At 32.8% G+C, this 230,686-nt stretch carries 202 protein-coding genes, 4 tRNA genes and 2 riboswitches (2 of these 208 running past the window's edge); of the genes, 84 read left to right on the top strand and 122 right to left on the bottom strand.

Annotation, left to right across the window (positions count from 1 at the left end; all coding sequences use genetic code 11):
- From ACN5J3_RS03680 to ACN5J3_RS03650, 7 genes are all read right to left on the bottom strand, one after another.
- Positions 1-373, bottom strand: the 5' portion of a protein-coding gene (locus ACN5J3_RS03680) for a hypothetical protein (protein WP_417291248.1). 209 nt of this gene lie to the left of the window's left edge; 373 of the gene's 582 nt are visible here — the first part of the coding sequence; the start codon lies at positions 371-373; its stop codon lies off the left edge, out of view.
- A gap of 45 nt (positions 374-418) precedes the next feature.
- On the bottom strand, positions 419-1,102 hold the full coding sequence (locus ACN5J3_RS03675; RefSeq protein ID WP_418510810.1) for a hypothetical protein: 684 nt from the start codon (positions 1,100-1,102) through the stop codon (positions 419-421).
- Positions 1,103-1,110: 8 nt separating this feature from the next.
- On the bottom strand, positions 1,111-2,430 hold the full coding sequence (locus ACN5J3_RS03670) for a tyrosine-type recombinase/integrase (protein ID WP_418510809.1): 1,320 nt from the start codon (positions 2,428-2,430) through the stop codon (positions 1,111-1,113).
- 264 nt (positions 2,431-2,694) lie between these two features.
- Positions 2,695-3,267 carry a hypothetical protein gene (locus tag ACN5J3_RS03665; protein ID WP_418510808.1) on the bottom strand — a complete coding sequence of 191 codons (573 nt, stop codon included), beginning with the start codon at positions 3,265-3,267 and terminating at the stop codon, positions 2,695-2,697.
- 18 nt (positions 3,268-3,285) lie between these two features.
- The gene (locus ACN5J3_RS03660) at positions 3,286-4,317 is read right to left on the bottom strand and encodes a WG repeat-containing protein (RefSeq protein ID WP_418510807.1); all 1,032 of its coding nucleotides are present in this window, start codon (positions 4,315-4,317) and stop codon (positions 3,286-3,288) included.
- Positions 4,295-4,558 carry a hypothetical protein gene (locus tag ACN5J3_RS03655; RefSeq protein ID WP_418510806.1) on the bottom strand — a complete coding sequence of 88 codons (264 nt, stop codon included), beginning with the start codon at positions 4,556-4,558 and terminating at the stop codon, positions 4,295-4,297. The genes ACN5J3_RS03660 and ACN5J3_RS03655 overlap by 23 nt, the downstream gene beginning before the upstream one ends.
- A 162-nt stretch (positions 4,559-4,720) precedes the next feature.
- On the bottom strand, positions 4,721-5,158 hold the full coding sequence (locus ACN5J3_RS03650) for a hypothetical protein (RefSeq protein WP_418510805.1): 438 nt from the start codon (positions 5,156-5,158) through the stop codon (positions 4,721-4,723).
- 251 nt (positions 5,159-5,409) lie between these two features.
- Between ACN5J3_RS03650 and ACN5J3_RS03645 the strand changes: the two genes are divergently transcribed.
- The 3 genes from ACN5J3_RS03645 to ACN5J3_RS03635 all read left to right on the top strand — a co-directional run bounded on the left by ACN5J3_RS03645 (position 5,410) and on the right by ACN5J3_RS03635 (position 9,182).
- Positions 5,410-6,162: a hypothetical protein gene (locus ACN5J3_RS03645; protein ID WP_418510804.1), complete on the top strand. Its 753-nt coding sequence runs from the start codon at positions 5,410-5,412 to the stop codon at positions 6,160-6,162.
- 4 nt (positions 6,163-6,166) lie between these two features.
- Positions 6,167-7,147, top strand: a complete 981-nt coding sequence (locus ACN5J3_RS03640; RefSeq protein ID WP_418510803.1) for a hypothetical protein — start codon at positions 6,167-6,169, stop codon at positions 7,145-7,147.
- A 463-nt stretch (positions 7,148-7,610) separates the two neighbouring features.
- A complete protein-coding gene (locus ACN5J3_RS03635) occupies positions 7,611-9,182 on the top strand; it encodes a Fic family protein (RefSeq protein ID WP_418510802.1) in 1,572 nt (523 codons plus the stop codon).
- A gap of 43 nt (positions 9,183-9,225) precedes the next feature.
- Here the strand turns inward: ACN5J3_RS03635 and ACN5J3_RS03630 are convergent, their stop codons facing one another.
- Complete coding sequence (locus ACN5J3_RS03630) at positions 9,226-10,620, bottom strand: RtcB family protein (protein ID WP_418510801.1); 1,395 nt, start codon at positions 10,618-10,620, stop codon at positions 9,226-9,228.
- A 170-nt stretch (positions 10,621-10,790) separates the two neighbouring features.
- On the opposite strand from ACN5J3_RS03630, the gene ACN5J3_RS03625 reads away from it, so the two are divergent.
- Entirely contained in the window at positions 10,791-11,807 is a 1,017-nt protein-coding gene (locus ACN5J3_RS03625; RefSeq protein WP_344728305.1) for a WYL domain-containing protein, read from the top strand.
- Between the two features lie 4 nt (positions 11,808-11,811).
- Here ACN5J3_RS03625 and ACN5J3_RS03620 read toward each other — a convergent pair whose 3' ends face one another.
- Entirely contained in the window at positions 11,812-13,881 is a 2,070-nt protein-coding gene (locus ACN5J3_RS03620; RefSeq protein WP_418510800.1) for a hypothetical protein, read from the bottom strand.
- A 100-nt stretch (positions 13,882-13,981) separates the two neighbouring features.
- Here ACN5J3_RS03620 and ACN5J3_RS03615 point away from each other — a divergent pair, with 100 nt between their 5' ends.
- Together ACN5J3_RS03615 and ACN5J3_RS03610 are read left to right on the top strand one after the other, a co-directional pair.
- The gene (locus tag ACN5J3_RS03615; RefSeq protein ID WP_418510799.1) at positions 13,982-14,926 is read left to right on the top strand and encodes a helix-turn-helix transcriptional regulator; all 945 of its coding nucleotides are present in this window, start codon (positions 13,982-13,984) and stop codon (positions 14,924-14,926) included.
- Complete coding sequence (locus ACN5J3_RS03610; RefSeq protein ID WP_418510798.1) at positions 14,923-15,408, top strand: YqiA/YcfP family alpha/beta fold hydrolase; 486 nt, start codon at positions 14,923-14,925, stop codon at positions 15,406-15,408. The genes ACN5J3_RS03615 and ACN5J3_RS03610 overlap by 4 nt, the downstream gene beginning before the upstream one ends.
- Before the next feature lie 81 nt (positions 15,409-15,489).
- On the opposite strand, the gene ACN5J3_RS03605 is transcribed toward ACN5J3_RS03610, so the two are convergent.
- The 8 genes from ACN5J3_RS03605 to ACN5J3_RS03570 all read right to left on the bottom strand — a co-directional run bounded on the left by ACN5J3_RS03605 (position 15,490) and on the right by ACN5J3_RS03570 (position 31,257).
- The gene (locus ACN5J3_RS03605; protein ID WP_418510797.1) at positions 15,490-16,836 is read right to left on the bottom strand and encodes a hypothetical protein; all 1,347 of its coding nucleotides are present in this window, start codon (positions 16,834-16,836) and stop codon (positions 15,490-15,492) included.
- Positions 16,836-20,186 carry an AAA domain-containing protein gene (locus ACN5J3_RS03600; protein ID WP_418510796.1) on the bottom strand — a complete coding sequence of 1,117 codons (3,351 nt, stop codon included), beginning with the start codon at positions 20,184-20,186 and terminating at the stop codon, positions 16,836-16,838. The genes ACN5J3_RS03605 and ACN5J3_RS03600 overlap by 1 nt, the downstream gene beginning before the upstream one ends.
- 107 nt (positions 20,187-20,293) lie before the next feature.
- Positions 20,294-23,503, bottom strand: coding sequence for a type I restriction endonuclease subunit R (locus ACN5J3_RS03595; protein ID WP_418510795.1), 3,210 nt, complete (start codon positions 23,501-23,503; stop codon positions 20,294-20,296).
- An 8-nt stretch (positions 23,504-23,511) separates the two neighbouring features.
- On the bottom strand, positions 23,512-24,762 hold the full coding sequence (locus tag ACN5J3_RS03590) for an McrC family protein (RefSeq protein WP_418510794.1): 1,251 nt from the start codon (positions 24,760-24,762) through the stop codon (positions 23,512-23,514).
- Positions 24,755-26,701 (bottom strand): McrB family protein, encoded by a 1,947-nt coding sequence (locus ACN5J3_RS03585; RefSeq protein ID WP_418510793.1) that lies wholly within the window; start codon positions 26,699-26,701, stop codon positions 24,755-24,757. The genes ACN5J3_RS03590 and ACN5J3_RS03585 overlap by 8 nt, the downstream gene beginning before the upstream one ends.
- Before the next feature lie 120 nt (positions 26,702-26,821).
- Positions 26,822-28,717: a restriction endonuclease subunit S gene (locus tag ACN5J3_RS03580; RefSeq protein WP_418510792.1), complete on the bottom strand. Its 1,896-nt coding sequence runs from the start codon at positions 28,715-28,717 to the stop codon at positions 26,822-26,824.
- Complete coding sequence (locus tag ACN5J3_RS03575) at positions 28,714-30,306, bottom strand: N-6 DNA methylase (RefSeq protein ID WP_418510791.1); 1,593 nt, start codon at positions 30,304-30,306, stop codon at positions 28,714-28,716. The genes ACN5J3_RS03580 and ACN5J3_RS03575 overlap by 4 nt, the downstream gene beginning before the upstream one ends.
- 66 nt (positions 30,307-30,372) lie before the next feature.
- Positions 30,373-31,257 carry a hypothetical protein gene (locus ACN5J3_RS03570; protein WP_418510790.1) on the bottom strand — a complete coding sequence of 295 codons (885 nt, stop codon included), beginning with the start codon at positions 31,255-31,257 and terminating at the stop codon, positions 30,373-30,375.
- Positions 31,258-31,478: 221 nt separating this feature from the next.
- Between ACN5J3_RS03570 and ACN5J3_RS03565 the strand changes: the two genes are divergently transcribed.
- Positions 31,479-32,066: a hypothetical protein gene (locus ACN5J3_RS03565; RefSeq protein WP_418510789.1), complete on the top strand. Its 588-nt coding sequence runs from the start codon at positions 31,479-31,481 to the stop codon at positions 32,064-32,066.
- A gap of 47 nt (positions 32,067-32,113) precedes the next feature.
- Here the strand turns inward: ACN5J3_RS03565 and ACN5J3_RS03560 are convergent, their stop codons facing one another.
- The 6 genes from ACN5J3_RS03560 to ACN5J3_RS03535 all read right to left on the bottom strand — a co-directional run bounded on the left by ACN5J3_RS03560 (position 32,114) and on the right by ACN5J3_RS03535 (position 37,773).
- Positions 32,114-32,572 (bottom strand): hypothetical protein, encoded by a 459-nt coding sequence (locus ACN5J3_RS03560; RefSeq protein ID WP_418510788.1) that lies wholly within the window; start codon positions 32,570-32,572, stop codon positions 32,114-32,116.
- Positions 32,573-32,614: 42 nt separating this feature from the next.
- On the bottom strand, positions 32,615-33,292 hold the full coding sequence (locus tag ACN5J3_RS03555; RefSeq protein ID WP_418510787.1) for a hypothetical protein: 678 nt from the start codon (positions 33,290-33,292) through the stop codon (positions 32,615-32,617).
- Between the two features lie 2 nt (positions 33,293-33,294).
- Positions 33,295-34,644 carry a tyrosine-type recombinase/integrase gene (locus ACN5J3_RS03550; protein ID WP_418510786.1) on the bottom strand — a complete coding sequence of 450 codons (1,350 nt, stop codon included), beginning with the start codon at positions 34,642-34,644 and terminating at the stop codon, positions 33,295-33,297.
- Between the two features lie 53 nt (positions 34,645-34,697).
- Positions 34,698-34,770, bottom strand: a tRNA-Met gene (locus ACN5J3_RS03545).
- Positions 34,771-34,944: 174 nt separating this feature from the next.
- Positions 34,945-35,769 (bottom strand): Two component regulator three Y domain protein, encoded by an 825-nt coding sequence (locus ACN5J3_RS03540; protein WP_418510785.1) that lies wholly within the window; start codon positions 35,767-35,769, stop codon positions 34,945-34,947.
- A gap of 96 nt (positions 35,770-35,865) precedes the next feature.
- Positions 35,866-37,773, bottom strand: a complete 1,908-nt coding sequence (locus tag ACN5J3_RS03535; protein ID WP_417291252.1) for an ABC-F family ATP-binding cassette domain-containing protein — start codon at positions 37,771-37,773, stop codon at positions 35,866-35,868.
- Positions 37,774-37,857: 84 nt separating this feature from the next.
- On the opposite strand from ACN5J3_RS03535, the gene ACN5J3_RS03530 reads away from it, so the two are divergent.
- Positions 37,858-38,238, top strand: a complete 381-nt coding sequence (locus ACN5J3_RS03530) for a DUF983 domain-containing protein (RefSeq protein ID WP_417291253.1) — start codon at positions 37,858-37,860, stop codon at positions 38,236-38,238.
- Here ACN5J3_RS03530 and ACN5J3_RS03525 read toward each other — a convergent pair.
- From ACN5J3_RS03525 to ACN5J3_RS03490, 8 genes are all read right to left on the bottom strand, one after another.
- Positions 38,231-39,274, bottom strand: a complete 1,044-nt coding sequence (locus ACN5J3_RS03525) for an NAD(P)/FAD-dependent oxidoreductase (protein WP_418510784.1) — start codon at positions 39,272-39,274, stop codon at positions 38,231-38,233. The genes ACN5J3_RS03530 and ACN5J3_RS03525 overlap by 8 nt on opposite strands.
- Before the next feature lie 80 nt (positions 39,275-39,354).
- Positions 39,355-40,254: a gliding motility protein GldN gene (gene gldN / locus ACN5J3_RS03520; protein ID WP_418509221.1), complete on the bottom strand. Its 900-nt coding sequence runs from the start codon at positions 40,252-40,254 to the stop codon at positions 39,355-39,357.
- A 48-nt stretch (positions 40,255-40,302) separates the two neighbouring features.
- Positions 40,303-41,853: a gliding motility protein GldM gene (gene gldM, locus ACN5J3_RS03515; RefSeq protein ID WP_344728231.1), complete on the bottom strand. Its 1,551-nt coding sequence runs from the start codon at positions 41,851-41,853 to the stop codon at positions 40,303-40,305.
- A gap of 50 nt (positions 41,854-41,903) precedes the next feature.
- A complete protein-coding gene (gene gldL, locus ACN5J3_RS03510) occupies positions 41,904-42,557 on the bottom strand; it encodes a gliding motility protein GldL (protein WP_344728229.1) in 654 nt (217 codons plus the stop codon).
- Between the two features lie 78 nt (positions 42,558-42,635).
- Positions 42,636-44,009, bottom strand: coding sequence for a gliding motility lipoprotein GldK (gldK, locus tag ACN5J3_RS03505; protein WP_417291257.1), 1,374 nt, complete (start codon positions 44,007-44,009; stop codon positions 42,636-42,638).
- Positions 44,010-44,167: 158 nt separating this feature from the next.
- Positions 44,168-45,334 carry a formimidoylglutamase gene (locus ACN5J3_RS03500; RefSeq protein ID WP_418510783.1) on the bottom strand — a complete coding sequence of 389 codons (1,167 nt, stop codon included), beginning with the start codon at positions 45,332-45,334 and terminating at the stop codon, positions 44,168-44,170.
- A gap of 3 nt (positions 45,335-45,337) precedes the next feature.
- Positions 45,338-47,827: a type I DNA topoisomerase gene (gene topA, locus ACN5J3_RS03495; RefSeq protein WP_418510782.1), complete on the bottom strand. Its 2,490-nt coding sequence runs from the start codon at positions 47,825-47,827 to the stop codon at positions 45,338-45,340.
- Between the two features lie 165 nt (positions 47,828-47,992).
- Positions 47,993-48,760, bottom strand: coding sequence for a hypothetical protein (locus ACN5J3_RS03490; protein WP_418510781.1), 768 nt, complete (start codon positions 48,758-48,760; stop codon positions 47,993-47,995).
- Between the two features lie 147 nt (positions 48,761-48,907).
- Between ACN5J3_RS03490 and miaB the strand changes: the two genes are divergently transcribed.
- The 9 genes from miaB to dnaG all read left to right on the top strand — a co-directional run bounded on the left by miaB (position 48,908) and on the right by dnaG (position 60,319).
- Positions 48,908-50,356 carry a tRNA (N6-isopentenyl adenosine(37)-C2)-methylthiotransferase MiaB gene (miaB, locus tag ACN5J3_RS03485; protein ID WP_417291261.1) on the top strand — a complete coding sequence of 483 codons (1,449 nt, stop codon included), beginning with the start codon at positions 48,908-48,910 and terminating at the stop codon, positions 50,354-50,356.
- An 8-nt stretch (positions 50,357-50,364) separates the two neighbouring features.
- Positions 50,365-51,624: a sigma-54 dependent transcriptional regulator gene (locus ACN5J3_RS03480; RefSeq protein WP_344728217.1), complete on the top strand. Its 1,260-nt coding sequence runs from the start codon at positions 50,365-50,367 to the stop codon at positions 51,622-51,624.
- Between the two features lie 7 nt (positions 51,625-51,631).
- Positions 51,632-52,138, top strand: coding sequence for an LptE family protein (locus ACN5J3_RS03475; RefSeq protein WP_418510780.1), 507 nt, complete (start codon positions 51,632-51,634; stop codon positions 52,136-52,138).
- Between the two features lie 4 nt (positions 52,139-52,142).
- A complete protein-coding gene (locus tag ACN5J3_RS03470) occupies positions 52,143-53,066 on the top strand; it encodes a hypothetical protein (RefSeq protein ID WP_418509216.1) in 924 nt (307 codons plus the stop codon).
- Positions 53,066-53,425: a preprotein translocase subunit SecG gene (gene secG / locus ACN5J3_RS03465; RefSeq protein WP_418509215.1), complete on the top strand. Its 360-nt coding sequence runs from the start codon at positions 53,066-53,068 to the stop codon at positions 53,423-53,425. Before ACN5J3_RS03470 ends, secG begins: the two co-directional genes overlap by 1 nt.
- 150 nt (positions 53,426-53,575) lie before the next feature.
- Positions 53,576-53,851, top strand: a complete 276-nt coding sequence (gene groES / locus ACN5J3_RS03460) for a co-chaperone GroES (RefSeq protein ID WP_417291265.1) — start codon at positions 53,576-53,578, stop codon at positions 53,849-53,851.
- Positions 53,852-53,909: 58 nt separating this feature from the next.
- Complete coding sequence (gene groL, locus ACN5J3_RS03455) at positions 53,910-55,541, top strand: chaperonin GroEL (RefSeq protein WP_418510779.1); 1,632 nt, start codon at positions 53,910-53,912, stop codon at positions 55,539-55,541.
- A 398-nt stretch (positions 55,542-55,939) separates the two neighbouring features.
- Positions 55,940-58,297 (top strand): hypothetical protein, encoded by a 2,358-nt coding sequence (locus ACN5J3_RS03450; protein ID WP_418510778.1) that lies wholly within the window; start codon positions 55,940-55,942, stop codon positions 58,295-58,297.
- Between the two features lie 63 nt (positions 58,298-58,360).
- On the top strand, positions 58,361-60,319 hold the full coding sequence (dnaG, locus tag ACN5J3_RS03445; RefSeq protein WP_418510777.1) for a DNA primase: 1,959 nt from the start codon (positions 58,361-58,363) through the stop codon (positions 60,317-60,319).
- On the opposite strand, the gene ACN5J3_RS03440 is transcribed toward dnaG, so the two are convergent.
- On the bottom strand, positions 60,314-60,940 hold the full coding sequence (locus ACN5J3_RS03440; protein WP_417291268.1) for a response regulator: 627 nt from the start codon (positions 60,938-60,940) through the stop codon (positions 60,314-60,316). The two genes, dnaG and ACN5J3_RS03440, sit on opposite strands and share 6 nt — an antisense overlap.
- A 98-nt stretch (positions 60,941-61,038) precedes the next feature.
- Positions 61,039-61,827 carry an NAD(+) synthase gene (gene nadE, locus ACN5J3_RS03435; RefSeq protein WP_418510776.1) on the bottom strand — a complete coding sequence of 263 codons (789 nt, stop codon included), beginning with the start codon at positions 61,825-61,827 and terminating at the stop codon, positions 61,039-61,041.
- 93 nt (positions 61,828-61,920) lie between these two features.
- Here nadE and gldB point away from each other — a divergent pair, with 93 nt between their 5' ends.
- The gene (gldB, locus tag ACN5J3_RS03430; protein WP_418510775.1) at positions 61,921-62,886 is read left to right on the top strand and encodes a gliding motility lipoprotein GldB; all 966 of its coding nucleotides are present in this window, start codon (positions 61,921-61,923) and stop codon (positions 62,884-62,886) included.
- Positions 62,887-62,891: 5 nt separating this feature from the next.
- The gene (gldC, locus tag ACN5J3_RS03425; RefSeq protein ID WP_417291271.1) at positions 62,892-63,227 is read left to right on the top strand and encodes a gliding motility protein GldC; all 336 of its coding nucleotides are present in this window, start codon (positions 62,892-62,894) and stop codon (positions 63,225-63,227) included.
- A gap of 57 nt (positions 63,228-63,284) precedes the next feature.
- Here the strand turns inward: gldC and aqpZ are convergent, their stop codons facing one another.
- The 8 genes from aqpZ to ACN5J3_RS03385 form a co-directional block, all read right to left on the bottom strand.
- Positions 63,285-63,974 (bottom strand): aquaporin Z, encoded by a 690-nt coding sequence (gene aqpZ, locus ACN5J3_RS03420; protein ID WP_418510774.1) that lies wholly within the window; start codon positions 63,972-63,974, stop codon positions 63,285-63,287.
- A 92-nt stretch (positions 63,975-64,066) separates the two neighbouring features.
- Positions 64,067-65,341, bottom strand: coding sequence for a rod shape-determining protein RodA (gene rodA / locus ACN5J3_RS03415; protein WP_418510773.1), 1,275 nt, complete (start codon positions 65,339-65,341; stop codon positions 64,067-64,069).
- The gene (gene mrdA / locus ACN5J3_RS03410) at positions 65,341-67,269 is read right to left on the bottom strand and encodes a penicillin-binding protein 2 (protein WP_418510772.1); all 1,929 of its coding nucleotides are present in this window, start codon (positions 67,267-67,269) and stop codon (positions 65,341-65,343) included. The genes rodA and mrdA overlap by 1 nt, the downstream gene beginning before the upstream one ends.
- On the bottom strand, positions 67,270-67,773 hold the full coding sequence (locus ACN5J3_RS03405; protein ID WP_418510771.1) for a rod shape-determining protein MreD: 504 nt from the start codon (positions 67,771-67,773) through the stop codon (positions 67,270-67,272). It lies immediately after the preceding gene.
- The gene (gene mreC, locus ACN5J3_RS03400; protein WP_344728185.1) at positions 67,766-68,587 is read right to left on the bottom strand and encodes a rod shape-determining protein MreC; all 822 of its coding nucleotides are present in this window, start codon (positions 68,585-68,587) and stop codon (positions 67,766-67,768) included. Before mreC ends, ACN5J3_RS03405 begins: the two co-directional genes overlap by 8 nt.
- 9 nt (positions 68,588-68,596) lie before the next feature.
- The gene (locus ACN5J3_RS03395) at positions 68,597-69,625 is read right to left on the bottom strand and encodes a rod shape-determining protein (protein ID WP_344728183.1); all 1,029 of its coding nucleotides are present in this window, start codon (positions 69,623-69,625) and stop codon (positions 68,597-68,599) included.
- A 139-nt stretch (positions 69,626-69,764) separates the two neighbouring features.
- Entirely contained in the window at positions 69,765-71,297 is a 1,533-nt protein-coding gene (purH, locus tag ACN5J3_RS03390; RefSeq protein WP_417291277.1) for a bifunctional phosphoribosylaminoimidazolecarboxamide formyltransferase/IMP cyclohydrolase, read from the bottom strand.
- 180 nt (positions 71,298-71,477) lie between these two features.
- On the bottom strand, positions 71,478-71,933 hold the full coding sequence (locus ACN5J3_RS03385; protein WP_418510770.1) for a GAF domain-containing protein: 456 nt from the start codon (positions 71,931-71,933) through the stop codon (positions 71,478-71,480).
- 94 nt (positions 71,934-72,027) lie between these two features.
- On the opposite strand from ACN5J3_RS03385, the gene xrtF reads away from it, so the two are divergent.
- The 4 genes from xrtF (at position 72,028) to ACN5J3_RS03365 (ending at position 76,006) form a co-directional block, all read left to right on the top strand.
- Positions 72,028-72,582, top strand: a complete 555-nt coding sequence (gene xrtF, locus ACN5J3_RS03380) for an exosortase family protein XrtF (RefSeq protein WP_418509202.1) — start codon at positions 72,028-72,030, stop codon at positions 72,580-72,582.
- Positions 72,575-73,003, top strand: a complete 429-nt coding sequence (locus ACN5J3_RS03375) for an exosortase F system-associated membrane protein (protein ID WP_418510826.1) — start codon at positions 72,575-72,577, stop codon at positions 73,001-73,003. The genes xrtF and ACN5J3_RS03375 overlap by 8 nt, the downstream gene beginning before the upstream one ends.
- A gap of 155 nt (positions 73,004-73,158) precedes the next feature.
- Positions 73,159-74,160 carry a DUF748 domain-containing protein gene (locus ACN5J3_RS03370; protein ID WP_418510769.1) on the top strand — a complete coding sequence of 334 codons (1,002 nt, stop codon included), beginning with the start codon at positions 73,159-73,161 and terminating at the stop codon, positions 74,158-74,160.
- Between the two features lie 31 nt (positions 74,161-74,191).
- Positions 74,192-76,006 carry a Xaa-Pro dipeptidyl-peptidase gene (locus tag ACN5J3_RS03365; RefSeq protein ID WP_418510768.1) on the top strand — a complete coding sequence of 605 codons (1,815 nt, stop codon included), beginning with the start codon at positions 74,192-74,194 and terminating at the stop codon, positions 76,004-76,006.
- A 76-nt stretch (positions 76,007-76,082) separates the two neighbouring features.
- On the opposite strand, the gene ACN5J3_RS03360 is transcribed toward ACN5J3_RS03365, so the two are convergent.
- The 18 genes from ACN5J3_RS03360 to ACN5J3_RS03275 form a co-directional block, all read right to left on the bottom strand.
- Positions 76,083-77,162, bottom strand: a complete 1,080-nt coding sequence (locus ACN5J3_RS03360) for a coiled-coil domain-containing protein (protein ID WP_418510767.1) — start codon at positions 77,160-77,162, stop codon at positions 76,083-76,085.
- A 29-nt stretch (positions 77,163-77,191) separates the two neighbouring features.
- Entirely contained in the window at positions 77,192-77,992 is an 801-nt protein-coding gene (locus ACN5J3_RS03355) for a hypothetical protein (RefSeq protein ID WP_418510766.1), read from the bottom strand.
- The gene (locus tag ACN5J3_RS03350) at positions 77,979-78,554 is read right to left on the bottom strand and encodes an RNA polymerase sigma factor (protein WP_418509197.1); all 576 of its coding nucleotides are present in this window, start codon (positions 78,552-78,554) and stop codon (positions 77,979-77,981) included. Before ACN5J3_RS03350 ends, ACN5J3_RS03355 begins: the two co-directional genes overlap by 14 nt.
- 118 nt (positions 78,555-78,672) lie before the next feature.
- Entirely contained in the window at positions 78,673-79,650 is a 978-nt protein-coding gene (locus ACN5J3_RS03345) for a polyprenyl synthetase family protein (RefSeq protein ID WP_418510765.1), read from the bottom strand.
- A 184-nt stretch (positions 79,651-79,834) separates the two neighbouring features.
- The gene (locus ACN5J3_RS03340; protein WP_418510764.1) at positions 79,835-80,188 is read right to left on the bottom strand and encodes a heavy-metal-associated domain-containing protein; all 354 of its coding nucleotides are present in this window, start codon (positions 80,186-80,188) and stop codon (positions 79,835-79,837) included.
- A gap of 21 nt (positions 80,189-80,209) precedes the next feature.
- Positions 80,210-82,450: a TonB-dependent receptor gene (locus ACN5J3_RS03335; protein WP_418510763.1), complete on the bottom strand. Its 2,241-nt coding sequence runs from the start codon at positions 82,448-82,450 to the stop codon at positions 80,210-80,212.
- On the bottom strand, positions 82,450-83,178 hold the full coding sequence (locus tag ACN5J3_RS03330) for a heavy-metal-associated domain-containing protein (protein ID WP_418510762.1): 729 nt from the start codon (positions 83,176-83,178) through the stop codon (positions 82,450-82,452). The genes ACN5J3_RS03335 and ACN5J3_RS03330 overlap by 1 nt, the downstream gene beginning before the upstream one ends.
- 79 nt (positions 83,179-83,257) lie before the next feature.
- Positions 83,258-83,677, bottom strand: coding sequence for an HYC_CC_PP family protein (locus ACN5J3_RS03325; protein ID WP_418510825.1), 420 nt, complete (start codon positions 83,675-83,677; stop codon positions 83,258-83,260).
- A 70-nt stretch (positions 83,678-83,747) separates the two neighbouring features.
- Complete coding sequence (gene rlmN, locus ACN5J3_RS03320) at positions 83,748-84,788, bottom strand: 23S rRNA (adenine(2503)-C(2))-methyltransferase RlmN (RefSeq protein ID WP_418510761.1); 1,041 nt, start codon at positions 84,786-84,788, stop codon at positions 83,748-83,750.
- Between the two features lie 88 nt (positions 84,789-84,876).
- Positions 84,877-85,926: a tRNA preQ1(34) S-adenosylmethionine ribosyltransferase-isomerase QueA gene (gene queA, locus ACN5J3_RS03315; RefSeq protein WP_417291290.1), complete on the bottom strand. Its 1,050-nt coding sequence runs from the start codon at positions 85,924-85,926 to the stop codon at positions 84,877-84,879.
- 98 nt (positions 85,927-86,024) lie between these two features.
- Positions 86,025-87,251, bottom strand: coding sequence for a 3-phosphoshikimate 1-carboxyvinyltransferase (locus ACN5J3_RS03310; RefSeq protein WP_418510760.1), 1,227 nt, complete (start codon positions 87,249-87,251; stop codon positions 86,025-86,027).
- Between the two features lie 4 nt (positions 87,252-87,255).
- A complete protein-coding gene (locus tag ACN5J3_RS03305) occupies positions 87,256-87,582 on the bottom strand; it encodes a nucleotide pyrophosphohydrolase (RefSeq protein WP_417291292.1) in 327 nt (108 codons plus the stop codon).
- 89 nt (positions 87,583-87,671) lie between these two features.
- Positions 87,672-88,124 (bottom strand): D-aminoacyl-tRNA deacylase, encoded by a 453-nt coding sequence (gene dtd / locus ACN5J3_RS03300; protein WP_418509193.1) that lies wholly within the window; start codon positions 88,122-88,124, stop codon positions 87,672-87,674.
- Between the two features lie 3 nt (positions 88,125-88,127).
- On the bottom strand, positions 88,128-89,078 hold the full coding sequence (gene rsgA / locus ACN5J3_RS03295; RefSeq protein WP_417291294.1) for a ribosome small subunit-dependent GTPase A: 951 nt from the start codon (positions 89,076-89,078) through the stop codon (positions 88,128-88,130).
- A gap of 74 nt (positions 89,079-89,152) precedes the next feature.
- On the bottom strand, positions 89,153-90,235 hold the full coding sequence (locus tag ACN5J3_RS03290; RefSeq protein WP_418510759.1) for a chorismate mutase: 1,083 nt from the start codon (positions 90,233-90,235) through the stop codon (positions 89,153-89,155).
- A 77-nt stretch (positions 90,236-90,312) separates the two neighbouring features.
- Positions 90,313-91,164: a prephenate dehydrogenase gene (locus tag ACN5J3_RS03285; protein ID WP_418510758.1), complete on the bottom strand. Its 852-nt coding sequence runs from the start codon at positions 91,162-91,164 to the stop codon at positions 90,313-90,315.
- A 4-nt stretch (positions 91,165-91,168) separates the two neighbouring features.
- A complete protein-coding gene (locus ACN5J3_RS03280) occupies positions 91,169-92,314 on the bottom strand; it encodes a pyridoxal phosphate-dependent aminotransferase (RefSeq protein WP_418510757.1) in 1,146 nt (381 codons plus the stop codon).
- A complete protein-coding gene (locus tag ACN5J3_RS03275) occupies positions 92,311-93,138 on the bottom strand; it encodes a prephenate dehydratase (RefSeq protein ID WP_418510756.1) in 828 nt (275 codons plus the stop codon). The genes ACN5J3_RS03280 and ACN5J3_RS03275 overlap by 4 nt, the downstream gene beginning before the upstream one ends.
- A gap of 348 nt (positions 93,139-93,486) precedes the next feature.
- Here ACN5J3_RS03275 and gldA point away from each other — a divergent pair, with 348 nt between their 5' ends.
- Positions 93,487-94,380: a gliding motility-associated ABC transporter ATP-binding subunit GldA gene (gene gldA / locus ACN5J3_RS03270; protein WP_417291299.1), complete on the top strand. Its 894-nt coding sequence runs from the start codon at positions 93,487-93,489 to the stop codon at positions 94,378-94,380.
- A 6-nt stretch (positions 94,381-94,386) separates the two neighbouring features.
- On the opposite strand, the gene ACN5J3_RS03265 is transcribed toward gldA, so the two are convergent.
- The 16 genes from ACN5J3_RS03265 to ACN5J3_RS03190 form a co-directional block, all read right to left on the bottom strand.
- Positions 94,387-95,133 (bottom strand): head GIN domain-containing protein, encoded by a 747-nt coding sequence (locus ACN5J3_RS03265; protein ID WP_418510755.1) that lies wholly within the window; start codon positions 95,131-95,133, stop codon positions 94,387-94,389.
- A gap of 1 nt (position 95,134) precedes the next feature.
- Positions 95,135-96,229: an acyloxyacyl hydrolase gene (locus ACN5J3_RS03260; protein ID WP_418510754.1), complete on the bottom strand. Its 1,095-nt coding sequence runs from the start codon at positions 96,227-96,229 to the stop codon at positions 95,135-95,137.
- A gap of 33 nt (positions 96,230-96,262) precedes the next feature.
- The gene (metF, locus tag ACN5J3_RS03255) at positions 96,263-97,216 is read right to left on the bottom strand and encodes a methylenetetrahydrofolate reductase [NAD(P)H] (protein ID WP_418510753.1); all 954 of its coding nucleotides are present in this window, start codon (positions 97,214-97,216) and stop codon (positions 96,263-96,265) included.
- A gap of 54 nt (positions 97,217-97,270) precedes the next feature.
- On the bottom strand, positions 97,271-99,964 hold the full coding sequence (metH, locus tag ACN5J3_RS03250; protein ID WP_418510752.1) for a methionine synthase: 2,694 nt from the start codon (positions 99,962-99,964) through the stop codon (positions 97,271-97,273).
- 9 nt (positions 99,965-99,973) lie between these two features.
- Complete coding sequence (locus ACN5J3_RS03245; protein WP_418510751.1) at positions 99,974-100,984, bottom strand: homocysteine S-methyltransferase family protein; 1,011 nt, start codon at positions 100,982-100,984, stop codon at positions 99,974-99,976.
- A 48-nt stretch (positions 100,985-101,032) separates the two neighbouring features.
- A riboswitch (SAM riboswitch) is annotated at positions 101,033-101,150 on the bottom strand.
- Between the two features lie 59 nt (positions 101,151-101,209).
- Positions 101,210-102,100 (bottom strand): cysteine synthase CysM, encoded by an 891-nt coding sequence (gene cysM / locus ACN5J3_RS03240; RefSeq protein WP_418510750.1) that lies wholly within the window; start codon positions 102,098-102,100, stop codon positions 101,210-101,212.
- Complete coding sequence (epsC, locus tag ACN5J3_RS03235) at positions 102,097-102,828, bottom strand: serine O-acetyltransferase EpsC (protein ID WP_134200892.1); 732 nt, start codon at positions 102,826-102,828, stop codon at positions 102,097-102,099. The genes cysM and epsC overlap by 4 nt, the downstream gene beginning before the upstream one ends.
- A gap of 134 nt (positions 102,829-102,962) precedes the next feature.
- Entirely contained in the window at positions 102,963-104,012 is a 1,050-nt protein-coding gene (locus tag ACN5J3_RS03230) for an NAD(P)/FAD-dependent oxidoreductase (protein WP_418509183.1), read from the bottom strand.
- Positions 104,013-104,014: 2 nt separating this feature from the next.
- Positions 104,015-104,602 carry a precorrin-2 dehydrogenase/sirohydrochlorin ferrochelatase family protein gene (locus ACN5J3_RS03225; protein WP_418510749.1) on the bottom strand — a complete coding sequence of 196 codons (588 nt, stop codon included), beginning with the start codon at positions 104,600-104,602 and terminating at the stop codon, positions 104,015-104,017.
- A 2-nt stretch (positions 104,603-104,604) separates the two neighbouring features.
- Positions 104,605-105,375, bottom strand: coding sequence for a uroporphyrinogen-III C-methyltransferase (gene cobA, locus ACN5J3_RS03220; RefSeq protein WP_418510824.1), 771 nt, complete (start codon positions 105,373-105,375; stop codon positions 104,605-104,607).
- A 2-nt stretch (positions 105,376-105,377) separates the two neighbouring features.
- Entirely contained in the window at positions 105,378-107,468 is a 2,091-nt protein-coding gene (locus ACN5J3_RS03215; RefSeq protein ID WP_418510748.1) for a HEPN domain-containing protein, read from the bottom strand.
- A 15-nt stretch (positions 107,469-107,483) separates the two neighbouring features.
- Positions 107,484-108,110, bottom strand: coding sequence for a phosphoadenosine phosphosulfate reductase family protein (locus tag ACN5J3_RS03210; protein ID WP_418510747.1), 627 nt, complete (start codon positions 108,108-108,110; stop codon positions 107,484-107,486).
- Between the two features lie 144 nt (positions 108,111-108,254).
- Positions 108,255-108,662: an RrF2 family transcriptional regulator gene (locus tag ACN5J3_RS03205; protein ID WP_418510746.1), complete on the bottom strand. Its 408-nt coding sequence runs from the start codon at positions 108,660-108,662 to the stop codon at positions 108,255-108,257.
- A 27-nt stretch (positions 108,663-108,689) separates the two neighbouring features.
- The gene (locus ACN5J3_RS03200; protein ID WP_418510745.1) at positions 108,690-109,859 is read right to left on the bottom strand and encodes a trans-sulfuration enzyme family protein; all 1,170 of its coding nucleotides are present in this window, start codon (positions 109,857-109,859) and stop codon (positions 108,690-108,692) included.
- Positions 109,860-109,878: 19 nt separating this feature from the next.
- Positions 109,879-113,274, bottom strand: a complete 3,396-nt coding sequence (gene thrA, locus ACN5J3_RS03195) for a bifunctional aspartate kinase/homoserine dehydrogenase I (protein ID WP_418510744.1) — start codon at positions 113,272-113,274, stop codon at positions 109,879-109,881.
- Between the two features lie 111 nt (positions 113,275-113,385).
- Positions 113,386-113,537, bottom strand: a riboswitch (SAM riboswitch).
- A 99-nt stretch (positions 113,538-113,636) separates the two neighbouring features.
- Positions 113,637-115,181, bottom strand: coding sequence for a hypothetical protein (locus ACN5J3_RS03190; protein ID WP_418510743.1), 1,545 nt, complete (start codon positions 115,179-115,181; stop codon positions 113,637-113,639).
- A 145-nt stretch (positions 115,182-115,326) separates the two neighbouring features.
- Between ACN5J3_RS03190 and ACN5J3_RS03185 the strand changes: the two genes are divergently transcribed.
- From ACN5J3_RS03185 to leuB, 4 genes are all read left to right on the top strand, one after another.
- Positions 115,327-116,502, top strand: coding sequence for a 2-isopropylmalate synthase (locus ACN5J3_RS03185; RefSeq protein WP_418510742.1), 1,176 nt, complete (start codon positions 115,327-115,329; stop codon positions 116,500-116,502).
- Positions 116,503-116,536: 34 nt separating this feature from the next.
- Positions 116,537-117,937, top strand: a complete 1,401-nt coding sequence (gene leuC, locus ACN5J3_RS03180) for a 3-isopropylmalate dehydratase large subunit (RefSeq protein WP_418510741.1) — start codon at positions 116,537-116,539, stop codon at positions 117,935-117,937.
- A gap of 2 nt (positions 117,938-117,939) precedes the next feature.
- A complete protein-coding gene (gene leuD / locus ACN5J3_RS03175) occupies positions 117,940-118,524 on the top strand; it encodes a 3-isopropylmalate dehydratase small subunit (protein WP_418510740.1) in 585 nt (194 codons plus the stop codon).
- 147 nt (positions 118,525-118,671) lie between these two features.
- Positions 118,672-119,790 carry a 3-isopropylmalate dehydrogenase gene (gene leuB / locus ACN5J3_RS03170; protein WP_418510739.1) on the top strand — a complete coding sequence of 373 codons (1,119 nt, stop codon included), beginning with the start codon at positions 118,672-118,674 and terminating at the stop codon, positions 119,788-119,790.
- A 56-nt stretch (positions 119,791-119,846) separates the two neighbouring features.
- Here the strand turns inward: leuB and argH are convergent, their stop codons facing one another.
- From argH to gltB, 16 genes are all read right to left on the bottom strand, one after another.
- Entirely contained in the window at positions 119,847-121,121 is a 1,275-nt protein-coding gene (gene argH / locus ACN5J3_RS03165) for an argininosuccinate lyase (protein WP_417198126.1), read from the bottom strand.
- Positions 121,122-121,214: 93 nt separating this feature from the next.
- Positions 121,215-122,279 carry a M20 family metallo-hydrolase gene (locus tag ACN5J3_RS03160; RefSeq protein WP_417198125.1) on the bottom strand — a complete coding sequence of 355 codons (1,065 nt, stop codon included), beginning with the start codon at positions 122,277-122,279 and terminating at the stop codon, positions 121,215-121,217.
- On the bottom strand, positions 122,276-123,052 hold the full coding sequence (gene argB, locus ACN5J3_RS03155; RefSeq protein ID WP_417198124.1) for an acetylglutamate kinase: 777 nt from the start codon (positions 123,050-123,052) through the stop codon (positions 122,276-122,278). The genes ACN5J3_RS03160 and argB overlap by 4 nt, the downstream gene beginning before the upstream one ends.
- Before the next feature lie 139 nt (positions 123,053-123,191).
- Positions 123,192-124,130, bottom strand: coding sequence for an acetylornithine carbamoyltransferase (locus tag ACN5J3_RS03150; protein ID WP_417198123.1), 939 nt, complete (start codon positions 124,128-124,130; stop codon positions 123,192-123,194).
- Positions 124,127-125,257 (bottom strand): aspartate aminotransferase family protein, encoded by a 1,131-nt coding sequence (locus ACN5J3_RS03145; RefSeq protein ID WP_417198122.1) that lies wholly within the window; start codon positions 125,255-125,257, stop codon positions 124,127-124,129. The genes ACN5J3_RS03150 and ACN5J3_RS03145 overlap by 4 nt, the downstream gene beginning before the upstream one ends.
- Positions 125,254-126,054 carry a pyrroline-5-carboxylate reductase gene (gene proC, locus ACN5J3_RS03140; RefSeq protein ID WP_417198121.1) on the bottom strand — a complete coding sequence of 267 codons (801 nt, stop codon included), beginning with the start codon at positions 126,052-126,054 and terminating at the stop codon, positions 125,254-125,256. The genes ACN5J3_RS03145 and proC overlap by 4 nt, the downstream gene beginning before the upstream one ends.
- A gap of 54 nt (positions 126,055-126,108) precedes the next feature.
- A complete protein-coding gene (gene argC / locus ACN5J3_RS03135) occupies positions 126,109-127,083 on the bottom strand; it encodes an N-acetyl-gamma-glutamyl-phosphate reductase (RefSeq protein WP_418510738.1) in 975 nt (324 codons plus the stop codon).
- Positions 127,080-128,267, bottom strand: a complete 1,188-nt coding sequence (locus ACN5J3_RS03130) for an argininosuccinate synthase (protein ID WP_418510737.1) — start codon at positions 128,265-128,267, stop codon at positions 127,080-127,082. Before ACN5J3_RS03130 ends, argC begins: the two co-directional genes overlap by 4 nt.
- Positions 128,260-128,883 (bottom strand): GNAT family N-acetyltransferase, encoded by a 624-nt coding sequence (locus tag ACN5J3_RS03125; RefSeq protein WP_418510736.1) that lies wholly within the window; start codon positions 128,881-128,883, stop codon positions 128,260-128,262. The genes ACN5J3_RS03130 and ACN5J3_RS03125 overlap by 8 nt, the downstream gene beginning before the upstream one ends.
- A gap of 462 nt (positions 128,884-129,345) precedes the next feature.
- Positions 129,346-130,611 carry a threonine ammonia-lyase IlvA gene (ilvA, locus tag ACN5J3_RS03120; RefSeq protein WP_418510735.1) on the bottom strand — a complete coding sequence of 422 codons (1,266 nt, stop codon included), beginning with the start codon at positions 130,609-130,611 and terminating at the stop codon, positions 129,346-129,348.
- A gap of 8 nt (positions 130,612-130,619) precedes the next feature.
- Entirely contained in the window at positions 130,620-132,122 is a 1,503-nt protein-coding gene (ilvC, locus tag ACN5J3_RS03115) for a ketol-acid reductoisomerase (RefSeq protein WP_418510734.1), read from the bottom strand.
- Between the two features lie 12 nt (positions 132,123-132,134).
- The gene (gene ilvN / locus ACN5J3_RS03110; RefSeq protein WP_418510733.1) at positions 132,135-132,665 is read right to left on the bottom strand and encodes an acetolactate synthase small subunit; all 531 of its coding nucleotides are present in this window, start codon (positions 132,663-132,665) and stop codon (positions 132,135-132,137) included.
- 2 nt (positions 132,666-132,667) lie between these two features.
- A complete protein-coding gene (gene ilvB / locus ACN5J3_RS03105) occupies positions 132,668-134,404 on the bottom strand; it encodes a biosynthetic-type acetolactate synthase large subunit (RefSeq protein WP_418510732.1) in 1,737 nt (578 codons plus the stop codon).
- A gap of 11 nt (positions 134,405-134,415) precedes the next feature.
- The gene (ilvD, locus tag ACN5J3_RS03100) at positions 134,416-136,101 is read right to left on the bottom strand and encodes a dihydroxy-acid dehydratase (protein WP_418510731.1); all 1,686 of its coding nucleotides are present in this window, start codon (positions 136,099-136,101) and stop codon (positions 134,416-134,418) included.
- 351 nt (positions 136,102-136,452) lie between these two features.
- Positions 136,453-137,919, bottom strand: coding sequence for a glutamate synthase subunit beta (locus ACN5J3_RS03095; protein ID WP_418510730.1), 1,467 nt, complete (start codon positions 137,917-137,919; stop codon positions 136,453-136,455).
- 3 nt (positions 137,920-137,922) lie between these two features.
- Positions 137,923-142,419 (bottom strand): glutamate synthase large subunit, encoded by a 4,497-nt coding sequence (gltB, locus tag ACN5J3_RS03090; protein ID WP_418510729.1) that lies wholly within the window; start codon positions 142,417-142,419, stop codon positions 137,923-137,925.
- 420 nt (positions 142,420-142,839) lie between these two features.
- On the opposite strand from gltB, the gene ACN5J3_RS03085 reads away from it, so the two are divergent.
- From ACN5J3_RS03085 to metK, 3 genes are all read left to right on the top strand, one after another.
- Positions 142,840-143,178 carry a P-II family nitrogen regulator gene (locus ACN5J3_RS03085; protein WP_417291327.1) on the top strand — a complete coding sequence of 113 codons (339 nt, stop codon included), beginning with the start codon at positions 142,840-142,842 and terminating at the stop codon, positions 143,176-143,178.
- Between the two features lie 23 nt (positions 143,179-143,201).
- Positions 143,202-144,440, top strand: a complete 1,239-nt coding sequence (locus ACN5J3_RS03080; protein ID WP_418510728.1) for an ammonium transporter — start codon at positions 143,202-143,204, stop codon at positions 144,438-144,440.
- Positions 144,441-144,674: 234 nt separating this feature from the next.
- Positions 144,675-145,928 carry a methionine adenosyltransferase gene (metK, locus tag ACN5J3_RS03075; RefSeq protein ID WP_418510727.1) on the top strand — a complete coding sequence of 418 codons (1,254 nt, stop codon included), beginning with the start codon at positions 144,675-144,677 and terminating at the stop codon, positions 145,926-145,928.
- Positions 145,929-145,975: 47 nt separating this feature from the next.
- On the opposite strand, the gene ACN5J3_RS03070 is transcribed toward metK, so the two are convergent.
- The 4 genes from ACN5J3_RS03070 to ACN5J3_RS03055 all read right to left on the bottom strand — a co-directional run bounded on the left by ACN5J3_RS03070 (position 145,976) and on the right by ACN5J3_RS03055 (position 150,750).
- Positions 145,976-146,057 (bottom strand) — tRNA-Tyr (locus ACN5J3_RS03070).
- Between the two features lie 119 nt (positions 146,058-146,176).
- Positions 146,177-148,897: a carboxypeptidase-like regulatory domain-containing protein gene (locus ACN5J3_RS03065; protein ID WP_418510726.1), complete on the bottom strand. Its 2,721-nt coding sequence runs from the start codon at positions 148,895-148,897 to the stop codon at positions 146,177-146,179.
- A 44-nt stretch (positions 148,898-148,941) separates the two neighbouring features.
- Positions 148,942-149,799 (bottom strand): GLPGLI family protein, encoded by an 858-nt coding sequence (locus tag ACN5J3_RS03060; RefSeq protein WP_418510725.1) that lies wholly within the window; start codon positions 149,797-149,799, stop codon positions 148,942-148,944.
- A 105-nt stretch (positions 149,800-149,904) separates the two neighbouring features.
- Complete coding sequence (locus ACN5J3_RS03055) at positions 149,905-150,750, bottom strand: GLPGLI family protein (protein WP_418510724.1); 846 nt, start codon at positions 150,748-150,750, stop codon at positions 149,905-149,907.
- A gap of 121 nt (positions 150,751-150,871) precedes the next feature.
- Between ACN5J3_RS03055 and ACN5J3_RS03050 the strand changes: the two genes are divergently transcribed.
- Genes ACN5J3_RS03050 through ACN5J3_RS03035 form a run of 4 tightly spaced genes read left to right on the top strand, consistent with a single transcriptional unit; the run spans position 150,872 to position 154,448 of the window.
- Complete coding sequence (locus tag ACN5J3_RS03050) at positions 150,872-152,344, top strand: sensor histidine kinase (protein WP_418510723.1); 1,473 nt, start codon at positions 150,872-150,874, stop codon at positions 152,342-152,344.
- Positions 152,337-153,017 carry a response regulator transcription factor gene (locus tag ACN5J3_RS03045; RefSeq protein ID WP_418510722.1) on the top strand — a complete coding sequence of 227 codons (681 nt, stop codon included), beginning with the start codon at positions 152,337-152,339 and terminating at the stop codon, positions 153,015-153,017. The genes ACN5J3_RS03050 and ACN5J3_RS03045 overlap by 8 nt, the downstream gene beginning before the upstream one ends.
- Positions 153,018-153,047: 30 nt before the next feature.
- The gene (locus ACN5J3_RS03040) at positions 153,048-153,830 is read left to right on the top strand and encodes a hypothetical protein (RefSeq protein ID WP_418510721.1); all 783 of its coding nucleotides are present in this window, start codon (positions 153,048-153,050) and stop codon (positions 153,828-153,830) included.
- A 3-nt stretch (positions 153,831-153,833) separates the two neighbouring features.
- Entirely contained in the window at positions 153,834-154,448 is a 615-nt protein-coding gene (locus tag ACN5J3_RS03035) for a deoxynucleoside kinase (protein ID WP_344728066.1), read from the top strand.
- A 68-nt stretch (positions 154,449-154,516) separates the two neighbouring features.
- Here the strand turns inward: ACN5J3_RS03035 and ACN5J3_RS03030 are convergent, their stop codons facing one another.
- The 4 genes from ACN5J3_RS03030 to ACN5J3_RS03015 form a co-directional block, all read right to left on the bottom strand.
- Positions 154,517-156,931 (bottom strand): sodium-translocating pyrophosphatase, encoded by a 2,415-nt coding sequence (locus tag ACN5J3_RS03030; RefSeq protein WP_418510720.1) that lies wholly within the window; start codon positions 156,929-156,931, stop codon positions 154,517-154,519.
- Positions 156,932-157,047: 116 nt separating this feature from the next.
- Positions 157,048-157,575: an inorganic diphosphatase gene (locus ACN5J3_RS03025; protein ID WP_344728061.1), complete on the bottom strand. Its 528-nt coding sequence runs from the start codon at positions 157,573-157,575 to the stop codon at positions 157,048-157,050.
- 151 nt (positions 157,576-157,726) lie between these two features.
- A complete protein-coding gene (locus ACN5J3_RS03020; protein WP_417291337.1) occupies positions 157,727-160,228 on the bottom strand; it encodes a DUF5686 family protein in 2,502 nt (833 codons plus the stop codon).
- Positions 160,229-160,295: 67 nt separating this feature from the next.
- Positions 160,296-161,273, bottom strand: a complete 978-nt coding sequence (locus ACN5J3_RS03015) for a pyruvate dehydrogenase complex E1 component subunit beta (RefSeq protein WP_417291338.1) — start codon at positions 161,271-161,273, stop codon at positions 160,296-160,298.
- 301 nt (positions 161,274-161,574) lie between these two features.
- Here ACN5J3_RS03015 and ACN5J3_RS03010 point away from each other — a divergent pair, with 301 nt between their 5' ends.
- The 12 genes from ACN5J3_RS03010 (at position 161,575) to lspA (ending at position 173,080) form a co-directional block, all read left to right on the top strand.
- Complete coding sequence (locus ACN5J3_RS03010) at positions 161,575-162,321, top strand: electron transfer flavoprotein subunit beta/FixA family protein (RefSeq protein ID WP_417291339.1); 747 nt, start codon at positions 161,575-161,577, stop codon at positions 162,319-162,321.
- A 21-nt stretch (positions 162,322-162,342) separates the two neighbouring features.
- Positions 162,343-163,302 (top strand): electron transfer flavoprotein subunit alpha/FixB family protein, encoded by a 960-nt coding sequence (locus tag ACN5J3_RS03005; protein WP_344728050.1) that lies wholly within the window; start codon positions 162,343-162,345, stop codon positions 163,300-163,302.
- Positions 163,303-163,418: 116 nt separating this feature from the next.
- Positions 163,419-164,033, top strand: coding sequence for a bifunctional nuclease family protein (locus tag ACN5J3_RS03000; RefSeq protein WP_344728045.1), 615 nt, complete (start codon positions 163,419-163,421; stop codon positions 164,031-164,033).
- Positions 164,034-164,050: 17 nt separating this feature from the next.
- Complete coding sequence (locus ACN5J3_RS02995; RefSeq protein ID WP_418510719.1) at positions 164,051-165,763, top strand: NupC/NupG family nucleoside CNT transporter; 1,713 nt, start codon at positions 164,051-164,053, stop codon at positions 165,761-165,763.
- Between the two features lie 91 nt (positions 165,764-165,854).
- Entirely contained in the window at positions 165,855-166,679 is an 825-nt protein-coding gene (locus tag ACN5J3_RS02990; protein WP_418510718.1) for a thymidylate synthase, read from the top strand.
- A gap of 28 nt (positions 166,680-166,707) precedes the next feature.
- A complete protein-coding gene (locus ACN5J3_RS02985) occupies positions 166,708-167,532 on the top strand; it encodes a hypothetical protein (protein WP_417291343.1) in 825 nt (274 codons plus the stop codon).
- 42 nt (positions 167,533-167,574) lie between these two features.
- A complete protein-coding gene (locus ACN5J3_RS02980) occupies positions 167,575-168,498 on the top strand; it encodes a dihydrofolate reductase (protein ID WP_418510717.1) in 924 nt (307 codons plus the stop codon).
- On the top strand, positions 168,485-169,396 hold the full coding sequence (locus ACN5J3_RS02975) for an alpha/beta fold hydrolase (RefSeq protein WP_418510716.1): 912 nt from the start codon (positions 168,485-168,487) through the stop codon (positions 169,394-169,396). The genes ACN5J3_RS02980 and ACN5J3_RS02975 overlap by 14 nt, the downstream gene beginning before the upstream one ends.
- A gap of 94 nt (positions 169,397-169,490) precedes the next feature.
- A complete protein-coding gene (locus ACN5J3_RS02970; RefSeq protein ID WP_418510715.1) occupies positions 169,491-171,047 on the top strand; it encodes an NAD(P)/FAD-dependent oxidoreductase in 1,557 nt (518 codons plus the stop codon).
- 11 nt (positions 171,048-171,058) lie between these two features.
- Complete coding sequence (locus ACN5J3_RS02965; RefSeq protein WP_417291346.1) at positions 171,059-171,619, top strand: sugar O-acetyltransferase; 561 nt, start codon at positions 171,059-171,061, stop codon at positions 171,617-171,619.
- Positions 171,620-171,669: 50 nt separating this feature from the next.
- Positions 171,670-172,551, top strand: a complete 882-nt coding sequence (fabD, locus tag ACN5J3_RS02960) for an ACP S-malonyltransferase (RefSeq protein WP_418510714.1) — start codon at positions 171,670-171,672, stop codon at positions 172,549-172,551.
- A gap of 43 nt (positions 172,552-172,594) precedes the next feature.
- Positions 172,595-173,080, top strand: coding sequence for a signal peptidase II (gene lspA / locus ACN5J3_RS02955; RefSeq protein ID WP_417291348.1), 486 nt, complete (start codon positions 172,595-172,597; stop codon positions 173,078-173,080).
- Between the two features lie 43 nt (positions 173,081-173,123).
- Here lspA and ACN5J3_RS02950 read toward each other — a convergent pair whose 3' ends face one another.
- The 3 genes from ACN5J3_RS02950 to ACN5J3_RS02940 form a co-directional block, all read right to left on the bottom strand.
- Positions 173,124-173,315: a hypothetical protein gene (locus ACN5J3_RS02950; protein WP_417291349.1), complete on the bottom strand. Its 192-nt coding sequence runs from the start codon at positions 173,313-173,315 to the stop codon at positions 173,124-173,126.
- Positions 173,316-173,511: 196 nt separating this feature from the next.
- Complete coding sequence (gene galE, locus ACN5J3_RS02945; protein WP_417291350.1) at positions 173,512-174,531, bottom strand: UDP-glucose 4-epimerase GalE; 1,020 nt, start codon at positions 174,529-174,531, stop codon at positions 173,512-173,514.
- A complete protein-coding gene (locus ACN5J3_RS02940; RefSeq protein ID WP_418510713.1) occupies positions 174,524-175,657 on the bottom strand; it encodes a DegT/DnrJ/EryC1/StrS family aminotransferase in 1,134 nt (377 codons plus the stop codon). The genes galE and ACN5J3_RS02940 overlap by 8 nt, the downstream gene beginning before the upstream one ends.
- An 82-nt stretch (positions 175,658-175,739) precedes the next feature.
- On the opposite strand from ACN5J3_RS02940, the gene ACN5J3_RS02935 reads away from it, so the two are divergent.
- The 3 genes from ACN5J3_RS02935 (at position 175,740) to ACN5J3_RS02925 (ending at position 179,189) form a co-directional block, all read left to right on the top strand.
- Positions 175,740-176,975 (top strand): 3-deoxy-D-manno-octulosonic acid transferase, encoded by a 1,236-nt coding sequence (locus ACN5J3_RS02935; protein ID WP_418510712.1) that lies wholly within the window; start codon positions 175,740-175,742, stop codon positions 176,973-176,975.
- A gap of 122 nt (positions 176,976-177,097) precedes the next feature.
- The gene (locus ACN5J3_RS02930; protein WP_417291353.1) at positions 177,098-177,472 is read left to right on the top strand and encodes a hypothetical protein; all 375 of its coding nucleotides are present in this window, start codon (positions 177,098-177,100) and stop codon (positions 177,470-177,472) included.
- A gap of 127 nt (positions 177,473-177,599) precedes the next feature.
- The gene (locus ACN5J3_RS02925; protein WP_417291354.1) at positions 177,600-179,189 is read left to right on the top strand and encodes a solute:sodium symporter family transporter; all 1,590 of its coding nucleotides are present in this window, start codon (positions 177,600-177,602) and stop codon (positions 179,187-179,189) included.
- Between the two features lie 57 nt (positions 179,190-179,246).
- On the opposite strand, the gene ACN5J3_RS02920 is transcribed toward ACN5J3_RS02925, so the two are convergent.
- From ACN5J3_RS02920 to mutS, 3 genes are all read right to left on the bottom strand, one after another.
- A tRNA-Leu gene (locus tag ACN5J3_RS02920) sits at positions 179,247-179,331 on the bottom strand.
- 32 nt (positions 179,332-179,363) lie between these two features.
- Positions 179,364-179,435, bottom strand: a tRNA-Gly gene (locus tag ACN5J3_RS02915).
- A 98-nt stretch (positions 179,436-179,533) separates the two neighbouring features.
- Entirely contained in the window at positions 179,534-182,149 is a 2,616-nt protein-coding gene (mutS, locus tag ACN5J3_RS02910; protein WP_418510711.1) for a DNA mismatch repair protein MutS, read from the bottom strand.
- A 122-nt stretch (positions 182,150-182,271) separates the two neighbouring features.
- On the opposite strand from mutS, the gene ACN5J3_RS02905 reads away from it, so the two are divergent.
- The 6 genes from ACN5J3_RS02905 (at position 182,272) to arsB (ending at position 186,095) form a co-directional block, all read left to right on the top strand.
- The gene (locus ACN5J3_RS02905) at positions 182,272-182,802 is read left to right on the top strand and encodes an RNA methyltransferase (RefSeq protein ID WP_418510710.1); all 531 of its coding nucleotides are present in this window, start codon (positions 182,272-182,274) and stop codon (positions 182,800-182,802) included.
- Between the two features lie 41 nt (positions 182,803-182,843).
- Positions 182,844-183,458 (top strand): class I SAM-dependent methyltransferase, encoded by a 615-nt coding sequence (locus ACN5J3_RS02900; protein ID WP_418510709.1) that lies wholly within the window; start codon positions 182,844-182,846, stop codon positions 183,456-183,458.
- Between the two features lie 73 nt (positions 183,459-183,531).
- Positions 183,532-183,861, top strand: coding sequence for an ArsR/SmtB family transcription factor (locus ACN5J3_RS02895; RefSeq protein ID WP_418510708.1), 330 nt, complete (start codon positions 183,532-183,534; stop codon positions 183,859-183,861).
- Positions 183,862-183,921: 60 nt separating this feature from the next.
- Positions 183,922-184,392, top strand: a complete 471-nt coding sequence (locus ACN5J3_RS02890; RefSeq protein WP_418510707.1) for a DUF6428 family protein — start codon at positions 183,922-183,924, stop codon at positions 184,390-184,392.
- A 12-nt stretch (positions 184,393-184,404) separates the two neighbouring features.
- Positions 184,405-185,037 (top strand): low molecular weight phosphatase family protein, encoded by a 633-nt coding sequence (locus ACN5J3_RS02885; RefSeq protein WP_418510706.1) that lies wholly within the window; start codon positions 184,405-184,407, stop codon positions 185,035-185,037.
- Between the two features lie 2 nt (positions 185,038-185,039).
- Positions 185,040-186,095 (top strand): ACR3 family arsenite efflux transporter, encoded by a 1,056-nt coding sequence (gene arsB, locus ACN5J3_RS02880; protein ID WP_418510705.1) that lies wholly within the window; start codon positions 185,040-185,042, stop codon positions 186,093-186,095.
- Positions 186,096-186,139: 44 nt separating this feature from the next.
- On the opposite strand, the gene ACN5J3_RS02875 is transcribed toward arsB, so the two are convergent.
- Positions 186,140-186,496, bottom strand: a complete 357-nt coding sequence (locus ACN5J3_RS02875) for a DUF983 domain-containing protein (RefSeq protein ID WP_418510704.1) — start codon at positions 186,494-186,496, stop codon at positions 186,140-186,142.
- 92 nt (positions 186,497-186,588) lie between these two features.
- Between ACN5J3_RS02875 and ACN5J3_RS02870 the strand changes: the two genes are divergently transcribed.
- A complete protein-coding gene (locus ACN5J3_RS02870; protein ID WP_418510703.1) occupies positions 186,589-187,464 on the top strand; it encodes a helix-turn-helix domain-containing protein in 876 nt (291 codons plus the stop codon).
- A gap of 26 nt (positions 187,465-187,490) precedes the next feature.
- On the opposite strand, the gene ACN5J3_RS02865 is transcribed toward ACN5J3_RS02870, so the two are convergent.
- Complete coding sequence (locus tag ACN5J3_RS02865) at positions 187,491-187,979, bottom strand: GyrI-like domain-containing protein (protein WP_418510702.1); 489 nt, start codon at positions 187,977-187,979, stop codon at positions 187,491-187,493.
- Positions 187,969-189,102 (bottom strand): 2-amino-4-hydroxy-6-hydroxymethyldihydropteridine diphosphokinase, encoded by a 1,134-nt coding sequence (gene folK / locus ACN5J3_RS02860; protein WP_418510701.1) that lies wholly within the window; start codon positions 189,100-189,102, stop codon positions 187,969-187,971. Before folK ends, ACN5J3_RS02865 begins: the two co-directional genes overlap by 11 nt.
- 71 nt (positions 189,103-189,173) lie before the next feature.
- Between folK and ACN5J3_RS02855 the strand changes: the two genes are divergently transcribed.
- The 9 genes from ACN5J3_RS02855 to ACN5J3_RS02815 all read left to right on the top strand — a co-directional run bounded on the left by ACN5J3_RS02855 (position 189,174) and on the right by ACN5J3_RS02815 (position 199,096).
- Positions 189,174-189,878, top strand: coding sequence for a queuosine precursor transporter (locus ACN5J3_RS02855; RefSeq protein WP_418510700.1), 705 nt, complete (start codon positions 189,174-189,176; stop codon positions 189,876-189,878).
- Between the two features lie 84 nt (positions 189,879-189,962).
- Entirely contained in the window at positions 189,963-192,614 is a 2,652-nt protein-coding gene (locus tag ACN5J3_RS02850) for an AsmA-like C-terminal region-containing protein (protein WP_418510699.1), read from the top strand.
- A 173-nt stretch (positions 192,615-192,787) separates the two neighbouring features.
- Positions 192,788-193,651, top strand: a complete 864-nt coding sequence (locus ACN5J3_RS02845) for an RNA polymerase sigma factor RpoD/SigA (RefSeq protein WP_344727963.1) — start codon at positions 192,788-192,790, stop codon at positions 193,649-193,651.
- A gap of 33 nt (positions 193,652-193,684) precedes the next feature.
- Positions 193,685-193,879: a 30S ribosomal protein S21 gene (rpsU, locus tag ACN5J3_RS02840; protein WP_418509124.1), complete on the top strand. Its 195-nt coding sequence runs from the start codon at positions 193,685-193,687 to the stop codon at positions 193,877-193,879.
- A gap of 3 nt (positions 193,880-193,882) precedes the next feature.
- On the top strand, positions 193,883-194,326 hold the full coding sequence (locus tag ACN5J3_RS02835) for a GNAT family N-acetyltransferase (protein ID WP_418509123.1): 444 nt from the start codon (positions 193,883-193,885) through the stop codon (positions 194,324-194,326).
- Positions 194,327-194,331: 5 nt separating this feature from the next.
- Entirely contained in the window at positions 194,332-195,735 is a 1,404-nt protein-coding gene (locus ACN5J3_RS02830; protein WP_418510698.1) for a sodium:solute symporter family protein, read from the top strand.
- Between the two features lie 10 nt (positions 195,736-195,745).
- Positions 195,746-196,879, top strand: a complete 1,134-nt coding sequence (locus tag ACN5J3_RS02825; protein ID WP_418510697.1) for an amidohydrolase — start codon at positions 195,746-195,748, stop codon at positions 196,877-196,879.
- On the top strand, positions 196,872-198,017 hold the full coding sequence (gene alr / locus ACN5J3_RS02820) for an alanine racemase (protein ID WP_418510696.1): 1,146 nt from the start codon (positions 196,872-196,874) through the stop codon (positions 198,015-198,017). The genes ACN5J3_RS02825 and alr overlap by 8 nt, the downstream gene beginning before the upstream one ends.
- Before the next feature lie 5 nt (positions 198,018-198,022).
- Positions 198,023-199,096, top strand: a complete 1,074-nt coding sequence (locus tag ACN5J3_RS02815; protein ID WP_418509118.1) for an alanine racemase — start codon at positions 198,023-198,025, stop codon at positions 199,094-199,096.
- On the opposite strand, the gene ACN5J3_RS02810 is transcribed toward ACN5J3_RS02815, so the two are convergent.
- Positions 199,093-199,887 (bottom strand): DUF2797 domain-containing protein, encoded by a 795-nt coding sequence (locus ACN5J3_RS02810; protein WP_418510695.1) that lies wholly within the window; start codon positions 199,885-199,887, stop codon positions 199,093-199,095. The two genes, ACN5J3_RS02815 and ACN5J3_RS02810, sit on opposite strands and share 4 nt — an antisense overlap.
- Before the next feature lie 41 nt (positions 199,888-199,928).
- On the opposite strand from ACN5J3_RS02810, the gene ACN5J3_RS02805 reads away from it, so the two are divergent.
- Positions 199,929-201,443, top strand: coding sequence for a GH3 auxin-responsive promoter family protein (locus tag ACN5J3_RS02805; RefSeq protein ID WP_418510694.1), 1,515 nt, complete (start codon positions 199,929-199,931; stop codon positions 201,441-201,443).
- 212 nt (positions 201,444-201,655) lie between these two features.
- Here the strand turns inward: ACN5J3_RS02805 and ACN5J3_RS02800 are convergent, their stop codons facing one another.
- On the bottom strand, positions 201,656-202,531 hold the full coding sequence (locus ACN5J3_RS02800; RefSeq protein WP_418510693.1) for a MerR family transcriptional regulator: 876 nt from the start codon (positions 202,529-202,531) through the stop codon (positions 201,656-201,658).
- A gap of 150 nt (positions 202,532-202,681) precedes the next feature.
- Here ACN5J3_RS02800 and ACN5J3_RS02795 point away from each other — a divergent pair, with 150 nt between their 5' ends.
- From ACN5J3_RS02795 to ACN5J3_RS02775, 5 genes are all read left to right on the top strand, one after another.
- Complete coding sequence (locus tag ACN5J3_RS02795; RefSeq protein WP_418510692.1) at positions 202,682-204,106, top strand: fasciclin domain-containing protein; 1,425 nt, start codon at positions 202,682-202,684, stop codon at positions 204,104-204,106.
- Positions 204,107-204,206: 100 nt separating this feature from the next.
- Positions 204,207-205,676 (top strand): phytoene desaturase family protein, encoded by a 1,470-nt coding sequence (locus tag ACN5J3_RS02790; protein WP_418510691.1) that lies wholly within the window; start codon positions 204,207-204,209, stop codon positions 205,674-205,676.
- A complete protein-coding gene (locus ACN5J3_RS02785; RefSeq protein ID WP_344727924.1) occupies positions 205,673-206,509 on the top strand; it encodes a phytoene/squalene synthase family protein in 837 nt (278 codons plus the stop codon). The genes ACN5J3_RS02790 and ACN5J3_RS02785 overlap by 4 nt, the downstream gene beginning before the upstream one ends.
- 18 nt (positions 206,510-206,527) lie before the next feature.
- Complete coding sequence (locus ACN5J3_RS02780; RefSeq protein WP_344727921.1) at positions 206,528-206,980, top strand: carotene hydroxylase; 453 nt, start codon at positions 206,528-206,530, stop codon at positions 206,978-206,980.
- Between the two features lie 3 nt (positions 206,981-206,983).
- Positions 206,984-207,670 carry a lycopene cyclase domain-containing protein gene (locus ACN5J3_RS02775; protein WP_418510690.1) on the top strand — a complete coding sequence of 229 codons (687 nt, stop codon included), beginning with the start codon at positions 206,984-206,986 and terminating at the stop codon, positions 207,668-207,670.
- A 45-nt stretch (positions 207,671-207,715) separates the two neighbouring features.
- Here the strand turns inward: ACN5J3_RS02775 and clpX are convergent, their stop codons facing one another.
- From clpX to ACN5J3_RS02745, 6 genes are all read right to left on the bottom strand, one after another.
- Positions 207,716-208,948, bottom strand: a complete 1,233-nt coding sequence (gene clpX / locus ACN5J3_RS02770; protein WP_418510689.1) for an ATP-dependent Clp protease ATP-binding subunit ClpX — start codon at positions 208,946-208,948, stop codon at positions 207,716-207,718.
- Between the two features lie 28 nt (positions 208,949-208,976).
- A complete protein-coding gene (gene clpP / locus ACN5J3_RS02765; protein ID WP_344727912.1) occupies positions 208,977-209,651 on the bottom strand; it encodes an ATP-dependent Clp endopeptidase proteolytic subunit ClpP in 675 nt (224 codons plus the stop codon).
- 95 nt (positions 209,652-209,746) lie between these two features.
- Positions 209,747-211,075 (bottom strand): trigger factor, encoded by a 1,329-nt coding sequence (gene tig / locus ACN5J3_RS02760; protein ID WP_418510688.1) that lies wholly within the window; start codon positions 211,073-211,075, stop codon positions 209,747-209,749.
- Between the two features lie 115 nt (positions 211,076-211,190).
- Complete coding sequence (locus ACN5J3_RS02755; protein WP_418509108.1) at positions 211,191-211,538, bottom strand: phage holin family protein; 348 nt, start codon at positions 211,536-211,538, stop codon at positions 211,191-211,193.
- Positions 211,539-211,581: 43 nt separating this feature from the next.
- A complete protein-coding gene (locus ACN5J3_RS02750) occupies positions 211,582-212,352 on the bottom strand; it encodes an alpha/beta fold hydrolase (RefSeq protein ID WP_418510687.1) in 771 nt (256 codons plus the stop codon).
- Positions 212,353-212,356: 4 nt separating this feature from the next.
- A complete protein-coding gene (locus tag ACN5J3_RS02745) occupies positions 212,357-213,070 on the bottom strand; it encodes a pyridoxine 5'-phosphate synthase (RefSeq protein WP_418510686.1) in 714 nt (237 codons plus the stop codon).
- Positions 213,071-213,161: 91 nt separating this feature from the next.
- Between ACN5J3_RS02745 and ACN5J3_RS02740 the strand changes: the two genes are divergently transcribed.
- From ACN5J3_RS02740 to murI, 8 genes are all read left to right on the top strand, one after another.
- Complete coding sequence (locus tag ACN5J3_RS02740) at positions 213,162-213,821, top strand: acetoin utilization protein acuB (protein WP_418510685.1); 660 nt, start codon at positions 213,162-213,164, stop codon at positions 213,819-213,821.
- A 4-nt stretch (positions 213,822-213,825) separates the two neighbouring features.
- Positions 213,826-214,710 carry an NAD kinase gene (locus tag ACN5J3_RS02735; RefSeq protein WP_418510684.1) on the top strand — a complete coding sequence of 295 codons (885 nt, stop codon included), beginning with the start codon at positions 213,826-213,828 and terminating at the stop codon, positions 214,708-214,710.
- 99 nt (positions 214,711-214,809) lie between these two features.
- The gene (locus ACN5J3_RS02730) at positions 214,810-215,499 is read left to right on the top strand and encodes a DUF6089 family protein (protein ID WP_418510683.1); all 690 of its coding nucleotides are present in this window, start codon (positions 214,810-214,812) and stop codon (positions 215,497-215,499) included.
- A gap of 58 nt (positions 215,500-215,557) precedes the next feature.
- Positions 215,558-216,241: an isoprenyl transferase gene (locus tag ACN5J3_RS02725; protein WP_418509252.1), complete on the top strand. Its 684-nt coding sequence runs from the start codon at positions 215,558-215,560 to the stop codon at positions 216,239-216,241.
- On the top strand, positions 216,174-218,849 hold the full coding sequence (locus ACN5J3_RS02720; protein WP_418510682.1) for a BamA/OMP85 family outer membrane protein: 2,676 nt from the start codon (positions 216,174-216,176) through the stop codon (positions 218,847-218,849). The genes ACN5J3_RS02725 and ACN5J3_RS02720 overlap by 68 nt, the downstream gene beginning before the upstream one ends.
- Before the next feature lie 173 nt (positions 218,850-219,022).
- Positions 219,023-220,024 (top strand): OmpH family outer membrane protein, encoded by a 1,002-nt coding sequence (locus ACN5J3_RS02715; RefSeq protein ID WP_418510681.1) that lies wholly within the window; start codon positions 219,023-219,025, stop codon positions 220,022-220,024.
- Between the two features lie 44 nt (positions 220,025-220,068).
- A complete protein-coding gene (locus tag ACN5J3_RS02710) occupies positions 220,069-220,578 on the top strand; it encodes an OmpH family outer membrane protein (RefSeq protein WP_344727879.1) in 510 nt (169 codons plus the stop codon).
- A gap of 64 nt (positions 220,579-220,642) precedes the next feature.
- Positions 220,643-221,422 (top strand): glutamate racemase, encoded by a 780-nt coding sequence (murI, locus tag ACN5J3_RS02705; RefSeq protein ID WP_418509098.1) that lies wholly within the window; start codon positions 220,643-220,645, stop codon positions 221,420-221,422.
- Between the two features lie 4 nt (positions 221,423-221,426).
- Here the strand turns inward: murI and ACN5J3_RS02700 are convergent, their stop codons facing one another.
- The 4 genes from ACN5J3_RS02700 to ACN5J3_RS02685 form a co-directional block, all read right to left on the bottom strand.
- Positions 221,427-221,939 carry a gamma carbonic anhydrase family protein gene (locus ACN5J3_RS02700; protein WP_344727875.1) on the bottom strand — a complete coding sequence of 171 codons (513 nt, stop codon included), beginning with the start codon at positions 221,937-221,939 and terminating at the stop codon, positions 221,427-221,429.
- A 12-nt stretch (positions 221,940-221,951) separates the two neighbouring features.
- Positions 221,952-222,686 (bottom strand): LytR/AlgR family response regulator transcription factor, encoded by a 735-nt coding sequence (locus ACN5J3_RS02695; RefSeq protein ID WP_418510680.1) that lies wholly within the window; start codon positions 222,684-222,686, stop codon positions 221,952-221,954.
- 14 nt (positions 222,687-222,700) lie between these two features.
- Positions 222,701-224,860 carry a histidine kinase gene (locus ACN5J3_RS02690; RefSeq protein ID WP_418510679.1) on the bottom strand — a complete coding sequence of 720 codons (2,160 nt, stop codon included), beginning with the start codon at positions 224,858-224,860 and terminating at the stop codon, positions 222,701-222,703.
- 225 nt (positions 224,861-225,085) lie between these two features.
- Complete coding sequence (locus tag ACN5J3_RS02685) at positions 225,086-226,087, bottom strand: type IX secretion system membrane protein PorP/SprF (protein ID WP_418510678.1); 1,002 nt, start codon at positions 226,085-226,087, stop codon at positions 225,086-225,088.
- A 248-nt stretch (positions 226,088-226,335) separates the two neighbouring features.
- Here ACN5J3_RS02685 and ACN5J3_RS02680 point away from each other — a divergent pair, with 248 nt between their 5' ends.
- From ACN5J3_RS02680 to ACN5J3_RS02665, 4 genes are all read left to right on the top strand, one after another.
- Positions 226,336-227,238 carry a NifU family protein gene (locus ACN5J3_RS02680; protein ID WP_418510677.1) on the top strand — a complete coding sequence of 301 codons (903 nt, stop codon included), beginning with the start codon at positions 226,336-226,338 and terminating at the stop codon, positions 227,236-227,238.
- Between the two features lie 72 nt (positions 227,239-227,310).
- Positions 227,311-227,511 (top strand): dodecin family protein, encoded by a 201-nt coding sequence (locus ACN5J3_RS02675; RefSeq protein WP_344727865.1) that lies wholly within the window; start codon positions 227,311-227,313, stop codon positions 227,509-227,511.
- Positions 227,512-227,558: 47 nt separating this feature from the next.
- Positions 227,559-227,915: a DUF1304 domain-containing protein gene (locus ACN5J3_RS02670; RefSeq protein ID WP_418509092.1), complete on the top strand. Its 357-nt coding sequence runs from the start codon at positions 227,559-227,561 to the stop codon at positions 227,913-227,915.
- 102 nt (positions 227,916-228,017) lie between these two features.
- Complete coding sequence (locus ACN5J3_RS02665; protein WP_418509091.1) at positions 228,018-228,830, top strand: mechanosensitive ion channel family protein; 813 nt, start codon at positions 228,018-228,020, stop codon at positions 228,828-228,830.
- Positions 228,831-228,835: 5 nt separating this feature from the next.
- On the opposite strand, the gene tsaB is transcribed toward ACN5J3_RS02665, so the two are convergent.
- Positions 228,836-229,510 (bottom strand): tRNA (adenosine(37)-N6)-threonylcarbamoyltransferase complex dimerization subunit type 1 TsaB, encoded by a 675-nt coding sequence (tsaB, locus tag ACN5J3_RS02660; protein WP_418510676.1) that lies wholly within the window; start codon positions 229,508-229,510, stop codon positions 228,836-228,838.
- A 2-nt stretch (positions 229,511-229,512) separates the two neighbouring features.
- Positions 229,513-230,686: the 3' portion of a TolC family protein gene (locus ACN5J3_RS02655; RefSeq protein WP_418510675.1), read on the bottom strand. 167 nt of this gene lie beyond the right edge of the window; the window shows 1,174 of its 1,341 coding nt (coding positions 168-1,341); the start codon falls outside the window, past its right edge; the stop codon is at positions 229,513-229,515.

Here is a 230,686-nt window from a genome sequence, read left to right as displayed (position 1 = left end):
AGATATCATTCAGAACCTTATCAAACTCATCTGTTATATTTTGTGGCACATTACCATCTAGTTTCTTTAAAGTCCTAATATATCTATTTAACTCTTGATCTGTTAGCTCTTGCTTTTGGTTTTCTCTCTTTCTATAAATCCAAACCATAAGCTGAAGAAAATCCTTTGAATAAATAACTGATTCTACACTATCCTTTACCTGTTCTTTGTAACAGTAATCACCAGTATAGATACTTTCTAACAAGTTTCTTAAGTAAGCAGAACAGGTCTGATTCTTCTCATTAGCTTTATGCTCTATTTTACTCTTCAATTCCTCGGGTAATCTAAAATTTATCGAAGGGTCACTATTCTTAATAGGTTTTTTCTTTGACATAATGATTTACTTTTTATGGTAATCTTGAACTTAATGTTTTCAACACTATGAATTTACTTTGAAAACTGTTTTGAGTAAAAACTTCTCTGCTTCCTCATCTGTTACAAGTATCTTTTTTTCTGTTTTTTTAGGTTTTGGTTTTGTATTTATACTATGCTTTGTTTCTACTGCATTGGAAATCTTAATCAGGTTATTAACTGCTTTAAGGTCTTCTTTCTTGATATTCTCTCCTAGTGGATTGCTTGTTTGGGGACTTTTCTTTTTGAAATTTTCTTGTAAATAGTCCCAATGCTCCTGGATAGCTTCCATCTGCTTCTCAAATGAAAATAAGGTCTCTTCTCGAATGTCCTTGATATCTGCTCTAATATTATCATGCATCCATTTGGAAATCCTGACATAAAAGACGAGACTCTTTAGATAGTCATCCAATAAAAAACGAAAAGAATAAGCGTTTAGTTTTTCCTTTAAATCAAATAAATCATAGGTGTTTTTACTCAACACCAATCCTTTTGGAAAAATATAAAAGTTGGAGGGATTGTCACCTAGAGCTTGATTGCTTCCATCCTCTTTGATAAGCACTACTGTATCAAACACGTCATCAAACTTTTCATCATCCCAATTCCCTTTAGGGTCTAGTTCTGTGTAAAGCCTTCTGGGGATATAGAAAATGAAAGGTTTATAAAGCCTTTCAATAAATTTCTGATGTTGGTTCTTAAGTGACTCTTCCATGTTTACCTTTAAGATTTTATCAACTCAGAATAATCTTCAGGAAGTTCAGCGTCAATCTCTCTCAAATATTTCTCAAGAGCTTTCATAGATGAATGACCCGTTATTTGCATTAACTGACTTTTGGCTTCAAACGGTGTTGATGTTTTTCTAATTTGTCTATATAATTTCGTAATGAAAGTATGTCTAAAACTATAGAGTCCGTATTCTGGTCCTAGACCAAATTTGTCCTTGACTTTTGTTTTGAACCGTTTTGTAAAATAATCCCGCTTGTTGCTTAATTCTGTGTCCCATTCTCCTCCTAGACCTTCAGGGGTGAATAGATATAGATTCTTGTCCATTTTTGATATATCAAAAAGTTCTTCTAGCATAAGATCCGGTATAATCTTCGTCTTTTGAGGACTGTTTTTAGCTTTAAAGCTAACTTTTTTATTCTTTATATCAAGATCACCTACTTTCAACCTACAAACCTCTATAGGTCTTAAAAAATTATAAGATATAAACTTGATAAAAAGCAGGAGATCCTTATCATGTTTTTCTAAATGCTCAAATATTTTTTCTTGCTCTTCTTTTGAGTAAGACTTATTTCGCTTGGGTATTGATTTGAGAACAGGGATTTTCTTTATGTAGTTGCCATCAATAATGTCATCATCTTCTAATGCTTGAAACAAACTACTCAAATCTGCTCGGTAATTATTACGATTTCTTGGACTAGTTCTCTCCAATATCTCATTTAAAAAATCCATAACAACTCTCTTATCAATATCGGCTATGGTATTTTTTTCGGGATGATTGTCATTTATCCAATCGGTAAATGTTTTAATTCGATTTTTAAAGCTCTTTTTGGTCGTATCGCTCAAAAGTTTATCCTTTAGCTTTAATCCTCTTAAAAACGCCTCGTTGATAGATATCGAAGGTTTAACAGCATCTGTTGACTCTTTAGTTTTTTCAATACTATCAAACGAAATGGATTCCGCTACTTTATCATCAGATTTTTTTTGATTTCGTTTTTCGATAAGTTTAGAATTATCCTCAAACGGATTAAAACCTCCCTGTAATAATTGCTTTAACTTGTTTCTATAAACTGTTAAAACTGCCAAACGGTCTTCTTTAGAATCATAATTATTTGCAGTCCCATAAATATTCTTCATCCTTTGAAGTTTTCCTGTTTGAGGATTTCGGAATGAAAAATAAACATACCAGCGCCTGCTTAAATTGCCATTGGCATTGTAGATTTTAGGGGAGGAAAAATTTTTCTTTTTCAGCAAAGTGTGTTCTAAATCGTGTTCAATTCCGTGTTCATCGGCAAGATAATCATTTAATATAAACATAAAAAAAATGGTTTTGCGTAAACAAAACCATTGATTTAAAACCGATTATCGATAGTAGCGGGAACTGGACTCGAACCAGTGACCTTCGGGTTATGAGTTTGAGATTTGAATTTTTAAATTATTAAAAATCAAATACTTATAAAATTTAATTTTCAAAACCGTATGCACTTTCGTATGCAAAATCATATGCAGTTTGGAGCTGCAATTAAACAATAAAATTGAGACCTCAATATAGTATTAATTTTTAATTAAAAAACTGTAGAGTCAATCTTTGCAATCGGTTAAATATTTTGCTTTATATGAATCAAAATATCGAGTAACCTCATCACTAGTTTCATGCTGTTTATAGGTATCTTCAGCTACATACCTTAAATAAAACTCAAATTTTCTTAGGGCTGGTCTACAAATATATTGATCAGCCTCAAAACGTATACCTACAAGAAACGTTCCCATTTCATCATAAAAAACCAACATAATATCATTTTCTCCCAACCCAAATTTTTCTTGCAACTTGAAATTATCTTCCATATTTAGTGAGTTATAGGTTTCATCACCTATTTCCAAAGTTTCACCTTTACTTAACATATCATATTTTACAGCATAATAATTTTTATTTACATAGTTAACAACCCATTCGTTCGTAAGTTCTCCAAATATTGGAGACCTATTAAGGCCACCTATAAGAGGCGAAGGCAAAACCACAACCATTAATTTTTTTGTATTATTTCCACTGTACAGGGAATTAAAAGCATCACCAAAAGAAACCCAGCTAATTTTTTGTGACCAGCATTGAAATGCAACCACAAAAAACAAACATAAAAAGACTATTTTTTTCATATTATTATTAATTTTTAATTACTCTCTATAAACAGGCTCATCAGTCCGCTTACCCTCTTTATCAATCCAATACCATTCGTTGCCATCAAATACCTTTGAAACTCCTAAATCAAATGAGTTGGCTTCTTTATAGATAAAGTCAATGATTTGCTTACCTGTGTTATCAATAAAACCATACCTCCTACCTTGGTTAGGAAAATCTTTACCTACAACTGCCATCCCTTCATTAAAGCGCTTCACTTCATCAAAATCAAAACCTGTTATTAGCTCTCCTTTTAAGTTGATAAAACCATGCTTAGTTTCCCTACATGTATAATGCTTTGCGTACAATGTATCTGTACATTTAGTAACATGTGCAAAACCTTGACTAAAGCGGTCTGCCCCAAAGTATTTAGGCTCAATGACCCATTTGCCATCAAAATTAATATAACCCCATTTATCAGGGCTTTGCAGTTCATCTTTATGGGCATTATCATCGTGGGTGGAAACCGGAATGGTTTCAAATTCTTCATTTTCCCACTTAAACTCCAAAAACTCAAAGTCGGTTTGTAGCTTTCCTGTTTTGGTGTTCAATAAGGCATAACAACAACTTTTTAGGGTATATTCATCATTGCGTTGAGGAAAGGCAGTTACAGCTTTATCATTAGTCCACACCCAAACCATATAAGGACGGTATTCCATTTGATAAAAGCCTTCATAAGCATCATTTGCATAGACATATTGATTGTACAATATTTCATTAAGATAAAAAGACGTGTCAATTACCCTGTTCAGGTTTTTGTCTACTAGGTAATAATCGTAAAGTTTTATAACCTCGCAATCCTCACAAGACTGGTTCTCTTTATAAGTTCCAGGAACATAAAACCAATAGCCAGAATTTACACTGCCATGAACCGCTTTTATATGGTTTCGCACCAGCTCTTTTTCTTCTTTTGTTGACTTTGGGGTTTCTTGTGCATACCCTGTAACAACTATAAGAAAGGACAGGAAACCAAAAAGAATTTGATGTTCAGCATAGCTTTTAAACTTATTTTTTTTCAATATATTCACAATTGTAATCAAAAGTAGAGTCTTCTATAATGGTATTGTTTGAATCTCTTTTATAACTTGTAATTTGGTTCTCTCTCTCTTTAATTGCTGCTGCTTCATCAAATAAACACCAAGCCAACCTATTGTACTTTTCCCAATTGGTAGTACCAGCCTCTTCCAAATGTTCACCAAGTAATTTTTCAACTCCCTTGATTAGGGTATGTCTTCCATTTTTCATATCAGAACATCGAATATGCTGCACGTCGGTGAAAATTATTTTATTTCCATCATCCGAGTACAATGTAGAGGTTGTAAAGAAATAATAGGTCTCATCTTTTTGTGAGTAGACACTATTCGTAAAAACTAGTAAAAAGGTAAAAATAAAAAGGGTTTTAAATGCTTTCATAATATTTAGTTATAATGGTTACAATTTTTTAAATGCTCTGCCTTTAAGAACAATATTGTCAAGTACATTTACTTTATCAATACTATTGATAATAAAATCGGTTTCTTGTGACTTTACAAACAACTTACCTAACAAAGGTCTGCCTAAATAACCCTTTACAATTTCTGAAAAAGCAGCTTCTTTTGCAAACAAGTCTTCCAAAGAACAGTAACCTGATTCTGAAAAATCTGAAGTATCATTCATGGCTTCATCATCTGCTTTTATCTCATCTCGTATTTGGTTGTAGTCTATTTCAATGAGGGTTAAGAACTGGTCTTTAGATAATTCTAAAGTATAGCCTACAACTTCCATGTTTTCCAAAAACCGACCAAAATTAAGTCCATCGTTATAACCAACTTTATCTACGTCAATGCTCAAATTGTTTATTTCTACTTCCATAGCACTACTTAACTTCAACTAAAAATAAACAATAATTTTAAATCGTAATATACTCAAAATGAGTATTGTTAATCAAAATAATGTTAATTATTTTAACATTTATATTAAATTAGAGTGCTATTAATCAATAATCGATTTATAAAATGAAAAAGACAATACTTACATCTCTTCTCTTATTTATAGTGTTCCAACAATCTTTTTCGCAGGAAGACAATGACTATTGGATTCAACCTAAAGGTATTGATTGTAAAATCCATTTCTATCAAAAAATGAAAGATGTAACTGCCGTTTGGAAAAGTGAAGAAAAACCTAAATGTATAAATGGAACATTGAATGGTTATGGCAGAATAAGGTTGTATAAGCAATATCAATTTGGTGAAATCTTCAATTTTATAGGCGCCTTCAAAAACGGAAAATTAACCGGACAAGCAAGATTGAATAAAAGAGATGGCAGTTATATTGTATGTCTATTTATAGATGGGATCATGTATGGTAAAGGAGAAATGTATTTGCCAAAAAAGGGATTTACTTATTATGGACATCTAATCAATGGTATTTTACACGGGGAAGGTGCAAAAGTTACCACTAAAGGAAATTTATTTGAAGTAGGATTTTATGTAAACGGCTCTTTGTACACGGGAAAAAAAATTGATGCTGATGGATTTATTACTTATTACGATAAAGGTAAAATATCTTCAGGCGCTCCCAAAATAAGAGTTTACCCAAAAGAAACAGTATTAAACAAACAAGTTACCGAATATTACGACAAAGATGGGAATCTAACCACTAAAGAAAATGCATACAAGTACAAGATCATTACTTATGAAAGCCAATATAAACCCAAAGGGATAATAAAAAGATTTTATATGGATGACCGTCCTATTAATTCATATTATGCGCTCTACCACGACCCTCACGATTTAAAAAAGAATTTTAAAGAAGGTACTTATATTAATTATGATGAAAATGGAAAAGTACAAGACAAAGTAGAATTCAAAGACAATCAATTAATTAAAGAATAATATCATGCGCTCTATTAAAAACTTGTTTTTTGCCTTAGCAATAATTTTATCTACACCCAGTTTATCCCAAAATGTTGTTTTGTCTGAAGTAAATTTTGATCTGGGTACTAATCTAGCCTACTTTTTAAAATCAAACCTAGAGGCTGAAGAATATTCAAAAGCTCTTGAATTTGGACCTCAATATGGCTTTGAAACCAGTCATTTGAAAGCTTATGCTTTTCAAAAGCAAATTAATGAACATATAAAACTATCGTGTTATGCCTACTTTTATAACGATAATGTTGTTGGTATGTTTTTATTCTTTTCAACCCCAAGAACAACAGAACTAAATTATAATGAAAAATCGGCCTTATTCCGTCCATATCATTTTTCTATTGAAAAGTTAGGAAAATATGAGATTGGTCTTAGACACGAAGGTCATGATAGCGCTCCTTGGATTTTTAAAAAAAATCAAAGAACAATTTATTATTCCAAAAATTGGCCTTTTGATCTATCCATCATCATATTAGACAATGATAATCAAGAAATGTTGACCTCAGAAAAACATTTTGGTTTATCTCCTTTAGATTTAAAATTGGATACTTCATTTGGCGAATATGTATTCGATTTTGGTTTAACCAAAAAAGAAGCTAATACAATCAAAAATGTACAAAAGCATAGTATGCAATTCGAAAACTATCGTGGAATAGGAACTTTTACAAGAATAGTAAAAGACACAATTAATGTCTCAACTGAATTTAAAAATGATCGACTAAATAAAGTAAGTATTGAATATCAAAATTCTGAGAAAGAATCTTTTAATGATCTGCTGAATTTTGTTAGGCTAGCAATGGGTCCATTTACTGATACTCGAAATTTAATGGACAATAAGGAGGGTGTTATAACGGTATCCTTTTGGCATGAAAATGAAGATTGTGAGGTTAAGTTAGTATGGAATAAGAACAAACAGACAAGTACGGTAACATACAACTCTAAACAATTGTAAAACTAAATACACTAAATACGATTAAAACTTTATTAACTCTTGCCCTAATAGATAGTTACAACTTATTCATTTAGCCAAAGCCTTTATGGTTATTTAAAAGGCGGTTTAAACATTGGTGGCGATTATTCCTGTTATGATAAGCGGTGAACTTTCTTATCAATGGTGTGTTGCAAAATCATATGCAGTTTGGAGCTGCAATTAAACAATAAAATTGAGACCTCAATATAGTATTAATTTTTAATTAAAAATGATTTTCAAAATTTGATTTTTCACAAGCATATAAAAAGATTCTTATACGGATTTATCTGCTGAAAAAAGATACTAATAACAGTTATTAAAAAAGCTTGTTTTCAAATACCCAGTCTTTAATTGCGCCCATTTTTTTAACAAAGACATATTTAGCGCTTATTTTCTTTAAATAGCGCTTATTTTTTTATTATATTGCACCTATAATTTATAAATTATGCAAAAAAGCGCTCATTTTTATTTTTCAGCACCTGTTTTTCATGGAAAACAAACACCAGAAGAAGGTATAATAGTAGGGTATGCAGCAATAATCCATAAGTTAAAACTGCAAATGCCTATGGTTACACCAATAGCATTAATTTGTGATCAAAATAAGAAGTATCAAAATAATGAATGGATAGTCTTACCTTCTAGTTATATACCAGAAGACAATACTAATCTAAATGAAATAGAAGCAATATATAAACACTTAGTTTTTGCTCTTAAGTATGAAGGAATAAACCTATTATTTTTCAGCTTCCTAATAGAACATTACTCAGAAGAGGATTTAACATCTTTAGTAAGTATAGAACCTACAGGACAATACAGTAGAAGAATTTGGTTTATTATAGAGTGGTTAAGAAAAAAAGAACTAAAAGGCATGGAGCCTCTTAATAAAAAAAGCTACGTAGCTGTAGTTGATGAGCGTCACCAATATGCAATAGAAGGCATAAAATCTCGTAGACAATTAGTAATAAATAACCTACCTGGCACCCCAGACTTTTGCCCATTAATTAAAAAAACTCAAAAATTAGAAGAATATATAAAAAGTAATCTATCTAACGAAAATAAAAAATACCTTACTGGTATAAGAAAAGAAATCATCCAAAGAGCTTCTTCTTTTTTATTATTAAAAGATTCTAAAGCCTCTTTTTCAATTGAAGGTGAGAGCCCAAAAAGCAAACGAGCATTTAGATGGGGACAAGCCATAGGACAAGCTGGAGTTAATAACTTAAATGAAAAAGAGTTAATGAGACTACAACAAGTTGTTATTGAAAACTCTCGTTTTATAGAAATGGGCTTTAGAAAAAAAGGTGGTTTTGTTGGCGAACATGATCGTATAACAGGTGAGCCTATTCCAGATCATATATCTGCTAAATGGCAAGATTTACCTAATTTAATGAATGGTCTTATTACAACGAACAAGTTGTTAGGAAAAAGTAATATTGATCCTGTCATTGCTGCTACAATAATTGCTTTTGGATTTATTTTTATCCACCCTTTTGAAGATGGAAACGGAAGAATCCATAGATACCTTATTCATCATGTTTTAGCAAAAAAGAAGTTCTCCGAACAAGGCATAGTATTTCCTATTTCTGCTTCAATATTAAACCATATTGATAGTTACAGGCAAATACTTGAAAGTTATTCACATAAGTTACTTGATTTTATAGAATGGGAAGAAACAAATGACCACAATATAAGTGTTCTAAACGATACAATAAATTACTACAGGTATTATGACTTAACTTTACAAGTTGAGTTTTTATATGATTGTGTATTTGATACAATAAAACATATAATTCCTGATGAGTTTTTATATTTAACACAATATGATTTGTTTAAAAAAAATCTTGACGAAGCATATGAGATGCCTGATAAACTTGTAGCCTTGTTAATCAATTTTTTAGGTCAGAATAACGGCTCACTATCCAAAAGAGCTAGGCAAAAAGAATTTTCTTTACTGACAGAAAATGAAATTGAATCAATAGAAAAACTATACAAGGAAATATTTATTGATCATAATTAAACAACTCATTTTGCAGTCTTTTCAACCACAAAATGAGTTTCTGTTATTTATTCCTTCTTCTTCTTTTTTTTCTCCATGGTGCATTCACTTGCCAATCTCCTGCCATAATACATCCGTAAGGCAGAATCTCATCAATAATTTCACCTAATCCAAATTGTTCTATTTGAGAACGAACAGATTCTGCTGACTTATAAGCACTAGGTAACTCGGAAATATCAATTTCATTTGAAAAGAAACGAATATCTAAACCTTCTGTTTCTTGCTTAAAAATAATATCATCAGCTATATGCTCATTATTTCGCTTATGTTGTGACCTACTCATGTTACGACCAGCACCGTGTGGCGCAAAACCTAAATTAGTTTTTGTTGTTTCGCCTTCTACAATCAAAATAGGTTCTGCCATATTTAAAGGGATAATTCTTGGCCCTGTAATATCAGGCATATATTTAGGATCAAGTGGCGTAGCTCCTTTTGCATGGTAAAAAATATCTCCATCTTTAAAAACAAAATTATGCTCATTCCAAAATCTGTTTATGATTTTTTCACCCACTAAATCCGATGTAGCCTTATGAATTATCTCATGATTCAGTTTTGTCCACTCTCTAATAAGCTGCAAAGCTTCCCAGTATTGTTTACCTTCTTCAGAATCAAAAGGAATCCAAGCATTTTGAGATAACGTATCAGGTGACAAATAATTCTTAAACTTGTTTGCTATGGTCATTCCTTTTTTATAAAGTAAAGCGCCTGGACCACGAGAACCATGATGTGTTACCATAACTGTGTGTCCTGTATTTTTTGATTTACCTACGTATAAAAAATGATTTCCATCGCCTTGAGTTCCTAAGTGTTCTTGAGCCATAGACATGCTCTTTTGATATCCTAAATATGGATTGTTTTCAAAAGCAGTTTTTAAGCTTTCAGGCATCTTAAACTGTTCTCCTCTTGCCCTACCACCTGGACCAAAATGCGTACTTGCATGAGCTGCGTCTAATATTGCCTTTGGTGAAACATTTCCAAAATCAGACAACATCACAGAGCAACAAATATCAGCACTATGCATTCCTGGATGAATTGCATTTTTAGTTGCAACTACACCTCCAACAGGAATTGTACCTAAAGGTCCAGCAGGACATGCATCAGGCATTATTGCTCCATCAACAACAGTTGGTGTTCTCATTACTGCATTCATCGTGGCAACAACTTTTTCTACATTATCTTCTTCTAATATATGTTCTGCCTCAATATTTTTTGCAAACTTTTTAGGAACATCAAATAATGCTATTGGGTCTGGCAATTTAAATTGTTCTAAATAATTATGTAGAGCTTCTCCTTGTAGGCAATTGTCATTAATGTGCTCTAAAGCTTCTTTATACCAAGCGCCTGGAGGGAATCCTAAAGCTCTTATATCTTTTCCTGTAATTTTTGTTTCTTCATTCATAATTTAATGTTTTATTTAAGCTCCGTAATGTCCAAAACTGCATTACGGAGCACTACTTAAAAAGGCAATTCCACAACCTTTATTTAATTACAGTACAAACATCACATCAAACTACGCAATCTTTTTGCGTAGTTTAAAATTAATAGTATTTTTATTGAAAATCGCTTATTATGGCTACCACTAAAAATGCCCTTATTAGATACAAAACCATTGACAAGTGCCTACAAAATCACTTTAAAAAGTGGACTTTAGATGACTTAATAGCAGCCTGCTCAAATGCGCTTTATGATTTTGAGGGCAGAAATATTAATGTGAGTAAGCGCACAATACAATTAGACATTCAGCTTATGAGAAGTGATAAGTTAGGTTATAACGCTCCTATTGAAGTATATGACAAAAAGTATTACCGATATGCTGAATCTGACTACAGTATAAAAAATACACCAATCACTAATGCTGATATGCAAGTACTTTCTGAAACCATAGAAATGCTTAAGCAGTTTCAAGATTTTTCACTGTTTAGTGAATTAAGCGGATTATTTAATAAGCTAGAAGACCAAATACACACTCAAAAAAATAATAAACCAGCAATCATTCATTTAGATAAAAATGACAACCTAAAAGGCTTAAAATTTCTTGACGAACTTTACCAAGCGATTTTAAAGGAAGTTGTTTTAATCATTACATATAAATCATTTAAAGCTAGACACCCTAACATTATTGTTTTTCACCCTTACCTTTTGAAGGAGTATAATAATCGTTGGTTTGTTATTGGCAAGCCTCATGCTGAAGACAAATTGCTTACTCTGGCTTTAGACAGAATATTAGCATTAGATTACAATTTTAAACTCAACTATCAACCAAAGTTTTTAGACGCAAATTCTTATTACAAAAACACCATTGGTGTAACTGTAATGCCTGAAACACACCTAAAAACTGTGGTTTTCAAAATAGATTCAAAAAATGCTCCTTATGTCATAACCAAGCCTTTTCATAGTTCTCAAAAGTTAGTTGAGAAAAGCAAAAAAGGAAGCGTGATATTTTCTATTGATGTACACATCAATTATGAATTAGAGCGTTTAATTCTTGGATTTGGAGAAAGCATTGAGGTTTTAGAACCTAATAGTTTGCGCAATCGTATTAAACAAAAACTTAATAAAGCTGCTAAACAATATGCTACGAGATAAGCCTCTATCTCTTTTTATTTAGCGTTATTGTTTCAAATTGGTTTTTAGATATTTCATTTAATTTATTGTTTGCTTTATCTTTTAAAACCTTACGGTAATACAAATGATCTGCTTGTTCTATAAATTTCACATCAGTTACTTTATACGCTGTAATAAACTGTTCTAAATCTGTTTTGTTTATAGAGGTATTATCACTTAAGTAATCTGAAAGTTTTAATAAAAGCTTCATTTCTGTTTGTAGGGTTTCTTTTGCTAGCTTCAAACCATTTGTTACCATTTGTTTTATTTCTAATTCTATTTCAGACACATCATGACACAAAAAATTATCTGATGCATCTGTTGAATACCCTAGAACATTGTTTCCCATCCCGTTAAACTTAAACATTTTACTCACAAAGTTTGTTGCTTGCTTAATATCTGAAGAAGCTCCAGCTGTAATGTAATCTTTACCAAAAACAAGCTCTTCAGCAGCAATACCACCTAAAAAGACAGCTACCCGTTTCTCTATTTCATGTTTTGCAATATACTTCCATGGCCATTTAGCATAAACAAAGCCTAAACTATCAGGATCGGATGTCACAGAACGAATGTTTTCTGGAACTACTTTTAGTAAAATTGCAGATAGTGTAGCATGCCCACTTTCATGGACGGCTGTTATAGCCTGAATATCATCAGTTTTTGGTTTACGCATTGTTTCAAGAGGTGTCTCTACTTTTATCTTTTTAAAATGTACTTCATTCTCATTCATATCATAAAAGACTTCTAAATATCCTTTGCTATATGATAACCTCACTGTATCTACATGAATATTTTTAAGAATGATTTCTGAAATGAGTTTTGGTAGATTGGATTGCAACATATAGTTCACAGTGGTTTTTACTGGTCTAGCTCCTTGTGTTGGAAACACACCTTCCTTGTAAATTACATGTAATAGTGATTCAGCGAAATCTAACTTTAAACCAAAGCTCTTTAGAACTTTACTAGAAATGTCTTTCAACTCTTTAGTAATAATTGCATAATAAGCTTTTGAGCTTAACGACGGATAAATAATATGGTTATTACCTAACCTAGCGATTTGTTCAAGTCGGAATCTATTTGCTAAAGCACTTTTTATTTTTGGCAATGTAATTTTTAAAGTGCTCTCATAAAACACATCTGCATGAATATCTGCATTTAAATTTCCGCTTATATCATAAGCCTCATCTAGATTTCCAACAACAAAAATTAATGCTTTAGTAAATATTTTAATGTCTGGTTTTTGGGCAATTCTAATGATACGATCTAAAAAAGCAATAGATTCTTCTCCGTTTAAGGTTAACAGATAGTCGCTCAAATCATTTTGAAGTGTAAACCCCAATTGATTCCCTCCATAATCAATAATATTACTATAATATTCAGGTTTTATAAACTTTCTAGAACGTTTATCAATCTTTTTTAATTCATCATTATCATCATCTGACCAAAATTCGGCTCTTTCCATTTCCAAATGATATAACTTAAAGTTTTTAGTCACGATTCCATTTTCAACTCGCACACCTACTTGAAGTAATTTTTTCAATAATTTTACATGGTCTCTAAAGTCAAGAAGACCACGTTTCCATTGATAATATTCAATTTTACCAGAATCTATTAAATCCCAAACCTTACGGTTTACGTCAGCATTGACCTCTTCTCTCATAGGTCCTTTTAGCGTTCGTGTATGCTGAAACTCATCTAAAACAATAACAACAGGTTTATCTTCATTTTTCTCACATAAATCATCCAACCCATTATTAAAAGCTCTATTACTTTTATCTCCTAAATCAAACCTAAAAAGCAAGTCACTATAATCTATTAGTTCTGCCATACGCTGAATTAACGATGTTTTCCCTACTCCAGTTAACCCCCAAAGATTTACAATCAAAGGGCGTTCTTGGTAATCATTTAGTATATACCAAGAACGTGTATTATCTATAAGCTGATCAATGGCTTTATCAATACCAAAAAACTCTTGTTTTAACTGTGTTCTAACTTTTTCCAATTGACTCTGTTTGTTTACAAACTCTTCTCGTAGCATGTTTAATTTTTCGCTCATATTTTGATTTGTTTTAAAATGATACCCAAAAGAACAATCTATGTTCGTCAAAACATGTCGTACTATTTTTTTTATACTATATTTAGTAAATCGTCATCAATTGACAAACACACTAAATATATTTGCTACTATGTCCAAATATCATATTTCAAGACGACTACAGTTTATTATTCAATTTATCTACGATGAAACTTATGCTTCTAAAGAGCGTATTTTAGAGTTTTTAAACGATAAAGATTTTAACATATCTTCACGTACATTAGAACGTGATTTCGAAAAAATAAAATCCGATTTTGGCATTGAACTTACTTATAACAAACAACACAACGGCTATTATGTTGATAAAGAAAAAAGTGTAAAAGTTGCATCGTTCTTTAAGTTTTTAGAGTTAGTATCATTGGCTGATGTATTTGCTGATGGTTTAAAAAACAACACCAGTACTTTAGATTATGTGCAATTTGACGACTCATCAAACTTAAAAGGACTAAATAACCTTGAGACAATATTAATGGCCATTAAACAAGAACGTGATTTAGAGTTTACACATCATAATTTTTACTTTAAAACCTACAAAGAGAAAATTATCACTCCAATTATCGTTAAAGAATACATAAACCGATGGTTTGTTATTGGAGTTCCTAAAGGTGAACATGAGATTAGAACCTTTGGCATAGAACGCATTTCCAATATAAGGCTTGGAAAATTATCTACCAAAGAACGTGCTCCATATCTAGAACAAACCAAACGTTTTAAAAATATCATTGGATTACGATATACTGACGATAAACCCGAACACATTGTACTGAAAGTTTCAGATTTACATTTAAAATATTTAGAAAGTTTACCATTACACCATTCCCAAAAATCAAAACCTCATTCAGATCATGGCTTTGCTATTGTTACTTATGACTTAATTCCAAACTATGAGTTTATAATTGAAATATTAAAAATGAGTATAGAAACTGAAGTATTAGAGCCACAATGGTTTAGAGAACGCATCAAAAAAGAAGTTGAACAGATTTATAAAAAGTATACAAACAAATGAATATCTTATACCTACACGGATTAAATGGTAATTTAAAACCAAAAAAACGCAACATACTTGAAGCTTACGGAACTGTTATTGCGCCTTCTATTGATTATCAGAATAACTCTAATGCTATTTCATGGCTTTACGACTCATATACGGACAAAAGTATTGATGTTGTTATAGGTAGCAGCATGGGCGGATTTGCTGGGTTTCACTTAAGTAAGTTATTTCAAGTACCTGCATTGTTGTTTAATCCAGCTTTAGCTAAAAGAAGTGTACCTCAACATATCATTGAAACTCCTCAAAACAACAATACTAGTATTGAAATTGTATTAGGAGCGAAAGACACTGTTATCAACCCCAAAGACACACTCAATTACATTGGTGAGCATCTTAATGCAGGACAGCCTATTGCTATTAAAATCCATCCATATTTAGAACATAGGATTCCTGTTGCTGTTTTTGAGGAGGCTGTTTTAAAATTTTTAAAAAAATAAAAGGGTATAAAAAGCTTGTAATTACACCCTTTAGATAAATAAATAGATTTTAATATTTATATTAATCTCTTCTAAATGTTATCATTTCAAGTTAAGGTTAATTTCATATTCTTCTAGGGTATTTTTCCATTTCGTTTCCACATTTTGAGGAATTAATGTACTTTCTTCGTTTGCTATTTTTTGGCCTTGTTCTTTATTAAAGGATAAAAAATTAAAACTTCCGTTTATATAGTAATCGTTGTCCTTAATTATTAGTTTTTTGTGAGTTCCTGTCATTTTAGAATTACCTATTTTATCAAAATGAGTAGGCAAATGTATTAAATGAAAGTTTTCATACAGACTAGTCAATCGCTCCATTTCCTTTTCAGCTTTTCTATGATGTTCATCTTTTTCTTCAATGCTGTATAGTACAATCACATTCACATTCCGTTTCAATGCTTGTTCAAAAGCTTCAATATATTTCAAAGTTGCACGCTTTATCCAAGGGCTTTCTATCAGTATTTTAGATTTAACTGTTTTTAATGCTTCAGCAAATTTTTCTTGCGTTTCCCAAACCGATAATGTTTGAACTTCTGTGTCCTTTTTCTCTGTAAAGCCTGAATGAAAACTTTCTAAATTTTCTTCTGGAATTTTTGAAAAACTAGTTCTTTCAGAATCCGATAATAGATTGATTAACTCCTGGTGTCTATTTTTTAAAATTCCAGTTACTCTTTTTTGTTTAGAAATATCTTTATCTATATTTCTGATTTCCATATATGGCTCTAACTCATTTTCTCTCTCCTTTATTGGAATATACTCAATAAAATAGTACATACAGAATTCTTTATTTTCACTATCAAACTTAATATTTAACTTGTCATAATCTACTAAATACGCCTTCCCTTCATTCTTCTTTTTATAAATATCAGAAAGCTGTACACTCCTATCTTTTAATAATTCTGGATTTCTATTAGAATACGTTATTTCAGATGGTAGTTTTTTAACGTCCTGTTTTATTTGATGTGTCTTGAAATCTTTATTTAGAGCTTCATTTGATATTCCATCAATTAAAAATTCGAACTCTTCCTCTTCTAGAATTTTTAAAATACTATTATCCCTTACAAATTCTTCTCCTTGTTCGGTTACTGACCAAACGCCCGAAGCAAAATTCACAAAACCTCTTTCACGTAGAAAGTATAATTCTCTTAATATAAAGTCCTCTTTATTAAGTCCTAAAAACTTAATTATTTGTTCTTCTTTGTTGTAACCTGCTTTTATTGTTTTTAAAAAAACTGAATACACTTGCTGTATTGACTTTTCAGGCGATTTATTTACGGTTGCGTTTATACGAACTCGTCTGTAAGGATAAGCAAATGGTATAATTTCGTTTATTCTATAATCGATTGGACATTGATTATCCAGCTTTTTATGTATTTCTTGTATGTCCATTAAAATATTTGTTCAACTTTTTTAACAATCCATTCTTTCTTCAATTCACTTAAATATTTTTGTAATGCTGGTTTTTGATTTTTATCCTCCAAATTTTTTGGTGGTTTAGCACTTAATATACTGTCTAAATTACCGACAATAATTAATAGTCTTTTTTGCCTTGATAAAGCAACATTTATACGATTTGCATTAGATAAAAATCCTAATGTTTGTTGCTGACTTCTTACTAAATCAAAAATGATAATATCTTTTTCTAAACCTTGAAATTTATCTACGACATCTATAACTACATTGTTAGATTTTACATTTTTAAGCTTTCGATAATTAACTTTACGATTAAGAACTTTTGATATTTCTCTTTTCTGTGCTGAATATCCTGAAAGAATACCAATTGTGTAATTCTTAACTTTATTAAATTTATCTAAACCATTTAGAAGTTCTGGAATTAATTCAGCGCTTAATTTATTTCTTGACGAACCATTTCCATCAACTTCACTTTTATATGAATTACCAATATTAAGAAAGACAATTGAACTATCAATTTTTAAATCAAGATTATGTTCTTTGTCTGGGTTTCTTTTGACTGGTTTTATTGGTTCATCTCCTTCTACTTCGTAAAAACATTTTGAAGTAAGTAAAACTTGATCTTTAGAACTCCTTCTAGATTCCTCTAACTGACTTTTAAAATCGTCATCAATAATTTCTATAATATTTTCAAATAAACTCGGCCTATTGAAATAATCATCCCACTCTAAGTCTTCTGATTCTTTCTTATGTTCATTTCTTAACCATTTTTCAACTTCTCGATTTGCAGTTAGCATTGGTCGTAATTGTCTATGGTCGCCAACTAAAACTAGTTTATCAGCCATAACAATTGGTATTAAAGCTTCTGCTGTGGTTGCTTTTCCACTTTCGTCCATTATGACGTAGTCAAACTCAAAATTATATTTTTGATATTTTTTTGATGCAATATGATTGGTAGTTGCTCCAATTACTCTAATGCTATCTATTAATTTTTGATTGAGATTGCTATTCTCATCTAACGAACTAATTGTTGTTAACCAATCTTTAAATATTCGTTGTTTTAAAAAATATTCTTCAAAATTTACTTTTACATAACTATTGATTGCAGTTATAAACTCTGTTTCAGAAGTTAAAGATTTTTCTAAACCTTTAAACATATTGAAACGTTCTAGCATTTTTTCTATTTGTTGCTTTTTTACTTTCCATAGTTTATTGGAAGAAAGGATTTCAAAAATTGGTAATAGAATAATATTCTCTTTTTCTAGTGCCTTTTTAAATTGTTCTTTATATGGTTTCCAATTAGCTTTAGTTTTTTTTCTTACTTCTTCTTTCCAACCCTCAATTTTTCTGTCTAAAGTATGTTTTTGTAAACTTTTAATTGGTTTTCTGACACCACTTAATCGGACAATTGGAACTTTTTTTTCTAACAGGTTTTCTAACACATTATCAACTGCATCATTTGTTTGAGAAGTGATTAAAATTTTAGCATCAGGATTGTTATTTAAAATTTGAAAAACAATTTCTGTGATTACAGTTGTTTTCCCTGTACCTGGTGGCCCTTGAATAACTGTTAAAGGTTCTCTATGTATTGCGTTTAGTATTGCTGTTTGTTGATTAGCACTATATTCAAACTCTTTCCCATATTGATCTGTTTGATACACTTTCTCTAATCCATATTTATCTATAGGTTTTTTTGGAATATCTAGAGGATTAAAAATATAATGTATTAAATCTCTATTTTGAACTTCATCATATTCTACTTTTCTGATAGCATCTTTTTGCCTTCTTTTCTCAACCTCTTGTTTACTTGTATCTTCAAATATGTATCCATTTTTCGGTATTTTATTAAAATTTAAACCTTCACAATCTCTAAACCTTAAAACTCGTGATCCCTTATTGAAATTATAAGCAACTCCAGAAAACAATAATGGCTCTTTCATCTTTTTTTCGTCCGCAGTATCACTTATAATAAATTGAATAGGATCTTTATTTTCTTTATCTAAATTCTCTGCCTTTTTAATGTGAGAGTAGATTAAACTATTTTTACTGTATTTTTCATTGTCTTGAATTTTAAATGAAATTTCATGGTTTCCTTTTTTTTCAAAACTCACAAACCTAAGTCTCAATGAGTTTTTTTTAATTACATCCAATTCTTTATCAACTAAGTCTTTAAAGAATTTCAGTTCTTTAGTAATCTCTCTTTTTCCTTTTCTGTAATCTCTTTCGTGTTGCTTTTCTTTTTGTATTTTCTTGAAAAATGGTGTTAAATTAAAATGTTTACCATAACTATATTGCGAAGTGTAAACTATTGGTAAACCCAACATTGTTCCGTTTTTTAAAACTCTATTATATTTATTTTCATCTCCTGACTTATCCGTATAGTTTCTAATTAGCAATTTGTTTTCAGAAATCAACCATAGGCAGTGGATATTATAGTTATAAGTTATTATGTCAATTAATATATTTCCTCCTGGTTTTGGACTAACATCAAACTTTGGTGTAAAATCAATTGTTTCATCAATATATTTGCTGTTAAGTTCTTCAATTAATTCTGAATTAAATTCACCATCAATTAAAACTGTATTCACATTATCAAACGATATTTCGTTTACTATTTTAGATAATTGTTCTAAAAAAGCAGTGTAGTTTAATCTATTAGATGGTAATTGTTCACAACTTTTATCTATTAGTTTTTTTATTTCTTCAAATTCATTAATTTCATTCTTTTCAAAATACCATTCAATAACTTTACCTATAGAATAGATATCAGATTGATAAGAGAATCCCTTTGGGATATTTCTATCCCATTTTTCAGGTGGTGCAAATGCTTTTGCGAAAATCTCTAATTCTTGTGATTGGCTTAATGTTGCGGAAATATCTGAAACTCCAAAATCAATTAAGTAGAAATCAAAGTTTTCATCTACAAGTATATTTGCAGGTGTTATATCTCCGTGAGTAAGTTTATGTTTTTGTTGCAATTGCTGTAAGCAATTTGTAATTTGTTCAATTCCTTTTAAAAAATGCGTTGGTTTAATTTCAGAAACACTTTCTTCTAAAGAAGTTGCGGTTTTGTTTTCGAATATGATGCAATAGGCACTTTGATTTTCATCCCAATCATATTCAAAAATTCTTGGCAAAGAATTGTGAACTGCTTTTTTTAAGTGTCTTAATTTGTTATAAAGAATTTTACTCGGTTGCGAGTTTTGCTCAATTCCTTTTATCCATTTGGCAAAATAAATTTCTCCACTTTCATCTGTTACTTTTGCGGTTGATGAATAACCTCTGTTTTGGATTTCTCCGTATTGTTGATATTTGTTTAAAATCATTTAATTAAATTATATCCTAGATTTTTATAAATGTATAAATGAGGTGGTAAAACTAAACTTTGATTTTAGATGAACTAAAAAAGATTATTTAAACCAAATAACATTTATTAACTGACATTGGAATAAACACTATTTCCACTTCCATAATAGTTAGTAAAGATATGCTGGTAAACATTAGCTGTTTTTAATCCTACTTCTTCATCAGAATATTGTTCTTGTGGCAAGTATAATAAGTTATCATAAATTAAGCTCTTTACTTGTGCTTTAATTTGACGACTCTCTCTCCAATTATCTATTTTAAGTTTTTCAGACTTTAATGTTTCTAATGTTTTGGCTGCCACTTTTTTTACGTCTTTAATTTCTTTACTTGATAATTCTTTACCCTCTTTTAGCAGATCAAAAATGGCTAAGGTTTCTTGATCTTTTAAATTTTCACGAACTACTCGTTGTTCTTCAAAAGAAAGATCTTTTATAAAATCACTTAAGTTCTCAAACGTCTTCATGGTATCTTCAAGACTTTTTCCTTTGTTATATTCTTCTATGATTTTTTTATATCTATCGTAAAATTCTATCCGTAACGGATTTTCTTTCATCATTTGTTCTAAACGTTGCTCAATCGCATCCTGTAAATTAAACACTAAAGTGTTCTTTCGTTGTGTTTTAGCAAAAGCTGCTCTTAATTTATCAAAATCTAAAGATGCTAAATCAACATACACTTCTTCTTCATCTTCTTTAATTAGATTATCTTGAATAGTTACACTTTCGCTCACAATCGCTTGAAGATCCATTATGATTTGCGTTACATCTGCTCCTTTTACATTTTGATTGAGAGCTGTATAAATGGCTTCGATTGCATTAAAATCTTTAACATGCTTCTTTAATTTATCCGAAGGAAATAGTGCTTTGTATTTTCTAAATACATTACGCGCCATGGTTTCAAACGTAGTTCTTGTTGTTTCGTTAAGACATACCGCATCTGTAGCTTGTTTTATTTTAGCAATTTTAGACATTGGTTTGGCATCCTTTAACTCTTGTATAGAAAAATTAAGCTCTTTCAAGTATGCTTTTACGTCTTTAATGGCTTGTTTTAATTCGACCTCAATAGCTTCTAATGGTTCTATTGGTTTTCCTGGCTTATTTGTATTACCTGATCCTTTACTACCTTCTCCATAAATAGAATAGGCTTTTTCTAATTGTTTATACACATTACCATAATCTACAATTAACCCATTTTCTTTCTCGTCATCATACACACGATTTGCTCTTGCTATAGTTTGCATTAATGTGTGGCCTTTAATAGGTTTATCTAGATATACAGTAGACACACATGGCGCATCAAAACCTGTAATCCACATGGCACAGACTATTGCTAAACGAAACGGATTATCTTCATCTTTAAACTCTTTTTCAAGATTACGCTCAACCATTTTTTTTCGGTGTATTTCAATATCTAAATTCATTTTCTTGAACTTATCCACTTCATTTTGCTCACCACTGACCACAACGCAAACTTCGGTTTCTTGGACTTTGTTATACTTTCGTTTTAACTCCTGCTCTTCCTGCTGGTCGGTTGCGTTATCTATACGCTCTTGTAGTTCTTTAAGGTATTCTGGCCAATATTGCTGTACCAAGTCGTACATTTTTACCGCAGTAGGTTTATCTAAAGCCACATACATGGCTTTACCTTGATAACCGCGTTCGTTAAAGTGCCAAACCAAATCCTTTGCAATAGCTTCTAATCTTGGTTGAGACGTTAATATTGGATAATCTCTACTAAACAGATATTCTAGTTTCTTTTTTTGATCGTCATCTAAATCTTCATTTTCAAACACCTCAGCCATACGTTCATCCAATTCTGGATTAGTAATATCTAGTTTTTCACCTCTATTCAGGTATCGCAAAGGAAGTGTTGCTTCATCCTCTATAGCACGTTTAAAATCATAAATAGACACATATTCACCAAAAATGTTTTTGGTTAGCTCTTCTTCCTCTTTTATAATTGGTGTACCTGTAAACCCTAAATAGGATGCATTTGGCAACCCATGAAAACGCATATTTCTGGCATAAGTACCAGACTGTGTACGATGGGCTTCGTCACTAATGACGATAATATTTTTACGCTCTGTAATAAGTGGGTATTCGCTTTCTACTTTTGGGTCTATCGAAAATTTATGAATCAACGTAAATACATAACGATGATTTTCGGCTAACAACTCTCGCAAATGCTCACGACCTGTCATGCCTTTTTTCTTTCCTGCTATTATATTTTTGTCGTTAACAACACCAACGCCAGAAAATGTATCGTACAACTGGTTTTCTAACTCGGTTCTATCAACCGCAATTAAAAAGGTATAAGAACCACCGAGTTTACGGTGAATTTTTTCGCATAAAAACACCATAGAATAGGATTTACCAGACCCTTGTGTGTGCCAAAATACACCAAGCTTTCCTTCTAAATCATCTATATTATCTACGTTTTGTATAACTTTATTTACACCTATATATTGGTGGTTTTTAGCCATTAATTTAATAACATCTCCTTGCGAATCGTCAAACAAGAGAAAATTTTCAAAAATGTCCATCAAACGATGTTTGGCACACGTACCACGTAACATGGTATCTAAACTTACTTCGCCTTCTTCTTCCTCTTCTATACGTTTCCACTCTAAAAAGAATTTATACGGACTTGTTATCGTACCTACTTTGGCATCGGTACCGTTACTTAAAATCACAAATCCATTGTTATGAAACACATGTGGTATTGTATCTTTATAATCTTTTAAATTATCATTATAAGCATGACGTAAATCTTGGTGATGTGCCTTTAGCTCAAAAAACACTAAAGGAACACCATTTACAAAACCTACTACATCTGGTCTTCGCAAATACAGCTCGCCTAATATCTCAAACTGTCTAACCGCTAAAAAGTGATTGTTTTCGTAATTTTTAAAGTCAAATACTTTTAGCTTAGTTTTAACCAATTCGCCTTTTGTATTGGTATAACTTACTGGTACACCATTTTTAAGATAGTCGGTTTTTTCTTTGTTGATTCTACCTAAAGTTTGATCTGCTACGTTTTGAGTAATTAACTCAATTGCCTGCTCATAAGCTACATCTGGATGATTAGAATTGAGTTTTTGTAATGCTTGTAATAGGTAGCGTTTTAAAACCACCTCAGTTTTATCTTCTCTACCTAACAAACCTTCTGTACCGAAAGATTCTTTTTTCCAAGCAGTCACCACAGTCCACCCTAATTCTTCTAACACATCTTGTGTAGCTTGCTCTATTAAACCGTCTTCTGAATATTCGTAGCTCATGGTTCTTATTAATTAAGCCAATTATAAAATTGCTCACTTATGTTTTGTTGCCATTTACTTATATTACTTTCTACTTCAATAGTAATGACACTACACTCTTTTTCTAATGGATTACTAGAAACTGGATCTAAAAACAACCCATTCCGTTTTTCGTTTTTAATACCAGGATATACCAAAGCTACTTTTTTAGCTTTATAATATTCATGGTAAACATACATCTGCCTTAAATCATCAGGTGATGGGTTATATCCATTCAAATTTTTCCATTTAGTATCTAAAATAATACTTTCTCCTTCATTTTCTATCCAAATATCAGGTTTCATACTAGAACGATTTCCTTTTTCAGGCTTCCAAAAGTATTTAGAAGTTTGTGCAGTAATTTGAGACTTGTTTTTTTTATGTTTTCTTAAACTTTTAAATATAAATTTCTCCCAAAGTAGATTCATATCGAACATTAATGCTAATACATTATTTCTACCTTTACTTATATCTGGATGATACTGTAAAAGCAATAATTTAGCGATTTCTATTCCTTTTTTATAATGTTCTGTTTTCCTGTTAAAGTATAAATTATTAAAAGTTGATTCCGTTACTTTTATATCAGGCATTTCTGGAAAATTCAAAAATAAAGAACCTATTCTGCCATATAATGATGCATTAGTATTTATTTGCTTTATTAGCTGAAGTGTTTTGTATAGAATAAAATGCAACTTGTGATTTACATCATAAGTGGTATGGCGCACATAAAACCTTTCTTGGTGAGTAATGTTATGTTGAATGTGCTTGTTAAACTGTAAACTACCTTTTAAGGCAGATACATTTCCCTCTTTTTTTCTGTATTTTTTGACTAAGCCAGAATGTAATAAGTATTCAACTTCTTTAATAAATAGTTCAAAATATAAATCGAGTATTGTATTAGGTTTTATTTTTAAATGACTTGAACTTGTCGATTTAATATCAAAACCACCGACTGATCGCATCATACCAATTAAAATATCACGCCATTTCTTTTCTTCTAATTTAAAATTTGAATTTTTATCTGCTTTGGGCAAGACTTCAATAAGCGTTTTACCTACTTGAATTACACCAACATGTTCATTAAACTGTACGCCATTATAGATTAATTTAAAAAAAGGAACCCCTGAACCATAATATTGCTGTAACGCTTTAAATTGGTCTTCAGAAATTCGTTTTTCGCCTATATCAAAACGAAGAATTTCATGTTCAAAAACAACGATATGTTTATTTGCTTTATGCAATAGAATCCTTCATTAAAAGCTGAATGGCTTTATCAAAAGACATATCAACATTGTTAATTTTATAATTGTGATTACTATTTCTATAATCTATAATTTCATAAATATCTCTTTCCTCAAAATCACCTCTACTTTCATGGTCAAAATCTGCAAAAGCATCAGCGATTTTATCCCAATCCTTTTTGTTAACGAATCCTTTCCCGAGTACTAAACCTATTTTTCCAAAATCTCCAAAAAAATATTCTTGTAATAATGGAATGATATTTTTATAAAATGTTTTTATTATTTTCTGTTCCTTATCTTTTTCTTCTTCAATAATAAAAAATGAATGTCCAATAGCATGATCTTTATCAAGCAGCTTTTCTATACGACTATTTATAGTCTTTAAAATTTGGGAAGTCTTATAATTAAACGCAGAATAATCGAGTTCTTTTAAAGAATAGTCTGGTGGTATTTCTTCAAACGTAAAACGTCTTCTTAAAGCTGTATCTAGAGCTTCTACACTTCTATCTGCTGTATTCATAGTTCCAATAATGTAAAGATTTGGCGGTACACCAAACGACTCCTTACTATATGGCAGTATGACCTCAATAGATTCGTCGTTACCTAGTCGTTTGTCTTCTTCAATTAACGTTATTAACTCTCCAAAAATTTCAGACACATTCCCACGGTTAATTTCATCTATAATTAACACATATTTTTTTTCTTCTTTATCTTCCTTTACTGTGGGCTTATAAGACTTTAACTTATCCAAAATGCCTGGATAATAAATACCTATACCAGAAGTTCTAACTTTTCTCCTTCCATAAAAATAATCTCTTAAAGTAGCAATACTCAACGTATGATCTATACTTCCACTTGCCTTTTTAAATTGTATTGAAGATTTAGTAAAACCAATAATAGTATAATCTTTACCTTTAGTTTTCATTGGGAATTTCATAGCCTGATTTTCTTCCCAATCGTCTTTTAAATTATTAAAGGCATCTTCAAACGACAATTCATCTTGACTATCTGAATTAGCACCTAACCAATTTTCTTTGGCTATGGTACACATGTTTTTAAATATTCCTGGAAGCGTATCATAGATTACTTTTTTCTTTGAAGTTACTACTGGTTTTATACCTTCTATAAAATCTTCATAAGTCATGCTTTGATGAAACGTGACAAAAGCTATTTGTCCAGATGGATTTTCCCAATCGTTAATTAATAGGTCATCAAACCTATCAGTTAGATTGGATCGTGTTTCTTTTTTTAACTCTTCCTCAATTACATCTTCAATAATAGAAAGTGCTTTGTTTATCGTGTGATACGTTTTCCCTGTTCCTGGAGGTCCAAAAAGTATTTGATTTAACGGACTATTGTTATACATTACAAAAGGTTTTGATTCATTAGGATTTTTTTCAGAAATTAAAATGTCTTTTTTAACATTTTTTTTCTCCTCCTTAATCTTGTTTTTAACTTTTTCACGTATTGGCCCCCAATTTAAAATAGCTGTTGTTAATCCTTGCCAATTAGGGCTTAAACTATCTATTTCAAAAATTAAATTACTAGTATAGCTAAACTCATTAAAAGTAGATTCAACAACATCTTTCTTTACTCTACCTAAACCAGCTGTCAAATTATAAGATTCTAAAAGTTGACCTTTATTATTAGTATTTTTATAAACACTAATATTAGTTAAATTCATATTATATAACTGACCTGGTATTTGATAACTTTCAAGAACAATGAAACTTTTAGAGCTGGGCAAACTTCTTAAAATAAACTCCTTTTTGTCATTTAAGCTTTTAAACCTAAAACCTTTTTGTCCCTCCCAAGATCCACCTGGTGTTCCAAAAGCATCATTTGTTTCTCCTAGATAATCCCAGTCTTCAATATTTGTATTTGCTTTTAGACTTTTTAGAAAATCTAATAGTCCCTTGGCTAATTCTCTTTGATCCATACCCTATTCTTTACTATATATTTGGTTATTTTCCGCCACTTTACCCAACTCCTTCAAAATATTTTGGATAGCTTACTCTATTAAACCATCTTCCAAATAATCGTGGCTCTTGACCTATTTTTATTTTAACTCCTTAATTAAATCAATCATTAGTTCTGTTTCTCTTGGCTTGAATTTTTCTGCTTTAGTTTTATAACCCTCTTCTTGCATTTTCCAGTTTTCCATTTTATGCCAAATGGCATCAAAATTATTTGTTTCTAAGACATTCATACATTCTAAAACCGTATTAAGCAACTCTATACGATCCATACCTTTATCAATCAATGATTTTTGATAAATAGACAGCATATTTTTAACCTGTGATACAAAATCTCTAGCATAATCATCTTCATTCATCCAGTTTGTTACCTCCTTAATAAATTTATAATTAAAGTTAATCACACTTCTTTCATCATCAATATTATCAAATTGTATATACTTTTGGTTGCCTATGGTTTTTTCAAGAACTGGACAATACATTCCCCAATGATTTTCTTGAAACTCCAAATCTTTAAAAACAGGTAATGCTTCCAAAAACTTTATATTACTAAACATTTTATGGATGTATTTTTTTCCATAATTCCTGTTCAATATTTGTCTTGTGAGCAAAACAACTACTGCTATTTCATAATCATAGTTTAAGGTTTTGAACAAACTGTCAATTTCAACTTTGTCTTTTTCATAAACTGACCTAGCTTCCGCCACCTTACCCAACTGCTCTACCACTTCATAATTAGTACTACCAACCTCCAAACTCTCCACATTTATCATCCCACTCATTAAGCGTGGTAACAAGATATCTCGCGCTTCTTTTAAGTGTTGGTTTTGATTTTTAAGTTTTTCAATAAAATTAAATAGAGGAATAGCATATAAGTTAAATTTTTCAATAATAACTTTATTTGGTTTGTTTAGTTTTAAGGATTTAAATGTCCCCTTATTAAAACCGTCTTGTGCTGTTCTTTGGGTTTTATTAAGCAAGTTTGATTGAAAAAAATCAGATTTCAAATACCATCGTAAAAATTCTCTATGGGATTTTTTATAAGGCACAACCTTAACCAAAGCAACATTATAAACTCCTTCAATACCATAACAAATTCTCCCTACAGAAGCACCATATCTAGCTATCATAATATCTTCCTTTGAACATCTACGTAGTTTAGAATTATTTCTAACATAAGCTATGTGGGAATCTGTGTAATAATCACGAATTTGAACCATTCTAACATAACCATCTTTTTGAACATCTAACCAACTGCTTTTTGGTGGTTGTGTTCCTCCTTGAATATCAAATAAATCAGAAGCCTTCACCTTTTCCCAACCCTCAGGCAATCCAGTGTCTTCATCAAACTTTGTGGTTTCATGACCAGGAAATTTAAAGCGTACAAACCACTCTTCATAGGTGAGTTGTGCTTGTTCTTCTAATAGTTTAATGCGCTTTAGGTTGTTTTCTATTAAATCATCATAGGCGGATAAAATGGATGCTATTTTGCGTTGGGTTTTTAGTGGTGGTAGGTTGATTTTGGTATTTTCCAAGACACTTTTTGTTAACGCATTTCTTGTAGCGCCTGCACCAGAAGCAAAAGCTAACAAGGTCGCTTGCATTCGCGGTGAGATTAATGAATACATCAAATATCTCGGGTTTAACTTTTCTTTTCTTGGTCTAATTATTGAAACATGTTGATTTACTCTTCCAGGTATAAATTCTCGTGGTGGTATACAACATCTAGCGACAGAATCACCAGTAATATTCAATAATACATCATCCTCAACAACTTCAACATTTTTCATTTTAGAAGCAATTGTATCATTTATATAGGCTAATCCACTTGTTGAAAATTCTCCATTATAAATATTTTGACTTCTGAAAATAGGTATTCCTTTCTCTACGTATACACTTGAACCTCCTCTTGGTGTAACTCCACTACCTATTTTTGAAGTAACTTCAATTAATCTTACTTCACTCCATCCTTCCCTCATAGCTTGACACTTTGTATTTGTTGCATTAGGGTATTGGCTTCGGTGTTTAGTTTTGCTAGTTCGGTATGTATGTCGCGCATTCTGCCTTTATAGTCAAAATCCATATCAATATCAATCTTTACTCCTACGTAGCGTCCTGGTGTAAGGCTGTAGTCTTGCTCTTTAATCTCGTCTAATGTGGCTATTTTGCATAGGCCTTCTACGTCTTGGTATTTGCCTTTTGGGAAGTGTTCTGCTAACCAAGCGTTCTCGACTGCGCTCGAACTGACAGCTTCAAGATTATTGGTTCTAAAAGCGTTCATAATAGCGGTTAAACCCTCTAGTTGGTCGTCACTAAAATCGTTAATTGTTGTGCTTACTTTTCTAAAGGTGTTGCGGGCATCTATCATAAGCACCTTGTCTTTGTTTTCAGCTTTCTTTCCTTTATTAAAAAACCAGACGTGACATGGTAAGCTACGCGTGTAAAAAAAGTTGTTGCTTATGGCTACAATACATTCTACATCGCCTGTTTCAATTAACTGTTGGCGTATGCGTTTCTCGGCATTACCAGCATCGGTCGCACTACTTGCCATTACAAAACCTGCTCTACCAGTTTCGTTTAAATAACTATGGAAATATTGCATCCATAAATAATTACCATTGCTAATGGTGCCTTTTCCTGTTAGTGGTGGCCCAAAAGGTAAACGCTCGTCATCTGCTAGAAATTTATTCTTCGCATCAATTTTATCGACATTAAATGGTGGATTTGCCATGACGAAATCGCATTTTCCTGTTAGGTTATGCGGATTGCTATAAAAGCTATTGCTTTCTATAATCTTGCCTTCTATACCGTGAATGGCGAGGTTCATTTTTGCTAAACGTGTGTTGTTACTTTTTAGCTCTGTACCATACACAGTAATGGCTTCGTTAACGCTTTTGTTGTTGTGGTCTTTTATAAAATGTGCGGTTTGCACAAACATACCACCAGAACCACAAGCAGGATCGTGTACAATACCGTGATTAGGTTGTATAAAGTTGACAATAAGGTTTACCAACGATGGTGGTGTAAAAAATTCGCCACCTTCTTGCGCACCTGCACCTTGCATAGAGAATTTCATTAAGAAAAACTCGTAAATACGACCAAACACATCGCCTTTAGCATTTTTTACGGCGTCTTTATTAAACACACGTACTAAATCGCGCAGTAGTTTGTCATCAAACTCTTGGTAGCTTTTTGGCAAAATACCTTCTAGATCTGGGTATTCAGCTTCAATAAGTTTCATAGCATTATTAATGGCTTGTGCTATATCTTCGCTTTCTGGTAAGTAGGCTAAATAATCGTATTTGGCTTTTTCTGGCAACATAATAGCACCAGCTGCTGTGTAATCTTCTTTATTGGCTTCTCGTTTTTCTCCTGTACGCGGATTTATGGGAAGGTTGTTTTGCACTTCAATTTTGGCATCTTCATAACGGTTTTGTGCAAAACGCAGTAGTACTAGACCTAATAATGGGTCTTTATATTCGGCAGCGGTCAATTTAGAATTGGCTCTTAAGTCGTCTGCTGCATCCCAAAGTTCGGTTTCTAGTTGTTTTATGTTTTGTTGGGTCATTATATATTTTCAGTCTTAATACTTTATTTCAAAAGCATCTAAAATAAGGTTATTTATAATTTTAGGCTAATAACATTCACATTTATAATCAAAAATATATTTGTGGAAACGTTTCCCGTAAGAATTAGGATCTCCATAACCTCCATTTTTAAAATTAGACCAATTTGTTGAAGGAACCCCGCAAAATATATAAGTATTGGTTTGGTAGCTATATTCGCTTTTTTTAATTTTTGCTACCACATAAATGTCATAATCATAGGTGTAAGCTGTCACTTCATAAAGCCAGCTAGAATCTAATGTGTAACTAGAAAGCTTACTTTTACGGTATCCATTGTCTTGGATATAACTTAATAAATCTTCGCAAGACGTTGTTTGCGATGTACCACTATATGAATTACTTGTAGGTACTCCACAACTACGTATATACTTCAAAGTATTATTTAATTCATCAACAGCATACCCCATATTATTTAATGCCTGATTAATATAATTATTAGCTTCGTTAAGATAATCACTTAAATAGTCGGCATCGGATGTATAACTCGCACTAGACAAACTACTTTCTGCATTAGATAGATTTCTTTTTGCATCGTAAAAATAATCTTCAGCGTCTTCAGCTGCATTTTTAGCATCATAACAATTAAGATACCCTGCTTCAGTTTCTGCATCATCAGCTTCATCTTCAGCATAACCTAAATAACGTTTAGCGGAAGAAACTTCACTTTCTGCGTAATTAGCATATGATTGAACACCTGAAATAGATTCAGCATTAAAGGCATCAGAGATATATGACCTTGCATTCTTTAATTTATTAAAAGCATCTTGATAGTTCTCATAAGATTCTTCAATTGCTTCTGTTACATCAGAGACTTGAGAATACATACCTGAAAAAGAGATTAATAGACATAATACCAAAATTACTTTTGGATATTCTCGCATTACAATTTTCATTTCTAGATATAAAACAAAAGATTAATAAAAAAATAAAGCTAAATTTTATATTAGCCAATTAATGCTATTGGTACTTTTAAGGGAGAAGCATAAATATAGAATATATTTAGAAAATCTCTATATAGTATGCTTAAAAAATTATTTAATAGTTTTACGCCATATCATCTTTAAAAGATATATACTTGTTAAGTATACCTTTAAACAAACAAAAACTTAAAAACATGAAAGCCTATTTTTTTATTACAGTATTAAGTTTAGCATTATCATTTTCAGCAAATGCTCAAACAGAAAAATCTAATGAGCAAGAAAACATAGGCAACTTCTCATACTACGAACCTATATTTGTTCATAAAAGCCCTAATAAACCAAACAAACTATATGAGCGATTTGAAGAAATTTCTGTGATTGCTATAGATTCAGTGATAAATAGAAAAAAACCGCAGTATAACGTAAAAGAAAAATACAAAGCTAATCTAACAGCTACTGATAAAAACGAATTAGTTACGTTATTCAAATCTAAAAACAAGAACTACACAGACACTGATTTACCACATAGTTTAAAGGAAATTAGCACAACTACAGGTAACCGTTACGGAATGTTTTTTTTAGTTGAAACTAGAAGTAGCACTTCTCCTGAAACAACGCCTATTAGTAAAGTACAACTTGAAACTATAATTTTTGATTTTAAACAAAATGCGATTGTGTTTTATAAAAAATCTAAAAACTTATCTCCTAAAGGTAATGGCGGCTATGCACATACTTTAATTAAAAATTTAAATTATATAAATAGAGCTATTAGAAAACTTTAGAATGAATGCTTAACAAATGTTTTCTAAAATAAAAGCGAGTACCTTTTTTATTTAGTCCACCTGTAAACCACCTCTTTTCTTTCTATATCATAAAAAGGTTTTTGTCCCATATTATTTGGAGCCATATTTTTGATTTCGTGAAAACGGCCGTTTATTTCAGAAACTAGCTTTTTAATATCTCCTTTGGTCAAGGGTTTATTTTCATTTTTTGTAAGTAGAGATTTTAGACCATCGGCTGCTAATGTTCCTAAAGCTGCATTTCCTACACCTTGAAAACTCATTTGTTCTACTTTACTTTTTGTGTTCTCTAATGAGTTTTTATTTTTATTATTTTGAAGAAAGTTTTTTGGTAATGCAGGAGTTGGTTTGACTACAACATCAGCTTCCTTTCTTTCTCTATATGCTTTTGAACGGCAACTATTGCAACAAAACTTTTGCACACGACGTCTTGAAGGTAAAAATTCTTCATAACAATAATCACAGGTGTAATATTTTGAATCTTTCATTATGCGTAAATTAAACGTTCTATTTACGTTAAATTATAATTTTTAATCAATATTAACTTTAAAAACAGTTTTTAATAGAAAACTTTCAGCATTTGTTCTCGTATCGTTTTTAAGTTTTTCTAATTGATTTTTCTTTTCAAGTTTTTTATCAGGTTTTCTACTTTCTACTTCTTGTGTATCTAAATTTACTGCAAGCGGTTTTATCTTTTTTAAAACAGTCTGTGTTGTTTGTTTATTAAAATTGTAAACTCTTGGAGGTATTTTAAATTTAGCTTCGAATATTTCTTTGTGTTGTATATAAAAATTATGTTGCAATGTAAAGGCTGTTTTTTGATCATCTGTTAAATCTGCTATATCCTTTTCAATTTCATTACAGAACAACTCACTCATGTAAAGTAGAGATAAAACAAGCTCGTTATATTTTTCTATCACATATTCAAAACCTCCTTTACTACTTTGCTCCTTAAACTCAAATAGCAGAAATATATTCTCTTCTAAATAAGATTTTTTTGGTAATACAAACTGCCCAAAAGACTCTGTGTAATTTCTTATCAGTTTTCCATTTTTATCAAATAAAAAAATGGTATTAATATCTTTAAGTACTGATTCGGTTTTTGTAATCTTTAATAAATCAAAAACCGATTCTGGTAAATAAAACACACTAGCCTTTATTAAATTGGCAAAAGTTAATTTGGATACTTCTTTTAAACTATCTGTCATTCCTATTTAATAAATTTTGAATAGTCTTCTGGTAACTCGGCATCAATGTCTCTTAAATATTGTTCTAAAGCTGTCATAGAAGAGTGTCCTGTAATTTGCATAAGCTTACTCTTTGCTGCATGCGGCGATGAGTCTTCAACCAAAGCTCGATACAATTTAGTTATAAAAGTATGCCTAAAACTATACATACCATAATCAACACCTAATCCAAATTTATCTTTAACAACTTTTTTAAAGCGACTAGAAAAATAATTTCTTTTGTAATCTGCTGTGCCTTCCCAAGCTCCGCCAATACCTTTGTAGGTAAAAAGGAAATCATCATGTTTAAACTTTGATAAATCAGGTAACTCTTTCCATAACACTTCTGGAATAATCTTCGTTTTTAAAGGACTGTTTTTTGCTTTAAAACTTAAAGTGCGATTTTCTGTATTAATATCTCCTACTTTAAGTCTACAAACTTCTATAGGCCTTAAGAAATTAAAAGACACAAACTGAATAAAGAGTAATAAAGTAGGATCCTCTTTCTCTAGATAATCGAAAATTTCTTTTTGCTGTACTTTTGTATAAGTCTTATTCCTTGTCGTTGTCGTTTTATGATTTTTAATTTTCTTTACAAAATTTTCTGCTACAAGTTCGTGGTCTTCTAAAGTAGAAAAGAAGCTACTTAAACTTGCTCTATAATTGTTTCTGTTTCTAGCAGAAGTTTTTGTCATAATTTGAAGCAAAAACTCGGACACTATAGATTTATCAACGTCTTTTATGTATTTAATTTGTTTCTTGTTCTCTTGAAGCCATTTTTTGAAAATTCTAATATGGCTACTGTAAGAGCGTAAGCTACTTGCTTGAAGTGTTTTTTCCTTAAGCACCATATCAAAATCAAAAGCCTCTTTTAATGTTGCTCCTAATTCTTTCTTGGTTGACTTTCTAGGTTTTCTCTTAACAGTTACAGCAACCTCTTTCTCAAGCTTAACTTTTTGTGTTTTTTGAGTTTCAACTATAGCTTCTTCCTTCTCTAGAATTTCCTGTTGCTTCTGATATACACTATCATTGTTTTTATACGGACTGTAACCTTGGCGTAATAATTTATTTAAGGTTTGTCTTAAAATCGTTAAAACGGCCAATCGCTCTTCCTTGGTTTTATATTTATTGGCTTCACCATAAATTGGTGTTTGACGCTTTAGTTTTCCCGTATCAGGATTTCGGTAAGAAAAATACACATACCAACGTTTCGATAAGTCGTTATTTGCAGTGTAGATTTTGGGTGTAGAATATTCTTTTTTCAATGACAAATCGTATGCACTTTCGTATGCACTTTTGTATTCTTTTTCAATTAGGAGGTTAAAATTAAGCATAAAAAAACGGTTTGGCAACACCAAACCGTTATTATACGTGACTTTGTCATTAGTAGCGGGAACTGGACTCGAACCAGTGACCTTCGGGTTATGAGCCCGACGAGCTACCTACTGCTCTATCCCGCGATATTGGACTGCAAATATACAACGGTTTTTAAGATTACCAAGCATAAAATGAAAAAAAATTATCATTCTGCTGTTATACTCCTTATTCACAACCTTTTTAAAGTAAATATAGAGCATAAAAAAAGATGTGCTATAACACATCTTTTTTATTTATTTTATAAAATATACTACTTACTAATCATCATCAAAGTCTGTTGCAACACCTTCTTCTATTGGTAATCCCATAATTGTTGGCTGATTACTTTTATCAGTTACCGTAACATACTCTGTATCTAAATTATTGTCGCTAACCATTATGACATTCAAACTTTCTAAATCTGTAATTTGATATGGTAAACTTCCTATTAAATTGTTGCTTGATAAAACCAACTCTTCAAGGTTTTTCAACGCTGATATTTCAACAGGTATGTACCCTTCTAGTTTATTATCTATTAAACTTAATTTTTCTAAATTCTTTAAATTCTCAATGCTTGCTGGTATTTCTCCTGTTAAAAAATTACTTCCTAACAATAATTCTTTAAGGTTTTCTAAATGTGTAATTGAAGTTGGTATCTCTCCAGTAAAACTGTTACTGAATAATTTTAGAATGGTTAGGTTTGTTAGGTTTCCTATATCTTGTGGAAGCTCACCTTCTAACCTATTCATATACAGCTCTAAAACTGATAAATTATTAAGATTTGTAATACTCTGTGGTAATGTTCCTGTAAGTTTATTAAATCCAAGACGTATTTCTTTGATATGGGTTAAATCTCCTATCTCTTGAGGTAAGTTACCTTGTAGGTTATTGAATTCTAAATCAAGACTTACAACCTTGTTATTCTTTAACGTAACGCCATACCAAGAATCAATAGGCTTATCTAAATCCCAAGTATTTGTCCAATTTTCACCTTGCGTCGCGTTGTATAAAGCCAATAAAGCTTCTTTCTCACTTTGAGAAACGTTTGCAAAGGTTATTGTTGTTATAAAAAAGCATAACACAATGGTTTTTAAAGCTTTCATATCGTTCTGATTTGGAATAATTTACAACAATATTAAAACCTTAATAGATAAAAAACAAATTTATTCGATGAAATACACTTCAGGCTTTCTTTTTCTTTAAGAGAAAGCTTCAATTTTTTCATGAACCGTTTCCCATTCTGTCATTAAATTCTCTAAACGATCTTTTTTTGATTGATAGTTATCAAAAAAGTTGGGCTTGGCAGCTAACTCATCATAATTTGCTGCTAATTCAGCATCAATGGTTTTTATTTCCTTCTCTAACTGACTTATTTTTGCTTCTACATTACTTAACTTGTTTTGTAATGATTTTAGCTTTTTTTGATCGTCATATGATTGCTTTTTACTTTCTTTTGGCGTTTCTTTTACAACATTGCGTTTTTCTACTTCGCGCAGATTTTCAACGTTTCTTTGCTGGAGGTAAAAGTCTATATTCCCTAAATATTCTTTTATTTTATGGTCTTTAAACTCATATACTGTATCTGTAAGATCCTGAAGAAAATCACGGTCGTGAGATACAAGAATTAATGTTCCTTCAAACTTTTTAAGTGCATCCTTTAGTACGTTTTTAGATTTTATATCTAAATGGTTTGTGGGTTCATCCATAACCAAAACGTTAAAAGGTTGTAACATTAGCTTTGCTAAAGCCAATCGGTTTCGTTCTCCTCCTGATAAAACTCTCACGTATTTATCTACTTCATCTCCTCTAAATAAGAAAGCCCCTAAAATATCGCGAACTTTACTACGGTTAGTTTCATTGGCTGCATCTATCATTGTATCTAATACGGTTTTGTTTCCGTCTAAATACTCGGCTTGGTTTTGAGCAAAATATCCTATCTGTACATTATGTCCTAGATTTAGTTCGCCTTGATGCTTTATTTCTCCTACTATAATTTTAGCTAATGTAGATTTCCCTTGCCCATTTTGTCCAACAAAAGCGGTTTTTGTATCGCGTGCTATTGTTAAATCTATATGCTGTAATACATTGATATCATCATAACTTTTAGATATATCTAATGCTTCAACAACAACTTTTCCTGGTGTTATAGAAACAGGAAAATTAAGCGTCATAACGCTGTTATCATCTTCATCAACTTCAATACGCTCTATACGGTCTAACTTTTTTATTAAGGATTGCGCCATTGAGGCTTTTGAAGCTTTTGCCCTAAACTTTTCAATAAGTTTTTCGGTTTGCTCTATCTGTTTTTGTTGATTTTTTTGTGTAGCTAATTGTTGTTCTTTTATTTCTTTACGTAGTACTAAAAACTTTGAATAAGGCTTATTATAATCATAAATACGACCTAATGATATTTCTATGGTACGGTTTGTAACGTTGTCAAGAAACATTTTATCATGTGATACTATTACCACAGCTCCGTTGTAATTTTTTAAAAAGCCCTCTAACCAAATGATAGATTCAATATCTAAATGGTTTGTAGGCTCATCAAGTAACAGTACGTCATTATTTTGTAATAGTAGTTTAGCTAATTCTATACGCATTCTCCAACCACCAGAAAATGTATCTGTAAGCTTTTCAAAATCGCTACGTTTAAAACCTAATCCTTGTAATATTTTTTCAGTTTCTCCTTGATAATTGTAACCGCCTAAAATTTCATATTGGTGTTGTACATCGCTTAAGTCTATCATTAACTGATTATAACCTTCACTTTCATAATCGGTACGTTCAACCAGTTGCTGGTTGATATGCTCCATTTGAGCTTCTAATGCCTTTATTTCTTCAAATGCTTCATAGGATTCCTCTAAAACGGTTTTGCCAAATTCAAAATCGATATCCTGTTTTAAAAAACCAATGCTCAAATTCTTATCCGCTGCTATTTGTCCTGAATCAGGTTGCATTTCTTTTGAAAGAATTTTAAGCATTGTAGACTTTCCCGCACCATTTTTCCCTATAAGTCCCACACGATCGCCAGGACTTAATTTGAAGGTAATGTCTTCAAAAAGATATTCTCCTTGAAAAGAAATAGAAAGATTATGAATGTTTAGCATTATGTTACTTTTGTTACAGTAGTTGTTTTTATAAAGTTGTATTTTTGTATATAAATACAAGTCGCAAAAGTAATTGTTTTAATCATGATAAAAAAAGGAACTAAACTTTATAGCATTTTTACAGGTGCATGTCCTAAATGCCACCAAGAATCTATGTATGAGCACAAAAACCCATATGTATTATCTGAAGTTTTAAAGATTCACGAATCTTGCTCTCACTGTCATACCAAATACAGAATAGAACCATCTTTCTTTTATGGTTCTATGTATGTAAGTTATGCTGTTGGTATCGCCTTTGCGGTTGCTGCTTTTGTAATAAGCTATTTGTTTTTAGGAACAAGTTTGGTTACTTCCTTTATTGCTATAATAATAACACTCGTTGTTTTTGGCCCTATTATAATGCGATTGTCAAGAAACATTTGGATAAATATGTTTCTTCATTATGATAAGTCTTTGGTTAAATAAAGAATCTATCAATTGAAATTTCGGCATCTAATGCTTGATTATTTTCTATAAAATTGAATAGTTTTTCTGAAATGTAGGGAGCAATCATTACACCACGAGTTCCTAAACCATTACATACATAAATGTTTTTATGTTTAGGATGTCTTCCTACTAATGGGCGTCTGTCTTTTACTGTTGGGCGTATTCCAGCTACTTGATTAACAACTTCAAAATCACAAGTTATCAAAGTTTTTAATTTTAAAACCAATTCTTGTTTTGCATCTTCTGTAGTAAGGTTGGTTTTATCTTCCCAATTATAAGTAGCACCAACGGTGTACAAATCGTCACTTTCAGGTATAACAAATACTGATGATTTTAAAGCAACATCACAAGCCAGTTTTGGTGCTTTTATAGTAATTACTTCTCCTTTGGTACCATTTAAAGGTAAATCATTAAAAAAAGGATTTTGTTTTAGCCCAAAGCCTTCACAAAAAACAATATGCTTTGCAGAAATAGTGTCATAAGTTGCTAACTTTTCTTGAATATGTAATTTGTCATACTGAAATGGCTTCTCAATAAGCTGATTATTCTGCTTCAAATATGCTCTATAAGATGCAATTAATACATTGGTATCAATGCGACCAGATGAAAGTACTTGACCAAACCCAAAAGGCGCATTTATATTTGCATTATGATTTGAGACTATTTTGGGTGACAAAAATGGTTCTAATTTAGGTTTATCTGAAGCTTCAAACCACATATTTTGTTCCTCAATAGATGCAAATTTTCTATATATAGGAAATGAATAATTGATAGTGACATTTAGTTTATCTTCTATTCTTTTATAAAAAGGCAAGGCTAGATTTAGTTGTTCTTGCGCTTTCCAGACTTCGGAAAACCGTTTTAAAATTACTGGGTTATACATACCAGCAGCCACAAGAGAAGATTGTTGCGACTGATTATCAAATACTACAAACTGTTTATTTGCAGCTTTTAATTGCTCACAAAATGCGATACCTGATAAACCACAACCTACAACTATATAATCTAAATTCATAGCCACAAAAATAATCAAGTTGTAACAAAAAACGCTCACTAAATAGTGAGCGTTTTTTTATTATTTATAGTATGTGGTTCTTAATAAGACCACATATCTAATTCAAAGTTTCTAATCTTTTCTTTGATTCTATTAGATTCTAATAATTGCATTAATGCATTTTCAGATACATATTCAGTCACTTTACGGTCTCCGTATACGTTTTCTTCTTTATAGATATATCCATTAAAACGACCTGCATTTAAGATATGATCAAACGAGTAAGGCACTGCGCTATTTTCATTATTAAACGCTTTAGCTTCATGTAATACCTCTCTTGCATCTGGGTAGAATATCCAGAATAAAGGAATTGGTTCTTTGTTAGCTTCGTCATCAGAGTCTAAAAAGTTTACATCTGGTGCAGCAGGAGCTAAACCAATAATTCTAAACTTTAACTCACCTTGACGTTTGTCAAAATACCAATACTTTTTGATTAAATAAGCACTAATATGGTATGATGTAATGTCAGTAGGAATAATATATTCTGGGTCAATATAACCATCAGCATTATATTGCTCATAACCTACATCAAGTGTATCAACTTTATGCATAGCAGACTGTAAATCTTTCATAGTACGCTTTGCAGTAAAGTAAGAATCATCATAAATGTTTTCTATGTCTCCTTTTTTGATACTTTTCCAAAGAACATCAAATAAAGATCTTCTATCAGAACCAATATTGTTAGTATCTATAGGATAGTATAACGGAAAATTAACACGCTCATCTAAAACAACTTTTTCCCAAGTCATTTTTCCAAACATGATATCTCTATCATCTACATACCCATATTCTAACGGTTTATCATTGTCAACTGCTTTTTGAGCTTCTGTTCTAACACCTATCTCTTCTGGAGATTTAGCGCTTAAAAGATTTGCTTGTGCAAATGAAGATGTTGCAAAAGATATGCTTAAAACGGTTAATAAAAAACTTTTAAAATTCATCTGTTTCATTTTTATTAATTAGGGCTTAATACTTTATTAAAACCTCTATTAGTTTGTAATTTCAACAATTACTGCAGAAACTCCTTTTAACTTGTATGAAGAATTTCCTCTAATCTGTGCTTTAATATCAAATATTGCTACTTGATCTCCTCTTCTAGCTTTACGTAAAGCGTTTTTAGCTTGAGAGTTTAATTTAGTTCCATTTACAGTTACTGTTGGTTGACCAGGAACTTTAAATTTAAACTGTGTTACTTGGATAGGTAATTCAAAATCAAAATCTTCTAATAAAGCACCTACAGTAGCAATCTCAACACTGTTACGTGGTAATTTTACAATACCAGATTGACGGCTTATTGTACCTGTTGGTTTTGGAATATCTTTAATTCTGAATGTTGCTCTATCACTAACTTTAGTACCATCTGGTAATGTTCCTGAAACGTTAATTACAACTTCTCTACCAGTACCTGGCTTCATGATGTATTTTCCTGTTCCTGAACCTTTACTTAAACCAGGAGCACTTGCAGATACATTGTTATCTGAAACTCCAGCAAATGATATAGTCATTGGGTTAGATACACCACGGTAAACTACATTCATTTTGTCAGCTGAAATTGTTGCTGAATTTGGTTTTGGTACAACAGCGTAAGTACTTTTTACTGGAATAGAAATGATAGAATCTCCTTCTTTAAATTGGAATTCTCCTTCAATTTCTCTTTCTCCTACAGCACCTGCTGGGAAATCTAATAATGTTTGACCAGCTTGCATAGACTCTGCAGATAGTTCTTGACCATTAATGATTACTTTGTCAGCTTTTAATGTTTTATCGTTTTTACCTAAAATAATACGACCTGTAAAGTTTTCTCCTGAAAAGAAAGCTGTTTTGTCTGGTACAACAATAGCATCAAAGTTAGTTAAAGAAGCTTCTACTTTAAGCTTTCCTGCTAACATAGAAGATAAAACTTCAGACTCTGTAGTTTTAACATCAGCTTGTAATTGTGTCATTTTAGTTAATGACGCTACAAGTGGGAAACCTTTGTAGTGGTAATCTAACCAATCTACAGTGATACCATCTCTGTTTGTTACAGGATCTGTATTAAATTTCTTCTTAACATCATCAGCCATAGAAGCTAAATCAGGGTTAGAAGCTAAAATTGCAGATACACCATCTCTAAACTTTGCTATTTGTGCTAAAAATTCTTCACCAGCTGGCTCTAATTTATCACCTTTAAAAAAGTTATTATCTAGGTAATCTCCTTTGTCCATGATCTCATAATCTTGAGGATCATCAACAGTAGATGTCATTTTTCCTTTTAAATCTTCTAGGTAACTATTAAATTCAGTTGCTAATGCATCAATTTGATCAGCTTGTGCCTTTAGTGGTTGGTACTTTGCTGGTTGCTCTGAAACTTTTTCAGCTAAACCTTGCATGAAATCAGAGTTTCTTTGCGTTGCAGCTTCGTTAGATTCAGTCAGTTTTTCGTTCATTAGTCCGAATGCTGAAAGTACCTCTTTTGACATATTTAATGCTAACATCGCAATGAATATTAAATACATCAAGTTAATCATTTTCTGCCTTGCAGATAATTTTCCTCCTGCCATTTCTAATTAGTTTTGTTTTTAATTAATAATAATTGATATACTAAACTTAATTAGTTTTTGTTCATAGCAGATAACATACCACCGTAAACACCATTTAATGATGAAAGGTTAGATGCTAAAGATTGCATTTGCTCTTTTAATTTAGCTGCGTTTTCTACAGACTCTTCGTTGATTGCTGCTTGACGATTAACGCTTTCTAATTGTACTTTGTATAGGCTGTTTAAAGATTCCATTTGTGCTGCTGCTAATGAAAGCTCTTCACCATATTTTTTAGTTGCTGCAATTGAATCAACAGTTGGCGCAATTCCTTTAGCTGCTCCTTCAAAGTTTTTGATACTGTTTCCTAAAGAGCTCATTAATTCACCATCAATTTTAGCTTCTTTTAATAAGTTATCAAGTTTTTTAGATAATAATCCTTCAGCATCTTTTGGCTCTTCAGCTTTTTTCTTTTTAGTTTTTGCTTCTCCACCAGCTAATTCAGGGTATACTAATGACCAATCTAATTCGTTATCTACTGGTTCAAAAGCAGATATTGCGAAAATGAAAGCTTCTGTTACTAATCCGATAGTTAACATTACGTTTCCTGTTAATGGTCCAATTTCAAAGTGTGTTATCTTAAATAATGCTCCAATAATTACAATTGATGCTCCTAGGCCGTAAGCCATTGCCATAAATTTCTTGAATGCATAAGATTGTGCTGCCATAATTTCTGTTTTTTTTAAGTTTTAATACTTAGGTAGTTAATTAATAATTTAGTTATTTAGTTTTTGTTTGTTTGATGATTAGTTTCTTGCGTTTAGGGTTACATCAGTTCCCATATAATCTTGAACAGTTCTGAATCCGATATAGCTTCTTGCTGAATCTGCGTATTCGTAATCTCTAGAACTCACTTGTAAATAGTATGCTACATCTTTCCATGATCCACCTCTAACAACTTTACGTTGGTTATTAACATCATTTACACTTGGGTTTATTGTTGAAACAAACTCGTATGATGATGGATCGTAAGAAGCGCTTACCCATTCAGAAACATTACCTGCCATATTGTATAGGTTAAAGTCATTAGGTTCGTAAGATTTTGCTTCTACTGTATATAATGCTTGATCTGCTGCATAATCTCCACGTAATGGTTTGAAGTTTGCCATAAAACAACCTCTGTCATTTTTTGTATAGTAACCACCCCAAGGATATGTTGCTGCTTGTAGTCCGCCTCTTGCTGCATATTCCCATTCTGCTTCAGAAGGTAAACGGTATTTATTTACAAAGTGCTTTCCTTTTTCTTTTCTATATGCATTATGGTATAAAGTTCTCCACTCGCAAAATGCTTTTGCCTGTTTCCAAGAAACACCTACTACAGGATAATCTCCATAAGCTGCATGCCAGAAATAATCGTTATGCATTGGTTCATTATAAGAATATGCAAAATCACGAATCCAAGCTGTTGTATCTGGATATATTGCTACGTCTTCTTGAATAACAAACTCTGAACGCTTCTTTCCTTTATTTGAAGCTTTTGCTGCTTTTTCTATATCCATGTGTGTGTAATGGAACACGAATTTAGAAACATCCCAAGTTCTTTGTCCATTATATGATTCTTCCATAGGTAAGTACATTGTATCCATAACCTCTGCGTAGTACTCATCTGGGTAATCATCAGTATCTATAATTAAATCGATATCGTTATTTAATTTTCTTCCTTCATATCCTGTAGGACCTAAACCGCTATAGTTATCATACATATATTTTTCATAAACAGTCATATTAGCTGTATCTGCATCTTTAAATGCAAACTCACCAATACCACCATTTCCTGGAGTTTCTCCTATTTCATCAGCAAGGATAGCTAGTCTTGTTCTTATTGTAGAGTCTCTTACCCATTCTACAAATTGACCATACTCGCTGTTTGTAATTTCAGTAGCATCCATATAGAAAGATCTAACGGTAACTGTTTTAGAAGGTGCATCATGAATTCCTGCTAGGTCATCATCTGCCTTACCCATAATAAATGCTCCACCTGGTACTAATTCCATACCATAGGGTTTTTCTGGGTGCCATTTTTTTCCTTTAACTCCTACTAACTGACCTCTATCGCCAGATCCACAACTTGTTAGTATAGCTAATACTGCGGTTAATAATACAAACTTTTTCATATCCATAGAAAACTCGAGGTTAATATTTATATACTTAAAAATTTAAGAGCGTAAACATATTTATATATTTTTTAATAAGCAACTTTTTTATCAAAAAAAAATACGTTTCATCGTAAAAATTATGCATTTCATCGATGAAAGACGTTAAAATTATGAATTATTCATTATAAACAATTCTTCTGAAACGCTTTATACCAACGCTCTGGCACTATATTGTTGCATGCATCTAAATAATCTTGATGTGTGCAAGGTAATAACGTATGTCTTTTTAATTTATTATTTACTTCTTCTAAAAAAGGAATTTCAATCCACCAGCGCTGTGTTTTCTTGCTCTTATAAAAAATCAACTCTTGGTGGTCAGCTAAGGTAATAAATTTCTGATAATTATTATCATTTAAAAAATCATCATCTTTTACCCTAAAACTCACTCCCTCAACAAAATACCAAATCATCTGAGCAATCAACATTGACGTAACTTCGTTATTTTCAGATGGTTTAAATTCATAAACACCAAATAAACTAACTTTATTACTTATTCCTGCATATCTTGAAATTGCACAAATCTCTTTTCCATCAAAACCATTTGGCGAAGCACTAGTATGACTACTCAATTCTGATGCTTTTACCGATCCTATATCTACTGTTACAATATTTGCATCTCTCATAACAGGCTCTGCTATAGTAATATCGTTTGATACTTGCCCTAATCTATAAGATTCGAAATACAACTTATCCATGAGATCTATCTCTTCTTGGGCATTAAAGTAGGTTTGATAGCCTAACGTTGCATAGTTGAATAAATTGTAAGGTTGATCTAAAATAATCTTACCAACAAAACTATCATTTTTAATAGGTTTTGCTGAATCTCCTAAATCAAATTTAGAGTCTACATTTACAATATTTACCATTGGCGCAATTGTATCATAAGCTCTATAACAAGCATATGTTAGGTCTTGACTTCCTCCTAATATAATTGGTATAATGTTTTTTTGAACTAGAATGGTAATAGTCGTCTTGAGAGCAAAGTAGGTATCCTCTACCGTTTCTCCTTTGTTTATATCTCCCAAATCTACAATGGAAGGCGACCAATTACCAGGAAACAATGAATAAAATGATTTTCTGATATCATCTAGATAAATATCTTCACCTATATAGTTAATGTCGTTTCTATTTTCTAGAACACCAACTATTGCAATTTTTACATTATCTAAATCAGGAAGACCTTGTTGCTTGGAATGAACCTTTATTTTTTTTCCCAGTGCTTGCTGCGATAATAACTCATTATGAGCTAATACCGTATCAGAAACAGGAGAGAGAAAGTTAAAGTTCATAAATTATTTCTTTTTTGAAGCTGCTTTTTTCTTGGTTGTTTTTTTCTTTGGTGCATTTTTCTCAATGATAGCTTTAGCTTCTTCTAAAGTCATATCTGACACATCAACTGTTTTTGGAAGCTCAACTTTTGTTTTTCCTTTTATTACATTGTGTCTTCCCCAACGAGCTTTTTCTACACGAATACCTTCATCTTCCCAAGAATGAATCAGCTTATCCTTTTCTTTTTGTATTTTTTCTTCTATCAATGTCACTATATCATCTTCTGACAAGTTATCCCAGTCATACTTTTTATTGACATTAATAAACATGTTATTCCATTTTATGTATGGTCCAAAACGACCTTTACCTTTTTGCACTGGCAAATCTTGGTAATGATAAATTGGCGCATCTGCTTTTTGTTTTTCTTTTATTAAAACAATAGCATCATCTAACTCAACACTTAATGGATCTGTTCCTTTAGGAAGTGAAACATATGCTTTACCAAACTTAACATAAGGTCCGAAACGCCCATTATTAACTTGTACTTCTTCACCTTCATAAATACCTAAATCTTTTGGAAGCTGAAATAAATCCATAGCTTCTTCATATGTAATGGTATTTAATTGCTGATCTGGTGCTAAACTTGCAAATTGTGGCTTTTCTTCGTCATCAACTGTTCCTATTTGCACCATTGGTCCAAACTTCCCTAAACGCACACTTACTTGCTTACCTGTTGCTGGATCTGTTCCTAAAACACGTTCTCCAGATTCTCTATCGGCATTTTCTTGTACATCTTCTACAACCGGATGAAAATCCTTGTAAAAGTCTTTCATCATTTTAGACCAATCTACCTTACCTTCTGCAATGTCATCAAAATCCTCTTCTACTTTTGCAGTAAAATTATAATCTAAAATTTGTTCGAAATGATTTACTAAAAAATCAGTTACAATCATTCCTATATCTGTAGGTACTAACTTTCCTTTATCTGAACCTACTTTTTCAGTAAGCTGCTTGTCTTTGATAGCGCCTTCTTGCAACGTTAATTGTGAATAGTTCCTTTCCTGTCCTTCAACTGAACCTTTTTCTACATAATTTCTATTTTGAATCGTAGAGATTGTTGGCGCATATGTAGACGGACGTCCTATTCCTAGTTCTTCTAATTTCTTTACTAAAGACGCTTCTGTAAATCTTGCAGGAGGTCTTGTATAGCGTTCGGTTGCTGTTATGTAGCTATTAAGAAGTGTTTCGTTTACCTTCATTGCAGGCAGCATACCATCTTGCTCAGTATCTTCATCATCTGTGCCTTCAAGATACACTTTTAAGAACCCTTCAAACGTAATAACTTCTCCGTTTGCAGTAAACGTTTCATTATGCGTTGACGCACTAATTTTCACATTGGTACGCTCTAATTGAGCTTCACTCATCTGCGAAGCAATTGCACGTTTCCATATAAGTTCATACAATCTAGCTTGATCTCTATCAGCATTTACTGCGTGAGCAGAAAAATCTGTAGGTCTAATAGCCTCATGCGCTTCTTGCGCTCCTTTGGCTTTACCTTTATAGTTTCTAGGTTTACTGTAATCAGCACCGTAAGCATTTTTAATTTCGGCTTCGGCTCCTTTTCTTGCCTCATCAGATAAGTTCACACTATCTGTTCTCATATAAGTAATTAAACCTGCTTCGTACAAACGCTGTGCATTTGTCATGGTTCTACTTACTGAAAAACCTAATTTTCTTGCTGCTTCTTGTTGTAATGTAGAGGTTGTAAATGGAGCTGCTGGTGATTTTTTTGCTGGCTTTTTTTGTAAATCAGCAACTTTAAAATCAGCAGACACATTATCTTCTAAAAACTTGTAAGCTTCCTCTTTAGTAGAAAAGTTTTTTGGAAGTTTTGCTTTAAATGTTTGTCCGTCTTCATTAGAAAATTCAGCATCTATTCTGTAAGATGCTTCAGGTGTAAATTCTTGAATTTCGCGTTCTCTTTCAACAATTAATCTAACAGAAACCGATTGTACACGTCCTGCTGATAATCCTCCTTTCACCTTTCTCCATAATACAGGAGATAATTCATAACCTACAATTCTATCTAAAATTCGGCGTGCTTGTTGAGCATCAACCAAGTCATAATCTATCCCTCTAGGATTTTCTATAGCTTTTTGAATAGCTGCTTTTGTTATTTCATGAAATACGATTCGTTTGGTTTTTGCTTTATCTAATTTTAAAGATTCTGCTAAATGCCAAGCGATAGCTTCTCCTTCACGGTCTTCATCACTTGCTAGCCAAACTATTTCAGCTTTTGCTGCTAATTCTTTTAGTTTTTTAACAACAGCTTTTTTATCTTTTGATACTTCGTATTTAGGTTTAAAATCTCCATCAACATCAACTCCCAACTCTTTTGATGGCAAGTCCGCAATATGTCCAAAACTAGACTCTACCTTAAAGTCTTTTCCAAGGAATTTCTCTATGGTTTTGGCCTTTGCAGGTGACTCAACAATTACTAAATTCTTTGCCATTTTTGATTTTTTAAGGGTACAAATGTAGTTGAAAAAAAAGAATTCTTCCTAATTTTTAATTTTTTGGGAGCTTCTTTAAGGATTTTTCAACGTAAAACAACCCATTTTCACAAAACAAATAAAGCCCCTAAAAACGGGACTTTATCACTAATATTTACTTTAAATTTATGCTTCAATATTATTTACTGTTTCTACACCAAACCCAACTACCTTTTTGTAAATAAGATAAATTGGATGATACATAAACGCAGATAAAAACAAAGAACCTAACCCGCAAGTAACAATGGTTAATATTAAAAGTACAATATAACTTACCACAAGCAACCCAAATGTAATTAGCCACTTTTTATTGCCTAACATAAAACTAAGTTTCACTATATCTCCAACACTTAAATCAGGATTGAAAGCAAATATCACCATAAAAAACGACAAAGGAACCATAGCGTATATAAGCGGTAAATAACATAAAATTGCTGCCACTATTGAAATACCCATAGTAACTAGCATAATCACAATAAGTTTACCTATATAGTTTCCTTTAAAAAAGTAAAACAAATCACCTACTTTCACTTCTTCATTGTAATCTAATTTCTTAATCACCTTATACAATCCAGCATTTAATGCTAGGGACAAAACAGCAATAATTAATATACCTACAAAAAAGCCTATCATATATAAAACAGACATTCCAGCAAAAAAGGCATCCATAGAGTCCGGATCAAACGTCTCTCCGTTTTCAACACTCGCCATTGCTGCTACAAACATTGGCATATACATGATAATAATGAAAGGACTTGTTATTATCATAACAAAAATTTGTAGCAAAAAGCCATATAACCAGCTTTTCTTAAACAACTGAATAGACTCATTAAAAATATCGCCAAAGTCTAAACTTGGAGCATTATTAATTTTTGATTGAATTTCTGAAAACATACATATTTTAGTTTTGGTTGGATTTCGTAAAAATAGAAGATATTATTTTAAAACTCAAAAACAATATCAACTGTCACTTTGTCATTAAACACAAATAAATTGTATCTTTGCACACTTATTGACAACTAACTGTTTTCAGTACATTTTATGGAAAAGATTATTGACGAAAATAAACAAGGTGAAAACCTAATCATTGAAGGAAAAGAAGGTAACAAAAGAAAACTTTTTATAGAAAGTTATGGATGTTCTATGAATTTTAGTGACAGCGAAATTGTTGCTTCAATCCTTGCGAATGAAGGTTTTAATACAACGCAAAACCTAGAAGATGCCGATTTAGTTCTGGTTAACACCTGCTCTATTCGCGATAAAGCCGAACAAACGGTGCGTAAACGTCTTGAAAAATATAATGCCGTAAAACGTTCTCACAACCCAAAAATGAAAGTTGGTGTTTTAGGTTGTATGGCCGAACGTTTAAAAAGCAAATTTCTTGAAGAAGAAAAAATTGTAGACTTGGTTGTTGGACCAGATGCCTACAAAGATTTACCAAACCTTTTAGCTGAAGTTGAAGAAGGTAGAGATGCTATAAATGTTATCCTATCTAAAGAAGAAACTTATGGTGATATTTCTCCGGTAAGATTAAATACCAATGGTGTTACTGCATTTGTATCTATTACGCGTGGCTGCGATAACATGTGTACGTTTTGTGTAGTTCCATTTACAAGAGGAAGAGAGCGAAGTCGTGACCCACAAAGTATTCTTGAGGAAGTAAACGACCTATGGAACCGTGGTTTTAAAGAAATCACTCTACTTGGTCAAAATGTAGATAGTTATTTATGGTATGGCGGCGGATTGAAAAAAGATTTCAATAAAGCTAGTGATATTCAAAAAGCAACTGCCGTTAATTTTGCTCAATTACTAGAGCTATGTGCCAAAGCACAACCTAAAATGCGTATTCGTTTTTCAACATCAAATCCGCAAGATCTTACGCTTGATGTTATTGAAACTATGGCTACTTATCATAACATTTGTAATCACATTCATTTACCGGTACAAAGCGGTAGCAATCGTATTCTAAAAGAAATGAATCGTTTACATACTCGCGAAGAGTATTTTGAATTAATAGATAACATACGTCGTATTATTCCAGATTGTGCTATAAGTCAAGATTTAATTGCAGGTTTCCCAACTGAAACTGAAGAAGATCACCAAGATACTTTAAGCTTAATGAGCTATGTAAAGTATCATTTTGGTTACATGTTTACGTACTCTGAACGTCCTGGAACTATGGCTGGTCGTAATATGGAAGATGATGTTCCTGAGCCTGTAAAAAAACGTCGTCTTGCTGAAATTGTTGCCCTACAACAAAAACACAGTAAAACAAGAACGCAAGAGTTTTTAAATAAAACCGTAGAAGTACTTATTGAAAAGTCTTCAAAAAAATCAGATCAACAATGGTCTGGAAGAAATCAGCAAAACAGCGTAGTTGTTTTTCCTAAAGAACACTACAAAGTAGGCGATTTAGTTAATGTAAAAGTTACAGACTGTACAAGTGCAACGCTTATTGGTGAAGCCATAGGATATTCTGACAATAATTAAATTAATTTATGGAATCCATTCAAGCTATAAAACAACGTTTTGAAATTATTGGTAATGATGCCAAACTTAACCGTGCTTTAGAAAAAGCCATTCAAGTTGCTCCAACAGATATTTCTGTTTTAGTTACTGGGGAAAGCGGTGTTGGTAAAGAAAGCATTCCTAAAATCATACATTCGTTATCACACAGAAAGCATGGAAAATATATTGCTGTAAACTGTGGTGCAATTCCAGAAGGCACTATAGACAGTGAACTATTTGGCCATGAAAAAGGCGCTTTTACAGGTGCTACACAAACGCGTTCTGGCTATTTTGAAGTAGCCGATGGCGGCACCATTTTTTTAGATGAAGTTGGTGAATTACCGTTAACAACGCAAGTACGTTTATTACGTGTATTAGAAAATGGCGAATTCATAAAGGTTGGAAGTAGTAAAGTACAAAAAACCAATGTACGTATTGTAGCAGCTACAAACGTAAACATGTTTGAAGCGATTAAAAAAGAAAAATTTCGTGAAGATTTATATTACAGATTAAGCACGGTAGAAATAAACATTCCACCATTACGAGATAGAAAAGAAGACATTCACTTATTATTTAGAAAATTCTCAAGTGACTTTGCTTTAAAATATAAGATGCCAACCATCAAACTAGCTGATGATGCCGTTAATCTTTTATTAAAATATCGCTGGAATGGTAATATTCGTCAACTACGAAACGTTGCAGAGCAAATATCTGTATTAGAACAAAACAGAACTATTACTCTGGAAACATTACGTCAATATTTACCAGACACAGGAAACAATTTACCTGCCATTGTAAACAATACAAAATCTGATAGCGATTTTAGTAGTGAACGTGAAATTTTATATAAGGTCTTATTCGACATGAAAAGCGACTTAAACGACCTTAAAAAACTCACCATGGAGTTAATGAAAAACGGCAACGTTTCTGAAGTTACAAAAGACAATGAAAGCTTAATTCAAAAAATATACGGCAACGACGATGAAGAAGATGCTACTATTGAAGACTTAGAAGTACTTTCAATTCCTGAAAAAACATCAAATGATGAGCTTCCTATTGAAAACATGCAAGATAAATATCATTTTGCTGAAGAAATTGAAGAAGAAGAAACACTATCTTTACAAGACAAAGAATTAGAACTAATAAAAAAATCACTAGAACGTCATCAAGGAAAGCGAAAACTAGCCGCACAAGAATTAGGAATTAGCGAAAGAACCCTATACAGAAAAATAAAGCAATACGATTTATAATCACACTATGAAACTATTAAAATACACCCTATCAATTATTGTATTAACCACAGTAGTATCGTGTGGCTTTTATTCTTTTACAGGAGCTTCTATTTCTCCAGACACAAAAACTTTTCAAGTCAATTATTTTCAAAATAATGCCATTTTAGTTGAACCAGGATTAGACAGAGATTTTACTAATGCCTTAACAGATTTATTACTAAATCAAACCAATCTTGATTTAGTAAAATCTAACGGTGATATCATTTATGAAGGTGAAATTGTTGAATATAGAATATCTCCTACTACAGCAACTGCAAATAATACAGCTGCACAAAACAGACTGACCGTAAGCATTAATGTCAGGTTCTATAACACTAAAAATGACGAAGACAACTTTGAGCAAAAGTTTTCTCATTTTTTTGATTATGATGGCAACCAGCAATTATTAGGAACTCAAAGAGATGCTGCTTACGCTGAAATATTTGAGCGCATTACGCAAGATATTTTTAACGCCTCATTAGCTAAATGGTAAACATATGAATAAAGACGTTTTTACGCATATTTTACAAAATCCTGGAGACATCAATAGTCAACAAACTAATGACTTAAAAGATATCATTGATACATTTCCTTATTTTCAATCTGCCAGAGCTATTTTTTTAAAAGGGCTAAAAAACAACCAAAGCTTTAAGTACAACCAAGCGTTAAAAACAACAGCTGCTTACACCACAGATAGAAGCATTTTGTTTGATTTCATTACATCTGATGCTTTTTTACAAAACGAAATATCACAATATATAAAACAACACTCTGAACACGTTAAAGATATAACCGTTGATATTGAAGACTTATCTGTAAACAAAAGTGTTACAATTGATGACACATTAAAAAAACAAATAAAAGACACCACAGGAGTTTTAGATCCTGAACTGTTTCAACCAAAAATCAAACAATCTGATATTGCAGACAGCAATACTGAAACTGAAAGCAATACCACTCAAACTGAAAACCCTGAAACAGTTTTAAATTTAGGCGCTCCACTACAATTTAGTAATAGTGAAACACACTCTTTTAATGAGTGGTTAAAATTAACTCGCTTTACACCTATTGACAGAGATAGTAGTCAAAAAGACACAAGCTCACATGATGTTTCAAAAAACAATTCTCAAGACGAACGAAAGAAAAAGTTTGATCTTATTGAAAAATTTATCTCCAAAAACCCAAAGCTTGTTCCAGAGAAAAGTTCTGGTAAAAACACCAATTTAGCTGAAGAACAAATGATTCAACCAGAATCATTAATGACCGAAACGTTAGCTAGAATTTACCTAGAACAAAAAAATTATAAAAAAGCAATTCAATCTTACAACATTTTAAGTTTGAAATATCCAGAAAAAAGTGGTTTCTTTGCAGACCAAATTAAAGCAATAAAACAATTGCAAGAACAAAATAACAAAAAGTAATGAGTACGTTTACAATATTTTTAGCGCTAATTATAGTCGTAGCATTTTTATTAGTTGTAGTTATAATGGTACAAAATCCAAAAGGTGGCGGATTATCATCATCATTTGGCGGTGGCGGCACACAACAATTAGGTGGTGTTAAAAAAACAACAGACTTTTTAGACAAAAGTACTTGGACGCTAGCTACAATTATGTTAGCCCTAATTTTACTTTCAAATGTTGCTATAAACAGAGGTCCTGGAAACTCAGAGTCTAAAGTATTAGATTCAGATGTTACTACACAACAACCTGTTACTCCAGCTCCGGCTGCAACAACAAATGATAACACAACAGAAACTACTACAGATTCTGTTCAATAATTTCATTTTTACAAAAACATTATAAGGCCAACATATTGTTGGCCTTTTTTGTACCCAAAAACTAACAAATGAAAATTTGTCAGTTGGTATGTATTGGCACATTTTTAGCATAAAAGCAAACATAATTATTAAACTAAAAACATTAAAAATATGGCATTAAACATTAAACCTTTAGCAGATAGAGTTCTTATAGAACCTATTGAAGCTGAAACTAAAACAGCTTCTGGTATTATTATTCCTGACAACGCCAAAGAAAAACCTCAACAAGGTAATGTTGTGGCTGTTGGTAAAGGCACTAAAGACGAGCCAATGACTGTAAAAGTTGGTGATAAAGTACTTTACGGAAAATACTCTGGGACAGAGCTAAAACTTGAAGGCAAAGATTACTTAATCATGCGTGAGAGTGATATTTTAGCAATCGTTTAATTCATTTATTAATCCATTAGGATTAAAACAATTCAACTAAAAAAATAAAAAAACAATTATGGCAAAAGATATAAAATTTGACATTGAAGCTCGCGATGGTTTAAAACGCGGTGTAGATGCATTAGCAAATGCAGTAAAAGTAACATTAGGCCCAAAAGGACGTAACGTTATAATTAGTAGAAGCTTTGGAGCTCCACAAGTTACAAAAGATGGTGTTTCTGTAGCAAAAGAAGTAGAACTAGAAGATGCTCTTGAAAACATGGGAGCGCAAATGGTAAAAGAAGTTGCTTCAAGAACCAATGATTTAGCTGGAGACGGAACTACAACCGCTACAGTATTAGCACAAGCAATTGTAAAAGAAGGTTTAAAAAACGTTGCTGCTGGTGCAAACCCAATGGATTTAAAACGTGGTATTGACAAAGCCGTTGAAGCTATTACCGCAGAACTAGAAAAACAATCAAAACAAGTAGGAAACTCTTCTGAAAAAATTCAACAAGTAGCATCTATCTCTGCTAATAACGATGATACTATTGGAGAATTAATTGCTAAAGCTTTTGAAAAAGTTGGCAAAGAAGGTGTAATCACTGTAGAAGAAGCAAAAGGAACAGATACATATGTTGATGTTGTAGAAGGTATGCAATTTGACAGAGGTTACCTATCTCCTTACTTTGTTACTGATTCTGATAAAATGATTGCTGATTTAGAAAATCCTTACATTTTATTGTTTGACAAAAAGATTTCTAACTTACAAGAAATTCTTCCTATACTAGAACCTGTAGCACAATCTGGTCGTCCACTATTAATAATTGCTGAAGATGTTGAAGGGCAAGCTTTAGCAACACTTGTAGTAAACAAATTACGTGGTGGATTAAAAATTGCAGCAGTAAAAGCTCCTGGATTTGGAGACAGACGTAAAGCAATGCTAGAAGATATCGCTATCCTAACTGGTGGAGTTGTTATCTCTGAAGAACGTGGATTTTCATTAGAAAATGCCGATTTAAGCATGTTAGGAACAGCAGAAACTGTAACTATAGACAAAGACAACACAACTATTGTAAACGGTGCAGGAAAAGCCGCTGATATAAAAGCAAGAGTTGGACAAATAAAGTCGCAAATTGAAACAACAACTAGCGATTATGACAAAGAAAAACTTCAAGAACGTTTAGCTAAACTTGCTGGTGGAGTTGCTGTACTTTATGTAGGTGCTGCTAGTGAAGTAGAAATGAAAGAGAAAAAAGATCGTGTAGACGATGCGCTTCATGCAACTAGAGCTGCTGTAGAAGAAGGTATTGTTGCCGGTGGTGGAGTTGCTTTAGTTCGTGCTAAAAAAGTATTAGAGAAAATTACTACTGACAACCTTGACGAAACAACTGGTGTACAAATAGTAAATAAAGCTATTGAAGCTCCTATCAGAACCATTGTTGAAAATGCTGGTGGAGAAGGTTCAGTTGTAATCAACAAAGTATTAGAAGGTAAAAAAGACTTTGGTTATGATGCAAAAAGTGAGCAGTATGTAGACATGCTTAAAGTAGGTATTATTGACCCTAAAAAAGTAACACGTATCGCTTTAGAAAACGCGGCTTCTGTTGCTGGAATGATTTTAACTACAGAATGTGCTTTAATAGACATTAAAGAAGATGCTCCTGCTATGCCTCCAATGGGAGGTGGTGGAATGCCAGGCATGATGTAATTGAATAACATACAATTACCTAAAAAAACAAAAAACGCTTCAATACATTTGAAGCGTTTTTTTATAGTAAAATATAAAGCCACCTGAAAAAGGTGGCTAGTTTTTTGATTTTTCTTGATTTTAGGTTTATTCGTAATAAACCAATACACAAACTACTTCTTTTTAGCAGGAGCTTGTGGAGCCTTTTTTACCGCTTGTTTTGGTAAAGCTGACTTGCTCTTTGACTTTATTTGTCCCATAATGCTATATGTTTTTAAGACTATAATAAAGATAATACACACTCATATATACTGATACTTTTATTGGCTAAAATTTAACTAAAATTTTCAATCATTTATTTCCTCTTAAAACCTAAAACACTATATTTAAACCAATTAAAATAAATATACAAACACATAATGATTAAAACCTTATTTGCCCAACTCTCCCTTATATTATTTACAACAATTAGTTTTAGTCAAAATTTACAATCAGATTACACAGAAAGTCATTATTTAGAATATTTCAGCCTAGAACCTGAAACTATTCATACGCAGTTAAACAAATCAAAATACCTGAACTCTGAAGAGCTTTGGTTTAAAAGTTACATATACAATACAAAAACACAAAAACCCTATCTAACTACTACAAACGTATATGCATCAATATATAATGCTGATGGTGTTTTAATTGAAAAAAAAATATACTATACAGAGCACGGTATGACACATGGTAATTTTTCTTTCAAAAAAAATTATTTACCCGGTATTTACTTCTTAAAAGTCACTACAAATTGGATGAGAAATTTTAATGAACCACATTATAGTTTAATTCAGTTTGAGATTATTGATAGTCAACCAAAAACCACCAATAGCAGTAATCACACATCTGAAATAAAGCACGATTTTCAAATACTTCCCGAAGGCGGTCATCTAGTTGCTGGGAATTCTAACTCTATAGGCTTTAAAATCACTGATCAAAATGAAGACCCGCTAGTAATTATTTCTGGAGATGTTTTAGACAGTAAAAACAATGTTGTAACCACAATAAAAAGTAACGCATTTGGCATTGGGAAATTTGATCTAAACATAAAACCTGATGAATCTTACAAAATAAAAGCAACACTAAAAGACAGCACCATTATTGAAAAAAGTATCCCTAAAGCCAACACAACTGGCATAACTATAAGCACAAATAATTTAAATAACGAAACACTTTTTATCACATTAAACACAAACAAAAACACGCTTCCTAATCTTATAAACTCACCTTACTATCTCCTTATACACAGAGATGGCTTTATGAAACGAATAGACGTATCTTTTAGTCAAAATAAATACAGCTATACAATCGCCGTACCTAAAAAAAATCTGTATTCAGGAATAAATATCATTACACTTTTTAATGAGAAAAATCAACCTGTACTAGAAAGATTACTATTCAAAAAAACAAAAAAATTAATTTCTGACATATCAATAGCTGGTACTCATACAGGCGTAGATTCAACAATAGTAACACTTAAGTCTAATAAAAAAAGTGGCTATCAAAAAGGTATTAGTATCTCGGTATTACCTACATCTACAAAAGCTTATAATGAAAACCATACAATAGCTGCTTCATTTTATTTAAAACCATATATAAAAGGCACTATACATAAACCTAATTATTATTTTTCAAGTGATGACCGCAGAACCAATTATGATTTAGATTTGCTATTACTAACTCAAGGTTGGAGTAGTTACGATTGGAAAAACATTTTTTTCAATCCTCAAATTGCTAAACATAATTTTGAAGCCGGCTTTCAAATACGTGGAGAGATTAACGCTAAAAATAAAGAAAACATTAAAGAGGTCGTTTTATTTTCTGCTAATAACAAGTTAATGCTAACCTCCAAATTAAAAAATGGTCAATTTAATTTTGACCACCTTTTTTTAATGGATAGCTCAATAGTTTCAATAAGCGCTAATACAAATAGAGGAAAACAGATCTCACCTGGCGTTTACTATAACACCTATCCCACTTATATTATAGACTCTATAAACACAAAAAAGCTAATCAATAAAAATATAATATCTAGAGACTTAAATAGTTTTAATTTTATTCATGGAGATTTCAACCTTCTAGATACAGTAAGCATTTCTAATAATTACACCGAAAAAAAAGAACGCTATATGGTGAATGGTGGTGTAAATAATAGAGGTATAAATCTAGAATCTGGATACTCTTTTACAACAAGGGTTCTTGATGTAATTAGAAATAATGGTTTTGATGTTATTGAATCTGGTGCTAGTGTAAAAATATTATCACGTCGTGCATCAAACCTATCAGGGAGATTAAGCCCTAATGTATATGTTGATGGTATAATTATTTCAGACTTTTTAGAAACTATTCAATACCTTACTGTTTCTGAAATAGACGAGCTTTATATTGCCAGAACTGGATTTGGTATGGATGGAGCTGGTGGCTCCATTAATATTTTCACAAAAAACAGTATCGGTCTAAAAAACAATCGCAAGAGTGATTTTAAAAACAGTAAGATTAAAATAGGTTTTTCAATGCCAAAAAAATATTATTCGCCTTTTTACAACAAAGCTCAAGAGGAAACATTTTCAAAAATTGGTGTTTTACACTGGCTTCCCAACTTAAAACCTAATAAAAGAGAGGAATTCGTTTTTAAGATACCCAATTACTATTATGAAAGTATTAACCTATACATTGAGGGCATGAATGAAGACGGAAGTCTAATATCTACAGTAAAAACTTTTCAGTTAAATTAATAATCACATGTTTTATATAACGTGATATTATAGTATTTTTACACTCCTTAAATAATTCCAGATTTGATATCAAAATCCACCATAGATCAAGTTTTTGAAACCTCTCGTGTAGAAGAGGTTATTGGTGATTTTGTTCAGCTTAAAAAATCAGGAAGTAATTTTAAAGGTTTAAGTCCGTTTAGTGATGAACGCACACCTAGCTTTATGGTTTCTCCAGTAAAACAAATCTGGAAAGACTTTAGTACAGGAAAAGGCGGTAATGCAGTTGCTTTTTTAATGGAACATGAGCATTTTACCTATCCAGAAGCCATAAAATACCTTGCTAAAAAGTACAACATTGAGATTGAAGAAACGCAACAAACCAATGAACAAAAAGAGCAAGCAAATACTAGAGAAAGTTTATATTTAGTTAGTGAATACGCTAGTAAATATTTTCAAAATATACTACATAAAACAGATCAAGGTAAAGCTATAGGTTTAAGCTATTTTAAAGAACGTGGTTTTACTGAAGAAACTATAAAAAAGTTTGATTTAGGATATTCGTTAGATGAATGGCAAGCCTTTACAGACGATGCCATAAAAAAAGGATATCAATTAGAATTTTTAGAAGGAACAGGCTTAACAATTGTAAAAGACAACAAACAGTTTGACCGTTTTAAAGGCCGAGTTATGTTTCCTATTCAGAGTATGAGTGGTCGTGTTTTAGGCTTTGGCGGTCGTATTCTTACAAACGATAAAAAAGCTGCTAAATACTTAAACTCACCTGAAAGCGATATTTATCATAAAAGTAAAGTTCTTTACGGTATTTATCATGCAAAACAAAGCATTGCTAAAGAAGACAATTGCTTCCTTGTTGAAGGTTATACTGATGTTATTCAGTTTCACCAAAGAGGTATCAAAAACGTTGTTTCGTCATCAGGAACCGCATTAACACCAGAACAAATCAGGCTTATAAACCGCTTAACAAAAAACATCACGGTTTTATTTGATGGTGATGCTGCTGGAATGCGTGCTTCATTACGCGGTATTGATTTGGTTTTAGAGCAAGGTATGAACGTAAAAGTTTGCTCATTTCCTGATGGAGAAGATCCTGACAGTTTTGCGAAACAAAACACACTAGAGGAGCTCACTGATTATCTTGAAGAAAACTCAAAAGATTTTATTCAGTTTAAAGCTTCATTACTTGTTGCTGATGCAAAAAACGATCCTATAAAAAAGGCAGACACCATTAGAGATATTATGAATAGTATCTCAAAAATTCCAGATCGTATAAAACAAGAAGTGTATATTCAAGAATGTTCTAAAATCATGGACATTAGTGAATCTGTTTTGTTTACCACATTAGCCCAAATGGGCAAAAAAGAAGCTCAAGAAGCTAGTAAGAAACAAAAACAAGAGCAAAAGGCCTTTGATGTTATTAAACACGAACAACCTAAAAAAAGGGTTGATGTTCAGTATGAATTAGAGCGAAAAATTATTCAAATTTTATTGCTTTACGGAAATAAAACCGAAGATTTTGAAGATTCAATTCTTAAAGAAAATGAAAAACACGAGCTTGTTTTAGAACCTGTAAAACATACTGCAAAAGTTTTTGAAAAAGTATATTTAGATTTACAAGAAGATGAAATGGAGTTTTCAAATGAAGTTTTCAAAACACTGTATTATACCATCATGGAAACCTTTCATCAAAACCCTGATTATGCGGTAGAAAATTTTGTAAATACTGTAGATCCTGTTATTGCCAATGAAATAACTACTATTTTAATGGAAGATGAGCGTTATGCCCTTTCAGATTGGGAACGAAAAAACATTTATCCTAAAGAAAAATCTACGACTGTTTCACAATTAGTAAGTGAAACCATTTTGAGTCTTCGTTGTTTTTTAATAGAACAAAAAGTTACCGAATTTAAACAAGAAACTTTAGCCAATAAAAACGAGATTAATAGAAGTATTTTAGAAGAAGTAAAAGATTACTCAAGCTTAAAAATGCTTTTATCCAGAAAGCTTAATCGTGTGCTATAGTTCTAGCAGCTTTGCCCTACTTATTAAATCAACAATATTAGTCACGTTAAGTTTTTTCATTAAACGAGCTTTGTAAGTGCTAACTGTTTTTTCATTAATATCTAGCTCTTCTGCAATTTCTTTATTCTTTTTCCCTGAAGATAATAGCTTTAACACCTCAATCTCTCTTGTAGATAGCTTTTTGAAATGAGTTCCTGTTCTAGTAACTCGTCTACCTAAAGCCATTTGTTGTGCCATCTCATTACTTAAATAAACACCACCATCATAAACTTTCATGATGGCTTCTTTAATCGTAAAAATATCTGATGTTTTAGTTAAATAACCGGATGCTCCAGCTTTTAAGGTATTTAAAGCATAGATTTTTTCTGGTTGAGAGCTAAACATTATAACCTTTACACTTGGGTAATCTCGCTTAAGGCGTCTTAATGCGGTAATACCGTTAAGTTTAGGTAAATCTATCTCACAGATAATAATATCTACAGAATTACTTTTTAAAAAATCAAAAATGGCTTCACCGTTACTAACGCCTCCAACAACTTGGATTTGTGGTGAAGTTACAAAAAGGAGATCTAGCCCTTTTCTAATAATTGGATGATTGTCAACGACCAACAGTTTAATCATTTTTTTATGGTTTTTATGTTAAGACTGTTGAGGCAAATAGCGTCTATTAAATTGTACACTTAAGTAAATATAATAAATTCTCTTGAGATATAAGTAACTTATTTTAAATTAGTTGGAACCTCACAAATCGGTATTGGTATCATTTTATGCTTATTAGCATTATTAAAACGCTTATAAATTGTGAAGACTTCTTTTTCTCTACCAGTGAAGTCATTTGCAGTTTTTCCTTCGTCATCCATTTTCATGGCCCATTCTAGTTCTGGATAGCTTGCCCCTATTTGGTCTTCATCACTTCGCGCATCACCAAATAACCCATCACTTGGTGCCGCTTTCATAATAGACTCTGGTACTTGCACAAATTCACCTATATGGTAAACTTCAGATTTTAATAAATCTGCAATCGGACTTAAATCAACTCCTCCGTCTCCATACTTGGTGTAAAAACCAACACCAAAATCTTCTACCTTGTTTCCTGTTCCTGCTACCAAAAGTTTTTGTAAACCTGCATAATAATAAAGCGTTGTCATACGCAAACGCGCTCTTGTATTTGCTAAAGCCATATCTACAATCGCTTGTTCTCCATCTAGATTTACTTCTGTTTTAAATTCTTCAAAAACAGGTGTTAAATCAGCTCGTGTATCACGCACATTATTAAAACGCTTTTTTAATTGCAAAATATGCTCTTGCGCACGACTTACATGACTTTCTGCTTGATGTATAGGCATTTCAATACATAAAACATCCATTCCGGTCATAGCACACAATGTAGATGTAACCGCAGAATCTATTCCGCCAGAAATACCTACAACAAATCCATTCACTTTAGCGTTAGTAGCATAGCTTTTTAACCAATCTACAATATGGTTTACAATCTTTTCTGTTTGCATTTTATGAAATATTTAAGACAAAGAATCTTACCTTTGCCAAACAAAAATAACGTAAAGCCATTAGTAATAAAAATTAACATCCTTTAAGTTTCTATGAAACATCAAATTTTTATTTTATTCTCTTTTTTAAGTATTGTTTCTTGTAAAAAAGAAAGTCAACTTGAAAAAGAAATCGCTCAAATTGACATTGACTTTACTGTTGAAAGATTTGATAAAGCTTTTGGAAGTGCCACTGTAAGCGATCTTCCTAAACTTAAAAGCGCATTTCCCTTTATGTTTTCTGAAAAATATTCAGACAGTTATTGGGCTGAAAAAATACAAGACACGCTCCAACAACAACTACACAAAGAAAGTGCTCGCGTATTTGATAATTTTTCATATGAAAAAGAGGAAATAAAGAATCTATTTAAACATTTACGCTATTATTATCCTGAATTTCAAACACCTCGTGTTATAACAACAACCTCAAATGTAGACTACAGAAACAAGGTTATTGTTACTGATACTATTGTTTTAATATCAATTGACACTTATTTAGGAAGTGATCATGAGTTTTATCAAGGTATACAAAAATACTTGAGAAAGAATTTTAACAAAAGTCAAATTACAGTTGATCTAGCAAAGGCTTATGCTGAAAAATATACATATCAACAAGAAAGAAAAACGCTTTTAGATGAAATGATTTATCATGGAAAGCTATTATACTTTAAAGATGTTATGTTACCTAATACTACTGATGCTGAAAAAATAGGATACACCAATGAAGAGTTACGTTGGGCGTTTGAAAACGAAGACTATATTTGGCGCTACTTTATAGAACATGAACTATTATACAGCACCAACTCTAAATTACCTAATAGATTTATAAACCCTGCTCCTTTTTCTAAATTTTATTTGGAGCAAATAGACAGCGAATCTCCTGGGAAAATAGGACAGTATATAGGTTGGCAAATAGTTAAAGCCTATGTAGACAATAACAATATTTCTTTAAAAGACCTTTTAAGTAAGGATGCTAAAGACATTCTTAACAATGCAAATTTTAAACCACACAAGCAATAATAATTATGGCAAATAAAACCTCAACTATAGAACTAAAAGTAAAACTAGACGATAATAAAGTTCCTGAAAAACTTTTTTGGACAGCTGAAGATGGCGGCATTAGCAATGAAGAAGCTAAAGCTATGCTTCTTTCTGTTTGGGATAGTAAAACTCAAGAAACACTTAGAATTGATTTATGGACAAAAGATATGCCTGTAGACGAAATGAAAGTGTTTTTTCACCAAACCTTGGTTGCTATGAGTAATACCTTTCACAGAGCAACACAGGATGAAAAAATGACAGCAACTATGAAAGATTTCTGTGATTATTTTGCTGAAAAACTAGAACTTAAAAAACAGTAATTAGAATAAAAAAAGCACATATTAATATGTGCTTTTTTTATTCAATCATTAATCTTTTTAGACTTTATCTTGTAAGATAAATCTATACATAAATCCTGCTAAAATTGCACCTGCAATAGGTGCTAACCAAAACAACCATAACTGCTCAATAGCCCAACCTCCAACAAACAATGCCTGACTTGTACTTCGTGCTGGGTTTACAGAAGTATTTGTAATGGGTATACTTATTAAATGAATTAGCGTTAATGCAAGCCCTATAGATAAACCTGCGAAGTCTTTAGAAGCATTTTTGTGTGTTGCACCTAGAATAACAATTAAAAACATAAAAGTCATAACAAACTCGCAAACTAAAGCCGATGTCATATCATAACCAAAAGGGGAATGTTCACCATACCCATTTGCTGCAAAACCGTTAGATAAAGAAAAACCACTAATGCCGCTTGCTATAATATAAATAACACAAGCTCCTAAAATAGCTCCGATAATTTGCGATATAATATACCCTGGTAATTCGCTTATATCAAAACGGCCACCAATACATAATCCTACAGAAACCGCAGAATTAAAATGACCTTCAGAAATATGCCCCAGTGCATAAATACCTGTTAAAACCGTTAATCCAAAAGCAAGTGCTACACCCAAGAAACCAATTCCTAAATCTGGAACACCTGCAGCTAAAACAGCGCTACCACAACCACCTAAAACTAACCAGAAGGTTCCTATACATTCTGCCAATAATTTTTTCACTCCTACAATCAATTAGTTAGTAATATCTATAAGACACTACTTACTAAAGAAAGTCACATAATTTTTTGGGAAAACAAGTGAAGAGAAACCTATTACCACTCGTTGATTCTATTTGAATCTAATTTGATAAAAATGAATAACAAAATTGTAAATCCCCATAATCCAGATCCGCCATAACTAAAAAAGGGCAATGGGATTCCTATGGTAGGAATAAGTCCCATAACCATTCCTATGTTAATCATAAAATGAAAAAACAATATTGTCGCTACACTGTAACCATAAACCCGGCTAAACTGCGATTTTTGAAGCTCGGAAAGATGTAATATTCTTAATAATAAAAAAACAAATACGATAACAACCATAGCGCTTCCTAAAAAGCCCCATTCTTCACCAACAGTACTAAAAATATAATCTGTATGTTGTTCAGGAACAAACTTACCTGTAGTTCTTGTTCCTTCTAAAAAACCTTTACCTGTAACACCTCCAGAACTAATTGCTTTTTCAGATTCATATAAGTTATACAAGATATCACGCCTCATTTTTTCAATTTTTTGTGGATCTTTTTCTAACCTTAACCAAAGACTAATTCTATCTTGTTGATGTGGCTGCAATATATTTTGATAAAAAAACTTAACACCAATAGCTATACCTACACTTACTAAAACAAAGAATATAGGCTGAATGAAAGCAGGCTTCTTTTTTCTTAAGAAATGATGTGCAAAAATAACCACCAAAGCTCCTATTGAAGTTATAGTTGCCCCAAACTTTAAAGCCAATACTGATATAGCAGCAAGAAGCACAAAAATCATAAGATAAAGTTTAGGTAAACCTTCTCTATATAAAACAAAGAAAAACGAACCGTAAACAATAGTACTTCCCGCATCATTCTGAAACAAAATTAATATAGCAGGAATAGCTATTATTACGCAAAGTCTAACTTGATCTTTGAGTGTTTTCATATCGGTGTGTAAATCACTAATATATTTTGCTACGGCTAGTGCTGTGGCTGTTTTTGCAAATTCACTAGGTTGTAAGGTCATTCCTCCTATGGCATACCAAGATGTGGCTCCGTTAACGTTTTTACCAAAAATGAATAATCCCACAAGGGACAGCATAGATATCAAATAAATAACACTAGAAAAACGTTCATAAAATTTGGCTTCTATAGATAGTATTAAAATAATAAGAACAACCGTAAGCATTATAAAAATAAGCTGTTTACCATAAGGTTGTGAAAAATCTAAATAATCTATCGTTTCTCCTGTATGTGAAGCAGATAAAATATTTAACCAACCAAACCCTACTAGTAATAAGAATAAGATAATAGTAATCCAATCAAACTTAAAGTATCTATCTGTTTGCCTCATTAATTAAGAAGTTTTTGTTGATTGTTTTCTATAGAAAATTCAGGCATTGGCACAACTTCTTCTCTTCTATCGTTTATAGTAAAAGGAGCTCCAGAATAAGGTTTTTGGTACTCAAACTCAAGACTGCGTGTTAGCACCCAATTTTCTAAATCTTTTCTTGTTGTATGTCCTTTGATATATTTTTCTATCATTAAACTTGCTATTCTTCCAGCATATATAGACCCATAATGCCCGTTTTCAACAAAAACAGCTATGGCTATTTTAGGATCATCCTTTGGAGCAAAAGCAACAAACAGCGAATGATCTGTTAATTGTGTTCTTACACTATCAATCATTGTGAAGTTTTCTGCTGTTCCTGTTTTACCACAAATTTCAATACCAGGAATTTGAATAAAATTAGCCGTTCCTCCTGGTTTGTAAACATCATAAAGACCTTCTATTACAGGGTCAAAATATTTTTTATCTATAGTTGTATGATGAATTTTTGTAAACTGTTTATCTATTGGCTCTTCCCCTATTGATTTTATAATGTGTGGTGTATAATAATAACCTCTATTGGCAATAGCAGCTGTCATATTAGCTAAATGAATAGGTGTTACTAATATTTCGCCTTGCCCTATAGAGTTAGAGATAACTGTGGTCGCACCCCAATTAAAATCAGGATACCATTTATCATAATACGAACCGTTAGGAATATTCCCTTTTTGACCGATAGGCAAATCTGTTCCTAAATATTGACCTAACCCAAAACTTTTAATATGATCACTCCATTTATCCATTGATTTACTAGCATCAGGATACAAATCTATTGTTCTTCTAAAAGCTGTAGCAAAGTAAGAGTTACATGATTTAGCAATTCCTTTTCTTAAATCTCTAACGCCACCACCACAATGGCATCCCATTTTTCCTCGTCTTCCATAGTGATAAACACCTGTACAAGTAACCGATGTTTCTGGACTAATCGCTTTTTCTTGAAGCGCCGCTAACGCCACCAAAGCTTTAAATGGTGATCCTGGTTCATGAACACGTAAAAGACTTTTATCTATGAGAGGTAAATGAATGCTATCTCTGTAAAGCTTTGTGTAGTTTTTTGAGCGTTTTCTTCCCACCAATAGATTAGGATTATACGATGGAGCTGATATTAATGAAAGGATTTCTCCTGTTTTAGGTTCTATAGCTACAATACCTCCCTTTTTATTGCGCATCAATAACTCACCATATTCTTGCAACTGTGTGTCAATAGTTATTTTTATGTCTTTTCCTTGTTGCGGAATGGTGTCATATTTTCCTTCTTTATAAGGACCTATATCTCGATTAAAACGGTCTTTTTGGATAAACTTTATACCTTTTACACCTCGCAATGCTTCCTCGTAAGAAAGTTCTACACCTTGTTTCCCAATCAAATCTCCCATTCTATAATATGGGTTTTCTTTAATTTGTCCTTGATTAACTTCTGCAATGAATCCTAAAACATTAGCTCCGACTGATGTTTGATAATCTCTTAATGAACGTTTTTGAATATAAAATCCTTCATACTTATGCATTTTTTCTTGTAAAACCGCATAATCTTCCTTTGACAAATGCGATACAAAAACATAAGGAAGTCGTGGAGAGTAACGGTAAGCACGCTCATAAGTTTTTAGGAATTGAGCCTTGTCTATCTTTAATAAAGAACAAAACTCTAACGTATCTAAAGCCTTTACTTCTCTTGGAATAATCATAACATCATATGATGGTTGATTAGACACTAAAAGCTTTCCATTTCTATCATAAACATAACCTCTTTTAGGATAGTCAAATACCTTTCTGATAGCGTTATCTTCAAATAAATTATGGGCTTCAGAGTTATAAACTTGAAGATAAAAAAGTCTTGCCAAGAAGGTTAAACCTACTGCTAGTATTGAAAAAAAAAGTAAAAATTGTCTCATTTAATGTCTTCTACTAAAAATGATATTTGTGATAATACATAATAGTATAGTGAATATACTTGATAATAACGTTTTTTTAAGTATTAAAATTATTTCTAAAACGTTAAAAACTTCAAGTGAAAACAAGATAAAATGATGAACGATTGTAAGTATTGTTATATATGTAAACATACTACCAAACTCAACATTTCCAAAACGCATAGTTTGGTGTTCATATACCGAGCCAAATGAAAATTTTAGCACTACAGGTCTTATAAAAGCAATAGTAACTGCTGCAGCTGCATGTACACCTCCAGAATCTGAAAACATATCAATAGTAATCCCTAATAAGAAGCTCAACAACAAAAACGCCACTCTATTGTTGGCTGTAGGATATAGTATAATAAACAATATGTAGAGATATGGGTTTATGTGTCCCAAAAAATTAATATGATTTAGCACCAATACTTGTAGAAGTATTAACACTGAAAAACGCACTATATGACCTACAATATTATTACTCATTTGTAGCGTTTAAAAGGCTATTTATTTCAGAAGCATCCTTATTTTCTATGACATAGACATGTTCTATATTTGTCATATCATTAAATAATTTTACATTAATTATGTAATAGTTTTCTGCAACATCTAGATTGAAAGACTGCACGGTACCAATAGGGATGTTTTTAGGGAATATAGATGATAATCCTGAAGTGACTATTGTATCTCCCTTTTTTACAGGTGCTATTTTTTGTATCTCCTGCAACTGAATTATGTTGGGTGATTTTGTATCCCAAACTAAAGAACCAAAATGATTGGTTTTCTTTAATTGAGCACTAATTCTGCTTTTTGTATTTAATATAGAAATAACTGTTGCGTATTTGTTACTGGTATTATCTACGATACCAAGAATACCTTTAGATGTTATAACTCCTAAATCTTGCTTTATACTATCACGCGCACCTTTATTTATAGTAAGCATGTTATTGGTAGCAGAATAGCTGTTTTTTATAACAATAGCAGGTGTAAACTTATAAGTTGCTCCTGATTGAATGGTATCTAAAAAAGGCTTTGCTAGCGTATCTGTAGTGTTATAAACTAAAGAGCGTAAGTAATTGTTCTCTTCTTGCAGCAATTGGTTTTGAGACTTTAAATTAAAGTACTCACTAACATCGTTTACAGAACCATAAATGCCTCCTGACAAAAAATTTGCTGAATTTACAAACTTACTTTTATGATAAGAGTGAGTTTGTATTGTAAAAAACAACGATATAGAAAACAGCAATAAGTATAACAAAACGATTTTGTTTCTTATTATGAAATTTATTATTTGCTGCATGCTTTATCGCTATTTTATCAACACACTTTTGAATTTAGGTAAATTTTTAAGAGTTATTCCTGTACCACGAACAACAGCACGTAAAGGATCTTCGGCTATGTAAACTGGTAAATCTGTTTTTTGAGATAAACGCTTATCTAAACCACGTAGCATAGAACCACCTCCTGCTAGATAGATACCTGTATTGTAAATATCTGCTGCTAATTCAGGTGGTGTTTGAGATAGTGTTTCCATAACAGCATCTTCAATTCTTAAAATAGATTTATCTAATGCTTTGGCTATCTCTCTATATGAAATTTGAACTTGTTTTGGCTTTCCTGTAAGTAAATCACGTCCTTGAACACTCATGTCTTCTGGAGGAAGCTCTAAATCTTCGGTTGCAGCTCCTATTTGAATTTTTATTTTTTCGGCTGTACGTTCACCAACATAAAGGTTATGTTGTGTTCGCATATAATAGATAATATCATTTGTAAAAACATCTCCTGCAATCTTCACAGATTTATCACAAACAATACCTCCTAATGCTATAACCGCAATTTCAGTTGTTCCACCACCTATATCAACAATCATGTTTCCTTTAGGCTGCATAATATCTACACCAATACCTATAGCTGCTGCCATAGGCTCGTGTATTAAATATACTTCTTTACCATTAACGCGCTCACAAGATTCTTTTACGGCACGCATTTCAACCTCTGTAATTCCTGACGGAATACAAACAACCATTCGTAACGCTGGTGAGAATAATTTCTTTTTTAATGCTGGTATGTTTTTTATAAACATACTTATCATTTGTTCTGAAGCATCAAAATCTGCAATTACACCATCTTTTAATGGTCTAATTGTTTTAATGTTTTCGTGAGTTTTTCCTTGCATCATACTCGCTTCTTTACCAGCGGCAATAATTTTTCCAGAAATACGATCACGTGCTACTATAGAAGGGCTATCTACAACAACTTTATCGTTATGTATAATTAAAGTGTTTGCAGTACCTAAATCTATAGCTATTTCTTCAGTTAGGAAATCAAAAAATCCCATATGCGTTTAACGTAATTTTCGAGGTTTAATATTCAAATCTTGTAAATGTAATAAAAGTTCGGCAATATATGTATGTTATACGGTCACTTCGCTTTATTGGTTTTTTACTATTTAAAAAAATCCTGTTTTTTCAAAATTTTTAGTGTTTAAAATGGCGTGTTCCTGTAAACACCATAGCCACATTATTTTCATTACAATAATCAATACTTAATTGATCTTTGATTGATCCTCCTGGTTGAATCACTGCTGTAATTCCTGCTTTATCAGCTATTTCTACACAGTCTGGAAATGGAAAAAATGCATCACTTGCCATTACAGATCCCTTTAAATCAAAATTAAAAGATTGTGCTTTATGGATTGCTTGATTTAAAGCATCTACACGGCTTGTTTGTCCGGTTCCGCTAGCGCACAATTGTTTGTTTTTGGCTAAAACAATAGTGTTTGATTTGGTATGCTTGCATATTTTAGAAGCAAAAATCAAATCTTCTAACTCACTTTTACTTGGTTTATTGTTTGTTGCTTCAGATAAATCTGAAAGCGCATCTGTTATGTTGTCTCTATCTTGAACTAAAACACCGTTTAAACAACTTCTTACTGTTGTTTTTGGTAATTCAATATCGTTTTGTATTAAAAGAATTCTATTTTTCTTTCCTTTTAAAATTTCTAAAGCGTCGTTTGAGAATGATGGTGCAATGACAACTTCACAAAATAATCCGTGAATTTCTTCAGCAGTTGCTTTGTCTATTTCTGTATTACTTATTAATATACCACCAAATGCAGATACTGGATCTCCTGCCAATGCATCTACATAAGCTTGATGTAAAGTTTCTCTTTGTGCTAAACCACAAGCATTATTGTGTTTTAATATTGCAAATGTTGGTGCTTCGCCTTTAAACTCATTCATAAGTGTTACTGCTGCATCAACATCTAGAAGGTTGTTATAACTTAATTCTTTACCGTGTAATTTAGTAAACATCGCTTCAAAGTCACCAAAGAAAAATCCTTTTTGATGTGGGTTTTCACCATATCTTAAAACCTTACCGCTAGTTTCACTAATTTTTAATGACGCTATATCATGATTACTATTAAAATAGTTGAAAATAGCTGAATCGTAATGAGACGAAACATTAAATGCTTTTGCTGCAAATAGTTTTCTATCTGCTTCACTAGTGTCTCCATTTTTGGATTTAAGTAACTCTAAAAATTCAGCATAATCATTTACTGAAGCTACACAAACAACATCGGCATAGTTTTTAGCTGCTGCTCTAATAAGTGAAATACCACCTATATCAATTTTTTCAATAATATCTTGATTACTTGCTCCTGATGCTACTGTTTTTTCAAAAGGATATAAATCAACAATAACCAAATCTATTTGAGGAATTTGATATTCTGCTAATTCTGCAACATCACTTTCATTATTCTGACGGTTTAAAATACCTCCAAAAACTTTAGGGTGTAATGTTTTAACTCGACCACCAAGAATTGATGGGTATGAAGTAACATCTTCTACAGGCACGACATTAATGCCTAAATCTTTGATAAATTTTTCGGTACCTCCGGTTGAATAAATAGTTACTCCTTGTGCGTCAAGTTGTTTTACAATAGGCTCTAATCCGTCTTTTGAAAAAACAGATATTAATGCGGATTTAATAGTTTTGTTATTGCTCATTTTAGTTGTGTGTGAGTTGGCTTTTTATTTTATCCAAAAAGCGCATTTAATTATTTTCAATGCCCAAGCATTGACAGTATTGTTTATGAGTGCAAAAGTAGTTATTTCAACTTGAAAACACCTTGTAGACTCACGAAAAAAACAGCAGTTTTTTTAACTAAAATGTAAAGTTTTCAACAACTATAAAATTGTTGCTACTTTTTGGCAAACAAACTCTAAAAAACGTTCATCAGCTTCAGAGAAAGGATCTGGAGTATTTGAGTCTATATCTATCTGACCAATGTTTTCTCCGTTTACAAAAATTGGTATTACAATCTCTGCCTTAACTGTTATACTACAAGCTATATAGTTATCTTGAGCAGATACATCTGGTACAACAAAGTTTTCATTACTAACAGCTACTTGACCGCAAATACCTTTTCCAAAAGGAATAATAGTATGATCTGTTGGCGCTCCAACATAAGGCCCTAATTTTAACTCGTTTTTATCACCGTTTTTAAAATAAAAACCTACCCAATTATAATATTCTACATGGGTTTCTAACAACTTACAGATACTTAATAGTTTTTCATCTGTTGTGGTTGTTACTGTTGAAATAATGGTTTCTACTTGAGGTTTTAACGTATCGAAAATCATAGGTTTAATAAATATTTTGCAAAAGTATTTAAAAAGCGAGCAAATCGGTCATGTATTTTATATAAATTTAACATCGTAAAACAATCTATCTCTTTTGAAAGAACTTATTTTTAAATACAAAGCGGTTATAAAATTTATTTTTACATTTTTGTTGGTATATAGTATTTTAACCGGAGGTTATAAATTGTATTTACAATATTCTACTGGAGAAAAGTTTTATCCGGACTACATGACACATTTAGTCGCAAAACAAAGTAAAGAATTACTAAATACTTTTGGATATAACGCACAGGTATTACCACATCCTGATGAAGCGTCTATGAAACTTATTATTAACAAAAAATACGTAGCGCGTGTTATTGAGGGCTGCAACTCTATAAGTGTTATAATATTGTTTATTTCTTTTATTATTGCCTTTTCCGGAAGGTTCAAAACAACATTATTTTACATTTTAGCTGGTAGCGTTTTAATTTACGCTGCAAATTTAATTCGTGTTGTTATTTTATCTGTCGGACTTTATCATTACCCTTGGAGAAAAGACATTTTGCATAGCGTTATTTTTCCTGCTATTATATACGGAATGGTTTGCCTGCTTTGGGTTATTTGGGTAAATAGGTTTTCAAACATAAAAAAAGCGCATGATGCATAAGCTTTATAAATACTTATCTCTTGCAGTTCTTGTTGGGCTTTTAATTCTTATCAGGGCTTTTGAAAATCAGTTATTTTACGACCCATATTTAACGTTTTTCAAAAATGATTATTTATACATAGATTCTCCTAGACAAGAAACTTTTAAACTAGTAGCTTACACAAGTTTGCGATACATTTTAAACAGCATTATATCTCTAGCAATTTTATTTGTAATTTTTAAAGATAGGTCTGTTCTAAAGTTCTCTACACTTATTTATAGTTTATCTTATTTCATACTCATATTGATATTTCTATACTTTGTAATAAACCCTAAAAAGGAAGATTATTACCTCTTTTTTAATGTAAGACGCTTTTTAATTCAGCCGCTTATATTACTACTACTCATTCCTGCTTTTTATTACCACAAACAACACAAATAGTGTTAAAGCAACATTAAATACGCATTACACTGCTTTTCTTTTTTGTACTTTAACTCCTATAAAACCACAACACTATCAAAACAAAAAGAAAACCATACAAAAAAAAACGCTACACAATCCCTATAATAATACTTGCTACGCTCATTGCCTTTCGCATGTATTTACCTGTTCTTGTTAAAAACTATGTAAATGATGTACTTGCAAATATTCCTGGGTATTACGGTCAAGTAGAAGATATTGACATTGCATTAATACGAGGCGCTTATGTAATAAACAACATGCATTTAAATAAAGTTAATGCAAAAACTCAAGTCCCTTTTTTAAACTTTCCAAAAAGTGACATTTCTATTGAATGGAAATCATTAATTCATGGTAAAATAGTTAGTGAAATTATAATGACTAACCCTGAAGTAATATATGTTTTTGAAGACCAAACCAACAACGGAAAAACACCTGATGTTGATGATTGGACAAAAGCTTTAACAGATTTAGTACCAATAGACATCAACCATTTTGAAATTCACAATGGTAAATTAGCATTTGTTCAACTGCAAGCAAACCCTAATATTGACTTAAATTTCCACAAGCTAGACTTATATGCTGATAATTTAAGAAATGTGAAATCAAAAGAACGCACATTACCATCTCCATTTCACGCAACAGCAACATCTATTGGCAATGGCAAGATCTCTATTGATGGCAACATCAACTTAATAAAAGAAATACCTGACATGGATGTAGCATTTTCTTTAGAGCAAGTTGATGTCACAGCATTAAATGATTTCACAAATCATTATGCTAATATTGATTTTGAAAAAGGTGATTTTGGACTCTACAGCGAAGTTGCAATAGCAGATGGTTACCTAAAAGGCTACATAAAACCGCTATTAACCAACTCTAAACTTATTGGAAAAAACGATAAATTTTTAAAAGTTCTTTGGGAAGGTTTTGTTGGCTTTTTCAAGTTCATTTTAAAAAACCAAAAAACAAATACTATAGCCACAAAAGTTCCTTTAGAAGGCGATTTGAATAATGTTGAAACAAGTGCCTGGACAACTTTTGTAAATATTTTAGGAAACGCTTGGATTGAAGCCTTTCAAGGCGCAGTTGATAATGATATAGATTTTAAAGATGCCTTTCAAGAAAGCAAAGAATAACACATTATACTTACAAACAGATTTTTGACTTATGAAAAAACACAACAAATACTTCTTATTAGCCTTTTTAATAGGAAGTTTTACTTACTCTCATGCTCAAGAAAAAGCAACTCCCATTTTTGAAAATGGCGAAGCTCAAATTGTTCCTGAATTTAACAATCCTGACGACTGGATTCGTCATGACCTTTGGGTAGAGACCACATTTGACACCGATGGCGATGGCAAACTAGACCGCATGCACGTAGATGTAACCAGGCCAAAACAAACTGACACCGAAGGCTTAAAACTACCTATTGTATATGAAACCAGTCCTTATTATGCTGGCGTTGCAAAAAGTGTTGATGGGCTTTTTTGGAATGTTCATCATGAGTTAGGAGAAACAGCTGAAGAGCGTGTACACCCAGAAGTAAAACGCAGAGGGAAACGACCAATTATTTCAAACTCACAAATTAGAACATGGGTTCCTCGTGGATACATTGTTGTACATTCATCTTCTCCAGGAACTGGACTATCACAAGGCGCTCCAACAGTTGGTGGCGACAACGAATCTTTAGCTCCTAAAGCTGTTATTGATTGGTTAAACGGTCGCGCCAAAGGTTACACAACACCTGATGGCAACGAAACAGTTGAAGCTTTTTGGAGTACCGGAAAAGTAGGCATGACAGGAACATCGTATAACGGAACTTTACCTTTAGCCGCAGCTACAACTGGCGTTGATGGCCTTGAGGCTATAATTCCTGTTGCTCCTAACACATCTTACTATCACTATTACCGTTCTAACGGATTAGTACGATCTCCAGGCGGATATCTTGGTGAAGATATTGATGTATTATATGATTTTATTCATAGCGGCGACGAATCTAAACGTGCGTATAACAACAAAACTGTTAGGGATACTGAATTAAAAAACGGCATGGATAGAGCCACAGGTGATTATAATGATTTTTGGGCCGGAAGAGATTATTTAAATGATATGAAACCTATGAAAGCTGCGCTTTTAATGTCTCATGGCTTTAACGATTGGAATGTTATGCCAGAACACAGTTATAGAATTTACAAAGCGGCAAAAGAAAAAGGACTTCCAGCACAAATATATTACCATCAGTTTGGTCATGGCGGACCACCTCCTATTTCTATGATGAACAAATGGTTTACACGCTACTTACACGGTATTGAAAATGGCGTAGAAAATGATAAAAAAGCATGGATTGTTCGTGAGTATGACGATATAAAAAGCCCAACAGCTTATGAAGATTACCCAAACCCAGAAGCCAAACAAGTAACATTGCATTTAGGTAAAGGCGGACAAGAACATGGCTCCTTATCTACTAAAACCCAAAACAATCAAGGTTCTGAAACTTTGGTTGATGACGCTTCTATATCTGGAAAAGATTTAGCTACTGCAAAAAACTCTAATCACAGACTACTTTATACATCTCCTACACTTACTGAAGATGTTCATATTTCAGGCGTAGCCAAAATTTCTATAAAATTAGCAAGTAGCAAACCTGCTGCAAACTTATCTGTATGGTTAGTTTCCTTACCTTGGAATGAGGATGCTAAAGCAAAAATAACAGACAATATTATTACGCGAGGTTGGGCAGATCCGCAGAACTACAAATCGCTTACCGAAAGTGAGCCATTATCTCCAGGGAAATTTTATGAAATGAGTTTTGATTTGCAACCTGATGATCAAATTATAAAAAAAGGACAACAAATTGGCTTAATGATTTTTTCAAGTGACAGTCAATTTACATTACTCCCAAAACCAGGCACTGAATTAACTATAGATTTAGATAGCACTATTTTAGAATTACCTGTTGTTGGCGGAAAACTTCCGTTTTAGACAAAGATTAAAAAGTAAAAAAAGGCTTCACAATAGTGAAGCCTTTTTTGTAACTAATTCTGAATATTGATTAACACTAATCCATATCGAAACGAATTCCTAACGATATGTTATTTTGATCTACTACTTGGTCTTTAAAAATTGGAGACAAATCATATTTAGCATAAATCCCTACATTTCCCCAAGAAACATACGTACTTAAACCATAAACAAAATTGTTTACATTATAATCTTTGTACTTATCTTTTTCTCTATCTCCATCTAATTTATACTTTACTTTTTGAATTGCATTTATATTAACACCTCCAAAAGCACCAACGCCAATCTTAAATTTTCTATATGTTGAATATCTAAAATAATCTTCCTTTTCTATTTTTTTTGATGGACCAAATTCAAAATGTACAGGTACCACTAGATTAGTTGTTCTAAATTTTGATTTTTTTACTGGAACAGGAAATGTTTGAAGACTTACTACGTCATTTACTTCACTAAAGTATTGATTGTCTTTAATATTTAATTTGTTCCATTGCATAGATAACCCGTATTTAAAACGTACAGCATTAGTATTTTTAAACACTCTGGTTTTCCAAGCCCAACCAAGCTCAACAAAACCTGAACCTCCTATTTTGTAAGGTGAATCGTTTAAAGATTCGCCTTCTATGATAGCATTATTAAAACCGATTGCAAAAACTAAATCACTCGTTGTACGTCTATCATACTTTTTAGGTGTTTTTCTTTTTTTTGGCCCTATATAAATACTTTTAGAATCGTATACATCATTATCTTCAGATGTTCCAATCTCAATTACATATCCATCTAAATTAGCACCTGTATCTTGAGTTACAGAGTTATTTCGTTTTAATAAAGCGATTCTGTTTTCTATAATCGCCAATCTATTTTCAATATTTAAAGCATGTTTTTCAGCTGCTTGCTGCTTAAGGCTATCTGCTTCGTTTTGTGAGATTTCATTGGCGTCTAAACGTTTGTTTATTGCTTCAACTTCTTCTTTTAGCAGATTCTTTTCTTCTGTTTTAACAACCTCTTTTTGAGTCTCAAGTTGCTCTAATTGTTCTTCGTTTTTTACTTCCTGCGCATTAGCAAATTGCATAGCTAACGCTAGCACTATAAGTGCTAAATACTTGGTAATTGTTTGCATAACTGTTTGTTTTTTAATTGATTATATGTTTAATCGTTACGTTCGGCGACTGCAGTTTTCACCTTATCATAACCTGTTTTTAAAGCTTCAAAAACCTTATCTCTAAATGACTGCTCAATACCTTCTTCTACATCTTGAAGCAAGGCCGTTGCGTCTACCTTATTAGTTTCTTTTATGTAGTAATCGTGCTTTCGTTTCTTTATTTTTTTCTCGGCATCTTCTAGCAATTTATCTATTTCAGCATCTGTTACATGGTTTTTTTCTTCTTTCAACTCTTGTATTTGTGCTACAACTTCCTGTACACTCAACGCTTCAGGAGTTAAAGATGTTTCTGGGTTGGTTTTAATTGTAGTTTCTCCTATTTCGTTTACATTAACATTAGCAATGCCCTTTTGTGCTTGCTGACTGATAGTATTTCTTTGTTTATCAAGTTGCGAGCTCTTTTCTTTTTGTTGAACTACCTTTTTAGGAGCTGTAAATACAATTTCAGTGTTTTTCTTATTTGTAATAGGTGCTTCTTCAATAATTTCTGTTTCATTTTCCTCTAAAGCAATACTATGTTTCTCATTTGATTTAGCTTCAACATCTACGTTATTAACGTCTGTTACTTTTACTTCCTGATTTTCAGGTTTATTGAAAAATATGGTTGTAACTAAAAGAACACCTACTACACTTGCCGCTATACCTATCCACCAAAATACTTTTTTATTCTGATTACTCTTTTGATTATCTAGTTTGTGCGCCAAAGATTCCCATGCATCACTAGATGGTTCAATGGTACGCTGCTCCAGCTTCTCTTTTAATTCCTCTTCAAATTTAATTGGTGCCATTGTTTGTTTTGTTTCGTTTGTTAATTTGTTCTTGCAAGAGTTTTCTAGCTTTAAACAATTGTGATTTTGATGTGCCTTCAGATATTTGTAGCATTTCTGCTATTTCATGGTGTTTATAGCCTTCAACTGCATACATAACAAATACCATCTTGTAACCTTCTGGAAGCATATCTATGAGTTGTTGAATATCTGCTACCTCAATATTGGTTTTGATATTATTATCGTACTCATTATAATCCTCAATACTATCTGATGAAAACTCTATCGATTTTTTCTGTCTTAAATACGAGATTGATTCTCTTACCATGATACGACGTATCCATCCTTCAAAACTTCCTTGATTCTTAAATGTTTTAAGACTAGAAAACACTTTTAAAAAACCGTTTAACATCACTTCTTCTGCGTGATGAACATCTTTTATGTAATACCTGCATACACTTAACATTTTTGGTGCGTGCATAGTAAACAATACGTGCTGCGCTTCACGATTGTTTTTTATGGCTTTTTTTATAAGCACCGTTTCGTTTTTGTATAACTGTATGACTTTCAAAAGCGGTTTCATTTAGGCTTCTATTTATAAAGACGCAAATTTGACACAAATGGTTGCTTGGGAATGAAAAAAAATAATTCATTACTAAATACAAAACACTGATTAAAAGCGAATTACCTGTTTTGAAAAATTACTTTTTTCTATCAATAACGTAATTAACCATAAGCTCTAAAGCACTTCTGTATTCAGACTCTGGATATTTTTGTAATAATTGTAAAGCTTCTGATTGGAAAGTTTTCATTTTTGAAATAGCATACACTAAACCTCCATGTTGCTTTACAAAAGCCACTACTTGAGCTACACGCTTTTTATCACGATTATGGTTTTTTATAGAGTTGATAAGCCACTTTTTATCTTTTTTTGAAGCGTTGTTTAAAACATAAATAAGCGGCAAAGTCATTTTTTGCTCTTTTATATCAATGCCTGTTGGTTTGCCTATTTTCTCTTCGCCATAATCAAACAAATCATCTTTTATTTGAAAAGCCATACCGATAAGCTCACCAAACTTTCGCATAGTCTCTATATCTGGTGAATCTGGTTTTACAGAGGCTGCCCCTAAACTACAACAAGCAGCAATAAGCGTGGCTGTTTTTTGACGAATAATTTCGTAATAAACCGTTTCGGTTATATCTAATTTTCTGGCTTTTTCTATTTGAAGCAACTCACCTTCACTCATTTCTCTAACAGCAATAGATATGATTTTCAGTAAGTCAAAATCATTATTATCTATAGAAAGAAGCAACCCTTTTGATAGCAAATAATCACCAACTAAAACGGCTATTTTATTTTTCCATAAAGCATTTATAGAAAAGAATCCTCTGCGCCTGTTACTATCATCAACCACATCATCATGCACTAAAGTTGCTGTGTGAATTAACTCAATAACAGAAGCACCGCGATAAGTACGCTCACTAACCTCTCCGTTAGATACCATTTTAGCCACTAAAAACACAAACATAGGTCGCATTTGTTTTCCTTTGCGGTTTACTATGTAATGTGTAATGCGATTAAGAAGCGCAACTTTTGAAGACATTGAGAGTTGAAACTTTTGCTCAAAAAGTTCCATTTCAAATGCAATAGGCTGCTTTATTTGTTCAACAATTTTCAAATTGAATAGTAGAGAATTAATCTAATAACAAACCTACTAAAAAACCTTGTTATATACTATTCAACATTTAAATGAATTTTCCTGTGTCTTAAATTTTGCAATCTTAACCTCTCAATAATTAAAAAAATTAGACATCAATATTTAGAAAAAAACCACCCTTTAAATTTTTTAGGCCATCAAGATGTTAATCTTGATGGTCTTTTACTACTTGCTCATCACGATACTTACAGCATGGGTTTATATTATTATAAACATCATCGTCTGCTTTTACATTTTTAGTATCATGACCTACACTTGCAACACTTTTTTCTATTGCTTCTAGGTTTGTTTTTCTTTCGTCAAAAATCAATTTTAGTTCGTGCGTATCTACACTCCAAACAGCACTTTTAACGCCTTTTGATTTTATAGCTGCTTTTTCTATTCTGTCTTTACACATCATACAAACACCATCTACTTCTAGAGTAGCTTTAGCATTTTTGTTTTGTGCAAATGATAATGTTGTCATAAAAAAGACAACGACTACAAATACATTTTTCATAATTTTAATTGTTGTTTGTTATTATTTTATTTTAAATCGTAAACCTGCATAACACATACTTCCAAAAATTGGACCATATACAAATGTTGTATCAAAACTTGAACCAAAAGGATCATCAGCTCCAATTACAGGATTACTCTGTCTTACATTAGTAATGTTTTCACCTCCTAAATATATTTCAAATTTTGGAGAAAACACTTTTGTTACTTGAGCATTTAACGTACTTACTGTTGGTGTATAATCTCCTAATTGATATTGCAACGGATTGCTCTTTGTTGAAGAAAAACGCTGTTTACCTAACCAATTAAAAGTAGCATCAAATCTCCACTGACTACCGTTTTCTTTCAACAGAGTTTCATAAGATGCGTTTGCAAAAAAACGATGTTTTGGCGTTAACGGTCTATCAAATTTTCCTGTCAGATAATCTGTTTTCACCTCATAATACTTATATGCTAATCGCACATCAAAATGCTGAAACATATTATAGTTTATTTCTGTTTGAAAACTATTAGCATAACTTGAACCTGTTAAGTTATAAAAATTCACTTCTTGTGGATTTTCATAATCTACAACTATTTGATTTTGAAAATCGGTTCTATAAAAATCAAACGTTACATCAGCTTTTCTTCCAAACAAGTTAAACCCTTGCAAATATGAAACACCATAATTCCAAGCTATTTCTGGATCTAACCCATAAATTTTACCCGTTGTATTTAATATATTTATCTGTCTTGATGTTGCAAATATGCTTTGATTTTCTGTAAAAATATTTGCACTTCGCTTTCCTCTTCCGGCTGAAAGTCTAAATGCTGATTTTTCCCAAGGTGTATATTTTACATGTAACCTAGGTGTTACAAAAAAGCCTAGCAAGTTATGCTGATCAATACGCAAGCCTGCAGAAAAATTAAGTTTTTCTAAATTATCAAAATTATACTCAAAAAAAGCACCAACTGACGTTTCTGTTCTCTCAAAATCTGATGTGTTTACCAATTCATCATAATGATCATAGGTATAACTTACACCTGTTTTTATTTTATGTCTTGAATCGCTTATAATAGAGTTATAAATTGCATTTGCAAATACGCTATTATGAGTAATATTATATAAGTTTAATCCAAAATAAGAGTCTTGCTGATGGTTGCTGAAAGCTGTTTGTAAGCCTATACTTTGCCAAGGAATTTCTGGATTTACATAACCTAATTTTGCCGAAATCTCATAACGTCTGGTATCAATCTCACTTCCCCATGCATTGGTAGTTAATTTATCTGTATCAGGATTAAAATTAATCTGTCCGGTTTGTTTCTCATCATTTAAATATCTCAAATTAATAAAGCTTACAAAGCCTTTTTCAGCATTGGTATACTGCCAGCGATTCATTATGTTTATTTGATTGTATAAAGGCATATCCATAAATCCATCGTCATTTACATCATGCTTTTTATTATGTCTATTACCGTGCACATATAATCCTGTATGCCACTTATCACTTACTTTGGTATTAAAATGTGTATTAAGCTCAACACGTTCATTTGAAGCACCATAAAGGTTTACAAATAAGTTGTCATCTGATGCGGGTTTTTGAAGCTCGGTATTAATTTGCCCTGCAATACTTTCATAACCATTAACCACGCTGCCTGCACCTTTTGTTATTTGAATGCTCTCTACCCAAGTTCCTGGAATAAAACTTAATCCGTACGCTTGCGATGCACCTCTAATTGAAGGAATGCTCTCATTAACTATAAGAATATAAGGACTTGTAAGTCCTAACATTTTAATTTGTCGTGTTCCTGAAACAGCATCTGCAAAATTTACATCTATAGACGGATTGGTTTCAAAGCTCTCTGACAGGTTACAACAAGCCGCTTTTAACAACTCATCACTACTAACGTTTATAACGTTTTGAGCACTCAAATAGGATTTTGATGTTGCTTGCTTTCTAGATGTAATAACAACCTCATCTAAATCACTTGTACTTTTTAAAGTGTGCTTTACGGCTTTTTGAGGATTAGTAATTGTTAATGTATCTGTTTTATAGCCCACAAAACTTACTATTAGCTTTTTATATTCTGGTTTGTAACCTATAGTAAAATTTCCATCAAAATCTGCTACAGCACCAACAGTTGTATCCAACCAATGCAAGTTAGCCCCAGAAAGCGGTATAGATTTGTTATTAGCATCGGTTTCCATAATAGTTCCCTTTATTTTATCTTGAGAAAAGCAAACTATTGGTAATACTAAAAGTATATATAATAGTTGTTTCATTATAAATAAAGGTTTACAAGCATTAAAATTGCCATGATTATCATGATTGAATTCTCAATAAAGGTTGCTTTGGTCATTGGTAACTTTAAGGCAGTACCTAAACAAGCACATTGAATTGTTTGCTTACTAAATAGCGCCTTTGTAACACCAACTGTTGTTATACCAAGAATAACCAGTGTAACTATTAATGCTAATGGAATTTGAATACGCATTAAAAACATGAGTCCTAATACTGTTTCTATAAACGGGTATACCCAACCGTAAACAGGAACAGCTTTGGCTAACGGATCGTACATTCTGAAACTTTCAGGAAACCCTTTTAAATCTAGCAATTTAAAAAAGCTAAATACGATATAAAAAAGCCCCATAAAATCTAACATAAACAGACTCCAATCCCAAGAATCATAGTTTAGTAAAATTGAAGCTATTGTAATATATCCAAAAATTAAAAACAGTGGAAACAATTGTTTTAACTCACTATCTGATTTTTGATGTGTTTCGCTTGAAGCAAAAACATTTTTTTCTTGCTTAAGACTTATTTTGTATTTATCTGGTAATGCTTTTTGCAACTCTTGAATAGAAATATGAGAAGACATTGTAACTGTAACATCTCCTGCTTCTAAATTGACTGAAGCATTATTCACGTGTTCTAAAGCCTGTAAGTTACTTTCTACTTTGGCTTTACAACCATTACAGGTCATACCTGTAACATTATATGTATGTGTCATGATGATTTTTTAAAATATTAGTAATTAGTATTAAATGTACATTTAATACCTTTTTAAAAACTTAAATATTACTAATAAATCAAATGATGAAAACCTGATCCAGAACTTGTATGTCTGCAACCAAGTTTGGCGGAGAATAATCTTTATGAGGAATTATTTGCTCTGGCAGTCCCTCAAAAAGGTTGATAAATGTGTAAACATATGCTGAAAGTATTGCCTGTTTGCTAATACTTAAATCGGAAAATGTTTTTATTTGTAATTCACTTTGACCTTTCACAAAATCAACAGTATCCTTACAACAGTTCTTTTTTGAAATTTGTGCCTTTTCTATGCTAGACAATTGAATATCTGACACACATTTTTGTGCTTCAGAAAACATAGCCATATCAACAAGAACATCTCCACAAAAGTGCTTTTCTACAGTAAAAGACACTGTTGAAAACAACACTAAAAGTGCTAACGTCACTGAAAATATTTTATTTAATACAGCTTTCATTATTGCAAAAATACAAAAAAGGTGACTTTTTTAGTGATTTTAAAAAAGGATTAACATTTTAGTCTTAAAAAAATTATGACTTATTGGCTAACTGACCACAGGCAGCATCAATATCTTTTCCTCGAGAACGCCTTACTGTAACTGTTATATTATTTTTTTCTAAAACATTTACATACATGTCTAAAGCTTCATTATTTGCTTGTTGAAACTCTCCATCATCAATAGGATTATATTCTATAAGATTTACCTTACTTGGGGCAAACTTGCAAAACTCTACAAGTGCATCAACATCTTTTCGTTTGTCGTTAATACCTCTCCAAACAACATACTCATAGGTAATCCTGTTTTTAGTCTTGGCGTACCAATATTGTAGTGACTCACGTAAGTCGGATAATGGAAATGTTGCGTTAAATGGCATGATAGAGGTTCTTACTTCATCTATAGCAGAATGCAAGGAAACAGCAAGCTTAAACTTTACTTCTTCATCTGCCATTTTTTTTATCATTTTAGGAACTCCTGATGTTGACACTACAATACGCTTTGGAGACATTCCTAACCCTTCAGGAGATGTTATTTTATCTATAGCTTTTAACACATTGTTATAGTTCATGAGTGGTTCTCCCATACCCATAAAAACAATATTACTCAATGGCCTATCGTGATACAATCTACTTTCTTGGTCAATAGCAACAACCTGATCATAAATTTCATCAGGATTAAGATTACGCATTCTTTTTAACCTAGCAGTTGCACAAAATTTACAATCTAAACTACAACCTACCTGACTAGAAACACAGGCCGTTGTTCTGTTTTTTGCAGGAATCAAAACAGACTCTACAATCAATCCGTCATGCAAACGCACTGCATTTTTTATAGTACCATCACTACTTTTTTGCATTGCATCTACTTCTATATGGTTGATTACAAAATTTGCATCTAACATATCTCGCGTTTGCTTTGAAATATTAGTCATGTCATCAAAATGATGTGCAGACTTGCTCCAAAGCCACTCATAAACTTGATTTCCTCTAAAGGCTTTATCGCCTTGTTGAACAAAGAATTCTCGAAGTTGCTCTTTAGTTAATGCGCGTATGTCTTTCTTTTTAGTTTCCATTTGCTATAAGACCACAAAGGTAGTAGATTATAAATTAAAAAAGCCTTGCTATAAAAACAAGGCTTGGTTTTTTATTTTAAAAATTACGTTATAGGATTAGCATTGCATCTCCATAACTATAAAATTTGTATTTTTCTTTTACAGCTTCTTCGTATGCTTTTTTCACAAAATCATGTCCTGCAAATGCAGAAACCATCATTAACAATGTTGATTTAGGTGTGTGAAAGTTAGTAATCATACTATTAGCTATGCTAAAATCATAAGGAGGGAAAATAAATTTATTAGACCATCCGTCAAACTCATTTAGTGTTCCACTAGATGACACCGAGCTTTCTACTGCACGCATTACTGTTGTTCCTACAGCACAAATGCGGCGCTTATTTTTTATACCTGTATTTATGGTATTTACTGCATTTCCGTCAATAATAATTTCTTCGCTATCCATTTTGTGTTTAGATAAATCTTCAACCTCAACTGGGTTAAACGTACCTAAACCTACGTGTAATGTTACTTCTGCAAAGTTCACACCTTTTATTTCTAAACGTTTTAATAAATGTTTTGAGAAGTGTAATCCGGCAGTTGGAGCAGCAACAGCTCCTTCATTTTTAGCAAAAATTGTTTGATAGCGCTCTTCATCTTCTGGCTCTACCTCTCTTTTTATATATTTTGGTAAAGGTGTTTCTCCTAGTTCTTTTAATTTCATTCTGAAATCTCTGTAAGAACCATCATATAAAAAACGTAGTGTACGCCCTCTAGAGGTTGTATTATCTATAACTTCAGCTACTAATGTTTCATCATCACCAAAATAAAGTTTATTACCAATTCTTATTTTTCTAGCAGGATCTACTAATACATCCCAAAGACGTTGCTCTTCATTCAACTCTCTTAATAAGAATACTTCAATTCTTGCTCCTGTTTTTTCTTTATTACCAAAAAGTCTTGCTGGAAAAACTTTGGTGTTATTAAGAATCATAACATCGTCCTCATTAAAATAGTCTATAAGATCTTTAAAAAGCTTGTGCTCAATAGTTTGTTTTTCTCTATTTAAAACCATTAAACGTGCTTCATCTCTATGCTCTGAAGGATATTCTGCTAATAACTCGTTAGGAAGGTCAAAATTAAAGTGTGATAATTTCATATGCGATAAAATATTTATGTAAAAATTAAATCCTTCTTTTCAAAAGGACTGCAAATATACAATCTGAAAGTAGCGGTTGTCAAGTATTTAAGCAATTATTATTGAGATATTTGAATTCCAACTGCTTTTAAGTGCTCCCAAAAGGCGATATAAGATTTTGAAACAACAGCAGCGTCATTAACTCTCAAATCTGTTTTTAAAGCCAATGGAGCAAATGCCATAGCCATTCTATGATCGTTGTAAGTATCTATAGCCACATTACTTTTTATAGTATTTGACTTTGCTAGTTTTAGACTATTATCTGTAATTAAAACCTCTGCGCCTAGTTTTTCTAATTCAATTTTTAAAGCTGACAACCTATCGGTTTCCTTAATTTTAAGTGTATGCAAGCCTGTTAAATAACATGCTATTCCTAATCCAAAACAGGTTACTGAAATTGTTTGAGCAATATCCGGAGCATTTGCTAAATCTAACTGTATAGCTGCTTGAGTACTTGGATTTGAAACTTTTTTAAGTGTGATATTGTGTCCATTAAAAGTAGTTTCAACTCCAAAATGTTTATATATATCTTCCAACACAGAATCGCCTTGAAGACTATCTTTTTTATAGGAAGATATTGTTATTTGTGTTTCTAGATCGCTTAATGCTATTAAACTATAAAAATACGATGCTGAAGACCAGTCTGATTCTACTGTTAGTGTTTTTTCTTCCACCTCTTTCATAGGCTTAACAGATATTTTTTGACCTTCAAAAGTTGTTTCTATACCTACTTGATTAAGAAGCGCTAGCGTCATTTTTATATAAGGCACAGAAGTTATTTCTCCGTCTAACGTAATCTCTAAACCACTTTTTAAACTAGGTGCTATAAGCAACAAAGCTGAAATATATTGACTACTTACATTAGCCTTAAGTGTTACTTTACTAGCTGTTAATTCGTTTCCTGTTATTTTTAACGGTGGACATCCTTGATTTTCTAAATAGCTAATATTGGCTCCCAAAGAAGTTAATGCATCTACCAAAATTTTTATTGGCCTTTCTTTCATACGTTGAGAACCAGTCAACACAACTTCACGTTTATTTTGAGTAGCAAAATACGCTGTAAGAAATCGCATTGCAGTACCAGCATGATGAATATCTATAATAGTATCTGTTGTTTTTAATGCATTTTGCATCACAACAGAGTCATCAGAATCTGACAGATTATCAATGTCTATTTCTGAATATAATGCCTGTAAAAGCAACAACCTGTTAGACTCACTTTTTGAGCCGGATATTATAATTTTTGACTGGCTATTTAGTTTAGACTTCCTTAAAAAAACATCCATACTGTTATTTTAGCTTTTCGTTGTTATGGTGCCTATCGTGATCTCGTTTGGTTTTTTTATCCATTTTTTTATCAAAAGCTTCTTGCAAGTCAATACCTGTTTGATTTGCCAGACATAGTACTACAAAAACAACATCTGCGAGTTCTTCTCCTAAATCTTTGTCTTTATCGCTTTCTTTTTCGCTTTGCTCGCCATAACGACGCGCAATAATACGTGCTACTTCGCCCACTTCTTCTGTGAGTTGAGCCATATTTGTTAGTTCATTAAAATAGCGAACGCCATGTGTTTGTATCCAGTTATCTACTATTTTTTGTGCGTTTTGTATATTCATACTGTATTTTTTAGCCCCGATTGAGGTAGTTGTTGGAGCTCTTTTACATTGTAAAAAGCGACTACCGAAAGCGGGTATTGCTCCTTATTTTATTCTTTATTTTTTGTATCTACTATAATAGTGACTGGACCATCGTTAAGTAAAGACACTTTCATATCAGCACCAAATTCTCCTGTTTGCACACTTTTGTTTAAATCTGTTTCTAACTGTTTTACAAAAGTTTTATACAAAGGAATGGCTATATCTGGCTTTGCTGCTTTAATATAACTTGGTCTGTTTCCTTTTTTTGTACTTGCGTGTAGTGTAAATTGGCTTACAACAATAGCGTCTCCTCCTGAATCTAAAAGAGATACATTCATAACATTTTTGTCGTCAGGAAAAATACGCATATTGGTTATTTTGTTAGACAGCCATTTTACGTCATCATGGGTGTCATCTGCAACAATGCCTAACAAAATAAGAACACCTTTTTCTATTGTTGCAACTTGGTTTCCTTCTATAACCACGTTGGCTTGAGAAACACGCTGTATTACTGCTCGCATAATTTATTCGTTATCCCAATTATCGGTTCTGTAATGTTCGTCTTCTCCTTCTAATATTTGTATATAACTGCGATATCTAGAATAGGCTATTTCATCACGATCTAATGCATCTTTTACAGCGCATTTAGGCTCATCTACATGAATACAATTATTGAATTTACAGTCTTGTTTTAGTTTAAAAAACTCTGGAAAATAATCACCAACTTCTTCTTTATCCATATCTACAACACCAAATCCTTTTATTCCTGGTGTGTCGATAATTTTTGCATCAAAGTTTAAATCAAACATTTCGGCAAAGGTGGTTGTATGCTGCCCTTGCATATGTTGGTTTGATATTTCTTTGGTTTTTAAATCTAAATCTGGTTCTATGGCATTTACAAGTGTAGATTTACCTACTCCTGAATGCCCAGCAAACATGCTTACTTTGCCTATCATTTTGGCTTTTACCTTATCTATGTTTTTTCCTGTTGCTGCAGATATACCAATACACTCGTAACCGATTTCTCGATATACATGTGCTAAATATCTTACCTCATCTAGCGTATCTTCCGGATAGGTATCTATTTTGTTAAAAAGCAAAATTGTTTTTACTGAATATGCTTCGGCAGTAACTAAAAACCTATCTATAAAGCTTGTAAATGTTGGCGGGTTATCTATAGTTACTAAAAGAAAAACTTGATCTATATTGGCCGCTATAATATGTGTTTGCTTTGATAAGTTAACAGATTTTCTAACAATATAATTGGTTCTGTCATGAATGAAATTTATGACACCTGTGGTTTCATCATTATTGGTTTCTAATTCAAAATCAACACGATCACCAACAGCTATAGGGTTGGTACTTTTTATACCTTTCATGCGGAATTTTCCTTTTATTCTACATTTATAAAAAGCGCCTAATTCGTTTTTTACACTGTACCAACTTCCTGTAGATTTGTATACTGTTCCTGTCATTAAATGTTTACGTTATCTGCTGCAAAATAATCAATATTATTTAAACCTTTTACGATTACAAAACACGAGTCTTACTAACTATTTATTATTTTCTCTTGATGGTTTATAGATTCTTGATGAATAGCCTTAAACATTCTTAAGATAAACTCCTCACTTAAACCTTTTTCTTCTCCTTCTAAAATCATTTTTCCTAAAATTTCATTCCACCGTTTACTTTGTAAAACAGCTACATTTTTTTGTTTTTTTAGTTTACCAATACCGTCAGCAACTTTCATGCGTTTACCTAAAAGCTCTATAATTTGATTATCTACAACATCTATTTGAGCTCTTAAGTTATTTAACTCATCATTGTAAGCTGCTTCAGGATCTGATTCTTTTCTGATTTTTAAATCTTTCATGATATTAACAAGAGAACTAGGCGTAACTTGCTGTGCAGCATCACTCCAAGCATTGTCTGGATCATGATGGGTTTCTATCATTAATCCATCAAAATTAAGATCTAAAGCTGTTTGAGATACATCAAAAATCATATCTCGTTTTCCTGTGATATGTGAAGGATCGCTAATTAAAGGTAAATCAGGGAACTTGGTTTGCAACTCTATTGCCAACTGCCATTCTGGATTGTTTCTGTATTTTGTTTTTTCATAAGTTGAAAATCCTCTATGAATAACTCCTAGGTTTTTAATATCTGATGAAGCTAGTCGCTCTATGGCTCCTAACCACAAAGGTAAATCAGGGTTTACAGGGTTTTTTACTAAAACTATTTTATCGGTTCCTTTTAAAGCATCGGCAATTTCTTGAACAATAAACGGGCTAACTGTTGAGCGAGCTCCTATCCATAATAAATCTATATCATGTTCTAAAGCTAGTTCTACATGCGCTCTATTTGCTACTTCGGTTGCTGTTTTTAATCCTGTTTCAGCTTTTACTTTTTGTAACCATTTTAAACCTAAAGCACCAACACCTTCAAAATTACCTGGACGAGTTCTAGGTTTCCAAATTCCTGCACGGTAATAGTTTACGTCAGTGTCTTTTAGCTCATGAGCTATTTTTAAAACTTGTTCTTCTGTTTCTGCGCTGCATGGTCCTGCTATAACCAAAGGATGGTCTAATTGCAGGTTATCTAACCATGTTCTTAACTCTTTTTTGTTTTCCATAATTATTTATAATTCCTAAAATTGAATTTTATTTAAATATTTTGAACTGTTAAAAATTTCAATTTTGGTGTTTGTACTTATTCTATTCCGTTTAATATATCTTTTATATGATTGGTACTCTCCATATCATCAAAAATGGCATCAAAATCATCAGCTTCCATTCTTTTTTTAAATGCTGTAAGATTATTGATATACTCGTTTAGAGTTTCTATGACATTATCTTTGTTTTGCTTAAAAATAGGTGTCCACATTTTTGGAGAACTTTTTGCTAATCGTACTGTGGATGCAAAACCACTTCCTGCTAAATCAAAAATATCTCGTTCGTTTTTTTCTTTTTCTATAACTGTTTTACCCAACATAAAAGCGCTTATATGAGATAAATGAGAAACATAAGCAATGTGTTTATCATGTGCTTCTGGATTCATATAGCGAATACGCATATCCATTATTTTAAAAATGGTTAATGCCTTTTCCTGAAGTTTGAAAGCTGTTTTTTCTACTTCACAAATAATATTTGTTTTACCTTTAAATAATCCTTCTATCGCAGCTTTAGGACCCGAAAACTCTGTACCTGCTATAGGATGTGTTGCTAAAAAATTTCGACGTTTTGGATGATTCTCAACAGCTTTACAAATATCTAATTTTGTTGAGCCAGACTCCATAACCAAAGTCTCATCAGAAACTAAATCTAAAATCTCGGGCAATAGCACAACGCATGCATCTACAGGAATGGTTACAATAACAATATCTGCATTTACAACATCAGCTAACACGGCTTTTTTATCTATAATGTTAAGCGCAAGAGCTTCTTCTAAATGTTCTGGATTTTTATCTATACCATGTATTGTAATCGCTGGGTTTAATCGCTTAATATCTTTTGCAATGCTTCCTCCTATCAAACCAACACCTATGACGTAAATATTTTTCATGTTTTTATTTTATTCTTGCTAAAGCTTCTTCTAAATCTTCTGTTGTTGCACATAATGAAAACCTTACATATCCTTCTCCATTACTACCAAAAATGGTTCCTGGTGCTATAAAAATGTGGTTCTCTTTTAATAATAAATCTATAAACTCTTCTGCTTTAACATATATTGGCAGCTTTGCCCATACAAACATTCCTGTGGTATTGGTACTATATGTACAGTTTAATGCTTTGGCTAGTTGCCAAATGAGTTTTCGGCGTCTTTCATAAACACTATTTAAACTCACATACCAGATTTTTGAACATTTCAAAGCTTCAATAGCTCCTTTTTGAATACCATAAAACATTCCTGAATCCATATTGCTTTTTACTTTTAATATGCTATTTATATAGTCTGTTTTTCCTAAAACCATGCCTACTCGCCAACCTGCCATATTAAATGTTTTGCTTAATGAGTTTAATTCCAAACAGCAATCTCTTGCTTCTGGTGTACTCAAAATACTTTTTGGCGAATCATTCAACACAAAACTATAAGGGTTGTCATTTACAATTAAAATATTGTTCCTTTTTGCAAACGCTACTAGTTTTGTAAAAGTAGCTTCGGTGGCATTAGCTCCTGTTGGCATATGCGGATAATTAACCCACATTATTTTTACACGTGATAAATCTAACTTCTCTAGAGCCTCTATATCTGGTTGCCAATTGGTTTCTTCTTTTAGGTCATAAAACACGGGTTCTGCTCCTACCAATTTTGTTACCGAAGTATAGGTTGGGTACCCTGGGTTTGGTATTAACACTTCGTCTCCTTCATTTAAAAAAGCCATAGAGATATGCATGATACCTTCTTTACTACCCATTAAAGGAAGCACCTCAGTTGTTGGACTTAAATACACATCAAACTGGTCTCTGTAAAAAGACGTCATGGCTTCTCGTAATTCTGGCAAACCTTGGTAACTTTGATATTGATTTGCTCTAGCATCAGCAAAACTTTCTGTGATAGCAGAAATAACTTTTTGAGGCGGCTGTAAATCTGGACTGCCAATACCTAAATTTATTATTGGTTTTCCACTTGCCTTAAGCAAATTAACTTCTCGAAGTTTTTTTGAAAAGTAATATTCTTCTACCGTTTGTAATCTATTTGCTACTTCAATCATGGTTTTGTATTTTTATACTCTCCCAAAACTTTAAAATCTTCAGCCATTATATTCATAATAGATTTTGCTTTTTTATAATCTTCGTAATCACTAAAAGTAACATCAATAAAAAACGCATATTTCCAAGGTGTTTCAATTTTTGGTAAAGATTGAATCTTGGTTAAATTCAATTTACAATCACTCATTACATTAAGCAAGGCTGCCAAACTACCTCGCTTGTGCTCTAATTCAAACTTTAAAGATGCTTTATTGATATCTGCTTCAGGTATTTCAGAATTTGTGCGTTTTACTATAACAAATCGGGTTTCGTTTTGTTTGATACTTTGTATACTTTCCGCAAGAATTTCCAACTCAAATAATTCAGCTGCTAGACTACTTGCTACAGCTGCTACTCCAGATAGTTTTTGCTCTTGAATACGTTGAGCAACTTCAGCAGTGTCCTTATCTTCTATGAGCTTAATGTGTGCGTGTTTTTTAAAAAAAGTTTTACACTGCAATAAAGCCATAGGATGAGAATACACCTCTTTTATATCATTAACAGATTGATTAGGTAATGCCATCAAATGATGTTGAATATCTAAATATTGCTCACCAACAATATGTAAATTATGAGTATCAATCAATGCATAATTTGGTATTATAGAGCCTGCAATAGAATTTTCTAACGCCATAACAACTGCATCTGTATCAGCATCTAAAAGACTTTGAACAGCTTTATCAAAAGATAAGCATTCATTTAAAGCTACTTGGTCTCCAAAATATTGTTTTGCTACAATATGATGAAAAGATCCTTTTACGCCCTGTATTGCAATAGATTGTATCATATATCTGGTTAAAAATCGCTATGTTTTATCAAAAAAAAAGTCCCGATGTAACATCGAGACTTTATATATCATGTATTGCTTAAAAATTACACATACAACGTCTCGTTTCTTTCGTTAAAAAAGAAATAAAACCAATTAAAATATGTAAAATTCGTGCTTGTTTTCATAATTGTATCAGCTAAAGTAATTAATAAATTGAAAAAACAAAATCTTTTTTTAACTCTTTTAGCAATATAACGTTTTCGTAATGCGTTGAGATAAACAATTATGCTTATTTTTGGTACTTTAAAGCACTATTTAAGTATATACACCACACAACTAGTCATTTATCATAAAAAACAACAACCTATGTCTATTGAAGTAGAAAACATCTCAAAATTCTATGATTCTCAAAAAGCATTAAACAATGTATCGTTTCATGTTAGTAAACCTGAAATTGTGGGGTTTTTAGGGCCAAATGGCGCAGGAAAATCTACTATGATGAAAATCTTAACCACTTACATAAGCCCAAGCGAAGGCAATGCTAAAGTTAATGGGTTTCATATTTTAAAAGACAAATTACAGGTACAAAAAAGTGTTGGATATTTACCTGAACACAACCCTTTATATTTAGATCAATACGTAAAAGAATATCTTACATTTAATGCACATGTTTATGGTGTAAAAAAAACACGAATTAATGAGGTTATTGAGCTCACAGGACTAACTCCTGAATCTCACAAAAAAATAGGACAACTTTCAAAAGGTTACCGTCAGCGTGTTGGTCTTGCAAATGCGTTATTACATGATCCTGATGTGCTAATTTTAGACGAACCTACAACTGGGCTAGATCCTAATCAACTTATAGACATTAGACACTTAATTAAAACCATAGGTAAAGAAAAAACAATATTTCTTTCTACACATATTATGCAAGAGGTAGAAGCTATGTGCGATCGTGTTGTGATTATTAATAAAGGAGAAATTGTTGCTGATAAAAAATTAAGCGAACTACGAGAAGGTCAAGAACAAACTGTTGTTGTTGAGTTTGATTACCGCGTAGAAGATGCTTTTTTACTAAAGTTGCCACATGTAAAAAAGGTAAAAAACGTACACGATTTTATTTACGAAATCACATTTGACACTTCAAAGGATATGCGCTCTTACGTTTTTGACTTTGCTCATGATAATGACTTAAAAATATTGCAACTAAATCAGAAAAACGCAAGTTTAGAAAGTTTATTTAGAGAATTAACAAGTTAATCAAACTCATTGAAAAATAAGCCTACCTGTGTAAAATTGCTGTACCTCAACAGTCGGTGGCTGGTTTACCGATATTAAATTACCTGTTCCGCGTAATTCTCCTGTTAGAGATTGTTGCGGATTTACAATCATATCATTACTACCACGATGATATACATTAACATGCTCTGCTATTAATGAAGCACCTTCAAAACGTCCAGCACCAGAATAAAAACCTACAAATAACTCTTCAACATTTCCTGAAATATAAAATGATGAAAAATTGTTTGCCACAGCTCTTAACTCGGTTGTTTGTATATGCATTCTAAAATCACCAACAGTAAAACTTCCTTCATAATTATCATCTTCAGAAAATAGTTTCAAACTTGGATAAGTTAACACACCATCAGAAATAATATCATACTGCGAAGAGCTTCTTATTTCTTTAATATTTGGAGCTGTTATATAAACAACTGTTGGCGCATATTCTCTAACAAAATTACAAATATTATCATCTGTTAGCTGCAGCTGGTTTCCAACCACTTCTACGTGCACATCATTTATTAGGTTACTTCCTGTTTCTACAACAACAGTTGTATTTAAACCTTCTTTTAAAACAACTGAAACATTTCGGTTTACTAAAATACGTTCAAAATCAGAAACCGAAATCTCTTCTTGTATTTTATTACCAATGGTTTGAAAACAATCATTAGCATCTTCACTATTACATGCTAAAAAAAGTATGGCTACTAGTATATATATTGATTTTTTCATATTACAATCGTATTCCTACTCCTAATTCTACAGCTTCGGCTTTTGCACCGTGAGATTTTAAGGTTAAACCTGCAAAAATATTTTTTCCAAAATAACGTTTCAACCCAATTCGCAAATATGTTCTACCCTCAAAATCAAACGGATAATAGACATAATATCCAAACTGTGTTACTAAAGACATTTTATTAATGAATAACTCGTGCCCTGCAAACAAACCTATACGCTTCCAGTCTTCATCACCACTTACGCCTTCTTCAGGTACAGAAACGGATTGGTAATAAATTAATTCTTTTAAAAATTCAGAGAAAAAAGCATCTACTCCTAATTGTACTGCGCTTTTACGACCTAATCTTTTATCTGCGTAAGCTGATACTACCCAAAAAGGAAACTGCCCACTTCCTATAACATCACTTTCATTGATTCCTCCACGAAGAACCAAATTAAACTTGATTGGTTCTGTAAATTTTTCTTTTGAATGATTGGTAATATATGCTGGCTCCTCATCTTCTAAATTATAAGTTACTCCAAGGTTAAATGCTATTGTATTTGTACTAGTATTTGGCGCTTTAACATTGGCATTAGAATAATGAATTAAACTAATCCCGGCTTGCAAGCCAAATTTATCAAACAAGCATTCTTTCTTATAATTAAGCATTAAGTAAGTTGTACTTAAAATACGAGATCCAAAAGCAATATTTTTAAAATTATCCTCTTTATCATAAGGATTGGTATTATAGGCCAAACCTTGACCAATACGGAACATTAAATTTCGCTTTAAGAAATAAAAATTGTAATGCGCATACAACGAATAATTATCTCCTAAAACATCATTTTTTAAATCTTGGTAAATAAAAGACAATCCATAGTCAGGATAATTATAATCTTCTTCCCAAGTTTGATTACCAAATGTTTTTTTATTCCAACTAACAATAACACCTTCCGGATGCCCTTGTATTAGGTGTAAAATATCATTATTGTGAAGTACTATGTTTCCTGTAAAGTAATTGACATCAAAAGAGGATGTTGTCGTTTTTTCGTTTTGAGAAAATCCCAAACCAAAAAAGAAGCAAAAAATACCAATAAAAATGCGTTTCATAATTTAACTTATGACGCAAAAATAACAGAATATTTAGAACAAATGCTCTGCAATGGCTTTTATGTTATCACTTTTACCCATTGAGTAATAATGTAATACTGGCACACCTGCGTTTTGTAATTCTTTAGATTGTTTAATCGCCCATTCTACACCAACTTGTCTCACAGCTTTATTGTCTTTACAATCCTCAACCGCATCAATTAAGTCTTCTGGTAAATCTATTTTAAATACTTGTGGTAATAATTGTAAATGTTTTTTAGTCGCAATTGGCTTTATCCCTGGAATTATTGGCACTGTAATTCCTGCTTGTTTCGCAGCTTCAACAAATTCAAAATATTTTTTATTATCAAAAAACATTTGTGTTACGACGTAATCAGCACCACAATCTACTTTGTGTTTTAAGCGTTTTAAATCACTTTGTAACGAAGGTGCTTCAATGTGTTTTTCTGGATAACCAGCAACACCTATGCAAAAGTCAGCTTTATCGCTAGCTTCAATAACATCGTGCAAGTATTTTCCTTTATTCAAATTTTGAATTTGCTCAACCAATTCACTAGCATATTGATGACCTCCTTTTGACGGCTCAAAATACTTTTGATGACTCATAGCATCTCCTCGTAATGCCATAACATTGTCAATTCCTAAATAGTGGCAATCTACAAGTAAATATTCGGTTTCTTCTCTACTAAAACCGCCACATAACACATGCGGAACTGTATCAACGTTGTATTTATATTTTAAAGACGCACAAATCCCAACAGTTCCTGGTCGCATACGCGTAATTTTTCGATCTAACAAACCGTCTTTTTCTATATAAACATGTTGTTCCCTAGACGTTGTTACATCAATAAATGGTGGCTTGAACTCCATTAAAGGATCAATATTGTTGTATAACTCTTTAATGTTACTTCCTTTTTGTGGCGGAATAATTTCAAACGAAAACAAAGTTTTTCCGTTAGCGTTTTTTATATGTTCTGTTACTTTCATTGTTAGTGTTTAGTTTTTGGTTATTAGTGTTTAGTTATTTCTAAAAACAAACAACTATAAACTATCAACCAAGTTTGGATTTAACCATTTTGCAGCATCTTCTTTGCTAATTTTTCTTCGTTTGGTGTAATCTTCTAATTGATCTTCGGTAATTTTTCCTAATCCAAAATATTTAGCTTCTGGATTTGCAAAATAATAACCGCTTACACTGGCTGCTGGCCACATCGCAAGACTTTCGGTTAATTTTACACCAATAGTTTCTTCAACTTTTAAAATGTCCCAAATGGTCTTTTTCTCTAAATGATCCGGACAAGCTGGATAACCTGGCGCAGGACGAATACCTTTATAACTTTCGGCAATTAAATATTCGTTAGTTAAATGGTCTTCAGATGCATAATTCCAATGTTTTGTTCGCACTTCTTTGTGTAAATATTCTGCAAAAGCTTCAGCTAATCTATCGGCTAATGCTTTAATCATTATGGAATTGTAATCGTCGTGATTGGCTTCAAAATCTTTAGCTAACTGCTCGGTTCCAAAACCTGTAGTCACGCAAAAACAACCTATATAATCTTGAATTCCTGTGTCTTTTGGCGCGATAAAATCGGCTAATGCAAAATTTGGAACGCCTTCTCGTTTTTTGAGTTGCTGACGCAGTGTTAGAAATTGGTGTTTGGTGTTCGGTGTTTGGTTTTCAACCGTAACCTCAATATCATCATCATTTACAGTATTTGCAGGAAACAACCCAAAAACTGCTTTGGCTTTCAATAGCTTTTCATCAAAAACTTTTTGAAGTAAGACTTTAGCGTCTTTAAACAATTCGGTTGCTTGTTTACCAACGATGCCGTCGGTTAAAATATCTGGATATTTTCCGTGTAAATCCCAACTTCTAAAAAATGGTGACCAATCGATATAATCGTCTAAAATCGTGATGTCAAAATCTTGAATATCTTGTATTCCTAATTGTTTTGGTTTTACAATGTCGGTTGTGTTCCAATCGATTTTAAACTTTCGTTCACGTGCTTCTTCAATAGAGACATATTCCTTTTGTTTCCCACGTTTTAAAAACTGCTCACGGAATTTTTCATATTCCTCACGAATCTGTTCTTTATACACTTTGTTATCTTTCTGCAACAGATTTCCAACAACCGTTACAGCTCTAGACGCATCGTTGACGTGTACAACAGTATTGGAATAATGTGGTGCAATTTTTACCGCAGAATGCGCTCTAGATGTTGTTGCGCCACCAATTAACAACGGAATATTAAATCCTTGTTTTTCCATTTCTTGCGAAACGTAAACCATCTCGTCTAACGATGGTGTAATTAAACCGCTTAATCCAATAACATCGACGTTTTCCTTTTTGGCAGTTTCAATGATTTTTTCTGGCGGCACCATGACGCCTAAATCTACAATCTCGTAGTTATTACAACCCAAAACTACACTCACAATATTTTTACCAATATCGTGTACGTCTCCCTTAACCGTCGCAAGAAGAATACGACCAGCACTTTTTGTAGAGGAATTCTTGGTTTCTTCAATAAACGGTTGCAAATAAGCGACCGCTTTTTTCATCACACGCGCCGATTTTACTACTTGAGGCAAAAACATTTTTCCGCTTCCAAACAAATCGCCAACCACATTCATTCCAGTCATTAAGTGACCTTCGATAACTTGAATAGGTTTGTTTACTGTTTGTCGCGCTTCTTCAACATCTTCAACAATAAAGGCATCAATTCCTTTTACTAAAGCGTGCGTAATGCGATCTTGTAAGGGTTCACTGCGCCATTCTTGTACCTTTGCTACATCGTCTTTTTTCTGCCCTTTTACGGTTTCGGCAAATTCTAGTAAGCGTTCGGTTGCATCATCTCGTTTGTCAAAAAGCACGTCTTCAACGTGTTCTAATAAATCTTTCGGAATTTCGTCATACACTTCCAACATGGTTGGATTTACGATTCCCATATTCATTCCGTGTTGAATCGCGTGATATAAAAATGCTGCGTTAATGGCTTCACGCACAACGTTGTTTCCTCTAAACGAAAATGACACATTACTTACACCACCAGAAACGCTGGCATAAGGTAGATTTTCTTTAATCCATTTTGTGGCATTAAAAAAGTCTAAAGCATTTAAACGATGCTCTTCCATTCCGGTTGCAACAGGAAAAATATTTGGGTCAAAAATGATGTCTTCTGGTGGAAATTGAACTTGATTTACCAATATATCGTACGAGCGTTTACAGATTTCAATCCTACGCTCATAGGTATCGGCTTGACCATCTTCATCAAACGCCATAACAATCACAGCTGCACCATAACGTTTGATAAGTTTTGCGTGATGAATAAAAGTCGCTTCGCCTTCTTTTAAACTGATAGAGTTTACAACCGATTTACCTTGTACGACTTGCAAACCAGCTTCAATGATTTCCCATTTAGAACTATCAATCATTATGGGCAAGCGTGCAATATCTGGCTCTGAAGCAATAAGATTTAAGAAGGTTACCATTGCGTGTTTTCCGTCAAGCATACCTTCATCCATATTGACATCTATGATTTGCGCGCCACCTTCCACTTGGTCTCTCGCAACATCTAATGCTTCGGCATAGTTTTCTTCTTTTATTAATCGTAAAAATTTACGCGAACCTGTAACGTTAGTACGCTCGCCAACGTTTATAAAATTACTTTCTAGCGTTATTATTAATGGTTCTAACCCTGATAATTTCAAGTATTTCTTACAGTCACTTTCTTTCATTGACATAGATTAAGAGATTCCTGCCTGCGCAGGAATGACACGTGGTTTGTAATTAGCAGCAACTTCAGCAATCGCTTTTATGTGTTCTGGTGTTGTACCGCAACAACCACCAATGATGTTTATTAAATCATCTTTAAGGTAGTTTTCAATAAGCTGTTGCATTTGTTTGGCTGTTTGGTCGTATTCGCCAAAAGCATTTGGTAATCCTGCGTTTGGATGTGCTGATGTGTAAAAATCGGTTTCGTGAGATAAACGTTTTAAATACGGTTGTAATTGGTCTGCACCAAGTGCGCAATTAAAACCAACACTTAACAAAGGAATATGTGATATTGAAATTAAAAACGCTTCTACAGTTTGACCAGATAATGTTCTACCAGAAGCATCGGTAATTGTTCCAGATACCATAACCGGAATGTCAATATTACGTTCTTCCTTAACTTCTTGAATAGCGAATAATGCTGCTTTGGCATTTAGTGTGTCGAAAATAGTTTCGACTAACAAAATATCGCTTCCGCCATCAATTAAAGCTTCGACTTGTTGTTTGTAAGCAACGCGTAATTCGTCAAAGGTTACTGCGCGATATTCTGGTCTGTTTACATCTGGACTTAAGCTTGCGGTACGGTTTGTTGGACCGATACTTCCTGCCACAAAACGTGGTTTTTCAGGATTCGCTTTTGTAAATTCATCAGCAACTTGTTTGGCTATTTTAGCGGATTCAAAATTTAACTCGTACACCAAATCTTCCATATGGTAATCTGCCATACCAATGGTTGTTCCAGAGAATGTATTGGTTTCAACTATATCTGCTCCAGCTTCAAAATACTTTCTATGTACTTCGGCAATAGCTTCTGGTTGTGTTAGCGATAATAAATCGTTATTTCCTTTTAATGGATGTTTAAAATCTTTGAATCTTGAACCACGAAAATCGTCTTCAGTAAAATTATAGCGCTGCAACATGGTTCCCATTGCGCCATCTAAAACTAAAATTCGGTGTTGTAATATTTTGAAAATGTCTGACATTTTATAATTTTTAAAATGTCATCATGAAAAGAGAGAAGAATAATTCTCGGGTTATCTGTCCCAAAAAATGGGTAGAATTTAGCACCTTCTTAAATTTCTTATTAAAGAAAATTAAGGGTTGCTAAGGCTTCAACGGGTCTATTCCCTCTGCCTTTCGTGATAACAAACAATATTAATTATGAACTATGGGACAAAGTAACGTAATAAAAAATTGAATCGCAATATTTATTCAAATAAATCTGAAGACAAATATCTATCACCAATGTCGCAAATAATTGCCACAATAACACCTTTATCTATAGTTTGCGCTATTTTTAAAGCTGATGCTACAGAGCCACCACTACTCATTCCTGCAAAAACGCCTTCTTGTGTTGCTAGTAAATTAGCTGTGTTTTTTGCGTCTTCTTCACTTATTTCTACAACTTGATCTACTTTTTTAGGATTAAATATTTTAGGTCTGTAAGCTTCTGGCCATTTTCTAATTCCCGGAATTTTCGCACCATCTTTAGGTTGCGCACCAACTATAGTTATGTTTGGATTTTGCTCTTTTAAGTAAGTAGATACGCCCATAATTGTACCTGTTGTACCCATTGCAGAGACAAAATGTGTGATTTGTTTATTGGTATCGCGCCAAATTTCAGGTCCTGTAGTTTTGTAATGCGCTTTCCAGTTATCGTCATTTGCAAACTGGTTTAGCATAAAATAGCCTTTTTCTTTATGAAGTCTTTCGGCTTCATCGCGAGCGCCTTCAATTCCAACTTCGGAAGATGTTAAAATTAATTTAGCACCATAAGCACGCATGGTTTTTATTCGTTCTTCAGTAGAATTTTCAGGCATTACTAAAATCATATTTACGCCTAATAATTTCGCAATAAAAGCTAATGCAATACCAGTATTACCACTAGTTGCTTCAACTAAAGTATCGCCAGGTTTAATATCACCTCGTTTTAAAGCTTCGCTTATCATATTAAATGCAGCACGATCTTTTACGCTTCCGCCAGGATTTTTTCCTTCAAGCTTTAAAAATAGTCTTACACCATCTTTTTTTAGGATGTTTTGAACTTCAATTAACGGCGTATTTCCTATTAAATTAGTTATTGATTGACTTTGTATCATGATGGTCTTGTGCTTATATTAATTTCTGACTTATAGGTCACTAATGAGTTTGGCGGAACAGATTGCGTAATCCATACATTGGCACCAATAACGCTGTTTTTTCCTATTACAATATCGCCTCCTAAAATAGTTGCGTTGGCGTAAATTGTTACATTATCTTCTATGGTTGGATGACGTTTGGTTTGCGACAAACTTTTTTTAACCGACAATCCACCTAAAGTAACACCTTGAAATATCTTGACATTGTTTTTGATAATACTAGTTTCTCCAATAACAATTCCTGTTCCGTGATCTATAAAAAATGAATCGCCAATGGTTGCTCCTGGATGAATATCTATACCTGTTTTTCCATGAACACACTCGCTCATCATTCTAGAAATAATAGGTAAATCCATTTTAAATAATTCGTGACTCATCCTGTAAATTGCTATGGCATGAAAGCCTGGATATGCTAGATAAATTTCTTGCAAACTCTTACAAGCTGGATCATTTTTTTCAGCAGCTTTGGCATCTAACTCAATTTTCTTTTTTATCGTTGGAAGCATACTTTCAAAAGTACTCCAAATGACTTCAGAGTCTTTATCTGTAATGTCTTCAACAACTGTTTTAAATATAGGTTTTAGCTGTTTCAGTTGTTCTTTTTGCCTTACTTCATCATCAAACAATGCATAGAACAATTGCTTTGTTACATCTGAAACGGTCTCTTTAATTCGTAAATTTATCTGCATGTCTTTATTATGAATGCTAAAATTACTATTACATTTTTAGTTTATCACAAGCTTTAAGATTTTATTAAAATAAAACCTCGTAGTAAAAAAATTTCACCACGAGGAATTACAACTAAATATACAGCAACTAATCATTAATCTATTGCTTGCACAACTGCTTTTGGCGCTTCTTTTCTGGTTCCATCAAAACCATCAACACCACTAACGGTTGTATACTTTAAAACATATTTTTTACCAGGATTGATAATTTTATAAGCTGATTGGCACATTAATGTTGCCTCGTGGAAACCACATAAAATCAGCTTTAATTTACCTTCGTAGGTATTAACATCGCCTATAGCAAAAACTCCAGGAATATTGGTTTGATAATCTAACGTATCAACTTTTATGGCATTTTTTTCAATCTCTAATCCCCAATCTGAAATAGGTCCAAGTTTTGGTGATAGACCAAACAGCGGAATAAAATGATCTGCTTCTAAAAGTATGTTTTCACCTTCTTTTTCGATAGTTACACCTTCGACATTTTGATTACCATGTATGGCTGTAACTTCAGCTGGTGTAATTAAATTAATCTTCCCTAAAAGCTTTAATTCTTTTACTTTTTCTACAGAATCTAAAGCGCCACGAAACTCGTTTCTTCTGTGAACCAAAGTTACTTCAGACGCAATATCAGCAAGAAAAATACTCCAATCTAAAGCCGAATCACCACCACCAGAAATCACTACTTTCTTGTCTCGATACACTTCTGGGTCTTTAATCATGTATTCAACACCTTTATCTTCGTAAAATTCTAGGTTTTCAATTTTAGGCTTTCTAGGTTCAAAACTTCCTAGTCCACCAGCAATTGCTACTACTGGTGCATGATGTTTTGTGCCTTTATTTGTTGTTACAATAAACGAACCGTCTTCTAACTTTTCTATGGTTTCTGCACGTTCTCCTAACGTAAAACCAGGTTCAAACTGCTTGCCTTGTTCCAATAAATTTTTGGTTAAATCGCCTGCTAAAATTTCAGGAAATCCAGGAATGTCATAGATTGGCTTCTTTGGGTAAATCTCTGAACATTGTCCACCTGGTTGTGCTAACGCATCTATTAAATGGCATTTTAATTTTAATAATCCTGCTTCAAAAACGGTAAATAATCCGGTTGGTCCTGCGCCTATTATTAATATATCGGTTTTAATCATGTTTAAATCTGTTTGTTTGAAATTAATGTTTTAGTCACATTGTTTAAGGTTTGAACTTTATGCTCAAAGTCGCCTTTAATTGTTTTTCTAAATCGGTTTAAATTTTGCACCAAATCGTCTATGTTTTCTGGAATGACATCCTCAAAAAACTGTCTTAAACGTTTTGCGGTTGTTGGTGATTTTCCGTTGGTAGAAATAGCTACTTTTACATGACCTTTAGTAACAATACCTCCTAAATAAAAATCGCACAACTCTGGTGTATCTGCTACATTTACCAATATGTGATTTGCTTTAGCATCGTTGTAAATTTGTTTATTTACTTCTGATTTGTCTGTCGCTGCAATAATTAAATCTTGATCCAATAAAAACGAATCGTGATAAGACATCTTGATTAACTTAACATCAAACTGCTTTGCTAATCTTATAACATCTGGTCTAAAAAAATTAGCAACCATTGTTACTTTAGCGTTTGGACTAGATTTTAGTAAAAACGTCAACTTTTCTAAAGCCACATAACCACCACCAACAATTAGCGTATTAATGCTATGCATTTTTATAAAAATTGGATATAAATTATTTCTTTCATTCATGGTTATGCTACTTTTAAAGTTTCTACTTGTTTAGCGATTGAATTAAGCGCAACACGTTGTTTTACAACATCACCAACAACAATAATTGCAGGATTAGACAGTTGCTGTTTTTTAACAACATCACAAATCGTATCTACAGTCCCAATGCCAAATTTTTCATCTTTTGTTGTTCCGTTTTGAATAATTCCTACTGCAGTATTTGCTTTACCTTCGGATGAAAACACATCCATAATTTGCTGTAGTTTTCCCATTCCCATAAGAATCACAACTGTTGCGGTAGATTTTGCTGCAAGCACAATATCATTAGACATATTATGTGATTTGGTTGTACCAGTAATCACCCAAAAACTTTCTGAAGCACCACGTTTTGTTAACGGAATCCCCTGAAACGCAGGCACTGCCAATGCTGAAGAAATACCAGGCACCACATAAGTTTCTAAACCAAAAGGCTTCACGTAATCTATCTCTTCGGCTCCACGACCAAACACAAAAGGATCGCCTCCTTTTAGTCTTACAACATGTCCTTTTGTTTTTGCTCGCTGAACAATTAATTCATTAATTTGTTCTTGTTGATAAGCATAACAACCTTTGCGTTTACCAACAAAAATCAGTTCTGCCTTTTTTGACGCATAGTCAAGCAAATCTTTGTTTATTAGAGCATCGTAAAGAATTACATCTGCCGATTGAATTGCTTTAATAGCCTTAAGCGTTATTAATTCTGGATCGCCAGGTCCTGCACCAACTATTGTTAATTTTGGAATTATTGTCTTCATCATCATGCTACTTTTTGATCGTTTTCACGATAGGTTTTTACTGTTTTTAAAAAGGCTTCAGCACTTTTAAAATATTGCTCTGCAAATGCTTTACTTGGAGCGTTTTCTTTAATTTGAAATACTAACTCTGAAAATGACACGTCTAGCGGAATACGCTTTGTAGCAACAAAATCTTCATCAAACTGCTTAATAATTCCTGCTTGAGAATTGGTAGATTTATTTTCTGTTAGCAATATTGCTTTAGCTGAATTTACAAACGCATTATACGTGTGATAAATAGCATGAGAATACACGTTGTTCTCTAACGCTTCTTTTGCCAGCTCAAGTTTTTCTTCACTTTCTAAAAATAAAGTTGAAATTAAATCGATAACTACACCAGCACATTCACCAATACCAATTGCTTTTTCATAAACTTCGGTATTTCCCCAATCGATAAAATCGTCTTGAGTTAAATTGCTTACGTCTGATAAGTCTGTAAGCATATCGTAAAAATACATTTGTCCTTTGTCTTGATAGTAATCTTCAAACGACAGGTTATTTGCGTTAATTTGAAAATCGTCTAACAAACGACGCAACGCTATTGGCGCACGACGACTTGGAACTTTTACTACTTTGTCTGCAAAAACACCTTGACCGTTACCTTTGTTTGCACCACCTAAAAGAACTTGCAATGCTGGTGCAACTAATTTATCTGGTGTACGAATTGACATACCTTGAAATCCAATATTTGCCATATTGTGTTGACCACAAGCATTCATACAACCACTAATTTTAATTACAAGATCTTTGTTATTTAAATATTGCGGATATTCAGTTTTAATGACGCGCTCTAATTCTTCAGTAATTCCTGTACTACTTGCTATTCCTAAATTACAAGTATCTGTTCCTGGACAAGCTGTAATATCTACTGCTTTGTTATAACCAGCTTCTGCAAAACCTAATTTGGATAATTCTTGATAGAAAAATGGCAATAAATCTTCCTTAACAAACGGAATTAATATGTTTTGGCGTAAGCTTAATCGTATTTCTCCTGCTGCATAATCTTCGACTAAATTAGCTAACAATCGTGCTTTGTCTGTATAAAAATCACCTAACAACACCTTTATTCCTATCGCTACATAACCATCTTGTTTTTGTTTGATAACATTGGTGTTTTTCCAAGTTTGAAAAGCTTTTTCATCTTTTATATCAACTTCGGGAGCAGTAACATTTACTGGTTTTGAAACTGGATAATGTTCTGCATCAATTGGAACAGATGTAAATTCTATTGCTTTTTGTTCTTCTGCTACAAGTCGCTTAAATTCTTCTAAACCAATATCTTTTATTAAGAATTTCATACGCGCTTTTGCACGACTTTTACGTTCGCCATAACGATCAAAGATGCGCAAAACACCTTCCATTACTGGAATAATTTTATCACTAGGCAAAAATTCATAAAACACATCGGCATGTCGTGGTTGCGAACCTAATCCGCCACCAAGCATCACTTTAAAGCCACGTACATTGTTTTCAACTTTTGCGATAAAGCCTAAATCGTGCATGTAAGACAGTCCTGTATCTTCGTCTGATGCTGAAAAAGACACTTTAAACTTACGTCCCATTTCTTGACAAATTGGGTTACGCAAAAAGAACTTAAACAAAGCATCTGCATAAGGTGACACATCAAAAGGTTCGTTTACGTCAATTCCAGCAGTTTCGCTTGCTATTACATTTCTTACCGTATTACCACAAGCTTCACGAAGGGTTACATCATCTCGTTCTAATTCTGCCCAAAGCTCTGGCGTTCTATCAAGATCTACATAATGAATTTGTATATCTTGTCTAGTTGTAATGTGCAACCTTCCGCGAGAATATTCGTCTGAAACATCTGCAATACGGCGTAATTGCTTACTTAACACCTTTCCGTAAGGCAATTTTATACGAATCATTTGAACACCTTGCTGTCTTTGCCCATAAACACCACGAGCAAGACGTAAGCTTCTAAACTTTTCTTCATCAATGTTTCCATTATGGAATAGCTCAATTTTTCTGGCTAATTCTATAATGTCTTTCTCTACAACTGGATTTTCTATTTCTGTTCTAAAACTCTGCATGGTGCGTCGCTTTTTTTATTGTAAATGAATTCCGCACTCTCTACTTTGAAGTGCTTTTATTGGGTCGAAATAATCGACGTTTTTGGTTAAATTATGCTTTGCAACGTAAGCGTCTAAATCGGCATCTGTCCAATAGTAAAATGGACTCACTTTTAAAATGCCGTTTTTACTTAAGCTTAAAATATCTTTCTTATTTCTTAACTCGGTTTGTCTTACACGAATATTCGTAAACCATACTTCAGGATTGTGTTCTTTTAAAGCTCTTTTGAAGGGTTCCAATTTTACAACCTCTGAAAACTGATCGAAATTATCATCTTCTAATGATGGAAAACCTATAGTTTTTTCAACCTCTTCTTTACTCAATAACGATTGGTATTTACGAAGATTTAAATGATACTTCTCTGTAATATTTTTAGCATGTTCATAAGTACTTGGTTGATTGTATAACGTATCGCACCAAACAACCTTTATGTCGTTACTATGCTTGGTTATGGTACTTAACAAAACTTCAGAGTATACGCCAAAACTTGTTGTTACTATGTTATTATTTGTTAATCGCAATGCCCAATCAATGATTTCATCAGGTGTTTTATCTTTTAATACTTGGTTCCAATATGCTATATCTATCGTTTGTCCTATCATCTATTTTTTTATTTTTACTATATTCCTATCGGAATAGTAGGAATTAAAAACAAAACTATATAAAAATATTTAACGAACAACCTTTTAAAGGTTAAATTTTTTAAAATTTTAAGTTGAAATTGTACGCAATCGTTTGAAATTCAATTAAATTAAATCTGCCAATGATTTATTGTTGAAAATTTGCAGTGTGCTATCCCTAACTTCAATCATTAAGCTATGAACAGCACAGGCTGTTTCGTCTGGACAATCATCGCATTTTTCATAAAAATTCAAACTCACGCATGGCACCATAGCAATAGGACCTTCAAGGATTCTCATGATTGGTGCCATTTTAATATCCTTGGGATCTTTAAGAAGATAATAACCTCCATTTTTACCTTTTTTAGACCCTAAAAACCCATTCTTACGAAGCGTTAATAAAATACTCTCCAGAAATTTTCTGGAGATATTTTCACTTTCGGAAATAGCACTGATTTGAACAGGTTTGTTTCCTTCCTGTCGTGCTAAATACGTTAGCGCTTTTAGTCCATATTTGGTTTTCTTTGAAAGCATAAATTCAAAGATAACCAAAATCTGTTATCAACCTAACGCTTGGTCTAAATCGGCAATAATATCCTCATAATGCTCCAACCCTACTGACACACGTACCAAGCCATCAGAAATTCCAACTTCAAGTCTATCAGCTTCATTCAATTTACTATGTGTTGTTGATGCTGGATGCGTTGCTATACTTCTGGTATCTCCCAAATTTGCTGATAATGACAATAGTTGCAATTTGTTTAAAAACTGTCTTCCGGCTTCAATACCTCCTTTTATTTCAAAAGCAACAATACTACCGCCTTTTTTCATTTGCTTTTTAGCTATGTCATATTGTGGATGCGATTTTAAAAACGGATATTTTACCAATTGCACATTTTTATGCGACTCTAAAAACTCTGCTACTTTTAACGCATTTTCACAATGTCTATCAACACGAACAGAAAGTGTCTCCAAGCTTTTTGATAATACCCACGCATTAAATGGTGATAATGCTGGACCTGTATTTCTTGAAAACAGATAAATTTCTCTAATCAAATCAGCTTTACCAACAGTAACACCACCTAAAACACGACCTTGACCATCTATTAATTTAGTTGCTGAATGAATAACCAAATCTGCTCCAAATTTAATAGGGTTTTGTAAATATGGTGTTGCAAAACAGTTATCTATCACCAATAGTAAATTGTGTTTTCTAGCGATGTTTCCTAGCAACTCTAAATCTAAAATATCAACTGCTGGATTGGTTGGTGTTTCAGCATAGAGAATTTTAGTATTTGGTTGAATAAGGCTTTCAATTTTATCAATTTCATTTACTTTGAAATAGCTCGTTTCAATATTCCATTTTGGTAAAAATTTGGTAAACAAACTATGTGTTGACCCAAAAACGCTTCGGCAAGATACCACATGATCGCCAGCATTTAACAAAGCAGCAAATGTTGAAAACACAGCCGACATTCCTGTTGCGTATGCATAACCAGCTTCAGCACCTTCTAACTTGCAAATTTTATCTACAAACTCTGATGTGTTTGGGTTTGTAAATCGGCTGTAAATATTACGCTCTTTTTCTTCGGCAAATGAAGCACGCATATCTTCGGCATCTTCAAACACAAAACTACTGGTTAAGTGCAATGGCGTTGAATGCTCTAAATACTGCGAACGCTCCATTTGTGTGCGTATCGCTTGGGTTTCAAAATGGTTTTCTTTGCTCATTATCTTTAGTTTTTTTCTTTTAATTAATATGTTTTGAAAGGCGTAAAATATCTCCAAAAACACCTCTTGCAGTAACTTCTGCGCCTGCTCCAGCTCCTTGAATTACAATAGGATGTTCGCCATACGATTCGGTGAAAATTTCAAAAATAGCATCAGCTCCTTTTACTTGCCCTAAAGCACTATCTTCAGGAATTGACACCAATTTCACTTCTAGATTTCCTTTGTCTTGTTGTAAATCTCCAGATAAATCACCAACATATCGCAATACATGGTTTGGTTGTTGTTTATCTTTTACATTCTGAAATTCTGAATCAAGAACATCTAATTGCTGTAAAAATTCTGCAACCGAAATATCACGATATGCTTCAGGTATTAAATTTTGAATAGCAACATCATCAAACTCGTTTATCAAATCCAATTCGCGAGCCAGAATTAGTAGTTTCCTTGCCACATCATTTCCTGAAAAATCTTCACGTGGATCTGGTTCGGTAAAGCCTTTATCAATCGTTTCTTGAACAATGGTGCTAAATGGTTTATCCTGAACCGAAAAGTTATTGAACAAGTAACTTAATGTTCCTGAAAACACACCACGAATACGTGTAATATTCTCACCAGATTCATGTAATAGTTTAATGGTGTCTATTAACGGTAAACCTGCGCCAACCGTAGTTTCGTACAAGTATTGCTTGTTGTTTTCTTTTAAATGTTGACGTAAATCTGCATAGAAATCATGCGAAATGGTATTGGCAATTTTGTTAGACGACACCAAGTCGAAACCTGCTTCTACCAATGGTTTGTAATTCTCATGAAATGCTTTGCTTGCTGTGTTATCAACAGCAATAAGATTTTCAAAATGATGCGCTTTAGCAAACTCAATAACGTCTTGAATACTATAGTTTTCTTTAGCTGAAGTAATCTCGATTTTCCAGTTTTCTGAAACGCCATGTTTTGCTAACAATAGTTTTTTAGAATTGGCAATAGCGAACACATTTAAGTTAATGCCTTTACGCTTTTCAATCTCTGTTTTTGATTTTAAAATTTGATTAATCAAAGCGCCACCAACCAATCCGTGACCAAAAATAGCGATGTTTATCTTTTTTGAAATTCCGAAAATTTCACCATGAATTACATTTACAGCTTTATGCAATTGTGTTTTTTTAACCACCAAACTCACATTACGACCTGTAACCGTATTGTTGAACAACAACGGTGTAATTTGATTTTTAATTAACGCATTGAATGGCTTGTGAAACGAACTTAACTCGATACCAATTATTGAAATCACCGCAACGTCATCTACCACTTCAATTTTATTAACATCTTTTGAGTAAAAATCGGTTTCAAACTCACGTTCTAAAGCAATAACCGCTTGTGTAGCTTGCGCGGAATTTATCACCAAACCAATACCTCTTTCAGAAGATCCTTGAGATACAATACTCACACTAATTCCGTAATTGCTCAACGCCTTAAAAATCCTCGCATCAACACCAACTTTACCTAACAAACCACGACCTTCTAAATTTATAAGCGCAACATCTTCTAGAACTGACAAAGACGTAACCTCTTTGTTGCTTGATTTTGCTGTGATTAACGTTCCTTCATCTTCAGGGTTGAACGTATTTAAAATACGAAGATTGATATTCTTTTCAACTAGCGGAATAATGGTTTTGGCATGTAAAACGCTTGTACCGAAGTTCGCCAATTCGTTAGCTTCGTTAAAGGATAACTCCCTGATTTTTTGGGCATCTTCTACCAAATCTGGATTTGCTGTGTAAATACCATTTACATGCGTGTAATTTTGCAGTTCTTCGGCATCTAAATAGTTTGCCAATAATGACGCTGAATAATTGCTTCCATTTCTGCCCAACAAGGTCGTTTCTCCATTTTGATTAGAACCGATAAACCCAGTTACAACGTTTACAGTTGTACCATTATAGCTTTTAAAATGCGCCAAAACATTGTCTTTAGATTGCTTATCTTGAGGTTGTGCATTTGTATAATCTGCATCTGTTTTTATCAAAACTCTGGCATCTGTTGGGTTGGCGTTAACACCTTTTGATTTTAATAATTCTGAAATCAATTTCACAGATAGTAATTCGCCATATGACAATACTTGCGCTTTAATTTTATCGCTATAATCACCAAGCAGTTTAACACCTTCAAAAATATTGTTCAATTCTGAAAATTCTTCAGTAAAATCAATACTTGATAAAGGTTCTGTTTGATAACTTTTAAACGTTTCAAAAGCAGTTTGATAATCTTGTTTTTTGGCAGCTTTCTCCAAAATAGCTTCTAAAGTATCAGTTGCTTTCCCTCTAGCCGAAACCACAACCGCAATACGCTCGCCTTCATTTACTTTATGCTCTATAATTGACAACACGCGGTTTAATCCGTCGCCATTAGCAAGCGATTTCCCTCCAAATTTTAATACTTTCATTCTTTTATTTTTGGTTTCAGGTCTAAAAATGCCTTCTATAATCTGTTCTAATTGTTCAAATTCTATTAAAAATGCATCGTGTCCGTGACTGGAATGAATTTCACTGTAGGTCACATTAGGATGAGTTAATGCCAATTGGCGTTGGGTTTCGCGGTTTTCTTCAGCGGTAAAAAACAAATCGGAATCTACACCAACAATGGCAATGTTAGATTTTATAATATCCAATACATTTACATTATCGCCTCTACCACACGTAACATCAATGGTTTTTAGTAATTGATTCATGAGTTTGTAAGCCGATAGTTGAAAACGCTCTTGCAGTTTTTTTCCGTGATGCAACAACCAACTTTCCACATTAAAGATTTCTAAATCATCATTTTTACTACGTTGAAAACGCTCTTTAAACGATTGTGGCGTTCGGTAACACAACATCGCGTGCATGCGTGCATCGTGAACCGGATTGTTTGAGTTCACCAAGAATTGCTCTTGAATTTGACAGTTGGCAATTAACCAATCGGTAGATTTCCAGTCGGTTGCCACAGGAATTAAATATTCGGCTAGATTTGGTGACAAAAACGCCATTTCCCAAGCAATTCCACCACCAAGCGAACCTCCAATTAGCGCAAAAAGTTTATCAATTTGTAATGCTTTTAAGCCTAAAAGAAATATGTTTGCGATATCTCTTGCTACAAAATCTTTATAGTTTTCAACCGCAAATCCGTCGTAACCATTTCCTGGAATATTGAATGCTAAAATGGTATATTTTTGGGTATCGATAACTTTGTTATCACCTATTAAATCTGTCCACCAACCATCTTTACCAGCAACATTACTATTTCCGGTAAGTGCGTGATTTACCATTACAATGGGTGCTTCTCCTAAAGGTTTTCCAAAGGTTTGATAAGACAATTTAATTGTAATGCTCACATTGCTTTCTAGCAAGACATTGTCTAATAAAACATATTTAAGTTTGCTCATGTTTGATTTATAAATTTTAAAAAATCAAAAAGTCAAAACACCACTTTTGTGAGGACTTAAATAGAATATGTTAAAAAGAAATTACGTAATTACAGGACTGTAATTAGTTTTGTGTTATCTATCTAATTGAAATTTTCGATTGTACTCGAAATAACAAAAAGTAGAATTTAGCACCTTCTTAAATAAAGATTCCTATTTCCACAGGAATTTAAGGGTTGCCAAGGTTTCATAGGGTCTATTCCCTCCACCTTTCTTGATAACATTTCAATAAGTAATTTGAACTTTGTGAGTGCAAATATTCAGTTAGAAAATTTTAATATCCAAATAATTTTGATTTTTTTTATAAAATCTCTTTAAAAAAATCAGGCGTATTGTTCTAAATATTTCTCTTTAATAATCTGTGCTACAGGCTTGTTTTCAATCTTACTTTCTAACCAAGAAATAATATCAAGATACAAAAATGCACGACGCTCATAAGGATGATTTTCGTATTGCTTAAGCTGTTTATGAAACTTAACAAATGCTTTTTTAATATCATGCGGAAAAATATCTTGAAGTCCTCGAATAAACCTAATCATTTCTTTTTGAACTTCGTTTAAGTCATTGATTTTCAGTAGATATTTATAAGTATCTCTTAATAAACGCTCCAAATGATAATCTAGACCTTCTTCATAATGCGCCACAACGTTTAAAACACGAGAAAAACACTGTAAATCCTCACGCATAGAAAGCGATTTATTAGAAATTATCTTATTTAAATAATGAATACATTCTCGATTATTTCCTGCCCCAAAATGCATACTCGCAAACTTGTAATAGAAAATCATGGTGTGATGTTCATCTATTCTATCTTGATATTTTGGTAGTGCTGTTTCAATTTTAGGAATTAACTGCAAGCCTTCGTGAAAACTGCCATCTACAAAATAGTAATTCACACTATTTACATTGTAATATAAGAATGATAAGGCTTCTACATTTTCATCTTTATTAAATGATGGCGTATTGATAATGTCTTCAAATTTATCGAGGTATTCTTTAAATTTATCTTTGTTTTTTATGTAAAAAAGCGACTCCAATAAATAGTTATTTCCTTTTATAAAAAACACAGGATTTAGGTGAATCATTTCAGGATTTTGCTCAAAAAGAGATACCCACTTTAAAGCAAATTTATAGCAGTTTAAAAAATCTTGCATTAAAAAACTATACCACAAATAGGCTTTATACAACCATAGTTTTTCTCTAAAACCTAACTGTGAAATGTCATATCTAGGTAATCTGGCGTTAAAATAATCTTGTATTTCTTTAGCATCATCTTGGTTTTTAGCGTAACCAAATTTTAGGAAAAGTCCGTATAACTGCAAAGATAAATTTGAGAGTTTACTGGCAATCACATTGGCTTGACTCAACTCTTTGGCTTGTATTGTAAGTTCATCTGCACGACCACTGATACTACGTGTAATATACTGCGATTCAATAACCTTTTCCAGCTCTACAATTTCATAAGCTAGATTTTTTTCTTCATGCTGTATCGCAACATCTTTAGCTTTATCTAAAATTTTCAATGCCTGCTTATACAAACCTTTATGATACAAAATAGACGCAAAATCTAGCTGTTCTCTTATTTGAGAACGTGTGTTTTGGTGCGACGGACTCAAACGCAAACTAATTAAAATTTGCTTGTACAAATGCGCTTTTACATTAGCTAATTGCTGCTTTTTAATATTGGCATTTTTTAAAATAGCAACCTCATCATACGATGACAACTTATCCATAACATTAAACAAATTCAAAAATTTTGAATCATCATTCACACCCAATCTGCCAACATACAATTTAAACTGGCGTTTTTCAGATTTGGTCATGGATTTTACCAACGAAAACAAATTATCTTTTTGGTCTTTAGTCATCAAACAAATTAAATATTAACTAATTGAAATACAGTGTTGTAAATTAAAATAATGCGTTTGAACATCGTAAACAAAGTTGCGAGTTTATACGCTATCATAAATCCAAAGTATAAATTCGTAAGACAATACAAAAATTTATTTTTTAATGTCTAAAGATAAAGTACAAATTTTCGATACAACACTTCGCGATGGTGAGCAAGTACCAGGTTGTAAATTAAACACAAGTCAAAAACTGGTCATTGCCGAACGATTAGACACGTTGGGTGTTGATATTATTGAAGCAGGTTTTCCTGTATCTAGCCCTGGAGATTTTGAAGCTGTTGCTGCCATAGGAAGAATTGTAAAAAACGCTACCGTTTGTGGACTAACACGTGCTGTTGAAAATGATATTAAGGTCGCTGCCGAAGCTTTAAAAACAGCTGTTAGACCAAGAATACATACGGGAATAGGCACATCAGACTCGCATATAAAATTTAAATTTAACTCTACGCGCGAAAAAGTTTTAGAACGTGCTTATAATGCTGTAAAATACGCTAAATCGTTTGTAGAAGATGTAGAGTTTTATGCCGAAGATGCTGGACGAACTGATAACGAATTCCTTGCTAGAGTTTGTGAAGTTGCCATTAGTGCTGGAGCAACGGTTTTAAACATTCCTGATACTACAGGCTACTGCTTACCTAGTGAATATGGTGCCAAAATAAAATATTTAAAAGAACATGTAAAAGGCATAGACAAAGCTATTTTATCTTGTCATTGCCATAATGATTTAGGATTAGCCACAGCAAATTCTATAGAAGGTGTTATTAATGGTGCTCGCCAAATAGAATGCACTATTAATGGTGTTGGCGAACGTGCTGGAAACACAGCTCTTGAAGAAGTCGTCATGATTTTAAAACAACACCCTTATTTAAATTTAGACACAAGTATTGTAACACAAGAACTTTATGGCATTAGCCAATTAGTACAAGAACAAATGGGTGTTTACTCTCAACCTAACAAAGCTATTGTTGGTAGTAACGCTTTTGCTCACAGCTCTGGAATTCATCAAGATGGCGTTATTAAAAACCGTGAAACTTACGAAATTATAGACCCAAAAGATGTTGGTGTTACCGAGTCTGCAATTGTACTTACAGCTAGAAGTGGTCGAGCTGCTTTAGCGTATCGCGCAAAAAATATTGGTTACGAACTAACCAAATTACAGCTTGATGATATTTATCAAAACTTCTTGGTTTTTGCAGATAAGAAAAAGGAAGTCAATGATAGCGATATTCATCAAATTATTGAAACAAGCAACGTGTATCAACAAATCATTTCGGCTTAATTAAAAAAGAGTACCGCTTTCGCGGAAAACAACTATGGGAAAAACATTATTCGATAAAGTTTGGGATGCACATGTGGTCGATTCTATTGAAAACGGCCCTCAAATTTTATATATAGACAAACATTTAATTCATGAAGTTACGAGTCCGCAAGCATTTAATGAGCTTGAAGAACGTAACATTCCTATTTTTAGACCAAATCAAATTGTAGCAACTGCAGATCACAATACACCAACACAAAACCAACATTTACCAGTAAGAGACGAATTATCCAGAAACCAATTAAAACAATTGGCAGAAAACTGTGATAAAAACAACATTACACTTTACGGTCTTGGTCATAAATACAACGGTATTGTTCACGTTATGGCTCCAGAACTTGGTATTACGCAACCTGGAATGACTATGGTTTGTGGTGATAGTCACACCTCAACGCATGGTGCTTTTGGAACCATTGCCTTTGGTATTGGCACAAGTCAAGTTGCACAAGTTTTTGCTAGTCAATGTTTGCTTTTAACAAAACCTAAAAGCTTACGTGTTTCTGTAAACGGAACCCTAAAACCTGGTGTATTACCAAAGGATGTTATTTTATACATCATTTCAAAAATTGGCACAAATGCAGGCACTGGTTATTTCTGTGAATATGCTGGTGATGTTTTTGAAAACATGAGTATGGAAGGCAGAATGACTGTATGTAATATGAGTATTGAAATGGGAGCTCGTGGTGGCATGATTGCGCCAGACGAAACTACTTTTGCCTATGTAAAAGGGAAAGAGTTTGCGCCTCAAGGTGAAGCCTTTGAGAAAGCTGTTGCTTACTGGAAAACACTTCCTACTGATAGCGATGCTACTTTTGATAAAGAATATACGTTTGATGCTGAAGACATCGAACCTATGGTTACTTATGGTACCAACCCTGGAATGGGTATAAAAATAAATGCCAAAATCCCAGATTTAAGCGATGCTTCTTTTGAAAAGTCTCTAGAATATATGGACTTTAAAAAAGGAGAATTTATGCTAAATAAGCCTATTAACTACGTGTTTATAGGAAGTTGCACCAACTCCCGAATTGAAGATTTTAGAGTTGCTGCCAACTATATAAAAGGCAAACAAAAAGCACCAAATGTAACTGCTTGGTTAGTTCCTGGAAGTAAGCAAGTAGAATCTCAAATAGAAGAAGAAGGCTTAAAAACAGTATTTGAAGCAGCTGGTTTTGAATTAAGACAACCTGGTTGCAGTGCGTGTTTAGCCATGAACGATGATAAAATTCCTGAAGGCGAATACTGTGTTTCAACATCAAATAGAAATTTTGAAGGCAGACAAGGACAAGGCGCAAGGACTATTTTAGCAAGTCCACTAGTTGCCGCTGCAACTGCTGTAGAAGGAAAAATTGTTGATGTCACTAAAGCGTTAAGCCTAGAAGAAGAATTGATTTAAACATGGAAAAATTTACAACTTTACATAGTACTGCCATTCCGTTGGAAATTGAGAATATTGACACCGATCAAATTATTCCAGCGCGTTTTTTAAAGGCAACCGACAAACAAGGTTTTGGTGATAATGCATTTAGAGATTGGCGTTTTGATAAACAAGGAAACATTAACGAAACCTTTGCTTTAAACAACCCAAAATATCATGGTAGCATATTGGTTGCTGGAGACAATTTTGGTTGCGGATCTAGTCGTGAGCATGCTGCTTGGGCACTTGCCGGTTATGGCTTTAAAGTGATTGTTTCTAGTTTTTTTGCCGATATTTTTAAAGGCAATGCTTTAAACAATGGTTTGTTACCTTTACAAGTTTCTGAAGGGTTTTTAAAAGATTTGTTTGAGGTTATTAAAACCAATCCTGAAACAGTATTAACCGTGAATTTAGAAGCTCAAACCTTAACGGTTGATAGTACAAATTTGCAAACCGATTTTGACATTGATCCTTACAAGAAAACTTGTATGATTAATGGCTATGATGATATTGATTATCTATTAAGTAAAAAAGAACAAATAGAAGCTTTTGAGCTATCGCGTTAGCGATTGAGGCATTTGTTGAAGCTCTCCAGATGGTTACAATCTGGAAGCGACTGCCGAAAGCGCGACCCTTGTGGTAACGCCCAAAAAAGCAACAAAATAATAACTAAATAAAGAGAGCAGTGTGATTTGCTTTCGAAGGAAATGACTATGAAATTAAATATTGCAGTTTTATCAGGAGATGGTATTGGTCCAGAAGTTACAAAAGAAGCCATCAAGACATTGAAAGCGATAGCTCAAGAGTTTGACCATACGTTTAATTTTAAATCGGCTTCAGTTGGCGCAATTGCCATTGATGAAACTGGAGAACCGCTTCCTGATGCTACGCTAGACTTGTGCAAACACAGCGATGCTGTATTGTTTGGTGCCATTGGCGACCCAAAATATGATAATAATCCTAATGCAAAAGTGCGTCCGGAACAGGGATTACTTAAGCTACGTAAGGAGCTTGGTTTGTATGCAAACATAAGACCTGTTAAGGCTTACGATATGCTTTTAAGTCAGTCACCATTGAAGGAAGAAAACATTAAAGGTACTGACATTAGTATTTATCGCGAATTGACTGGTGGTATTTATTTTGGTGAAAAACAATTAAGTGAAGATGGTAATATCGCTTCAGATTTGTGTGAATATTCTCGTGAAGAAATTGAGCGTATTACGAATTTAGCTTTTAAAGCTGCACAAACAAGACAAAAAAAGGTAACACTTGTTGATAAAGCCAATGTATTAGAAACGTCTCGTTTATGGCGCAATGTTGTAAAACAAGTTGCTGAAGACTATCCTGATGTAGCATTAGACTTTTTGTTTGTAGATAACGCTGCGATGCAATTGATATTAAACCCAAAACAGTTTGATGTTATTTTAACCGAAAATATGTTTGGTGATATTATTAGTGATGAAGCCAGTGTTATTGGTGGTAGCATTGGATTATTAGCTTCGGCATCGGTTGGTGATAAACACGCGATGTTTGAACCTATTCATGGATCGTATCCGCAAGCTACCGGAAAAGGTATTGCAAACCCTATAGCTTCTATTTTATCGGCTGCTATGTTACTTGATCATTTTGAGTTACACGAAGAAGCTGAAATGGTTAGAGAAGCTGTTGAAAAATCGTTACAACTAGAAATCACAACACCTGATTTAAACAGTAAAAACAATACTATAACAACAAGTAAAGTTGGAGACTTTATTGAAGACTTTATTAATAACCCTAAAGATAGTAACCTAAATTTCGCGAACATTCATTTGGGTCAATCTACTATTATTTAGAGTGATTAATTATTTTGATTAAAATCAGAAAAGCACCTTAAAAAAAGGTGCTTTTTTTATTCAGGAAATTTATTTTTTATCTCGTCCAGACATAAATTACCAATACTGCCAATGTGCGTGTGCTCTTTTGAGGTATCTGGTTTGTAGGTTCCGTTTTGTACTTCACTACCAATTTTTTGATAGGCTTCTCTAAAACTCATACCGTTTTCAACTAGTGTATTGATGTTATCCACCGTAAATAAATATTGATATTTCTCGTCGTTTAAGTCGATAGATTTCACCTCTATTTGTTTAATGGAATAGTTGAAAATCTCTAAAATATCTTGCATATCCTTAATGGCAGAAATCATATTTTCTTTTAATAATTGGTAATCTCTGTGATAACCACTTGGCAGATTATTGGTTATTAAAACCATTTCATGATGTAAGGCTTGTATTTTATTGCTCTTTCCTCTAATCAGCTCAAAAACATCAGGATTTTTTTTGTGAGGCATGATGCTACTTCCTGTTGTAAGTTCGTCCGGAAAACTGATAAAGCCAAAATTCTGACTCATATACAAGCAAATATCCATAGCAAAACGCGCCAATGTATTGGCCAAACTACCTAATACTAATGCAATAGTACGTTCACTTTTTCCACGACTCATTTGTGCAGCAACAACGTTATATTTTAAAGTTGAAAACTCTAAAAGTTTTGTAGTCAATTGTCTATCAATTGCAAATGAACTTCCGTAACCAGCTGCAGAACCAAGCGGATTTTGATCAACGGTTTTTAACGCTGCATCTAACAAATATACATCGTCAATTAAGACTTCTGCGTAAGCTGAAAACCATAACCCAAAGGATGACGGCATTGCGACTTGCAAATGTGTGTAACCTGGTAATAATGCTTTTTTATTTGTTTCAGCTAACTCTAAAAGCGTTTCAAAAAAATCTTTTGTTTTTGATTTTATATTGATTAATTCTGCTTTATAAAACAATTGCAAAGCCACTAAAACTTGATCGTTTCTTGATCGCGCTGTATGGATTTTTTTACCAACATCACCATAGGTTTTAGTGAGTTCAAATTCAATTTTTGAATGTACATCTTCAAAATGCTTGTCTATGGTAAACGTTCCGTTTTCAATTTGCGATGCTAAATCTTCAAGTCCTTTTTCTAGTTGTTTCAGTTCTTCAGTAGTTAAAATACCGATAGATTGTAACATTTTAGCATGCGCTAATGAGGCTTGAACATCGTACTTTGCAATGTGTAAATCGATTTCTCGATCATTTCCAACTGTAAACTGTTCTATTTTTTTGTCTATGCTTATGCCTTTATCCCAGAGTTTCATAATTTTTTCCTGCGAAAGCAGGAATCTCTGCTCTCATTTTTTAAGTTATAATTTATTTTTAGATTCCGCATCAAGTGCGGAATGACAGACCTTTTATAAAATAACGCGATTCAACAATTCTATATAAATCCTTATGCCTTCTTCAATTTCATTGATATAAATAAATTCGTCTGCACTATGCGATCGTGTGCTGTCGCCAGGTCCTAGTTTTAATGACGGACAACTTAACACAGCTTGATCTGATAAAGTTGGCGAACCGTACGTGTTTCTTCCAATTTCAATACCAGCTTTTACCAAAGGATGATCAATTGGGATGGACGACGAATTCAGTTTTGTACTTCGCGGAATAATACTATCACAAGGCGCTTCTTGTTGTAAAATATCTACAATGTCTTGATTAGAATATTTATCATTCACACGAACATCTACCACCAAATCAACATTTGCAGGAACAGCATTGTGTTGCTTACCAGCATTGATTTGCGTCACAGTCATTTTCACATCACCTAAAGCTTCAGACGTTTTCTCAAACTCATAATTTTTGAACCATTCCAATACAGAAATCGTGTTATAAATCGCATTATCATCGTTTGGATGTGCTGCATGACTTGGCGTACCTTTTACTACAGCATCAAACACAACCAAACCTTTTTCGGCAACTGCCAAGTGCATCAAGGTTGGTTCTCCAACAATAGCCACATCAACTTTTGGAATTACACTTAACATGCTATTCAAACCATTGTCACCACTACTTTCTTCTTCTGCAGATGCAACAATAACCAGATTATAATTTAGGTTGTCTTTATCATAAAAATAGGCGAAAGTTGATAGTAAACTCACCAAACAACCACCAGCATCATTACTACCTAAACCATACAGTTTTCCATCTTCAACAATCGCTTTAAACGGATTTTTAGTATAACCGTTATTTGGTTTTACCGTATCGTGATGAGAATTTAAAAGCAACGTTGGTTTGGTCTCATCAAAATGTTTATTGATTGCCCAAACGTTATCATTTGTGCGTTTATATGGTATATTTTGAAGCTGAAACCATTGCTCGATATGTCGTGCGGTTTGGTCTTCTTCAGAGGAAAACGAAGGTGTTTCTATCAGTTGTTTTAACAACGAAATGGCTTGTTCAGTTAACGTTGATATCATTTTGAAATGGTTGTGTAGGTTAAGTTTCTATCGAAAAGCATCTCTGGTTTTCCAATGCATACTTTTTGGACATTATGATTGACAGCATGCATGCAATTATTAATTTTTGGTAGCATACCTTCTGATATAATTTGATTGTCTATTAATTGCTGAACGTTTTCTGAAGTTATTGATTCAATGACTGAATGATCATCCTTAACATCTTTTAAAACACCATTTTTTTCGAAGCAGTAATACAGTTCTGTATCGAAAATTTGTGAAAAACCAATAGCTAATTCGGAAGCAATTGTATCTGCGTTGGTGTTTAACAATTGTCCGTTTTTATCATGTGTAATAGCACAAAATACAGGCGTGATATTATTATTTAAGAGTAATTCTAAACTTTTTGTATTCACTTGTTTTACATCACCAACAAAACCGTAATCAATAGTTTTTACAGGTCTTTTGTCTGATATAATGGTATTGCCATCTGCTCCAGAAAACCCAATAGCATTACAGTTATTTGCTTGCAATTGTGCGACTATATTTTTATTGATTTTACCTGCGTAAACCATTGTAATAATATCCAAAGTTTCAGCGTCTGTAATGCGTCTACCATCAATCATTTGCACTTCTACTTGCATTTGATTCGCAAGTTTAGTTGCTAATTTTCCGCCACCATGCACCAATAGTTTAAGTTCTTCGATCTTGGAAAACTCTTTTAAGAACGCTTGTAATGCATCTACGTTATCAATGATGTTTCCGCCTATTTTTATGATTTTTAGTGCTTTCATAATTATGCTCGCGAAAGCGAGTATCTTTTAGTTTTTGTCTCCTCGAGCGCAGTCGAGAGGTTAATTTAGGTCTCGACTACTTCGTAGTGTGCTATCAATCAAAATATATTTTGATTTCAATCAATGCTCGACCTGACAACTATTTTAATCCTTCTAAAATCTGCTTTAATACAATTTGAGCTGCAAATGTTCTGTTATTGGCTTGTTTTATCACTACAGAATTTTCACTATCCAAAACTGCATCTTCAACAACAACATTACGTCTAACTGGTAAGCAGTGCATGAATTTGGCATTGCCTAACTTGTCTTTTGTCATCATCCAATTTTCATCTTGATTTAATACTTTTCCGTAGTCGTTAAAACTGCTCCAGTTTTTTACATATACAAAATCGGCATCTTGCAAGGCTTCTTTTTGGCTGTAATTAATAGGTGTTTGTTTCGTGATATTTTTATCCAATTCGTAACCTTCAGGATGCGTAATTGTAAAATCGACATCCAAATTCTGCATCATTTCCACAAACGAATTTGCCACTGCTTGTGGTAGCGCTTTAGGATGTGGTGCCCAAGACAATACGACTTTTGGCTTTGGTTTTTCTGCTAATTCGGTAATGGTAATCGCATCTGCCAACGCTTGCAATGGATGCGCTGTCGCACTTTCCATATTAACGATTGGCATTGTAGCGTACTCTTCAAAACTTTTTAAAATGTATTCGCTTTTGTCTTTGGCTTTATCTGTTAAGGTAGGAAAGGCTCTAACCGCAATAATGTCTGCGTACTGTGAAATGACTTGAGCTGCTTCTTTAACGTGTTCTGATGTGTTGGCATTCATAACGGTTCCGTCTTCAAATTCTAATTGCCAAGCATCGTTTACATTTAAAACCATCACATCCATTCCTAAATTCTTTGCTGCTTTTTCGGTACTTAATCTGGTACGTAAACTGGCATTAAAAAATAGCATGACCAAGGTTTTATGTTTACCTAAATCTTGAAACTCATGAGGATTCATTTTTAGTAAAATAGCTTCCTTTATTGTCTCGTTTAGGTTAGAAATGTCTTTTATTTCGGTGTATTTTTTCATGAGTTTAATTCTTTTTTCAGTGCTACAAAAAAGGCATCAATGTGTTTTTTCTGAATGGTTAATGGTGGAAGAATTCGTAAAAGATTAGGGTTTTTGGCGCTTCCTGTAAACATGTGATGTTTGTGAATCAGTTGTTTTCTTAATTCTGAAACAGGAAAATCAAACTCTAATCCTAACATTAAACCGCGACCTTTAATACTTTTCAAACTTGGTAAATCTTTAGCTTTTTCAATAAAATAAGCTGAAATATCATTTGCATTTTCAAGCAGTTTTTCTTCCTCTAAAACTTCTAAAACTGATAATGAAGCTGCACAAGCCAAATGATTGCCACCAAAGGTTGTGCCTAACAAACCAAAGTTTGGTTTGATGTTTGGATGAATTAAAATACCACCAATAGGAAAACCGTTGCCCATTCCTTTTGCGATAGAAATAATATCTGGTGTGATATTGTGCTTTTGAAAAGCAAAAAAATCGCCAGTTCTACCAAAACCAGACTGTACTTCGTCTGCAATTAAAATCGTATTGTATTGTTTGCATAATGCTTCTAAACCTTGATAGAATTCGGTAGTACTTTCGTCCAATCCGCCAACACCTTGAATACATTCAATGATTACTGCGCAGGTTTGGTTTGCTTTCAGAATATTTTCAACTGAAAATAAATCGCCTAATTCTACAAAATCAACGTCTTGTTGTGCGTTAATTGGCGCGACAATTTTAGGATTATCGGTTGCTGCAACTGCTGCAGATGTACGACCGTGAAACGAATTTTTAAATGCTAACACTTTACTTTTTCCGTTGTGAAATGATGCTAATTTCAAAGCGTTTTCATTCGCTTCTGCACCAGAATTACACAAAAACAGTTGATAATCTTTACAGCCTGAAAGTGACTCTAACTTATCAGCTAAAGCGACTTGCAACGGATTTTGAATCGCATTGCTATAAAAGCCCAATTTTGAAACTTGATTAGAAATTGCTGACACATATTTTGGATGCGAATGCCCAATAGAAATCACAGCATGCCCACCATATAAATCTAGATATTCGACATTATTTTCGTCATAAACATAGACGTCTTTTGCCTTTACAGGTGTAATATCAAAAAGTGGATAAACGTTAAACAAACTCATATTTGTTCCTTTTTAATGTTGTTAATTTTATTGAACGATGCGACCATACCTTGAATTAAAGACGAACTCAATCCTTTGTGTTCCATCTCATTTAAACCTTCAATGGTGCAACCTTTTGGCGTAGTCACAAGATCAATTTCTTCTTCTGGATGATTACCATTGGTGATTAGTAAATTAGCTGCGCCTTCGCAGGTATGCATCGCTAACTCTTGGGCTTCTTTTGAGTCAAATCCCAACTGAATTGCTGCTTGTGTTGTCGCTCTAATCAAACGCATCCAAAAGGCAATTCCACTAGCACAAACTACAGTAGCCGCTTGCATTTGCGCTTCAGGAATTACTAACGAATGTCCCAGACGATTAAAAATAGCTTGAGCAATTTTAATACGTTTTTCGCCTTGCGAATTGCTACATAAACACGTCATAGATTTACCAACTGCAATTGCTGTATTTGGCATAGCACGAATGATGAATTGATCGATACCAATTTGCGATTCAATTTTTGGAATAGTATAACCTGTAATGGTAGAAATCACTACATGTTTTTCGGTTAAAAAAGGTTTAATATCCTTTAAAATCGATTCGAAATGTGCTGGCTGAACCGCAAAAATCAAAATATCTGATTGTTGTACAGCCAAAACGTTATCAGATGTAATCGTCACGTTTTTATAACCGTCAAATTCAGATATGCTATCTACATTTCGTTTTGTTAAATACAGTGTCGTAATCGCATTATTGGTGATTAACCCTTTGGCTATCGATTTTCCTAAATTTCCTGTTCCTATGATTGCTATTTTCATTTGTTTAGTAATTAGTGTTTAGTTGGTAGTGTTTAGTGTACTCACTCATACTTTTTAAAAATAACTCGCTTTTAATTTTAAACCTGTTGTTTCTTCAAAACCAAACATTAAATTCATGTTTTGTACGGCTTGTCCTGTCGCGCCTTTTAATAAATTATCAATAATGCTTGTAACCAATAATTTATCTTCGTGTTTATGTAAATGAAGTATGCAATTATTGGTATTGACCACTTGTTTTAAATGAATATCTTCATTTGAAATCAATGTGAATTTTGTGTCTTTATAAAAGTCCTTAAACAGCTGTTTGGCATCTTCTAAACTACCATCAAATTTTGTGTAAAGCGTTGCGAAAATTCCTCTTGAAAAATCACCTCGATTTGGCATAAAGTTGATCTGTGCATTGAAATTGTCTTGTAACAATTTTACCGACTGATTAATTTCACCTAAATGCTGATGTGTAAAAGGTTTGTAATACGAAAAATTGTTATCTCGCCATGTAAAATGCGTAGTCGCAGAAAGTGAAGTTCCTGCACCAGTTGCACCTGTGACTGCATTTACATGTACATCTTCAAGTAATAATTTTGCATTCGTTAATGGCAATAATGCTAATTGAATAGCAGTTGCAAAACAACCAGGATTAGCAATATAATTGGCTTGTTTTATGTCTGATTTATTTAATTCAGGTAAACCGTAAACGAATGTTTTTCCATTGAAAATCTTATCGTTTTCAAGTCTAAAATCGTTACTTAAATCAATGATTTTGGTTTGGGTTGAAAATTCATTATTAGTTAAAAATGCTTTTGAATTTCCGTGACCTAAACATAAAAAAACAACATCAACTTCAGGATTGATTTTATTAGAAAATTCTAAATCTTCACTTATCAAATCTTGATGTACTTTACCAATAGTATTACCTGCATTGGATGTGCTATACACAAAATCTATGTTTACTTCAGGATGATTGATTAATATTCTAACCAACTCGCCTGCTGTGTAACCTGCGCCACCAATTATTCCTGCTTTAATCATAACTCTTGATTTACTTGTTGATAGATTTTGTTTTGATTACCAAAGATTTTGATAAACCCTTTTGCGTCTTCAGCAGTCCAACCTTTGTTCTCTTCACCGTAACTTCCAAACTTCGCAATCATTAAATCATGTTTTGAAGAAATACCGTCTAATGTGAAATGGTAAGGTTTTAAAGTGACTATGACATCACCAGAAACTTTATCTTGGCTACTTTCTAAAAAAGCTTCCATGTTTCGCATTACAGGATCTAAATATTGTCCTTCGTGCAAATGCATTCCATAGAAATTCGACAAATAATCTTTATGCTGTAATTGCCATTTGGTTAACACATGTTTTTCTAATAAATGATGTGCTTTGATGATGATTAAGGCAGCAGCAGCTTCAAAACCTACACGACCTTTTATGCCAACAATAGTATCGCCAACATGAATATTGCGACCAATTGCATAGGCAGACGCTAACGTATTTAAGACTTCAATATTAACTTCTGGACTGTTTTCTATTCCGTTTACAGCAACTAATTCACCTTTTAAAAAGGTCAATGAGACTTTTTCTGGATCTGAATGTTTTAATTGTGAAGGATAGGCTTCGCTTGGTAAAGGTTTGTCAGATGTCAAAGTTTCTGATCCGCCAACACTTGTTCCCCAAAGTCCTTTGTTTATTGAGTACTTTGCTTTTTCCCAAGACATATCAATACCATTTTCTTTTAGATAATCGATTTCTTCTTGTCTGGTTAATTTTTGATCTCTAATAGGTGTGATAATTTCGATTTCTGGTGCTAAAGTCTGAAAAATCATATCAAAACGCACTTGGTCGTTTCCTGCGCCAGTACTACCATGCGCAATATATTTTGCATCTATACTTTTGGCGTATTTAATAATTTTGATTGCTTGGATGATACGTTCTGCACTTACAGATAATGGATACGTATTGTTTTTAAGAACGTTACCAAAAATTAAATACTTAATTACTTTATTATAGTAAGATGCAACTGCATCAATATTTTTGTAAGTAGCAACACCCATTTTATAGGCGTTTGCTTCTATTTTTTTAATTTCTTCTTTTGTAAATCCGCCTGTATTTACACTTACCGCATGCACATCGTAACCTGCTTTTGATAGACTAACTGCGCAATAGGATGTATCTAATCCGCCACTATATGCGATGACTAATTTTTTACTCATTTTGCTTTTCTTTTTTTAGAAACCTGGTTTGTTTAATGCTTTTTAATCGCGTCCAGACTTTTTTATCGAATTTATGATTGCTTGTTTTTTCCTCTTTTAAAGGATCGTATAACATACCTGTGCATAAACACATTTTTTGTTCTGTACGTTGTAAAACATCATAGTTTTTGCAGGTTTGACAACCATTCCAAAAGGTTTGATCGTCTGTTAATTCTGAAAACGTTACAGGTTTATAACCTAATTCGCTATTCATTTTCATTACAGCTAAACCTGTTGTGATACTAAATACTTTTGCATTTGGATATTTGGTACGCGAATGCTCAAAAATTTTCTTTTTGATTTGTTTAGCCAATCCTATATTTCTGAAATCTGGATGTACAATTAGTCCAGAATTTGCTACAAATTTTCCGTGACTCCATTGTTCTATGTAGCAAAAACCAGCAAATTTATCACCATCTAATGCGATAACAGCATTACCGTTTTCCATTTTGGTAATGATGTATTCTGGTTTTCGTTTTGCGATACCTGTACCTCTCACTTTTGCAGCTTCGGCAATGGTTTCACAAATAATTTCTGCATACACACTATGCGATTTGTTAGCAATAACAATTTCCATAATACAGACCGTGATTACGGTTATATTTATTAATAAATTCTAGTTTTTTGTTTTTTTGAGATTCCTGTTTTATCAGGAATTATTTTTTTGAAAGAGGAACTGGACACACCTAAAGTTCCGAAAAATTAGACATACCCTTACGGGCGACGTGGAAAACGTCGGCGTACTAAAACATGGTTATTAAGAGTAATAACTAGATGTTTTAAAAATGATATCTGTAAAGGGTTGTTCAATGTGGTAAAAAATAAAAATGTGTAACTAATTTGCTTGATTTTGAGCATTAGCGACGTCGCTCACGAAGTGTTGAGCGTGTGGGTTGGATTTCCCTATTTCTATTTTTTGTTAAATTCATAGTGCTAAACTATAAATAAATTAAATACGACGGTTTAAAAATTGTTGGTTTTAATCAAATTTTATGATTTTATCAAAATAAGCACTTATAACTGCTTAAAATTTAAAAAATTAGACTAAAAAATGAAATAAATCAGGTTTATTATTGAGATAGTCACCATAAAAATTTCTGTTTTTCATTTTGGTGATTAGTGGTTCTAAATCATCAGGCGATTTCAACTCGATGCCGACAACTGCCGAACCTGTATCTCTATTAGATTTCTTCGTATATTCGAAATGAGCAATATCATCGTTTGGACCTAAAATATCTACCACAAATTCTTTTAAAGCTCCAGCACGTTGTGGGAATTTCACAATAAAATAGTGCTTCAAATTTGAATACAACAATGCACGCTCTTTTATTTCGGCAGTACGTGTTATATCATTATTGCTACCACTTATTACAGAAACAACATTTTTTCCTTTGATATCTTCAGCAAACACATCTAAAGCAGCAATACTCAATGCGCCAGCAGGCTCAACTACAATAGCCTCTTTATTGTAAAGCTCTAAAATAGTCTGACAAATTTTCCCTTCAGGAATGGTAATCATATCGTCTAAATTCTGCTTACAAATGTCAAAAGTTTTATCACCTACCTTTTTTACTGCAGCACCATCTACAAAGTTTTCAATGTGTTCGAGTTCTGTATTCTCATCATTTTTAATTGATGTTGACATTGATGGTGCTCCAGTAGGTTCAACACCAATAATTTTTGTATTTGGAGACAATTGCTTAAAAATAGTTGACAACCCAGAGGCCAATCCGCCACCACCAACAGGTACAAAAACATAATCTATAGGTTTTGGCGCTTGGTTAAACAATTCCCAACCTACGGTTGCTTGTCCTTCAATAACTTTTTCATCATTAAATGGATGAATAAAAGCCTTGCCTGTTTCTTGTTGCTCGCGCATAGCAGCATGGTAAGAATCATCAAACGTATCGCCTTCTAAAACGACATTAATATAATCTTCGCCAAACATTTTTACCTGTTCTATTTTTTGGTTTGGTGTTGGCGAAGGCATATAAATTGTACCGTGAATTTTAAGCAATTTGCAAGATAAAGCCACACCTTGTGCATGATTTCCTGCACTGGCACAAACCACACCATTTTTTACTTCACTTTGAGACAATGAAGCTATTTTATTGTAAGCCCCACGAATTTTATACGAGCGCACCATTTGCAAATCTTCGCGTTTAAACAAGATGTTGCTATCGTACAGTTTTGAATAGTATAAATTTGAGGTTAATGGTGTTTGATTTACTACCGATTTCAATTTATCAGCAGCAGCAATTACCGCTTCTAATGTTGGAAAATATGTGGTTTGTGTATCTTTCATTTAATGTATTAAGATAAAACAGCTTCGGCTTTTACATCTTCGGTTTTTATCACTTTCATGGCTGTCATTGCTGTACGCAAACGCTTACCTACAGTTTCGATAGAGTGACTTCTTATTGCTTCATTTACTTTTATCAATTCAATATTATCAACATCATTTTTAGTTGAAAATGGTTTTCCGACAACATCGGTTGAAACGGTTTTCATGAAATCTACCAACAATGATTTTGCTGCATGATCGAATAAATAGCAACCATATTCGGCAGTATCTGAAATCACACGATTCATTTCGTATAACTTTTTACGAGCAATGGTATTTGCGATTAATGGTAACTCATGAAGCGACTCGTAATATGCAGAATCTTCAATAATTCCAGCACTTACCATTGTTTCGTAAGCTAACTCAACACCTGCTTTTACAAACGCAACCAATAATGTTCCGTGGTCAAAATACTCTTGTTCTGAAATAGTTTCAGACGTTAAAGGTGTTTTCTCAAAAGCTGTTTCACCTGTAGCTTCACGCCACGTTAAAAGGTTAATATCATCATTTGCCCAATCTTCCATCATGGTTTTAGAAAAATGACCAGAAATGATATCGTCCATGTGTTTTTGGAACAATGGTGCCATAATCACTTTCAATTCTTCCGAAAGTTTAAAGGCTTCAATTTTTGCAGGATTAGACAACCTATCCATCATGTTGGTAATACCACCATGTTTTAAAGCTTCGGTAATAGTTTCCCAACCATATTGAATCAATTTTGCCGCATATTCTGGTTCGATACCTTCTTCAACCATTTTATCGAAACACAAAATTGAACCTGTTTGTAACACACCACACAAGATGGTTTGCTCACCCATAAGATCTGACTTTACTTCTGCCACAAAAGAAGACTCTAAAACACCTGCACGATCGCCACCTGTTGCCACTGCATAGGCTTTTGCTTGTGCTAATCCTTTTCCTTGCGGATCATTTTCTGGATGTACTGCAATAAGCGTTGGCACACCAAAACCACGTTTATATTCCTCACGAACTTCGGTTCCAGGACATTTTGGTGCTACCATAATTACGGTTAAATCTTCACGGACTTGCGTACCTTCTTCAACAATATTAAATCCGTGCGAGTAGCTTAAGGTCGCTCCTTTTTTCATTAAAGGCATGACAGCGTTTACCACATTGGTGTGTTGTTTATCTGGTGTGAGGTTAAGTACTAAATCGGCAGTTGGAATTAACTCTTCGTAAGTTCCAACGTTGAAACCATTATCGGTTGCTTGTACATACGATTGGCGCTTTTCAGCAATGGCTTGTGGTCTTAAAGCATAAGAAATATCCAATCCAGAATCTCTCATGTTTAAGCCTTGGTTTAAACCTTGTGCACCACAACCAACGATTACGATTTTCTTTCCTAATAAAACTTCAACGCCATCTTCAAATTCTGACGCTTCCATAAATCTACATTTTCCTAATTGTGCTAACTGTTCTCTTAATGATAATGTGTTAAAATAATTTGACATTTTAGTTTGTTTTTAGTGTTGAAAAGCTTCCAACATTTTAGTTATTTCCATTGGTGTTTTGGTAACTGCAATTCGCCCAGAACGGGTGAATTGTAAAATTCCAAAAGCACTTAATTCTCTGTGTAATAATTCTATTTCGCTACGTCTTCCTGATTTTTCAAGCACAAAAAACTCTTTATTTACAGTGACGATTCTTGAGTTGCTTTCTTTAATAATATTTTTAATTTGTCGCTCTTCAAACAGTAAATCTGATTTGATTTTGAATAGACAAGACTCTTGATAAATGGTTTCTTCTTCGGTGTGATAATAGGCTTTAATCACCTCAACCTGTTTTTCAATTTGACCAATAATTTTTTTCATTTGGTCTTCGGTTAACTTCACCACAATAGTCCATTTAGAGACATTTTCAATTTCTGAAATTGAAGAATTGATACTTTCAATATTGATATGTCTACGTTGAAATATTGCCGAAATACGGTTTAATAACCCGATATTATTTTCGGTGTAAATAGATACAGTATATATTTGGTTTTCTTGACTCATAATTAACTTAATCTTACATCTGAAACCGAAGCTCCAGTTGGTATCATTGGAAATACGTTATCTTCTTTTTCTACACAAACTTCTAGGAAGTAAGCCGAATCGCTTGCGATCATTTTTTTAACGGCATCAGCCAATTCTTCACGTTTTGTGACACGTTTAGCATCTATATGATAACCTTTTGCAATCTGAACAAAATCTGGATTAACTAATTCGGTTGATGCATAACGTCTATCAAAAAAAAGTTGTTGCCATTGGCGAACCATTCCCAAGAAATCGTTATTTAAAACAACTATTTTCACAGGAACACGCGTTTGAAAAATAGTGCCTAATTCTTGAATGGTCATTTGATAACCACCATCTCCAATTATAGCCACCACTTCGCGATTAGGCGCAGCCATTTTTGCACCAATTGCAGCTGGTAACGCAAAACCCATTGTGCCCAAGCCACCAGAAGTAATGTTGCTTTTAGACACCTTAAAATCGGCATAACGACAAGCAATCATTTGGTGCTGACCAACGTCGCTAACAATAGCGGCTTCTCCTTTGGTTTCGGTATTGATTTGTTTTAAAACTTCACCCATTGTTAAGCCTTCTTTGGTTGGATGTAAATCGTTTTTTATGACTTTTTCAAATTCTACATCATATAGCTTTTTGAACTCATTGTGCCAATTATCATGTGATTTTGCTTCTAAAAGTGGCAACAAAGCCGCTAAACTTGTTTTAGCATCACCTAAAACAGCAATGTCTGTCTTTACGTTTTTATCAACTTCAGCAGGATCAATTTCAAAATGAATGACTTTAGCTTGTTTTGCATAGGTTGCTAAATTACCTGTAACTCGATCATCGAAACGCATACCAATTGCGATAAGCACATCGCACTCGTTGGTTAATTTATTAGGTGCATAATTACCATGCATACCAACCATACCAATATTTAAAGGATGTGATGTTGGAATTGCAGAAGCACCTAAAATAGTCCAAGCCGAAGGAATTCCTGCTTTTTCAATGACAGCTTTTAATTCTTCTTCAGCTTCACCCAAAATAACACCTTGTCCCCAAACAATCATTGGTTTTTTCGCACTATTGATTAAGTCCGCAGCTGCTTTTACTTGTTCTGGTTGTGTTTCTGGAACAGGTTTATAACTACGAATTGCTTCGCAAGTTTTATATTCAAAATCGAACTCTTCAAATTGTGCATCTTTAGTAATATCTATTAACACAGGTCCAGGTCTTCCACTTTTAGCAATGTAAAATGCTTTTGCTAATACTTCTGGAATTTCAGATGCTTTTGTGATTTGATGATTCCATTTGGTTACAGGTGTAGAAATACCAATAATATCGGTTTCCTGAAACGCATCACTACCTAATAAATGTGATGCTACTTGACCTGTAATACAAACCATAGGTGTAGAGTCTATTTGCGCATCGGCAATACCTGTAATTAAATTGGTAGCACCAGGACCAGACGTAGCCATTGCTACACCAACTTTTCCCGAAATGCGCGCATAACCTTGAGCCGCATGTGTTGCTCCTTGCTCATGACGTGTTAGTACATGATGTAGTTTATCTTGATACTTATATAATTCATCATAAATTGGCATAATTGCGCCACCTGGATAACCGTAGACCGTTTCGACGCCTTCTGCTAATAAACAACGTACCACAGCTTCACTTCCAGAAATGCGTGTTGATGTTACCACTTGTTTTTCGTCTTTTGTGATTGTTTGAGTATTCTCCATAGTCTACGTATTTAAAACTCATCTGTTACGCAACCTTGCGCAGCAGATGATACTGTTCTTGCATATTTGTAAAGCACACCTCTATCAAATTTTAATTTTGGTGCTACCCACTTTTCTCTTCGTTTTGTTAATTCTTCTTCAGAAATTTCAATGTTTATTGAATTGTTTACAGCATCAATAGCAATGATGTCTCCATTTTCTACTAAAGCAATATTTCCACCTACTTGAGCTTCTGGTGAAACGTGACCAACAACAAAACCATGAGAGCCACCTGAAAATCTTCCATCAGTTATTAATGCGACATCTTTTCCTAAACCAGCTCCCATTATCGACGATGTTGGCTTGAGCATTTCTGGCATTCCAGGTGCTCCTTTAGGACCTTCGTAACGAATAATAACCACATCTCCTTTTTTAACCTTTCCAGATTTTATTCCTTCGTTAACCTCTTTTTCACTGTTAAATACATTAGCTACACCTTTAAAAAACAAGCCTTCTTTACCAGTTATTTTTGCAACAGCACCTTCTGTAGCTAGATTTCCGAAAAGAATACGAATGTGTCCTGAATCTTTGATTGGCTTATCTAATGTTTTTATGATGTCTTGTCCTTCAATAAGGTTTGGTACGTTTTCTAAATTTTCTGCGATTGTTTTTCCTGTAACGGTTAAGCAATCTTTATGAAGCATGTTATTATCTAACATGTATTTTAAAACTCCGGGAATACCACCAACGCTGTGTAAATCTTCCATAGCATATTTTCCACTAGGTTTTAAATCTGCTAATAATGGCGTAGTGTCACTTATTCTTTTAAAATCATTCAAAGTAAATTCAACTTTTGCAGCCTTTGCAATGGCCAAAAAGTGTAAAACAGCATTTGTTGATCCACCTAAAACAGTCACCAATCTGAAAGCATTTTCTAATGATTCTTTAGTAACAATGTCTGAAGGCTTAATATCTTTTTCTAAAAGCAATCGCATAGCTTCACCAGCTTTAGCACTTTCTTCTTCTTTAATATTACCACTACTTACTGCAGGGTTTGAAGAATTAAAAGGCAATGACATTCCTAAAGCTTCAATAGCAGAAGCCATTGTATTTGCTGTGTACATACCACCACAAGCTCCAGCGCCAGGACAAGCTTTATGTACTACTTCTTTATATTCTGTTTCGTCTATTGTTCCTGCAACTTTTTGTCCGTAAGCCTCAAAAGCCGAAATGATATCTAGTTTTTTTCCTTCATGACAGCCTGAAGCAATGGTTCCGCCATAAACCAAAATAGAAGGTCTGTTTAAGCGCAACATTGCCATAAGTGCTCCTGGCATATTTTTATCACAGCCAACTACAGTTACTAATCCGTCGTAGCTCATAGCTTCAACAACAGTTTCCATAGAATCTGCAATAAGATCTCTTGATGGTAATGAAAATCGCATTCCAGGTGTTCCGTTTGAAATACCATCGCTAACGCCAATGGTGTTAAAAATCAAACCTACTAAATCAGCATTTTCAGTCCCTTTTTTTGCATAAGTGGCCAATTTGTTGAGATGCATGTTGCAAGGATTACCTTCATAACCTGTACTTGCAATACCTACAAATGGTTTTTGTAAATCTTCATCATTTAAACCAATGGCATGCAACATGGCTTGTGCTGCAGGTAATGTTGGATCTTGCGTTACGGTTTTACTGTATTTATTTAGTTCACTCATTATATTTATTAATCTTCTAACCTTTTGGTTGTTCTAAAGTAATTTTTTGCAATGTTCTTTCTTTTTCATTGTAATATCCTCATCTAAACTCAACACTTTTAACAGTCATTTAAAAAACTGTAAATCAATATTTTAAATCAAAATGATTATGATGTTCAAAATTTGAATTTGATGCATAAAAAAATGCCTTCCGAAAAGAGGAAGGCATTTTTTATAAAATATTACAACAATACCATTCCTCATCGATGTGAAATAATCACAACGATAATTATAGAAATGATATTAATAATTTGTCTGTTCATTTTATATCAGCAAATATGACACGTTTATTTTAAAAAAGCAAATTATGTCTTAAATTCTAGGTAAATCACCATCGCCTTTAAGTGGTAAATCTGATTTTCCCATAAGATATTTATCTACATGATGCGCTGCTTGTCTTCCTTCGGAAATTGCCCAAACTATTAACGACTGACCACGACGCATATCACCAGCTACAAACACATTATTAACATTGGTTTGATAGTTGGTTTCTGGTGCTTTTATATTAGTTCGCATATCGGTTTCTAGCCCAAACTGTTCTACCAAAGTTGTTTCGGAACCTATAAAACCTAACGCTAAAAGTACCATATCGCAATCCCAATGTTTTTCACTATTAGGAACTTCTCGTAATTGAGGTCTTTGCCCTGGAGTATTTACCCATTCTACCTCACAAGTTACCAAACCTGTTAAGTTTCCTTCGATATCTTTTTTAAATGCTTTTGTTGAAATACTAAACACGCGCTCAACACCTTCTTTATGTGATGTACTTGTTCGTAAACGCATAGGCCAAAAAGGCCAAGGTTGAGCTTCTGGACGCTCGATAGTTGGCTTACTTAATATTTCAAAATTAGTTACACTAACTGCGCCATGACGATTACTTGTTCCTATGCAGTCACTTCCTGTATCACCACCACCAATAACAATAACACGCTTTCCTTTTGCAGAAATTTCAGCTTCTTCAAAATTTTCACCGCTAACACGTTTGTTATTTTGCTTTAAAAAATCCATAGCTTGATAAACGCCTTTTGCATCAGCTCCTTGAATTGGTAAACCACGACGAACCGTTGCACCACCACAAAGCACGACAGCATCATGTTCTTTTTTTAACGCACTTGCATCTACATTAACACCAACATGCGCATTGGTTTCAAAAAGAATACCTTCTTCTTTCATAACCTCAACACGACGATCAATGATATTTTTTTCCATTTTAAAATCTGGAATTCCATAGCGCAATAAGCCTCCTACTTTTGCATCGCGCTCATAAACCGTTACTGAATGACCAGCACGATTAAGCTGTTGCGCAGCTGCTAAACCTGCAGGTCCTGAACCAATAACCGCAACTTTTTTTCCTGTTCTAGATTTTGGTGGTTTTGCTGTAATCCATCCATTTTTAAAAGCTTCTTCAACAATGTTTTTTTCGATATTTTCAATAGTTACTGGATCTTCGTTAATTCCAAGCACACAAGCTTCTTCGCAAGGTGCTGGACACAAACGTCCTGTAAACTCCGGAAAGTTATTGGTTGCATGTAAAATTTCGGCAGCTTCTTTCCATTTTCCGTTATAAACCTTATCGTTGAAATCTGGTATTAAATTTCCTAAAGGACAACCACTATGACAGAAAGGAATACCACAATCCATACAGCGAGCACCTTGATTTTCCACACGACTTTTTGCCATTTTAACAGCAAACTCCTCATAATTTTTTAAACGCTCTTCTACAGGTTTGTAATCTTCAACCTCTCTTTTATATTCTAAAAATCCTGTTACTTTTCCCATGATTTATTGCGTTACTAATTTTTCTTGTTCTAATTTGATTAATGCCTGACGATATTCCTCTGGAAGTACTTTTAAGAATTTAGGCAAATAGCTTTCCCATTGTTCCAAAATGCGTTGCGCTAACGGACTTAACGATGCATTGTAGTGGTTTTCAATCAATTCTTTTAACAGCTTGATATCTTCTGCATCTGTAACTGGATCGATATTTAATCCTTCGCCATTACATCTACTTTCAAAAGTTTTATTTTCGTCTAAAACATAAGCGATTCCACCACTCATTCCAGCGCCAAAGTTCCTTCCTATTTCCCCTAAAATCACAGCAACTCCACCTGTCATATACTCACAACCATGGTCGCCAATACCTTCAACAACCGCTTGCGCTCCAGAATTTCTAACACAGAAACGCTCTCCTGCTTTTCCGTTGATATAAACCTCACCAGAAGTCGCACCATACAAGGTTACGTTTCCTGTAATAATGTTATCCTCCGGAACAATGGTTGAGTCTTCAGGAACACGAACAACCAATTTAGCTCCTGACAATCCTTTACCCATATAATCGTTGGTATTTCCATTGACAATCATGGTCAATCCTTTGGTTGCAAAAGCTCCAAAACTTTGTCCTGCTGAACCTGTAAAATTTAGGTTCAACGTGTTTTCAGGTAAGCCTTGAGCACCATAAATTTTGGACACTTCGTTACTTATTATTGCTCCAACAGCACGATTTACATTTCGGATATTGAAATCTAAATATGTTTTCTCCTTACGGAATAACGCTGGATGCGATTTCTCAATAATTTTAAAATCTAAATGCTTTTCTAAATCGTGATCTTGCGTTGTTATATTATATAGTTTTGTTCCTGGTTTTGCAGGTACTTGATAAAGAATTGGTGTTAAATCTAAACCTTTAGCTTTGTAATGCTCGATAGCTTTTGTTCGACTTAATTTTTGCACTTGACCAACCATTTCATCAACGGTTCTAAAACCAAGTTTTGCCATGATTTGACGTAATTCTTCAGCAATGAAATACATGTAATTTACAACGTGTTCTGGTTTTCCTTTGAACTTTTTACGAAGCTCTGGATTTTGCGTTGCTATTCCAACAGGACATGTATTAAGATGACACACGCGCATCATGATGCAACCCGAAGCCACTAAAGGTGCTGTTGCAAAACCGAATTCTTCAGCTCCTAACAAACACGCTATCGCTACATCTCGTCCTGTTTTTAATTGTCCGTCACATTCTAAAACCACACGATTTCTCAAATCGTTCATTACCAATGTTTGTTGCGCTTCAGCAATTCCTAATTCCCAAGGTAAACCTGCATGTTTTAAAGATGTTAGTGGTGATGCTCCTGTTCCGCCATCAAAACCTGAAATTAAAACAACATCTGCTTTAGCTTTTACAACACCAGCAGCAACTGTTCCTACTCCAACTTCTGAAACTAATTTCACGTTAACACGCGCTTCTCTATTAGCAGATTTCAAATCGTAAATAAGTTGCGATAAATCTTCAATAGAATAAATATCGTGATGTGGTGGTGGCGAAATCAATCCCACATAAGGTGTGGAGTTTCTTGTTTTAGCAATTGCCGGATTTACTTTTGGTCCTGGCAATTGTCCGCCTTCACCTGGTTTTGCACCTTGCGCTATTTTAATTTGTATTTCGTTAGCATTGGTTAGATAGTTAGAAGTCACGCCAAAACGACCTGAAGCCACCTGCTTTATTGCACTGTTTTTCCAGTCGCCAGCAGCATCTTTATAAAAACGTGTTTCATCTTCACCACCTTCTCCAGAGTTACTTTTACCACCAATACGATTCATTGCAATGGCTAAATTTTCATGAGCTTCTTTACTTATAGAACCATAAGACATTGCCCCTGTTTTAAAACGCTTCACGATTTCCGTCCAAGGCTCAACTTCTTCAATAGGAATTGGATCATAATTTGTAAATTCAAACAATCCACGAATAGTCATTAATGCTTTGGATTGATTGTTTACCAACTCTGAATATTCTTTATAGGTTGTTGGATTATTCTCTCTAACTGCTTGCTGCAATTTTGCAACCGATAATGGGTTAAACATGTGCTTTTCGCCATTACGTCTCCAACGATATTCGCCACCAATTTGCAAGTCTAAATCGCCAGCAATATCCTGTGTTTCAAAAGCCTCTTGATAGCGTTTGTAGATTTCTTTTTCAAGCTCCATAAGTCCAACGCCTTCAATTCGTGTTGGTGTATTAGGAAAATATTTATTTACAACATTTGAGTTGATTCCGATACATTCAAACAGTTGCGCACCTCGATAAGAATTTAATGTTGAAATCCCTATTTTGTTCATCACCTTTAAAATTCCTTGACCAACGGCTTTGTTGTAATTTTGAATAGCTTCTTCAAACTCTAAATTTAAATCTGGCAAATGACTTTCGATAATTTCATTTACCATATACGGATTGATTGCGCTAGCTCCAAACCCAAACAATAGTGCAAAATGATGCACTTCGCGAGGTTCGGCAGACTCAATTATCAAACTTACTTTAGAACGTTTACCTAAACCATACAAACCATGGTTTACATAAGAACAAGCCAATAAAGCTGGAATTGACGCTTTTCCTTGAGTGACATTTCTATCAGAAAGCACAATAATACTCACGCCATTATCTATAGCTTTTGATGCTTGCTGCACTAATCTTTCAAGTGCTTTTTCTAGACCATTTGCACGTTCATTCACATCATAAAGCATTGAAATAACCTCAACACTATAATCTTCTTTGCCCTTGTAATTAATGAGTTTATCTAAATCTTGTTTTGAAATAACCGGATTTTGAATTTTTAATTTTCGGCAGTGCTTTTCGTTAATATCAAACAGATTGTAATCGCTACCAAGTGTTAAACTGATATCTGTAATCATTTCTTCTCGAATACCATCTAAAGGCGGATTGGTAACCTGCGCAAACAACTGCTTAAAATAATTATAGATTAACTGCGGACGCTCTGACAACACTGCAACTGGCGTATCAGAACCCATTGAACCAATTGGCTCTTTTGCTTTGGATGCCATTGGCAGAATAATGGTATTTACATCTTCTTGCGTGTATCCAAATATATGCTGACGCGTGTTTAGTTCAATTTCGTTATGCGTGATTTCGTAATCACTATACTTTATATCTTTTAGTCTGGTTAAATTTTCATCCAACCACTTACGATAAGGATACTTACTAACGATTTTATTTTTGATTTCTTCGTCATTTACAATACGACCTTCGTTCATATCAACCAAAAACATTTTCCCTGGTTCTAAACGCCCGTGATATTCAACATTTTCAGGCTTTATATCCATAACTCCAGTTTCAGAAGACATAATCACGTAACCCGATTTTGTAACCGTATATCTCGATGGTCTCAATCCGTTTCTATCTAAAACCGCACCTATATAATTTCCATCCGTAAACGGAATAGACGCAGGACCATCCCAAGGCTCCATAAGACAAGAGTTGAATTCATAGAAGGCTTTTTTCTCGTCAGACATGTCCTTGTATTTTTCCCAAGCTTCTGGCACCAACATCATCATAACTTCAGGAAGCGAACGACCAGTCATTAATAACAATTCTACAACCATATCCATTTGAGCAGAATCTGACTTCCCATTTAAAACCGTTGGAAAAATCTTTTTTATATCTGGTCCAAACCAATCGCTTTGCATAAGTTCTTCACGAGAAAACATACGCGACACATTACCACGACGTGTATTGATTTCACCATTATGACACATATAACGGAACGGTTGTGCTAAATCCCAAGTTGGAAATGTATTAGTAGAAAATCGTTGATGCACCAAAGCCAGTTTAGCATCCAATAACGGATTCATTAAATCCTTATAATATAAACTGATGTCTTCGGGCTTTAAAAGTCCTTTGTATATAATGGTTTTTGTAGATAAGCTTGGAAAGTAGAAATATGACGCTTGTGATAGTTTTGACCCATAAATATCATGCTCTGCAATTTTACGCGCAGCGAAAAGTTTTAAGTTGAACTCAAACTCGGTTTGCTCATCGCTTGCCTTACCAACAAACACCTGCTTTATAGAAGGCTCTGCAGTTGCAGCAACTTGCCCTAAAACTGAACTATCTACAGGCACATTTCTCCAGCCCAAAATTTTAAGTCCCTGATTATTTATAGCATCCTCGAAAACATTAATACAATATTGCATTTGGTTTTCCTTTTTTGGTAAAAACATATTACCAACAGCATAACCGCCTAACTCTGGAAGATTAAAATCACAGCTTTCCTTAAAAAACACATGAGGCACATCAATTAAAATACCTGCGCCATCTCCTGTTTTTCCGTCTGCATTTACAGCTCCTCGATGTTCAAGTTTAACAAGAATTTCTAACGCTTTGTGAATAATATCATTAGAGCGATTTCCTGTTAAACTACAAATAAATCCTGCTCCACAATTATCGTGTTCAAACTCTGGTAAATATAGTCCTTGTTTTTCTAGCATGTTTTCTTGGTTTTTTTCAACTGTGATTAACTAATATAGGAGGTAATACTTAACTATCAATGAGAGAGTTTCATTATTATGAGTTTGATATTTTAAGCTTTATTTTTTTTTATTTCAATAAAAAAGAGGTGTATAAATTACAATATCAATAATGAATTTTATTCAACAAAATCATTTTTAAAGTAAATTAAAATTACATTTTAATCAATTTAAACAAGAAAAATCATCGTTTTTTTAGCATTTATATAAATATAATACAATATAAATGTCATTTTATCAACAAAAACCACAACACCAAACAACAACCCTAAAATAAAAAGGGTTAATATTTAAAGCATCAACATAAATACATATTTAACCCTATTTTTTATAGGGTTAAATATTTTTTATAGATTTACGATTCAACTCAAAAATCATAAAATGAAAAAAATTGAAGCCATAATAAGGAAATCTAAATTTTCCGAAGTTAAAGACGCTCTACACAAAGTTGGTGTTAATTTTTTTTCCTACTGGGATGTCACAGGATTAGGAAACGAGAAAGAAGGTCATGTATACAGAGGCGTAAGCTACAGCACTAGTGATATCCAAAGAAGGTATTTATCTATAGTAGTTAATGATGATTTTGAAGAAATAACTATTAAGACCATTCTAAACTCTGCTGCAACAGGCAATGTTGGAGATGGAAAGATTTTTGTTTCAGACATCAAGGAAACCTATAGAATTAGAACCGGAGAAAAAGGCGGAGAAACACTTAACTAACCAAGAAAAATCAACTAAAAAAAATGGAAACACTTACAATAAACAATGTATGGATGATGATCTGCACAGCTCTTGTTTTCTTTATGCATTTAGGATTTGCTCTTTTAGAAATAGGACTCACAAGACAAAAAAACACTCTCAACATACTTTTTAAAAACATATTTATAATAACAATAGGCTTACTACTTTACTATATAGTTGGTTTTAATTTAATGTACCCTGGATTTACAGAAGACTCTACTGGCATTTTAGGCTTTGCTGGATTTGGCCTAGAGGCTCCATTAGCGTCTGGAACTTTAGATCTCACCTACAATAATGGCTATACGTACTGGACAGACTTCTTATTTCAAGGAATGTTTGCCGCAACAGCTGCCACAATAGTTTCTGGAGCTGTAGCAGAGCGTATTAAAATTGCGCCATTTATGATTTTTACCTTGGTCTATGTTGGAATTGTATACCCAATTGCAGGCTCTTGGAAATGGGGTGGCGGTTTTTTACAAACATTAGAAACTCCCTTTTATGATTTTGCAGGTTCTACTTTAGTTCACTCTGTTGGAGGATGGGCTGCATTAGTAGCTGTTTGCTTACTAGGAGCCCGCATCGGAAAATTCAAAAACGGCACTATTCAAGCAATACCAGGACACAACATACCTCTTGCCACTGCTGGAGTTTTAATATTATGGTTAGGTTGGTTTGGTTTTAACGGAGGCTCTGTTCTTTCAGCAGATCCCACACTTACATCTATCACACTAGTAACAACCTGCCTTGCCGCTGCTTCTGGAGGCGTCATATGCGCTATTGTTTCTTTTGCAAAGTTTAAAAATCTCGATTTAACTATGTTTTTAAACGGCATTTTAGGAGGCCTTGTTAGTATAACTGCAGGCGCTGATGTCATGAGCCCTGGAGACGCCATCATTATTGGAGCTATAGGAGGCGCAATTATTGTATTTGCCGTGTCATTAATTGACAGGCTAAAACTTGACGATCCTGTTGGAGCTATTGCCGTACATTTAATTTGCGGAATTTGGGGCACTTTATCTGTAGGAATTTTTGGATCTCTTGCTAGTGTAAATCAATTTATAAGTCAACTTATTGGTATTGCTGCCTATGCTTTAATATGTATTGTCACATCATTTATTATTCTATTTACTCTAAAAAAGACAATGGGCTTAAGAGTTTCTGAAAAAGAAGAACTTGAAGGTTTAGACATTCACGAACACGGTATGGATGCATACCCTAACTTTAGGCTTAACGAACACTAACTCCCTACATAAATACTCAAAAAAACTCCGAAGTTAACATTCGGAGTTTTTTATTTTTAAAGTCTGCTAAGACTGTTTTTTAGTAATAATATTATTTGTATTTTTGACGACTGAAAAACAGAGGAAAAATTTGTCTGATTGCAACCTCATAAAAAAATGCTAAAGCAGTTACCTACTTCTCTAGCTATTTGCAATCTATTTTTCTCAATATTAATAGACAAAAAATAAAAGATTATGTCATATTTATTCACTTCAGAAAGTGTTTCTGAAGGACACCCTGATAAAGTTGCAGACCAAATAAGCGATGCCTTAATAGACAACTTTTTAGCATTTGATAAAGAGTCTAAAGTTGCTTGCGAAACACTTGTAACAACCGGTCAAGTTATATTAGCAGGCGAAGTAAAATCTAACACCTATTTAGATGTTCAACAAATAGCTCGAGATGTTATTAATAAAATAGGATACACCAAAGGCGAATATATGTTTGACGGAAACTCGTGCGGCGTACTATCAGCAATACATGAGCAGTCTGACGACATAAACCGTGGTGTAGATCGCGCTACAAAAGAAGAGCAAGGCGCTGGAGACCAAGGCATGATGTTTGGATATGCTACTCGCGAAACCGAAAACTACATGCCATTAGCTCTTGATTTATCTCACAGAATTTTAAAAGAGTTAGCTAAATTACGTAGAGAAAATAAAGACATCACCTATTTGCGTCCAGATTCAAAAAGTCAAGTAACTATTGAATACAGTGACGATAACATTCCGCAACGTATTGTAGCAATTGTAGTTTCTACACAGCATGATGATTTTGGCACAGACGAAGTCATGTTATCTAAAATAAGAAAAGATATTGTTGATATTTTAATTCCTCGTGTAAAAGCGCAGCTACCAGAAGACATTCAAAATTTATTTAATAACGAGATTACTTATCACATAAATCCAACAGGAAAATTTGTAATAGGCGGACCTCACGGAGACACAGGTTTAACTGGTAGAAAAATTATTGTTGATACTTACGGCGGAAAAGGTGCTCATGGTGGTGGCGCATTTTCAGGTAAAGACCCTAGTAAAGTAGATAGAAGTGCCGCTTATGCAACCAGACACATTGCTAAAAACCTTGTTGCAGCTGGTATTTGTGATGAAGTTTTAGTTCAGGTAAGCTACGCCATTGGTGTTGTTGAACCTATGGGTATTTTTATTGACACTTATGGCACTTGCCCATTTAATATGACTGACGGAGAAATAGCTCAAAAAGTATCTGAAATTTTTGATATGCGCCCTGCTGCTATTGAAGAACGTTTAAAATTACGTCAACCTATGTATAGCGAAACTGCTGCTTATGGACACATGGGAAGACAAAACGAAACTATAACAAAAACATTTTCTCAACCAAATGGAGAAAACATCTCTCTTGATGTTGAATTGTTTACTTGGGAAAAACTAGATTATGTTGACAAAGTAAAAACAGCCTTTGGCTTATAATCAAATATAGAAATAAAAAAAGCCTGCTAGTTGCAGGCTTTTTTTTGTGGGGAGAGCAGGATTCGAACCTGCGAAGACATAGTCAGCAGATTTACAGTCTGCCCTCGTTGGCCGCTTGAGTATCTCCCCATAAGCGGATGGCAAAAATATTACTGTTTTTTTATTTTAACAATAAAAAATGCATTTTTATTTAAAAAAATATCATCACACAAAAAAGCCTTCTTGTTTTAAGAAGGCTTTTTTGTGTTTTATAAATTGTAAATCATTCTAAATGTGACATATCGCGGCTGTATATAGTAGTTGCTTGTACTAACAGAAATATTACTAGTATTACTTTGACTTTGCGCTTTTGTATTTAAAAGATTGGTTGCTTTTACTTCAAATTCCCATTTAGAGTCTTCATCTTTTCTATAGGATAATGATGCATCCCAGAAATCAAAGCTATTTAAGCTTGTATCTTCATTTCTAAAATCATTGTAAGTATACTCTGTTCTAAATGTAAATGATTTCAAGAAAAGTGCATCAACTTCAATAGAAGGTGCTTTTGTATAGAATTTTGATCTACTATTTCCTTGATCGTTATCCTGAATTGTATACTGATAACCTAACTCAACATTTGGTGCTGTTTTAAAATTGGTTCGCAATTCAGCGCCATAAGTTTGTGTATAGTTTTCGTTCACAGATCTATCTCCTTGAATAAACTGATTAAATTTAGAATAGTTAAAACTACCTCTCACACTAGCTTGCAGCTTACCAAATCGTCTTTGAAAACGCCCATTAGCAGTTAATGTTTCATCTGCATAAGGTGAGTTAAATGGCGAATTACTTCTAATGACACTTTCAAAATTTGTCAAATTTCTTATTTGATCTATGCTACTACTATAATTAATATTTGCAAACACATTAGTATAGTTAAACATATTAAAACTAAAATAAGACAGACTTAAATTGTGAGACAACGCATTTTCTAATTCTGGGTTACCATAAAAAAGTGAGTTATAGTTATTCATTACATAACCTCTAGCAAAATTTGAAACATCTGTAAACTGCGTTTGCATTCTATAATTAAACACAATTTGTTCACTTTTCTTTAATTGAATACGCGTATCAAAATCAGGTAATATTCTGATAAAATTATCTGTATACTTTTCACCAAATTGCTCATTATTTACATTGTATGAATGCAGAGAAAAACCAGGAGTAAATGTAAAAATTCCAGCTTTAAGTGTATAATGAACACCTAAATATACATCTGTAAAGTTATAAGTAATATCATTACTAGCTAACCCATCATTATCAGCTGGAGTTGGCAAAATAGATGTTCCATTATCTAAAAACTGAAATAGGTTAGAATTAAATTTTTGGTTGCTATAAATGGTTCCTAGTGTAAAATTTAAATTACTTTTTTGATTTAACACATTCCAGTAATCTAGTTTTGCATCTAACTGATTAGACTTAACACGTTTTTCTTGATCTACATTATAAAAAGACTGATCTAAATCTAAACCTAAATTGTTTGCTGTGTTAAAATATGAATCTGCATTGCCAGATCCGTCAGCATTTTCTAAAACAGCATTATAAAAAGGATCTTCATCTTGAAGCAAGTGTTGCGCCTCAAAAGAAAAAATATTATTCTCGTTTAGTGTATAATAGTAGTTAAGATTTTGGTTTATGCTAAACGGGCTAGAACCTTCTGTCTCTTGTGTTGAACCAACTACAGATGAATATACATTTTGATTTTGAGACTCTTTACTAACTCTTGCTAACACATCATAATCTATCTGGTTACTTGCGTTAGGCTTGTATACCGCACTTAATTTTAACATACCCAAATCACTATTTTGCACAGTGTTACTTTGTGTTGTTTCATCAGGAATTCCTAAATCATTATCGGTATAAGTAACGGCATTATCTTGCTGAAGCTCTGTTTTTGAGTTAGAAAAAATTGCAAATCCACTTAAATCTAAAGTCTCCTTTGGAGAATAGCTAAAGTTTGCAGCCCCAAATTTTGTTTCAAGACTTTTTGCTCTGTTATTTTGAAGCGACAAAAACCCTAGAGCATTTCCTCCTAAATTAATATTAGTTCCACTTTGCCTGCTAGGCATTTGAAATCCGCCAGAAAAATTCCAATAATCTCGACGTGTAAATGCAGGATCTCCAATATTATTTATATCACCAATAACATTAACACTGTATTTTGGACTGTAATAAAATAGTTTGGGCTGAACTAAATACAAACCATCATCATCTGCCACGCCTACTCCTGCCGTTACATTACCAAACCAAAAACTTTCTTTTCCTTCTTTTAATTTAATATTGATAGCAACATTATCTTGATTGTTTGTTACACCACTTAATTGACTAACGGAAGAATAATTTTTTAAAACCTGAACTTTATCAACCGCGTTTGACGGAATATTTTTTGTTGCTAATTTGGAGTCTCCGTCAAAAAAATCTTTTCCTTCAACCATAACTTTAGAAACAGATTTACCCTCAACGGTTATTTGCCCTTCATCATCAACTTCTACGCCTGGTAAGTTTTTTAAAACATCTTCCAGTTTACGTTCAGTTCCTGTGCTAAAAGAGTCTGCATTATAAACAATGGTATCTCCTTTTACTGTTACAGGCATCTCATAAACCAGTTCAACCTCATCTAATGAATTATCATTTTGCAGTGAAAAATCTTTGGATATGGTTTCATTTTTTGTAGATAATGCCTCTTCGGCAGTTTTCATACCAATATAACTTACCTGAAGCTTGTAGTTTGTATTTGCCTCTAATGATAGCTTGTAACGACCTTGCTCATTAGTAATACCGTAAGAATCTAATTTGTTAGTTTCTTTATTAATAGCGATAACATTGGCAAGTTCTAACAGGTTTCCTATGCTATCTTTTACAACACCTTCTACTCTAACTTGAGAAAAAGCTGTGCTTGCCACTAAAAGCAATAGTAGTGTGATATATTTCATTAATTACTGTTTTTTTGCGGTTGATTAATCAGTTTAGAAAAAAATTAGCGTCTGCCGCCACGACCACGACCGTACATTTCTCGCATTTCTTCCATTTTCTTTTTTATAATACTATTGTACTCTTCTTGCGTAACTTCTTTTCCTTTTGATGGTTTCTTTATATCATCTTTTTCATCTGGATTTAGAACAATTTTAGAGCATAAAATAGTTGTTCTATCTGCATTTATCTCTAATATCAAACCCGGTAATCCCCAATATTCTCCTGGGCCATTGTTTACAGGAATTTGCGGCGTATACCATGCTGTTACTAAAATCTCTTTAGGGACTTCAATCTCACTCATTGGATCATCAGATGCTTTTGTTGAGTCTTTTTTCTTTTCATCATCTCTATCACGCCTTCTCATGCTTCTAAAATCCATTTCGTCTACTTTTTTTGTAGCTGTAGCTTTAAAACACGTATACTGACCTATTTGTTTTGTTTCTCCAGTCATATCCCATTTTAAATCTGGTAAGGAATCATTGATTAAAAATTGTTTACCAAAAAACTCTTGCTCTTGAAGTATTTGCTTGTCTTTTACATTTTTATATTGTGCGCCTCCTGTAAAACTTCCCATCATTCTAAAGCCACGACCACCAGCACCTGGAGCTTCCAACTTTTCTTCTTCTTTGTACATAGACTCAAACTTGTTAAACGTTAGAATATATGTTTTCTCAAACATACTTTTCATACGCTCAGCAATCATCTTTTTTTGTTGCTCACTCATTTCTCTTCTTCCCCAGTTATCCATATCAACTGTGGTTTTAGATTCGTAGTATGCTTTTCCTTGGAAGTCTTGAGCTAATAGTGAATTACTAAATAATACAGCTATAGCAATACATAGTTTGATAGAAATTGATTTCATTTTTTACGTCTAATTAGTTTAGTTAAGAATACCCTTATAACTCACTTTAGACACACAAAGCCGCTAAAAGTTTAATTACTATGTGTTAAAATATTACTAAAAAGACTAACCTCCTATTCTAATTTCTATTTGCTGTCCATTCCCTTTACCTCTTTTAGGACTATATTGTTCTTTCATTTCTTCGAGCTTTTTCTCCATAATGCTATCAAACTCTTCTTTAGTCACTTTTTTACCTTTTTTAGGCTCAGTGATTTCAACTTCATTTTTTGGATTAATCACTATCTTACTACAAATAACCGTTTCAGAACCATCATTAACTTCAAGAATTAAACCTGGAAGCCCATAATAATCACCAGGTCCATTGTTTACAGGAATTTGCGGCGTATACCACGCTGTTATTGTTACATTTTCCATTTCAGGTTCTTTTTCTTCATCTAAATCTTTATCACCATTAACGCTAATACCTCCAACAATTTTTGGTCGCTCGCGAGTTATGGTTGCTTTATAGCAAGTGTATTCGCCAATGTTTTTAGTCTCTGAGCCAAATTGCCAATCAAGTTTTTTTAGTTTGTCTTTTATCAAAAAGATTTTTCCAAACACATCATTTTGATTAGTGTAGCGTTCTTCTTTTGTGTTTTTATACAGTATATCTGCTCCTCCTGTGTTTATCATTACTACCTCCATTCCACCAGCTTGAGGAGCTCCCAGCGATTCTTCTTCTTTATAAACCGATTCCTCTTTATTAAACGTGAGTATGTATGTTTTTTCAAACTGCTTTTTAAGCATATCCATCATTTTTTGATGCATTTCTGAACTCACTTGTGTGCTATCTAATTTTACATTTACTTTTCGTTTTGACTTATAAGTTGCAACTCCTGTAAATTCTTGAGCTCTTGCTTGCGTCACAAATAGCACCAATGCTAAAACAGCTATTCTTGTTAATGTATTCATTTTTTATTTGTTTAATTATTACAACACAAACTTATTGCAACGATACATTGATTATAGTTAACCAGTGTTAACGAGTGTTAACCGATTAGTTTTTATCTACTTTAACATTTACTTTTGACCTATGAATGATTCTAGATACCGAATAATATTATACTTCATAGTTACCGTAATACTCAGTACTATTGCGATACAAGTGTATTGGAATTATAAAAACTATTTAGCCAACAAGCAACAGCTTATTAAAGATGTTCAGGTGAGTTTAGATAAAGCTGTTGATGATTATTATGTTAACCTTGCAGAACAAACCACCATTGGATTTGCTTTTGAAGGTAATGACAAGGACAACTTTTTTGCCGAAGACCATAAGTTTGACTCCATTTTAAAGCAAATTGATATTACTCAAAAAAAGTTTAAAAACCTTGATAGCCTTAATCTTGAAACTACTGATGGTATTTCTATTTACAGAGGTGCTAATGTAGATTCGATTTTAAATGCAAAATGGGATCACAAAAAGCTGAATTCTATTGACATAAAAAAAGACTCTATAAAAGTAAAAGGGTTTGAATTACTTACGTCTAAAGTTGTTATTTCAATTTCAAATGACACGCTTGATGTTAAAAAAATTGACAGTTTAATAACTACTGACTTATCTCAAAAAAACATCACTATTGATTACACACTTGATTTTAATAGAGACAAAACAAAGAAGGCAAAAGACACTATAACCGATTCAAAAAACATTTTAAACGTTGCTTCAAAATCTACATTATTACCTAAAGGAAGCTCTCTAAATTTAAGTTTTGAAAATCAAACAAAGCTTATTTTAAAACGCATTTTTGGTGGTATTTTAATTTCCACATTGTTAATTCTGGCAGTGATAAGCTGTTTGTTTTATTTACTTAAAATCATCAAGCACCAAAAACAATTAGCTGAAGTAAAAAATGACCTCATTAGCAACATTACACACGAATTCAAAACACCTATTGCAACCATTGGTGTTGCACTTGAAAGCATTCAAAACTTTAATGTTATTGAAGATAAAGCTAAAACAAAAACGTATTTAGATTTATCAAACACGCAGCTTTCAAAATTAAACACAATGGTTGAAAAGTTACTAGAAACCGCTACACTTGATAGCGAAAATCTTGAGCTCAACAAAGACACTTATAACATCTCGGAAATTTTGACCACGAGTATTGAAAAACATCAACTTAACAGTGACAAAACCATAACTTTCAATATACCTGAAAACATTTCGGCAAAAGTAGATGTGTTCCATTTTGAAAATGCCATCAATAATATTATTGACAATGCTATAAAATATGGTGGAGATGCGATTTCAATTTCGCTCGAGCAAAATCATTTTGCATTTACCATTACTATTTCTGACAATGGCAACACGTTAACCAAAGCTAATAAAGACAAGATTTTTGAGAAATTTTACCGAGTTCCTAAAGGCAACACTCATGATGTTAAAGGCTTTGGAATTGGACTGTATTACACCAAGAAAATTGCAGAAAAACACAACGGAACTATCACTGTTGATTTAAAAAATAACATCACCTCATTTAAAATAACATTACCAAATGCCTAAAACCACTATTTTATTAGCCGAAGATGAGCCAGCACTTGGTAAAATTATTAAGGAAAGTCTTGAAACCAGAGACTTTAATGTTATTCTGTGTGATAATGGCGAAAAAGCATTTGAAAAATACCAGTCTGAAACTCCTGAAATTTTAGTATTGGACGTTATGATGCCCAAAAAAGACGGATTTACATTAGCTAAAGACATTAGAGCAATTGATGATACAATTCCTATTATTTTTTTAACTGCCAAATCGCAAACACAAGATGTTGTTGAGGGTTTTACCATAGGTGGAAATGATTACCTAAAAAAACCGTTTAGCATGGAAGAGCTTATTGTGAGAATTAACAATTTGCTAAACAGAACACAGGCACAAAAAACTTCAGAAATATTACAAATTGGAGGTTACACATTTGATTTCCCAAAGCAAACACTTCAATTTAACGCTGAAGAAAAATTACAACTCACACATAGAGAAGCGCATTTACTATTTCATTTAATTAAAAACAAAAACCAGGTTTTAGATAGGTCAATCATCTTGAATAAACTTTGGGGGAATGACGATTTTTTCTCTGCAAGAAGCATGGATGTTTTTATTAGTAAGCTTCGAAAAAAGCTTCAATCAGACACAAATATTCAAATTTTAAACGTTCGTGGCTTTGGTTATAAATTAATATGTTAATTTATAGTTTGATTTTTGTAATTTTCAACCATGATGAAATGGCTTAAATATATCTTTTTACTTTTTTCGGTTACTGTAGTTAGCCAAAACACCATTGATTTATCTTTTGTAAAAAAATCCCCTTTATCTGTTTCGGTTATTTCTGGCATAGATAATTTTGGTACCATTTACTACACAAACAATAATGCCTTTTACAAAAAAACACCTGAAAAAACCACGAGTTACAGCAACATACAATTAGGCGCTATCACTTCTACAAACACTTTTAATCCTTTAAAAATTAATCTTTTCTATAAAGATTTTAATACTGTTATCATTTTAGATAATCGCCTTGCTGAAATTTTCAAAATAGACTTTAACAACACCGAGCCTTATAAAAACGTGAGTCATATTTCTACAGGAAATGACAACACTCTCTGGATTTTTAATCAAGATTTACAAAAATTAGAACTCTATGATTACAAATCTAAAACCACAAGAGTTGCTACTATTCCTGTAACATCAAATGTTCTTGATTTAAAAAGTGATTATAATTTTTGCTGGCTTCTAACAGAGAAATTCCTTTATAAGTATAATTACTTTGGTAGCCTTTTAATGAAAACACCTAATTCTGGTTATACAGCTATTTCGGTAAGTAATGAAAATGTTGTTTTAAGTAGTGACATATCACTTTATTACCTTGATAAAAAGTCAGAAAAAATGACAACTATCAAAACTCCTGAATTGTTAATAAAACAGTTTTTATTGAATAACGAAACCTTGTATATTTACGACTCTAAAGTTCTACATGAATTCCAACTAAAAACAAAATAACTTATGCACGTTGCTGTAGCAGGAAACATTGGTGCTGGTAAAACCACACTCACAAAATTACTAGCTAAACACTACAATTGGGAACCACAATTAGAAGACGTTGTAGACAATCCTTATTTAGACGATTTTTACAACCAAATGGAACGTTGGAGTTTTAACTTACAAGTATATTTCTTGAACAGTCGTTTTCGTCAAGTAAATCAAATTAGAGAAAGCGGAAAAGATATTATACAAGATAGAACCATATATGAAGATGCTCATATTTTTGCTCCAAACCTACATGCCATGGGCTTGATGACAAATAGAGATTTTGAGAATTATAGATCTCTTTTTGATTTAATGGAATCGTTTGTTCAAGGACCGGACTTACTTATTTATTTACGCAGTTCTATTCCTAATTTGGTATCTCAAATTCATAAACGCGGACGTGATTATGAGAATTCTATTAGCATTGATTATTTAAGCCGACTTAATGAACGTTATGAAGCTTGGATTCATGGTTACAACAAAGGTAAATTACTTATAATTGATGTTGATAATTTAGATTTTGTTAGCAACCCAGAAGACCTTGGTTACATCATCAATAAAATAGATGCAGAAATAAACGGTTTATTCTAATAACTTTAAACCAAATAAAAAAAGCCGCAATTTTAAAATTGTGGCTTTTTTTTATTTACTAAAGATGCTTATTTACGATTTGTCATCTTAAATGTATCTGCACCCTTTTTTATTATTTGTATCTGCTTTTCAACCTCTTGAATTGTTCCTGAAATCACTTCTTCTTTAATGGTTGGTTTAGCTTGCTCATTAGCATAAGTATATGTTTTTACTATAGCCTTGGCTAAAACATTGTTTTCGTTAACTATCATCTCTACAAGTACTTTTTTTATAGTACCATCATTAGAGCTTACTTCAACTTCTTCAGAAGTTACTTTCATCTCACCCTCTAAAGCATGTCCTCCTAAAATTGGGGCAATAACCAACCCTACTAAACAAGTTAATTTAATAAGTATGTTCATTGAAGGTCCTGATGTATCCTTAAACGGATCACCAACAGTATCTCCTGTTACAGCAGCTTTGTGAGCATCAGAGCCTTTATAAGTCATTTCGCCATTAATTTCTACACCTGCTTCAAAAGACTTTTTAGCGTTATCCCAAGCGCCACCAGCATTATTTTGAAAAATCGCCCACATAACACCACTAACACATACACCAGCCATATAACCTCCTAAAGGTTCAGCCCCGAATAACAATCCTATAATAATAGGTGTAATAATGGTAATCAAACCAGGTAAAATCATTTCTTTTAATGCTGCTTTTGTAGAAATATCAACACATTTAGCATACTCTGGTGTTCCAGTTCCTTCCATAATTCCTGGAATCTCTTTAAACTGACGACGTACTTCCTGTACCATTTCCATAGCTGCTTTTCCTACTGATTGCATTGCTAAAGCGGAGAATATTACAGGAATCATACCTCCAACAAACAACATTGCTAAAACATCTGCTTTAAAAATATTAATACCATCTATTCCTGTGAATGTTACATATGCGGCAAAAAGCGCTAACGCGGTTAATGCTGCAGATGCAATAGCAAACCCTTTACCAACTGCTGCAGTTGTGTTTCCTACAGAATCTAAAATATCTGTACGCTCACGTACTTCTGGATCTAGTTCACTCATTTCAGCAACGCCACCTGCATTATCTGCAATTGGCCCAAAAGCATCAATAGCTAACTGCATGGCAGTAGTAGCCATCATAGCTGATGCCGCTAAAGCCACACCATAAAAACCAGCAAGTTCATAAGAACCATAAATAGCTGCTGCAAATAACACAACAGATGCAAAAGTAGATTTCATACCTACTGCTAAACCTGCTATAATATTAGTTGCTGCACCTGTAGAACTATTATTTACAATATCTAATACAGGCTTTTTCCCTAGACTTGTGTAATAAGCTGTTACTATAGAAATTAACGCACCAACAGCCAAACCTATACACGCAGACCAAAACACATTGATTGAAGGAACGGCTTTAGATCCTTCTCCAAAAAATTTCATATGTATTGTTTCTGGAAGCATCATATCTATAAAAAACCAGCTAGCTGCTAATGTTAAAATAATTGCAACCCAGTTTCCAGTATCTAAAGCTCTTTGAACTTGAGCTTCTTTTGCATTATTATTTGAAATTTTAACAAGAAATGTTCCTATAATAGAAGCTAGAATTCCGAAACCAGCAATAACTATAGGTAGTAATATAGGACCCATTCCATTAAAAGTATCAAGAACAACACCTGCTTCAGCCATATCTTTTATTAGGTAATTTCCTAAAACCATAGCCGCTAAAACAGTAGCAACATAAGACCCAAATAAATCAGCTCCCATACCAGCCACATCTCCAACATTATCTCCTACGTTATCTGCAATAGTTGCTGGATTACGAGGATCATCTTCAGGAATACCTGCTTCAACCTTACCTACTAAATCTGCACCAACATCTGCAGCTTTTGTGTAAATTCCTCCACCTACACGAGCAAATAGCGCTATTGATTCAGCCCCTAAAGAAAAACCAGCTAAGGTTTCTAGAACAATAGTCATATTATTATAAAATGAACCTTCATCTCCCATAAACTGCCCTAAAAAGAACATAAAAAATAAACTTAATCCTAAAACAGCTAAACTTGCAACACCAAGTCCCATAACTGTTCCGCCTCCAAATGACACTTTTAGAGCTTGCGGCAAACTTGTTTTAGCCGCTTCAGCAGTACGAGCATTGGCTTCAGTAGCAATACGCATACCTATATTTCCTGCCAATGCTGAAAATATAGCTCCAAATACAAATGCAGGAACAATCATCCAACTTGTTGTTTCTACAACTTGAGATATACCAAATAATGCTATTGACGCTATGATTACAAAAATAAAAAGGAGTCGATATTCTGCATTTAAAAATGCTAACGCTCCTTCTTTTATCGCTTTTGATATGCCTTGCATTTTTTCATTTCCTGCAGCTTGTTTCTTAACCCAAGACATCTTAACGAACATAAATAGTAATCCTAAAACGGCCAATATTATTGGCACAAAAATCATATTTGATTCCATATTTTTATAATTTGATTAGTTTGTATCCTAACAAATGTAACAAAATGGATTTACATTAAAAAGCCCTTACACTTCTATAGCGTAAGGGCTTTAATTTACTATATTACAAGCTTGTACTAGATTGTAAAGTTTCCGTTTGCTTTATGCTCGCTAGTTTCGTAGCGCTCTATACATTTGTCAAGTATTTGGTAAGCTTCTTTTGCATCGCCCCAACCACCAACGTCTACTTTCTTTTCTTCTAAATCTTTGTATACTTGAAAAAAGTGTTCAATTTCTTTAATTCTGTGAGGATTTAAGTCTTGAATATCATTATATCTATTCCAAATAGGATCAGAAACTGGTACACAAATTAGTTTTTCATCTGGCCCTTTTTCATCTGTCATATGAAAAACACCTATTGGCTTTACTTCCATAACACACATTGGGAATGTTGGTTCTGTTCCTAATACTAAAACATCTAGAGGATCTTGATCTAAAGCTAAAGTTTCTGGAATAAACCCATAATCTCCAGGGTACATCATTGATGAGAATAACATACGGTCAAATCGAATTTTCTTTAATTCAAAATCATATTCGTATTTATTTCTACTTCCTTTTGGTATTTCAATCAATACATCAAATGTTCCTTTTTCTGTTGGACTCATAGTTGGTATATATATTTTAATTATTTAAATCACTGTTTTTAAGGGCTGCAAAGATATGTAAGTCTTTGGGTTTGGGCAACAAAATAGAACCTGACTTTGATATATATTGAAAAAATAATACTGTTTTTAGCAATTATCAATCTTTTTTATTTTAAAAATCAAATCCAAAACTGCCTGTTACGCCAAATTTTCTAGCATTAGGATTATCTAGATAATTTCCCCTGAAGTTAAAATCCAATCTAAACACCTTAAAGATGTTTCCGATACCAAAACTGTATTCCCAATAAATTTCATCATTAGGAGCAACTAGAGGTATGTTTGAAGGTTGGTTAAGTAAGATATTTTCGTTTGATAAATCTCCCCAAACACCACGTAAACTCACAATCTCTCTTAAGTTTAGTTTTCTTAAAAGCGGTATTCTTGAGAATAGTCTACCATTAAAATTATGCTGTAAATGTAATGTGGCATAGGTATCTGTTACAAACTCATAAAAATCTAATTGAGAGAACGTATTATATATTGAAAAATACGATTGATTACCAGGAACGACACTTAAAAGCCCTAAAGGTACTTCTCCAAAAGTTTTACCGGCTTCTAATGTAGAATATAAAACACCAAAACCTCCTACTTGCCATGGCTGTATGTATGAGAATTGCACTTTGGTGTAATCAAAATCACTACTAAAAATCGTTTGGTCACCTCGACTAACTTGTGCAAATAATGTGGCAAAATAATCGTTAGCTTCATAGCGTTCAACACCATAACCTGTCATTTTTCTTTTTGGAAAATAGGATACAGAAAAACTGCTTTCGTACTGTTTTATTTCAGATGAAATTCCTGTAGGTGATGTAGCATCTATGTAGTCTAAACTAAATGTTGGCGAAGCAGATGATAATGTTCTAAAGTTACCGCTTACTCTAAATATAAGGTTTCTTACAGGTTCCATTGACAGTGCAAGACTACTTAATTCAATAGATGTTAACTTATCGTTTGTTCCTGTACCAACTATGGATGATGATGCCAGACTTCTTCCTAAAACATCTGTAGATGTGGTTAAACTGGCTCCTATTTGCTCTATATCTTTTCTATAACCTCCAGAAATTATTAAACGTGTTTTTTGATCTAACAAGAGTTTTCCTGAAATACCATATTTAAATTTTTGATCTTTAAACCCGTAAGCAGTAAACCCTTCTAGTCGCCATAAGTCGTTAGGTCCAAAATAGGTTCTTCCTCCGGTTCTTATGCGTAAACCTTCGACTTCGTTAAACCCAAATGTTGAAAAAATAGGTCCGTAATCAAAATTTAAATCATCAAACTCTATATAACCTGAAGCTAAAATGCTTCCTAAACTGTATAACTGTTTGAATTTTTTTACCGTTTTTAACGTGTCTAGCATTTTATAAATGCCCTTCTCGTCTTTGTTTAATTTTTCTAACCTATTTTTTTCCCAAAAGGCATCATCTCTATTGTAAGCATCGTCATTGTAACTAAAAACCTTTTCGGTATAAAACTTTTCAGGTTTAGGCTCATTAAAAACATAATCATTATATAAAGTGGTACGCTTACCATATATTCCTCTTGCTTTTTCTTTCTTTTGAAAAGAAAAGTCAGACATAAAATAATCTCGTTTTATTAAAAACACAGAATCATTAAGCACTTCAAATTCTTGTTCTATATAAATTTCTTTTACCCAGTTTATATTAGCACTTTTAGAGGCTTGCATATTAATTTCTTTAATAGCAAAGGTTGAGTCATTAACCCAAAAATCTCCTTTAAAAGTAAGTTCGTTTTTTCGTCTTGGGTAATAAATGATATTGTAACACCATTTGTTGTCTATAAATGCACTGTCTGACAAAACATAATTATAGGTGTTGATTCCTGTTTTTGATAATGGACTCACAAAACTTTTATCAAAAAACTTCAAATAGTTATCATAGATATCATAGTCTGAATACAAATCGTCTATAAAAGCTATTACAACTTGATTGTTATCAAAACCAGAATTTTTATTACCTTCTAATGTTTCTTTTTCTTTTTCTAAAATGTTATCGCCATAAACCTTACTTGCAGATTCATTAATAAACATTGGTAAATAGGTTTTACCTGTAACTTTTGAGGTATCTAGGTCTTCAAAAACAAACTCCATACCTTTAAAAAGTCTACTTTTCATTAAAGAACTATCTATGGTATTGAGGTCAAATTCTACTTTTTCATATTTATCATAAGCATATTGATCAAATTGTTTTAAGCCGTTTCTACGCTTACGTTCCCATATTTTTTTTAAAATAGCAATTGCAGGGTTTTCTTCGGCTTTTTTTGATTGCTTTCCTGTAACAATTACAACCTCTTGTAAAGCTGCCGCTTCTTCTTTGATATTAAAACGCATTTCATAATTAACACGTTTTTCTAGAGGATACTCTATGGTTTCATAACCAACAAAGGAGACTATTAGCGTTTCCCATGTTTCATCAGACTCTAAATAGAAACGCCCATTTTCATCTGTAATAGTTCCTTCAGAAGACGATTTAAATATAACATTTGCATAAGCAACTGGCTCATTGTTTTCATCAAACACATGACCGCTTACTTTGGTTTGGGCAAACACAGAGGCAAATCCGAGTAGTAAATATGTTATAAGTAGATTGTACTTCATAAGACAAAAAAACTTCATCAACAATAATATTGCCAATGAAGTTTAAATAACGTAAAAAAATATGAATTTATTTGTATAATACTTTTTTTACTGCTTTAACAACATCGTCGCTATTAGGTAACCATTCTTCTAATAATACAGGAGAATATGGCGCAGGTGTATCGGCTGTGTTAATTTTTACAATAGGCGCATCTAAATAATCAAACGCTTCTGATTGCACGATATATGTTAACTCTGTTGACACGTTTCCAAAAGGCCAAGCTTCTTCTAAAACTACTAACCTATTTGTTTTCTTTACAGACTCTAACACGGCTTCTTTATCTAAAGGACGTACGGTACGTAAATCTATAATTTCACATGAAATACCTTCTTTCTCTAATTCGTCAGCAGCTTTGTAAGCTTCTTTGATGATTTTTCCAAAAGATACAATTGTTACATCGTCACCCTTTCTTTTAATATCAGCAACTCCTAAAGGAATAATGTATTCTCCTTCTGGCACTTCGCCTTTATCACCATACATTTGCTCACTTTCCATAAAAATTACTGGATCGTCATCACGAATAGCAGATTTCAATAAACCTTTGGCATCATATGGATTTGAAGGCACAACAACTTTTAACCCTGGAGTATTAGCAAACCAGCTTTCAAAAGCTTGAGAGTGTGTTGCTGCCAATTGCCCTGCAGATGCTGTTGGTCCACGAAAAACAATTGGACACTTAAATTGGCCACCAGACATTTGTCTGATTTTAGCCGCATTATTTATAATTTGATCAATACCAACTAAAGAGAAGTTAAACGTCATGTACTCTACAATTGGTCTGTTACCAGTCATCGTAGATCCTACTGCTATACCTGCAAAACCTAACTCTGCAATTGGTGTATCAATAACACGTTTAGGACCAAATTCATCTAACATACCTTTTGACGCCTTATAAGCACCATTATATTCTGCAACTTCTTCACCCATCAAGTAAACGCTTTCATCACGGCGCATTTCTTCACTCATGGCTTCACAAACTGCTTCTCTAAATTGAATTGTTTTCATTTTTATTTATTTAATCGGAAAGCAAAAATAACAATATTTCGTAAAAGACATACGGGTTTTTTTTTATTTATCAATCTTGTAAAACCTTTGTGTTTTAGTAAGTGTGATTGAAATTCAAAATCACCTAACAATGTTAAATTATTCTCAAAAAAACCGCTTATTATTTTAATTTTAGATTAAAATTCATCTTTTTTCTCAAAAAAACATAAATTTATTATGCACGCATAGCAAATATTCGGATTAAAATATTTAACTTCGTAACCTAAAATTTAAGTTATTCAAATTATAAAATATAACAAATATGAAAATATTAGTATGTATTAGTCACGTACCTGATACGACTTCGAAGATTAATTTTTCAGATGGCGACACAAAATTTGACACAAATGGTGTACAATTCGTTATCAATCCTAATGATGAATTTGGTTTAACGCGTGCTATGTGGTTTAAAGAAAAACAAGGCGCAAGCGTAGATGTTGTAAATGTTGGTGGTCCAGAAACCGAACCAACACTTCGCAAAGCTCTAGCTATAGGAGCAGATACTGCTATAAGAGTTAACACAGAAGCTACAGACGGTTTTGCTGTAGCAAAACAATTGGCTAGTGTTGTAAAAAATGGTGGTTATGATTTAGTAATTGCTGGTCGTGAATCTATTGACTACAATGGTGGTATGGTTCCAGGAATGTTAGCTGGATTAACTAGTGCAAATTTTGTAAACAACTGTATTAGCCTAGAAATTGATGGAACTTCTGCAAAAGCAGTAAGAGAAATTGATGGAGGAAAAGAAACTGTATCTACAGCTTTACCACTAGTAATTGGTGGTCAAAAAGGACTTGTTGAAGAAAGTGACTTACGTATTCCTAATATGAGAGGTATTATGATGGCTCGTAAAAAACCTCTTAGTGTTGTAGAACCTGTTGATGCATCAGCTGAAACAGCTTCTGTTAAGTTTGAAAAACCAGCTCCAAAAGGTGCTGTTACTTTAGTAGATGCAGATAATGTTGGTGAATTAGTAAACCTACTTCACAACGAAGCAAAAGTCATTTAATTAACGTACAAAAAAGAAAAGATGTCAGTTTTAGTATATACAGAATCAGAACAAGGAAAATTTAAAAAAGTAGCGTTTGAAGTTGCTTCTTATGCAAAAGCTGTTGCAGACCAAATGGGAACAACAGTAACTGCAGTTACTATAAATGCTGATGACACATCAGCTTTAGGAAACTACGGCGTTGACAAAGTATTAAAAGTTAACGATGCTAGTTTAGATAAATTTAATGCCAATGCATATGCAAGCATTATAAAACAAGCTACAGAAAAAGAAGATGCCAAAGTTGTTATTGTAAGCTCAAGTGCAGACAGCAAGTATTTAGCACCTCTTTTAGCAGTAGATTTAAATGCAGGTTTTGCATCTAACGTGGTTGAAGCGCCTTCTAGCACTTCGCCATTTACAGTAAAACGTACTGCATTTACAAACAAAGCATTTAACATGACTACAATTAACTCTGATGTTAAATTAGTAGCAGTTTCAAAAAATGCTTTCGGATTAAAAGAAAATACTGCAAGTGCAGCTGCTGAAGATTTTTCAGCTTCAATCCCAGAAATAAAAGTACAAGTTGATGCTGTAGATAAAGTTACAGGTCAAGTTACTATTGCAGATGCTGAAGTTGTAGTATCTGGTGGACGCGGATTAAAAGGTCCTGAAAACTGGGGAATGATAGAAGAATTAGCAGATGTTCTTGGTGCTGCTACAGCATGCTCTAAACCTGTAAGTGATTTAGGTTGGAGACCACACAGTGAGCACGTAGGACAAACAGGAAAACCAGTAGCATCAAACTTATATATTGCCGTTGGAATTTCTGGAGCTATTCAGCATTTAGCAGGTATCAACGCTTCAAAAGTAAAAGTAGTTATCAACACAGATCCTGAAGCACCTTTCTTTAAAGCTGCTGACTACGGAATTGTAGGTGATGCTTTTGAAGTGGTACCAAAACTCATTGAGAAAATAAAAGAATTTAAAGCACAACAATAATTTTTTTTATAAATTGTATTGTTAAAGGACTGTTTGAATTTGGCTTAAATCATCAAATCTGTTAATTTCAGTTTGGTAAAGTCCTAATTTAAACAGTTCTTTGTGTTTTTAAATTTATGAGCTTAGTTCGTCTTAACATAAAGGGCATTTCGTACAGCCAAACTCAAAATGGCGCTTACGCTTTGATTTTAAACGAAGTAGATGGTGACCGTAAACTTCCAATAGTTATTGGTGCTTTTGAGGCACAATCAATTGCTATTGCATTAGAAAAAGAGATACGACCTCCAAGACCCTTAACACACGACCTTTTTAAAAATTTTTCAGATCGTTTTGACATAATTGTCAAACAAGTCATCATTCACAAACTTGTTGATGGCGTTTTTTATTCTAGTTTAATTTGCGAGCGTGATAAAATTGAAGAAATTATCGATGCACGTACTAGTGATGCTATTGCCCTTGCGCTTCGTTTTCAAGCACCTATATTTACTTATAAAAACATTCTTGACAAAGCAGGTATTTATCTAAAAATAAACCCTGAAAAAGAAAGTCCTGCAAATGAAGACAGCATTTTGGTAGATGATTTAATTGCTGAAGAAGTAGAAACAGGAAACCCTCAAGAACAGTTTAAAGGTAAAACACTTGAAGAATTACATAACCTTCTAGATGAAGCTGTTGCTAATGAAGACTATGAAAAAGCAGCAAAAATAAGAGACGAAATCTCTAAACGTTAACTAACTTTCTAAAACAAATGAAACATTTTTTACTAGCGATTACTGCTATTTTTTTTGGATTAACATCATCCGTATTCGCTCAAGACATAGAAAAAAAATGGCATGTTGAAGCTGTAGCTCAAACATTTAATGATTCTCTTGCAACAATAAAAAAATCTGACACTTTAACTCTTAATGATAGTGCTTTTAAAATCACCAACCACTCTAGCACAAAGGCAACTGGTGATTACATGTATCAAAACAGCTTACTTATCGCTTATTACGCCACGCCAAAAGAGCATACAGTACGCTATAAAATTAAAGACCTAACAGATTCTACACTAGTTTTAACAACTAAAAACACAACATATACGCTTTCATCAGTAAAAAATTTAGATGACGTTGCAGCAACAACATTAAGTAAATCTGAAGATACGATTATTCCTAGTCAAGGATTTTCTATGCAGAGTCTTGCCAGAGGAGCTTTAGGAATGCTCGTGCTTTTATTAGTTTCTTTTATACTAAGTAAAAATCGTAAAGCTATTAACTGGAAAACCATAGGTTTTGGTTTAGCCGCACAATTATTACTGGCTATTGGTGTTCTTAAAATTCCTTTTGTTCAAAAATCATTTGAATTTGTTGGAAAAATATTTGTCAAAATATTGGAGTTCACACAAGCTGGTAGTGAGTTTTTACTTGGCGGCATGATGGACGTAGAAAGTTTTGGATTCATTTTTGTTTTTCAAGTATTACCAACCATTATTTTCTTTTCAGCGCTTACCTCTCTATTATTTTATTTAGGAGTTATACAAGTAGTTGTAAAAGGCATGGCTTGGGTTTTAACAAAATTACTAGGTATCTCTGGTGCCGAAAGTTTAAGTGTAGCTGGTAATATCTTTTTAGGTCAAACAGAAGCACCATTAATGATAAAAGCCTATTTAGAAAAAATGACTAAATCTGAAATACTATTAGTTATGGTTGGCGGTATGGCCACAGTAGCTGGTGGTGTTTTAGCGGCTTACATTGGTTTTTTAGGCGGTGGTGATCCTGAATTAAAAGTTTTTTATGCAAAACACTTACTTACAGCCTCTGTAATGGCAGCTCCTGGAGCCATTGTTATTTCTAAAATGTTATATCCTCAACAAGCAAAAATAAATTCGGAACTAGAAGTTTCTCAAGAAAGTATTGGTTCTAATATTTTAGATGCTATTGCTACAGGAACTACTGAAGGCTTAAAACTAGCAGCAAATGTTGGAGCAATGCTACTTGTATTTGTAGCCTTTATTGCTATGATAAATTATGGGTTTGGTAAACTAGGTGGCATTGTAGGTTTAAACACATGGATTGCCCAAAACACGCCATATACGGCATTTTCTTTAGAGTTTATTTTAGGATACATATTTGCGCCATTAATGTGGCTTATAGGTGTCGCTAAAGAAGACATGGCGCTTATGGGACAATTACTAGGTATTAAACTAGCAGCTAGTGAATTTGTAGGATATATTCAATTAGCAGAATTAAAAAACGCATCAAGCATTATGCACTTAAAGTTTGAAAAATCTATTATAATGGCAACTTATATGCTATGTGGATTTGCAAACTTTGCCTCAATAGGTATTCAAATTGGTGGTATTGGATCGCTAGCTCCTGGCCAACGAAAAACACTTTCTGAATTTGGATTGAGAGCATTAATTGGAGGAACAATTGCATCCTTATTATCAGCGACTATAGCAGGAATGATTATAGGATAAGCAGTTAATAACTTTTTATATCATTTAAGGGTTATATCATTTTGATTTAACCCTTTTTTATATTTTTATTTTTTCAGAAAAAGCAAAAATCATGAAGCAATATTTAGATTTAGTAAAGCATGTTTTAGAACACGGCAATGAAAAAGGAGATCGCACAGGCACTGGAACAAAAAGTGTTTTTGGTTACCAAATGCGATTTGATTTAAGCGAAGGATTTCCTATGGTAACAACTAAAAAGTTACACTTAAAATCTATTATTCATGAGTTATTGTGGTTTTTAAAAGGAGATACCAATATTAAATATTTAACTGATAATGGCGTACGCATTTGGAATGAATGGGCTGACGAAAAAGGAGATCTTGGACCTGTTTACGGACACCAATGGCGTAACTGGAATAGTGATGAGATTGACCAAATAAAGGAAGTCATTGAAACCCTTAAGAACAACCCAAATAGCAGACGCATGCTAGTTTCTGCTTGGAACCCATCAGTATTACCAGATACATCAAAAAGTTTCGGTGAAAATGTAGCCAACAATAAAGCTGCTTTACCACCTTGCCATGCTTTTTTTCAATTTTATGTAGCTAACGGAAAATTATCTTGTCAATTATATCAACGCAGTGCTGATATTTTTTTAGGAGTTCCTTTTAATATTGCATCTTATGCGTTACTAACAATGATGATGGCACAAGTATGTGGTTATGAAGCAGGAGATTTTATACACACATTTGGAGACGCACATATTTACAGCAATCATTATGAGCAATTAGAGTTACAATTATCCAGAGAACCAAGACCGCTTCCTAAAATGCAATTGAATCCTGAAGTAACAGATATTTTCGACTTTACTTTTGATGATTTCACATTAGTAGATTACAATCCGCATCCACACATAAAAGGTGCTGTAGCTATATAAACTTGCATCTCATTTTTTTTAAAATATTATGAAATACGTATTATTACTTTTTATTTTAATTTTTAGCTTATCTACTTTCTCACAAGAAACAATTTCTGAAAGCTCAATAAAAGATCCTGACGAAGTCCCTTTTGCTGTAATAGAAAAAGTTCCGGTTTACAAAGGCTGCAACAAAAAATCTAGCAATGTAGAGATAAAGAAATGTTTCAATGATAAAATCAATAGTTTTATCGCCTCAAATTTTAATACAAATTTGGGTAGAACACTTGATATAGAAGACAAAAGTATTGTTAGAATTAACGTCTTTTTCAAAATAGATAAAACTGGAAAAATCACACAAATTGAAGCGAAATCTGAATACCCTGAACTCAACAATGAAGCAAAAAGAGTTATCAGACTTATACCGCAACTAGAAAGCCCTGGCTATGTTAGAGGAAAACCTGTTACTGTACCTTATTTTTTACCTATACAGTTTCAAGTTGACAACCCAAAATCATCTGCTAATACCAAGAATGATAAATTCCCAACCTTTAGAGGCTGCGAAGAAACAATGCCTTACAACGAACTTAAGAAATGTACATTAGATAAAATTGCTGATTATGTACGTGTAAGTATAAATTACGAATTAGCAGATAAATTATTTCCAACACAAAAGTCAACACAATTCAAACTAGAGTTTACTATTAATAAAAAAGGTAAAGCAGAAAACATTACCGCTCAAGCTCACAAAAAGGCTATGGCTATTGAGGCTATAAATGTTCTAAAAAGAATGCCTAAACTTAAAAAACCGGGGTATAAAAATGGTAAAGCTGTCGATACTTCTTTGAGTTTATTTATGACAATTTATTTTTAAACACAAAAAAGTGTAAATTTATAAGACTTATATTTTTTAACTATGTTCGGAAAGAAAAAGCAAACACCTCAAATAGATAAAGAGCAATTAGAACTTATAAAAACAGCTCAAAAACGTATTAAGCAAAAAAAACGCTTGTATGCTCATTTTATAATCTTCATTATTGGTGCAATTTTTTTAATATTAGCGAATACCGTTCTTGGAATCGGAGAAAACATAAAACCTTTAGGTGTTAATTGGTTTGTTTATGCCATATTATTTTGGCTGTTGCTTTTTGTTTATCATGTATTTAATGTGTTTGTGACCTCTAAATTTTTATCAGAAAAGTGGGAACAAAAACAACTTGATAAACTAGTTGCTCAACAAAAGGAGCGAATTAATGAACTTAAAGACCAATTACTTGCTGAAGAAACCATAATTGCAAAGCGCGAAGTTGAAAAAGAGCTTCAAGCAAAAAAGAAAACAAATAAAAATGCTATTGTAACATTAATTGTTGCTGCTGGAGAAGACAACGCTATTGGTAAAGACAATGATTTAATCTGGCATTTAAGCGATGACTTAAAACGCTTTAAATCTTTAACAAATGGGCATCACATCATTATGGGGCGAAAAACTTTTGAAAGTTTCCCTAAACCTTTACCTAATAGAAATCATATTGTTATAACCAGACAAAGTAATTATCAAGCACCAGAAGGCGTGATTATTGTTAACAGCTTAGAAGACGCGCTTGATGCTGCACGATTAGACGAGCAACCTTATATTATAGGTGGTGGTGAAATTTATAAACAAGCTATGCCGCTTGCTAATAAGATAGAACTCACACGCGTTCATGGCACATTTGATGGTGCCGACACGTTCTTCCCTGTGATTGACAAAACTATTTGGAAAGAAACCAATAATGTATTTCACGACAAAGACGATAAACATCAATTTAGCTTTTCCTTTTTAACATATGAAAGGTTTTAAAAACATTCTATTACTTATATTTTGCTTTTACGTATGTATCCCTATTTGCATTTCTCAAAAACAAGATTTCATTCCTATAGATATTGGGGTTATAAAAGTAACGACTTACGGTAAAGGGCAGCCTATTTTAATAATTAATGGTGGTCCAGGAATGAGTAGTCAAGGTTTCTCTACACTAGCAAAGGAACTTGGAAAAACTCACCTTGCTATACTCTATGATCAGCGTGGCACAGGACAATCAGTTATAAATGAGATTTCTGAAAACACCATGACTATGGATTTTATGGTTGAAGATATTGAAGCTATTAGAAAACACTTTGGCTTTAATAATTGGATTGTTTTAGGGCATTCTTTCGGAGGCATGTTAGCCTCTTATTACTTAAAAAAACATCCTAAAAGGATTAAAGGTTTAATCTTATCTGGCTCTGGCGGTCACGATTTAAGCATTACTAGAAACCTTAACCTTACTTCAAGGCTAACGTCTAAGGAACGAGACTCTTTAAACTACTGGAACCGAAAAATTTATCAAGGAGACACTACATATAAAACTCTATATAACAGAGGAAAATATTTAGCTCCCGCATATGTTTATGATAGAAAACATGCTCCAATAATAGCTGAACGGCTAACGCAAGGTAATCGTATTATTAATAGTTTAATTTGGGAGAATATTCGTGCTATAAATTTCGATTGTAGTGATGCATTCATCAATTTTAAAGAGCCTGTTTTAATTATTCAAGGAAAACAAGATGTTATGGGTAATACTATTGCAAAAAAAGCCCATTCCCTACTAACAAACTCAAAACTAATATTTATAGATAAGTGCGCACATTATGGTTGGTTAGAACAACCTGAAGAATATTATAGGAATATTTATATGTTTATAGAAGTTTTATAACAGTACAATTGTCTTCATTTGTTTTTATTACAATATCAAAATACACTTAAAATTTAATCTGTTACATTTCATGCTTTTTACCTAATTTCGCTTTATGGTAAAAGAGGTACAATTACGTGTTTCTCTTCAAGAAGAAGAGCGCTCGGATATTTTGGTTTTAAAATCGGCTAAAGCTTTAAAAATTCCAAAAGAAGACATTTCTGGTATAAAAGTAATGCGTAAATCTATTGACGCACGTAACCCTAAAATAATTTTCAATTATAAAGTTGCTGTTTACATCAAGGAACCATTACCTCAATCATCGCAATATACTTTTAATTATAGCGATGTTTCTAACGCAAAACCTGTTCATATTATAGGGTTTGGTCCCGCTGGCATGTATGCTGCTCTACGCTGCATTGAACTTGGGTTTAAACCAATCGTTTTAGAACGCGGTAAAGATGTTCAAAATAGACGCCGTGATTTACGTGCTATAAATCAAGATCATTTTGTTAACGAAGACTCTAATTATTGTTTTGGAGAAGGTGGTGCAGGCACTTATAGCGATGGCAAACTCTATACACGAAGTTTAAAACGTGGTGACGTTCGTCGTATTTTTGAAAACCTGGTTTATCATGGTGCTACAGATCAAATTTTGGTTGATGCTCATCCTCATATTGGTACAAACAAATTACCTAAAGTTGTTCAGAATATCCGTGAAACTATTTTAAAGTATGGTGGCGAAATACATTTTGAATCTCGCGTTACTGATTTTATTATTAAAGACAACCGCATACAAGCTATTCAACTAAAGAATGGAGATGAGCTAACTGCTAACCGCGTTATTTTAGCAACAGGACATTCGGCTCGTGATATTTTTTATTTATTACACAAAAAAAACATAGCCCTAGAAGCTAAATCGTTTGCAATGGGAGTTCGTGTTGAACATCCGCAGCATATTATTGATTCCATTCAATATCATTGTCAAGGTGAGCGTCATGACTTATTACCAGCAGCGTCTTACAGTTTGGTACAGCAAGTAAATGAACGTGGTGTATATTCTTTTTGCATGTGTCCTGGCGGATTTATTGTTCCTGCTGCAACAGCAAATGGAGAAGTTGTAGTAAATGGTATGTCACCATCTAAACGAAATAATGAATTTGCTAATTCAGGCATTGTTGTTGAAATAAATGCTGATAAAGATTTATTCAAATATGAAGCGTTTGGTGTTTTAAAAGGTCTTGAATACCAAAAAGATTTAGAGCGCCTTGCTTACACAGCTGGAGGCCGTAGCCAAGTTGCGCCAGCACAACGCTTAACAGATTTTGTTGAAGGCAAATTATCAATTGATTTAAACCCTACATCATATCAACCTGGTCTAAACACATCACCAATGCACTCTTTATTACCAAAGCTTATAGGTAGTCGTTTACGTCAAGGGTTTAAAGCCTTTGGAGAAAAAATGAAAGGCTATTATACAAGCGAAGCAAATATTATAGGTGTTGAATCTAGAACATCATCTCCGGTAAGCATTCCTAGAAACAACAAATTAGAACATCCTGAAGTAGCCGGATTATTTCCGTGTGGAGAAGGTGGCGGTTATGCTGGTGGTATAATAAGCGCTGCCATGGATGGCGAACGTTGTGCTGAAGCTGCTTGCCAAACATTATAAACTTTAATTTAATGACAGAAAAACAAAAAATGTTAGCTGGTGAAATGTATAATCCATCAGATCCAGAACTAATAAAAGAAAGACAAACAGTTAGATTATTATTTCAAGAATTCAACAGCTTAAATGAGAATCAAGCTGAAAAAAGAAATACTATTCTATATAAAATATTCAAAAACGCTGATGAAAACCTCTATGTAGAACCTCCTTTTCATTGTGATTATGGAAGCAATATTATTGCAGGTAAAAACCTCTTCATGAACTTTAATTGTTGTATTCTAGATGTTGCCAAAGTAACCATAGGAGACAACTGCATGTTTGGACCTCATGTTCAAATTTATACTGCAACACATCCACTAGAATTTAAATCTCGTAACAGCGGTAAGGAATACGCACTCCCTATTACCATAGGCAATAACGTATGGATTGGTGGTAATGCAACCATTTGTCCTGGTGTTACTCTAGGAAATAATGTTGTTGTAGGTTCTGGAGCTGTAGTAACCAAAAGCTTTCCGGACGATGTTGTTATAGCAGGAAATCCAGCCAAAATAATTAAAACCATAAATAACAACTAATTGCATTCTTAATATTATTCCTATTTTTGCAGCATTAAAATAAAAAACAAATGAACGCATATATTTTTCCAGGTCAAGGTGCCCAGTTTTCAGGAATGGGATTAGACCTATACGAACAATCAACATTAGCTCAAGAATTATTTGAAAAAGCTAATGACATTTTAGGATTTTCAATCACTGATACAATGTTTGAAGGATCTGCTGATGATTTAAAACAAACTAAAGTAACTCAACCTGCTATATTTTTACATTCGGTTATTTTAGCAAAAACATTAGGAGATAGTTTTAAACCTGATATGGTTGCTGGACATTCATTAGGAGAATTTTCTGCTTTGGTTGCCAATGGCGCCTTAAACTTTGAAGACGGTTTAAAGTTAGTTTCTCAACGTGCTCTTGCTATGCAAAAAGCTTGTGAATTACAGCCTAGTACTATGGCAGCTGTTTTAGGTCTAGATGATGCTATTGTAGAAAAAGTTTGTGCCAATACAGATGGTATTGTTGTTGCAGCAAACTACAACTGCCCAGGGCAACTAGTTATTTCAGGAGAAGTAGAAGCGATAAACAAAGCTTGTGAATCGTTAAAAGCAGAAGGTGCTCGTCGTGCTTTAGTATTGCCTGTTGGTGGAGCTTTCCACTCGCCGCTTATGGAACCTGCACGAGAAGAATTGGCAGCTGCTATTGAAAACACGGCATTTAGCAAACCTATTTGTCCTATTTATCAAAACGTATCTACTACAGCTGTTACAGATGAGAACACAATAAAAGCTAATCTTATATCACAATTAACAGCTCCTGTAAAATGGACACAATCAGTACAACAAATGATTACTGATGGTGCTACATTATTTACTGAAGTTGGTCCAGGTAATGTATTACAAGGCTTGGTAAAGAAAATAAACAGAGAAGCGCAAACAGCATCTGCTTCTAAATAAGTCTTTTTTTTAAAACATTGTTTACAAACACAAATTAGGTAATATGAAACTTTCTCGTAATGCTTTAATCAGCATCTTAATTATTGTTAGCATTGCGCTAGATCAAATTTCTAAAGTTTTGGTACGACTATATGTAACACCGTATCAAGAAACAGAATTAATAGGCAAGTATTTTATACTAACAAATGTTGAGAATTCTGGAGCATTTTTGGGCATGGGAAGCGACTTAAATCCAACTTTACGTCTTATCTTTCTTTTATTACTGCCTATAGCTGTTTTAGGATATGTACTATTTCATATTATAAAAAATAAAGATTTAGATAAATGGTCATTAATGGGCTTTTGTGTTATCATAGGTGGCGGAATAGCCAATGTTTATGACCGTATAGTTTATGGATCTGTAACAGATTTTTTTCATATCGATTTAGGTGGTGTTTTTAAGACTGGTATTTTTAATGTTGCCGATATGTTTGTAATGCTAGGTCTCGGATTTTTAATTTTAGGAAATTTTAAAAACAAAAAAGCATAAATAAAAAAGCCTCTGAATTTTCAGAGGCTTTTTTGTATTGAATTTATCTGGCTAAATTACAAGCTTCGCAATCTTTAATTTCCCCATAATAAGTTTCGCGATACTTATGGAGAGTTTTATAAGGAATACTTAAAAAATGCTTTTTTATGTAAGTCACTTTGGTTAATAATTCACCCATTTTTGGAGTGTGTCTTTTCTCGTCTTTTGTTTGTCTTTTTACAGTAATCAGTTTCATAATATCTTTTATCATTAAATACAAAGAAACTAACTTGTAAGACCAATTCCAAAAAATCAAAGTTAAACCATTGTTAATCAATATATTATTTAAAATTTGATAATTATATTGCTATATGATTAAAATATTTACAATTTAAACAGACATCTGTTTAGAATATTTTAATCGCTAAAAAGCCTTTTTTTGATATAAATATCTAGTTTTTCAACTTTTTTTGCCAATTCCATGCAGATCGCATTGCGTCATCAAGTGATAATTTTGATGTCCAACCTAACACATTATTAGCTTTTTCAGTATCTGCATATGCAGCAATTACATCTCCTTCTCGCCTATCTGCAATTTTGTAATTTAATTTTTCTTCAGATACGCTTTCAAAAGACTTTATTACTTCTAATACTGAACTTCCTGTTCCTGTACCTAAATTAAATACTTCGTAATTATCACTATTAGATTTAGACAGTAATCTCTCTAAAGCAATAACATGTGCTTTGGCTAAATCTACAACATGAATATAATCACGAATACAGGTACCGTCTTGTGTAGGGTAATCATCTCCAAAAACAGATAATTGCTCTCTAATTCCTATAGCTGTTTGAGTAATAAAAGGCACTAAATTTTGAGGTACTCCTATTGGCAACTCTCCAATATGCACAGACTCATGAGCTCCTATTGGGTTAAAATATCTTAAGGAAATTGCGTTTAAATCTTCATTTACCTTACAAGTATCTTTTATTATTTCTTCACCTATTTGTTTAGTGTTTCCGTAAGGTGACTCTGCAGGTTTTATTGGTGCACTTTCTTTTATTGGCAACGTATCCGCTTGACCATAAACAGTACATGAGGAACTAAAAATAAAGTTTGATGACTTTAAACCTTTTAATTCTTGAAGTATGTATACAAGTGTATTTATGTTATTTTCATAATATAATAATGGGTTCCCAACACTTTCACCAACAGCTTTACTTGCTGCGAAGTGTATTATTCCCTCTATATCTGCATGTTTTTTAAAAAACGCTTGTACTTTAGATTTTTCTCTTAAATCTAACTTTTCAAATTCTGGTTGCTTTTTTGTTATTGCAGTTATACCTTCTAGTACATTAATTGATGAGTTTGATAGATTATCAATAATAACAACATCAAATCCTTTGTTTTGAAGTTCTACAACAGTATGAGATCCTATAAAACCTAGTCCGCCTGTTACTAATATTTTAGCCATTAATAAATGTTATTATTTTTTGAGATATAAACGCTATTTGCTCATCATCAAGCTCTGTATGCATTGGTAGAGATATAACCTCTTTTACTAATGCGTTAGTTACATTAAAATCTGCCTCATTATATCTTTCATCTTGATAAGCTTTCTGTCTATGTAACGGAATTGGGTAATAAACACCACAAGGTATACCGTTTTCGTTTAAGTATTTTACTAAAGCATCACGATCTACACCATTTAATTTTAAAGTATATTGATGATAAACATGATTATCAGCTGTACCACATTCAAAAGGTGTTGTTATACTATCAATGTCTTTAAATGCTTCGTTATATTTTTTTGCTGCGTCCCTTCTTGCTTGATTGTAAGCATCTAAATGCACCAGTTTAGCATCTAAAACAGCTGCCTGAATAGAATCTAACCTAGAATTTACACCTACTACGTCATGATGGTAACGCTCATACATACCATGATTAACTATCCCTCTTATGGTATGTGCTAATGCATCGTCATTTGTAAAAATTGCTCCTCCATCACCATAACATCCTAAATTTTTAGAAGGAAAGAAAGATGTTGAAGCTACATGTCCAATAGTTCCTGCTTTTGCTTTTTGTCCATTACTGTAAGTATATGTCGCTCCTATTGCTTGTGCGTTATCTTCAATCACATATAAATTATGTTCTTGAGCAATCTCCATAATTGCCTCCATATTAGCACACTGTCCAAATAAATGAACAGGCACAATCGCTTTGGTTTTTGGCGTAATAGCCTTTTTAATAGCGTCTACATCAATATTAAAAGTATCTGGCTCAACATCAACCAAGACAGGTGTTAATTGAAGTAAAGCAATCACCTCAACGGTTGCAGCAAAAGTAAAATCGGCCGTGATAACTTCATCTCCTGGTTTTAACCCAAGTCCCATCATGGCAATTTGCAGAGCATCTGTACCATTAGCACATGGTATAACATGCTTAACACCTAAATAGTTTTCTAAATTTTTTTGAAACTCATGAACCTTTGGTCCATTTATAAATGTTGTTGTCTCTATTACCTCTTGAATAGCTGGGTTAACAACATCTTTTATACCGGAATATTGACCCTTTAGGTCAACCATTTGAATTTTTTTCATATCCTACGAAATTACAAAATTAGCAAACGTAAACCAATGAAATTTTATCAAAGAAATGTATTTTAGCATCAAAGAAAGAACTTTGGGTATTTTTTACAATTTTACTATTTATCTGGCTCAATTTGTATTGCGCGTTTTATCTCTATTTAATGCTAAAATTAAATTGGGTGTGCGTGGTCGTAAAGAGACTTTTCAAAAATTGAAAAATACGATTCAAAAAAACGACAAAACACTCTGGTTTCATTGTGCTTCTCTTGGAGAATATGAACAAGGTCTTCCTGTTTTTAGAGCGTTAAAAAGCCAATATCCTAAACATAAAATTGTACTAACTTTCTTCTCTCCTTCTGGTTATGAAATAAGAAAAAACACGGATGTCGCTGATATTGTTGTGTATTTGCCTCTTGACTCAAAACATAACGCCAAACACTTTTTAAACATGGTAAACCCTGAACTTACCATCTTTGTGAAATATGACATTTGGCCTAATTATTTGAAAGAGGTTAAAAAACGAAATTTAAAAGCCATTTTAATCTCTGCTCTTTTTAGAAAAGATCAATCTTTTTTTAAATTTTACGGAAAAGGTATGCGAGAGGCTTTATTTGCTTTTGAACATATTTTTACCCAAGATAATAGTTCAAAAGAACTTTTAGAGTCTATACATTATAATTCGGTTACCATCTCTGGAGACACAAGGTTTGACAGAGTTTATAATCAATTAAAAATTGACAACACTTTAGACTTTGTTAATACGTTTAAACAAAACAAACTATGTGTTGTAGCTGGTAGCACATGGCCTGAAGACGAAAATTTACTGATAGACTTTATAAACAATCACCAAAATGATAATGTGAAATTTATCATAGCGCCTCATAATATTAAGTCGAATCAAATCAGCAAACTAAAAAACAGCCTCAATAAAAAAACAATTTTATTCTCTGAAAAAGATAGTAATGATCTCTCTCAATATCATGTTTTAATTATTGATACCATTGGGTTATTATCCAAAATATACAGTTATGCAAACATTGCTTACGTTGGTGGAGCTATAGGCAACACAGGATTACATAACACACTTGAACCTGCCGTTTTTGGAGTTCCTATAATTATTGGTAACCATTATGAAAAATTCCCTGAAGCTAAAAGCATGATTAAAAACCAAGGCATGTTTAGCATTTCTGATAAAAAAACACTAAATCTTACTCTTCAAGAACTCCTATCAAATTCTGAAAAAAGAACAAAAAGTGGTGCCTTAAATTTAGAATATATAAAAAAAAATAAGGGTGCCGTCATCCAAATTATAGATTTCTTACGTAAATAGAATGATTTTAAATTTCGAAATAACATCCTGTGTTAAAAAATGTTAAAAAACACTTGCATAGTTAACCAATAAGTTGTTACATTCGTATTTATTATAATAATTAACACTAAAACTTTAAACTAATGAAAAAATTAATTTTAAGCGCCGCTTTATTATTAGCTATAGGCGTAACTTTTACTTCTTGTAGAGATGAAAAAAAAGCTGAAGATGTTGAAAACAGTATAGAAAATGCTGCTGAAGCTACAGGTGACGCTTTAGAAGATGCTGCTGAAGCAACTGAAGAAGCTGTAGAAGATGCTACAGAAGCTACAGGTGACGCTTTAGAAGATGCTGCTAACGCAACTGAAGATGCTTTAGAAGATGCTGGTGATGCTGCTGAAGAAGCTGTAGATAAAGCTGGTGACGCAGTAAACAACGCTGCTGATAAAACTAAAGAAGCTGCAGACAAAGCTGCTAAAGCTGCTAAAGATAAAGTGGACGAATTAAAAGCTCACTAAATCCTTTAACGGTAAAAATTACAGAGCCCATACTTTTGTATGGGCTTTTTTTATGCTTCGTTCTCACATTTCACCGCAGTTAATTAAATAACTTTAGTATCTTTCAAAACTAAAACTGACTTAACAAATGATTGGATTATTATCTTTTATAGGATTTACTGCTTTAGTAGCAATAATTTCATACTATGCAACTCGTAAAACCGATGAAAATTCTTCTGATGGATACTTTCTTGGTGGTCGAAGTTTAACTGGTGCTGTAATTGCAGGCTCCTTATTACTTACGAACTTATCCACAGAACAAATAGTAGGCTTAAATGGTTCAGCCTACAAAGAAGGAATTTTGGTAATGGCTTGGGAAACACTAGCCGCTATAGCAATGGTAATAACCGCATTATTTTTACTACCAAGATACTTAAAAGGCGGTATTGCAACCATTCCTACTTTTTTAGAAAGACGTTATAACAAAACAACTAAAGCTTTGACCTCTGGACTATTTTTAACAGGTTATGTTGTTGTTTTACTCCCAATTGTATTATACTCTGGAGCTTTGGCCATAAACTCTATGTTTGATATTCCAGAACTTTTAGGAGTTTCAAAAGAAATAGGATTATGGATTACTATATTTTCAATTGGAATTATTGGTTCTATATATGCCATATTTGGAGGCTTAAAAGCTGTTGCTATTTCTGATACAATTAATGCCATAGGATTGCTAATTGGCGGATTAATGATTCCTGTGTTTGGACTTATTGAAATTGGTAGCGGAAGCATTTCTGAAGGTTTATCTACCTTGGTAGCTTCTAATCCAGAAAAATTTAACGCGTTAGGATCATCAAGTGCTTCAGTACCATTTACTACTATTTTTACAGGTATGATGCTAGTACAGTTATTTTATTGGGGAACAAACCAAGCCATAATACAACGAGCATTAGGTGCTAAAAACTTAAAAGAAGGTCAAAAAGGATTATTACTAGCTTCGTTTATAAAAATTTTAGGTCCACTAATTGTTGTTTTACCTGGTATCATCGCTTTTTATTTATTCCAAGGGAATTTAGCTAATCCGGACGAGGCTTATCCTGAACTTGTAACTAGAGTATTACCTGCATCGCTTGTAGGCTTTTTTGCGGCTGTTTTATTTGGCGCTATTTTAAGCTCATTCAATAGTGCTTTAAATAGTTCTGTAACGTTATTCGGAATAGACATCTACAAAGAGTTTATAAATAAAAATGCATCTGAATTAGAAACAGTGAAAGCCGGAAAACGCTTTGGGGTTCTTTTAGCGCTTTTATCAATGTTTGTCGCGCCTTTTATTGCAAACGCTCCTGACGGCCTTTTTGGCTACTTACAAGAGGTTAACGGATGCTACAGTATTCCTATATTAACAATAATAGTAGTTGGATACCTTACTAAACGTGTTCCTGCAAAAGCTGCTAATATTGGTATTATTTTAGGTGCTGTTTTATATGTAATAAGCCAATTTGTATTAAAACCTTATGTTTTTGGTGAAGATAATTACCCTCACTATTTACATGTTATGGCTATACTATTCGTATTAAACATAATTATAATGCTCATCATTGGAAAGTTATATCCTAAAACCGAAGCTTATGAAGACGTTTTCACTCAAGAGGTTGATATCACACCATGGAAGCACGCAAAAACAACAGGTGCCTTAATTGTTATTATTGTAATAGCTATTTATATATACTTCTCTTAACTAAAAACACAAACAATCATAAAACAAAAAAAGCCTTACATTTCTGTAAGGCTTTTGTACTGAAGGCGGGACTTGAACCCGCACGGCCATAATGGCCATTGGATTTTAAGTCCAACGTGTCTACCAATTCCACCACTTCAGCATCTTGGTATATTTTCAAGAAAGTATTTCAAGAGCGAAAGACGGGATTTGAACCCGCGACCCTCACCTTGGCAAGGTGATGCTCTACCCCTGAGCTACTTTCGCAGTCTTTTAAATGAACGTGCAATGTTGTTATTGCGGATGCAAATTTAATATATTTATTATAATACCAAAGGTTTTTTTAAAAAATAATTAAAAATATTTTAAGCCATCTTTTTTTTGACCAACATTCGCTTTATTTCATTGAGCTTCATCAAGGCTTCAACAGGTGTTAAGGTATCAATATCGGTATGCAAAATCTCTTCTTTAATCTGCTCTAAAAGAGGATCATCCAAATTAAAAAAGCTTAATTGCATCTCGTCATCTTTTAATGTTTTTACTTTATCTGTGAGTTCTTCACTAGAATGAGACTTCTCTAATTTTTTTAAAATTTTATTTGCTCTATGTAAAACTTGTTGTGGCATTCCTGCCATTTTTGCTACATGAATACCAAAACTATGCTCACTTCCTCCTGCTACAAGCTTTCTTAAAAAAAGCACATTATCTTTAAGTTCTTTTACGGAAACATTGTAGTTTTTTATTCTATTAAATGTTTCTGTCATTTCATTTAGCTCATGATAGTGAGTCGCAAATAATGTTTTTGCTTTTGCTGGGTGTTCATGTAAGTATTCACTAATTGCCCATGCTATAGATATACCATCATACGTACTTGTACCACGACCAATCTCATCAAGAAGCACTAAACTTCGCTCTGAAATATTATTCAAAATTGAAGCTGTTTCATTCATTTCTACCATAAAAGTAGATTCTCCCATAGAAATATTATCACTTGCTCCTACTCGTGTGAAAATTTTGTCAATCAATCCTATTCTAGCTGATTTTGCTGGCACAAAACTTCCTGTTTGGGCTAACAAAACAATTAAAGCTGTTTGACGTAATATAGCTGACTTACCAGACATATTAGGCCCAGTAATCATAATCATTTGTTGCTTTTCTCTATCTAAATATACATCATTTGCAATGTAAGCTTCACTTGGTGGCAGCTGTTTTTCTATTACAGGATGACGACCTTCTTTTATATCTAAATCATAAGAATCATCAATTGTTGGATACACATAATTACTATCATTTGCCAATTGCGCAAAACCGCACAAGCAATCAATTTTCCCTATTAAAAAGGCATTTTGCTGTACAGGCTTAATGTATTGTGTCATCCAATGAATTAGTTCAGAAAACAATTGTTGCTCAATAGTAAGAATACGTTCTTCTGCACCTAATATTTTAGCCTCATATTCTTTGAGCTCTTCAGTAATATAACGCTCGGCATTAACTAATGTTTGTTTTCTAATCCATTCTTCTGGAACTTTATCTCTATGCGTATTTCGCACCTCTATGTAATATCCAAAGACGTTGTTTGATGCTATTTTTAGTGATGTAATTCCTGTACGTTCACTTTCTCGCTCAAGCATCTTATCTAAATATTCTTTCCCAGAAGTTGATAATGCCCTAAGTTCGTCAAGCTCTTTAGAAAACCCTTTTGCAATGGTATGCCCTTTTAGCACATTTACTGGCGCATCTTCATTAAGTGTTTCTTTTATTTTTTCACGAAGTACATCACAACTTTGCAAGGTATCACCTATAACTTTTAAGGCATCATTATCACAACTTGCTGCTATAGCTTTTATAGGCACAATAGCTTCTAATGAGTTTTTAAGCTGAATAACCTCTCGCGGGCTTACTTTTGCGGTTGCTGTTTTAGAAATTAAGCGTTCTAAATCGCCTATATGTTTTATATGGTTTTGAATCTTTTGAAGTGTAGATGCATTTTTACTTAAAAAATCTACAACTTCATGACGTTGTTTTATTTTTTCAACATCTTTTAGCGGCAAAGCTAACCAGCGTTTTAATAAACGTCCGCCCATTGGCGAGATCGTTTTATCAATCACATTTAGCAAAGTAACCGCATTATTATTGGTAGAATGATAAAGTTCTAAATTTCTAATAGTAAACTTATCCATCCAAACATAGTCATCTTCAGCAATTCTACCAACAGATGTAATATGCTGGAGTTTGTTATGTTGCGTTTCGGCTAGATAATGCAATATTGCTCCAGAGGCTATAATACCTTCGTGCAAATCTTCAATACCAAATCCTTTTAGAGTTTTAGTATTAAAATGCTTTATAAGTGTTTCGTTAGCGTAATCTGTTTGGTATACCCAATCTTCTAAATAAAACGTATGGTAATCTTGCCCAAACACTTCATTGAAATGCATCCGTTTTTGTTTTGAAACCAAAACTTCGCTCGGGTTAAAATTCTGTAGTAATTTATCAATGTATTCAGCATTTCCTTGAGACGTTAAAAACTCTCCAGTAGAAATATCTAAAAATGAAATACCAATAAACTGCTTACCAAAATAAACAGAGCATAAAAAATTATTTGATTTAGATTTTAATACTTCATCATTAAGTGCTACACCTGGTGTTACCAATTCAGTAACGCCTCGCTTTACAATAGTTTTGGTTTGTTTAGGGTCTTCAAGCTGATCACAAATAGCAACACGCTCACCTGCTTTTACCAATTTAGGCAAATATGTATTTAAAGAATGATGCGGAAAACCTGCTAACTCGGTTTCACTTTCACTACCTGCTCCACGCTTGGTTAATATAATGTCCAATATTTTGGCAGTTCGCACAGCGTCTTCCCCAAAGGTTTCGTAAAAATCACCTACTCTAAACAATAATAAAGCATCTGGATATTTTGCTTTAATTGCATTGTACTGCTTCATTAATGGTGTTTCTTTCTTTGCTTTTTTTGCCAACGGTAAACTGGTTTTTATGTGTTACTTTTGCCTAAAATGTAGGATTGCTAAAGTAGTTATTAATTTAAGTTTTCTAAAACGTAGAAAGCAGAAGTTATTTACAATTATCAGAAGAAATTAACATGCGAAAATTAAAAAACAGCGAATTAGACCGATTGAGTGTTGACGAATTTAAAGATTCAAAAAAAACACCTATCATCATTATATTAGACAACATTAGAAGCCTAAATAACATCGGCTCGGTGTTTAGAACAAGTGATGCCTTTTTAATTGAAAGAATATATCTATGCGGTATTACTGCAAAACCTCCACATAAAGACATACACAAAACAGCATTAGGCAGTACCGAAACTGTTAATTGGGAATACGTAGAAGACACTCTAGAACTCATAAAAAAACTAAAACAAGAAGGTGTTAAAATAGCCTCTATTGAGCAAGCTGAACATGCCACAATGCTTGATAAGTTTGCACCTGAAACCAATACTACCTACGCACTTGTTTTTGGTAACGAAGTAAAAGGTGTGCAACAAACTGTTGTTTCTGAAAGTGATTTGGTTTTAGAAATACCACAATATGGTACCAAGCACTCTCTTAATATTTCAGTTAGTTGTGGTGTTGTGGTTTGGGATGTGTTTAGCAAAATGAAAAAATAGTGTCTAAAAAAAGCAAAAAGCCTTGGCCTACCAAAGCGGTTATGGAGCAAATCTATGACAAGCATTTTTGGGGCGGCAAGGAATTCGATTTTTATTCTGGTGACGGTTCACATGAAGCAAGTATTGTTACACCCTATTTACAAAGTGTAAGCGAGTTTTTAAAAAACCAAAACCCTAAACTGTCTGTTTGCGATTTAGGCTGTGGCGACTTTAATATTGGAAATCAGCTAACACAATATACCAAACATTATCACGCGATAGATATTGTTGCACCTCTTATAGAAAGAAATAGAAAACTATATCAAAGCAACAATATTGAGTTTTATTGTTTAGATATTTCTAAAGACGACATTCCGCTTGCCGATTGTGTTATTTTAAGACAAGTCTTGCAACATCTATCCAATACCGAAATACAAGGTATTTTAAACAAAATTGCACATTATAAATACATAATTCTAACAGAGCATATTCCCTTAAGCAAATTCACTCCCAATAAAGACATCATAGCTGGACAAGGCATTAGATTAAAACAGCAAAGCGGCGTTCTTATTCAGGAACCTCCTTTTAATTTTAAAACAACTAGCGAAACAGTTCTTAACGAGCATATTTTACCCCATAAAATGGGACGCATTATTACAACACTTTACACAACATAAACTTAAAATCACACAAAATGTTTTGCAGTTAATTTTATTAATCGTAATATTGCAATGTAATAATAAACTGATTATGGGATTAGCCAAAACCGAAATTTTTACTGACAGCCAAAACGAAATCGCAACCTTTGCAAAAGTATTTGGTCATCCTGCTCGTGTTGCTATTTTACAGTACCTATTTGAATTAAACACATGTGTTTGCGGCGATTTGGTAAACGAAATAGGTTTGGCGCAACCCACTATTTCACAACACTTAAAAGAGTTAAAACAATTAGGTTTAATAAAAGGAATTATTGAAGGAACAAGTGTTTGTTATTGTATTGACACTGATAACTGGGCAAAAATGAAACGTATTATGAACGCGTTTTTAGATCAAGATCTTTCTAAAAATGATTGTTGCTAGTTAAAAAAATTTACTCATATTAATCGTAAAATCGCAATAAACAAATTAAATATATCATCTATGACACTAAAAGATATAAAAACAGCTTTAAAAACATTAGATAAAATTGCTTTTCAATTACCAAATGGCAGTCTGGTACCAAGTCATTTTCACGTAACAGAAGTAGGCAAAGTATCCAAGCATTTTATTGATTGCGGTGGAACTGTGAGGCATGAAGACGTTGTAAACTTTCAGCTTTGGAATGCCAATGATTACAACCACAGGTTACATCCCGAAAAATTAATTCATATTATAGAACTCTCTGAAAAAACATTAGACATCAACAACAATCTTGATATTGAAGTGGAATACCAAGGTGAGACTATTGGAAAATTTGGTCTAGACTTTGACGGAACCAACTTCCTTCTTACTACAAAACAAACCGATTGTCTAGCAAAAGATAACTGTGGCATTCCTGAAAAAAAGCCTAAAATAAAATTAGCCGATTTAAATAACGAGCCATGTTGTGCTCCTGATGGCAACTGCTGCTAAAAAGCAAAACAAATGACAACAACACAAGGCACCTTATTTCAAGAGATAGAAACGGTTATTAAAAGCCTAAACACCAATGTAATTTCACAAGAACGAAAAGAGATTTTACAACCGCTTGTTGATTATATTCAAGATAAAGTTTCAAACAAACAAGCTATACGCATAAAATTTATATGTACACACAACTCTCGCCGAAGTCATCTGTCACAAATCTGGGCACAAACCTTGGCGCATCATTTTAATATAAAAAATGTGGTGTGTTATTCCGGTGGCACTGAAAGTACGGCATTGTTTCCCATGGTGGCAGAGACATTAACAAATTCTGGTTTTAATATTGAAACCATTAGCCAAGGAGACAACCCTATTTACAGCATAAAGTATTCAGACAACGCTCATCCTATTATAGGTTTTTCAAAAAAATTGGATGCAACATTCAATCCTAAATCTGGTTTTGCTGCTGTTATGACTTGTTCTCAAGCAGATGGCGGTTGCCCGTTTATTGCTGGTGCAGTAAAACGTATTCCTATTACTTTTGATGACCCAAAAGCTTTTGACAACACACCGCAACAAGCTGAAAAATACAACGAACGTAGTTTACAAATTGCATCTGAAATGCTATATGTTTTCTCACAAATAAACGCTTAAAAATGGCACAAAAAAAACAATTAAGCTTTCTAGACAGAAACTTGACCTTATGGATTTTTGTAGCTATGGCACTTGGTGTTGCCATTGGTTATTTCTTTCCAAAATTTCCAGATGTAATCAACTCTTTTAGTAGTGGAACTACAAATATTCCTATTGCAATAGGTTTAATTTTGATGATGTATCCGCCATTAGCAAAGGTGAATTACAGTTTGCTTCCTAAAGTATTTAAAAACACAAAAATCCTATCTATTTCATTAATTCTTAATTGGGTTATTGGTCCTGTGCTCATGTTTTTGTTGGCTATCACTTTTCTTCGTGACTATCCAGAATACATGGTAGGCTTAATTTTAATTGGACTTGCAAGATGTATTGCGATGGTTTTAGTTTGGAACGATCTCGCTGAAGGAAGCAGTGAATACGGTGCTGGATTAGTAGCGCTAAATAGTATTTTTCAAGTGTTTGCTTACAGTTTCTATGCATGGATTTTTATTACTGTATTACCTCCATATTTTGGTTTTGAAGGTGCTATTGTTGATATTTCTATTGCTACTATTGCTGAAAGTGTCGCTATCTATTTAGGCATACCATTTCTGTTAGGAATTTTAAGCCGCGTAATTTTAATAAATTTAAAAGGTGAAACTTGGTATACACAAAAATTTATTCCAACGATTTCCCCTTTAACTTTAATCGCATTATTATTTACCATAGTGATTATGTTTTCATTAAAAGGTGAATTAATTGTTGAAATACCTATGGATGTATTAATTATTGCCATTCCGTTGCTGGTTTATTTTACATTGATGTTTATTATTGGTTTTTTCTTTACCAAAGCTACTGGCGCTGCATATGATAAAACAACATCTGTTGCATTTACCGCTGCCGGCAATAATTTTGAATTAGCTATTGCTGTTGCTATTGCTGTTTTCGGTCTTAATTCCGGACAAGCTTTTGCAGGTGTGATTGGACCATTGGTAGAAGTACCTGCCCTAATTTTTCTTGTAAAAGTATCTTTTTGGTTGAAAAAGAAGTATTATAAAAAAAGCCTTGCATCTAACTAATATGCAGGCTTTTTCTAACAAAACATTACATTTAAATACTAAAATCAATTATTACTTTTATAAAATAAATATATCCAAATAGACCTTGATAGTTTGTAGTTGAAAGTGCTTAACAATAATGCTATGACAATAATAACTGCAAACACTCTCAATGGCGATAAATCTACCATATACCAGAACAGTAAAAGGCTTGCTATCATTTGAGCAGCCGCTAGTGTATAACTCACAAACATAGCCCCAAAGAAGAATCCTGTTTCTTTTTCAAATTTAAAGCCGCATTCCTGGCAAACTGGGTTCATTTTTGGTATGTTAAACATCAAAATGTTACCTCCTTTTTTGAAAATCTTACCACGCTTACAATTGGGACATTTACAACTTAATGCATCAACTACTTTACTCATAACCTAACATATTTACTTTATGCAAAATTAAGACCTGTTTTTATTGTAAGTACTATAAAATTTGCGCCATTATTTGTACTTTTAAGACATTTATGAAAATCCCTATTTTAAATATTAGTCAATTTAAAAAACATTCTCATCGCAATGATGTGTATATTAACACATTTTCAAATCACATAAAGCGCAACAAGAATTTAATAAACAAACCACATAGCCATAATTTTTATCTCTGCGTTCTTTTTACTAAAGGCACAGGAACACATGAGATTGATTTCAATTCCTACACCATAACACCAGGAAAAATCTTTTTTTTAAAACCAGGACAAACACATTTTTGGAAATTTGAAACACAACCTGAAGGCTATATATTTTTTCATTCTCAAGAGTTTTATGAGTTAGCATTTTTAGAACACACATTACAAGCGTTTCCTTTTTATTATTCGTATCAAAATCCTCCTGTACTTGACACAACAGAAGAAAAAGCAGAAGATTTACAGCGTCTTTTTAAAAATTTACACTCTGAATATTTACAAAACAATGTGTTACGAGAATTAAAAATAGTCAACTTAATAAACCACATTTACATAGATCTCACTAGAATGTATATCCTTGACACCGATTTTGAGGAAGTAAAATTCAATAGTTATTCAAGAATTATAGAAAGCTTGGAAACGTTGATAAACACACATTTTCAAGAAGAAAAATTCCCCAAATTTTATGCAGATAAACTAAACATAAGCACAAAACATTTAAATAGAGTTGTAAAAAAAACAATTAACAAAACTACAAGTCAACTTATCGCTGAACGCACAATTCTTGAAGCAAAAAGACTTATTGTACATTCTCAAGATAGCTTAACAACTATTTCTCATACTCTAAACTTTTCTGATTATGCTTATTTTTCAAAATTTTTTAAATCAAAAACAGGATTGACTCCTCTTAATTTCAGAAAAAAATATTTTGATTAACACTATTACTGGAGTTAGAAAGGCACTTATGATACTTTTCTAACAGGAATCCAAACGGTCTCTTCGTTGATTTGGCTTTGCGGATTGTAAGTTTCTGGAAGTTTTTCAAAATGTGGCCTATCATCAATGACATATCCTGAACTTGGCAACCATTCTTTAAAAATAAACTGCCAAATTTTAGGAAAATCAGCAACAGTTCCTTTGTAATCTATAACTAAATAATCGCCTCCTTTTAGTGTAAGTGATTCCATGCCTCTTGGAACAGTGTTTAAGTCTGTAACCTCAACAGCAACCCATTTATCAAATAATGATTCAGGTGTGATGGCTTTAAAATGTTGTTGTTTATAATCTTGAATAGAAAATGCATGAGTACCTATTCGGTTAATAATCTCATGTCTACGAGGCATAAAAGCACGAGCTAACTTTGCCATTTCAATATGCATAGTTTGAAAGTTTACAGACATTTTCATTCCAATTGCATACATGTCTTTTACGGTAATAATACTATGCTTCATTGCTAATTTCGTTTAATATCCAAAGGTAATCTTCACGATTCTTCACAAAATCCTTATCAGAAATATCAATTATTTTAACGTTAAGCTCTGTTTTATTTTTTAAGAAATCTAAATACCCAGCATTGATTTTTTCCAGATAAGCATTCTCTATATTTTGCTCATAATCCCGACCACGTTTTTTTATGTTTTCTTGTAATCGGTCTGTGTTTTGATACAGATACACATACAACTCGGGTTTTGCAATATCTTTATACATGAGATAAAACAGTTTTCGGTAAAGTTTAAATTCATCATCAGGTAAAGTGATTTTTGAAAAAATCAAAGATTTATATATATCATAATCACTTACAATAAAATCTTTAAACAAATCTAATTGTGATAAATCATCGCTTATTTGTTGATATCTATCAGCTAAAAAGGACATTTCTAACGTAAACGCATAGCGTTTAGCATCTTCATAAAACTTTGGTAAAAACGGATTGTCTGCAAAACGTTCTAAAATGAGTTTTGCATTAAAATCATGAGATATTTTGTTTGCCAAACTAGTTTTTCCTGCACCTATATTGCCTTCTATGGCTATGTAATTAAAGTTAGAAAGTTTGTATTGTTTACTAGGGTTTTTCAGCCAGATATTAATAGGCTCTAAAATACTTTCATCTTGGCATTCTTGCAGTAATTCAGATATAGATTTCTTAAAAACAGGGTGTATGATTTTTGCTGCTATCTCGCTTAAAGGCTGTAGTACAAAACGCCTATTTTGTAACTCTGGATGTGGCACTTGTAAAGCTTGAGTCTGAATTATTTCTTCATCAAAAAATAACACATCCAAATCTATTGTTCTAGATTCATATGTATTTACATCACTTCTCGTTCTACCTAGTTTTGTTTCTATTTGCAATAAGGCTTGAATAAGTTCATCTGAAGGTAATTCAGTTTCAATAAGCGCACAAGTATTTAAAAAATCGGCTCCATCAAAACCTATTGCTGGCGTATTGTAAACTTTTGCAATAATATTAACCTTACCAATCTCTTTAAAAATAAGATTTATGGCATCTTGCAAGTGTTTTATTCGGTCGCCCTTATTACTGCCTAATGATATATAAACTTTGTGATGTGTATTCATGGAAAAAACAAAATAACTAAAAGAAAATTTAATAGCTTATATTTACGTTGCCTATTTATTCACAATTTCAAATGACCTTAAAAGACAAGCTTTTAGCACAACGCATTTATTTATTATTAGCTGCATTATTTATAACCTCTTTGGTGGTTTCTAATTTAATTTTTCAAAAGTTTTTTTATTGGTATCCTTTTGAAGTAGAAGTTTTTGGCACAAAATTATTTGAAATATCTGTAGGCATCTTACCTTATCCTATTACGTTTTTAATCACGGACTTGATTAGCGAAATATTTGGCAAAAAACGTGCTAACCAAGTGGTTGTTACTGGTATTTTTGCTTCATTATTTTCGTTACTTATTGTGTTGATTTCTGATATGGTTCCTGCAACTACTTGGTCTCCTGTTGGCAACGAACTCTTTTCTACCGTTTTTGGTAGTACAGCCATTGCTGTAACAGCCAGTATGCTAGCTTATTTATTTGCTCAATTTGTTGACATTCAAATTTATCATTTCTGGAAACGACTTACAAAAGGAAAATATTTATGGATTCGTAACAATTTCTCAACGTTTTTCTCACAATTTGTAGATACCTTTACCATCTTAATGTTACTATGTTCTTTCAATATTATAGAATGGGATAAATTTGCGGGCCTACTTGTTGCCGGTTTTTTGTTTAAAGTGCTTATAGCTATTCTTGACACACCGTTTTTATACCTTGGTGTTTACATATTTAGAAAGCGTTTTAAATTAAAAATTAATGAAGAAATAAGCTTGATATAAAACTATTAAAGTTTTATTAAACATTTGCCTAATGGCAACCATTCTTCTATTTTATATCGTATATACCTCAAACTTATCAATTACATGAAAAAAGCTTTAAAAATCATAGGAATCTCTTTATTAATCATATTCCTTTTACTATTAGCAATTCCGTTTGTTTTTCAATCTAAAATAAAAGATATCGTTAAGCAAACTATAAACAACAACTTAAACGCTCATGTTGAATTTAGCGATGTAAATTTAAGTTTCATAAAAAGCTTTCCGCAAGCCCAAGTAGATGTTAACGATTTAGTAATCACTAATTTTGAACCTTTTAAAGATGAAAAACTAGCTACAGCAAAATCTATTTCTTTAAACATGTCAATTAAAGAATTATTTAAAAAAGCTAGTGAAGGCCCGATTGTTATTAACGAAATATATCTTGACGAAGCTTTAGTCATACTTAAAACCAATAAATTTGGCGACACTAATTTTGACATTGCCAAAAAAAGTGAAGAAACTACTACTGAAACACCTCAAGACACTACCAAAGGATTTTCTTTAGATGTTAAAGATTATGCCATTACTAATAGTGCACTAACATATCTAGACGAGAGCTCAAATACAACCTTTTACATAACCGAACTTAATCATTCAGGAAAAGGAACGTTTTCAGGAGATGTTTCAGAATTAGACACTAATACAAGTGCCAGAGTAAGTTTTAGTATGGATAGCACTGAATATTTAAGCAACAATGATATAAAGTTAGATGCCTTAATTGATTTAGATTTAACCAATAGTAAATATACTTTTAAGGAAAACAAAGCTTACATAAATCAATTACCATTAGAATTTCAAGGTTATGTGCAGCTACTTGAAAATAGCCAAGAAGTAGATATAACATTTGAAAATCCTGGCTCTGATTTCAAAGATTTTCTTGCTGTAGTTCCTAAAGAATATTCTAAAAACATTGAAAACGTAGAAACTTCTGGAAACTTTAAAATAAGTGGTATGGTTAAAGGTTTAGTTTCTGAAAAAACCATTCCTCAATTAGATATTAATGTCTTATCAAATAATGCTTCTTTTAAATATCCTGATTTACCAAAACGTGTTCAAGATATAAGCATAAACGTTGCTATAAAAAATAACACAGGTAATGTTGATGACACTTATGTAAATATTAGCACTTTAAACTTTAAGATAGATCAAGACATGTTTAAATCGTCTGCGACACTTAAAAACTTAACAACAAACATGCTTGTAAACGCCAATATTGATGGTGTATTAAATCTATCTAATCTTACAAAAGCTTACCCTATAGAATTAGAAAAAGAGTTAAGCGGAATTTTAAAAGGGAAACTTCACACGGCATTTGATATGAATGCTATTGAGGCCAATGCCTATGAGCGTATTAAAAATGACGGTTCTGTATCTGTAACAGATTTTGTTTTCTCATCAGAAGACATTGTAAACCCTATCCATATCAAAAAGGCTGACATGACCTTTAACCCTGGAACTGTTTCATTAAACCACTTTGAAGCAAAAACAGGAAGCAGTGATTTAAACGCAAAAGGCTCTATTAAAAACCTTTTAGGATTCTTATTAAGTGATAAAAACCTGCAAGGAAACTTTAATGTTGACTCAAACATGTTTAAGGTTAGCGATTTTATGGTTGAAAGCGCTACTGCTGAAGCAAAAAACAACAAAACCTCATCTGATGAAGAGTCATTAAAAATTCCAGCCTTTTTAGATTGTACGCTTTATGCCGATGCTAAACATGTGGTTTATGATAATCTAGATCTAAAAAACGTTAAAGGAACCCTTGTAATAAAAGATCAACAAGCTACATTAAGTAATTTGACATCTAATATATTTGATGGGCAACTTGCTGTGAATGGTAATGTTTCTACAAAAAACGACACACCAACCTTTGATTTAAATCTGGGAGCTGATAATTTTGATATTTCAAAATCTTTTAAAGATTTAGACTTACTTCAAGCATTAGCACCAATAGCCAAAGTATTACAAGGAAAGTTAAACTCTACAATTAACCTAAAAGGAAATCTAGATGAAGAATTTTCTCCAGATTTAGCATCAATTTCTGGTGATGCTTTTGCTGAATTACTAACCTCTGATATAAACACAGAAGACAGCAAGCTATTAAGTTCTTTAAATGGCGTATTAGGATTTGTAGATTTTAACAAACTAAACTTAAAAGACCTAAAAACTAAACTAAACTTCAATAATGGTAATGTAGATATAAAACCATTTAACATAAAATATGAAGATATCGATATTCAGGTCTCTGGAGCTCATAATTTCAACAAAACTATGAACTATGGCGTTGTTTTTAATGTACCTGCAAAGTATTTAGGCAGTGACATAAATAGGCTTATTGGTAAAATAAACGATCCGGAAGTAAACAAAATTGCTATTCCTGTTACAGCAAATATTACAGGAACATTTACAAATCCTTCTATAAAAACCGACTTAAGTTCTTCTGTTACTACCTTAACAAAAAAACTTATTGATATAGAAAAGCAAAAACTTTTAAATCAAGGCTCAAACGCTATAAAAGATTTACTGGGAGGAATAAGTAATAACAACAACTCCCAATCACAAAACCAAACAACATCAGATACCACTAAAACAAATTCAACAAACAATAATAATGCAGTACAACAGGGTATTAAAAATGCTCTTGGTGGCTTATTAAACAAAAAGAATAACAGCAAAAAAGAAGACTCTATAAACTAAAAACAACCTTAAGAAAAAGTCAAATCACTATTTTAATAAAAAATCACTAAAAAATTTGGCTTTTTTCAATTGAATTATAGATTTATTACAAAGAAATTGCTTTTTTCTTGCATATTATAAAAAAAAGGTTATGTTATAAAGATAGATATTAAGTATTAATCTAAACTTTATACATGAGGCAATTAAAAATCACCAAGCAGGTTACCAACAGAGAGTCTAAATCTTTAGACAAGTATTTACAAGATATAAGTAAACTCCCATTGATAACCGCAGAGGAAGAAGTTGAATTAGCGCAACGTATTAGAGAAGGTGATCAAGCTGCTTTAGATAGATTAACAACCGCAAACTTACGTTTTGTTGTATCGGTTGCAAAGCAATACCAAAATCAAGGATTAAAACTCCCTGATTTAATAAACGAAGGAAACGCCGGTTTAGTAAAAGCCGCTAAACGTTTTGATGAAACCCGAGGTTTTAAGTTTATATCTTATGCCGTTTGGTGGATTCGTCAATCTATATTACAAGCACTTGCAGAACAAGCAAGAATTGTTAGGTTACCATTAAATAAAATTGGTTCTATAAACAAAATAAACAAAGCATATTCGCATTTAGAGCAAGCACATCAACGCCCTCCTAGTGCCGAAGAAATTGCTAAAGAACTAGATATGACTGTTAGCGATGTAAAACAGTCTATGAAAAATTCAGGGCGCCATTTATCTATGGATGCACCTTTAAAAGAAGGTGAAGACTCTAGCTTATATGATGTTGTAAAATCTGGAGAATCTCCTAACCCTGATAAAGATTTAATGAACGATTCTTTAAATGTTGAAGTTAATCGTGCTTTAAATACATTATCACAAAGAGAGGCTGATGTTATTAGGCTATATTACGGCATTAGTAACGAACAGCCAATGAGCCTAGAAGAAATAGGAGAAACTTTTGGACTAACTCGTGAGCGTGTAAGACAAATAAAAGAAAAAGGTATTCGTAGACTACGACATACTTCAAAAAATAAAATATTAAAAACCTATTTAGGATAGTCCTAGATAATAATCATTTACTAAAAACAACTTATGTTAAGAATTGAAATCAAAGAAGGTGAAAACATTGAACGCGCATTAAAACGTTACAAACGTAAACACCGTAACGTAAAAGTTATGCAAAACATCAGAGAAAAACAATATTTCACAAAACCCTCAATAAGACGTAGACGTGAAGTTCAAAAAGCGGCCTACATTCAGAGTTTAAGAGACCAAGAAGACATATAATTTATGAATGTATTCAAAATTTATAATGCTAATACAAAGCCAACTCAAACAGAAAAAGAAACCATAATAAACTTCCTGCATACTCACTTGCAGGAATATGGCGATGAAAAGACAGATATTTCAAAATGTCTAGATTACGCCGTAAAAGACAACATTTCTGCACATGGTGGTTTTGTATTAGTTATTAAAGATAAAGAAGGCATACAAGGAATTACAATTATAAACGAAACTGGAATGCATGGTTACATTCCAGAAAACATTTTAGTTTACATTGCCGTACACAATAACGCACGAGGAAAAGGCATTGGCAAACAATTAATGCAAAAAGCGATAGAACTAACAGAAGGTGATATCGCACTTCACGTTGAACCAGAAAATCCAGCACTACACTTATACAAAAAATTAGGTTTCGAGAACAAGTACCTTGAAATGAGACTTAAAAAATAAGTATTATGCACCCTATTGATATTGCTGTATTTGCTATATACATGATTATTGTATTAGCAATAGGCTTTTATTATTACAAAAAAAACAAAAGTGCAAAAGATTATTATGTAGGCGGCAACAGCATGAAAAGCTGGCACATCGGGCTTTCTGTAGTTGCTACCGATGTTGGCGGTGGTTTCTCTATAGGCCTTGGAGGTTTAGGTTTTGTAATGGGACTTTCAGGCTCCTGGATGCTACTTACTGGTTTAATAGGCGCTTGGCTTAGTGCTGTTCTCTTAATCCCAAAAGTAATAAATGAAGGGCATAAGTTTAATTTACTAACCTTTCCCGAGCTTTTAAAACGAAACTATGGTAAAAAAGTAGCGCTTGTTGCTGGTATTATATCTTTCATAGGATATTTAGGCTTTACCTCATCTCAACTTTTAGCAGGTGCAAAACTTGCCGTTGGCACATTTCCAGAGTTAAGCTTAACAAATGCTTTGATTATTATGGGAACTGTTGCTATGCTATACACAGTTTTTGGAGGCATTAAAGCTGTTATTTACACAGACACTTTTCAGTGGATAATATTAATGTCTGGTTTAATTTTCATTGGTATTCCTGTTTCTTTTTATGCTTTAGGCGGTCTTGATGGAATTTTAAAAGTTTTGCCTAATGAATTTTTCAGATTAGATAATATCACATGGATACAAATGTTCAATTGGGCCATTACCATCATTCCTATTTGGTTTGTTGGTATGACATTATATCAAAGAATTTACGCTTGTAAAGATGAAAAAACAGCAAAAAAAGCCTGGTATATAGCAGGTATTTTCGAATACCCAATTATGGCTTTTATGGGAGTTGCGCTTGGACTTTTATCTAGAGTTGCAGTTGAACAAGGCATGTTTGCTACTGATGGTTTTTTAACAGCAGCTAGTTTAGATCCAGAAATAGGACTACCTCTATTATTAAAAAACATATTACCTGTTGGGTTAATGGGATTAATGATGTCTGCTTACTTTTCAGCCATAATGTCTACAGCAGATAGCTGTTTGCTTGCCGCTTCAGGAAACTTTACAACAGATATTTTAGGACTTAATGACAAAAATCCTAAAACGATAAAAATATCTCAAGTAGTTACTTTTATCGTTGGATTTGTCGCCATTTTAATTGCCACAGCCATGACTAGCGTTTTAGATCTCATGCTTCTATCCTATTCATTTATGGTTTCTGGTTTATTAGTCCCTGTTCTTGGAATGCTTTACTCAAAAAATAAAAAACCTTTAGCGGCATTATTAGCCATGCTTTTTGGTGGATTTTCAACATTAATCATTACCTTTTTAGAAGTTCAAATTCCTTACGAATTTGATCCTATATTAATTGGTATTTCTATCTCATTAGTTACTTATTTAATCGTGAAAAAATAACACCATTCTTTTGGAAACAGAGTATTTAAAGTCATTTAGACAAAACCTACATAAGCAACCTGAACTTTCTGGAAGCGAAAAAAACACAGCAAAAACTATTGTTAGTGAACTTAAAAAATATAATCCTTCTAAAATTATAACAAACCTTGCTGGTTTTGGAGTCATTGCTATTTTTGACAGCAACAAAAAGGGTAAAACAATTGTTTTTCGAGCAGAACTAGACGCGCTTCCTATTCAAGAAACCAACACATTTCCACATGCTTCTAAAACAAGTCATGTTTCTCATAAATGTGGTCATGATGGTCATAGCACCATACTTATTGGTTTGGCTCAAGCACTTCAAAAAAGTCCGTTAAAAAAAGGAAGCGTTGTTTTACTATTTCAACCAGCTGAAGAAACTGGACAAGGAGCTAAAGCTATATTACAAGAAACAAAATTCACAAACTTAAAACCTGATTTTGTATTTGCGTTACATAATGTACCTGGTTATAAAAAAGGCACTATCATTTGTAAACCGGATACATTTACGCCTTCTGTAGTAAGCTTGGCTATAATACTAAAAGGAAAAACATCTCATGCAGCTGAACCAGAGCATGGCATCAATCCAGATTTAGCTTTACACGAGCTTATTTACAAAATAAAGATGCTAGCAAACCCTAATCAGTCAAAAGAAGATTTTTCAACGATAGCTACAGTTTATGCATGTTTAGGTTCTAAAGATTACGGTATTTCTGCTGGAGAAGGCGAGCTTCATTTTACTATCAGAACATGGACTCCCAAACAATTAGAAATTTTAAAACAAGCCATAAAGAACTTAACTCAAGAAATATGCTCAATACACAACTTAAACTTTGAAATTGATTGGTTTCAAGAATTTTCAGCAAACAGAAATAACCAAGACGCCTTTGACATTATTGAAAGTGCAGCTAAAAGCAATCATTTCAAATTTATAAATAAAGAACACCCTTTTAAATGGGGTGAAGATTTTGGTTTATTTACACAACATTATAAGGGCGCTATGTTTGGTTTAGGTGCTGGAACTGAAACACCAGCCTTGCATAATCCTGACTATGATTTTCCGGACGACATCACATCATATGGCGTTACAATGTTTCACACAATTTTAAAACTTATTTATGCCTAGCTCATTTATTGAAATAAATAAAAATGCATTAGCAAACAATATAAAACACATCACATCTCTTATTGATGATAACGTTGTTATATCATCTGTTTTAAAAGGAAATGCCTACGGACATGGAATTAACATTATGGTTCCTGCGCTACAAGAAATTGGTATAAACCATTTTTCTGTATTCAATTCTCTAGAAGCACAGCAGGTTTACAATAGCGCTAAAGGTAATTTTACTATCATGATAATGGGTGATATTAATGATGAAGATGCAGAATGGGTTATTGATAACGATATTGAATTTTATGTTTTCAACTTACACAGAATAGAAAACATGCTTAAAATTGCTGTAAAAAAACAAAAACCAATAAACATTCATTTAGAAATTGAAACTGGTATGAATCGCACTGGTTTCAATAAAGAAAACTGGAATGAGCTCGCTGAACTTATCAATAAAAATAAGACGCACATCAATGTAAAAGGAATTTGCACACATTACGCAGGTTCAGAAAGCATTAGCAATTACATGCGTGTTAAACAGCAACGACAAGCATTCAAAAAAAGCATTAAATACTTTAAGAGTCAAGATATTAAGCCCGAACGCATTCATAGCTCTTGTAGCGCAGCTATATTGGTATATCCTAAAGATAATTTTGATATGGTACGCATAGGTATTTTACAATATGGGTTATGGCCAAGTCGCGAAACATTTATTTCTCATCTCACAAAAAAGAAACTAACCAACGACCCTTTAACACCTATTCTTTCTTGGAAATCTTATGTTATGGACATAAAACACGTTTCTAAAGGCGAATATATTGGTTACGGAAATTCTTATCTTGCTGAAACAAATATGACAATTGCATCTGTTCCGGTTGGTTATGGCTATGGTTATAGTAGAAGCTTGAGTAATCAAGGTCGTGTTATCATTAAAAATTCTAGGCTTAGTGTCATTGGAATTGTTAACATGAATATGCTGTTAATTGATATCACAGCCAATGAAAACATAACTATTAAAGATGAAGTTATTCTTATAGGAAGCAATAACGATTTAGAAATCTCTGTTTCCTCTTTTGGTAACATTACAGATCAACTTAATTACGAAGTTCTATCTAGAATAGATAAAGACATTCCTAGAACTATAAAATAAACACTATGGCATTTTTTACATTAAACAAAGCATCACTTACTCACAATTATCGCTATTTACAAAAACTGTTCAGCAAGAACGACATGTCTTGGGCTCCGGTATTAAAAATGCTTTGCGGTAATGAGAAATATATTGAATTCATTTTATCTCTAGGTGATGAGCAAGTTTGTGATGCTAGATTATCTAACCTAAAAACGATAAAAAAGTTAAAACCTGGAATAGAAACAATTTACATAAAACCTCCCGCCAAACGAAGCATTAAAAACATTGTAAAATATGCTGATGTAAGCTTCAACACTGAATACACGACAATAAAATGGCTTTCAGAAGAAGCAAAAAAGCAAAATAAAGTTCACCGTGTCATTATCATGATTGAACTAGGCGATCTTCGCGAAGGTATTATGGGAGATCATTTAATGGATTTTTATAAAAAGATTTTTCAATTGCCAAACATTAAAGTTGCTGGTATTGGAACAAACTTAAATTGTTTAAGCGGTGTTATGCCTAGTAAAGACAAGCTTATACAGCTTTGCTTATACGAACAACTGATTGAGGCAAAATTTGACCAAAAAATTGATGGCGTTTCTGGAGGATCATCGGTTATGGTACCACTTCTTCTTAAAGGCATTGTACCACAAGGAATTAACCATTTCAGAGTTGGTGAAACCCTATTTTTTGGTAGTGATTTATTTACAAACGAAACCATACCTGGAATGAAAGACGATATTTTCACACTTCATTCTGAAGTGATTGAAATCACTGAAAAACCAAGTGTTCCTTATGGAAATTTAGAAAAAAATCCATCAGGAGATATGTTTGAAGTTGACGAAACTAAATTTACAGATATTCAAAAACGCGCCATATTAGATATTGGTTTACTAGATATTTCTAAAGTAGATTTTTTAAAACCACTAGATAGCTCGTTAAACTTTGTTGGCGCAAGCTCTGATATGCTAGTTATTGATATTACAAATGCAAAAAAAGACTACAAAGTAGGCGACATTATTACATTTAGAACCGATTACATGGGCGCATTACGCGTTATGAATTCGGAATATATTGAAAAACGATTTATTTAATTTATAGTAATTGCTACTACCAAACCTTCATTAGCTCTTACATTAAAAACTGTATCATCTTCAAAAATGAGATACTGCCCTTTTACACCAACTAACTTACCTGTGTAATTTGGTGTTTTTTTAAGATTTAAACTTTTTGGTTTTGCAGGATACTTTATAACAGGAAACTGTAGTTCTGTTTCTTTATTTGAAGCAATAAAATACGCTTTGGCTTCTTCAGGAATATATTGTTTTAAGCGCTCTCGCCAAGTTACTAAATCTTCATCTTGAATTTCATTTTTCAACATAGTTCGCCAATTTGTTTTATCACTAACATGATCTTTTAAGGCAACTTCTGTAATACCTGCTAGGTAGCGATTTGGCACCTCAACAATTTCAATAGCTTCATGAGCACCTTGATCTATCCAACGTGTTGGCACCTGACTTTTTCTGGTTACTCCAACTTTTACATTACTAGAGTTTGCCAAGTATACAATATGTGGCTGTAATTGTACTTTTTTCTCGTAAGCCAGATCTCGATCTTCTTTGTCTAAATGTGCTGTACTTAATTCTGGACGCATAATCCAATCAGCAGCTTGCGGAATATCAAAAAAACAACTTTTACAAAACCCTTGCCTGTAAATAGGCTTATCTAAACCACAGTTTAAACATTGATATTTAACAAATTGAATCGTTATAGTAGAATTTAGCAACTGATTCATGGTTATAAAGTCATTCTCAAATACCAAATAATATTGAATTGGTTCTGAATATTCACTCTCCATTTTTGTTAGAACACCTTGGTAGGTCATAAAAAAAAGTATTATTTTTAAAACTTAAATATAATGCAAATATGCCAATTCCTATAGTAAATTCTATTGCTTCCTGGTTTTTAAAAAAACGATTTCATCAAATTGAGTTATTTTTAAAATACCCTAATGAAGTTCAGCAAGAATTGCTTTCGCATCTTTTAAACAAAGCAAAAGACACTGAAATAGGCAAACAGTATGATTTTCAATCAATAAGTGATTACACAACTTTTGCCGAACGCATTCCTATTTCTACTTATGAAGATTACCAAGACAATATAGAACGTTCACGTAAAGGTGAAAACAATATTTTTTGGCCAGAACCTATTAGATGGTTTGCTAAATCTAGTGGCACAACAAGTGCTAAAAGTAAGTTTATACCAGTAAGTGAAGACTCTCTTGAAGATTGCCACTACGCAGCTAGCAAAGATTTGCTTTGTATGTATTTAAACAACAATGAAGCATCTCAACTGTTCACTGGAAAAAGTTTAAGACTTGGAGGCAGCAAAGAATTATATAAAGAAAACGGTACCGCATTTGGCGACTTATCAGCTATTTTAATTGACAACATGCCTTTTTGGGCAGAATTTAGTAGCACGCCCAGCAGTAAAGTTTCTTTAATGAGTAATTGGGAAGAAAAAATGCAAGCCATTGTAGATGAGACCATAAATGAAAACGTTACTAGCTTGGCTGGTGTTCCGTCATGGATGCTTGTGTTGCTTAACAATGTATTAGAAACCACAGGTAAAAATAACCTCTTTGATATTTGGCCAAATTTAGAAGTCTATTTTCATGGTGGTGTAAGTTTTTTACCATACAAAGATCAATATAAAAGCATATTACCTAACAACAATTTTAGGTATTACGAAATTTACAATGCCTCTGAAGGCTTTTTTGCCATTCAAGATTTAAACAAATCTAGTGAACTGCTGTTAATGCTAGATTACGGTATTTTTTATGAGTTTATCCCAATGGACACTTACGGAACCAAAAATGAAAAAGTGATTCCTTTAAGTCAGGTTGAAAAAGATAAAAACTACGCTGTTATCATTACCACAAATGCAGGATTATGGCGTTATAAAATTGGAGACACTGTACGCTTTACCTCAATAAGCCCGTATCGTATAAAAGTCTCTGGACGCACAAAGCATCATATTAATGCGTTTGGCGAAGAGCTAATTATTGAGAATGCTGAAGATGCTTTAAAAAAAGTGTGTAAAAAAACTAAATCAGAAATAGTTGATTATACAGCTGCGCCAATTTTCATGTCTGGCAAAGAAAAAGGCGCTCATGAATGGTTGATAGAATTTAAAACAGCACCACAAAACATCGACTATTTTAACGAGCTATTAGACAACGCTTTAAAATCTTTAAATTCAGATTACGAAGCAAAACGCCTTAACAACATGACACTTAATAAACCTAAAATACATATTGGTAGACAAGGTTTATTTTATGATTGGTTAAAACAAAACAACAAGCTTGGTGGTCAACATAAAGTACCTAGACTTTCTAACACACGAGATTATTTAGATGATCTTTTAAAGCTCAATTCTTAAGCTACCTTTTAACGGATAAAATAGCCGTTAAATTTCAGTTAACGAGTATTATATAAGGTTTATCTAAAACAAAGCTTGGTAATTTTTTTCTTACAAATAAATAAATAGTTTTACACCGCTATTAATTCCTATTAAAACATAATAACACATAGTGTTAACGTATTAATTAACATCCATTAAAATATCAGCCACTCTCAAAAGAGTGGCTTTTGTTATTTATTGTAATCTGCTAATGTGTTGACCAACACATCTGGATGAGATAGAAAATTAATACGTTTATCATCAATATAATCATCTAAGACTTCAGGATTTCCAGACACCAACAACGGAACATTTATTTGACTTAAAATTGCTTCTATTTTTGACTTAACAGAGTCTTGGTTAGGCGTTATAAACATTGTTAGTAGAGCTTTAGGATTTACAAAATCTACTACTTGTTTTATATTTTCTGTAGGAACATTTTGTCCTAAATAATAAACTTTCCAACCTATTTGCATAGCTAAAAAATATGCAAGCAGTAAACCTATTTCATGTTGCTCGTTTTCAGTTAAAAACATAACTATTGCAGGTGCATCTTCTTTAGGATATGGTAAAGCGCTTATTGAAGAAAACATTTTTTTCTTGATAAGATTGGAAATAAAATGCTCTTGCGCCGGTATAACTTTATTAATTCCCCAAAGAACACCTATTTGCGCTAGAAACGGATAAATAATTTGAGTTGTTACATTGAGTAAGCCTTTTTTAGCAATTTGAGCATTTAAGTTTTTTTCAAAAGCAACTTCGTCCATCTTCAATGTGCAAATTATTAGAATACTAATATCATCTTCTTGAGAACCGTTTAAAAGCTTTTCAGCGATTACTTCATTAATTTCAGCATCGCTCATTTTATCAATTTTGGATATTCTAAAACCATTTCGGGTTAGAATACCAATATTTAATAATCGCTTTAATTGATTATCTGTATAGTATCTAATATTTGTATCTGTTCTTTCAGGCGTAAGAAACGTGTATCGTGTTTCCCATTTACGTAAAGTATGAGCTTTAATGCCAGTTAAAGCCACGATTTGCGCCATTGAATACGTACTCATGTCTAATGTTTTACAAGGCAAAGTTAAACAAAAAAGAGCGAGAAACAATCAACTCTAAACTATTTTTGTCTAACTTTTTTAATTTTTATATAGACAAAATGATCTTTATTTGTATATTTGTCCAAGTTAAACAGAAAAAACATAGACAAAATGAAAACAAAATTCTTTTATCTCGTCCTAGTAAATCTGTCATTACTATTAAGTTCTTGTAGTAATGATGATGATTTCACAGTCCCACAATCTGTAAACTCCGAACAAAACATAGTTAGTATTGCTTCAGACACACCTGAATTGTCTGTATTAGTTTCAGCACTTTCAAGAGCTGACGGAAATTTAGTGAACGTACTTAATGGCAACGGACCATTCACAGTACTTGCACCTACAAATACTGCTTTTAACAACTTTTTAAGTGACAATGGTTTCAGTTCACTTGACGACGTACCTACAGATGTATTATCGCAAATACTACTAAACCACGTAATTATGGCTGATGTTAAATCAACTGATTTGACATTATCAGGTTCAGGCTACGCATCAGGAAGTGCCACAGGAGCCAATAATCAAAACATTAGTATTTATTTCAACACTGAAAATGGTGTAACTTTTAACGGTATTGCCAATGTAACTACTGCTGATGTAGATGCAAGCAATGGTACTATACACATTATTGATGCTGTTTTAGGTTTACCAGACATTGTAGATTTGACTGTTGCTAATTCAAACTTTTCTAGTTTAGTTGCAGCCTTGGGAGCAGCAGATGGTGATTTAGTAACTGTATTGCAAGGCAGTGGTCCTTTTACTGTTCTAGCTCCAGACAACAATGCATTTAACACCTTTCTAGATGGAACACCTCTTGAAGATGTTGATACAGCAACGCTTTCTCAAATATTATTAAATCATGTTGTTGCGGGTTCTGCTATTACATCAAACACATTGATTGATGCTGGTTCTGGATACACAAATACAGCAGCAACAGCAGAAAACAGCAATGCTTTGAGTTTATATTACAACACAAGCGATGGCGTTACATTTAATGGTATATCTACTGTAATGTCTGCAGATATTGTTGGTACTAACGGTATTATCCATGCTGTAGACGCTGTAATTGATATTCCAACGGTTGTAACTTTTGCTGCTGCAGATCCAAACTTTTCAACACTTGTTACAGCCTTAACAGATTTAACTCCAAACACAGACTTTGTATCTATTTTATCTAGAACGGAAGGCGGAAATTCTGATGGTATAAATCCTGACTTTACAGTATTTGCTCCAACAAATGATGCCTTTGATAATTTAGCTTCAATCCCTGAAGAAAACACACTTACACAAGTGCTTTTACACCATGTAATAGGAGGCGCCAATGTAACCTCATCAAATTTAAACAATCCTGGAAACACTACTGCACAAACCCTGCAAAGCGACAATATAACTATTACACTACCAGGTAGCGGAGATAATATTGCAAATATTACAGATGGTTCTGGTAATTCAGATGTAGCAATTATTGCTGTAGATGTTCAAGCTGGTAATGGTGTTATACATGTTATAAACAAAGTTATGATTCCAAACCTGTAATAGGAGATCTTAAAGACATTATGAAAAAGAAAAAGGGTAAGTTTTAATTAATAGATAGTAAACCGGTAATCTTCAGGTTATCGGTTTACTTAAACAAACAATGGCTACAAAAAAAATAATCATAATAGGTTCTGGGTTTTCATCACTTGCCGCGTCATGCTACTTGGCAAAACAGGGATTTGATGTTACTGTTTTAGAAAAAAACAAAACCGTAGGTGGTCGTGCAAGACAACTAAAAAAAGACGGATTCACTTTTGATATGGGTCCAACATTTTATTGGATGCCTGATGTGTTTGAACAATTTTTTGGAGACTTTAATTCCTCAACAAAAAACTATTACAACCTAATAAAACTTAATCCTGCTTATAAAATTTACTACGGAAAAAATGACTCAATAAGCATCTCTGATAATTTTGAAAACATTAAAGACACCTTTGAAAATGTAGAAAAAGGTAGCGGCAAAAAGCTTCAAAAATTTATAAATAAAGCTCAAAACAATTATAACATTGCTATTAAAAACCTAGTTTACAAACCAGGACAACATGTTTTTGAGATTATAAATTCTAAAACCATTTTAAAACTTCATGAGTTTATACTTACAATTAAAAAACAAGTATCTGGTTATGTTAAAAACAAGAAGCTTCAAAAAATCCTGGAGTTTCCTGTATTGTTTTTAGGAGCCAAACCAAGTAATACGCCTTCGTTTTATAATTTCATGAATTATGCCGACTTAAAACTTGGTACTTGGCATCCTGAAGGCGGTATGTATGAGGTTGTAAAAGGCATTACAACACTCGCTCAAAGTCTTGGTGTAAAAATTATTACCAATAGTGATGTAGAGAAAATTGAAGTCACTAATAAAAGAGCCTCTGGAGTACTAACAAAAACTGGATTTTTTCCATGCGATATCGTATTAAGCGGTGCAGATTATCATCACACAGAAACATTACTCCCTGAAAAATTAAGACAATACTCTGAAACTTACTGGAACAAAAAAACCTTTGCGCCATCAGCTTTAATGTTTTATGTTGGGTTTAATAAAAAACTAAAAAATGTATCACATCATACTTTATTTTTTGATACAGATTTTGAAACCCACGCCAAAACAATTTACAACACAAAAAAATGGCCAGAAAAGCCATTGTTCTATGCTAGTTTTCCAAGTATAACAGATAACAGCTCTGCTCCCATAGGAAAAGAAACAGGTATTTTTTTAATACCAATTGCTCCAGATATTGAGGATACTCCAGCTATTAGAGAAACTTATTTTAATCAACTTATAGGGCGTATTGAGAAAATTACTGGAGAATCTGTAAAAGAGGATATTCTTTTTAAAGAATCATACTGTGTTAGCAATTTTAAAGAAGATTACAACTCTTACAAAGGAAATGCTTACGGATTAGCAAATACGCTATCTCAAACGCATGTTTTAAGACCAAAACTAAAAAGCAAAAAAGTAGATAATCTTTACTTCTGTGGTCAGCTTACTGTTCCTGGCCCAGGTGTTCCTCCATCATTAATATCCGGAAAAATAGTAAGTGATTTAATAATAAAATATCATAAAAAATGAAACAGCTATTTGATACCTCAAGCTTAAAGTGCAGTAAAATAGTTACAAACACTTACAGCACATCATTTTCATTGGGCATAAAACTTTTTGCGCCATCAGTGAGACCGCATATATATGCTATTTATGGTTTTGTTAGATACGCTGACGAAATTGTAGACTCTTTCAACGCTTACAATCAAGAAGACTTATTCAAAGATTTTGTGAACGATTACAAAAAAGCTTTAGATAGAAAAATAAGTCTAAACCCAATTATAAACGCTTTTCAAGAAGTAGTTCATAATTACAATTTACATACATATGCAGATGATTTTCTCAAGCGTATGGAATCTGATTTATTTATAACAGATTACACAACTAGAGAGGCTTATGAAAACTACATATATGGATCTGCTGATGTGGTAGGATTAATGTGTTTACGTGTTTTTGTTAATAATGACGAAACCAAATTTAACGAGCTAAAACACGCTGCAAAACATCTTGGATCTGCTTTTCAAAAAATAAATTTTTTGAGAGACATTAAAGATGACATAGAACAATTAGGTCGCTCTTATTTTCCTAACTTATCTAACAAAACACTAAATAGCCTTACTAAAGAAGAAATAATCGCTGATATAAACACAGATTTGATTGAGGCTTATTCTGGCATAGTAAAACTACCATTAGAAAGCAGATTTGGAGTTTATATAGCTTACAGATATTATTTAAAACTTCTTAAAAAACTTAAAAAAGCTGATTCTGAAAAAATCCTAAAAGGACGCATTAGAGTTTCTAATACTTTAAAGTTTTTAATTTTCACAAAGTCTTACATAAGATATAAGCTAAATGTTTTATAATACAAACACGCTAATAATATGGTAACTATTTTATTATACAGTATTGTAACTCTTGCTACATTTTTATTAATGGAAGCCATTACTTGGCTTACACACAAATATATTATGCATGGTTTTTTATGGTATTTACATAAGGACCATCATCAACCAAAGTATCCGCATGTTTTTGAAAAAAACGATGCTTTCTTTATCATATTTGCAACTCCTAGTATTCTACTATTTTATTTTGGCGCTGTGCCTAGTTTAAACTTTTTGTTTTTTATTGGATTAGGTATTTTTTTCTACGGAGTTACTTATTTTTTAATTCACGATGTACTTATTCATCAACGTTTTAAATGGTTTAAAAAAACAAAAAACAAATACCTTATAGGACTACGAAAAGCTCACAAAGTACACCACAAACATCTTGGCAAAGAAAAAGGAGAATGTTTTGGATTACTATATGTTCCTAAAAAACATCATAAAAAATAGCGTATGAAAGCTTATACTTACTTATTGGTAGATTTAGCTTGTATCTCAATACCGCTTATTGCTAGTTTTTATAAAAAGCATGCTTTTTACAAAGACTGGAAACCATTTATTAAAGCTAACCTTATTATTGCTCTTTTATTTTTGATATGGGATGCGTTATTTGTTCAAAAAGGCATTTGGGGTTTTAACAATACGTATCTATCAGGCTTTTATATTACAAACCTTCCTATTGAAGAAATTCTATTCTTTATCTGTATTCCTTTTTCATGTGTGTTTACATATTTTTCTACTGTATATTTAATAAAAAACAACCCACTAAAAAACATACAGCACTACATGACACTTGTTGTTATATTAATTTTACTTTTTACAGCTATTATAAATTACAATAGGCTCTATACCTCGGTTACTTTTTTTGTTACTAGCGCCTACTTAAGCATTCATTTATTAAAAAAAACAGACTTATCTTATCATTATTTAAGTTATATATTGGTGCTTCCTTTTTTCTTTATAAGCAACGGCATTTTAACAGGTAGTTTTATAGTGGATCCTATTGTGTGGTACAATGATGCCGAAAACCTAGGAATACGCCTAGGAAACATCCCTATAGAGGATTCAGTTTATGGCTTACTTTTGATAATAAGTAATATTGACTTATATCATTATTTTAAACAAAAAAGTCATTCGTAAAATATTACAAATGACTTTTGTTATTATATTAAAACCTACTTTGTATTAAGAAACTGCCTTTAGTTTTTTTAATGTGGTTTTGGTTAATTTTTCTTCAGCATAAGCTTTAGTTACTTTTAGTTCTTTTTCTTTACTTCCTGGTAACTCAAACATAGCATCTGTAAGGACTTCTTCACACAATGAACGCAATCCTCTAGCTCCTAATTTGTATTCAATAGCTTTTTCAACAATATAGTCTAAAGCGCCATCTGTCATACTAAAAGCAATTTCATCCATTTCAAACAGCTTTTTATACTGTTTTATGATAGCGTTTTTAGGTTCTGTTAAGATAGCTCTCAATGTTTTACCATCCAAAGGATCCATGTATGTTAACACAGGAAGTCTTCCTATTATTTCAGGAATTAATCCAAAATCTTTTAAATCTTTTGGAATAATGTACTGCAATAAGTGCTCGTGGTCAACGCGCTCATCAGACATTGATGCACTATAACCAACAGCTTGCATGTTAAGACGCTTTGAAATAATTTTATCTATACCATCAAAAGCTCCACCAGCAATAAATAAAATATTTTCTGTGTTGACTTCAATAAACTTTTGATCTGGATGTTTACGTCCTCCTTTAGGCGGCACGTTTACAGTTGTTCCTTCAAGAAGCTTAAGTAGAGCTTGCTGAACGCCTTCTCCAGATACGTCTCTAGTTATTGAAGGGTTATCACTTTTTCGAGCTATTTTATCAATCTCATCAATAAAAACAATCCCTTTTTCTGCTTTTTCTAAATTGTAATCTGCTGCTTGTAATAAACGTGTTAAAATGCTTTCAACATCTTCTCCTACATAACCAGCTTCGGTTAGCACAGTAGCATCTACAATAGCTAATGGCACATTAAGCATTTTTGCTACGGTTTTTGCCATTAAGGTTTTTCCTGTTCCGGTTTGTCCTACCATAACGATATTACTTTTTTGTATTTCAATATCGTCATCAGAAGGTGTTTGTAATAATCGCTTGTAATGGTTGTAAACAGCCACAGACATTACTTTTTTTGTCATTTCTTGACCAATAATATACTCATCAAGAAATGTTTTTATTTGCTGTGGTTTACGCAACATAAGCTCGGCAGACAAGTCAGTATTATCACTTTGTTTTGACTCTTCTAAAACAATACCATGTGCTTGCTCTATACATCTGTCACAAATGTGTGCATCTAGCCCAGCGATTAATAAGTTTGTTTCGGGTTTTTTTCTACCACAAAACGAGCATTCTAAATCTTCCTTTGCCATAAATCAGTTTTCTTTTCTTTTTTTAGAATTATTCACGAACTAAAATCTCGTCAATCATTCCATATTCTTTTGCTTTATCAGCTTTCATCCAGTAGTCACGGTCACTATCTGCGTATACTTTGTCGTAATCCTGACCTGAATGTTTACTAATAATGTTATAAAGCTCTTCTTTTAATGTTAATATTTCTCGTGCTGTAATTTCAATATCACTAGCTTGACCTTGCGCACCTCCTAATGGTTGGTGAATCATAACACGTGAGTGAGATAAACCGCTTCGCTTTCCTTTTTCTCCAGCACATAATAATACAGCGCCCATTGATGCTGCCATTCCTGTACAAATAGTTGCTACATCTGGTTTTATAAACTGCATTGTATCATAAATACCTAAACCAGCATAAACGCTACCTCCTGGTGAATTGATATATATTTGAATGTCTTTAGATGCATCTGTACTTTCTAAAAACAATAATTGTGCTTGTATAATATTTGCTACTTGATCGTTAATGGCTGTTCCCATAAAGATAATACGATCCATCATTAAACGAGAAAACACATCAAAAATAGCGATGTTCATTTGGCGTTCTTCAATAATATTTGGAGTCAGGTTTGTTGGATACATACTACTCATTATTTTATTGTAATACGTACTACTAATCCCTTGATCTTTTATAGCGAATTTCTCAAATTCTTTTGCGTAATCCATAGTTTGTCGTGATTGTTTTAATGAAATAAAAAGGCGTTAAAATATAAAATTTCAACGCCTAAATATAAGGATTTATTCTTTAAAAGTTTGTTAACTTATTTATCGCCGTAAACTTCTTTTATAAAGTCTTCGTAAGTAACTTCTTTTGCTTTAAGGTTTGCTTTTTCTTTGTAGATATCAAGCAATCTTTGACTGATAATTTGTTCTGATATACGACGTGCTTCATCTTGATTTGATAAAACTCTAGCTGCAATATCTTCTAATTCTTTATCTGAAGGATTCATTTGACCAAATTGAGCCATTTGCGCTTTTATCATTTGCTTGGCATGGTCTTTAATATCATCCATAGTTACCTTAATATCGTTTTCTACGATAAGTTTACTTTCTATTAATTGGTAACGTAAGCTTTTTTCAGATTTTTCGTACTCTTCTTTTGCTTGCTCTTCTGTTAATTCGTTTTCGCCTGCAGTTTGCATCCATTTTGTTAAAAACTCTGATGGTAAATCAAATTTAGTATTGTCTACTAAATATTCAGTTACATCATTTAATAACTTTTGGTCTGCTTGTTGCTTAAATTGTTTTTCAGCGTCTTCTTTTATTTTTTCTTTTAGTTCTGTAACACTTTTTACAACGTCTTTACCAAATAATTTATCAAATAATTCTTGATCTAAATCTGCTAATTCACGTTCGTTAATTTCTGTTACAGTAAAAGTTACTTCAATATCTAAACCATGAACATCGTCATGTGTTAATTTAAGAGCGTGCATTAATTCATGCTCATCATCATAAAGTCCTTTTGTTTTAAGTTTGATAACATCACCTACTTTTGCTCCTACAAATTTCTTTTCGGTAGCTTTTCCTTTAAATTTATCTAAAGTTAAGGTTACTGTATTTTCAATCTCTTTTTCTTCGTTTTTAAAAGTACCTGTTACTTCGCTATCTTTTGCTATTTCGTCTTGAGAGATTAATTTGCCGTATTGCTTTTGAATGTTTTCAATTTGATCATCAATCATTTTATCTCCAGCAACAATTGTATAACTAGTGATAGCTTTTTTAGATTTTAATTCTACATCAAATTCTGGTGATAATCCTAATTCAAATTCAAATGATAGTTTGTCAGAATCCCAATCTAAATCGTCTTGAGGCTTTGGTAGCGGATGCCCTAAAACGTCAAGTTTCTCTTCTGTTAAATATTTATTTAATGCATCTTGAAGTAATTTGTTTACTTCATCAACCAATACAGCTTTTCCGTATTGTTTTTTCACCATTCCCATTGGCACGTGTCCTTTTCTAAATCCTGGAATGTTTGCTGTTTTACGGTAATCTGATAAGATTTTTTCTACTTTATCGCTATAATCTTCTTTAGCAATATCAACCTTTACCACAGCATTTAATGCGTCAATGTTTTCTCTTGTAATATTCATCGTGTTATGACATAAGCCCAAAGGGCATTTTTAAAACTATTATTTAATTAAAAAGGGTTGCAAAAGTATAACTTTTTTACAACCCTACAAAGTTTTTAACAGCTTGTGTTTCAGTCTATTTTTTATCGTCTTTTAAAAGTGAATATAAAATAGATTGCAGCAATGATAGTAGTAAGCTAAAAAGCAAGGCTGTCCAGAAGCCACTTACGCCAAACCCATCTATAAATTTATCTGCTAATAGAATTATGCATGCATTGATAACTAGCAAAAACAATCCTAATGTTACAATGGTAATTGGCAATGTAAGTATTACCAAAATAGGTTTTACTATAGCGTTAAGCAGTCCTAAAACTATAGCCACAATGATTGCTGAACCAAAACCTTCAACTGCTGCTCCTGGTAAAAGTTTTGCTAAAATAACAACTGCTACAGCTGTTAATAATACTCTAATAATAAGGTTCATAAACGTTGGTTTTTTAGTCTCTTTTCATAAAGATACAAAAAACCTATGATGCTTTTACAAACGTTATAACAGCATTATAAAAATCTTCAGGGTTTTCAGCATGCAACCAGTGACCTGCATTGCTTATAGTTACTATTTGCGCTTCAGGGAAATGATTCTTTATAAGTGTTTCATCTTGTGGCGCTATGTACTCACTTTTATCGCCTCTTAAAAAAAGTGTATCGCCATCAAACTTGGCATGCATAGGTAATGCTTCACCTACTTCACCTACGTGTTTTTTTAGCGCATCTAAGTTCATGCGTAAAGCAAGTGTGCCTTTTTCTACCCAATACAGGTTTTTTAGTAAAAATTGACGTGTTCCAAAATCTGATACGTAACGAGATAATTGTTCATCGGCTTCGCCACGACTTTTTAGTTCAGAAAAGTTTAAGCTACTTAATCCTTCTAGTATGGTATCATGATGTATTGGATAATATCTCGGTGAAATATCTGCAACTAACAATTTAGAAACCAATTCAGGGTAAGTTGTAGCAAAAAGCATCGCTGTTTTGCCTCCCATAGAATGCCCTAGAAGTACAATGTTTTTAAGTTGATGCTTATCGCAGTATTGTTTTAAATCTTCAACAAGAAGTTCATAATCAAAAGCATCAGAATGAAAACTTTTTCCGTGGTTACGCTGATCAATCATGTGAACCTCGAAACCTGTTTCACTAAACTTTTTTCCTAATGTTTTCCAGTTATCGCTCATACCCAAAAAACCATGAAGTATGATAAACGGCGTGCCTTCTCCTAATACATTTGCATGTAAATCCATAATGTTATTTTAGTTTTCGTAAATACATTTGAACAACGTTTTCTATTCCTAAATATAAGCTTTCAGAAATAAGCGCATGACCAATAGACACTTCTAATAAGCCAGGAATGTGCTGTTTAAAAAACTGAATATTATCTAACGATAAATCATGTCCTGCATTTACACCCAAGCCAAGCTCATTGGCCAACTCTGCACATGCCGCGTAAGGCTTTATAGCTTCGTGATTACCTAAACTATATTGATGTGCAAAAGCTTCTGTATACAATTCTATTCTATCTGTTCCGGTTTCTTTAGCGCCTTCTATTTGTTTTAAATCTGGATCTACAAAAATGGATGTTCTAATACCATTTTGTTTAAACTCTTGAATCATTTCAACTAAAAAACCCTTATGCTTAATGGTATCCCAACCTGCGTTACTAGTTATAGCATCTACAGCATCAGGCACCAAAGTTACCTGCGTAGGCTTTATCTCTAAAACCATATTGGTGAATTTTTCTATTGGGTTACCTTCTATATTATATTCGGTATACACTTCAGACTTTAAATCATAGGCATCTTGGTAACGAATATGTCTTTCATCTGGTCTTGGATGAATAGTAACACCTTCTGCTCCAAATTTCTGAACATCTTTAGCAAATTGCACAACATTAGGCATATCGCCTCCACGAGAATTTCTTAAAGTTGCTATCTTATTAATATTTACACTTAACTTTGTCATAAGTTTTATTTTAAGAATACAAAAATACAAACTCAATCACGCTTATTGTAGCATTTTTTAATTAATTTGCAGGAACAACAAAAACACATTTATGAATCTTTCAGACTACATAATAAACGACATAAAGCCTATTTTAATAACAGACAAAATAAGTGATATGCAGTTGTTATTTAATCAATTGACATACTCTCATATTCCTGTTAAGAATGAAGACAATGTGTATTTGGGTTGTTTATCAGAAACTGATGTACATTGTTTTACTAGGAATAAAATCATTTCTGAATGTCATCATGCAATAGAGGGCTTTTTTGTAAGAGACAATACTTTATGGCTTGATGTTTTAGAAGCATTTGCTCAAAACTCAACAAACATTATGCCTGTGCTTGATAGCCGCAACACCTATTTGGGTTACTACGAGTTAAATGATATTATAAACCTTTTTAATGAAACACCTTTCTTTTCTGAAGCAGGTGCTATACTTATTGTTGAAAAAGGATTTAACGATTACTCATTTAGTGAAATAAGCCAGATTGTAGAATCTAACGACGGAAAGCTGCTAGGCGCTTTTATTTCAAAAATTGAAAATGACGTAGCTCAAATTACTTTAAAAATTGGTAATACAAGCCTAAATGATGTTGCACAAACATTTAGACGTTATAGTTACAATATTATTTCTGGTCATGAAGAAGACAACTACATACAAAGCCTAAAAGATCGTTCTGAATATTTAGACAAATACTTAAACATTTAGCGTAATGAAAATAGCCATTTTCGGACAATTCTATCATATTAACGCTGAAGAAGCGGTTAAAATTCTTTTTGATTATTTAAACAAGCATCACCTAAAAGCCTTTATAGAGGAAAACTTTTTTAACATAATAAACAGCCAGTTAAAGACACAAAAAAACTACGACAGTTTTAATACGTTTACTAGTCTTGATAAAAGCTTTGATTTACTTATTAGTATTGGTGGAGACGGAACTATACTTAGAGCCATTACATTGGTAAAGGATCTAGGCATTCCTATAGTAGGTATAAACACTGGCCGTTTAGGATTTTTAGCAACTATTCAAAACGATTATATTACCACTGCTATAGACCATATTTTAAAAGGCAACTATAAAATATCTGAACGCAGTTTATTAGAAATTAAAACCACTCCCGAAAACCCTGATTTAGTTGACATCAATTTTGCTCTAAATGAAATTGCTGTAAGTCGAAAGAATACAACATCTATGATTACCGTAGAAACACAGCTTAATAATGAATACCTTACTTCTTACTGGAGTGATGGCCTAATAGTTGCCACACCTACAGGTTCTACAGGATATTCCTTAAGTTGTGGCGGCCCAGTTATAACACCAGACACAAACAGCTTTGTATTAACACCTATCGCTCCACACAACTTAAGCGCACGACCATTAATTATTCCTGATGCAACTGAAATTCAACTTAAAGTAAGTGGTCGTGAAGAAAATCATTTAGTATCATTAGATTCTAGAATTGCAACATTGAGTAACGAAACCCTTATTACAATAAAAAAAGCACCTTTTAAAATCAAAATGATTGAACTACTAGATGAAAGTTTTCTAGATACATTAAGAAAAAAGCTACTTTGGGGTGAAGACCGACGTAATTAAGCAATAAATTTTAATAAAAGCTGTTTTATCCTAATACAATTTGATTCAAATTGTTATAGGCTAATCTTATTTATTATATTTGCAAACTTTTGAACATTTATGAGGTATTTAACCACAATAGTAATTATCATATTAACAAGCCAATTAAGCTATTCTCAAACCCATGAACTAGGTGTGTTTTTGGGAGCAAGTAATTTTATTGGTGACGTTGGATCAACAAGTCATATTGCTCCTAACAGTCCGGCTTTTGGAGGTATTTATAAGTGGAACAGAAGCCCAAGGCACGCATTTCGTTTTTCATTAATATATTCTGAACTAGAAGGAAAAGACTCTGAATCTGATGACCCTAGACGTGTAGAACGAGACTATAGTTTTAAAAACCAAATTATTGAAGCCTCATTAGGTTTAGAATTTACATTTTTAGATTACGACTTACATGATGAGCGTCCAAAAACAACACCTTATTTATTTACTGGTATTACTGCTGCATATCATGACAACTTCTTTTTCGCAAGAAATAGAGGTTTAATTTCTGAAGACACCTCTAGTATTGCATTTGGTATCCCAATGGTTTTAGGTATAAAAACCAGTATTCTTGGCAACTTTATTTTAGCTGCTGAAATTGGTGCCCGCTACACATTTTCTGACGAAATAGATGGTAGCGTTCCTGATTATGACAATGAAGCTCCTGCAGCTTTTGGAAATACAAATAATAATGATTGGTATGTTTTTACTGGAGTAACCTTAACATATACCTTTGGTAAAAAACCATGCTTTTGCTCTTTTTAATGTGGATTTAAAAAAACAAATACATACAAATGCTTTACCTAAACACATTGCCATTATTATGGATGGTAATGGGCGTTGGGCTAAACAAAAAGGTATGCTACGTGCTTTTGGTCATGAAAATGGCACCAAAGCTGTGAGGCAAGTTGTAGAAGGATGTGCTGAACTTGGCGTTGAAAACCTGACTCTTTATGCGTTTTCAACAGAAAACTGGAACAGACCTAAAATTGAAGTACAAACACTTATGAAACTTCTTGTTTCTTCCTTAAAAAAAGAAATAAGTACACTTCAAAAAAATAATATAAAACTAGCAACCATAGGCAATTCTGAAGCTCTTCCTGAAAAGGTTTATAAAGAGTTACAAGATGTTATTGAAAAAACAAAAGATAACAATAGGATGTGCCTAACATTAGCTTTAAGCTATGGCTCTAGAGAAGAAATACTAAATACAGTTAAAAAAATAAGCCTTAAAGTTAAAAATAATATAATTTCGCCTGAAAAAATTGATGAATCGGTTATAAATAAGCATCTTTACACGCAAAATTTACCAGACGTAGATTTACTAATTAGAACAAGCGGCGAACAACGTATAAGTAATTTCCTACTATGGCAAATTGCATATGCTGAATTATATTTTACAAATGTGCTTTGGCCTGATTTTACAAAAGACCATTTGTATGAGGCCATTATTGATTATCAAAAAAGAGAACGAAGATTTGGGAAAACAAGTGAACAAATTAACTAAACAACTACCTTTGAGAACATATTTAAGTTTAACACTTACCTTATTACTTACAGTAGTTTGCCATAACACTAATGCGCAAGAATTAAATTACAATGAGGGCAAAACATATACCATTGGAGACATTACTGTTTCTGGTGACACCCATTTTAGTGCACAAACAATAGTTACCTATTCTGGCTTAAGAAAAGGCGAAGAAATTCTTATTCCTGGTGAAGAAATTAGTAAAGCCATTAAAAAACTTTGGGATTCCAATTTATTTAATGACATTAATATATACCTACTAAAAACAGAAGGTAATATTGCATATCTTGAAATAAGACTCTCTGATTTACCTGAATTAAATGAGCTTAAAATCAATGGAATTAAGAAGTCTAAAAAAGAGAAACTTATAGAAGAAAACAAATTAGAAAAAGGTGTTAAAGTAACCGAAAACCTAATTACAACAACAAAAAACTACCTAATAAACAAATATAAAAAGGACGGCTTTTACAATGCTAAAGTTTACATAAATACCATAGAAGTAAATGACTCTATAGAGAAATCAAGAGTTAATATGGTTTTAAACATTGACAAAGGAAAAAAAGTAAAAGTAAAAGACATCATCATTACGGGCAATGATTCTATAAAATCAAGAAAGCTACGTAGAGCGATGAAAAACACGAAACAAAAAAGTATCAAAAACCTTTTTAAACGCTCTAAATACATAGAAGCCGACTACAAGGAAGACTTAACAAGCTTCGTAGATAAATATAAAGAAAACGGATACAGAGATGCGCGTATAATTTCAGACACTCTTATTGTAAACAACAAAAAAAATGTCACATTAAAAATTGATGTAGAAGAAGGTACTAAATACAAATTTGGTGATATTAAATTCATAGGTAATACTGTTTATAGCGACAAAGTATTAAATAGTATATTACGAATTGAAAAAGGTGACACATACAACGGTGTACTACTAGACAGACGTATTGCAGACAACACTAAACCTGATGCTGATGATATAACCAATCTATATCAAAACAGTGGTTATTTATTCTCAACCATAAACCCTGTTGAAGTTAATGCTGAAGGAAATGTCATAGACATGGAAATAAGAATTTCAGAAGGTAAACCCGTATACTTTAATAATATATCTGTAACAGGAAATGATGTTACAAATGATAATGTTATATACAGAGAATTATACACAAGACCAGGACAATTATATAGTAAGTCTAATGTGGTAAGAACCATAAGACAGTTAAGTCAATTAGGCTTTTTTGATACAGAAAAAATAGCAACCAATTTCAAAAACCCAAATCCAAACGAAGGTACAATTGATTTAGAATATGGCCTTGAAGAAACTGGATCTAGTCAAGTTGAATTACAAGGAGGCTACGGTGGTGGTGGCTTTATCGGAACTCTAGGATTATCGTTTAATAACTTTTCGTTGAAAAACATATTTAATCCTGATGCATACCACCCAGTACCACGAGGTGATGGTCAAAAATTAGCGCTTCGTTTACAAGCTAGCCGTTTCTACCAGACCTATAGTTTCTCTTTTACCGAACCATGGTTAGGAGGAAAAAAACCTGTTCAGTTCTCAACATCATTATCACACTCAAGACAGTTTTTATATAACTCTTACACTGGTGAAGCTGATAAAGACAAGCGTTTTAATATTACAGGTATTACATTAGGTCTAGCAAAACGACTTACCATTCCTGATGATTACTTTACGTTATCACAAGCTGTAAGTTACCAACATTATGATTTAAAAAACTACAACACTGGTTTATTTACATTTGGTGATGGTTACTCTAACAATTTAGCATACACAATAGGTATCAGTAGAGATAATAGAGGTAATGATCCTGTATTCCCACAAAGAGGATCGTTATTTAGCTTAACAGCAAAACTTTCTGTGCCTTACTCATTGTTTAACAACGTTGATTATGAAGCATTAAAAAGCGAACGTGATGAAAAACAAGCTGTAGTAAATGACGCTAATGAAACTACAACAGTAAGAAATAGCGCTGCCGACCGTATTGCAGAAATAGATCAAGAGCGTTTTAAATGGTTAGAGTTTTACAAAATAAAATTTAAAGCAGAATGGTATACAGAACTTGCTAAAAAGCTTGTTTTGAGACCTAGTTTAGAGTTTGGATTTTTAGGAGCCTACAATCAAGATCGTGGTGTAATTCCTTTTGAAAGATTCTTTCTTGGTGGAGATGGTTTAGGAGGTTATAACCTAGATGGTAGAGAAACAATTGCTTTACGTGGTTATGAGAACCAAAGTTTACAACCAGCAGACGAGAATGGATATTCTACACAAGACGGTGGTACTATCTATAATAAATTCTCTTTAGAGCTTCGTTACCCTATCACATTAAAAGCAACAGCAAAAATTTATGTTCTAGGCTTTTTAGAAGGCGGAGTTTCATATAATGATTTTCATGACTACAACCCATTTGATTTAAAACGTTCAGCTGGATTAGGTTTACGTATTTTCATGCCTGCATTTGGTTTATTAGGAATAGATTTTGGTCATGGATTTGACCCTGCTACTGGACAAACAAGTAAGAGTGGTTGGCAAACACACTTTATAATTGGACAACAATTTTAATTTTGGCACGATATTTTCTATAAACAAATTGATTATTTTAAACCCTGAATTAAAATTTTTAAAATTAAAATTCGTTAATTTTGAAAACATTAATTCAAAAAAGGGGCAGAATAATAATCATCTGTCATTTTTTTAAGAATTTATTATGCTATTAAATTATAAACATGAAACAGATGAGATTTAAAGTTCTTTTTTTAGTGATCGCAGTATTTATGATAAGCTTATCTAGCTTCTCACAAAGAGGTGTTAGAATAGGTTACATAGATACAGAATACATACTTGAGAACGTTCCAGAATATCAAGAAGCTACATCGCAGCTAGAATCTAAAGTGCAAAAATGGAAAACCGAAATTGAAACCCAATTAAGTGGTATTGAACAAAAGCGCAAGGATTTAAGCAACGAAAAAGCCTTATTAACAAAAGAACAGATTGAAGAGCGTGAAGAGGATATTGCTTTTGAAGAAAAAGAAATATTAGATTATCAACAAAAACGATTTGGGCCTAATGGCGATTTAATAATTCAAAAAAAGCAATTAATACAACCTATACAAGATCAAATTTTTGCTGCAGTTCAAGATATCGCTGCAAAAAGAAAATACGATTTTGTGTTTGACAAATCAGCAGATGTTGTAATGCTTTACTCGGCAGATCGTTTTGACTTCAGCGAAGAAGTTATTAGATCTATAACTAGAAGTGCAAAACGTAAACAAGCACAAACAAGAGCCGAGCGCCGAATGGCAGAACAAGAAAGTGTTGTTCCTGAAGTAAACAAAGAGCTAGAAGCAAGAGAAAAAGAAGCTAGTGATCGTAGAGACAGCATTATGGATGCTAGAGAAGCTAGAAAACTTGAAATTCAAAGAAGACGTGACAGTATTATTCAAGCTCGTGCTAAAGCAAGACAAGACAAACTAGACGCTAGAAACCAAACCAGCAACGATGACACAGCTTCTGAAGAAGAAACTATAGAAGAAAACAAAACAAGCGACCAAGATCAAGAACCAAAAACAAGAGAAGAAATTCTTGAAGAACGACGCCAAAAAAAATTAGCTGATAGAGAACGCAGAAAATTAGAACTAGAAGAACGTAAACGACAAATACTAGAAGAGCGTGCAAAGGCTAAAGAAGAAAGAGAAAGTAATAACAATGAACAGTCTGACGAAGACGAAGAAGATTAATAATAAATAACTTAAACACACATTAATACTTAATTAAAATTAAAATGAAACAATTTAGAACCCTTTTATTTGCAGCAGTACTATTTTTAGGAGCAACAAGTTTTATGCAGGCTCAAAGTAAAGTTGCTCATATCAATACGCAAGAATTAATTCAAGCGATGCCAGAATGGAAAACCGCTCAAGGTGAAATGGATAAATTAGGAAAAACCTATGAAGCTGATATTAAAGAAATGGTGACTACATATCAGAATAAAATGAAGCAATACGAATCTGAAGCTTCAACAAAAACTGATGAAGAAAACCAAAAACGTTTAGTTGAAGTACAAACTATGCAACAAAACATTCAGCAATACCAAGGTACTGCACAACAAGAAATGCAAAAGAAAGAAGTTGAATTACTAAAACCTATTACTGAAAAAGCTAAAGCAGCTATATTAAAAGTAGCTAAAGCACAAGGTTACCAATATGTACTTGACTCTACTCAAGGTGGTGGCGTAATTATGGCTGATGGTAAAAACTTACTTGAAGACGTAAAAAAAGAATTAGGATTTTAATTTAAACCCTAATAAAAATCTAAAAAAAGCCACTTTACATAAGTGGCTTTTTTATTTTTGTAATATGAGTAAACAACCTATTGGTGTTTTTGATTCTGGTGTTGGCGGCACTTCCATCTGGAAAGAGCTTAACTTACTATTACCTAATGAGAGTACAATCTATTTAGCCGATAGTAAAAATGCACCTTACGGCAACAAGTCTAAACAAGATATTATAGACTTAAGCATAAAAAACACCGAACTACTTATCAAAAAAGGTTGTAAAATTATTGTTGTAGCCTGTAACACGGCAACAACAAACGCCATAAAAATACTACGAGATCAGTATGACATCCCATTTATAGGTATTGAACCTGCTATTAAGCCTGCTGCTTTAAACACAAAAACAAAAGCCGTTGGTATTTTAGCCACAAAAGGAACGCTATCTAGTGAACTATTTCATAAAACATCAGATTTATATAGTAACGGGATAAAAGTTATAGAACAAGTAGGTGAAGGCCTCGTACCACTTATTGAACAAGGACAAATAGGTAGCCAAGAAATTAAAGTACTTTTAAAAAAATATTTAAAACCTATGATTGATGCTGAAATTGATTATTTGGTTTTAGGATGCACACATTATCCTTATCTGATTCCTGAATTGCTCAAACTACTCCCTAAACATGTTAAAATTATAGATTCTGGTGAAGCCGTTGCAAGACAAACCAAAGCTATTTTAGAAAAAGAACACCTTTTAAACCAGCTTCCTATTACTGCAAAACACACTTTTTACAGTAATGCTCATCCGGATGTTATGACAACGCTGCTAGGGAATAAAAATAAGGCTGAATATTTAGATTTTTAGTTCTCTATTTAAACCAACTAGAATACTTCACATAATTATTAGCAATACGGTCAATCTCTCCAGAAATTAATTCCTTACTTATATCCTTGACTTTTTTTGCTGGAACACCTGCATAAATGCTTCCTGCTTCTACTCTAGTGTTTTGTGTAACAACTGCTCCTGCCGCAATAATACTATTACTTTCAATAACACAATCGTCCATAACAATGCTTCCCATACCGATGAGAACATTATCATGAATAGTACAACCATGCACAATGGCATTATGACCAATAGATACATTATTACCTATAGTTGTTGGTGACTTTTGATACGTTGCATGAATTACAGCGCCATCTTGTACGTTTACTTTATTACCCATTTTTATAAAATGAACATCGCCTCGTATAACAGCATTGAACCAAACGCTACATGTATTTCCCATAATCACTTCTCCTACAATAGTTGCATTTTCTGCGATGTAGCAATCGTCTGGTATTTGTGGTTGTTTTCCTTTTACTGGCTTTATGATTGGCATTTGAATTATTTTTTATTTAAAGTAAGACAATAAATTAGACTTTTTTGAAGCAGATACTAGTATTTCTTTTCCGTTACTTAAAACAACACTACCACCTTTTCCTTTAACATACTTTACAACTTCGTTCACATTTACTAAATATGATTTATGTACTCTTACAAAGCTATCGTTGCTTAAAGTATCTTCAAAATGTTTTAATGTTTTACTTACTACTTTTTTCTTATTGGTAATAAGATGTATTTCTGTATAGTTATCATCGGCTTTACAAAATAGAATATCAGCCGTATTAATAACCTCAAAACCATCTTGCTGCGGTATGGTTACCTTACCATTTATCTGTGTTGTTTTTGGCACTAACACCTGATCTTGCAAAGCTTGCTCTTTGGTTTTTATTTCTGTTACATAATCAACGGCTTTTATAAGCTCGTCTATGGAAATAGGTTTCATTAAATAATACGAAGCGTGTGCGTTTAGCGCATCTATTGCATAATGATTATAGGCAGTCACAAAAATAGTCTCGAAGTTAACATCACCTACCTTATCCAGTAGGTCAAAAGCATTTCCGTAAGGCATTTCTACATCTAGAAAAACAACATCCAAGTCATGATTTCTAATAAGCACCAAACCTTCTTCAATATTTTCAGCTTCTCCAATAACATTTACATTGGGGCAATATTTTTTAAGATAATTTCTTAAAATATCTCTACTTGCAGCTTCATCTTCTACTATTATAGCGTTTAGTTTCATAAGTTTAATTTTCTTTATTTCCTCAACGTAACAACCACTTTTGTTCCTGAATCTTGAGCGTTTGATAAATTATCTACAAATACATCTACTTTATCTTTATACATCGTATTTAAGATATTTACACGTTTTTTTATGTTATTCATAGCTGTAGATTTTTGCTTTTTCTGATGATCTGTTTTAAGAGATTTAGATCGTGCTCTTCCTACTCCATTATCGGTTATTGTTATCGTGATTTCTGACTCTGTTTTTTTACTAACTACAATTTGCAATAAACCTTTTTCGGTTTTGTAACGCAAGCCATGCCATACCGCATTCTCTATATATGGCTGAAGCAACATTGGTGGAATTTGATAATCTTCTACCTCAACATTGTCATTTACTATAATGGAATAATCAAACTTATCTTGAAAACGAAAATGTTCTAACTTGGTGTATAACTCTAGTAGTTCAATTTCTTTCTCTAACGGAATGAAGTCTTTTTCACTGTTTTCTAAAACAGTGCGCATTAAGATAGAAAAATCTGATAAATACTTGTTTGCGGTACGCTCATCGTTTGTGGCTATAAAGCTATTTACCGAGTTTAAAGCATTAAAAATAAAATGCGGATTCATTTGACTACGCAAAGATTTTAAAGCCAATAAATTGTTTGCAAGACGCTGTTGTTTTATGTATTTAAACATAAAATATGCTGTAACCAATAGTAAAACTAAACCTCCAATAAGTGAGTAAATTACAAGTTTTTGACGCTTATTTCGCTCGGCAGTTAACTGATACTTGCTTTCAGCAAGTTGGCGTTCATTTTCCAGGCTCATTATACGATTTTGCTTATTTGCTAAGTCTCTACTAAATCTTGCTGCTTGTATAATTTCTTGTTCCTTTTTTATATAAAGTTCGTCAACTAATCGCTCATAAACCTTTGTTGTAGATAATGCTTTATTATAATCTCCTGCATCACGATATACTTCAGAAAGCTTCCTTGTAGCATCTTTTTGAATGACCAAATCTTCTTTATCTTCGGCAACCTCAATACTCTTCTTTAAGTACGGAATGGCTTTTTCATAGTCATTTTGTAATGCATAAGCTGTACCTATTTTATAGTTTTGCTTTTGAATTGTTATTGGGCTATCATTTGAAATAATTGAATCTTTTTCAATATCCTGAACATCCTTTACAACTTCTTCTCTCAAGGCAATTTCAGCTTCAATAGCGTTATTTTTACTTTGAAACTCGGCAACCTTTTCTTTCTCTTCTACTGCACGTTTCTTACTTTGCTGTGAGGCTAAACTCATCGCAGATTTGTAAAAAGATTCTGCTAAATTTGTAGCACCCATTTTTTCATAAACCTGGGCTATTTTAGAATTTAAATCGGTTATTTTAGGTGATAGTTTTTTATCCTTGGCTATTTCAAGAGCTTTTTTATAGGTGTTTAAGGCTGTTTTTAAATCTTCTGTTTTTAAATAAACATCAGCAAGACCTTCGTACTTTGTTGTTATTTGCCAATTAGATAGCTCTGGCTCTTCTAGTGAATTATAAAGCTCAATACTCTCTTGGTAGTTACCATTAAGTTCATATACTTTGGCCAATTTTAACTTTACTTCATTAGTTTGCACATTATTGAGGCTTATTCGGTAATTTGATATTGCTAAATCGTATTGTTTCCAGTAAACGTTAACATCTCCTAAAACTTCATAAACTTCTGAATTTTGCTTTACAGACTTACTCTCTGATAAGGCTTCTGTTACAAATTGAATGCTTTTTTCTGCATCAGATTTGAGATATACCAACGCAGAGTCTATTAAGGCATTGAACTGTTTAGGACTTTTATATTTACTTTTTACAGAGCTTGATGTAATAGCAGGCTCTACAATTACATCTATACGCTCTCGGCTATTAATAGTGTAATAAATGGTATTGAAATCTTTATGTCTAATTATAAGCTCATCGCCATATTTAACCTGAATTCTAAAGTCTCCAGCTATATTGGTTGTTGTGTAAGCTCCGCCATTTACTTCTATATTTACTTTTGCTATAGGATTTCTAGTATATTTTTCTGTTACAGAGCCTCTTACTGTAAAAACCTCTTCGTTATTTAATGACTTAAATCTTTGAGCAGACAAGCTACTTGCCTGTAAGCAAACAACAAAAAAGATGAAACATTTTAAAACTATTTTCATGTAAATATTGGCTTCAAAATATAAACTTACGCACTTTAACTGATAAAATAAAATAGCCTATAGCTGGAATTAAAAGCTTTAATATGCAATTACTAGGTATAACTAAATAAGTATAGGGTATCACTCATTTTAACGACCTGTTTACTCATTCATAGTTTTTAAATAAAAAAAGCGCCTTGAATATAAGTTCAAGGCGCTTTTTTTATTTTATAAACAGATGTATTATTAGTTTACTGCAGGACAATTACAGTGGTAACGCTCTTTTCTACAGTTAAAGTTATAACCAAGCGTTATTTGATGAAAACCACCATTATTAAACACTACAGAGTTTGCTTGATAAGCGTAAGTATAAGCAAACATAAATTTATTATAGTTTATACCTACAAGTGGCGAAAAATATTGAAGTTTTTGGCTGCTTACGCTACCATTATCATAATATTCTGCACCATCAAAACTACGTCTGTAAGATAAACCTGCCCAAAGCTTACCAAATTCCATTTCTTTGTAAACTTTAGCATTAACATCTATAGATGATTCTTTTGTAGCATCTTTATATTGATACATAATTGAAGGCTCATAAGACCACTCACTACCATATCTGCCAAACACAGTTCCTGCAGACACTAAATAACGTCTTAAATTACTAGTAACCTCAAGATCATTATTTATACCTTCATTTTTTAAAATGTTTTTTACCGTTGCGTGAGCATAAAAGTTATACAAGTGGTAAGAGAAACCAAAATCCATATTAAAATTAGTAGAACTTTGCTCAATTCCTGATATTAAACGATCTGGCAACTCATTAAGAAAAGCAGTTTCGTCTAGTTTATATTGAATAGCACCTACGCTTAAACCAAAAGATAACATGTTTAAGTCTAACTCACTTCTTGAAAACATAATATGGTGTGCATACGTTACATACGCACCGTTTTGAGAATGGTAACCATTTTTATCTGAATAAAAAATAGCACCAATACCTGATTGCGAATCTCCTATTCTTCCATTAGCACTTATTGTTAAAAGTTTAGGCGCATCTTCATGACCAAACCATTGCTGGCGACCTGTCATTCTTATTTTAGCGCAATTTGCTGCACCTGCCATAGATGGATGAATTAAATAATAGTTATCTGTTAGATAATCTGTATAAACAGGAAGTCCTTCTTGAGAGTTTGCAAATTGTGTGAAAAATATCACTGATACTAATATGTAGAATCTTTTCAACATCATAAATTTAGTTTTCAGGGCAGACTGATTAAAACTTATCGTCTGTTTTTATCTTATATAAACTTGTTATTGACCATAAAATTATAATCAGAAGCCAAATATATAAAATTTACTTTTTACAAAAGGCATCATAATAGTTAAAGCCTTTTAATATTCTGAATTTTTAAATCGATTTTTTTCAAAAAAACAATAATGGCCAAATATATGGATAACTGAAGTTAACTTTTAGTATTTTTGTAAAAAAAAATAAAATGAGTCAATATCAAGTTTCAATAAAAGAAACTAACAATCATACCATAATAAAATTTGAGGTAAACACCTTTATTACCCAACATCAAAGTTTTGAATTTAACAACATAGATGATGCTAAAAACTCTCCGTTAGCACAACAGTTATTTTACTTACCGTTTGTAAAAAAAGTTTACATTTCAGGAAATTTTATAGCTGTAGAACGCTACAATATTGTTGAGTGGAAAGATGTACAAGAAGAAGTAGCACAACAAATTGAAGCATTCTTAAATAATGGAGGCGTTGTTTTAGAGGAAGATGCTAAACCTAAAAAGGTTCCCGTAACAGTATATGCGGAAAGCACACCAAATCCTGCAACCATGAAATTTGTTGCAAACAAAAAACTTGTTACAACATCTTATGAATTTACTTCTATTGATGAAGCCATAGTGTCTCCTTTGGCTAGCGAATTATTCCATTTTCCTTTTGTGAAAGCTGTTTTCTTTGATGAAAACTATGTGTCTATTACAAAATATGACATGGCAGATTGGAATGATATTACAATGGAAATTCGTGAGTTTATAAGAAGCTATATCGAGCAAGGTAAAGAAATTTTAAAACCAGATGCACAACAAGTTTTAAAGAAAACAACTGAACAACTAGACGAGTCTTTTGAGGCACTTGATGATACGTCAAAAGAAATTGTAAATATTCTTGAAGAATATGTAAAACCTGCAGTAGCTAGCGATGGTGGAAACATTCAGTTTGAATCTTACAATCCAGATAGTAAAGTTGTAAAAGTTATTTTACAAGGTGCTTGTAGTGGTTGTCCGTCATCAACATTTACTCTAAAAAGCGGTATAGAAAATATGCTTAAAGAAATGTTGCAAGGAAAAATTTCTACTGTAGAAGCTATAAATGGCTAAATAAGTGACTAAACAGCTTTTATGGTGTCAAAAAAATAAGTATTTTTAAGTAAACTTATAAAAGACAAAATCATGGCAGTATTAAAAGTTATAGAAGTCTTATCAAACTCTGATAAGAGCTGGGAAGACGCAACTAAAAAGGCTGTAAAAGAAGCCTCTAAAACAGTAAAAAACATACGTTCTGTTTATGTTCAAGACCAAAGCGCCATTGTAAATGGTGATAATGTAACAGAATTTAGAGTAAATCTAAAACTCACTTTTGAAGTTAAATAACCTATAAAAAATCACCTGTAAAAAGGTGGTTTTTTGTTTTTATGACTATGACGTTATTGATATATATACTTTTAGGATTTATTGCTTTTGAGCATTTGTACTTTTTATATTTAGAAATGTTTCTTTGGACAACAAAAAAAGGCATAAAAGCATTTGGGTTAAAATCAAAGGAGTTTGCTGAAGACACAAAAGTATTAGCAGCCAACCAAGGTTTATACAATGGTTTTCTTGCTGCTGGTATTATTTACGCACTGTTAAATAACAATATGAATTTGGCTGTTTTCTTTTTGACTTGTGTTTCTATAGCTGGTATATACGGCGCATATTCTACAAAAAAGATTACGTTATTTTATATTCAAGCCGTTCCTGCTATTATGACACTTATTCTAGTACTATTAACATAAATTCAACACATAGAATTTTATGTTTCAATTTTTAACCTTATATTAAATTTAAGTGTTTATCACTTTATTATTTTTACATATTAATTAATTTAAAACAAAAACATGGATTTAGAAAAATGGACAAACACAGCCGTTGAATTTGCAACCGAATACGGCTTAAAAGTCATTGGCGCAATTGTATTTTGGATAGTTGGCTCCTGGATTATTAAAAAAATCATGAATGCTACTAAAAAACTTATGACAAAAAGCAATTATGATGAAAGCCTTCAAAAATTCTTAATAAACCTATTAAGTTGGGGATTAAAAATATTGCTAGTTATAACATTATTAGGCGTATTGGGCGTACCAACCACATCATTTGCTGCTGTATTAGCTGCTGCTGGACTAGCTGTAGGTATGGCGCTTCAAGGGTCTCTAGGTAACTTTGCTGGCGGCGTTTTATTAATGATTTTTAAACCTATTAAAATAGGTGACCTAATAGAAGCTCAAGGAGAGATAGGTGTTGTTAAAGAAATAGAAATATTTACTACAAAATTAACTGGCTTATCAAATAAAGAAATTATTATTCCTAACGGTGCTTTATCTAACGGTAATATTGTAAACTATTCAACTGAAGGAACAAGACGTGTAGATTTAGTGTTTGGTGTTGGCTATGAGTCTGACATAAAACAAACCAAAGAAGTACTAATGAACGTACTTACATCGCATCCTAAAGTTTTACAAGATCCTGCACCTGCTGTTACAGTATTAGAGTTGGCAGACAGTTCTATTAATTTTGCTGTAAGACCTTGGTCTAAAACAGAAGATTACTGGGCTGTTTACTTTGATGTAACAGAACAAACAAAAGAAGCGCTTGATGCTGCTGGTATTGAAATACCTTATCCACATCAAGTTGAAATTCATAAAGGTGAATAAAACTTTTATTTAGATTTTGGCTTTATAGCAACAAAATCTTTTAAATAATATGGTTCAAAATAAGCGACGTCTTCTACGTCGCTTATTTTATATTTATTATAAGCTAACAAACTCATACTACTTGCCGATGGTAATTTATCTTCAATAAAAACGGCATTTTTATGAGTCACAACTGTTTTAGTTTTTTCTATAGCGTTACCAATAAAGTAAACGTTTCCGCTTTCTAAATATGTACTAAAAGATGTTGTTTCAATAATTTTTGCCTCTATATCTTGAATAGGTTTATAATCAGCATCAAAAACAGCCGTATAAGCCTCCATACGCCTTGCGTCAAGCATTGGTACTATAATACCGTTTTTTGCTTTCACTTGGTGTGCTAAAGCCTCTAATGTTGAAACTGCTATTAACGGCTTATTTAATGCAAAACAAAGCCCTTTTGCTGCAGACACACCTATACGAAGTCCTGTATAAGATCCAGGACCTTTACTTATAGCTATAGCGTCAAGCTGTGAAGGCTCAATGTTATTTTCTTTAAGTATTGTATCTATAAACACGTGTAAGCGTTCGGCATGTGAATAACCGTTATTGTAATCTTCTTTTAAAGCAAAAGTCTCTCCTTTTTTTGAAAGAGAGACTGAACAATTTGTTGTTGCTGTTTCTATGTTTAGTATAAGTGCCAAAATTATTCTGTCAAAGGTTTACCAAGGTAGAAATCTAATACTTTTGTTTTAAATACAAAATCATATTTTGCATTTATCAATGAAGCTTGAGCATTTACTAATCTAATTCTTGTCTGTTCTAAATCAAATGCATTCATCGCTCCAATATTATAACGCTCTTGAGAGTTTTCAAAAGCTAATTCTTGTGATTCTAATGATTTTTTTGCTGCTAAAAACGCTTTAAATGCTGCTTGAGCATCTGTAAAAGCTCGTTGCACGTTAGATTCTAAATTTAGTTTTGCTTGATCTAAATTAAGCTTACTATTATTCTCCTGAATTAAAGATTTAGCAACTGCAGTTTTGTTTTGAAATCTTGAAAAAATAGGAATTGACACACTTAAATTGAATGTATGACCTTTGTTAACATCAAGCTCTCTAAAAAAAGCTTGTTTTTGAAAATCATTTTTAGATTCACTCCAAACGGAACCAAAACCATAACTAAAACCGACAGATGGATAATAACCTGATTTAGATATTTCAGTGCTTAATTCTGCATTCTCAATATTTTTTTCAGCAACTTTAATTTCATTTCTATTAGCCATAGCATAATCTAAAACCGGATCTACACTGTTATATAGTAACGCTTCTGATGGAGAGCCTATCTCAATAACTGCAACATCAAAACCTTCAAAAGGAACTTGAAGCAATTGAGATAATGATAATAATGATAGTGTATAATTATTCTCTGCTATTGTTACATTTTGTTCGTCAGTACTTAATGTTGCTTCAGAATCATAAATATTTGCTCTTGGCTGAACGCCTGCATCTACTAATGATTTCACTTGGTCTAATTGCTTTTTTGAAAACTCATATTGTGCTTTTGCTGTCTCTAAATTTTCAATATTAAACAAGACATTCAAATAAGCATTAACTACGTTTAATGAAATATCATCTTTAATTCTAGCTAATTCTAGCTTATTTATTTCTAGATTCAGTTGTGATTGCTTGTAAAGGTTTAATGTTCTAAATCCGTTAAAAACATTTTGATTAACTCCAAGATTATAACTAAACGAATGTGTTGTTTGGTTATTAATCCTTTGATTTGTTACTTGATCAAATCCTGAACCAATACTTAATCTTTCTCCTAAACTTCCACTCACAGATGGTAAAAAGTTACCTTTTGCAGCTATAATATCT

The organism is Corallibacter sp., assembly GCF_048381695.1.
GTDB classification, from domain to species: domain Bacteria; phylum Bacteroidota; class Bacteroidia; order Flavobacteriales; family Flavobacteriaceae; genus Corallibacter; species Corallibacter vietnamensis.
The sequence above is the reverse complement of the archived record's forward strand: the minus strand, read 5'-3'. Positions and strand labels throughout refer to the sequence as shown.

What these genes read in the sequence shown, in the direction of transcription:
- ACN5J3_RS02670 (WP_418509092.1), top strand. Translation starts at nt 227,559, where the DNA reads ATGACGTTATTGATATATATACTTTTAGGATTTATTGCTTTTGAGCAT.
- ACN5J3_RS03050 (WP_418510723.1), top strand. Translation starts at nt 150,872, where the DNA reads ATGAATGATTCTAGATACCGAATAATATTATACTTCATAGTTACCGTA.
- ACN5J3_RS02680 (WP_418510677.1), top strand. Translation starts at nt 226,336, where the DNA reads ATGAGTCAATATCAAGTTTCAATAAAAGAAACTAACAATCATACCATA.
- ACN5J3_RS02855 (WP_418510700.1), top strand. Translation starts at nt 189,174, where the DNA reads ATGACCTTAAAAGACAAGCTTTTAGCACAACGCATTTATTTATTATTA.
- ACN5J3_RS02815 (WP_418509118.1), top strand. Translation starts at nt 198,023, where the DNA reads ATGGCATTTTTTACATTAAACAAAGCATCACTTACTCACAATTATCGC.
- ACN5J3_RS02745 (WP_418510686.1), bottom strand. Translation starts at nt 213,070, where the DNA reads ATGACAAAGTTAAGTGTAAATATTAATAAGATAGCAACTTTAAGAAAT.
- ACN5J3_RS03645 (WP_418510804.1), top strand. Translation starts at nt 5,410, where the DNA reads ATGAAAGATGTAACTGCCGTTTGGAAAAGTGAAGAAAAACCTAAATGT.
- ACN5J3_RS03475 (WP_418510780.1), top strand. Translation starts at nt 51,632, where the DNA reads ATGAAACTATTAAAATACACCCTATCAATTATTGTATTAACCACAGTA.
- ACN5J3_RS03185 (WP_418510742.1), top strand. Translation starts at nt 115,327, where the DNA reads ATGTCTAAAGATAAAGTACAAATTTTCGATACAACACTTCGCGATGGT.
- ACN5J3_RS02785 (WP_344727924.1), top strand. Translation starts at nt 205,673, where the DNA reads ATGAAACAGCTATTTGATACCTCAAGCTTAAAGTGCAGTAAAATAGTT.
- argH (WP_417198126.1), bottom strand. Translation starts at nt 121,121, where the DNA reads ATGAAACTCTGGGATAAAGGCATAAGCATAGACAAAAAAATAGAACAG.
- ACN5J3_RS03060 (WP_418510725.1), bottom strand. Translation starts at nt 149,799, where the DNA reads ATGAAATCAATTTCTATCAAACTATGTATTGCTATAGCTGTATTATTT.
- ACN5J3_RS03535 (WP_417291252.1), bottom strand. Translation starts at nt 37,773, where the DNA reads ATGCTAAACATTCATAATCTTTCTATTTCTTTTCAAGGAGAATATCTT.
- ACN5J3_RS03560 (WP_418510788.1), bottom strand. Translation starts at nt 32,572, where the DNA reads ATGAAAGATTCAAAATATTACACCTGTGATTATTGTTATGAAGAATTT.
- ACN5J3_RS02695 (WP_418510680.1), bottom strand. Translation starts at nt 222,686, where the DNA reads ATGAAACTAAACGCTATAATAGTAGAAGATGAAGCTGCAAGTAGAGAT.
- ACN5J3_RS03265 (WP_418510755.1), bottom strand. Translation starts at nt 95,133, where the DNA reads ATGAAAAAATCAATATATATACTAGTAGCCATACTTTTTTTAGCATGT.
- ACN5J3_RS02965 (WP_417291346.1), top strand. Translation starts at nt 171,059, where the DNA reads ATGACAGAAAAACAAAAAATGTTAGCTGGTGAAATGTATAATCCATCA.
- ACN5J3_RS03310 (WP_418510760.1), bottom strand. Translation starts at nt 87,251, where the DNA reads ATGGATGTTTTTTTAAGGAAGTCTAAACTAAATAGCCAGTCAAAAATT.
- ACN5J3_RS03065 (WP_418510726.1), bottom strand. Translation starts at nt 148,897, where the DNA reads ATGAAATATATCACACTACTATTGCTTTTAGTGGCAAGCACAGCTTTT.
- ACN5J3_RS02870 (WP_418510703.1), top strand. Translation starts at nt 186,589, where the DNA reads ATGAAAATCCCTATTTTAAATATTAGTCAATTTAAAAAACATTCTCAT.
- ACN5J3_RS03355 (WP_418510766.1), bottom strand. Translation starts at nt 77,992, where the DNA reads ATGGCACCAATTAAATTTGAAGAGGAATTAAAAGAGAAGCTGGAGCAG.
- rodA (WP_418510773.1), bottom strand. Translation starts at nt 65,341, where the DNA reads ATGAGGCAAACAGATAGATACTTTAAGTTTGATTGGATTACTATTATC.
- ACN5J3_RS03275 (WP_418510756.1), bottom strand. Translation starts at nt 93,138, where the DNA reads ATGATACAATCTATTGCAATACAGGGCGTAAAAGGATCTTTTCATCAT.
- ACN5J3_RS03565 (WP_418510789.1), top strand. Translation starts at nt 31,479, where the DNA reads ATGAAAGCCTATTTTTTTATTACAGTATTAAGTTTAGCATTATCATTT.
- ACN5J3_RS02865 (WP_418510702.1), bottom strand. Translation starts at nt 187,979, where the DNA reads ATGAAGCATAGTATTATTACCGTAAAAGACATGTATGCAATTGGAATG.
- ACN5J3_RS03610 (WP_418510798.1), top strand. Translation starts at nt 14,923, where the DNA reads ATGAATATCTTATACCTACACGGATTAAATGGTAATTTAAAACCAAAA.
- leuC (WP_418510741.1), top strand. Translation starts at nt 116,537, where the DNA reads ATGGGAAAAACATTATTCGATAAAGTTTGGGATGCACATGTGGTCGAT.
- ACN5J3_RS03020 (WP_417291337.1), bottom strand. Translation starts at nt 160,228, where the DNA reads ATGAAGTACAATCTACTTATAACATATTTACTACTCGGATTTGCCTCT.
- ACN5J3_RS03245 (WP_418510751.1), bottom strand. Translation starts at nt 100,984, where the DNA reads ATGTCAGACATTTTCAAAATATTACAACACCGAATTTTAGTTTTAGAT.
- ACN5J3_RS03605 (WP_418510797.1), bottom strand. Translation starts at nt 16,836, where the DNA reads ATGGACATACAAGAAATACATAAAAAGCTGGATAATCAATGTCCAATC.
- ACN5J3_RS03305 (WP_417291292.1), bottom strand. Translation starts at nt 87,582, where the DNA reads ATGAATATACAAAACGCACAAAAAATAGTAGATAACTGGATACAAACA.
- ACN5J3_RS03585 (WP_418510793.1), bottom strand. Translation starts at nt 26,701, where the DNA reads ATGGATCAAAGAGAATTAGCCAAGGGACTATTAGATTTTCTAAAAAGT.
- metK (WP_418510727.1), top strand. Translation starts at nt 144,675, where the DNA reads ATGTCATATTTATTCACTTCAGAAAGTGTTTCTGAAGGACACCCTGAT.
- gltB (WP_418510729.1), bottom strand. Translation starts at nt 142,419, where the DNA reads ATGCTAGAAAAACAAGGACTATATTTACCAGAGTTTGAACACGATAAT.
- rsgA (WP_417291294.1), bottom strand. Translation starts at nt 89,078, where the DNA reads ATGACAGGAACAGTATACAAATCTACAGGAAGTTGGTACAGTGTAAAA.
- thrA (WP_418510744.1), bottom strand. Translation starts at nt 113,274, where the DNA reads ATGAGCAAACTTAAATATGTTTTATTAGACAATGTCTTGCTAGAAAGC.
- ACN5J3_RS03055 (WP_418510724.1), bottom strand. Translation starts at nt 150,750, where the DNA reads ATGAATACATTAACAAGAATAGCTGTTTTAGCATTGGTGCTATTTGTG.
- argC (WP_418510738.1), bottom strand. Translation starts at nt 127,083, where the DNA reads ATGATTAAAGCAGGAATAATTGGTGGCGCAGGTTACACAGCAGGCGAG.
- ACN5J3_RS03405 (WP_418510771.1), bottom strand. Translation starts at nt 67,773, where the DNA reads ATGAGTAATAATATTGTAGGTCATATAGTGCGTTTTTCAGTGTTAATA.
- dtd (WP_418509193.1), bottom strand. Translation starts at nt 88,124, where the DNA reads ATGCGAGCAGTAATACAGCGTGTTTCTCAAGCCAACGTGGTTATAGAA.
- ACN5J3_RS02805 (WP_418510694.1), top strand. Translation starts at nt 199,929, where the DNA reads ATGCCAATTCCTATAGTAAATTCTATTGCTTCCTGGTTTTTAAAAAAA.
- fabD (WP_418510714.1), top strand. Translation starts at nt 171,670, where the DNA reads ATGAACGCATATATTTTTCCAGGTCAAGGTGCCCAGTTTTCAGGAATG.
- ACN5J3_RS02890 (WP_418510707.1), top strand. Translation starts at nt 183,922, where the DNA reads ATGACACTAAAAGATATAAAAACAGCTTTAAAAACATTAGATAAAATT.
- ACN5J3_RS03285 (WP_418510758.1), bottom strand. Translation starts at nt 91,164, where the DNA reads ATGAAAAATATTTACGTCATAGGTGTTGGTTTGATAGGAGGAAGCATT.
- ACN5J3_RS03665 (WP_418510808.1), bottom strand. Translation starts at nt 3,267, where the DNA reads ATGAAAAAAATAGTCTTTTTATGTTTGTTTTTTGTGGTTGCATTTCAA.
- ACN5J3_RS02735 (WP_418510684.1), top strand. Translation starts at nt 213,826, where the DNA reads ATGAAAATAGCCATTTTCGGACAATTCTATCATATTAACGCTGAAGAA.
- ACN5J3_RS03095 (WP_418510730.1), bottom strand. Translation starts at nt 137,919, where the DNA reads ATGGGAAAAGTAACAGGATTTTTAGAATATAAAAGAGAGGTTGAAGAT.
- gldM (WP_344728231.1), bottom strand. Translation starts at nt 41,853, where the DNA reads ATGGCAGGAGGAAAATTATCTGCAAGGCAGAAAATGATTAACTTGATG.
- ACN5J3_RS03205 (WP_418510746.1), bottom strand. Translation starts at nt 108,662, where the DNA reads ATGCTTTCAAAGAAAACCAAATATGGACTAAAAGCGCTAACGTATTTA.
- ACN5J3_RS03145 (WP_417198122.1), bottom strand. Translation starts at nt 125,257, where the DNA reads ATGAGTTTGTTTAACGTTTATCCACTTTTTGATATTACACCTGTAAAG.
- ACN5J3_RS03330 (WP_418510762.1), bottom strand. Translation starts at nt 83,178, where the DNA reads ATGACACATACATATAATGTTACAGGTATGACCTGTAATGGTTGTAAA.
- ACN5J3_RS02675 (WP_344727865.1), top strand. Translation starts at nt 227,311, where the DNA reads ATGGCAGTATTAAAAGTTATAGAAGTCTTATCAAACTCTGATAAGAGC.
- tig (WP_418510688.1), bottom strand. Translation starts at nt 211,075, where the DNA reads ATGAATATTACAAGAGAAAACATTGACGCATTAAATGCTGTGGTAAAG.
- ACN5J3_RS03635 (WP_418510802.1), top strand. Translation starts at nt 7,611, where the DNA reads ATGCAAAAAAGCGCTCATTTTTATTTTTCAGCACCTGTTTTTCATGGA.
- ACN5J3_RS02895 (WP_418510708.1), top strand. Translation starts at nt 183,532, where the DNA reads ATGGGATTAGCCAAAACCGAAATTTTTACTGACAGCCAAAACGAAATC.
- ACN5J3_RS03260 (WP_418510754.1), bottom strand. Translation starts at nt 96,229, where the DNA reads ATGAAACGCATTTTTATTGGTATTTTTTGCTTCTTTTTTGGTTTGGGA.
- arsB (WP_418510705.1), top strand. Translation starts at nt 185,040, where the DNA reads ATGGCACAAAAAAAACAATTAAGCTTTCTAGACAGAAACTTGACCTTA.
- ACN5J3_RS03525 (WP_418510784.1), bottom strand. Translation starts at nt 39,274, where the DNA reads ATGAATTTAGATTATATAGTTGTAGGTTGTGGTTTATCAGGTATCGCA.
- folK (WP_418510701.1), bottom strand. Translation starts at nt 189,102, where the DNA reads ATGAATACACATCACAAAGTTTATATATCATTAGGCAGTAATAAGGGC.
- ACN5J3_RS03395 (WP_344728183.1), bottom strand. Translation starts at nt 69,625, where the DNA reads ATGGGATTTTTTGATTTCCTAACTGAAGAAATAGCTATAGATTTAGGT.
- gldK (WP_417291257.1), bottom strand. Translation starts at nt 44,009, where the DNA reads ATGGATATGAAAAAGTTTGTATTATTAACCGCAGTATTAGCTATACTA.
- ACN5J3_RS03350 (WP_418509197.1), bottom strand. Translation starts at nt 78,554, where the DNA reads ATGAAACCGCTTTTGAAAGTCATACAGTTATACAAAAACGAAACGGTG.
- ACN5J3_RS03595 (WP_418510795.1), bottom strand. Translation starts at nt 23,503, where the DNA reads ATGAGCTACGAATATTCAGAAGACGGTTTAATAGAGCAAGCTACACAA.
- ACN5J3_RS02740 (WP_418510685.1), top strand. Translation starts at nt 213,162, where the DNA reads ATGAATCTTTCAGACTACATAATAAACGACATAAAGCCTATTTTAATA.
- nadE (WP_418510776.1), bottom strand. Translation starts at nt 61,827, where the DNA reads ATGCAAACAGAAAAGATTGTAAACCATATTGTAGATTGGTTAAAAAGC.
- purH (WP_417291277.1), bottom strand. Translation starts at nt 71,297, where the DNA reads ATGAGCAATAACAAAACTATTAAATCCGCATTAATATCTGTTTTTTCA.
- ACN5J3_RS02790 (WP_418510691.1), top strand. Translation starts at nt 204,207, where the DNA reads ATGGCTACAAAAAAAATAATCATAATAGGTTCTGGGTTTTCATCACTT.
- ACN5J3_RS03670 (WP_418510809.1), bottom strand. Translation starts at nt 2,430, where the DNA reads ATGTTTATATTAAATGATTATCTTGCCGATGAACACGGAATTGAACAC.
- ACN5J3_RS02925 (WP_417291354.1), top strand. Translation starts at nt 177,600, where the DNA reads ATGATTGGATTATTATCTTTTATAGGATTTACTGCTTTAGTAGCAATA.
- ACN5J3_RS03150 (WP_417198123.1), bottom strand. Translation starts at nt 124,130, where the DNA reads ATGAAAAAATACACCGAAATAAAAGACATTTCTAACCTAAACGAGACA.
- leuD (WP_418510740.1), top strand. Translation starts at nt 117,940, where the DNA reads ATGGAAAAATTTACAACTTTACATAGTACTGCCATTCCGTTGGAAATT.
- metH (WP_418510752.1), bottom strand. Translation starts at nt 99,964, where the DNA reads ATGAAAGAAAGTGACTGTAAGAAATACTTGAAATTATCAGGGTTAGAA.
- ACN5J3_RS03555 (WP_418510787.1), bottom strand. Translation starts at nt 33,292, where the DNA reads ATGACAGATAGTTTAAAAGAAGTATCCAAATTAACTTTTGCCAATTTA.
- ACN5J3_RS03500 (WP_418510783.1), bottom strand. Translation starts at nt 45,334, where the DNA reads ATGAACTTTAACTTTCTCTCTCCTGTTTCTGATACGGTATTAGCTCAT.
- ACN5J3_RS02720 (WP_418510682.1), top strand. Translation starts at nt 216,174, where the DNA reads ATGAGGCCATTATTGATTATCAAAAAAGAGAACGAAGATTTGGGAAAA.
- lspA (WP_417291348.1), top strand. Translation starts at nt 172,595, where the DNA reads ATGAAACTTTCTCGTAATGCTTTAATCAGCATCTTAATTATTGTTAGC.
- ACN5J3_RS03370 (WP_418510769.1), top strand. Translation starts at nt 73,159, where the DNA reads ATGTATTTACCTGTTCTTGTTAAAAACTATGTAAATGATGTACTTGCA.
- ACN5J3_RS03580 (WP_418510792.1), bottom strand. Translation starts at nt 28,717, where the DNA reads ATGAGGGAAGGATGGAGTGAAGTAAGATTAATTGAAGTTACTTCAAAA.
- ACN5J3_RS03440 (WP_417291268.1), bottom strand. Translation starts at nt 60,940, where the DNA reads ATGATTAAACTGTTGGTCGTTGACAATCATCCAATTATTAGAAAAGGG.
- ACN5J3_RS03200 (WP_418510745.1), bottom strand. Translation starts at nt 109,859, where the DNA reads ATGAGCAAAGAAAACCATTTTGAAACCCAAGCGATACGCACACAAATG.
- ACN5J3_RS02700 (WP_344727875.1), bottom strand. Translation starts at nt 221,939, where the DNA reads ATGCCAATCATAAAGCCAGTAAAAGGAAAACAACCACAAATACCAGAC.
- ACN5J3_RS03190 (WP_418510743.1), bottom strand. Translation starts at nt 115,181, where the DNA reads ATGACTAAAGACCAAAAAGATAATTTGTTTTCGTTGGTAAAATCCATG.
- ACN5J3_RS03570 (WP_418510790.1), bottom strand. Translation starts at nt 31,257, where the DNA reads ATGAAAATTGTAATGCGAGAATATCCAAAAGTAATTTTGGTATTATGT.
- ACN5J3_RS03675 (WP_418510810.1), bottom strand. Translation starts at nt 1,102, where the DNA reads ATGGAAGAGTCACTTAAGAACCAACATCAGAAATTTATTGAAAGGCTT.
- rlmN (WP_418510761.1), bottom strand. Translation starts at nt 84,788, where the DNA reads ATGGAAACTAAAAAGAAAGACATACGCGCATTAACTAAAGAGCAACTT.
- argB (WP_417198124.1), bottom strand. Translation starts at nt 123,052, where the DNA reads ATGAAAGCACTAAAAATCATAAAAATAGGCGGAAACATCATTGATAAC.
- ACN5J3_RS03375 (WP_418510826.1), top strand. Translation starts at nt 72,575, where the DNA reads ATGCATAAGCTTTATAAATACTTATCTCTTGCAGTTCTTGTTGGGCTT.
- ACN5J3_RS03225 (WP_418510749.1), bottom strand. Translation starts at nt 104,602, where the DNA reads ATGAATGAAAGAAATAATTTATATCCAATTTTTATAAAAATGCATAGC.
- ACN5J3_RS03030 (WP_418510720.1), bottom strand. Translation starts at nt 156,931, where the DNA reads ATGGAATCAAATATGATTTTTGTGCCAATAATATTGGCCGTTTTAGGA.
- ACN5J3_RS03575 (WP_418510791.1), bottom strand. Translation starts at nt 30,306, where the DNA reads ATGACCCAACAAAACATAAAACAACTAGAAACCGAACTTTGGGATGCA.
- ACN5J3_RS02950 (WP_417291349.1), bottom strand. Translation starts at nt 173,315, where the DNA reads ATGAAACTGATTACTGTAAAAAGACAAACAAAAGACGAGAAAAGACAC.
- leuB (WP_418510739.1), top strand. Translation starts at nt 118,672, where the DNA reads ATGAAATTAAATATTGCAGTTTTATCAGGAGATGGTATTGGTCCAGAA.
- ACN5J3_RS02830 (WP_418510698.1), top strand. Translation starts at nt 194,332, where the DNA reads ATGCACCCTATTGATATTGCTGTATTTGCTATATACATGATTATTGTA.
- metF (WP_418510753.1), bottom strand. Translation starts at nt 97,216, where the DNA reads ATGAAAGTAACAGAACATATAAAAAACGCTAACGGAAAAACTTTGTTT.
- ACN5J3_RS03040 (WP_418510721.1), top strand. Translation starts at nt 153,048, where the DNA reads ATGATGAAATGGCTTAAATATATCTTTTTACTTTTTTCGGTTACTGTA.
- miaB (WP_417291261.1), top strand. Translation starts at nt 48,908, where the DNA reads ATGGAAAAGATTATTGACGAAAATAAACAAGGTGAAAACCTAATCATT.
- gldN (WP_418509221.1), bottom strand. Translation starts at nt 40,254, where the DNA reads ATGAATTTTAAAAGTTTTTTATTAACCGTTTTAAGCATATCTTTTGCA.
- gldB (WP_418510775.1), top strand. Translation starts at nt 61,921, where the DNA reads ATGAAACATCAAATTTTTATTTTATTCTCTTTTTTAAGTATTGTTTCT.
- ACN5J3_RS02710 (WP_344727879.1), top strand. Translation starts at nt 220,069, where the DNA reads ATGAAACAATTTAGAACCCTTTTATTTGCAGCAGTACTATTTTTAGGA.
- ACN5J3_RS03490 (WP_418510781.1), bottom strand. Translation starts at nt 48,760, where the DNA reads ATGTTTTCAGAAATTCAATCAAAAATTAATAATGCTCCAAGTTTAGAC.
- ACN5J3_RS03045 (WP_418510722.1), top strand. Translation starts at nt 152,337, where the DNA reads ATGCCTAAAACCACTATTTTATTAGCCGAAGATGAGCCAGCACTTGGT.
- ACN5J3_RS02900 (WP_418510709.1), top strand. Translation starts at nt 182,844, where the DNA reads ATGGAGCAAATCTATGACAAGCATTTTTGGGGCGGCAAGGAATTCGAT.
- ACN5J3_RS02750 (WP_418510687.1), bottom strand. Translation starts at nt 212,352, where the DNA reads ATGGATTTACATGCAAATGTATTAGGAGAAGGCACGCCGTTTATCATA.
- ACN5J3_RS02845 (WP_344727963.1), top strand. Translation starts at nt 192,788, where the DNA reads ATGAGGCAATTAAAAATCACCAAGCAGGTTACCAACAGAGAGTCTAAA.
- alr (WP_418510696.1), top strand. Translation starts at nt 196,872, where the DNA reads ATGCCTAGCTCATTTATTGAAATAAATAAAAATGCATTAGCAAACAAT.
- ilvD (WP_418510731.1), bottom strand. Translation starts at nt 136,101, where the DNA reads ATGAGTGAACTAAATAAATACAGTAAAACCGTAACGCAAGATCCAACA.
- ACN5J3_RS03365 (WP_418510768.1), top strand. Translation starts at nt 74,192, where the DNA reads ATGAAAAAACACAACAAATACTTCTTATTAGCCTTTTTAATAGGAAGT.
- ACN5J3_RS03160 (WP_417198125.1), bottom strand. Translation starts at nt 122,279, where the DNA reads ATGATATCAACGTTAACTGAACAAGCCATTTCGTTGTTAAAACAACTG.
- ilvB (WP_418510732.1), bottom strand. Translation starts at nt 134,404, where the DNA reads ATGGAGAATACTCAAACAATCACAAAAGACGAAAAACAAGTGGTAACA.
- ACN5J3_RS02990 (WP_418510718.1), top strand. Translation starts at nt 165,855, where the DNA reads ATGAAGCAATATTTAGATTTAGTAAAGCATGTTTTAGAACACGGCAAT.
- clpX (WP_418510689.1), bottom strand. Translation starts at nt 208,948, where the DNA reads ATGGCAAAGGAAGATTTAGAATGCTCGTTTTGTGGTAGAAAAAAACCC.
- ACN5J3_RS02800 (WP_418510693.1), bottom strand. Translation starts at nt 202,531, where the DNA reads ATGAGTACGTATTCAATGGCGCAAATCGTGGCTTTAACTGGCATTAAA.
- epsC (WP_134200892.1), bottom strand. Translation starts at nt 102,828, where the DNA reads ATGCAGATAAATTTACGAATTAAAGAGACCGTTTCAGATGTAACAAAG.
- galE (WP_417291350.1), bottom strand. Translation starts at nt 174,531, where the DNA reads ATGGCTAAAATATTAGTAACAGGCGGACTAGGTTTTATAGGATCTCAT.
- queA (WP_417291290.1), bottom strand. Translation starts at nt 85,926, where the DNA reads ATGAAATTATCACACTTTAATTTTGACCTTCCTAACGAGTTATTAGCA.
- ACN5J3_RS02810 (WP_418510695.1), bottom strand. Translation starts at nt 199,887, where the DNA reads ATGACCTACCAAGGTGTTCTAACAAAAATGGAGAGTGAATATTCAGAA.
- mrdA (WP_418510772.1), bottom strand. Translation starts at nt 67,269, where the DNA reads ATGAGACAATTTTTACTTTTTTTTTCAATACTAGCAGTAGGTTTAACC.
- ACN5J3_RS03210 (WP_418510747.1), bottom strand. Translation starts at nt 108,110, where the DNA reads ATGATAGGACAAACGATAGATATAGCATATTGGAACCAAGTATTAAAA.
- ACN5J3_RS03280 (WP_418510757.1), bottom strand. Translation starts at nt 92,314, where the DNA reads ATGATTGAAGTAGCAAATAGATTACAAACGGTAGAAGAATATTACTTT.
- ACN5J3_RS02975 (WP_418510716.1), top strand. Translation starts at nt 168,485, where the DNA reads ATGAAAGGTTTTAAAAACATTCTATTACTTATATTTTGCTTTTACGTA.
- ilvC (WP_418510734.1), bottom strand. Translation starts at nt 132,122, where the DNA reads ATGTCAAATTATTTTAACACATTATCATTAAGAGAACAGTTAGCACAA.
- ACN5J3_RS03480 (WP_344728217.1), top strand. Translation starts at nt 50,365, where the DNA reads ATGGAATCCATTCAAGCTATAAAACAACGTTTTGAAATTATTGGTAAT.
- ACN5J3_RS03540 (WP_418510785.1), bottom strand. Translation starts at nt 35,769, where the DNA reads ATGAAAGCTTTAAAAACCATTGTGTTATGCTTTTTTATAACAACAATA.
- gldL (WP_344728229.1), bottom strand. Translation starts at nt 42,557, where the DNA reads ATGGCAGCACAATCTTATGCATTCAAGAAATTTATGGCAATGGCTTAC.
- ACN5J3_RS03035 (WP_344728066.1), top strand. Translation starts at nt 153,834, where the DNA reads ATGCACGTTGCTGTAGCAGGAAACATTGGTGCTGGTAAAACCACACTC.
- ACN5J3_RS03230 (WP_418509183.1), bottom strand. Translation starts at nt 104,012, where the DNA reads ATGATTAAAACCGATATATTAATAATAGGCGCAGGACCAACCGGATTA.
- ACN5J3_RS02755 (WP_418509108.1), bottom strand. Translation starts at nt 211,538, where the DNA reads ATGAACCTTATTATTAGAGTATTATTAACAGCTGTAGCAGTTGTTATT.
- groES (WP_417291265.1), top strand. Translation starts at nt 53,576, where the DNA reads ATGGCATTAAACATTAAACCTTTAGCAGATAGAGTTCTTATAGAACCT.
- ACN5J3_RS02725 (WP_418509252.1), top strand. Translation starts at nt 215,558, where the DNA reads ATGGATGGTAATGGGCGTTGGGCTAAACAAAAAGGTATGCTACGTGCT.
- ACN5J3_RS02940 (WP_418510713.1), bottom strand. Translation starts at nt 175,657, where the DNA reads ATGAAAAAAATTCAAATGGTTGACCTAAAGGGTCAATATTCCGGTATA.
- ACN5J3_RS02980 (WP_418510717.1), top strand. Translation starts at nt 167,575, where the DNA reads ATGTTCGGAAAGAAAAAGCAAACACCTCAAATAGATAAAGAGCAATTA.
- ACN5J3_RS03640 (WP_418510803.1), top strand. Translation starts at nt 6,167, where the DNA reads ATGCGCTCTATTAAAAACTTGTTTTTTGCCTTAGCAATAATTTTATCT.
- ACN5J3_RS03450 (WP_418510778.1), top strand. Translation starts at nt 55,940, where the DNA reads ATGATTAAAACCTTATTTGCCCAACTCTCCCTTATATTATTTACAACA.
- ACN5J3_RS03025 (WP_344728061.1), bottom strand. Translation starts at nt 157,575, where the DNA reads ATGAGTCCAACAGAAAAAGGAACATTTGATGTATTGATTGAAATACCA.
- cobA (WP_418510824.1), bottom strand. Translation starts at nt 105,375, where the DNA reads ATGAAGACAATAATTCCAAAATTAACAATAGTTGGTGCAGGACCTGGC.
- ACN5J3_RS03080 (WP_418510728.1), top strand. Translation starts at nt 143,202, where the DNA reads ATGGAAACACTTACAATAAACAATGTATGGATGATGATCTGCACAGCT.
- ACN5J3_RS02970 (WP_418510715.1), top strand. Translation starts at nt 169,491, where the DNA reads ATGGTAAAAGAGGTACAATTACGTGTTTCTCTTCAAGAAGAAGAGCGC.
- ACN5J3_RS02885 (WP_418510706.1), top strand. Translation starts at nt 184,405, where the DNA reads ATGACAACAACACAAGGCACCTTATTTCAAGAGATAGAAACGGTTATT.
- ACN5J3_RS02850 (WP_418510699.1), top strand. Translation starts at nt 189,963, where the DNA reads ATGAAAAAAGCTTTAAAAATCATAGGAATCTCTTTATTAATCATATTC.
- ACN5J3_RS02930 (WP_417291353.1), top strand. Translation starts at nt 177,098, where the DNA reads ATGAAAAAATTAATTTTAAGCGCCGCTTTATTATTAGCTATAGGCGTA.
- ACN5J3_RS02775 (WP_418510690.1), top strand. Translation starts at nt 206,984, where the DNA reads ATGAAAGCTTATACTTACTTATTGGTAGATTTAGCTTGTATCTCAATA.
- ACN5J3_RS03550 (WP_418510786.1), bottom strand. Translation starts at nt 34,644, where the DNA reads ATGCTTAATTTTAACCTCCTAATTGAAAAAGAATACAAAAGTGCATAC.
- ACN5J3_RS02715 (WP_418510681.1), top strand. Translation starts at nt 219,023, where the DNA reads ATGAGATTTAAAGTTCTTTTTTTAGTGATCGCAGTATTTATGATAAGC.
- ilvN (WP_418510733.1), bottom strand. Translation starts at nt 132,665, where the DNA reads ATGAGTCAAGAAAACCAAATATATACTGTATCTATTTACACCGAAAAT.
- ACN5J3_RS03290 (WP_418510759.1), bottom strand. Translation starts at nt 90,235, where the DNA reads ATGGAAAACAAAAAAGAGTTAAGAACATGGTTAGATAACCTGCAATTA.
- secG (WP_418509215.1), top strand. Translation starts at nt 53,066, where the DNA reads ATGAGTACGTTTACAATATTTTTAGCGCTAATTATAGTCGTAGCATTT.
- ACN5J3_RS02995 (WP_418510719.1), top strand. Translation starts at nt 164,051, where the DNA reads ATGAAACATTTTTTACTAGCGATTACTGCTATTTTTTTTGGATTAACA.
- ACN5J3_RS02665 (WP_418509091.1), top strand. Translation starts at nt 228,018, where the DNA reads ATGGATTTAGAAAAATGGACAAACACAGCCGTTGAATTTGCAACCGAA.
- groL (WP_418510779.1), top strand. Translation starts at nt 53,910, where the DNA reads ATGGCAAAAGATATAAAATTTGACATTGAAGCTCGCGATGGTTTAAAA.
- ACN5J3_RS03015 (WP_417291338.1), bottom strand. Translation starts at nt 161,273, where the DNA reads ATGAAAACAATTCAATTTAGAGAAGCAGTTTGTGAAGCCATGAGTGAA.
- ACN5J3_RS03600 (WP_418510796.1), bottom strand. Translation starts at nt 20,186, where the DNA reads ATGATTTTAAACAAATATCAACAATACGGAGAAATCCAAAACAGAGGT.
- mreC (WP_344728185.1), bottom strand. Translation starts at nt 68,587, where the DNA reads ATGCAGCAAATAATAAATTTCATAATAAGAAACAAAATCGTTTTGTTA.
- ACN5J3_RS02985 (WP_417291343.1), top strand. Translation starts at nt 166,708, where the DNA reads ATGAAATACGTATTATTACTTTTTATTTTAATTTTTAGCTTATCTACT.
- topA (WP_418510782.1), bottom strand. Translation starts at nt 47,827, where the DNA reads ATGGCAAAGAATTTAGTAATTGTTGAGTCACCTGCAAAGGCCAAAACC.
- ACN5J3_RS02835 (WP_418509123.1), top strand. Translation starts at nt 193,883, where the DNA reads ATGAATGTATTCAAAATTTATAATGCTAATACAAAGCCAACTCAAACA.
- ACN5J3_RS03630 (WP_418510801.1), bottom strand. Translation starts at nt 10,620, where the DNA reads ATGAATGAAGAAACAAAAATTACAGGAAAAGATATAAGAGCTTTAGGA.
- ACN5J3_RS02780 (WP_344727921.1), top strand. Translation starts at nt 206,528, where the DNA reads ATGGTAACTATTTTATTATACAGTATTGTAACTCTTGCTACATTTTTA.
- ACN5J3_RS02795 (WP_418510692.1), top strand. Translation starts at nt 202,682, where the DNA reads ATGAAAACAAAATTCTTTTATCTCGTCCTAGTAAATCTGTCATTACTA.
- ACN5J3_RS03005 (WP_344728050.1), top strand. Translation starts at nt 162,343, where the DNA reads ATGTCAGTTTTAGTATATACAGAATCAGAACAAGGAAAATTTAAAAAA.
- ACN5J3_RS03010 (WP_417291339.1), top strand. Translation starts at nt 161,575, where the DNA reads ATGAAAATATTAGTATGTATTAGTCACGTACCTGATACGACTTCGAAG.
- ACN5J3_RS03470 (WP_418509216.1), top strand. Translation starts at nt 52,143, where the DNA reads ATGAATAAAGACGTTTTTACGCATATTTTACAAAATCCTGGAGACATC.
- gldA (WP_417291299.1), top strand. Translation starts at nt 93,487, where the DNA reads ATGTCTATTGAAGTAGAAAACATCTCAAAATTCTATGATTCTCAAAAA.
- ACN5J3_RS03215 (WP_418510748.1), bottom strand. Translation starts at nt 107,468, where the DNA reads ATGCAGAGTTTTAGAACAGAAATAGAAAATCCAGTTGTAGAGAAAGAC.
- ACN5J3_RS03125 (WP_418510736.1), bottom strand. Translation starts at nt 128,883, where the DNA reads ATGGAAATTGTTATTGCTAACAAATCGCATAGTGTGTATGCAGAAATT.
- ACN5J3_RS03625 (WP_344728305.1), top strand. Translation starts at nt 10,791, where the DNA reads ATGGCTACCACTAAAAATGCCCTTATTAGATACAAAACCATTGACAAG.
- ACN5J3_RS03000 (WP_344728045.1), top strand. Translation starts at nt 163,419, where the DNA reads ATGAGCTTAGTTCGTCTTAACATAAAGGGCATTTCGTACAGCCAAACT.
- proC (WP_417198121.1), bottom strand. Translation starts at nt 126,054, where the DNA reads ATGAAAATAGCAATCATAGGAACAGGAAATTTAGGAAAATCGATAGCC.
- ACN5J3_RS02905 (WP_418510710.1), top strand. Translation starts at nt 182,272, where the DNA reads ATGCGAAAATTAAAAAACAGCGAATTAGACCGATTGAGTGTTGACGAA.
- ACN5J3_RS03620 (WP_418510800.1), bottom strand. Translation starts at nt 13,881, where the DNA reads ATGAGCGAAAAATTAAACATGCTACGAGAAGAGTTTGTAAACAAACAG.
- ACN5J3_RS03085 (WP_417291327.1), top strand. Translation starts at nt 142,840, where the DNA reads ATGAAAAAAATTGAAGCCATAATAAGGAAATCTAAATTTTCCGAAGTT.
- ACN5J3_RS03340 (WP_418510764.1), bottom strand. Translation starts at nt 80,188, where the DNA reads ATGAAAAATGTATTTGTAGTCGTTGTCTTTTTTATGACAACATTATCA.
- ACN5J3_RS03530 (WP_417291253.1), top strand. Translation starts at nt 37,858, where the DNA reads ATGATAAAAAAAGGAACTAAACTTTATAGCATTTTTACAGGTGCATGT.
- ACN5J3_RS03360 (WP_418510767.1), bottom strand. Translation starts at nt 77,162, where the DNA reads ATGCAAACAATTACCAAGTATTTAGCACTTATAGTGCTAGCGTTAGCT.
- rpsU (WP_418509124.1), top strand. Translation starts at nt 193,685, where the DNA reads ATGTTAAGAATTGAAATCAAAGAAGGTGAAAACATTGAACGCGCATTA.
- ACN5J3_RS03130 (WP_418510737.1), bottom strand. Translation starts at nt 128,267, where the DNA reads ATGAGTAAAAAATTAGTCATCGCATATAGTGGCGGATTAGATACATCC.
- ACN5J3_RS02730 (WP_418510683.1), top strand. Translation starts at nt 214,810, where the DNA reads ATGAGGTATTTAACCACAATAGTAATTATCATATTAACAAGCCAATTA.
- ilvA (WP_418510735.1), bottom strand. Translation starts at nt 130,611, where the DNA reads ATGAAAGATACACAAACCACATATTTTCCAACATTAGAAGCGGTAATT.
- murI (WP_418509098.1), top strand. Translation starts at nt 220,643, where the DNA reads ATGAGTAAACAACCTATTGGTGTTTTTGATTCTGGTGTTGGCGGCACT.
- ACN5J3_RS02875 (WP_418510704.1), bottom strand. Translation starts at nt 186,496, where the DNA reads ATGAGTAAAGTAGTTGATGCATTAAGTTGTAAATGTCCCAATTGTAAG.
- ACN5J3_RS03385 (WP_418510770.1), bottom strand. Translation starts at nt 71,933, where the DNA reads ATGATTTTCGATACGTTAAAACCTCAAGTAGAAACCATTATTTCAACA.
- clpP (WP_344727912.1), bottom strand. Translation starts at nt 209,651, where the DNA reads ATGGATTACGCAAAAGAATTTGAGAAATTCGCTATAAAAGATCAAGGG.
- ACN5J3_RS03335 (WP_418510763.1), bottom strand. Translation starts at nt 82,450, where the DNA reads ATGAAACAACTATTATATATACTTTTAGTATTACCAATAGTTTGCTTT.
- ACN5J3_RS02690 (WP_418510679.1), bottom strand. Translation starts at nt 224,860, where the DNA reads ATGAAAATAGTTTTAAAATGTTTCATCTTTTTTGTTGTTTGCTTACAG.
- gldC (WP_417291271.1), top strand. Translation starts at nt 62,892, where the DNA reads ATGGCAAATAAAACCTCAACTATAGAACTAAAAGTAAAACTAGACGAT.
- ACN5J3_RS02685 (WP_418510678.1), bottom strand. Translation starts at nt 226,087, where the DNA reads ATGATGTTGAAAAGATTCTACATATTAGTATCAGTGATATTTTTCACA.
- cysM (WP_418510750.1), bottom strand. Translation starts at nt 102,100, where the DNA reads ATGATACAAAGTCAATCAATAACTAATTTAATAGGAAATACGCCGTTA.